The 230,686-nt window shown below is 57.4% G+C and carries 192 protein-coding genes, 3 tRNA genes, 1 pseudogene and 1 riboswitch (2 of these 197 cut by a window edge); of the genes and pseudogenes, 77 read left to right on the top strand and 119 right to left on the bottom strand.

Features of this window, described 5'->3' with window-relative positions; translation table 11 throughout:
• Window positions 1-1,399: the start of a DNA-directed RNA polymerase subunit beta gene (rpoB, locus tag U6G28_05575; GenBank protein ID WRS31150.1), read on the bottom strand. Its footprint begins 2,093 nt before the window's first position; only the first 1,399 of its 3,492 coding nucleotides appear in the window; its start codon is at window positions 1,397-1,399; the stop codon falls past the left edge of the window.
• A 348-nt stretch (window positions 1,400-1,747) separates the two neighbouring features.
• On the opposite strand from rpoB, the gene U6G28_05570 reads away from it, so the two are divergent.
• Window positions 1,748-2,476, top strand: coding sequence for a YggS family pyridoxal phosphate-dependent enzyme (locus U6G28_05570; protein WRS31149.1), 729 nt, complete (start codon window positions 1,748-1,750; stop codon window positions 2,474-2,476).
• A gap of 254 nt (window positions 2,477-2,730) precedes the next feature.
• Here the strand turns inward: U6G28_05570 and U6G28_05565 are convergent, their stop codons facing one another.
• Window positions 2,731-4,344, bottom strand: a complete 1,614-nt coding sequence (locus U6G28_05565; protein WRS31148.1) for an APC family permease — start codon at window positions 4,342-4,344, stop codon at window positions 2,731-2,733.
• A gap of 309 nt (window positions 4,345-4,653) precedes the next feature.
• On the opposite strand from U6G28_05565, the gene U6G28_05560 reads away from it, so the two are divergent.
• Entirely contained in the window at window positions 4,654-5,544 is an 891-nt protein-coding gene (locus U6G28_05560) for a class II glutamine amidotransferase (GenBank protein WRS31147.1), read from the top strand.
• A gap of 97 nt (window positions 5,545-5,641) precedes the next feature.
• Here the strand turns inward: U6G28_05560 and U6G28_05555 are convergent, their stop codons facing one another.
• The 3 genes from U6G28_05555 to rplJ all read right to left on the bottom strand — a co-directional run bounded on the left by U6G28_05555 (window position 5,642) and on the right by rplJ (window position 13,358).
• Window positions 5,642-11,722 carry an Ig-like domain-containing protein gene (locus U6G28_05555; GenBank protein WRS31146.1) on the bottom strand — a complete coding sequence of 2,027 codons (6,081 nt, stop codon included), beginning with the start codon at window positions 11,720-11,722 and terminating at the stop codon, window positions 5,642-5,644.
• A gap of 674 nt (window positions 11,723-12,396) precedes the next feature.
• On the bottom strand, window positions 12,397-12,783 hold the full coding sequence (gene rplL, locus U6G28_05550; protein ID WRS31145.1) for a 50S ribosomal protein L7/L12: 387 nt from the start codon (window positions 12,781-12,783) through the stop codon (window positions 12,397-12,399).
• Between the two features lie 56 nt (window positions 12,784-12,839).
• Entirely contained in the window at window positions 12,840-13,358 is a 519-nt protein-coding gene (gene rplJ / locus U6G28_05545; GenBank protein ID WRS31144.1) for a 50S ribosomal protein L10, read from the bottom strand.
• Window positions 13,359-13,677: 319 nt separating this feature from the next.
• On the opposite strand from rplJ, the gene U6G28_05540 reads away from it, so the two are divergent.
• Entirely contained in the window at window positions 13,678-14,586 is a 909-nt protein-coding gene (locus U6G28_05540; GenBank protein ID WRS31143.1) for a PPK2 family polyphosphate kinase, read from the top strand.
• Between the two features lie 287 nt (window positions 14,587-14,873).
• Here U6G28_05540 and U6G28_05535 read toward each other — a convergent pair whose 3' ends face one another.
• The gene (locus U6G28_05535) at window positions 14,874-15,305 is read right to left on the bottom strand and encodes a GNAT family N-acetyltransferase (protein ID WRS31142.1); all 432 of its coding nucleotides are present in this window, start codon (window positions 15,303-15,305) and stop codon (window positions 14,874-14,876) included.
• A gap of 82 nt (window positions 15,306-15,387) precedes the next feature.
• Here U6G28_05535 and U6G28_05530 point away from each other — a divergent pair, with 82 nt between their 5' ends.
• From U6G28_05530 to U6G28_05520, 3 genes are all read left to right on the top strand, one after another.
• A complete protein-coding gene (locus U6G28_05530) occupies window positions 15,388-16,314 on the top strand; it encodes an alpha/beta hydrolase-fold protein (protein WRS31141.1) in 927 nt (308 codons plus the stop codon).
• 711 nt (window positions 16,315-17,025) lie between these two features.
• The gene (locus U6G28_05525; protein WRS31202.1) at window positions 17,026-17,355 is read left to right on the top strand and encodes a PadR family transcriptional regulator; all 330 of its coding nucleotides are present in this window, start codon (window positions 17,026-17,028) and stop codon (window positions 17,353-17,355) included.
• Window positions 17,355-18,728 carry a permease prefix domain 1-containing protein gene (locus U6G28_05520; protein ID WRS31140.1) on the top strand — a complete coding sequence of 458 codons (1,374 nt, stop codon included), beginning with the start codon at window positions 17,355-17,357 and terminating at the stop codon, window positions 18,726-18,728. The genes U6G28_05525 and U6G28_05520 overlap by 1 nt, the downstream gene beginning before the upstream one ends.
• Window positions 18,729-18,862: 134 nt before the next feature.
• On the opposite strand, the gene rplA is transcribed toward U6G28_05520, so the two are convergent.
• The 6 genes from rplA to U6G28_05490 form a co-directional block, all read right to left on the bottom strand.
• A complete protein-coding gene (gene rplA, locus U6G28_05515) occupies window positions 18,863-19,579 on the bottom strand; it encodes a 50S ribosomal protein L1 (GenBank protein WRS31139.1) in 717 nt (238 codons plus the stop codon).
• A 72-nt stretch (window positions 19,580-19,651) separates the two neighbouring features.
• The gene (gene rplK, locus U6G28_05510) at window positions 19,652-20,083 is read right to left on the bottom strand and encodes a 50S ribosomal protein L11 (GenBank protein ID WRS31138.1); all 432 of its coding nucleotides are present in this window, start codon (window positions 20,081-20,083) and stop codon (window positions 19,652-19,654) included.
• A 185-nt stretch (window positions 20,084-20,268) separates the two neighbouring features.
• On the bottom strand, window positions 20,269-21,078 hold the full coding sequence (gene nusG / locus U6G28_05505; GenBank protein ID WRS31137.1) for a transcription termination/antitermination protein NusG: 810 nt from the start codon (window positions 21,076-21,078) through the stop codon (window positions 20,269-20,271).
• A gap of 31 nt (window positions 21,079-21,109) precedes the next feature.
• Window positions 21,110-21,274: a hypothetical protein gene (locus tag U6G28_05500; protein ID WRS31136.1), complete on the bottom strand. Its 165-nt coding sequence runs from the start codon at window positions 21,272-21,274 to the stop codon at window positions 21,110-21,112.
• Between the two features lie 74 nt (window positions 21,275-21,348).
• A complete protein-coding gene (gene secE / locus U6G28_05495; protein ID WRS31135.1) occupies window positions 21,349-21,675 on the bottom strand; it encodes a preprotein translocase subunit SecE in 327 nt (108 codons plus the stop codon).
• Between the two features lie 81 nt (window positions 21,676-21,756).
• A tRNA-Trp gene (locus U6G28_05490) sits at window positions 21,757-21,832 on the bottom strand.
• A 161-nt stretch (window positions 21,833-21,993) separates the two neighbouring features.
• On the opposite strand from U6G28_05490, the gene U6G28_05485 reads away from it, so the two are divergent.
• The 4 genes from U6G28_05485 to U6G28_05470 all read left to right on the top strand — a co-directional run bounded on the left by U6G28_05485 (window position 21,994) and on the right by U6G28_05470 (window position 26,197).
• The gene (locus U6G28_05485) at window positions 21,994-23,208 is read left to right on the top strand and encodes a pyridoxal phosphate-dependent aminotransferase (GenBank protein ID WRS31134.1); all 1,215 of its coding nucleotides are present in this window, start codon (window positions 21,994-21,996) and stop codon (window positions 23,206-23,208) included.
• A 272-nt stretch (window positions 23,209-23,480) separates the two neighbouring features.
• The gene (locus tag U6G28_05480; GenBank protein WRS31133.1) at window positions 23,481-24,266 is read left to right on the top strand and encodes an alpha/beta hydrolase; all 786 of its coding nucleotides are present in this window, start codon (window positions 23,481-23,483) and stop codon (window positions 24,264-24,266) included.
• Window positions 24,267-24,299: 33 nt separating this feature from the next.
• Window positions 24,300-25,409 (top strand): adenosine deaminase, encoded by a 1,110-nt coding sequence (locus U6G28_05475; GenBank protein ID WRS31132.1) that lies wholly within the window; start codon window positions 24,300-24,302, stop codon window positions 25,407-25,409.
• The gene (locus U6G28_05470; protein WRS31131.1) at window positions 25,394-26,197 is read left to right on the top strand and encodes a hypothetical protein; all 804 of its coding nucleotides are present in this window, start codon (window positions 25,394-25,396) and stop codon (window positions 26,195-26,197) included. Before U6G28_05475 ends, U6G28_05470 begins: the two co-directional genes overlap by 16 nt.
• A 186-nt stretch (window positions 26,198-26,383) precedes the next feature.
• Here U6G28_05470 and U6G28_05465 read toward each other — a convergent pair whose 3' ends face one another.
• From U6G28_05465 to metG, 6 genes are all read right to left on the bottom strand, one after another.
• Complete coding sequence (locus U6G28_05465; protein ID WRS31130.1) at window positions 26,384-26,722, bottom strand: DUF3017 domain-containing protein; 339 nt, start codon at window positions 26,720-26,722, stop codon at window positions 26,384-26,386.
• Window positions 26,719-27,969: a DUF6350 family protein gene (locus tag U6G28_05460; protein WRS31129.1), complete on the bottom strand. Its 1,251-nt coding sequence runs from the start codon at window positions 27,967-27,969 to the stop codon at window positions 26,719-26,721. The genes U6G28_05465 and U6G28_05460 overlap by 4 nt, the downstream gene beginning before the upstream one ends.
• Window positions 27,966-28,907 carry a succinate--CoA ligase subunit alpha gene (sucD, locus tag U6G28_05455; GenBank protein ID WRS31128.1) on the bottom strand — a complete coding sequence of 314 codons (942 nt, stop codon included), beginning with the start codon at window positions 28,905-28,907 and terminating at the stop codon, window positions 27,966-27,968. Before sucD ends, U6G28_05460 begins: the two co-directional genes overlap by 4 nt.
• Window positions 28,908-28,918: 11 nt before the next feature.
• Window positions 28,919-30,085, bottom strand: a complete 1,167-nt coding sequence (gene sucC / locus U6G28_05450) for an ADP-forming succinate--CoA ligase subunit beta (protein WRS31127.1) — start codon at window positions 30,083-30,085, stop codon at window positions 28,919-28,921.
• Window positions 30,086-30,174: 89 nt separating this feature from the next.
• Window positions 30,175-32,703: a UvrD-helicase domain-containing protein gene (locus U6G28_05445; GenBank protein ID WRS31201.1), complete on the bottom strand. Its 2,529-nt coding sequence runs from the start codon at window positions 32,701-32,703 to the stop codon at window positions 30,175-30,177.
• A 289-nt stretch (window positions 32,704-32,992) separates the two neighbouring features.
• Complete coding sequence (gene metG / locus U6G28_05440; protein WRS31126.1) at window positions 32,993-34,852, bottom strand: methionine--tRNA ligase; 1,860 nt, start codon at window positions 34,850-34,852, stop codon at window positions 32,993-32,995.
• Between the two features lie 123 nt (window positions 34,853-34,975).
• Here metG and U6G28_05435 point away from each other — a divergent pair, with 123 nt between their 5' ends.
• Window positions 34,976-35,545, top strand: a complete 570-nt coding sequence (locus U6G28_05435; GenBank protein WRS31125.1) for an isochorismatase family protein — start codon at window positions 34,976-34,978, stop codon at window positions 35,543-35,545.
• A 40-nt stretch (window positions 35,546-35,585) separates the two neighbouring features.
• On the opposite strand, the gene rsmI is transcribed toward U6G28_05435, so the two are convergent.
• The 3 genes from rsmI to U6G28_05420 form a co-directional block, all read right to left on the bottom strand.
• Window positions 35,586-36,539, bottom strand: a complete 954-nt coding sequence (gene rsmI / locus U6G28_05430; protein ID WRS31124.1) for a 16S rRNA (cytidine(1402)-2'-O)-methyltransferase — start codon at window positions 36,537-36,539, stop codon at window positions 35,586-35,588.
• 199 nt (window positions 36,540-36,738) lie between these two features.
• Window positions 36,739-37,479, bottom strand: coding sequence for a hypothetical protein (locus tag U6G28_05425; GenBank protein WRS31123.1), 741 nt, complete (start codon window positions 37,477-37,479; stop codon window positions 36,739-36,741).
• Between the two features lie 4 nt (window positions 37,480-37,483).
• Window positions 37,484-37,660, bottom strand: a riboswitch (cyclic di-AMP (ydaO/yuaA leader).
• A 355-nt stretch (window positions 37,661-38,015) separates the two neighbouring features.
• Window positions 38,016-38,738 (bottom strand): metal-dependent transcriptional regulator, encoded by a 723-nt coding sequence (locus U6G28_05420; GenBank protein WRS31122.1) that lies wholly within the window; start codon window positions 38,736-38,738, stop codon window positions 38,016-38,018.
• Window positions 38,739-38,862: 124 nt separating this feature from the next.
• Between U6G28_05420 and U6G28_05415 the strand changes: the two genes are divergently transcribed.
• A complete protein-coding gene (locus tag U6G28_05415; GenBank protein WRS31121.1) occupies window positions 38,863-39,987 on the top strand; it encodes a phosphoserine transaminase in 1,125 nt (374 codons plus the stop codon).
• Between the two features lies 1 nt (window position 39,988).
• On the opposite strand, the gene U6G28_05410 is transcribed toward U6G28_05415, so the two are convergent.
• The 4 genes from U6G28_05410 to U6G28_05395 all read right to left on the bottom strand — a co-directional run bounded on the left by U6G28_05410 (window position 39,989) and on the right by U6G28_05395 (window position 44,185).
• Window positions 39,989-41,353, bottom strand: a complete 1,365-nt coding sequence (locus U6G28_05410; protein WRS31120.1) for an MFS transporter — start codon at window positions 41,351-41,353, stop codon at window positions 39,989-39,991.
• A 25-nt stretch (window positions 41,354-41,378) separates the two neighbouring features.
• The gene (locus U6G28_05405; protein ID WRS31119.1) at window positions 41,379-42,821 is read right to left on the bottom strand and encodes an NCS2 family permease; all 1,443 of its coding nucleotides are present in this window, start codon (window positions 42,819-42,821) and stop codon (window positions 41,379-41,381) included.
• 193 nt (window positions 42,822-43,014) lie between these two features.
• The gene (locus U6G28_05400) at window positions 43,015-43,815 is read right to left on the bottom strand and encodes a DUF3027 domain-containing protein (GenBank protein ID WRS31118.1); all 801 of its coding nucleotides are present in this window, start codon (window positions 43,813-43,815) and stop codon (window positions 43,015-43,017) included.
• Window positions 43,808-44,185, bottom strand: a complete 378-nt coding sequence (locus U6G28_05395; protein ID WRS31117.1) for a cold shock domain-containing protein — start codon at window positions 44,183-44,185, stop codon at window positions 43,808-43,810. Before U6G28_05395 ends, U6G28_05400 begins: the two co-directional genes overlap by 8 nt.
• A 190-nt stretch (window positions 44,186-44,375) precedes the next feature.
• On the opposite strand from U6G28_05395, the gene U6G28_05390 reads away from it, so the two are divergent.
• Window positions 44,376-46,463, top strand: a complete 2,088-nt coding sequence (locus U6G28_05390; protein ID WRS31116.1) for a hypothetical protein — start codon at window positions 44,376-44,378, stop codon at window positions 46,461-46,463.
• A 99-nt stretch (window positions 46,464-46,562) separates the two neighbouring features.
• Window positions 46,563-47,279: a PspA/IM30 family protein gene (locus tag U6G28_05385; GenBank protein ID WRS31115.1), complete on the top strand. Its 717-nt coding sequence runs from the start codon at window positions 46,563-46,565 to the stop codon at window positions 47,277-47,279.
• Between the two features lie 115 nt (window positions 47,280-47,394).
• Here U6G28_05385 and glpK read toward each other — a convergent pair whose 3' ends face one another.
• From glpK to U6G28_05360, 5 genes are all read right to left on the bottom strand, one after another.
• Window positions 47,395-48,921, bottom strand: a complete 1,527-nt coding sequence (gene glpK, locus U6G28_05380) for a glycerol kinase GlpK (protein ID WRS31114.1) — start codon at window positions 48,919-48,921, stop codon at window positions 47,395-47,397.
• An 84-nt stretch (window positions 48,922-49,005) separates the two neighbouring features.
• On the bottom strand, window positions 49,006-49,797 hold the full coding sequence (locus U6G28_05375) for an MIP/aquaporin family protein (GenBank protein WRS31113.1): 792 nt from the start codon (window positions 49,795-49,797) through the stop codon (window positions 49,006-49,008).
• Window positions 49,798-49,862: 65 nt separating this feature from the next.
• The gene (locus U6G28_05370) at window positions 49,863-51,539 is read right to left on the bottom strand and encodes a glycerol-3-phosphate dehydrogenase/oxidase (protein ID WRS31200.1); all 1,677 of its coding nucleotides are present in this window, start codon (window positions 51,537-51,539) and stop codon (window positions 49,863-49,865) included.
• Window positions 51,540-51,896: 357 nt separating this feature from the next.
• Window positions 51,897-54,323, bottom strand: a complete 2,427-nt coding sequence (locus tag U6G28_05365) for a LuxR C-terminal-related transcriptional regulator (GenBank protein WRS31112.1) — start codon at window positions 54,321-54,323, stop codon at window positions 51,897-51,899.
• A gap of 320 nt (window positions 54,324-54,643) precedes the next feature.
• Entirely contained in the window at window positions 54,644-57,064 is a 2,421-nt protein-coding gene (locus U6G28_05360; protein ID WRS31111.1) for a helix-turn-helix transcriptional regulator, read from the bottom strand.
• Window positions 57,065-57,540: 476 nt separating this feature from the next.
• Here U6G28_05360 and U6G28_05355 point away from each other — a divergent pair, with 476 nt between their 5' ends.
• A complete protein-coding gene (locus U6G28_05355) occupies window positions 57,541-58,209 on the top strand; it encodes an ATP-binding protein (protein ID WRS31110.1) in 669 nt (222 codons plus the stop codon).
• Here the strand turns inward: U6G28_05355 and lysS are convergent.
• From lysS to U6G28_05340, 3 genes are all read right to left on the bottom strand, one after another.
• Window positions 58,206-59,771, bottom strand: coding sequence for a lysine--tRNA ligase (gene lysS, locus U6G28_05350; protein WRS31109.1), 1,566 nt, complete (start codon window positions 59,769-59,771; stop codon window positions 58,206-58,208). The genes U6G28_05355 and lysS overlap by 4 nt on opposite strands.
• A gap of 338 nt (window positions 59,772-60,109) precedes the next feature.
• The gene (locus tag U6G28_05345) at window positions 60,110-61,813 is read right to left on the bottom strand and encodes a PH domain-containing protein (GenBank protein WRS31108.1); all 1,704 of its coding nucleotides are present in this window, start codon (window positions 61,811-61,813) and stop codon (window positions 60,110-60,112) included.
• A gap of 5 nt (window positions 61,814-61,818) precedes the next feature.
• Window positions 61,819-62,355, bottom strand: coding sequence for a PH domain-containing protein (locus U6G28_05340; GenBank protein WRS31107.1), 537 nt, complete (start codon window positions 62,353-62,355; stop codon window positions 61,819-61,821).
• 104 nt (window positions 62,356-62,459) lie between these two features.
• Here U6G28_05340 and U6G28_05335 point away from each other — a divergent pair, with 104 nt between their 5' ends.
• The 4 genes from U6G28_05335 (at window position 62,460) to U6G28_05320 (ending at window position 66,522) form a co-directional block, all read left to right on the top strand.
• Window positions 62,460-63,167, top strand: a complete 708-nt coding sequence (locus U6G28_05335) for a response regulator transcription factor (protein WRS31106.1) — start codon at window positions 62,460-62,462, stop codon at window positions 63,165-63,167.
• A gap of 4 nt (window positions 63,168-63,171) precedes the next feature.
• A complete protein-coding gene (locus tag U6G28_05330; GenBank protein WRS31105.1) occupies window positions 63,172-64,659 on the top strand; it encodes a HAMP domain-containing sensor histidine kinase in 1,488 nt (495 codons plus the stop codon).
• 217 nt (window positions 64,660-64,876) lie between these two features.
• Window positions 64,877-65,902, top strand: a complete 1,026-nt coding sequence (locus tag U6G28_05325; GenBank protein WRS31104.1) for a hypothetical protein — start codon at window positions 64,877-64,879, stop codon at window positions 65,900-65,902.
• Window positions 65,903-66,231: 329 nt separating this feature from the next.
• Window positions 66,232-66,522 (top strand): WXG100 family type VII secretion target, encoded by a 291-nt coding sequence (locus U6G28_05320; GenBank protein ID WRS31103.1) that lies wholly within the window; start codon window positions 66,232-66,234, stop codon window positions 66,520-66,522.
• A gap of 500 nt (window positions 66,523-67,022) precedes the next feature.
• Here U6G28_05320 and groL read toward each other — a convergent pair whose 3' ends face one another.
• On the bottom strand, window positions 67,023-68,645 hold the full coding sequence (gene groL, locus U6G28_05315; GenBank protein WRS31102.1) for a chaperonin GroEL: 1,623 nt from the start codon (window positions 68,643-68,645) through the stop codon (window positions 67,023-67,025).
• 219 nt (window positions 68,646-68,864) lie between these two features.
• Window positions 68,865-69,491 (bottom strand): LytR C-terminal domain-containing protein, encoded by a 627-nt coding sequence (locus U6G28_05310; protein ID WRS31101.1) that lies wholly within the window; start codon window positions 69,489-69,491, stop codon window positions 68,865-68,867.
• Window positions 69,492-69,556: 65 nt separating this feature from the next.
• Here U6G28_05310 and U6G28_05305 point away from each other — a divergent pair, with 65 nt between their 5' ends.
• Window positions 69,557-70,237, top strand: coding sequence for a uracil-DNA glycosylase (locus tag U6G28_05305; protein WRS31100.1), 681 nt, complete (start codon window positions 69,557-69,559; stop codon window positions 70,235-70,237).
• A gap of 134 nt (window positions 70,238-70,371) precedes the next feature.
• Here the strand turns inward: U6G28_05305 and U6G28_05300 are convergent, their stop codons facing one another.
• Window positions 70,372-71,706, bottom strand: a complete 1,335-nt coding sequence (locus U6G28_05300) for a DUF4032 domain-containing protein (GenBank protein ID WRS31099.1) — start codon at window positions 71,704-71,706, stop codon at window positions 70,372-70,374.
• A gap of 96 nt (window positions 71,707-71,802) precedes the next feature.
• Entirely contained in the window at window positions 71,803-72,924 is a 1,122-nt protein-coding gene (gene ugpC, locus U6G28_05295; protein WRS31098.1) for a sn-glycerol-3-phosphate ABC transporter ATP-binding protein UgpC, read from the bottom strand.
• 153 nt (window positions 72,925-73,077) lie between these two features.
• Between ugpC and U6G28_05290 the strand changes: the two genes are divergently transcribed.
• From U6G28_05290 to U6G28_05280, 3 genes are all read left to right on the top strand, one after another.
• A complete protein-coding gene (locus tag U6G28_05290) occupies window positions 73,078-74,907 on the top strand; it encodes a serine/threonine-protein kinase (GenBank protein WRS31097.1) in 1,830 nt (609 codons plus the stop codon).
• A 105-nt stretch (window positions 74,908-75,012) separates the two neighbouring features.
• Window positions 75,013-75,834, top strand: a complete 822-nt coding sequence (locus U6G28_05285; GenBank protein ID WRS31096.1) for a hypothetical protein — start codon at window positions 75,013-75,015, stop codon at window positions 75,832-75,834.
• Between the two features lie 199 nt (window positions 75,835-76,033).
• Window positions 76,034-76,106: transfer RNA gene (locus tag U6G28_05280), tRNA-Thr, on the top strand.
• Window positions 76,107-76,247: 141 nt separating this feature from the next.
• Here U6G28_05280 and U6G28_05275 read toward each other — a convergent pair.
• Together U6G28_05275 and U6G28_05270 are read right to left on the bottom strand one after the other, a co-directional pair.
• Window positions 76,248-76,730, bottom strand: coding sequence for an excalibur calcium-binding domain-containing protein (locus U6G28_05275; protein ID WRS31095.1), 483 nt, complete (start codon window positions 76,728-76,730; stop codon window positions 76,248-76,250).
• 36 nt (window positions 76,731-76,766) lie between these two features.
• Window positions 76,767-76,895 (bottom strand): hypothetical protein, encoded by a 129-nt coding sequence (locus tag U6G28_05270; protein ID WRS31094.1) that lies wholly within the window; start codon window positions 76,893-76,895, stop codon window positions 76,767-76,769.
• 669 nt (window positions 76,896-77,564) lie between these two features.
• Here U6G28_05270 and U6G28_05265 point away from each other — a divergent pair.
• Both U6G28_05265 and U6G28_05260 read left to right on the top strand, forming a co-directional pair.
• Window positions 77,565-78,140, top strand: coding sequence for a TetR/AcrR family transcriptional regulator (locus U6G28_05265; protein WRS31093.1), 576 nt, complete (start codon window positions 77,565-77,567; stop codon window positions 78,138-78,140).
• A gap of 97 nt (window positions 78,141-78,237) precedes the next feature.
• Window positions 78,238-78,372 carry a hypothetical protein gene (locus tag U6G28_05260; GenBank protein WRS31092.1) on the top strand — a complete coding sequence of 45 codons (135 nt, stop codon included), beginning with the start codon at window positions 78,238-78,240 and terminating at the stop codon, window positions 78,370-78,372.
• Window positions 78,373-78,417: 45 nt separating this feature from the next.
• Here U6G28_05260 and U6G28_05255 read toward each other — a convergent pair whose 3' ends face one another.
• The gene (locus tag U6G28_05255; protein WRS31091.1) at window positions 78,418-79,842 is read right to left on the bottom strand and encodes a methyltransferase; all 1,425 of its coding nucleotides are present in this window, start codon (window positions 79,840-79,842) and stop codon (window positions 78,418-78,420) included.
• 391 nt (window positions 79,843-80,233) lie between these two features.
• On the opposite strand from U6G28_05255, the gene U6G28_05250 reads away from it, so the two are divergent.
• Window positions 80,234-80,938: a MarR family transcriptional regulator gene (locus tag U6G28_05250; GenBank protein WRS31090.1), complete on the top strand. Its 705-nt coding sequence runs from the start codon at window positions 80,234-80,236 to the stop codon at window positions 80,936-80,938.
• 48 nt (window positions 80,939-80,986) lie between these two features.
• Here the strand turns inward: U6G28_05250 and U6G28_05245 are convergent, their stop codons facing one another.
• Window positions 80,987-82,321, bottom strand: a complete 1,335-nt coding sequence (locus U6G28_05245) for a hemolysin family protein (protein ID WRS31089.1) — start codon at window positions 82,319-82,321, stop codon at window positions 80,987-80,989.
• A gap of 148 nt (window positions 82,322-82,469) precedes the next feature.
• Here U6G28_05245 and ppk2 point away from each other — a divergent pair, with 148 nt between their 5' ends.
• Window positions 82,470-83,327, top strand: a complete 858-nt coding sequence (gene ppk2 / locus U6G28_05240; protein WRS31088.1) for a polyphosphate kinase 2 — start codon at window positions 82,470-82,472, stop codon at window positions 83,325-83,327.
• A 153-nt stretch (window positions 83,328-83,480) separates the two neighbouring features.
• Here ppk2 and U6G28_05235 read toward each other — a convergent pair whose 3' ends face one another.
• Window positions 83,481-84,743 (bottom strand): AGE family epimerase/isomerase, encoded by a 1,263-nt coding sequence (locus tag U6G28_05235; protein WRS31087.1) that lies wholly within the window; start codon window positions 84,741-84,743, stop codon window positions 83,481-83,483.
• 405 nt (window positions 84,744-85,148) lie between these two features.
• Between U6G28_05235 and U6G28_05230 the strand changes: the two genes are divergently transcribed.
• Window positions 85,149-87,524 (top strand): glycogen/starch/alpha-glucan phosphorylase, encoded by a 2,376-nt coding sequence (locus U6G28_05230; protein ID WRS31086.1) that lies wholly within the window; start codon window positions 85,149-85,151, stop codon window positions 87,522-87,524.
• 241 nt (window positions 87,525-87,765) lie between these two features.
• Window positions 87,766-88,947: a YibE/F family protein gene (locus U6G28_05225; GenBank protein ID WRS31085.1), complete on the top strand. Its 1,182-nt coding sequence runs from the start codon at window positions 87,766-87,768 to the stop codon at window positions 88,945-88,947.
• A 60-nt stretch (window positions 88,948-89,007) separates the two neighbouring features.
• Here the strand turns inward: U6G28_05225 and U6G28_05220 are convergent, their stop codons facing one another.
• The 3 genes from U6G28_05220 to U6G28_05210 all read right to left on the bottom strand — a co-directional run bounded on the left by U6G28_05220 (window position 89,008) and on the right by U6G28_05210 (window position 91,462).
• On the bottom strand, window positions 89,008-89,817 hold the full coding sequence (locus U6G28_05220) for an IS3 family transposase (GenBank protein ID WRS31084.1): 810 nt from the start codon (window positions 89,815-89,817) through the stop codon (window positions 89,008-89,010).
• Between the two features lie 41 nt (window positions 89,818-89,858).
• Window positions 89,859-90,347, bottom strand: coding sequence for a helix-turn-helix domain-containing protein (locus tag U6G28_05215; GenBank protein WRS31083.1), 489 nt, complete (start codon window positions 90,345-90,347; stop codon window positions 89,859-89,861).
• Window positions 90,348-90,514: 167 nt separating this feature from the next.
• Window positions 90,515-91,462 (bottom strand): rhodanese-related sulfurtransferase, encoded by a 948-nt coding sequence (locus U6G28_05210; protein ID WRS31082.1) that lies wholly within the window; start codon window positions 91,460-91,462, stop codon window positions 90,515-90,517.
• A 50-nt stretch (window positions 91,463-91,512) separates the two neighbouring features.
• Between U6G28_05210 and U6G28_05205 the strand changes: the two genes are divergently transcribed.
• Together U6G28_05205 and U6G28_05200 are read left to right on the top strand one after the other, a co-directional pair.
• The gene (locus U6G28_05205) at window positions 91,513-92,025 is read left to right on the top strand and encodes a gamma carbonic anhydrase family protein (GenBank protein WRS31081.1); all 513 of its coding nucleotides are present in this window, start codon (window positions 91,513-91,515) and stop codon (window positions 92,023-92,025) included.
• Window positions 92,026-92,030: 5 nt separating this feature from the next.
• The gene (locus U6G28_05200; GenBank protein WRS31080.1) at window positions 92,031-94,610 is read left to right on the top strand and encodes an MMPL family transporter; all 2,580 of its coding nucleotides are present in this window, start codon (window positions 92,031-92,033) and stop codon (window positions 94,608-94,610) included.
• Window positions 94,611-94,722: 112 nt separating this feature from the next.
• Here U6G28_05200 and U6G28_05195 read toward each other — a convergent pair whose 3' ends face one another.
• The gene (locus U6G28_05195) at window positions 94,723-95,535 is read right to left on the bottom strand and encodes a fructosamine kinase family protein (protein ID WRS31079.1); all 813 of its coding nucleotides are present in this window, start codon (window positions 95,533-95,535) and stop codon (window positions 94,723-94,725) included.
• A 45-nt stretch (window positions 95,536-95,580) separates the two neighbouring features.
• Here U6G28_05195 and U6G28_05190 point away from each other — a divergent pair, with 45 nt between their 5' ends.
• On the top strand, window positions 95,581-96,243 hold the full coding sequence (locus tag U6G28_05190) for a DUF5701 family protein (GenBank protein ID WRS31078.1): 663 nt from the start codon (window positions 95,581-95,583) through the stop codon (window positions 96,241-96,243).
• A gap of 157 nt (window positions 96,244-96,400) precedes the next feature.
• On the opposite strand, the gene U6G28_05185 is transcribed toward U6G28_05190, so the two are convergent.
• Complete coding sequence (locus tag U6G28_05185) at window positions 96,401-96,967, bottom strand: GNAT family N-acetyltransferase (GenBank protein ID WRS31077.1); 567 nt, start codon at window positions 96,965-96,967, stop codon at window positions 96,401-96,403.
• 47 nt (window positions 96,968-97,014) lie between these two features.
• Here U6G28_05185 and yaaA point away from each other — a divergent pair, with 47 nt between their 5' ends.
• The gene (yaaA, locus tag U6G28_05180) at window positions 97,015-97,839 is read left to right on the top strand and encodes a peroxide stress protein YaaA (GenBank protein WRS31076.1); all 825 of its coding nucleotides are present in this window, start codon (window positions 97,015-97,017) and stop codon (window positions 97,837-97,839) included.
• Window positions 97,840-98,295: 456 nt separating this feature from the next.
• Here yaaA and U6G28_05175 read toward each other — a convergent pair whose 3' ends face one another.
• Window positions 98,296-98,523, bottom strand: coding sequence for a type II toxin-antitoxin system VapB family antitoxin (locus tag U6G28_05175; GenBank protein WRS31075.1), 228 nt, complete (start codon window positions 98,521-98,523; stop codon window positions 98,296-98,298).
• A 329-nt stretch (window positions 98,524-98,852) separates the two neighbouring features.
• Complete coding sequence (locus U6G28_05170; GenBank protein WRS31074.1) at window positions 98,853-102,116, bottom strand: ABC transporter ATP-binding protein/permease; 3,264 nt, start codon at window positions 102,114-102,116, stop codon at window positions 98,853-98,855.
• A gap of 141 nt (window positions 102,117-102,257) precedes the next feature.
• Between U6G28_05170 and U6G28_05165 the strand changes: the two genes are divergently transcribed.
• Window positions 102,258-102,629 carry an RNA-binding S4 domain-containing protein gene (locus tag U6G28_05165; protein ID WRS31073.1) on the top strand — a complete coding sequence of 124 codons (372 nt, stop codon included), beginning with the start codon at window positions 102,258-102,260 and terminating at the stop codon, window positions 102,627-102,629.
• Window positions 102,630-102,730: 101 nt separating this feature from the next.
• A complete protein-coding gene (locus U6G28_05160) occupies window positions 102,731-104,149 on the top strand; it encodes an NAD(P)/FAD-dependent oxidoreductase (GenBank protein WRS31072.1) in 1,419 nt (472 codons plus the stop codon).
• A 264-nt stretch (window positions 104,150-104,413) separates the two neighbouring features.
• Here the strand turns inward: U6G28_05160 and U6G28_05155 are convergent, their stop codons facing one another.
• Window positions 104,414-104,752, bottom strand: coding sequence for a P-II family nitrogen regulator (locus U6G28_05155; protein WRS31071.1), 339 nt, complete (start codon window positions 104,750-104,752; stop codon window positions 104,414-104,416).
• A 14-nt stretch (window positions 104,753-104,766) separates the two neighbouring features.
• A complete protein-coding gene (locus tag U6G28_05150; protein ID WRS31070.1) occupies window positions 104,767-106,026 on the bottom strand; it encodes an ammonium transporter in 1,260 nt (419 codons plus the stop codon).
• Between the two features lie 407 nt (window positions 106,027-106,433).
• On the opposite strand from U6G28_05150, the gene gltB reads away from it, so the two are divergent.
• From gltB to glmS, 3 genes are read left to right on the top strand one after another with little or no spacing between them, the layout of a single operon-like run.
• Complete coding sequence (gene gltB / locus U6G28_05145) at window positions 106,434-111,008, top strand: glutamate synthase large subunit (GenBank protein WRS31069.1); 4,575 nt, start codon at window positions 106,434-106,436, stop codon at window positions 111,006-111,008.
• Window positions 111,001-112,461, top strand: a complete 1,461-nt coding sequence (locus U6G28_05140) for a glutamate synthase subunit beta (protein ID WRS31068.1) — start codon at window positions 111,001-111,003, stop codon at window positions 112,459-112,461. The genes gltB and U6G28_05140 overlap by 8 nt, the downstream gene beginning before the upstream one ends.
• A 47-nt stretch (window positions 112,462-112,508) precedes the next feature.
• Window positions 112,509-114,428 (top strand): glutamine--fructose-6-phosphate transaminase (isomerizing), encoded by a 1,920-nt coding sequence (gene glmS / locus U6G28_05135; GenBank protein WRS31067.1) that lies wholly within the window; start codon window positions 112,509-112,511, stop codon window positions 114,426-114,428.
• Window positions 114,429-114,530: 102 nt separating this feature from the next.
• Here glmS and U6G28_05130 read toward each other — a convergent pair whose 3' ends face one another.
• The 3 genes from U6G28_05130 to glnA form a co-directional block, all read right to left on the bottom strand.
• Window positions 114,531-115,334 (bottom strand): HisA/HisF-related TIM barrel protein, encoded by an 804-nt coding sequence (locus U6G28_05130; protein WRS31066.1) that lies wholly within the window; start codon window positions 115,332-115,334, stop codon window positions 114,531-114,533.
• The gene (gene hisH / locus U6G28_05125; protein ID WRS31065.1) at window positions 115,334-115,972 is read right to left on the bottom strand and encodes an imidazole glycerol phosphate synthase subunit HisH; all 639 of its coding nucleotides are present in this window, start codon (window positions 115,970-115,972) and stop codon (window positions 115,334-115,336) included. Before hisH ends, U6G28_05130 begins: the two co-directional genes overlap by 1 nt.
• A 111-nt stretch (window positions 115,973-116,083) precedes the next feature.
• Window positions 116,084-117,502 carry a type I glutamate--ammonia ligase gene (glnA, locus tag U6G28_05120; protein ID WRS31064.1) on the bottom strand — a complete coding sequence of 473 codons (1,419 nt, stop codon included), beginning with the start codon at window positions 117,500-117,502 and terminating at the stop codon, window positions 116,084-116,086.
• Window positions 117,503-117,978: 476 nt separating this feature from the next.
• On the opposite strand from glnA, the gene U6G28_05115 reads away from it, so the two are divergent.
• The 3 genes from U6G28_05115 (at window position 117,979) to U6G28_05105 (ending at window position 121,459) form a co-directional block, all read left to right on the top strand.
• Window positions 117,979-120,000, top strand: a complete 2,022-nt coding sequence (locus tag U6G28_05115; protein ID WRS31063.1) for an ABC transporter ATP-binding protein — start codon at window positions 117,979-117,981, stop codon at window positions 119,998-120,000.
• A gap of 163 nt (window positions 120,001-120,163) precedes the next feature.
• Window positions 120,164-120,292: a hypothetical protein gene (locus U6G28_05110; GenBank protein WRS31062.1), complete on the top strand. Its 129-nt coding sequence runs from the start codon at window positions 120,164-120,166 to the stop codon at window positions 120,290-120,292.
• Between the two features lie 135 nt (window positions 120,293-120,427).
• Window positions 120,428-121,459 (top strand): Gfo/Idh/MocA family oxidoreductase, encoded by a 1,032-nt coding sequence (locus U6G28_05105; protein WRS31061.1) that lies wholly within the window; start codon window positions 120,428-120,430, stop codon window positions 121,457-121,459.
• Between the two features lie 28 nt (window positions 121,460-121,487).
• Here the strand turns inward: U6G28_05105 and U6G28_05100 are convergent, their stop codons facing one another.
• Window positions 121,488-122,174 (bottom strand): DUF6629 family protein, encoded by a 687-nt coding sequence (locus U6G28_05100; GenBank protein WRS31060.1) that lies wholly within the window; start codon window positions 122,172-122,174, stop codon window positions 121,488-121,490.
• A gap of 275 nt (window positions 122,175-122,449) precedes the next feature.
• On the opposite strand from U6G28_05100, the gene U6G28_05095 reads away from it, so the two are divergent.
• On the top strand, window positions 122,450-123,121 hold the full coding sequence (locus U6G28_05095; protein ID WRS31059.1) for a YoaK family protein: 672 nt from the start codon (window positions 122,450-122,452) through the stop codon (window positions 123,119-123,121).
• A 259-nt stretch (window positions 123,122-123,380) separates the two neighbouring features.
• Here U6G28_05095 and U6G28_05090 read toward each other — a convergent pair whose 3' ends face one another.
• The gene (locus tag U6G28_05090) at window positions 123,381-124,355 is read right to left on the bottom strand and encodes a lysylphosphatidylglycerol synthase transmembrane domain-containing protein (protein ID WRS31058.1); all 975 of its coding nucleotides are present in this window, start codon (window positions 124,353-124,355) and stop codon (window positions 123,381-123,383) included.
• A 268-nt stretch (window positions 124,356-124,623) separates the two neighbouring features.
• Here U6G28_05090 and U6G28_05085 point away from each other — a divergent pair, with 268 nt between their 5' ends.
• On the top strand, window positions 124,624-125,154 hold the full coding sequence (locus U6G28_05085; GenBank protein ID WRS31199.1) for a GNAT family N-acetyltransferase: 531 nt from the start codon (window positions 124,624-124,626) through the stop codon (window positions 125,152-125,154).
• On the opposite strand, the gene U6G28_05080 is transcribed toward U6G28_05085, so the two are convergent.
• Window positions 125,151-125,711, bottom strand: coding sequence for an rRNA adenine N-6-methyltransferase family protein (locus U6G28_05080; GenBank protein ID WRS31057.1), 561 nt, complete (start codon window positions 125,709-125,711; stop codon window positions 125,151-125,153). The two genes, U6G28_05085 and U6G28_05080, sit on opposite strands and share 4 nt — an antisense overlap.
• 159 nt (window positions 125,712-125,870) lie before the next feature.
• Window positions 125,871-126,401 (bottom strand): GNAT family N-acetyltransferase, encoded by a 531-nt coding sequence (locus tag U6G28_05075; GenBank protein WRS31056.1) that lies wholly within the window; start codon window positions 126,399-126,401, stop codon window positions 125,871-125,873.
• A gap of 234 nt (window positions 126,402-126,635) precedes the next feature.
• Between U6G28_05075 and def the strand changes: the two genes are divergently transcribed.
• Window positions 126,636-127,208, top strand: coding sequence for a peptide deformylase (def, locus tag U6G28_05070; GenBank protein ID WRS31055.1), 573 nt, complete (start codon window positions 126,636-126,638; stop codon window positions 127,206-127,208).
• A gap of 15 nt (window positions 127,209-127,223) precedes the next feature.
• On the opposite strand, the gene U6G28_05065 is transcribed toward def, so the two are convergent.
• From U6G28_05065 to U6G28_05040, 6 genes and pseudogenes are all read right to left on the bottom strand, one after another.
• Complete coding sequence (locus U6G28_05065) at window positions 127,224-128,306, bottom strand: MFS transporter (GenBank protein WRS31198.1); 1,083 nt, start codon at window positions 128,304-128,306, stop codon at window positions 127,224-127,226.
• A 161-nt stretch (window positions 128,307-128,467) separates the two neighbouring features.
• The gene (locus tag U6G28_05060; protein ID WRS31054.1) at window positions 128,468-129,016 is read right to left on the bottom strand and encodes a hypothetical protein; all 549 of its coding nucleotides are present in this window, start codon (window positions 129,014-129,016) and stop codon (window positions 128,468-128,470) included.
• 213 nt (window positions 129,017-129,229) lie between these two features.
• Window positions 129,230-130,015 carry a GNAT family N-acetyltransferase gene (locus U6G28_05055; protein ID WRS31053.1) on the bottom strand — a complete coding sequence of 262 codons (786 nt, stop codon included), beginning with the start codon at window positions 130,013-130,015 and terminating at the stop codon, window positions 129,230-129,232.
• Between the two features lie 244 nt (window positions 130,016-130,259).
• A complete protein-coding gene (locus U6G28_05050; protein ID WRS31052.1) occupies window positions 130,260-131,510 on the bottom strand; it encodes a DUF4143 domain-containing protein in 1,251 nt (416 codons plus the stop codon).
• Between the two features lie 264 nt (window positions 131,511-131,774).
• Window positions 131,775-132,419, bottom strand: coding sequence for an NUDIX hydrolase N-terminal domain-containing protein (locus U6G28_05045; GenBank protein ID WRS31051.1), 645 nt, complete (start codon window positions 132,417-132,419; stop codon window positions 131,775-131,777).
• A gap of 179 nt (window positions 132,420-132,598) precedes the next feature.
• A pseudogene (locus U6G28_05040) lies at window positions 132,599-133,611 on the bottom strand (IS3 family transposase).
• 82 nt (window positions 133,612-133,693) lie between these two features.
• On the opposite strand from U6G28_05040, the gene U6G28_05035 reads away from it, so the two are divergent.
• Window positions 133,694-135,046 carry an IS256 family transposase gene (locus tag U6G28_05035; GenBank protein ID WRS31197.1) on the top strand — a complete coding sequence of 451 codons (1,353 nt, stop codon included), beginning with the start codon at window positions 133,694-133,696 and terminating at the stop codon, window positions 135,044-135,046.
• Window positions 135,047-135,073: 27 nt separating this feature from the next.
• Here U6G28_05035 and U6G28_05030 read toward each other — a convergent pair whose 3' ends face one another.
• From U6G28_05030 to U6G28_04980, 11 genes are all read right to left on the bottom strand, one after another.
• Entirely contained in the window at window positions 135,074-135,298 is a 225-nt protein-coding gene (locus U6G28_05030) for a transposase (protein ID WRS31050.1), read from the bottom strand.
• Between the two features lie 82 nt (window positions 135,299-135,380).
• Complete coding sequence (locus U6G28_05025; GenBank protein WRS31049.1) at window positions 135,381-135,917, bottom strand: NUDIX hydrolase; 537 nt, start codon at window positions 135,915-135,917, stop codon at window positions 135,381-135,383.
• 73 nt (window positions 135,918-135,990) lie between these two features.
• Window positions 135,991-136,413, bottom strand: a complete 423-nt coding sequence (locus tag U6G28_05020) for a type II toxin-antitoxin system VapC family toxin (GenBank protein WRS31048.1) — start codon at window positions 136,411-136,413, stop codon at window positions 135,991-135,993.
• Window positions 136,410-136,733, bottom strand: coding sequence for a hypothetical protein (locus U6G28_05015; protein WRS31047.1), 324 nt, complete (start codon window positions 136,731-136,733; stop codon window positions 136,410-136,412). Before U6G28_05015 ends, U6G28_05020 begins: the two co-directional genes overlap by 4 nt.
• A 192-nt stretch (window positions 136,734-136,925) precedes the next feature.
• Window positions 136,926-137,264 carry a HepT-like ribonuclease domain-containing protein gene (locus U6G28_05010; GenBank protein WRS31046.1) on the bottom strand — a complete coding sequence of 113 codons (339 nt, stop codon included), beginning with the start codon at window positions 137,262-137,264 and terminating at the stop codon, window positions 136,926-136,928.
• Entirely contained in the window at window positions 137,261-137,704 is a 444-nt protein-coding gene (locus U6G28_05005; protein ID WRS31045.1) for a helix-turn-helix domain-containing protein, read from the bottom strand. The genes U6G28_05010 and U6G28_05005 overlap by 4 nt, the downstream gene beginning before the upstream one ends.
• A 45-nt stretch (window positions 137,705-137,749) precedes the next feature.
• A complete protein-coding gene (ychF, locus tag U6G28_05000; protein ID WRS31044.1) occupies window positions 137,750-138,832 on the bottom strand; it encodes a redox-regulated ATPase YchF in 1,083 nt (360 codons plus the stop codon).
• Window positions 138,833-139,114: 282 nt separating this feature from the next.
• On the bottom strand, window positions 139,115-140,158 hold the full coding sequence (locus tag U6G28_04995) for a 4-hydroxy-3-methylbut-2-enyl diphosphate reductase (protein ID WRS31043.1): 1,044 nt from the start codon (window positions 140,156-140,158) through the stop codon (window positions 139,115-139,117).
• A gap of 312 nt (window positions 140,159-140,470) precedes the next feature.
• Window positions 140,471-141,628, bottom strand: coding sequence for a sugar-binding protein (locus U6G28_04990; GenBank protein WRS31042.1), 1,158 nt, complete (start codon window positions 141,626-141,628; stop codon window positions 140,471-140,473).
• 69 nt (window positions 141,629-141,697) lie between these two features.
• A complete protein-coding gene (locus U6G28_04985; GenBank protein ID WRS31041.1) occupies window positions 141,698-143,002 on the bottom strand; it encodes a sugar ABC transporter permease in 1,305 nt (434 codons plus the stop codon).
• A 25-nt stretch (window positions 143,003-143,027) separates the two neighbouring features.
• The gene (locus U6G28_04980) at window positions 143,028-144,599 is read right to left on the bottom strand and encodes a sugar ABC transporter ATP-binding protein (GenBank protein WRS31040.1); all 1,572 of its coding nucleotides are present in this window, start codon (window positions 144,597-144,599) and stop codon (window positions 143,028-143,030) included.
• A 289-nt stretch (window positions 144,600-144,888) separates the two neighbouring features.
• Here U6G28_04980 and U6G28_04975 point away from each other — a divergent pair, with 289 nt between their 5' ends.
• The 5 genes from U6G28_04975 to U6G28_04955 are packed head-to-tail and all read left to right on the top strand — an operon-like array spanning window position 144,889 to window position 149,438.
• Complete coding sequence (locus U6G28_04975) at window positions 144,889-146,097, top strand: ROK family transcriptional regulator (protein WRS31039.1); 1,209 nt, start codon at window positions 144,889-144,891, stop codon at window positions 146,095-146,097.
• Window positions 146,094-146,840 carry an ATP-binding cassette domain-containing protein gene (locus U6G28_04970; protein WRS31038.1) on the top strand — a complete coding sequence of 249 codons (747 nt, stop codon included), beginning with the start codon at window positions 146,094-146,096 and terminating at the stop codon, window positions 146,838-146,840. Before U6G28_04975 ends, U6G28_04970 begins: the two co-directional genes overlap by 4 nt.
• 55 nt (window positions 146,841-146,895) lie before the next feature.
• Window positions 146,896-148,188 (top strand): exodeoxyribonuclease VII large subunit, encoded by a 1,293-nt coding sequence (xseA, locus tag U6G28_04965; protein WRS31037.1) that lies wholly within the window; start codon window positions 146,896-146,898, stop codon window positions 148,186-148,188.
• 24 nt (window positions 148,189-148,212) lie between these two features.
• The gene (locus tag U6G28_04960) at window positions 148,213-148,482 is read left to right on the top strand and encodes an exodeoxyribonuclease VII small subunit (protein WRS31036.1); all 270 of its coding nucleotides are present in this window, start codon (window positions 148,213-148,215) and stop codon (window positions 148,480-148,482) included.
• Between the two features lie 14 nt (window positions 148,483-148,496).
• Window positions 148,497-149,438: a carbohydrate kinase gene (locus U6G28_04955; protein ID WRS31035.1), complete on the top strand. Its 942-nt coding sequence runs from the start codon at window positions 148,497-148,499 to the stop codon at window positions 149,436-149,438.
• A 2-nt stretch (window positions 149,439-149,440) separates the two neighbouring features.
• On the opposite strand, the gene U6G28_04950 is transcribed toward U6G28_04955, so the two are convergent.
• Entirely contained in the window at window positions 149,441-150,202 is a 762-nt protein-coding gene (locus tag U6G28_04950) for an isoprenyl transferase (protein WRS31034.1), read from the bottom strand.
• Between the two features lie 111 nt (window positions 150,203-150,313).
• Between U6G28_04950 and U6G28_04945 the strand changes: the two genes are divergently transcribed.
• Together U6G28_04945 and greA are read left to right on the top strand one after the other, a co-directional pair.
• Complete coding sequence (locus U6G28_04945) at window positions 150,314-151,000, top strand: hemolysin III family protein (GenBank protein WRS31033.1); 687 nt, start codon at window positions 150,314-150,316, stop codon at window positions 150,998-151,000.
• Between the two features lie 56 nt (window positions 151,001-151,056).
• On the top strand, window positions 151,057-151,536 hold the full coding sequence (greA, locus tag U6G28_04940) for a transcription elongation factor GreA (protein ID WRS31032.1): 480 nt from the start codon (window positions 151,057-151,059) through the stop codon (window positions 151,534-151,536).
• A 112-nt stretch (window positions 151,537-151,648) separates the two neighbouring features.
• On the opposite strand, the gene U6G28_04935 is transcribed toward greA, so the two are convergent.
• Entirely contained in the window at window positions 151,649-153,097 is a 1,449-nt protein-coding gene (locus U6G28_04935) for an AI-2E family transporter (protein WRS31031.1), read from the bottom strand.
• Between the two features lie 108 nt (window positions 153,098-153,205).
• Between U6G28_04935 and msrA the strand changes: the two genes are divergently transcribed.
• Window positions 153,206-153,805 carry a peptide-methionine (S)-S-oxide reductase MsrA gene (gene msrA / locus U6G28_04930; protein ID WRS31030.1) on the top strand — a complete coding sequence of 200 codons (600 nt, stop codon included), beginning with the start codon at window positions 153,206-153,208 and terminating at the stop codon, window positions 153,803-153,805.
• A gap of 135 nt (window positions 153,806-153,940) precedes the next feature.
• Here msrA and U6G28_04925 read toward each other — a convergent pair whose 3' ends face one another.
• The 6 genes from U6G28_04925 to U6G28_04900 all read right to left on the bottom strand — a co-directional run bounded on the left by U6G28_04925 (window position 153,941) and on the right by U6G28_04900 (window position 161,166).
• The gene (locus U6G28_04925; protein WRS31029.1) at window positions 153,941-154,348 is read right to left on the bottom strand and encodes an FKBP-type peptidyl-prolyl cis-trans isomerase; all 408 of its coding nucleotides are present in this window, start codon (window positions 154,346-154,348) and stop codon (window positions 153,941-153,943) included.
• Between the two features lie 18 nt (window positions 154,349-154,366).
• Window positions 154,367-155,233 carry a Bax inhibitor-1/YccA family protein gene (locus U6G28_04920; protein WRS31028.1) on the bottom strand — a complete coding sequence of 289 codons (867 nt, stop codon included), beginning with the start codon at window positions 155,231-155,233 and terminating at the stop codon, window positions 154,367-154,369.
• 385 nt (window positions 155,234-155,618) lie between these two features.
• Window positions 155,619-156,539, bottom strand: coding sequence for a class C sortase (locus U6G28_04915; protein ID WRS31027.1), 921 nt, complete (start codon window positions 156,537-156,539; stop codon window positions 155,619-155,621).
• Window positions 156,536-156,697 carry a hypothetical protein gene (locus U6G28_04910; GenBank protein ID WRS31026.1) on the bottom strand — a complete coding sequence of 54 codons (162 nt, stop codon included), beginning with the start codon at window positions 156,695-156,697 and terminating at the stop codon, window positions 156,536-156,538. The genes U6G28_04915 and U6G28_04910 overlap by 4 nt, the downstream gene beginning before the upstream one ends.
• A gap of 159 nt (window positions 156,698-156,856) precedes the next feature.
• Window positions 156,857-158,377 carry a SpaH/EbpB family LPXTG-anchored major pilin gene (locus tag U6G28_04905; GenBank protein WRS31025.1) on the bottom strand — a complete coding sequence of 507 codons (1,521 nt, stop codon included), beginning with the start codon at window positions 158,375-158,377 and terminating at the stop codon, window positions 156,857-156,859.
• A gap of 113 nt (window positions 158,378-158,490) precedes the next feature.
• The gene (locus tag U6G28_04900; GenBank protein WRS31024.1) at window positions 158,491-161,166 is read right to left on the bottom strand and encodes a SpaA isopeptide-forming pilin-related protein; all 2,676 of its coding nucleotides are present in this window, start codon (window positions 161,164-161,166) and stop codon (window positions 158,491-158,493) included.
• Window positions 161,167-161,760: 594 nt separating this feature from the next.
• Between U6G28_04900 and U6G28_04895 the strand changes: the two genes are divergently transcribed.
• Entirely contained in the window at window positions 161,761-162,048 is a 288-nt protein-coding gene (locus U6G28_04895) for a transcriptional regulator (protein WRS31196.1), read from the top strand.
• 321 nt (window positions 162,049-162,369) lie between these two features.
• Here U6G28_04895 and U6G28_04890 read toward each other — a convergent pair whose 3' ends face one another.
• Window positions 162,370-163,602 carry a DUF4143 domain-containing protein gene (locus U6G28_04890; protein ID WRS31023.1) on the bottom strand — a complete coding sequence of 411 codons (1,233 nt, stop codon included), beginning with the start codon at window positions 163,600-163,602 and terminating at the stop codon, window positions 162,370-162,372.
• A 94-nt stretch (window positions 163,603-163,696) separates the two neighbouring features.
• On the opposite strand from U6G28_04890, the gene U6G28_04885 reads away from it, so the two are divergent.
• Window positions 163,697-163,924, top strand: a complete 228-nt coding sequence (locus tag U6G28_04885) for a recombinase family protein (GenBank protein WRS31022.1) — start codon at window positions 163,697-163,699, stop codon at window positions 163,922-163,924.
• A gap of 405 nt (window positions 163,925-164,329) precedes the next feature.
• Here the strand turns inward: U6G28_04885 and U6G28_04880 are convergent.
• The 8 genes from U6G28_04880 to pth all read right to left on the bottom strand — a co-directional run bounded on the left by U6G28_04880 (window position 164,330) and on the right by pth (window position 173,349).
• Window positions 164,330-164,405 (bottom strand) — tRNA-Leu (locus U6G28_04880).
• Between the two features lie 146 nt (window positions 164,406-164,551).
• A complete protein-coding gene (locus tag U6G28_04875; protein ID WRS31021.1) occupies window positions 164,552-165,505 on the bottom strand; it encodes a Ppx/GppA phosphatase family protein in 954 nt (317 codons plus the stop codon).
• Window positions 165,502-166,032, bottom strand: coding sequence for a DUF501 domain-containing protein (locus U6G28_04870; protein WRS31020.1), 531 nt, complete (start codon window positions 166,030-166,032; stop codon window positions 165,502-165,504). The genes U6G28_04875 and U6G28_04870 overlap by 4 nt, the downstream gene beginning before the upstream one ends.
• A complete protein-coding gene (locus U6G28_04865) occupies window positions 166,029-166,643 on the bottom strand; it encodes a septum formation initiator family protein (GenBank protein WRS31019.1) in 615 nt (204 codons plus the stop codon). Before U6G28_04865 ends, U6G28_04870 begins: the two co-directional genes overlap by 4 nt.
• Window positions 166,644-166,908: 265 nt before the next feature.
• The gene (eno, locus tag U6G28_04860) at window positions 166,909-168,189 is read right to left on the bottom strand and encodes a phosphopyruvate hydratase (GenBank protein ID WRS31018.1); all 1,281 of its coding nucleotides are present in this window, start codon (window positions 168,187-168,189) and stop codon (window positions 166,909-166,911) included.
• A 45-nt stretch (window positions 168,190-168,234) separates the two neighbouring features.
• A complete protein-coding gene (locus U6G28_04855) occupies window positions 168,235-168,789 on the bottom strand; it encodes a hypothetical protein (protein ID WRS31017.1) in 555 nt (184 codons plus the stop codon).
• A gap of 70 nt (window positions 168,790-168,859) precedes the next feature.
• Window positions 168,860-172,744 carry a transcription-repair coupling factor gene (gene mfd / locus U6G28_04850; protein WRS31016.1) on the bottom strand — a complete coding sequence of 1,295 codons (3,885 nt, stop codon included), beginning with the start codon at window positions 172,742-172,744 and terminating at the stop codon, window positions 168,860-168,862.
• Window positions 172,741-173,349, bottom strand: a complete 609-nt coding sequence (gene pth / locus U6G28_04845; GenBank protein ID WRS31015.1) for an aminoacyl-tRNA hydrolase — start codon at window positions 173,347-173,349, stop codon at window positions 172,741-172,743. The genes mfd and pth overlap by 4 nt, the downstream gene beginning before the upstream one ends.
• A 109-nt stretch (window positions 173,350-173,458) precedes the next feature.
• Here pth and U6G28_04840 point away from each other — a divergent pair, with 109 nt between their 5' ends.
• Together U6G28_04840 and U6G28_04835 are read left to right on the top strand one after the other, a co-directional pair.
• Complete coding sequence (locus tag U6G28_04840; protein ID WRS31014.1) at window positions 173,459-174,007, top strand: 2'-5' RNA ligase family protein; 549 nt, start codon at window positions 173,459-173,461, stop codon at window positions 174,005-174,007.
• A gap of 184 nt (window positions 174,008-174,191) precedes the next feature.
• The gene (locus U6G28_04835) at window positions 174,192-175,397 is read left to right on the top strand and encodes a YhjD/YihY/BrkB family envelope integrity protein (GenBank protein WRS31013.1); all 1,206 of its coding nucleotides are present in this window, start codon (window positions 174,192-174,194) and stop codon (window positions 175,395-175,397) included.
• A gap of 131 nt (window positions 175,398-175,528) precedes the next feature.
• Here U6G28_04835 and U6G28_04830 read toward each other — a convergent pair whose 3' ends face one another.
• Entirely contained in the window at window positions 175,529-176,368 is an 840-nt protein-coding gene (locus tag U6G28_04830; GenBank protein WRS31195.1) for an exodeoxyribonuclease III, read from the bottom strand.
• 218 nt (window positions 176,369-176,586) lie between these two features.
• Between U6G28_04830 and U6G28_04825 the strand changes: the two genes are divergently transcribed.
• On the top strand, window positions 176,587-177,504 hold the full coding sequence (locus U6G28_04825; protein WRS31012.1) for a cation diffusion facilitator family transporter: 918 nt from the start codon (window positions 176,587-176,589) through the stop codon (window positions 177,502-177,504).
• A 121-nt stretch (window positions 177,505-177,625) separates the two neighbouring features.
• Here the strand turns inward: U6G28_04825 and U6G28_04820 are convergent, their stop codons facing one another.
• A complete protein-coding gene (locus tag U6G28_04820; protein WRS31011.1) occupies window positions 177,626-178,519 on the bottom strand; it encodes a bifunctional methylenetetrahydrofolate dehydrogenase/methenyltetrahydrofolate cyclohydrolase in 894 nt (297 codons plus the stop codon).
• Between the two features lie 156 nt (window positions 178,520-178,675).
• Window positions 178,676-179,965, bottom strand: a complete 1,290-nt coding sequence (gene glyA, locus U6G28_04815; protein ID WRS31010.1) for a serine hydroxymethyltransferase — start codon at window positions 179,963-179,965, stop codon at window positions 178,676-178,678.
• Between the two features lie 344 nt (window positions 179,966-180,309).
• Here glyA and U6G28_04810 point away from each other — a divergent pair, with 344 nt between their 5' ends.
• Complete coding sequence (locus U6G28_04810; GenBank protein WRS31009.1) at window positions 180,310-181,923, top strand: DASS family sodium-coupled anion symporter; 1,614 nt, start codon at window positions 180,310-180,312, stop codon at window positions 181,921-181,923.
• A gap of 19 nt (window positions 181,924-181,942) precedes the next feature.
• Here U6G28_04810 and nhaA read toward each other — a convergent pair whose 3' ends face one another.
• The 13 genes from nhaA to U6G28_04745 all read right to left on the bottom strand — a co-directional run bounded on the left by nhaA (window position 181,943) and on the right by U6G28_04745 (window position 200,485).
• Window positions 181,943-183,250: a Na+/H+ antiporter NhaA gene (gene nhaA, locus U6G28_04805; protein ID WRS31008.1), complete on the bottom strand. Its 1,308-nt coding sequence runs from the start codon at window positions 183,248-183,250 to the stop codon at window positions 181,943-181,945.
• 476 nt (window positions 183,251-183,726) lie between these two features.
• Window positions 183,727-184,716 (bottom strand): malate dehydrogenase, encoded by a 990-nt coding sequence (locus U6G28_04800; protein WRS31007.1) that lies wholly within the window; start codon window positions 184,714-184,716, stop codon window positions 183,727-183,729.
• A 107-nt stretch (window positions 184,717-184,823) separates the two neighbouring features.
• Window positions 184,824-186,512 (bottom strand): glucose-6-phosphate isomerase, encoded by a 1,689-nt coding sequence (pgi, locus tag U6G28_04795; GenBank protein ID WRS31006.1) that lies wholly within the window; start codon window positions 186,510-186,512, stop codon window positions 184,824-184,826.
• 12 nt (window positions 186,513-186,524) lie between these two features.
• Complete coding sequence (locus U6G28_04790; protein WRS31194.1) at window positions 186,525-188,813, bottom strand: 6-phosphofructokinase; 2,289 nt, start codon at window positions 188,811-188,813, stop codon at window positions 186,525-186,527.
• 160 nt (window positions 188,814-188,973) lie between these two features.
• Window positions 188,974-190,191: an NADP-dependent isocitrate dehydrogenase gene (locus U6G28_04785; protein WRS31005.1), complete on the bottom strand. Its 1,218-nt coding sequence runs from the start codon at window positions 190,189-190,191 to the stop codon at window positions 188,974-188,976.
• A gap of 51 nt (window positions 190,192-190,242) precedes the next feature.
• The gene (locus U6G28_04780) at window positions 190,243-191,415 is read right to left on the bottom strand and encodes a UDP-N-acetylmuramate dehydrogenase (GenBank protein WRS31004.1); all 1,173 of its coding nucleotides are present in this window, start codon (window positions 191,413-191,415) and stop codon (window positions 190,243-190,245) included.
• Between the two features lie 165 nt (window positions 191,416-191,580).
• Entirely contained in the window at window positions 191,581-192,666 is a 1,086-nt protein-coding gene (locus U6G28_04775; GenBank protein ID WRS31003.1) for a Gfo/Idh/MocA family oxidoreductase, read from the bottom strand.
• A gap of 234 nt (window positions 192,667-192,900) precedes the next feature.
• On the bottom strand, window positions 192,901-194,544 hold the full coding sequence (locus tag U6G28_04770) for a glycoside hydrolase family 3 N-terminal domain-containing protein (protein WRS31002.1): 1,644 nt from the start codon (window positions 194,542-194,544) through the stop codon (window positions 192,901-192,903).
• A 43-nt stretch (window positions 194,545-194,587) separates the two neighbouring features.
• A complete protein-coding gene (locus U6G28_04765; protein ID WRS31001.1) occupies window positions 194,588-195,499 on the bottom strand; it encodes an ATP-binding cassette domain-containing protein in 912 nt (303 codons plus the stop codon).
• Window positions 195,499-196,464, bottom strand: coding sequence for an ABC transporter ATP-binding protein (locus U6G28_04760; GenBank protein ID WRS31000.1), 966 nt, complete (start codon window positions 196,462-196,464; stop codon window positions 195,499-195,501). The genes U6G28_04765 and U6G28_04760 overlap by 1 nt, the downstream gene beginning before the upstream one ends.
• 5 nt (window positions 196,465-196,469) lie before the next feature.
• Complete coding sequence (locus U6G28_04755; protein WRS30999.1) at window positions 196,470-197,705, bottom strand: ABC transporter permease; 1,236 nt, start codon at window positions 197,703-197,705, stop codon at window positions 196,470-196,472.
• Window positions 197,698-198,690, bottom strand: a complete 993-nt coding sequence (locus U6G28_04750) for an ABC transporter permease (GenBank protein WRS30998.1) — start codon at window positions 198,688-198,690, stop codon at window positions 197,698-197,700. The genes U6G28_04755 and U6G28_04750 overlap by 8 nt, the downstream gene beginning before the upstream one ends.
• A gap of 88 nt (window positions 198,691-198,778) precedes the next feature.
• A complete protein-coding gene (locus tag U6G28_04745; GenBank protein WRS30997.1) occupies window positions 198,779-200,485 on the bottom strand; it encodes an ABC transporter substrate-binding protein in 1,707 nt (568 codons plus the stop codon).
• Window positions 200,486-200,707: 222 nt separating this feature from the next.
• Between U6G28_04745 and U6G28_04740 the strand changes: the two genes are divergently transcribed.
• From U6G28_04740 to U6G28_04705, 8 genes are all read left to right on the top strand, one after another.
• A complete protein-coding gene (locus U6G28_04740) occupies window positions 200,708-201,139 on the top strand; it encodes a GNAT family N-acetyltransferase (GenBank protein WRS30996.1) in 432 nt (143 codons plus the stop codon).
• On the top strand, window positions 201,136-202,434 hold the full coding sequence (locus U6G28_04735) for a M18 family aminopeptidase (GenBank protein ID WRS30995.1): 1,299 nt from the start codon (window positions 201,136-201,138) through the stop codon (window positions 202,432-202,434). Before U6G28_04740 ends, U6G28_04735 begins: the two co-directional genes overlap by 4 nt.
• A gap of 102 nt (window positions 202,435-202,536) precedes the next feature.
• A complete protein-coding gene (locus tag U6G28_04730) occupies window positions 202,537-204,282 on the top strand; it encodes an ABC transporter ATP-binding protein (protein WRS30994.1) in 1,746 nt (581 codons plus the stop codon).
• Window positions 204,279-206,192, top strand: a complete 1,914-nt coding sequence (locus U6G28_04725) for an ABC transporter ATP-binding protein (GenBank protein ID WRS30993.1) — start codon at window positions 204,279-204,281, stop codon at window positions 206,190-206,192. The genes U6G28_04730 and U6G28_04725 overlap by 4 nt, the downstream gene beginning before the upstream one ends.
• A gap of 2 nt (window positions 206,193-206,194) precedes the next feature.
• Entirely contained in the window at window positions 206,195-207,058 is an 864-nt protein-coding gene (locus U6G28_04720; protein ID WRS30992.1) for an aldo/keto reductase, read from the top strand.
• Between the two features lie 139 nt (window positions 207,059-207,197).
• Window positions 207,198-208,838, top strand: a complete 1,641-nt coding sequence (locus U6G28_04715; protein ID WRS30991.1) for a polysaccharide deacetylase family protein — start codon at window positions 207,198-207,200, stop codon at window positions 208,836-208,838.
• A gap of 71 nt (window positions 208,839-208,909) precedes the next feature.
• Window positions 208,910-209,323, top strand: coding sequence for an ACT domain-containing protein (locus U6G28_04710; protein WRS30990.1), 414 nt, complete (start codon window positions 208,910-208,912; stop codon window positions 209,321-209,323).
• 67 nt (window positions 209,324-209,390) lie between these two features.
• A complete protein-coding gene (locus U6G28_04705; GenBank protein WRS30989.1) occupies window positions 209,391-210,704 on the top strand; it encodes a DUF4921 family protein in 1,314 nt (437 codons plus the stop codon).
• Window positions 210,705-210,835: 131 nt separating this feature from the next.
• Here U6G28_04705 and U6G28_04700 read toward each other — a convergent pair whose 3' ends face one another.
• Window positions 210,836-211,102, bottom strand: a complete 267-nt coding sequence (locus tag U6G28_04700) for a DUF4235 domain-containing protein (protein ID WRS30988.1) — start codon at window positions 211,100-211,102, stop codon at window positions 210,836-210,838.
• 76 nt (window positions 211,103-211,178) lie between these two features.
• Here U6G28_04700 and U6G28_04695 point away from each other — a divergent pair, with 76 nt between their 5' ends.
• The 6 genes from U6G28_04695 to U6G28_04670 all read left to right on the top strand — a co-directional run bounded on the left by U6G28_04695 (window position 211,179) and on the right by U6G28_04670 (window position 217,100).
• Complete coding sequence (locus U6G28_04695) at window positions 211,179-211,973, top strand: hypothetical protein (protein WRS30987.1); 795 nt, start codon at window positions 211,179-211,181, stop codon at window positions 211,971-211,973.
• A gap of 260 nt (window positions 211,974-212,233) precedes the next feature.
• Window positions 212,234-213,274 (top strand): hypothetical protein, encoded by a 1,041-nt coding sequence (locus tag U6G28_04690; protein WRS30986.1) that lies wholly within the window; start codon window positions 212,234-212,236, stop codon window positions 213,272-213,274.
• Between the two features lie 303 nt (window positions 213,275-213,577).
• On the top strand, window positions 213,578-214,522 hold the full coding sequence (locus U6G28_04685) for an ABC transporter ATP-binding protein (protein WRS30985.1): 945 nt from the start codon (window positions 213,578-213,580) through the stop codon (window positions 214,520-214,522).
• A complete protein-coding gene (locus U6G28_04680; GenBank protein ID WRS30984.1) occupies window positions 214,519-215,316 on the top strand; it encodes an ABC transporter permease in 798 nt (265 codons plus the stop codon). Before U6G28_04685 ends, U6G28_04680 begins: the two co-directional genes overlap by 4 nt.
• A gap of 30 nt (window positions 215,317-215,346) precedes the next feature.
• Window positions 215,347-216,489: a histidine kinase gene (locus U6G28_04675; protein ID WRS30983.1), complete on the top strand. Its 1,143-nt coding sequence runs from the start codon at window positions 215,347-215,349 to the stop codon at window positions 216,487-216,489.
• On the top strand, window positions 216,486-217,100 hold the full coding sequence (locus U6G28_04670; protein ID WRS30982.1) for a response regulator transcription factor: 615 nt from the start codon (window positions 216,486-216,488) through the stop codon (window positions 217,098-217,100). The genes U6G28_04675 and U6G28_04670 overlap by 4 nt, the downstream gene beginning before the upstream one ends.
• A gap of 117 nt (window positions 217,101-217,217) precedes the next feature.
• Here U6G28_04670 and U6G28_04665 read toward each other — a convergent pair whose 3' ends face one another.
• The 10 genes from U6G28_04665 to U6G28_04620 form a co-directional block, all read right to left on the bottom strand.
• A complete protein-coding gene (locus U6G28_04665; protein ID WRS30981.1) occupies window positions 217,218-217,571 on the bottom strand; it encodes a sterol carrier family protein in 354 nt (117 codons plus the stop codon).
• A 140-nt stretch (window positions 217,572-217,711) separates the two neighbouring features.
• Window positions 217,712-219,049, bottom strand: a complete 1,338-nt coding sequence (gene gdhA, locus U6G28_04660; protein WRS30980.1) for an NADP-specific glutamate dehydrogenase — start codon at window positions 219,047-219,049, stop codon at window positions 217,712-217,714.
• Window positions 219,050-219,242: 193 nt separating this feature from the next.
• Entirely contained in the window at window positions 219,243-220,157 is a 915-nt protein-coding gene (locus U6G28_04655) for a hypothetical protein (GenBank protein WRS30979.1), read from the bottom strand.
• Window positions 220,147-221,211 (bottom strand): vWA domain-containing protein, encoded by a 1,065-nt coding sequence (locus U6G28_04650; protein WRS30978.1) that lies wholly within the window; start codon window positions 221,209-221,211, stop codon window positions 220,147-220,149. The genes U6G28_04655 and U6G28_04650 overlap by 11 nt, the downstream gene beginning before the upstream one ends.
• Window positions 221,208-222,224 carry a hypothetical protein gene (locus U6G28_04645; protein ID WRS30977.1) on the bottom strand — a complete coding sequence of 339 codons (1,017 nt, stop codon included), beginning with the start codon at window positions 222,222-222,224 and terminating at the stop codon, window positions 221,208-221,210. Before U6G28_04645 ends, U6G28_04650 begins: the two co-directional genes overlap by 4 nt.
• Window positions 222,221-222,679, bottom strand: a complete 459-nt coding sequence (locus U6G28_04640) for a hypothetical protein (GenBank protein WRS30976.1) — start codon at window positions 222,677-222,679, stop codon at window positions 222,221-222,223. The genes U6G28_04645 and U6G28_04640 overlap by 4 nt, the downstream gene beginning before the upstream one ends.
• Window positions 222,669-223,550: a DUF58 domain-containing protein gene (locus U6G28_04635; protein ID WRS30975.1), complete on the bottom strand. Its 882-nt coding sequence runs from the start codon at window positions 223,548-223,550 to the stop codon at window positions 222,669-222,671. Before U6G28_04635 ends, U6G28_04640 begins: the two co-directional genes overlap by 11 nt.
• Before the next feature lie 8 nt (window positions 223,551-223,558).
• Entirely contained in the window at window positions 223,559-224,674 is a 1,116-nt protein-coding gene (locus U6G28_04630; GenBank protein WRS30974.1) for a MoxR family ATPase, read from the bottom strand.
• 187 nt (window positions 224,675-224,861) lie between these two features.
• Entirely contained in the window at window positions 224,862-226,247 is a 1,386-nt protein-coding gene (locus tag U6G28_04625; protein WRS30973.1) for a hypothetical protein, read from the bottom strand.
• A 52-nt stretch (window positions 226,248-226,299) separates the two neighbouring features.
• A complete protein-coding gene (locus U6G28_04620; GenBank protein WRS30972.1) occupies window positions 226,300-226,626 on the bottom strand; it encodes a hypothetical protein in 327 nt (108 codons plus the stop codon).
• Window positions 226,627-226,751: 125 nt separating this feature from the next.
• Between U6G28_04620 and U6G28_04615 the strand changes: the two genes are divergently transcribed.
• The 4 genes from U6G28_04615 to U6G28_04600 form a co-directional block, all read left to right on the top strand.
• Window positions 226,752-228,206 carry a histidine kinase gene (locus U6G28_04615; GenBank protein ID WRS30971.1) on the top strand — a complete coding sequence of 485 codons (1,455 nt, stop codon included), beginning with the start codon at window positions 226,752-226,754 and terminating at the stop codon, window positions 228,204-228,206.
• Complete coding sequence (locus U6G28_04610) at window positions 228,199-228,870, top strand: response regulator transcription factor (protein ID WRS30970.1); 672 nt, start codon at window positions 228,199-228,201, stop codon at window positions 228,868-228,870. Before U6G28_04615 ends, U6G28_04610 begins: the two co-directional genes overlap by 8 nt.
• A gap of 122 nt (window positions 228,871-228,992) precedes the next feature.
• Window positions 228,993-229,916, top strand: coding sequence for an ATP-binding cassette domain-containing protein (locus tag U6G28_04605; GenBank protein WRS30969.1), 924 nt, complete (start codon window positions 228,993-228,995; stop codon window positions 229,914-229,916).
• Between the two features lie 51 nt (window positions 229,917-229,967).
• On the top strand, window positions 229,968-230,686 hold the 5' portion of the coding sequence (locus U6G28_04600; protein ID WRS30968.1) for a hypothetical protein. 151 nt of this gene lie beyond the right edge of the window; only the first 719 of its 870 coding nucleotides appear in the window; its start codon is at window positions 229,968-229,970; its stop codon lies beyond the right edge, outside the window.

Below are 230,686 nucleotides of genomic sequence, written 5' to 3'. Positions count from 1 at the left end.
GGCCGTAGTGCGAGGGGTGAACGTCACGGACCTCCATACCCGCGCGGTCACGGGACAAACCACCGGGGCCGAGGGCAGAGAGACGACGCTTGTGTCCCAGACCCGCGAGCGGGTTGTTCTGGTCCATAAACTGCGACAGCTGAGAGGTCCCGAAGAACTCCTTGATCGCGGCCGTCAGAGGACGGATGTTGATAAGGGTGTTCGGGGTGATTGACTCAACCTCGTGCGTCGACATCTTCTCGCGGACGGTACGCTCCATGCGGGCTAGACCCGTGCGCATCTGTCCCTGGATCAATTCACCGACGGCGCGGACACGACGGTTACCGAAGTTGTCGATATCGTCGGACTCAACGCGGATCTCGGCGGGCTTGCCGGCGCGAATGCCGGGAAGGGTCTCCTCGCCGCGCTGCAGAGCAAGCATGTACTTCACCGTGGCGACAATGTCGGTCTCGGTGAGGGTGCCTTGGGTGAGCGCGACATCCAAACCAAGCTTCTTGTTGATCTTGTAGCGACCAACCTTGGCCAGGTCATAGCGACGAGGGGCGAAGTAGAAGTTGCGCAGCAGGTTCTCGCCCGCCTCGACGCTCGCTTGCTCGCCTGGGCGAACCTTGCGGTAGATGGTCAGCAACGCCTCGTCCTGTGTCTCGACGCCATCCTTGTCGAGGGTCTCGAGAAGCAGCGGGTAGTCCTCGAACTCTTGACGGATTTCCTCGCCGGTTAGGCCGATGGCCTTGAGAAGCAGGGTAACGGGAAGCTTGCGCTTGCGGTCGATACGAACAGCGACAGCGTCGCGGCGGTCGATCTCGAACTCAAGCCAGGCTCCGCGGCTCGGGATAATACGGGCCGAGAAGATGTCGCGGTCAGAGGTCTTGTCGGCCTGGCGCTCGAAGTAAACGCCAGGGGAACGGACCAGCTGAGAAACGACAACGCGCTCGGTGCCGTTGATGATGAAGGTGCCCTCGGGAGTCATCAGGGGGAAGTCACCCATGAAGACAGTCTGGGACTTGATTTCACCGGTCTCACGGTAGGTGAAGTCGACCTTGACGTACATCTTGGCGGAGTAGGTCAGGTCGCGCTCGCGGCACTCGTCGGGATCGTGAATCGGATCCTCGAGGGTGGGATCATGGAACTCGAGCTCCATGGTCTCGGCGAGGTCGGTGATCGGGGAGATTTCCTCGAACAGTTCGGCTAGGCCGGACTTGTCTGGGAAGTCAGTGCGGCCGACTTCCTGAGCAACGGCCACGCGACGCTCCCATTCTGGGGCACCACGAAGCCAGTCAAAGCTTTGACGTTGGATTTCTAGCAGGCTCGGCGGCTGCATAATCTGGTGCAGCTTCGCGAACGAAATACGTTTCTTAGGCTCGAATGCGGTTGTTTCCGCGGAAGCACTGGAAGCCAAAGGGGATCCTTCCCGGCAGGTCGCGATATCCTTGAGGGGATATCATCATGCGGTTGCGCGCGAATGCACACCGGTCCCTAACTGACGCAGTTCCTGCACGCTTGGCGCTCTTCGGCGTGTGGATACAGGTCACCTCGGACACTTTGGGCGCAGATATTGAGTTTATTGGGGTGCTTGGTGTATAGCAATGGTTCGCCGGGTGATCTCGCGCACCTCCGGCCGCCGTTCGGGTTCATCGGGACCTGCGAGTCTGTCGGGCCGTTAGCCCATATTGGTCGGCAGTCCCGCCACAGACGGGAGTAGTCCGGGTTACGGGTCGGTGACATTGAGATGGTTAAGCTAGGTCTTATGGCAGATGAAACTGGTAGCAATCTCCTCCCTGTTCTAAGTGAACGGTTCGAGCGGGTGCTATCCACCATCGAAGACTCGGCGGAGCGTGCAGGGCGAGATTCGTCCGAGATCGTGTTGCTTCCGGTCACCAAGACTGTGCCAACCGAGGTGTTACGAGCAACCTACGCCCTTGGCTACCACGATTTCGCAGAGAATCGGGTCCAGGAGATGAAGCGAAAAGCCGACGCGCTTGCAGACCTCGGCCCCACCTGGCACTTGATCGGGCACCTCCAGACAAACAAGGCGAACCAGGTAGCACGCCTTGCCAAGGAGGTGCAGTCGGTCGATTCGCTAAGGATTGCCGAAGCTCTCTCCCGGGCAAGTTTCCCCAAGTCCACCGGACGAGTTCTCGATGTGCTTCTACAGGTCAACACCTCGGGTGAAGAAGCCAAATATGGTCTGTCACCGGCACAGGTCCCCGAGATTCTTGATGTTGTTGCGGGGCTGCCGGGACTCATCGTGCGCGGTTTCATGACCATGGCTCCACTTACTGATGACGAGGCGGTGATTCGCCGCACCTTCGCCGACCTGCGCGAACTTCGTGACCGCCTCGCCCCGCAGTACGAGGGGGATGGGGTAGAACTCGCCGAGCTCTCCATGGGGATGTCCGGGGACTACCCAATCGCGGTCGAAGAGGGAGCCACGATAGTGAGAGTGGGGAGCGCACTCTTCGGGCCGAGAAGCTAATCCGCCCCGAACGTGATCCCCAGGATCAGCGGGAAGTACTACAACACTCGGCGATGTACTCGAAGACCTAATTGGCGCCGAGATTGACACCGAACTAAAGGCAATTCGCCCAATTGCAAGCGCCTCATAAGAGCGGCTGTCTTCCGCGCGCAGATGTCCCCTCGAAATCGTAGACACCTGCGCCTACTTGTTTGGTAGAACTCGGCACTCGAAAACCCGATACAAATACCAAAATCTAGGTGCAGTCCTTGGCGTTACGACTTTGTTGCGCTAGTTGCCAAAGTCTGTGAAACGTGGGACGCGCCAGCGCTAACGGCGTGCATTGCCGCACCGTCAACCACCGGCATCGTGGGTCCAGGTACAGACGCGGTCGTCGCCGTAGTAGCAGCCCCAGTAGTACCAGGAGCGGACGTAGCGGCACTTGTGGCCGTGGCAGATCCAGACGCGGGCGCCACCGCGGGCACAGTCCCAGCGATGGCCGAGGCAACAGCAACCTTCGTGGCCTCTCCCGTCGAGCTCCCCAGAGTCAGCCCACGCTTCTTCCTGGATGCCTCATCCCAGAAGTAAACGACGGTCGCAATCACAAACACTGCGGCGGCGACCGCGATCACCTTCCAGTTGAAACCAGTGAGAACGTACAGCGAACTAACCAATGCAAGTCCCGCTACCACCCACGCGCGAGCGCCCTTCAAAGACATCGCACCAGGAGCACTAGGCATCTTCCGCAGCTTCACGACCGCGAGAATTGTCGGCACGTACTGGATAAAGTTCGCGCAAACCATACAGGTCGCCAGGAACACGTATGAGCCGGTCCAAAGAAGTGCCGCACTGACAACGACCGTGAGGATGATCGAGACGAAGGGCGCCCCAAACTTGTTGTTCTTAGCAAAGATCGGGGGAAGCAGGTTGTGCTCATCGGCGAGGGTTGAGGCAATAACCGGCACCTCAAACGCGGAGGTAAAGGCAACGCCGAACACTGACACGGCACTGCCAACGATGATTATGTAGTAGCCCCACTCTCCGACGCTCTTTAGCATCGCCTCGGCCACCGGGATGGTCGACTTCGCTGTCTCTGTTCCAAGGTTGCCAACCACAACGAACTGAACCAGCAAGTAGATGGCGGTGACCGAGAGCATGATTGAGATCAGCGCACGCGGAAGGTTCTTCTGCGGATTCTTCATCTTTCGTGCCGCTATTGGCAGGAACGAGAACCCGGTGAACATGTAGAAGACAATCGCGTATGTTGTGCTGAACTGCTCCACCACGCTCCCGCCGTGAGCCGCAGAGACGGGTCCGAGGTTCGCCCATTTCATAAAGAAGACGCCAACTACAACAAAGAAGAGTGCCGCGCCGATCTTTGTGGCGGAGGACAGGTTGCTTACCCACTTGACGCTCTTCATTCCGAACCAGTTGATGAGCCCCAATAGCACGATCAGAACGGTGCCACAAATGATTGAGAGGACATCGCTCTTAAGCGCCGGGATTACGTTCCTGAAAATTCGAATTAGTGCTGCAACCTCAGCGGCGATTGAAACGATGCCGGAGAACCACATGAAAAAGCCAACTTGGAATCCAGTGAACTTGCCAAAGGCCGTGTACGAGTAGAGCCAGGCTCCACCTCCCCCGCTGAACTTCCCGGAAAGGTCCGCGTAGCAGAACGCGATCAACGTCGTGGCGATACCTGCGAACAGGATCACCCCCATGCCAAGAAGGAATCCTGCGTCCTCGTAGATTTCTTGGGGAAGGAGGAAAGTTCCGGAGCCAATGATGCCGTTTATTCCCAGTAAGAAGATAGAAATAAAGGAGAGCTTCGCTACGCTCGCCCCTACATTTGTACTACCTTTTGTTCCCTGACTTGGAGCGCTCATCACAACCACCTTTCTGCGATCCTTACCAGTGTGCTACATGTTGAGTTCCGAATTCCCAAAGAACCGAGGTTTGACCGGGGGACATATATTTCTTACCCCGGCTTCCGGTGTTGCACTTTACGTTCGGATTCCTGCATCCTGGGCGCAAGGTCGTTGAGCAGTATCGATTCTTCAGACGTCGAGAGTGCTGACCAGCCTTCGGTGCATGGGAGCAGAATTCCGGTTCCCTTGATGCTGTGAGGGTGGCATTCCAAAACAACATCTACCCGGACGGACTGCCACAACGACGATGACAACAAAGGAGTCCCCATGTGCCGCTGGCTCGCCTATCACGGCTCACCAATCACCATTGACAAGCTTCTTACCAAGCCAAATCACTCGCTTGTCGACCAGAGCATCAACGCTCGCCACCTTGCCCTGCCCGGTTTTCCTCTCGCAGAGCAGTTCAGGAACCACGACTTCCCAACCAACGGCGATGGCTTCGGCATCGCGTTCGTTGGTCGCGAAGGCAAGATCGGACAGTTCCGCGAGATCACACCTGCTTGGGATAGTCATAACCTACACAGCCTCGCCGAGCAGATCGAGACGGGCACACTTCTGGCGCACGTCCGCGCTGCGCCGGGAGGATCAATCGCCGAGGACAATTGCCATCCCTTCGTCCATGACGGATGGATGTTTCAACACAACGGCGGTGTTGGGGGCTTTGAGAAGATGGCCCGCGATTTGCGCATGGACGTGGACCCAGAACTCTACCCGTTCATCATGGGGAATTCGGACACCGAAACCTGCTTCTACCTCGCCCTCACCTATGGTCTTGCTACAGATCCGGTCGGCGCAATGCTAAAGCTCAATGACCGAATCGAAAAGGCTCGCGTCGACAACAAAGTGACCGATCCTTTTACCGCCTGCATGGCGGCTTCGAACGGTGATGTCCTCGTCACGATGCGTGTTTCAAGCCGTGAGAACTTGGGATCAGGTCCGGTGCCGGAGTCCCCCTCGCTTTATCACGCCCACGGAGCCGCAAAGGTACGAATGGCTGATGGGACGGAAGAGTGTCTGCCCGAGGACACTCAACTCGTCTGCTCCGAACCGCTTGAGTTGGACTTCAGTGACCACGAGTGGGTTCCGGTTGAAGACCGCACAATCTCACTGTTCCAGACAGGCAAGGAACCACAGCACACAAGCATCCCGGTCAACTAACAACGGGACCAAATCAACACGAGGCACAAGTAACGGGGGCGAGGTTCCCAAAAGGAATCCCGCCCCCGTTACTTCGACTGGATCGGCGACCTAGTGCCTAATCTTCAGCCTGGATCCGCTTACGTTTGCTAACGCTTAGAGCCAGCAGGCCTACTATCAGGAGACCTGCGGCCAATCCACCAATCGCTATGGCATTGCTACCAGTCTCCGGCAACTGCTCTCCGTAATTCCCACCGCTCGGCTTCTCCGTACCTGGTTTCTCGGCACCGGGCTTCTCCGTACCTGGCCCTTCTGCCTCAGGGATTTCGACAACCACAGGGGTTGAAGGATCCTTCCCGTTTTCGGTCTGAGTAACCTCTAGGCTCGTGCCAGGATCCTGCGGCTCAACAAACGTACAAGACCAAGACCCATCAGGACCCACAGTCGCAGTACAAACCGTCTCACCACTACCCGGATCAGTAATCTCAATCTCCGCACCCGGAACACCAGTACCCGAAGCACCATCAGTAGTAACCTCATCAACCACCGGAGGCACCGACACCTCAGGAACCACCACCGGCGGAACCACAACATCAACCGGACCCGAAGGAGACTTACCCGGCTCCGTCTGCGTACCCGTCAACTCAGTCTCAGGATCCTGCGGCTCAACAAACGTACAAGACCAAGACCCATCAGGACCCACAGTCGCAGTACAAACCGTCTCACCACTACCCGGATCAGTAATCTCAATCTCCGCACCCGGAACACCAGTACCCGAAGCACCATCAGTAGTAACCTCATCAACCACCGGAGGCACCGACACCTCAGGAACCACCACCGGCGGAACCACAACATCAACCGGACCCGAAGGAGACTTACCCGGCTCCGTCTGCGTACCCGTCAACTCAGTCTCAGGATCCTGCGGCTCAACAAACGTACAAGACCAAGACCCATCAGGACCCACAGTCGCAGTACAAACCGTCTCACCACTACCCGGATCAGTAATCTCAATCTCCGCACCCGGAACACCAGTACCCGAAGCACCATCAGTAGTAACCTCATCAACCACCGGAGGCACCGACACCTCAGGAACCACCACCGGCGGAACCACAACATCAACCGGACCCGAAGGAGACTTACCCGGCTCCGTCTGCGTACCCGTCAACTCAGTCTCAGGATCCTGCGGCTCAACAAACGTACAAGACCAAGACCCATCAGGACCCACAGTCGCAGTACAAACCGTCTCACCACTACCCGGATCAGTAATCTCAATCTCCGCACCCGGAACACCAGTACCCGAAGCACCATCAGTAGTAACCTCATCAACCACCGGAGGCACCGACACCTCAGGAACCACCACCGGCGGAACCACAACATCAACCGGACCCGAAGGAGACTTACCCGGCTCCGTCTGCGTACCCGTCAACTCAGTCTCAGGATCCTGCGGCTCAACAAACGTACAAGACCAAGACCCATCAGGACCCACAGTCGCAGTACAAACCGTCTCACCACTACCCGGATCAGTAATCTCAATCTCCGCACCCGGAACACCAGTACCCGAAGCACCATCAGTAGTAACCTCATCAACCACCGGAGGCACCGACACCTCAGGAACCACCACCGGCGGAACCACAACATCAACCGGACCCGAAGGAGACTTACCCGGCTCCGTCTGCGTACCCGTCAACTCAGTCTCAGGATCCTGCGGCTCAACAAACGTACAAGACCAAGACCCATCAGGACCCACAGTCGCAGTACAAACCGTCTCACCACTACCCGGATCAGTAATCTCAATCTCCGCACCCGGAACACCAGTACCCGAAGCACCATCAGTAGTAACCTCATCAACCACCGGAGGCACCGACACCTCAGGAACCACCACCGGCGGAACCACAACATCAACCGGACCCGAAGGAGACTTACCCGGCTCCGTCTGCGTACCCGTCAACTCAGTCTCAGGATCCTGCGGCTCAACAAACGTACAAGACCAAGACCCATCAGGACCCACAGTCGCAGTACAAACCGTCTCACCACTACCCGGATCAGTAATCTCAATCTCCGCACCCGGAACACCAGTACCCGAAGCACCATCAGTAGTAACCTCATCAACCACCGGAGGCACCGACACCTCAGGAACCACCACCGGCGGAACCACAACATCAACCGGACCCGAAGGAGACTTACCCGGCTCCGTCTGCGTACCCGTCAACTCAGTCTCAGGATCCTGCGGCTCAACAAACGTACAAGACCAAGACCCATCAGGACCCACAGTCGCAGTACAAACCGTCTCACCACTACCCGGATCAGTAATCTCAATCTCCGCACCCGGAACACCAGTACCCGAAGCACCATCAGTAGTAACCTCATCAACCACCGGAGGCACCGACACCTCAGGAACCACCACCGGCGGAACCACAACATCAACCGGACCCGAAGGAGACTTACCCGGCTCCGTCTGCGTACCCGTCAACTCAGTCTCAGGATCCTGCGGCTCAACAAACGTACAAGACCAAGACCCATCAGGACCCACAGTCGCAGTACAAACCGTCTCACCACTACCCGGATCAGTAATCTCAATCTCCGCACCCGGAACACCAGTACCCGAAGCACCATCAGTAGTAACCTCATCAACCACCGGAGGCACCGACACCTCAGGAACCACCACCGGCGGAACCACAACATCAACCGGACCCGAAGGAGACTTACCCGGCTCCGTCTGCGTACCCGTCAACTCAGTCTCAGGATCCTGCGGCTCAACAAACGTACAAGACCAAGACCCATCAGGACCCACAGTCGCAGTACAAACCGTCTCACCACTACCCGGATCAGTAATCTCAATCTCCGCACCCGGAACACCAGTACCCGAAGCACCATCAGTAGTAACCTCATCAACCACCGGAGGCACCGACACCTCAGGAACCACCACCGGCGGAACCACAACATCAACCGGACCCGAAGGAGACTTACCCGGCTCCGTCTGCGTACCCGTCAACTCAGTCTCAGGATCCTGCGGCTCAACAAACGTACAAGACCAAGACCCATCAGGACCCACAGTCGCAGTACAAACCGTCTCACCACTACCCGGATCAGTAATCTCAATCTCCGCACCCGGAACACCAGTACCCGAAGCACCATCAGTAGTAACCTCATCAACCACCGGAGGCACCGACACCTCAGGAACCACCACCGGCGGAACCACAACATCAACCGGACCCGAAGGAGACTTACCCGGCTCCGTCTGCGTACCCGTCAACTCAGTCTCAGGATCCTGCGGCTCAACAAACGTACAAGACCAAGACCCATCAGGACCCACAGTCGCAGTACAAACCGTCTCACCACTACCCGGATCAGTAATCTCAATCTCCGCACCCGGAACACCAGTACCCGAAGCACCATCAGTAGTAACCTCATCAACCACCGGAGGCACCGACACCTCAGGAACGAACGCGGCGTCAGTGTTTGCCTGATCTTCAGGCGATACTGGGACCCCGTTCAGCTGGACTGTAACTGGGAAAGTTCCTGGCACTGTAGACGTGATAGCAGCCACGTACTCTGAACCCGAACCCGTGAAAGCGGCGACATCCGCAGCATCTGCATCACCGACAAGGGTGGCGTCACCCAAGAGAGCAAGGTTGCCGTGGGCATCGCGAAGCGTCACCGTTACGGTTTGTTCATCCGCACCGTTCGCGTAGATATCGGCGTTTTCGGAGACAATATATGTCGATGTGGATGGGTCAGGAGCTCCAGCTCGGAACTGAATCTGACCGTAGCCGGTATTGGCTTCAACCACATCCCCGTGCCGAATGTATTGACCCGCAACGGATCCCGCAACCAGGTAGCTGTCGGCCGTCGTTGAGGAGTATGAGACCGTTGCCATCCCAGTGTCGTCCGTCGACGCGACCTGCGTTCCCAAGTCATCACTCTCGAAGCTGACCTGTGTGTCACCGACCGGGTTGTCATACTGGTCGAACAGGTAAGCGGTCACCGTGCGAATCTCGGTGCCGTCTGCAACAGCTGTGCCAGTCTGACCCTCAATACGCGTGTTCGGGTTCGAGAAGTCAACCGGGCCAGCCTTGAATGTTGCATCCGTATTGTTCGCAACCACGACTCCAGTGCCCTTGTAGGCCACCGAAATTGGGAAGACGCCAGCTAGGGTCGATGACACAGTTGCCTCATACACACCGTTTCCTTTGTCCTCAAAGTCCGAGAACGTGAAGCGATCCCCATCGACGTCCGGGTCTCCCAAAGAAGCATCAAGGTCCCCAGCGTCGATAGCTACTGGATGTCCTTGCTCGTCACGTGAAATAACGGTGATGGTGACTGTTTCGGAGCCGTCTGCTACGGCAATATTGGTGTCGACGTCGTAGGTCTGCTCGCCATCTCCAGCAACAAACTCTAGTTCCGCCGGACTCCCCTTCGTGATCCCACTTGTACCAACGGCAGCAGTAACCTCATGGAGCCCTACGTCGCCCGATGTGAACTTAACAGAGGCCTGGCCATTCGTTCCCGTGGACACGGTCGCCGTTCCGCTAGCCAGCGACAACTCCGACGGGAAAGTGAACGTCACGTTCTGACCACTGATGACATTGCCGTACTTATCGACGACCGTGGCAGTTACCGTGCCTTCGGCGGTGCCATCGGCCAGGATTGGATCCTCGGTCGCTGTCAGGTAGGAGCAATGCTCCGAAATAGCGCAGTCGAAGTTAGGCTCTCCAACCACAAACGCCGCAGTGTCGTTATCTAGCACCGGAACTTCGTCACCGTCGTAAGTGACCTCCAGCGGGTAACCACCAGGCTTCGTTGACGTGACGGTCGCCGTGTAGACACCTACACCCACGCCCTTCTGAAAGCTTGAAGTGCTCAGGACTCCATCGGGATCGTTCGGAAGGACGAGCATCAATTTCGCCAAGTCTGTATCCGTCAGATCGATAGGGTTACCTTCTGCATCATTCATCTGCACGGTGACGGTGTGGTTCTCTCCGACGGGCTTGTTCCCCGTTGAAACATTGAACTCCGAATCGTCGGCAGACGGAACTTGCTCCCACTCTAGGATGATCAGGCCATGGTGACCATAGCTGTCCGGGCCGGTCGCGAGTCCACCGCCTACACCGGGCTCGTACGTAACCTGAGCCGAGTATTCGGTAGGAACCGCATACGAGATACCCCCTGCTGGCTCGGTCCAGGTCGAACGGGAACCGGCGATACCATTGCCGCCGTCCATACTATTGACAAGTTGTCCGTCATCAACCACATGGCTGGAACCTCCGCCACCGGCTCCCGGATACGGGACCGACGGGATGGCCGGCATCTGAATGGCATCTATGCAACTGCCGCCACCGCCACCGTACCAGCCAGCACCGCCACCCCCACCGCCATAGGCGGTCACCAATTCGGTGGGTAACCCAGTCTCGGCCTCGCCTCCGGTTCCACCCCGCATCGGGGTTCCAGGTTGAGCCGGATATGCGCACGGAGCGTATCCTGCTGCCCCGCCTTGAGCACTAGTCCCACCTTTCCCAGCAAAAGGCGCAGAGGTAGCATTTGCACCAGTTGCGACACCACCTCCGCCTGCCGCAGAGCGCCCGGCAGCTCCCTCAGGAACCCAAGTCCCGGCACCACCGCCACCGCCCGCGACCACCAAGGCGTTCTGTTGCTCAATACTTGGCGAAGTCAGGACCGCTGATAAGCCTCCGCCCTGCGAACCGTTCTGCCCCCACTCGCCTGGCTGCATATTTTCTCTAGGGGTAGCATCCAGAGGACCACCCATCGCTCCGTTGCCAAAGCCATAAGACTTACCCTCATACACAGCGGAGTCAAAAACGGCTTCACCGGTAACACCACCCTGGCCAACAACCAACGACAGTTCGTCTCCCGGCTCTACCGGCACCTTTGCTTCAAGGTAAGCCCCACCACCGCCGCCAGCGGCATCTAGACTCACCGATCCATCGTCATGTATACCGCCACCACCGGCACCCCATACCCTGGCCGTAACTTCCGTTACACCAGCGGGGACAGTCCACGACTGCATACTCCCCGTGTAGGAAAACACGGCTGATCTTGCGTAAGGGTTCTCTTCGGCGATAGCCGATGGCGCTAGCCCAATTCCTGCAGCGATAGAAGTCGCAACAAGAGCTGCCGCACCACCGGCGGCGGCGAGCCTTTTGAGCCGCCTGTTCTTTTCGTATCCAATGTCTGTAGACACTTGGTATCCTCGCTCTGTTCGTTTGTCCTGCCAAAATAGGTCGTACGAAGGTTCTAGTAGTAGGCCCCATGTGATGGTGTTTCTGGAGATATCACGTAGTCCGAACTTCCATCTTCCGCACGCCCGCCCGTGAAAGCTGGCATTGTGCTTCAAAAGCAAGTTAATTTGGCCGCGTCGGGCAATGCAATGCTGCACGGATGTGAAAACCGAATGTGATACCCGCAGAGCGCTTTCACATCGCAACACGTAGTGACCGCATTGATCTGTCCAAATATTGCAATGGCGGGGCTACTTGCTATCTTTGGGCGTTCACGCGTCACCCCCGCACAGCACTGTGAATTCAGCCACAGTGTAGAAGAAACGATTTGACACGTGTGTGTCGTTCTGCACCTTTTCGAATATCGGGCCTTTTGTGAACGCCTCAGACAGACACGGTGATTGTCTCAATAAAGTAGTCGATTGCGTGTCCAAAATCATCAATCAGGTCGCCCATGCATCACTCGCAAGACTCTATCCTCGGCGTATCGTTCTCGTCCACCACTGATTAGTGTCAATATGCCAGTGCTTAGGATCCTGCAAACTCTGAAACGCAAAAACAAACGGGACGCGAAAAGAGGCCGTCCAGAAGGACGACCTCTTTTGCCTTGAGTTCTACTGACCAGGTCAGCAGGAAACTACTTCAGGGTGACGGTACCGCCAGCAGCCTCGATATCGGCCTTAGCCTTCTCAGCATCTTCCTTCTTGGCACCCTCAATAATGGTGGACGGAGCTCCGTCAACCTTCTCCTTGGCTTCCTTCAGGCCCAGACCGGTCAGGGCGCGAACCGCCTTGATAACGGCGATCTTCTCAGAGCCGAAGGAGTCCAGAACAACGTCGAACTCGCTCTTCTCTTCCACTTCTTCAGCGGCGCCACCGGCTGCAGGAGCAGCAACAACAGCGGCTGCAGGAGCAGCAGCGGTAACGTCGAACTCATCCTCGAACAACTTCACGAAGTCGGAGAGCTCGATCAGAGTCATTTCCTTGAACTGTGCAATCAGTTCCTCATTGGTCAGCTTCGCCATGATTATTCCTCCCAGAAACGAAAACTATTTTGAACTTTGTTGAGAGCTCGCCCGACCTAGGCGGCTTCCTGCTTTTCACGCAGGGCATCAACCGTGCGTACCAGCTTCGAGGGCAGCGCGTTGAACGCGTACGCCGCCTGCGAGATCTTAGCCTTCATAGCGCCTGCGGCCTTCGCCAACAGAACATCACGGGACTCGAGATCAGCAAGCTTCTTTACTGCCTCATTTGATAGGGCAACTCCGTCCATGGCACCAGACTTCAGTACCAGAGCGGGGTTAGCCTTCGCGTAGTCGCGGAGAACCTTGGCAGCCTCAACCGGCTCGCCGCTAATAAAAGCAACAGCGGTCGGACCCGAAAGGTCTTCCTCAAGGAAATCAAGACCGACGTTCTTCGCCGCGATTGACGCAAGAGTGTTCTTGACGACCTTGTACTCGACGTCTCCGCCAAGTCCGCGACGCAGCTCCTTCAGCTGACCTACGGTCAGTCCGCGGTATTCGGTCAGAACCACCGCACCTGAATCACGGAACTTGTCGCTCAGTTCTTCAATAACTACTGCTTTGTCCATCTTCGCCATCTTCCACCTCCTGACGATTTCGATAACTACTTCGGACAACGAAGCCCCATCGAAACGGAACCTCTAAACAAAAAACCCGGCACGCAGACGCATACCGGGAAACTGGGAGAACCCATATTCTCTATACACACCTGCATCGGTGACTTCGACCAGTGGTGATTGCTCACCGCCAGGTACCGATGGTCTTTGGCTGCGTTTAGCTTAACAGTCGAACCTCACCTCAACCGACCTAATTGCCGGTGAACCTGCCCACAGCCGCGTTTTGCCCTGTAGTTTGGTTCCAGTTGTACGAGGTGGCACCCCAGCTCAAGGAGGAACCGTGGGAAAGAAAAAGGACGAGGTCGTCGAGGTTGACTACGAAGCGATAGCCGCACCAACCCTAGTTCCGCCAGGGTTTCACATAACTGATCTGCAGAAACAGTACGACCCGGCTCGGCTGCCGAAGAAACTCGACAAGGCGAAAGGAAAGGGCGCACTCAAGGTTGCGAAGGCTGAACTGGCCGAGCTACAGGACAAGTTTTATGCGGACGGTGACCGCTCGCTCCTCGTAATCCTCCAGGGCATGGACGCGGCGGGAAAAGACGGCACGATCAAGCATGTCTTGCAAGGAGTGAATCCGCAGGGGATCGACGTGTATTCGTTCAAATCTCCCTCGTCCTTGGAACGATCTCACGACTATCTGTGGCGGCACGAGATTGCGACTCCGGTTCTGGGGAAAATCGCGATTTTCAACCGTTCGCAGTACGAGAATGTGTTGGTCACCAAGGTCCATCCTGAGTATCTTTGGCCGAAGACGTCGGCGCCAACACCGGATGACATCTGGGCGCAGCGCTACCAGGAGATAAATGACTGGGAGAAGCGCCTAACCAACCAGGGAACCGTCATCGTCAAGCTGTTCTTGAACCTGTCCAAGGATGAGCAGGCAAGGCGATTCCTCTCGCGGGTGGACGAGGAGGACAAGAACTGGAAAGTCTCCCCCTCTGACATGGCTGAGCGTGCGTACTGGGACGACTACCTGCAGGCGTTCACGGACATGTTGAACAACACCTCGACCGAGTACGCCCCGTGGCACGTGCTACCAGCGGACCATAAGTGGTTCCTCCGGCTTTCGACTATCGCAGTTATCTTGGAGGCGATGCGCGAGATCGACCCGCAGTACCCGGAAGTCTCGGACGATGTGAAGCAAAATCTGGAGCAGATGCGAGCGGCATTGAAGGCCGAACTCTAGCCTGCGCGGACGCGCATATCCTGGTTGGTCAATCAAACAGGGGCAGTCGAGCGATGAGAAGTCCTCCACGGATGTTGCCTGCAGACTGTCCATTTTCAAGGGGAAGTCGAGCGATGGGAAATCCTCTACTGAGTGGGGCGGTCACAGACTGGCGACTTATGCGCGGTGTTGCCGCGAACCGGACCATTCGGCCGTTTGCGCACGGGAGGCGCCCAGGAACAGGAAAATAGTCCGAGTTGCGGACGGAAAAGAACCAGAATCCGGGGTCTCGGCACTGACCCCTCTGGCTAGGACCTATTGAAGCGAACGAAAGCGCGTAGTTCCTCATTCGGGACGTCCCTGATCTCCGCGAAACCGAGTGATTCGTAGAACGCTCGCTGGGCCGGTTCATTGTCGGTAAGAAGAACCTGCTGATGGACGTGTTCGTAGGGAAGAAAAGCTTCCCGAATCAGCCATGCACCGATGCCGCTTCGCTGCCAGTCTGGGTGGACAAGGACGTCCTGCAGATAGGCGATAGTGTGTCCGTCGCCGACAATTCGAGCGAGGCCGACAAGCTGATCCTCTTTCGAGTGCGCCGTCACGACCCGCAGAGAACCCTTGACTCCGTCAACAAGACGCTCGGGATTCTGGGTGTATGAACTCCATCCGACCGCATCATATAGGTCTAACAACTGCTCGACCGGGGGAACCTTTCCTGCGGTCACTCGAACTTCAGTCATGGCTGACTCCTAACCTGATCGCTGGGCCGGGCGCTAGCTCTGAGCCTAGTCTGCGAAAGGCAAATACGACTACCGTGTTGGTATGACAACGCAGATCTGGACTAACGTTCGCTCAGAATCACTGGAAATGCAGACAACCCTTACGGTGGTGACGCCGGAGGGAGACACAAGTAATCCAGTTGCTTGGCCTGAAGTGGAACCGGGCCTGCTGGTGCTGCTTCACGGCCTCACCGGTAACAGTGCCCAATGGCCTGTTAGAGCAGACTTGCAGCCGGTCGCGGACCGATTCAACCTGGTGATAGCGACGCCTGAGGGCCAGCGCTCGTTCTGGATCAATCAAGAATATGGGCTGAGGTACGGGGATTGGGTGGGAGTTGAACTCCCCGATCTGATCCGGCGAACCCTACGAATCTCAGCATCTCGGGATGACACTCTGGTGGGTGGACTGTCGATGGGAGGATATGGCGCATTCCGGGCAGCTTTCGATCATCCAGATGTGTATAGCGCGGCGTTCTCGCTATCAGGGTGCCTTGACGTCGCGGACGAGGAGTGGCGCGAACGTCACCAAGAGCTCTACCTGGCCGGTTTCGGCAGTCCCGAGTACCCTCGACCAGAGGACGATCTGATCGCCAGGCTTCAGGAAATGTCGGTGGTGCGCGATGCTGGGCAACCGCGTAGCACGAGAGTGGAGCAAACCAACAACAACCAGAGGCAACATCCAGACAATGGCGGGACTGCACAAACTGGCACCGAGCCGATCCCCCCAAGTGTGTCTTCGGATGGAGCGGACGAAAGCACCCCAGCCTCGGCGACGCAAGGACAATCCCGAATGAAGCTCTTCGCTTCGTGTGGCACCGAGGATGCACTACTTGACCAGAGTCGACTATTTGCGGAGGCCGCTGGGGCAGCCGGGGTCGAGCTTGAGTACCAAGAGGGTGCGGGCGACCATAACTTCGAGTTCTGGAGCCACTGGCTTCCGATAGCGCTGGACCATCTGATCACCCGCTGAGACAGTAGTGCCCTTAACCAACCGCGCTTCTCCCCTCGTTGGGTTTCCCAATCACATGGGAGCTTTTGGTCCGAATCCGCCGGGAGCTTTTGCTTCGTAATCTGCCGTGCGCAGATTCATGTGACTGGAGTACGCCCCCCGACGGTCGAAATCCGGGGTGTCAATGACGATCCTGTTGCTGACACCCCGGGTTCTGGCCTCGGCACCATCCGGGCTTGCTTACCTTCAGCACTTCGGGGTTGTTGACGCTCCAGGTTCTGGCCTCGGCACCATTCCGCCGATGACTTCCAGCCTGGTGGACGGCCTCTTGGTCCGGAGATCCTGCGCGTCAGTTCCTACCTGCTCAGAAAGGTCCTAGCAGCGACCGCCCTCATGCTCACCCAACGCGCCGTTTCCTACCTGCTCAGAAAGGTCGTAGGGCTATTGTCGGCAGCAGCGCTGTACATACACGGTCCCCACCTGCTCAAAGGGGTCCTATCGACGACCGCCCTCATGCTCACCCAACGTGTCCGTTTCCTACCTGCTTGGAGGATTCCCTGCAGAATGCTGATTGACGCCCGGCGTTCGCCACTTGACCAGACTTCACTTCCCCGCAGATTTACGTCAGGCATCATCTCGTTGCACATAATACGTCAGACATAGTATGTTTGACGTATTAGTACTGGGTGACATTTGGGGACGAGTCCAGTGGACAACATGGGAGGCGAGGGCATGATCAGCGGCGATGCAATCCGCGGCTATATCGACATCATGATTCTCTCGATGCTAAGAGAAGGCCCCTCATACGCCTACGAGATGGCGAGACAGATCTCGCGCGAGGCCGAGGGATCATATTCGATCAAACAGACGACGCTCTACTCGGCGCTAAAGCGACTAGAGAGTACCGCCCATGTGGAGTCATTCCCCGGCAAGTCTGAGTCCGGAAAGCCACGCACGTACTACCAACTTACCGACGAGGGGCGTGAACTCTTCGTCGCAAAGTGCGAGGAATGGGAACAAACCAAGACCCTCGTCGACCGCTTCGTGAAAGGAGTCCTCTAATGGAAATCCTCGACAATTACCTGGACACAATGTTCTCTCGGTATCCGCTTACTGACAAGACGGAAGAGGCGAAGCGCGAGCTTCGCGCCATGATGGAGGACTCATACAACGGCGCACTCGCGGCGGGGCACTCCCCGAACGAGGCATTAGGCCAAGCTATCTCCGAGTTCGGCAACATTGAAGAGGTGGCACCACTCTTGGGTCTCAGCCCCAAGACTTCAGGGATGACCGGCACGCCCGCCCAATACGAAACCTGGCAGTCCTCGCCGTGGGCGGCTCCCTCCGTATCCAGCGAGGCTGGAGAACCGGGCGTCGCCGGACAGTGGGGCACCGCGGGAACTTGGGGCACGAGGACAGAGTTCGACCCAGCGAAAACACAGGCCACCCTAAGAGAACCGGGCGTCGCCGGACAGTGGGGCACCGCGGGAACTTGGGGCACGAGGACAGAGTTCGACCCAACGAAAACACAGGACACCCTAAGAGAGTCCGGCATCGCCGGACAGCGGGACACCGCGGGAACTCAGGGCGCGAGAACAGAGTTCGACCCAGCGAAAACACAGGCCACCCTGCGAGAGTCCGGCCGCCGTGCCATCACGCTCGCGCAAGCAAAAAACTATGCCGAGGTTATGAGACGAACCCGATGGATGTCTGGGATTGCAGTGGCCCTATTAGTTGTTTCCCCAGCTGCCCTAATCGGATTTGCAGTCGCGTTCCCAGACGACCAAAGCCCACGATACGCCCTTGGGCTAATCGTTGGTTTCATGGTTCTGTTGCCGCTGGTCGGGGTTGGAGTCGGACTGCTTGTTTGGCGTGGGCAACAGCTCGCACCTTTCCACCGAATCACTGCTTCCCTTGATTACTGCACTCCAGAGGTCGAACAGTTCGCCACAAGCTTGCGGCAGGAGCATTCTGGGGCGAGGACTCGCGGACTTATCATCGCAATTGCGGTCTGGATTCTTGCGGCGTTCCCAATACTCTCAGCGGGTATCTTCACGAGCGGGTGGGAACAAGAGCGGGCGGATCCCCTGATCGCAATCGGTTTGGTGGTGACCGAGTTGCTAGTAGCCATCGGACTCTTGGTTTTCCTACCGAGCAACTGGGCGGATTCTGCGGCAACGAAGTTGCTAGTTACCTCGCCCGAATCGGTACAGGATGAATACACCGAGTTTCTCACCGACAGATATCCGACGTGGGTTCGAGCCGTCTTCTCCGCGTTCTGGCTGGTGATCACGTCCGCCTATTTGGCTTGGAGTTTCCCGACGGGCGACTGGCATCTCACCTGGATCATTTGGCCAATCGCGGCAGTCCTGTTTGCAGCATTCACCGCCGTTATCACCGCGGTCTACCCTCCGGAAAAGCCACCTAACAACTAGCGATCAAATTCGGCCTATCGTGGTCCGACTGCTATGGCTTCCTTTGGTCATAAAAGTCGCCCCCGGCACCGCGCACTAAGCGCAGCACCGGGGGCGAGCCGTTTTGCTTAAATCAGCCAAGACGGCCAGTCGAACTAGGCTTCTTCCTCAGCCACCAGGTCACGAACCTTCGCTGGGTCAACCGGGATACCGGGACCCATCGTGGTGGAGACATTAGCCTTCAGGATGTAACGACCCTTGGAGCTCGAAGGACGCAAGCGGAGGATTTCCTCAATCAACGCCGCATAGTTCTCGGTCAGAGCCTTCGCGCTGAAGTCCGTGTTACCCAAAACAACGTGAACGTTGCTGTGCTTGTCAACGCGGAACTCGATACGGCCGCCCTTGATGTCAGTGACAGCCTTCGCCACATCCATGGTGACGGTGCCGGTCTTCGGGTTGGGCATTAGTCCACGAGGGCCGAGGACGCGTCCGAGACGACCGACCTTACCCATCATGTCCGGGGTTGCTACCGCGACGTCAAAATCGGTGAAGCCCTTCGAGACCTCTTCGATTAGTTCATCGCCACCGACAATGTCGGCGCCTGCTTCTTCAGCCTGCTGCGCTTTGTCGCCCACGGCGAAGACTAGGACCCGTGCAGTCTTGCCTGTGCCGTTGGGGAGGGAAACGGTGCCACGAACCATCTGGTCGGCCTTACGAGGGTCAACTCCAAGACGGAACGCACCTTCAACAGTAGAAGGGAACGAGGTTACGGAAGTCTCCTTAGCGAGCTTCATAGCCTCGGCGGGGGTGTACAGGACACCGGGCACGATTTTCTCGGCCGCTGCCTGGTACTTCTTTGAGCGCTTTGCCATCTGCTTCTCCTTGCAGTTGTGGTCTACGGGCTGCGCAGCCCTGCCACTAATAAAAGTGATGCGGGTCGGGGACTAGCCCTCGACCTTGATTCCCATTGAGCGGGCAGTGCCTGCGATGATCTTCGCCGCAGCGTCGATATCGTTTGCGTTCAGGTCGGCCATCTTGGTTTCCGCGATCTCACGAACCTGAGCATCGGTCAGCGATCCGACCTTGTCAGTGTGAGGAACAGACGAGCCCTTTGCAACGCCAGCGGCCTTCTTGATCATCTCTGATGCCGGAGGGGTCTTGGTGATGAAGTCGAAAGAACGATCCTCATAAACCGTGATCTCAACGGGGACGATGTTGCCACGCTGCGACTCGGTAGCCGCGTTGTACGCCTTGCAGAACTCCATGATGTTGACGCCATGCTGGCCAAGTGCCGGGCCGACTGGCGGCGCGGGGTTGGCCTGACCGGCGGCAATCTGGAGCTTGATAAGTCCAGTTACCTTTTTCTTCGGTGCCATGTATACGGGTCCTTCTTAGTGTTTCGATTAGTGATCCCAGAACTGGGGCCACTGGTTTGTCGCGACTTTGCTCTTGCCTCGTTCGAAGCAAGTCACCCGGGCAAACGGGAACGCAAAGCGCACGCAACGAGCAATCTTACCGCCCCAACGAGGGGGGTAATGACCGTCGTGCCTAACCTCACCTACTACGAGGTCATCTTCCTTACCTGCTCGAAGCCGAGTTCCATCGGAGTCTCGCGCTCAAAGATGGTGACCAGAACCTTGAGCTTCTGGGTTTCGGGCATGATTTCGGAGATCTCGGCGGTCATTTCCTCGAACGGACCATCGGTGACGATTACAACCTCGCCCACCTCGAAGTCCACGACTGCCTGAGCCTTCTTTGTCTTTGTGACCTTGACCTCCTGGCCAACCAAAAGGCCGGGAGCGAGCATGTCCACAACCTCGTCCACCTTCAACGGCACCGGGTTGTACTGGTCACCGACGAAGCCTGTGACCGCTGGAGTTTCTTTGACGACGCGCCAAAGCTCGCCATCCATCTCCTCGTCAAAACCGGTTCCACGCATCTGAACCAGGCAGTATCCGGGGAAACGTACGCGCATGACCTTCTTACGCACGGTATTACGGATCTCAGTGACCTCTTCAAGAGGAACCTCGACGCGCGGAATCATCCGGCTCATGCCCAGATTGTCAATGCGCTGCAGGAGGTTAGAGCGAACCTTACGTTCGTGGCCGGAGTACGTGTGGATGACGTACCACTCGCCACCATCCTCGATTAGCTCTTGGCGCAGCGCCTCGACAGCGTCCACTCCGTCGGCTTCCTCCGCGTACTCCTCGGCCGCCTCGGATTCGATTTCCTCCTCGGCCTCTTCGAGGACCTCGTCTGCGATCTCCATCGCAGAGGCCTCAAGCTGCGCGCCATCAACCTCTTCCCGAAGTTCCTCAAGCTCTTCAACGACAGCTTCGGCCACGCCTTCTACTTCAAGTTCGTCTTTCATAAGTTCTTCCGAGATCGTTTCTAGTTATTGGTCAGTATGGGGCCCGGTCGGATGGAGGATCTTTCTCCTCCACACCCTCGGAGAGGTACGCGTCGATTCCGCCTATCGCCTCAACGTCATCGTCCATGTCCATCCACTCAGTCGGATTGACGTTTTCGCTTGACACTTCGCTTTCGGGCTTCTTCTTGTCGGCCATTTTCCCTCCGAACAGTCCTGGTACACCGCTGAAAAGAAACCCGCCTAGCAGTTTCCTGCTGGCGGGTTATCGGATCAACCAAATACTAACTTAGAAACCTGTCCAAATGCCAGATCAATGACGCCTGTGAAAACCATCATCGCGGCAACGAATACGATCACGACCAAGAAGTAGGTCCAAAGTTCTTCTTTTGAGGGATAGTGAACCTTCTTTAGCTCCCCGATCACCTCTTTGAGGAAAATTACAATCCGCTGGAAGATATTTGGCCGCTTCTCATCCTCCACGTCGTCGCGGCGACGTGTTGCCTCACTCTTCGTACGGTCTTTGCGACCTACCTGCGCGTTCGAGGGCAGCTCGGGTAGGGCGTCATCCCCGCCTGGAAGGCTGGTCGTTTGGCTCACACTGGCTCCGTTCGATTACTGCAATACTCCTGAGTCCAGACTACCTCTAGCCGGAGAAACCCGGCCGAAATGTAATCAGACTGGCAGGGCAGGCGAGACTCGAACTCGCAACCGCCGGTTTTGGAGACCGGTGCGCTACCAATTGCGCCACTGCCCTATCCACGTCCGCACCCAGGAACAAGTCCGAAAGGCACAGGAACGCTTTGCCGATTGTAGTTTGGGTACTCCGTCCGTGTCCAACGGAGCCGTCTGATCTCACCATCCCATTTTTCTGAGCCAACCCTACAAAGCGGTAACGAACTCTGGCAGTCTTTAGCTGTGAGTAAATCCTTGAACCATCGCGCATCAGCGCGTCTGAGCGCTATCGCTCCGTCCGCAACCCTAGCCGTCGACGCCAAGAGCAAAGCTATGAAGGCAGCCGGCGAACCTGTAATCAACTTCGCACCAGGTGAGCCGGATTTCCCCACTCCCGAGCACATTGTTCAGGCAGCGCTCCAGGCCGTCACGGATCCTGCCAGCCACAAATACACCCCGGCTTCCGGACTCCCAGCTCTCCGTCAAGCAATCGCAGACCGAGTTGGCGTGTTCGGTGATGCCCCGCTTTCTCCCGCTGATGTCATCGTCACTAACGGAGGTAAGCAGGCGGTCTTCCAAGCGTGTGCGGCAATAATCGACGATGGGGACGAGGTACTGCTCCCCGCTCCATACTGGACCACGTACCCTGAGACGATCCAGCTTGCAGGCGGTGTCACCGTTCCGGTTGAGACCACATATCAAACCGACTATAAGGTCACCGTAGACCAGCTTGAAGCCGCCAGGACCGACAAGACAATCGCGATGATTCTCTGCTCACCTTCGAACCCAACGGGCGGTGTCTACACACCCGAGGAGATCCGCGCGATCGGCGAGTGGGCCCTCGAAAATGGTGTCTGGATCATCTCGGATGAGATCTATGATCAGCTCACCTACGACGGCACGGTTGCCGAACCTGTCTGGCGGGCGGTCCCCGAGGTCGCAAACCAGACCATCGTTGTCAATGGTGTCGCAAAGTCCTACTCAATGACCGGGTGGAGGGTTGGCTGGATGTTCGGCCCCTCCGATGTCATTAAGGTTGCGAATGCTTTCCAGTCACATCTCTCCTCAAACGTCAACAACATCGCTCAGAAGGCTGCAATCGCCGCGCTGACCGGCCCACAGGAGCCGGTCGAGCAGATGCGTGAGGCATTCGATCGACGCCGCAAGTTGATTGTCGAATTACTGAAAGAGATTGGTGGTTTCGATGTTCCGACCCCAACCGGTGCGTTCTACGTCTATCCCTATGTGGGCCGCGTTTTGGGGAAGACCATCGGTGGGGTGAAAGTTGAGTCCTCGTCAGACTTGGCCGAGGTGATTCTGGATCAGGCCCAGGTCGCCGTTGTTCCAGGTGAGGCTTTTGGAACCCCGGGATACCTTCGTCTTTCATATGCAGTCTCGGACGAGGATATCGCCGAGGGCATCGGCCGCATCGAAAAACTGATGTCGACGGCGGAGTAGCATCCAGCTATCCGCTACAAGGTTCTGCAAGACTGTCGCCAGCCAGGCATGGTTAGCTGCGGGTTCTTAGAGCGGGTGCCGAAACTCGGGGTGTCGATGACGATTTGCTCGTTGACACCCCGGGTTTCGTCCTTTCTTGTGCCTCCTCCAGATCCAGGCCGATATGAAGTACTTACGGTGCGAACTTGCGACCTATCGCCCCCCGATCTGGTTCGTAGACCGAGTCGGTTAACGGACCACCCGGGCCTTGACTAGATGCGACAATAGGGCACATGGAACTTCAGTCTTCTCTTGTTGCATCCGATGAGCCCCGCGGTAGTGTCCTGATTGCGCACGGGTTCGCAGAGCACCACGGTCGTTACGCCTCGCTCAAACGGGCGCTTAACGAGGCCGGATACGACGTCTGGTTCCGCGACTTCACGGGACATGGTAGTTCGCCGGGAGCAAGGGCCACGGTCGATGTCGGGGCGCTGATCGGAGAGCATCTAGAAGCCCGCAAAGAGCTAAACCGCGTCACTCGCACCGGAAAAAACTACCTGTTTGGGCACTCGATGGGCGGGCTAATTACTCTGGCTTCCATCCTCCTCGACCCGCACCACATCGAAGCTGTGGCGGTAACCGGACCCGCTCTGCGTCCTCTGCCCCACGTGGGCGTCAGGGCCGCTCGCGCCGGGCAGACTCTTGCGCGCATTATCCCGGCCATAAAGTCCGTCACGCTTGACGACACTGTCATTTCTCGCGATCCCCAGGTAGTCGAGGCATATCGGAGTGACCCGCTGGTGTATCACGGCAAAGTTCCCCTGCTGACCGGTTCCTCGATGGTTGTCCAGGGCGACCAGGTGATACGCAATGCCGGGATGCTAGGCGTCCCAACTCTGATCATGCACGGCTCCCAGGACGGTCTGGCCGACGTGGAAGGCTCAGCGGAATTCGCCGAGGCCGCGCCAGAAGGTTTGGTCACGGTGGAAGTGGTCGAAGGGGCATTCCACGAACTCCTAAACGAACCCGAACACGCCGATCACGAATCCACCGTCATTGATTGGTACAACCAGCACTAGATGCAGGCAAGCTAGGTGACCTCAATACCCAACGTGAACTCGAAGAAACGCAATGCACCTCCCGTGACCGGGGGCCGATCTGCGGTCTCGCCGCAGGACTCAGCCAACCCACGTGAGCCCAATACTCCGCGTGACCTAACCACGCTTCCCAAAGCACACCTGCACCTTCACTTCACGGGCTCGATGCGCCCTTCGACGATGTTCGAACTGGCGCACGAACAGGGTGTTCGTCTACCTCCTCATCTCCACGAACAGGATCCGCTTTCTGTGCCCGCCGATGCGCGAGGCTGGTTCCGCTTCCAACGCTCCTATGACTCCGCGCGTCACCTAGTTCGATCCGAGCAGACCATGCGCCGCGTGGTTCGCGAAGCGATCGAGGATGAGGCAGCCGAAGGCTCGGTCAGACTGGAGATTCAGGTCGACCCAACCAGCTACGCTCCGTGGGTTGGAGGTCTCACCCCCGCACTCGAGATCATTCTGGACGAGACAAGAACGGCTTCTGCCCTGAACCAAGTGGACGTCGGAGTTGTCGTCGCCGCCTCCCGGATTCGACATCCGCTAGATGCGCGAGCTCTGGCGCGCCTCGCCACCCACTACGCTGGCGATGGCCCAGGCGAGGTGGTCGGCTTCGGATTGTCGAATGACGAACGCGTCGGAGTCACCTCCGAGTTCTCAAATGCTTTCCAAATCGCACGGAGGGCTGGGCTTGCCTCGCTTCCCCACGGGGGAGAGCTTCTGGGGCCGACCTCCGTTCGTGATGTCGTCAGTCACCTAGCCCCAACTCGTCTAGGTCACGGGGTTCGTGCGGTCGAGGATCCCGAACTGCTTCATCGCTTGGTCGACGACGGGATCAGTTTCGAAATCTGTCCTACATCCAACGTGCAACTTGGCGTCTTTTCGGACGCCTCCCAGTTCCCATTGCGGCAGATGGTGGACGCCGGAGCAACCGTCGCCCTCTCGGCCGATGACCCACTGTTGTTCAGATCCCGACTACTGGACCAGTACGAACTGGCTCGCACCATTCACGGTTTCTCGGATGAGGAACTCGCCGGACTAGCACGCTCCAGCATCACGGCATCCCTCGCCTCCCCCACCCAGAAACTCCAGTGGAACCGACAGGTCGACGAATGGCTGACAAAGTAGTTCCGCAACCACCGAGTTTTCGGCGCCTGATCGGTCAGGAAGCAGATTCCGTCTTCGAGCGCCCCCGTCACCTCTGCCTGGCACTTCAGGACTGGCAACTGGGTTGGCACACTCAGGCGAGAATCAGTCTAGACAGATTTTTTGAGCGATCGTCGGTCGCGGGTTTCCTGGGTTCTCACTCAAACCAGGGCAGTCCGGTTGTGATCCTTCTTCCTGGTGCCTGGGAGCGTTGGGAAGTCTTGAAAACATGGGCTACGGCGCTGATTGAGGTCGGCTTCGATACGCGATTGCTCCCAGAGTTCGATATGCAAGTCGGAACCCTACAGGAACTGGGAGATAGGCTTTCAAGCTATCTTGATTCAAACGATCTACAGGATGTCCTGATCGTTGCTCACTCAAAGGGCGGTCTGGTTGCAAAAACCGTCCTAGTCGGAAATCAGGGGCGGCGAGTCCGTCGAATCATCTCTTGCGGGACTCCTTACGAAGGGGCTCCGATAGCTCATCTTTCACCTGCCCGGCTCAACATGCGTTCTCTTGTTCCGTGGAATAAGGAAATTCAAGATCTTGCGAAGAACTCTGCGGTGAACTCTAAGATTGTTGCGATTCGGGCTGCGTGGGATCAGAATGTCCCCTCGCGGCTGGAGCTCCCTGGAGCGCGGGTGGTAACTGTTCCGGTGGTCGGCCACAACCGGCTACTTACTGCGCCGGAAGCCATCCAGGCAATCGTAAAGTATGCGCTCGATGCAACTGGTGAGTTCGGAAACGGTCAAGGCCAAAACAAAGGGTGATCGGGACTCGGTCGCCCGGCGCAGTGCTCACGTCATTAGGGACGGGTTCGTGGAAGCGGACTAGCGACATACTGCGCCGAGTGCCACCAAGGGTTGTTCAAAATGACCGAAAGCCCTCGCCCCAACCCACGACCATCCTCATCGGCACGGCACAGGGGCAGCGGAGGTGTCCCTGTGCCAACTGGGCTATACCGCGCCGAGTGCCACCAGTGGCGCCAGTAGGATTATCGCCAGCCCTACACCGAGATAAACCATCACGTCAGACCACTTGGAGCGGCTGGCGAACCACGGCTGACCTGGCCAAATCCCTCGTGCCGCTCCCAACGTGGCGATTCCGCAACCCATTGCGATAGAAGCCCGGTAGGGACTCCCGGTCAGAGCAAAGATCAGAACCAAGAAAATAACCAGGGCGCAACCAAGTGCTGTCACGATCCCGAAGACGCGAGCGCTACGTACCGAGGGCGCCCTCTTGCTTCCCCGTTGCATCCTGCTTGAGTTCGGGGGGAAGGGTCGGGTCTCGCTCATGACTCCATTCTCCACCTTCGGATGACCTGTTTGGCCAAGCGAATGGTTTCGCTCTGTGCGCCCATATAGCTCACCGCCACAACCAGACCAAAGACTAAAGACACCATTGGCCAAGCAGTCGGTGTCGGCCCGAGACGAGCCATAAGCTCAGTGCCTAACGCGCCGGTTGACAGCGTAAACCAGCCGCCGATTAGGGCAGAAAATACCAGAAGGGCCGAAATCGCCTCCAGCGCGACATATCGAATATCCGACTGTTTGAGCCATCTACCGCAGAGGACCCCAACTCCAATGGCCAGGACGACCAGTACGAGTACAACCCAGTTTCCCGGTGCCGTACCGGGCACAGCCTGGGTGATGGGGAACGCGGGAAGTGAACCCGAAGCGACCGACGTTGGACTGGATACCTCACCGCCCGAGAGGGTGAAACCTGGGCCAGCGAGCCAGGCAAGACCCCAGCCAGCAAACACCAAAAGATACGAGGCCTGAGTAATCCAAAGCAGGAATGCGGAGAATCCTGAAGCTCCAACGGCTTGCGACACGTGGTTAACATCGCTCCAAGAAGAGAAGATGCTAACGACGAATGCAAGGACCCCGACGAGTGCGGTGACTCCGAACCAGATAAGAGCCAACCGCACCCCCTTCCAAAGCCAGGAGACCTTGGCGGTCCACTCCGGCCATCTATCAGTCTGAGAAACAACGGCCCACGTAGCAGCAATAAGTGCCACGAAGGTCGATCCGATCAGGACTGCGCCCACCTCAGCCGTGCCGGGTGACGATAGGAGGATGACAAGCGATGTGAGTGCGTAGAACGGCACAGCGAACCATTGGGCTGACGCCTGATTGTCCCTCCCCGAGATCATCAAACCTCGCAGAATCAGAATTTCGGCAACGGTCCACAGAAGAGGGATCAGGCTAATCGGTAGTCCGCCAATAGACATTGGCGCACCCAGCGAGAGCGCCCAGTAGTTGGTTCCAATCGAAGCCGCCGCTGAGACATCAACCTCTTGGAACCAGGGGTTGGACCCCTCGGTCAGCAATCCAAATATGCCAAAAAGCGCCGGGACAGCCCATGAGAGCAGTGCGCCCTCCACTCCTGAAAGAGCCGCGCGAATCCATCCCTTCGGCATCCGCACGGTGACAGTCCTGCGACCGTCACCGATTGGTTGCCGAAGGCGATACTCTTGTTCCGGCTCGGCTGCTTCTAGGCCCGGTTGATCTAGATCGGGCCCGCCCGATCCCTCACTCACTCGGTAGCCTTCAACCTCGCATATGCCTGACGCGCCAGTTCAGCGGTTTGGCTGGGAGTTTCACCGACTGACACCCCTACGGCCTCAAGTGCCTCTTTCTTAGCTTGAGCGGTCCCAACCGAACCGGAGACAATGGCGCCCGCGTGGCCCATTGTCTTTCCCTCTGGCGCGGTGAAACCTGCAACATACCCAATGACTGGCTTAGAGACGTTCACGGCGATGTACTCGGCCGCGCGCTCTTCAGCGTCACCACCGATCTCGCCGATCATCACAATCACATCGGTCTGTGGATCGGCCTCGAACGCCTCAAGCGCATCAATGTGTGTGGTACCAACGACCGGGTCTCCCCCGATGCCAACACAGGTCGAAAAGCCGACATCATTTAGTTCATACATCATCTGATAGGTCAGGGTTCCCGACTTCGATACAAGGCCGATGCGCCCGGGACCGGTTATGTCCGCCGGGGTGATCCCGACATTTGATTTGCCGGGGCTGATGATTCCCGGGCAGTTTGGCCCAATCAGTCGAACCCCCTTCTTCCTAGCATGATGCACAAAGGCGACGGAGTCCGCCACCGGAATCCCCTCGGTGATAACGACAACTAGTTCGAGGTCTGCGTCAATCGCCTCGATGACCGCGCCCTTCGCGAACGCCGGGGGAACAAACACCACAGAAACCGTTGCTCCGGTCTGTTCCTTGGCCTCAGCCACTGTGCCGAACACCGGGACGTTGACAGGTCCAGCGACCACCAACCCGGCATCTCCCCTCGGGCCGTATGGTTCCACGTCGAACTGGGCGGAGGTCCCGGCTTTTCGCGGGTTGACTCCGCCAACAATGTTGGTTCCAGCAGCCAGCATGCGGCCGGTATGCTTCATACCCTCAGATCCGGTCATACCTTGAACGATGACGCGATCAGACTCGGTTAGGAAAATAGCCATTTACTTGTTCCTCACTTCGCAGCGGCCAGTTCCGCGGCGACCGCGGCGGCTTCATCCATCGTCTCGACCATAGTGATCAGCGGGTTTGCTGCATCCTGCAGAATCTTTCGCCCCTCTTGCACCCGGTTACCGTCCAAACGAACCACTATCGGCTTATTCGCACTGTCGCCAAGAATTCTCAGCGCATCAACCACGCCCTGTGCCACCTGATCGCACGCGGTTATTCCTCCGAAGACATTAACAAAGCATGACTTGACCTGGTCGTCGCCAAGAATGACATCCAACCCCTTTGCCATAATCTCTGCTGAGGCACCTCCGCCTATGTCCAAGAAGTTCGCAGGCTTCACGCCAAGTGGACCACCTGCCCGCGCGACGACATCAAGCGTTGACATCACCAGCCCGGCACCATTTCCAATGATTCCAACCTCGCCCTCTAGACGAACGTAGTTCAGCCCCGCCTGCTGCGCCTTCACCTCACGCTCATCACCACTTCTATGGTCAGCAAGTCCGGCGTGATCAGGATGACGGAAGGCGGCATTGTCATCGAGAGTGATCTTGCCGTCCAGGGCGATAATTCGCCCGTCTTCAGTTCGGACCAGCGGATTTACCTCGACGAGGGTAGCATCCTGCAACTTGTAGACCCCCCAAAGGGACACAAGGACTGGCACGATCGGCGCTGCTTCGTCGTCGCTAAAACCCGCCTTCTTCAGGATCTCACGAGCGACCGAGTCATCGATACCGACCTCTGGATCCAAGGCAACCCTGGCGAGCGCGTCTGGCCGCTCCTTTGCAAGGGTTTCGATGTCCATGCCGCCCTCTTTTGAGCAGAGCGCGATGTTCTGTCGGTTTGCGCGATCCAGAAGGATCGAGAAGTAATACTCCTCCGCGATATCAGCTCCGGGGACCACAAGAACCGAGTAGGTCTTATGTCCCCTAATATCCATTCCGAGGATGTTCTTCGCGTACTCCTCAGTTTGGTCGGCATTCCAGGCTAGTTTTACCCCGCCAGCCTTACCGCGGCCGCCAATCTTGACCTGCGCCTTTACGACCACGGGATATTCGCCCAGCTCTTCTGCGGCCGCTCGCGCTTCTTCAGGTGTAGTTGCGACTATGCCCTGGATGATCGGCACCCCGCCGGCATCAAATAGGTCTTTAGCCTGGTATTCGTATAGGTCCACTCCGTTGTTCCCTTCTGTCCAGGTTCGACTTTTCGATTATGCCGCGAATCGCCGAGAAAAGAGACTCGGTCGGCGATTCCGGGCAGCCGCTATATCTTCGTCACCGGTGCCATTCGTAGCAGAAGACGCTTTGTCACGCCGGTGAACTCGATATTTGCAACCTTTGAGCGGCCACTTCCTTCAGTTCCGACAACAACGCCCTCGCCGAGGGTGGCGTGATTCACGCGATCCCCGACTCCTAAACTGAGACGTGGATCGTCCGCAGACTCACCGCCCGCAGCAAGCGAGCGGGGTCCTCCACCCGACTGAGTTGATCGACGAGTCGGGCGCTGAATATCTCGACGAATCAGCGGGCGGGTACCTGACCGACCGTTGGACCCCGACCCGAACGCCGGAGCCCCGTCATCACTCCCGTAGCCAGTCCACTCGGAATCCGCAAACAGGGAACGGCTTGTCTCGCGTCCCGACCACAGCTTCTCGCGGGTGCTCTGTCCTCGCACCTCAACGATTTCTGCGGGCAGGTCGTCCAGGAATCGAGATGGAGGGAAGTCCTCGGGCGCACCCCAGGCGCTACGTGAGGCAGCCCGAGTGAGATATAGGCGCTTACGAGCTCTGGTCAGCGCCACATATGCCAAGCGTCGCTCTTCAGCTAGCTCAGATTCAGACTCCATCGACCGTTTGTGAGGAAAGGTGCCATCTTCCATTCCAGTGACGAACACGTACGGAAACTCAAGTCCCTTCGCGGTGTGAACTGTCATCAAGGTGACCTGACCGCCCCGATCAGACTCATCCGGGATCTGGTCAGCGTCTGCGACCAGTGAGATGCGTTCGAGGAATCCCATGAGTGGTGTCTGTGGTGAACCAGGATCTGAGACTGAGGGAACTCCGGTGATTCCACCACTGATCGGCTCCGATGGACCTGCAGCCGGAGAGGAACTCGCCGTGGTACCAGTCTCTGCCGTCGCGCTCAGCGCTGCGGTATCCCATTCCTTTTGGAAGTCCTCCGCGACCGAAACCAACTCTGCCAGGTTGTCAACGCGGGAGGCGTCCTGCGGGTCTAGCGAAGCCTTCAGCTGATCAACGTATCCGGTCTTGGTAAGAAGGTCGTCCAACACCTTCGCCGGACTCTCTCCCTCTAGGTCGCGAGTTCGCGCCTCGGCCAACAGAGTCCAGAACTTCGCTGCTTCCGCGCGAGCCTTCACAGCCAGTCCATCGATCGGGCGCTCAGAACTATCGAGAGTGTCAGCCAGAGCCGCCCCAAAGGAAAGACCATATCGCTCCGCATGAGCCGCGATCGTCGCCTGCGCTTTGTCTCCGATGCCTCTACGAGGAGTATTGAGCACTCTACGAATCGCCACAACGTCATCGGGATTGACCACTGCTTGAAGGTAGGCAAGAGCATCCTTGACTTCTGCGCGCTCGTAAAAGCGGGTCCCCCCGACAATTCGGTATGGGATACCGGCGCGGATTAGGCGATCCTCAATGGCTCTGGACTGTGCATTGGTGCGGTAGAAGATCGCTATCTCACCCCAGTCGACACCGGACATCGAGAGATTGTCGAGTTCAGCAACAATCAGCCGCGCCTCATCGTGCTCGCTGTCCCCGACCTCAAGGACGATCTTGTCACCGCTTCCCTCCGCGGTCCAAAGATTCTTTGGTCGACGCCCGCGGTTCTTAGAGATCACGGAGTTTGCTGCGTCTAGGATCGACTGCGTTGAGCGGTAGTTTTGCTCAAGAAAAACAGTCTTGGCGTTCTTGTAGTCCTGTTCGAACTCTTCAATGTTGCGAATTGAAGCACCACGGAAGGCGTAGATCGACTGGTCAGAGTCGCCAACGACGGTCAGTTCACCCGGGGCAACCCCGTCTGAGCCATCCCCAACCAACTCACGCACCAGAACATACTGGGCATGGTTTGTGTCCTGGTACTCATCAACCAGAATATGACGAAATCGGCGATGGAAGCCCTCAGCAATCGCCGGATGCGTCTGTAGCACCCTGACCGTCTTCATAATGAGATCGTCAAAATCAACGGCGTTGGCGTTTCGCAATCGCTTCTGATATTCGATGTAGGCCTTAGAGACCAGTTCGGAGACAGGGTCGCTCGGCGCGGTCTTTGCATAGTCTGCAGGACCAACTAGCTCATTCTTAAGGTCAGAGATTCGTCCCCCCACGAAACGCGGCGTGAACCGCTTGACATCCACATCCAGGTCACGCAACACCATCTGGATCAGACGCAACGAATCCTGCTGGTCATAGATGCTAAAAGTGGACTTGAGACCCGCTGCGTCATGGTGCTCGCGCAACATCCGAACGCAGGCTGAGTGAAAGGTCGAAACCCAGATACGTCGTGCGTCCGGGCCAATCAGTTTCTGGACCCTCTCTCGCATCTCGGCAGCGGCCTTGTTCGTGAAAGTGATGGCCAGAATCTCTCCCGGGTTCGCCCGCCCAGTCTCAAGTAGATAAGCGATTCGATGAGTCAAAACCCTGGTCTTACCGGATCCAGCACCGGCCATTATGAGCAGCGGAGCGCCCTGATGAATAACGGCTTCCTTCTGCTGTGGGTTCAATCCTTCGGTGATTTTCTGGGTGCCAAAGGAGCCAGAAACCGGTGAGGGTATCCCAAAGTCAAAGTCCCCCAAAAGGGACTGCCCACGGCTGTCAACATTTGTCACGCTATAAGTCGCCCGTCCTAAGTCGCCTGTTTACCCAGTCTCGCTGACTTACCGGCAGCACCGACTGCAATACTTCCTGGTGTCTCTCGCCCCAAACTCGTTCCCTATTTTGCGCACCGTGTCAACATCTCACGGCGGCGCACTCGCTCAACCTACCCGGCAATTCTTCGTTCGCTTGCCTCGCGGCGCACCGACTCACCGCTCGATCTAGGAAATAAATTCCGGGCGTAAGACACTAGATCTTCCTGCCGTAGCGAGCCAACTCTTCCTCAACAATCGAGGGATCGAGCTTCTGAAATACCGGTACGGGCTTGGCAATACGAGTGCCGATAACTACGTCGTGACGCTCCCAGCTCGGAACATCACTGTAATCGCCTGTGATCACCGGATACCCCTTAGTGATCGGGGCGGTCTGTTGCTCCGGTGCCACGTTCACCTCGTCGCCTTCTTCAGCGCCGATCTCCGCGCTGTCAATCGTCTCTTCAACCCATTCCAAGTGCGGCATTGGCGCCACCTGACCTTTACCTCCCATAACCGCATGAACTGCGTTGGCGGAGTGCGGAAGGAACGGCGACAGCATCAGATTTAGGTCGCAGACACACTGCGCCAAGACCCAGAGGACAGTTCGCAGACGAGGCTCCTCGTCTTCACTCTTGAGCTTGAAGGGCTCCGTCTCGGTGACATATCGGTTGACCGACGCGACTATTCGCATGATCGCTCCGAGAGCCGCCTTTTGCTGATGAGCGCGAATCAGATCACCGGTGACACCAAATCCACCCTTGACCTCATCCAATATCTGCCTGTCAATCTCAGCAAGTTCCGCAGGCTCAGGAATTTCACCAAAACGCTTGTGAATCATGTTGGCCGTACGGTTGACCAGATTGCCCCACCCAGCAACCAGTTCATTGTTGGTTCGACGGAGGAATTCCTCCCACGTAAAGTCAGCGTCCGACGTCTCGGGCCCCGCAGCGCTGATGAAATAGCGAAGCGCATCAGGTTGGTAGCGTTCAAGCATGTCCCGCACATAAATGACGATGCCACGGGAGGTGGCAAACTTTTTGCCCTCCATGGTCAGAAACTCAGATGAAACAACCTCGGTAGGCAAATTCAGCCGGCCCATACTGCCGGGCTGTCCCCCCCGGTCACCCTCACCGTTGTACGCCAACAGTTCTGCCGGCCAGATCTGGGAGTGGAAAACAATGTTGTCCTTGCCCATGAAGTAGTGAGACTCTGCAGCCTCATCATTCCACCACTTCCTCCAGGCTTCGGGATCTCCGGAACGGATGGCCCACTCGATCGATGCTGAAAGATAACCCACCACGGCATCAAACCACACGTAGAGTCGCTTCGATGGCTGGTCTTCCCAACCCGGAACCGGAATCCCCCAGTCGATATCACGCGTCATAGCTCGCGGTCGCACATCCTCCATAAAGTTCATTGCGAACTTTATGACGTTCGGACGCCAACCGGCGGCTTCTCGACCCTGAAGCCATTCGGTTAGGGCTCCCGCCAGAGCGGGAAGATCCAGGTAGTAGTGAGTGGTTTCCACAAACTTAGGAGTCTCACCGTTAATGGTCGAGCGCGGATCAATCAGATCGGTAGGGTCAAGTTGGTTACCACAGGCGTCACACTGGTCTCCCCTGGCACCAGGAGTATTACAGATAGGGCAAGTTCCCTCGATGTAGCGGTCTGGCAGGGTACGTCCAGTCGACGGGGAGATGGCAGCAAGCGCCGTCTGCTGCAACATGTACCCGTTATCACGTACCACCTCAAACATTGCTCGGGTGACCCGGTGGTGGTTCGCAGTTGTCGTGCGGGTGAACAAGTCATACGACAGGCCCAGGTTGACCAGGTCCTCAGCAATCAACAGATTGTTACGGTCCGCAAGCTCGGCCGGAGTGATTCCCTGCCTGTCCGCCTCAACCAGGATCGGCGTACCGTGCTCATCAGTTCCAGAAACCATCAGGACGTCGTGCCCCGCCATTCTCATATGCCTAGCGAAGACATCAGAGGGGACGCCAAAACCGGCGACGTGACCGATGTGCCGGGGGCCGTTTGCGTACGGCCAAGCAACTGCAGCAAGGATATGACTCATGGCTTCTAGCCTACTGGCCCGCTCCGACATCTCGGGCGTTAGGTACCCATTGTGGCTCGTTAGCCACTAGGCTAGGCGGGGAATCACGACCGTTAGTGTGCTGAAGAGCACGAGGAGGCGCCGATGGCTCGGGCTCTAATAATCGTTGACGTACAACCCACATTCACCGAGGGCGGAGCCCTGGGAGTCGAGGGAGGAAACACTCTGGCCCGCCGAATCGCCGACTACGCGATTCGTAATGACGAAAAGTATGACCTGATCGTTACAACCCAGGACTGGCACGTTGACCCTGGGGAGCACTTCTCAGACAACCCCGACTATGTTGATACCTGGCCACCCCACGGAATCGCTGGCACAGAGGAGGCCGAACTTCACCCGGCCCTCGGTCCGATCCGGGTTGACTACTGCGTCAAGAAGGGCGAGTACGAGGCAGCCTACTCTGGGTTCGAAGGCGTTTGCCCAGATGGTACAACCCTGGCGGACATTCTTTCAGACGAGGGCGTTGATGAGGTCGATATTGTCGGCATCGCCCTATCGCACTGTGTCAAGCAGACAGCCCTCGACGCCGCCAAGATTCGGGGACTCCACCAGATTCGGGTACTCACCGATCTGACCGTTCCGGTATCCGCCGACCAGGGCGAGGCAGCGCTGGAGCAAATGGGAAAGACCAGGATCCAACTGGTCCACTCCTAAGATGGGTTTCCAATCACGTAGGGGCATTTTCAGGCCCAGTTTACGGAGTGTCTAGCCCCGATGTGATTGGAGATTCGAAGGCGGCCAGCGAGCCGGCTGGTCCACCCGTCTGGAGTTCGAGAGCCGCCTTCATCAGCTGGTTCTTCCTAGCGCCGTACTGTTCGGCAACTTGAGCGGCGGCATCCTTAAGTCGCATTCCCTCAGCCTCAGCCAGATCAAGCACCACCTGGGCCAGGTCTTCACTCTCCGCTTCCTTCGCCGCGCGTAGCTCCCCCTCGGGCATACCTCCAACGACTAGAGTGACCTCCCCTAATACCTCATTCTCAACGCAGTACGAGGCCAATTCGGAAAGACTCCCCCGCCGAACCTCCTCGTACGTCTTTGTCAGTTCGCGGCACAGCGCCGCAGGACGGTCTCCTCCAAACCGCTCGGCAAGCGCTCCCAGAGTGACACCGGTGCGTCGCGGCGACTCAAAGAGGACGATGGTACGAGGCTCAGTAGCCAACTGCGCGATCCGACGGTTCTGCTCAGACTTCTTGCGCGGAAGAAAACCCTCGAACACGAACCTGTCTGTCGGCAACCCTGAAACGCTGAGCGCAGCAAGTGCGGCGCTTGGACCGGGCAGTGGAACGGCACGTACTCCGGCCCTGGCGGCCGCCTGGACCAGATGGAATCCGGGGTCAGAAACTGTGGGGGTGCCTGCATCGGAGACCACTAGAACGGTCGCTCCAGCCGCGGCCCGTTCGACCAACCAGGCCGCCTTGTCTCCCTCGTTGTGGTCATGAAGGGCTAGGACACGAGCCGTCGGTGACAGTCCCAACCGTGAGCAGAGTCCTCGGAAGCGTCTCGTATCTTCAGCAGCAACAATGTCCGCGTCAAGAATCGCGAGACGTAAGCGTTCACTCGCGTCGCCGGGGTTCCCAATCGGGGTAGCGGCAAGGAGGATTACGCCTCCCGGGTAGGTCTCTTGCAGAGAATCACGATCTTCGCTCATAACGCCACTTTATGCCGTCAACCCATCCTCATTTCCGGGTTACCAATCAGATCGGGGAGTTTTCAGCCCGAATTGACGGCGTGTCGTACCCCTATGTGATTGGAAAACCAGAGAGAAGAGAAGGGAGTAGTTACAGAAAAGCCCTGTAACGCCACTCATGGCGCTGCAGGGCTTTTCTTGCGATGTATTTTTAAGCTACTTAGAACCTAACGACGGCTCCGGGGCCACCCTGGTAATAGGCGCTCCAGACGACGGTGTTAGATCCATTCCATCCGCCGTGAACCGCCTGGCCGCCACCGATGTAAACGGCAACGTGCTGGCCCGGCCAAATCAGGATGTCGCCAACGGCCATCTCGCCGTAGACCTGAGTACCGCCAAGTGCTACATACTCCCAGACGCTAGTTCCCTGATCGCCCGCAGGAACACCAATGGCTCGCAGCGCACGTTCGACCACTGCAGTGCAGTCCTGGAACTCGCCGACCTGTGCCAGGGCAGCTGCGGCGATGCCCGCACCACCGGCGCCAGCCGGAATATCGACGGAAGGGGTTTGTTCAACGACAGTGGCTGTCTCAGAAGACCTGTTATCACTACGGTTCGCGACCTGAGTGGTTTCCTCGACCTGTGGGGCTTCTGGTTCGACAACCGGGGCAGGCTCTTCTGCCTTAACACTTACGGTGTCACCGGAATCCCAATCCATATCCAGGGAGACAAGTGTCGCGGTGTCGGTTGACTCAAGGTTAGAAACAAAATCGCCACTCGGAGCCTGCGGAAGAACCGTTGGCGCGGTGGCGGCTGCGGTGGAAGCAACGACTGCGGTGAGTGCGACACCGGTAGCAGAAGCAACAGCGACGCTACGTTTGCCGAGGCTACCGAAGGTGCCCGTAATAGGGGTGATTGCTTTTTCGCTACCACGGTGACGCGGAGCAAGTTTTGCTGTCACTAAATATTTCTCCTGCTATCTGCCTACGAAGTTAGCTGTCGGGTTAGGGCCGGAGCGCCCCGTCCAAATGGACTTAACCCCTAGATCACCCGATCCGAAGACCCGGGACCAGAGATGGTTCCCCCGCTCTGCACTAGATTATTCGCCACCCTGAGATGTGCAGATTCGGCATTCCCGAGGAGCGGATCTGAGGACTTGATTCCTCAAACCAAATGAAACACTACCGGGGAACCACCGGATTGTCACGACACGATAACGATAAATCCCTCACGCGTGTCCGGACTCGGGGGTGCGAGTACCCGTTAGGGAGTCTTTAGTCCCAAGTTCCAAAACTCAAAACAGGCGCGACATACCCTAACAAAACCCCAGATTCCAACGAAAAGAAGCGCTGGAACCCACACAACATGACCGGGCCGAACTGAACCAAACCCCGGGCCGAGACAAACCAGACGGGGCGGGACTCCTTTTAGAACGACGCCGAGCATTCGGGCAACACGCGCTCCAAATAAGTCACGCACATCCAACGAAAAGACGCGCTAAAGGCTTTCGATAAAAAGGTGGGGGGCAAGATGGACAGACAGGACCACTCCGGCTCCCTCGCCCGAACCCGACTCATCGGCGTCAATGACCCGTAGTTCCAGTCTTTCGCCGTCCTGGCGTAGCTCAACCGGAGTGCCCGCGCCGATGCCCGCCTCGGCCATAAGTGCCAGCAGCACGCGATCTGCCTGGATCGGCTCACCAATGCGCGTAATACGACCGGAACTCTTCGATCCGTGCGCCAATGCTTGCTCGGCACTGATCTCTCCGACGTTCGCGCTACGAACCGACCGGGTGCCCTCATCGAGCTTGGCGGAGGGAATCGGATTCCCATACGGATCCTTGTCAGGATTGTCGAGAAGCGTGTTAAGTCTCTGTTCGACGTCATAGGACATGACGTGTTCCCAGCGGCATGCCTCCTCGTGCGCGGCTGACCAGTCCATTCCGATAACCGAAATCAAAAGGCACTCGGCCAACCGGTGCTTCCTCATAACCTCGCTGGCAAGCAAAAACCCCTGCTCTGTCAGCTCCAGACGACGATCATCACGCACAGTAACAAGGCCGTCACGCTCCATGCGGGCTACGGTTTGGGAAACTGTTGGCCCTGAGTGACCGAGCCTCTCGACGATGCGGGCGCGCATCGGAACTACCCCGTCCTCTTCCATCTCATAGATGGTTTTGAGGTATATCTCGGTGGTGTCAATCAGATCAACAGGACCCACTGGACCGTCCTCCCTCGTTCTGCCCACAGGCCGCCCCATTTGGGGCGCTCACATTTACGATACCGGCGCGTTCCAGGCAGTGGGTGTCCCTGCAGGAAGTCCCACAACAATCTACGGTTATCGCGTGAACAAAATCTATCCTCCCAGTCCCCAGATGCTTCCATCGGACGGCCGTTTTGGCGCGGGTCCATCGCGAATTCGCCAGGAGCAGGTCGACGCCCTCTACGCGGCGACGGAGCTTGGGACATCCCATCGAAAACCCGCAGTGAAGTCCCGAGTGCACAGTATTCGGGAAGGTCTTTCCGAGCTGTTTACGCTACCTTCCGGTTACGAAATCGCGATTGGGAACGGCGGTGCCACTGCATTCTGGTCAGTGGCCGCCGCTTCCCTGGTCCGCGAGCGCGCCAAGTGTGCCGTCTTTGGGGAGTTTGGGAAAAAATGCGCCTCCGACTGGGCCGCCGCACCCTGGCTTCAGGTGGTGGTGAACGAGGCCCCACCCGGAGAGCTATCCGCGGTGCGTGATGACATTGCCCAGGCAGATGTCTATGCCTACCCACAAAATGAGACCTCGACCGGGGTTGCTTCCGGGCTGTACCGGGGCGCTCCGGGCGACGCGCTGACCGTCGTTGACGCCACTTCAATCGCCGGTGCCTCCACCGTCGACTGGGATCTGGTCGATACCTATTATTTCTCTCCCCAAAAGTGCCTGGGGTCCGAGGGAGGGCTGTGGCTCTCGATCCTCTCTCCGGCCGCCGCCCAGCGTGCTGAGGAGCTCAGCGCAAACAAGGCTGGGCGTTTCATGCCCTCGTTCCTCAACCTAGCGAGCGCACTGAAGCAGTCGCGGCTAGATCAGACACTCAACACCCCCGCTATCGCCACCCTGATTCTCCTCGACGAACAAATCAAGTGGCTGCTCGACCAGGGTGGCCTCGCCGCTGCACAAGACAAAGCTGCCGCGGGCGCCAAGCTGATCGCGGACTGGGCGGAAAAGCGCCCATGGGCACAGATGTTTGTCAAGGACCCCGAGGAACGCTCAATCGTTACCTCGACGGTTGATCTCGCGCCGGAGGTCCCGGCCGCAGAGGTGGCATCTGTGCTTCGTGAAGTAGGAATTCTGGATATCGAAGGCTACCGCGGACTGGGAAGAAACCAGCTTCGCATTGCCTCGTTCCCATCCGTGGAAACAGCAGACATCGGGGCGCTGCTTGAGTGCATCGACTGGGTTGCGGGCCAGATGGTGGGTGACTGAACTACTTGAGTTCTGCTTCCTCGTCCGTAATCTGTTCCTCCAGGTCGAGCGAAGCCTGTGCCTCGATCTGCGAGTCGTCCATCAGTTCCTCGTACCCCGCACGCACCGGAGAGATCGGAACGTTGAGTCGGATCTTGTGGGTAACATCGTCGATCTGCAGACGAATCTTCCAGTGGAAGTAGCCAAACAGGGCCACGCCGATCGCGACTGCCATTGAGGCAAGTCCACCAACAGCCATTGACCAGCGCGCACCGAACTGCTCGGCAACCCAGCCAATCAGCGGTGAGCCGATGGGAGTGACGCCCATGAAGATCATTGAGTACAAGGCCATGACCCGTCCACGGAAGCTGGGGGCAGTTGTGATTTGGACTGCCGCATTGGCGCTGGCAATCAGGATCTGTTGCGACATTCCTACCGGCACAGAAATGATCAGGAACCAGATGTAAGTCGGAGCCAGAGCGAGTAGCGTCAGGAGCATACCGAAGAACAGGGCGGCAGCCACAATCATTCGCAACCTCGGCTTGTTAAGCCTGGCAACGCCCAAAGACCCCGCCACGGCACCCACGGCCAGCGTTGTACTCATTAGCCCGAAGCCGCCGGCAGGCAGACCGTATACTTCCGTCGCCATCATTGCCGAGGTGACCTGGAAGTTAAGACCGAGAAGGGACACCACACCGACGATAACCAGGATGAGGATGATGTCGCGTCTTCCGCGAACGTAGTGGACGGCTTGACGAACCTGCCCCTTTTGTCGAGGAACAGGCTTGGACTTTATGAGTTCTTTCTCCCTCATGAACAACACGGTGAAGACGGGGCCGAGGAAGAGCGCGGCGTTGACGATGAAGACCCAGCCGATGCCGACCCAGTCAATCACGAAACCGGAGATCGCCGGTCCGAGCAGCCGGGCCAGGTTGAACGAGGTTGAGTTCAACGCAACTGCGTTTGGCAGTATCCGCGTGGGGACAAGCTCAGAAACGAACGCCTGGCGGACAGGGTTCTCCATCGCTGAGATGATGCCGCCAGCCGTTGCAAAGATGTAGACCATCCAAAGCTGGACGGTATCGGTCAACACCAAGATGCCCATTCCCAGACCCAACAGGGCCGTGAGAATTTGGGTGACCTGGATGATCAGCCGTTTGTCGAACCTATCCGCGAAAACGCCGGCGGTCGGAGAAAGAAAAAGAATGGGAGCGAACTGCAGCGCGGTGATAATACCGAGTTGCAGTCCGCTCCCTCCGGACAAATGAGTCAGAACCAGCCAGTCTTGAGCAATGCGTTGCATCCAGGTTCCGGACGCGGCGAGTAGGTTCCCCACGAACCAGAGTCTGTAGTTGTAATACTGAAAAGACTGAAAAGTTTTTGACACTGACTACTAGGCCTCCAAGTGGATACTAACCACCAATCGCTGACTGGATCGGACCCAGGGCAAAGTAAACGACAAACAGCGCGGACACGACCCACATGAGCGGGTGGACCTTACTAGCTTTGCCACGGGCCGCTTGAATAACAGTGTAGAACACGAAGCCAGCGCCGATCCCGGCAGTGATCGAGTAGCCAAACGGCATCAGAGCGATAGTGAGGAACGCAGGAATCGCGATCTCTGCGTTGGTCCAATCGATTTCTGTGACCTGAGTCATCATCAGGAAGCCCACAAAAACCAGAGCGGTTGAGGCCGCTTCAGAGGGCACCAGAGTCACCAGTGGAGCGAGGAAAATAGACAGCAGGAAGAACGCTCCGGTGAACACTGAGGCCAGACCGGATCGTGCCCCCTCACCGACGCCCGCCGAAGATTCAACGTAGGCCGTGTTCGAGGAGACACCGCCAAGACCACCAGCGATTGCACCGAGGGAGTCGACGATGAGGATCTTGTCCGCACCGTAGGGAGTTCCCTCTTCGTCAAGCAGGTCCCCCTCGGAACCGACGGCGACCATGGTACCCATGGTGTCGAAGAAGTCCGCGAGCATCAGCGAGAAGATCAGTAGGAGTGCTGGCAACCAGCCGAGCTTCTGGAAAGCCCCGAAGAAGTCGATTGCGCCCAGGGTTGAGAAGTCGGGAGTTTGAATCAGCGAACCCGAGATCTCAGGCACCGATGAGGCCCAACCACCGGGGACTTCATCGCTTACAGCCGGGATCCTAGCGATCATCTGAACGATGAAGGCAAGAACGGTCGCCGAGGCGATACCAATCAGAATCGCGCCCTTTACCTTGCGAGTGTAAAGAATAACGATCAAGACCAGGCCGAGGACAAAGATTAGAGCCGGCCAGCCAACGAGCGAGCCATCGACGCCGATCTGTACGGGCGTCCCGCCGGGTCGGACGATGCCTGCATTGATCAAACCAACAAATGCGATGAACAGTCCGATGCCAACCGAGATTGCGGAACGAAGCTGCTGCGGGACGGCGCGGAACACGGCTTGACGGAACCCGGTAAGAACCAGGATCAGAATTAGGATGCCCTCCCAGAACACGAGGCCCATTGCCTCCTGGTAGGTCAGTCCGAGTCCCAGGCCAAGGCTGAACGCCACGATGGCGTTGAGTCCCATGCCGGAGGCCATCGCGATCGGGAAGTTCGCGAAAACTCCCATCGCGATTGTAAGAAGTCCCGCGACCAGGGCCGTTCCAGCGGCGATCGCCTGCGGGGTGACTCCACTATCGGGAATCGCGGAGAGAATGACGGGATTAAGGATAAGGATGTAGGCCATCGTGATGAACGTAACCAGTCCACCTCGAAGTTCTTGGCCTACGGTAGTGTGGCGCTCGGTCAGCTTGAAGAAGCTGTCCAGACCACTTCGCTCAGGGGATTTCGATTCTCGTGATTGCGTTGAGGTGCTCACAAGCACAGTTTCGCCAAATCGTTCGAGGATTAGTCGAAGCTCCCACCAAGCGGGCAGCTCACTTGGGCTCTGGTAAAATAAGTTCCCAACACCCGCCACTAATCAGTGACGAGGACGGGTTACGAAGCTACTATCTCGGGGCGGTAAATCTGCGGTTGTTCCCGTAATTAGAACGTTTCCCTCACAGGCGGCCCTAGTCCTCGATTTCGATGTACTCAACTGATGAGTCGTTGATACGCGAGGGAACAACCGGCCACTGCGGACGATACCTCGGTTGATCTGTTTCACTATGTGCGCCGCAGGTGTGATCAAGACTAACAACGGAGCCGTCATCAGGAGACCAGCCGTTGGCGCAGGCCCCAAATAGCGTGCCCATCGAACCGGATAGCTTCAGCAAGAAACCGCAGTTGGCGCACATTGCCTTCGCCTTGGTGCCAGGAACCGGCCCGCTCGGAGAGTTGTACCACCGTTCGGCCGCCTGATCCAGGCCCTCCTGCGAGAGAACCCGCTTCCTGCCGTAACCAATCTGGTCGATGGCTCGTAAGTCCGCTCCCTCCTCTTCGGTCTGCTCGAAACCAGCCCGAAGACGAGGGTCATTGGCCTCGTAAGGCAAAATGTCAGTTCGGGAGACATCGGAAGGCTCAAGTCGGTCACTCCATGGAACCCACTTGGGTGCCAGTAGCGCGCCGGGGCCGGGCATTAACTCGACCTCGCAGACCGTCGCCTTCTTGGACCTGGGCGCCCTGGCAAGCGAGACCTCCCAGACCCACCCTGGATATCCGGGATTTAGCGTGGCAAAACGGTGCACCGCCAGACGCTCACCAATCATGATGGCGCCCAGATGTTCACCAACCATGCGAGCACGAGCGGTTTCCTCCGCCGCCTGCAGGGCCAGATCTACCGCCGACAGCAACACCTCGTCCCGCCGCCAGGCACGTTGGGCGCTATGACCCTCACCCGCCCCAGTCCTGTCGTCTATTCCGACCTTAGGCACCAAAATCATCCGCCACGGCGCGTAGCACCTTCGCAATCTGTTTCGAGTTTTCCGGATATCGTCCGCGTCGCAGAGAGTCCGATGATGCATCGAGGAGTTTAATCAGATCCTCGACCACCATGACCATGTCCTGTGGTTTACGGCGATGCGCCTTTTGGGCCGACGCCGAATCGTCGAGGAAACGCACGGAGATCGCCTGGGGACCTCTGCGTCCCTCAGCCACGCCGTATTCAACGCGGGTTCCCGGACGAGGGCTCGGCACGTCAGCCGGTAACAGGGACGCGTGTAGGTATACCCGCGTTCCATCTTCACCGTTAATGAACCCGAACTCTTTTTCGGGATCAAAGAACTTGATTCGCCCGATAGGCACGTCTCTCACCCTTTTCAGTGGTCACAAAATACTTGAGTCCCACAATGATACTTTCCCAACGCCACGGATCACACTCTGGTATCCCTAGAGCGAAAGATATGGCGCAACTGCAGGTTACGTGCGTTACTTAATAACGGATAGTGTGACGACGCATACAGGTCTGCCGAGCGTCGGCTCAAATAGTGAGGGAATGACAGGTTTGAACAGTTCAAGCAAACGAACGTCCATCGGCAGATTTGCGGCCGCGTGTGCGCTTACTCTGATCGCTTCGGTACCGGTTTCGACAGTTGCCGTTGCATCGCCACTTCCCCAAACCGGGCCGGTGACTATCAATGACTACGTTACTGATCCCGACGGCTTCCTGGACTCGGAGCAAGTGGGAGAAATTCGCGACGCAGCAATGGCCGCGCGCTCAAGCGGCCTCTCCCCTTACTTTGTAATCGTGCCCGACTTCTCTGGCAACGACCCAACCGACTGGTGCATTGCCTCCGCCAACCGTTCCTCGATGTCGTCTGAAGCGGTGGTGTTCGCCCTCGCCTATCAAGAACGAGATACGGGTTGGTGTACCTCACTGCCCGAAAACAATGGCATCATTACCGACGCTCAAATCGATGACATCTGGTATAGCTCCCTTGACGTGATTCGAGATTCGGACCCGCTTGAGGGGCAGGCAGCGACAGACGCAGCGGTGTATTTCGCAAATGAACTTGAGAGTGCGGCCGCCGGGGGCGGCAGCAGTTCGGGTTCCATCACTCCCACCACCTCCTCCAGTAGCGGAGGAGTCTCGATTTGGGTTCTGCTCGTCTTTTTCGTAGTGATTGCTCTCGTGATATGGGCGTTTACCCGACGGAGCAAGAAGAAGGCCGCCACAAGTACGTCAGCAACCCAAGCGATGAGCCTGGATGAGCAGGTAGCCACGGCCAAGCAACAACTGTTGTACTCGGACGAGGCGCTTCGCGATGCAGAAGACGACGTCCAGTTCGCGAAAGCTCAGTTCGGCGGGGCACGCACAGATCAGTTCGCCAATGCGGTTCAGGTTGCCCGCAAGGGAATCACTGACGCATTCACGCTCCTTCCGCGTCTTGATGACACGACATCTGACGCAGAGAAGGGTTCCATTGCCGCACAGATCATGCAGATAGTTGGGGCTGTCATGCCCCCGGTCAAGGCGGCCCAGGATCAGCTTCAGGCGGATCGAGATAAAGAGGTGCAGGCGGAGAGCCGTCTACCTGATCTTCGAGCAAGGGTCGCTGAAGCCCGGGCGGATGTTCCAAGGGAACAGCAACGACTTCAGGACCTCGCGGTGCGCTTCACACCGATCCAACTACAGTCTTTACAAAACAAGCCTCAGCAAGCAGCAGCCTTCCTCGACACTGCAGAACGATATCTGAGCGACGCCCAGTCGCAACTCTTGACCAACCGCGCTTCGGCAGTGCAGAGTCTGGACAGCGCGGCGAACCAACTGTCGCTGGCTCTCAGCGCACTCGAAAACATCAAGACTGCCGAGCGGACAATTGGCGAGTCTGACAGAGTCCTCGGTGCGGCCATCGCCTCTATCACCCAGGACCTTAGCGACGTGACGCGACTGGCCAGCAATCAGGTAGCGTTCGCTCCTCTGGTGAGCGACGCAAACGCCGCAGTAGCCGAAGGCCAGGCCGCCCGTCAGGGCAACGCTGATCCGCTAGGAGCTCTCGATCATCTACGCCAAGCAGAGGATGCGCTCGATCAGGCGCTTGCACCGCTACGTTCGGCAGCGGACCAAAACTCGAGGCTCGCATCGCAGGCCAAAGAGAGGTACGCCGCGGCCGAAGCGCTGGTCCGACAAGCACAGTCCATGTCTCAGACCTCCCGCGGAAACATGTCGCTGAACGCGCGTTCTGCGGTGTCAAACGCGATGGCCCAGCTTGAGCAGGCGCGCATAACCCTGGACTCTAGTCCGCAGCAATCGATCAACAGCTCGACCCAGGCCGAACAGTGGGCGCGAAACGCCCTGGCAGAAATGCAGGCCACACCGACATACCAGCCTAACTATCAAAGCGGGGGTTCCAACTCGATGCTCTGGGGAATGCTGCTTGGCCAGATGATGGGCGGTAGCGGACGGGGGCACAGCGGCGGATACCGCACAGGCGGATTCGGTGGAGGAGGATACCGTAGTTCCGGCGGATTCGGTGGTTCCGGCGGGTTCCGAGGTTCGGGAGGTAGCTCCGGCGGATTCCGCGGTGGCGGAGGCGGCGGTGGATTCCGTGGTGGCGGTGGCGGTCGCTCCGGCAAGTTCTAGAGGACAATCACAGTCACGATTAGCAGGCAGACACAATAGGAAACTCGATCGGTCAGGCCACCATCCGGTGGGCGACCAACCAGAAGAGAAGGAAGACAAATGGCACAGAAACAGTCAATCTTTGGTCGCATCCAGCAGTTGCTCAAGGCAAACATCAATTCCCTGATCGACTCAGCGGAAGATCCACAGAAAATGATCGACCAGCTGATTCGCGATTACACTAACGAAATTGCGGATGCAGAACAGGCTGTGGCTCAGACCATCGGCAACCTGCGTCTTGCAGAGCAGGACTACAACTCGGATGTCTCTGCGGCTAAGGACTGGGGCTCGAAGGCGGCCGCTGCCTCTGCTAAGGCTGATCAGAGCCGCGCTGCGGGCGACGACGCCGAAGGTGATCGTTGGGATGGCCTGGCGAAGCACGCGCTTGCAAAGCAGATCCAGTTTGAGCAGCAGATCGCCGAATCAGAGCCGATGATCAAGGCACAAACCGAGACGGTCGAGAAGCTAAAAGCCGGGCTGGCAGAAATGAAGTCTCGTCTTTCTGACCTAAAGATCCGCCGTGACCAACTGGTCGCCCGTGACAAGTCAGCTAAAGCACAGACCAAGGTCAATGAGGCAATGGGATCCATCAATGTCCTCGACCCCACTTCAGAGCTAGCGCGCTTCGAAGACAAGGTGCGTCGCAATGAGGCGCTTGCTCAGGGCCAGGCGGAGGTTGCTGCATCATCCATCGATTCCCAGTTCGAAGAGCTTGAAGCCGATGCCTCCCAGATCGAGATTGAGCAGCGTTTGGCAGCTCTGAAGAATAAGCAATAGCCCCAGGAACAGTTCCTAGGCACAAACACAAACGTCAGCAGAGGGGCTCAGAGATCTTGAGATCTCTGAGCCCCCTTGCTATGACGCTTTCGGCATCACGAGGAATGCCTGATGGCTACTTCACGTCGTCGTCAACCCAGTCGAGCGACTTCGTGATTGCCTTCTTCCACAGACGGTACTGACGGTCGACCTCAGCTTGATCCATGTTCGGCTTCCAGCGCTTCGCCTCCTGCCAGTTGGCAATCACGTCGGCCTCGCCGTCCCAGAACCCAACCGCGATACCTGCCGCGTATGCCGCACCAAGAGCGGTTGTCTCGGCCACCTTCGGAACAACGACATCAACGCCAAGGATGTCGGCCTGGAACTGCATTAGCGCGTTGTCCCTGACCATGCCTCCGTCGGCTCGAAGCTGTGTCAGCTTCTCACCTGAATCGGCGTCCATAGCATCCACGACATCCTTCGTCTGGAATGCCGTCGACTCAACAACCGCGCGAGCCAAGTGACCCTTAGTGTTGTACCTGGTCAAACCAACAATGGCACCACGTGCATCGTCACGCCAATACGGAGCGAACAGACCCGAGAACGCGGGAACGAAGTAAACTCCGCCGTTGTCCTCGACCGACCCGGCAAGTTCCTGGATGTCCTTCGACTCCTCAATCATGCCCAGGTTGTCGCGGAGCCACTGAACCAGTGAGCCGGCAACCGCGATCGAACCCTCAAGGGCGTAGACCGCTGGCTGGTCACCAATCTTGTAGCAGACCGTCGAAAGCAGACCGTTCTCTGAGAACACCAGCTCACCGGTGTTCATAATCAGGAAGCAGCCCGTGCCATAGGTGTTCTTCGCCATTCCCTTCTCGAAGCATGCCTGACCGAAGGTTGCCGCCTGCTGGTCGCCCAGGATGCCAGAGATTGGAATACCCGCAAGCAACCCCTGAGGACGTCCCTCGCCATAGATTTCGGACGAGGAGCAAATCTCGGGAAGCATCGACATGGGAATACCCATGTCCTTGCAGATTTCTGGATCCCACTGGAGGGTCTTGATATCCATCAGCATGGTGCGAGAGGCGTTCGTGACGTCAGTCTTGTGAACCCCGCCGTTCACACCACCCGTTAGGTTCCACAGCACCCAAGAGTCAGTGTTTCCGAACAGTAGGTCGCCCTTCTCTGCCTTCTCACGGGCTCCGTCAACGTTGTCAAGAATCCACTTGATCTTGGGACCAGAGAAGTAGGTCGCGAGCGGAAGTCCGACGCGCTTCTTGTACTTGTCCATCGCCTCAGCACTGTCGCCGCCCGCGAGTTCACGAATGATCTTCGAGGTGCGCACGTCCTGCCAAACGATGGCGTTGTATACCGGCTTACCGGTTGTCTTGTCCCAAACAACTGCGGTCTCACGCTGGTTGGTGATACCGACAGCAGCGAGATTGTCCTTGTTGATGTTTGCGGCCACCAATGCGTCTGCCACTACTTCACGGACCGTCTGCCAGATCTCTAGTGGATCATGCTCAACCCAGCCAGCATGGGGGAAAATCTGTTCGAACTCCTCCTGGCCTACACCGACGATCTCGCCGGAGTGGTTGAAGACGATCGCACGCGAGGACGTGGTGCCCTGGTCAATCGCAAGAACGAATTTCTCATCGGACATATATATCTGAACCTCTCACTTCTTTGTGTGTTAGTTGAAAAGTTGGGGGGCTCGGCCGAGCCCCCCAACCGGATTAACTTCTTCTTATGCGAACACGCCGAAGTCAAGGGTGCCCAGGCCAAAGGCATAGACAACCACGACTGCGACAATTGCGCCGATGAGCGGACCAACAATCGGGATCCAGGCATAGCCCCAATCCGAGCTTCCCTTGTCGGGAATCGGAAGAACCGCGTGAGCAATACGAGGACCGAGATCACGGGCCGGGTTGATGGCGTAGCCGGTCGGGCCACCGAGAGAAGCGCCGATACCAACGATGACCAAGGCCACCGCAAGCGGTCCAACGGCCGTCGGAGTACCACCGGAGACAACGACGAAAGCGATCAGAACGAAGGTGCCAATGGCCTCAGTCATGAGGTTCCAAACGTTCGAACGGATCTCAGGTCCGGTGGCGAAGACACCAAGCTTGATGCCAGGATCGGCAGGCTGATCAAACTGCTTCTTGTACGCCAGCCATGCGAGTACTGCGCCAACGAATGCGCCCAGCAGTTGGGCCAGCAGATACATGAAGACTGGGCCAGCCGCGACCGGGATTGCTCCCGCAGCGTCCGGAGCAATGCCATTCAGAGTTACCTCTGGATCGTACATATGCTGGACGATCTTTGCGACGGTCACCGCCGGGTTCAGATGTCCACCGGTCTTCCACGCGGCATAGACACCAACGAAGACGCCAAGACCCCAGCCAAAGTTGACCATCAGCCAACCGGTTCCGCGCCCTTTTGATTTATTAAGCAGGTTGTTTGCTACAACACCTGCACCGAGTACCAACAGCAACGCCGTGCCGACGAACTCGGAAGCAAACATGCTCCATAGACTCACTGTGCTTTGAACTCCTTCCGCGCAAATGCGCTTAGGTTTTCCCCGCCTCTTCGCGGGACTTCCTTTCAGACCTGGATAAACGGCCTGATTGGTTCTACCTTTGCCCGAAGCTTCTGTGCCTCGGACTCCGATTCTATCTTTTCTGCCTCCCAAACGGCTTCACAGGTCAGTCTATAAAGGTCCTTCTCTCGCTCTTTGGTCCGATCGTCCCAGCCGAGCAGATCCCCCGCCAGGTCGGCTACTTCGTCGAGCGCCGCCAGCCCCGAATCCTTCTTTGTGTAGGACAAACGCACCCGCCTTTCAAGAATATCCTCAATATGCAGCGCGCCTTCATGAGTTACGGAAAATGCCACGTCAGCTCTCAAAAACTCGGGGGCGCCGTTCAGCGGCCGAGCCAAATCTGGACGGTCCTTGATTGAATCGAATACAAGGTCAATGTCCGAACCGTATCGGTCCAGCAAGTCTTCGACCTGGTTGACCGTCAGATTATTCTCTTTAGCGAGTCGACCCCGGCTACTCCACAGAGCGCGGTACCCTGCTGCTCCCTCCAGTGGAGTCTTTGCCGTCACGCAGGGACGACGTCTTGACTCTTCCTTCCCCAGCGCAAAATCCACCGCATCTTCCGCCATTTGGCGATAGGTGGTTAGCTTGCCGCCAGCAATCGCCGTCATCCCCGGCGCAATCTCGGTGACCGTATGTTCCCGGGATACTTTCGTTGACTGATTCTCACCCAGATTCCCCGGTTGCAGCAGGGGGCGCAGACCCGCGTAGGTCCCGACAACATCCTCGCGTGTTAGTTTGTCCTGCAAAACTGAGTTTGCTTGCTCAAGCAAATACTCAACGTCCGCCTCATCGGCGACCGGGTCTCGCAAGTCATCGTGATACGAGGTATCCGTTGTACCGATAATCCAGTAGTACTTCCAAGGGATCATGAACAATACGGACTTCTCGGTGCGTAGGAAAAGTCCCAGCTCCGACTTAATTCGGTCCTTCGGAACTACGATGTGGATTCCCTTCGAAGCCAGCACCTTAAGTCCGTTTCCGGTTTCAGCCAGCGACTGACTCTTCTCGGTCCACACGCCCGTCGCGTTGATGATCCGCTTGGTCTTTACCGTGAACTCACGATCAGCTTCAAGGTCCAGCAATCTCGCCCCGGTTACTGCACCTCTAGAGTTCTTATCGACACCGACCATCTGCACTCGACTTGCCGCAAGCGCTCCGTATCGGACCGCCGTTCGAACCAGCGTGACAACGAGCCTAGCGTCGTCCACTCTGCAGTCGTAGTAGACGATGGAACCGGTGAGAGCATCGGGATCGAGGGCCGGACAGAGCTTCAGCGACCCCTTCTTACTGTGGTGCTTCTGTATTGGAACCGACCCTCGATGAGCCCATTGCGCCAACGCGTCATACATTCCCACCCCGACCGCTGAGTAGGTGCGTTCTATCACCGGAATTTTCAACGGCCACAAGAGGGGCTGAGCTTTCACCAAGTGAGGCGCATTCTGTTCTAGCAGTAATCCACGCTCACGTAACGCCTCGTTAACCAACGGAAAATCAAGTTGGTATAGATATCGCAGTCCGCCATGAACCAGTTTGGACGATCTGGACGAGGTTCCCGACGCCCAGTCCTGCGCCTCAATGATTCCGACCTTGAGTCCACGAGTCGCTGCATCAAGCGCGATGCCCGCCCCAGTTACTCCGCCGCCCACGACAAGGACATCCAACTCCTCGCCATCGGCCATCAGGTCGATTGCTTGTTGCCTGGTTTTCTTTGACAAAACAGGGTCAGCCACAGTGATTTCCTAACTCTTCCGATAGGTATCAACAGTCGCGCTAAGTCCGAGCCGGTTCACATCTCCTATTCGCTTAGAACGTCACGCTTCACCACCAAGTATCGCAAGTCACAATACAAAAGGGAACCCGTCGTTGACCTGCATCATCCGATGCCTCCGACCAGTTCAGGCACGACATCCGGACAGCCCAATCGGGCCGGTAGGCTACGACACCAGCTTCTCCCCAGAAAGAACAGGCCGGGCGTTGGCAGCTCTAGACAATATGTCGGCCGTGCACATACGTTCCTGACTCGACCGGCCTGCAGGTTACTTCAGCAGACCCAGCCTCTCGGCCTTCATAATGGCTTCGTCGCGGCTCGACACCTCGAGCTTTCGATAAAGGGCCTTTACCTGAGCACGAACCGTATTTATCGAGACGTAGCGTGCTGCGGCTACCTCCGCGTATGTCGAGGCCCCACGAAGTAGTTCCAACGTCTCCATTTCGCTCTTGGATAGCGAAGGCACCCGCGCAGTCACCAGAACATGAGGATCGTACGAAGCTTGCTCCAGCAGCTGCGCCAAGCCCTCAGGGAGCTGATCGCGATAGTCGTACATCACGGCGAAGACCTCTTCAGGCACGAACCGTAGGGCGTAGCGGATTAGGGACTCTCGATGCCGCATCCACAGAGCGTTTAGTCGGAGGCGAGAAGCCCGTTCCTGGCCCTGTGCAGCATAGGCCGCCGCTATAAGTACCTCGGCAACGGCCTCTGCTCGTGGAACATTGGGTCTGTTGTCTAGATTTGTAATCACGTCAGCTGAGGGATCGCCCGAAACCAATCCTTCGATCGCGCTGGCAGTCGCAAGGAACCAATCTTTCTCATCCTTGAACCTCGCTAGAACAGCCCGCGCCCGGTCTGGTCGATGCAGAGCCAGATAGGCAAGTGAGGCTGCCTGCGCAACGAACGTGCTTGGTCGTCCATCCGTCCAAAAGTCGCTGCTTCTTTGGACTGCATCATCAATCTGTTGCAAGGTCAGAGTCGCTGGCTCTTCGAGCGCCCTCACAGTCAGCACCAACGCCTCAGTGCCGGATCGTGTCGGAGAGCTTCCGCGCTGAGCATCCATGTCCCGAACCAGAGCCAGCGCTTCTTCACCGCGTCCCTCTTCCAATAGTTGCAGCGCATCGGTGTGCCCCATGCCACGGGGCGCGGAATCGGGATAGGCGGCCGGATACCCGGCAAACACCTCCTCGGAAACAGCTGTCAGCGCATTTGCAACCGCCGTGGGCGAGTCCGGTCTAGTCCAGGTTCGCATAAGGCCCACAATTCGCAGGGCATCGCGGTGTCTGTCCAATTGGAGCGACGCCCAGAACGGCAGGTACAGTTCATCCGCAATCGAGTTGGCCAAGGGGTTGTCGTCAAGTACAGCAACTAGAACGGGGCCCGGATCCTCCTCGGTGCCGAGCAGGTCCAGAAGGTCATCCAACCGCTCATTTGTTCCCTCCCTGTCGCCCAGAGAGACACGGCAGAAAGTCTTGCGAACCAGAGTGCGGTATCGCTCTATTACATCTGCATCAACGCGACGCTTCAGGCTCGCCAGAGCAGCTTTAAATGCCCGGCGCACCAGCGCGTTGCTTCGACCCGCCCGCATGAGCAACTCGCCCGTCAAAATGGCCAGATTTGGGTGATGTTCTAGAACCGTGTGCGGCAGAGCGAACAACTGGTTTTCAACAACCTTGGGAGTGTCCAGCAGGAACAACCGAAGATTGGCATCAACATATTCCTCCGCCTCTGCGTACTTGCCGAGGTCCAACAGGTACCACAGGGCCAGCGTGGACGCCCCAGAGTCCATCGTGCGACGGAACGCCTCTAGGCGAGCCGACTCAGTTGCCCGTTTGGGAAACTCCGTTTGAAACGAGAGCCATGACTGGACCGACCATTCGAACGTATCGCGCCCCGATTCCGGGTCAACCTCATACGTTCCCAGAGGGGAGAGCTCGAGTCGTTCGAACTGCGCGGACAACATGTCCTCCGAAACGGTCTCATCTGGAGGCAACATCGAGAGGTCAAAGCGCCGATATCCTGCACCATTCATGAGCAAACGAAGGTAGCAGCTCTCTTGCTGATACAGCGGACCCCAAGCCTCGTACTGTCTAATTAGCAGGCGTTCCGTCGGTGAATCCGGAACGATCCGCCGCTCCGTGGACGAGCCTTGACGCAGCCGCTCCAGATGACGGCGCACCAGATAGGGATTACCTCGCAACCGTTCTCGCAGGACGACAAACTCTCGCGAGTCCAGGTCCGGCACATTCTTCGCCACCACTTCCTTCAGTTCTTCGAAGGAGTACGCCAAAGTCTTCTCATAGACCTCACGCGCGCGACACCTGGCGACCATCTCCGGCGAGATTCGATCGACACCAGAGGTCACAACAATGCTCTGTGGATTGTTCTCGACGAATTCGAAGACGAGTTCCCAAAGGGGATCGTTCGCGGTCGGGGTGAGGAGGTCCGCAAAGATTGCCCTAGGTTTTCCGCCCGGCGGGACCGACAGGGCGGATTCCAACTCCACGCGGCTAAGCGCCCACTGCGGTTTCAACCCCGTGTGCTCGCGGACGTATTCTTCGTACTGTCTCATCCAGGTTGTCTTGCCCCAGCCGTGAGTTCCCGACACCACAACCAGCGGCGCTAACGGAGCCTGCCCGCTCACAAGCATGTGACGCTGAATGGTGGTCCAAGGTCCCTCGTCGGACTTTTCCATGCGGTCTGTCCCTCCAATCGCCTGACAGTAGTGGTTAGGTGAAACGTACGGTTGATGGAATGCGCGCCAACGAGCTAGACGTATCCGCGTTCAACACAGAGACTCTGTTAGCGCTAAAATCAAGGGACGCAACCAGCAACATTCCTAGCCAAAGTGTTGTATAGTGCTCCATTCGCTTAAAAGAATATCCTAAACCCTGCTGAGCGGCCGAATCAGCCGAGCCGAGTCGTGTTCCATACTCGCCGAAACGTGGGCTGATTTCGTTGCGTGCCGGTCCTACAACGAACACGCGCGTCGGTATTCGTTTTGTCGGGAACGAGCTACCCCAGTAATCCAAGTATTTCGCCCCTCTCAACGGCCTCTGCTCGACCTCTAACCCCGAGCTTTCGATAGATCGCCTTGACCTGCGTTCGAACGGTGTTCAGTGACACAAAACGAGCCTCGGCCACTTCCGCATAGGTCCGTCCGAGCCTCAGCAGCTCTAGCGTCTCCCTTTCACTTTTCGAGAGGCACGGCGCCCGTAACCCAGTCAGCACATGCGGATCCTGAGCGCACTGTCGTAGTAGTTCACCAAACTGACTTTGAAACCTGGCCTCGCAAGTCACGAATTGCGCGAATAGTTCTCTGGGAACAAACCTCATCGCATACCTTATTAGCTCTGCGTCGGTGTCCATCCAGATTGATTTGAAGCGACCGCAGGCGACTTCCTCTTGGCCCGAAGCAAAATACGCAGCGGCAATGAGAACATCCAGTACTGCTCGCGCCCGAGGAAGTTCCCCTTCTTTGCCAACAGCACCCAGCAGTTCCAATGTCTGGCACGGCTGACCCGACACCAAACGTTCAATTCCTAGCGCCATTCGCACGAACTCGTCACTGTCGTCAAGCTCAGCCAACAGAGTCTGCGACAGATCCGGGCGCTGCAGCGCCAGATATCCGAGCGACGCCGCCTGGGCAATAAACGAACTTGGGCGACCATCCGACCAGAAGTCTCTGCTACGTTCGACGATCCGGTCGATCTGATTGAGACTCAGCGCCGTCGGATCCTGGAGCACTCTGACCGTAAGAGCGAGCGCCTCGGCGGCCGACCTGGACGGAGAGTTCTTCCTCGGAGCTTCGAGGCCGCGAACCGCCGCCAGTGCCTCTTCTCCTCGTCCCTCGCCTAACAGCGTTAGCGGGTCCGAGTCGGCCGCATATGCCAGTTCACCACTGAGGTGTCCGGAGTCGACTCCGGCGAACACCCGTTCTGTAACAACCGTTAGGGCCGTTGCCGTCGACGTCGGCGAATCTGGTTGCTGCCATGCCCCCATCAATTCGGATAATCGCAAGGCGTCGCGGTGCCGGTCGAGCTGAGTGGCTGTCCAGAAGGGAAGATAGAGTTCGTCCGCTAAGCATGAGGCCACCGCTTTCCGCCGCAGGGCTGCTGTGACCAACGGACCTGGGTCGTCTTCCGTTCCAATCAGACTGAGAAGATCATCAAGTCGACGGCTCGCGCCTTCCCGGTCTCCGAGGGACACACGACAGAATGCCTTTCGTCCGAGCATCCGAAAACGTTTCAGCACGTTCCGATCAGACTGACTCTTGAGCTTATTCAAAGCAAACTGATACGCTCGGCGCGCGCGGACCGGTCTACCTCCCAGCCGAGTCAACCACTCTCCGGTGATCAGCGCCAAGTTGGGATGCTCCTGTAACACTGCGGGAGGGAGAGCAATCAACTGACCGACCACGACATCGGGCGTGTGGAGCAAGAAACGTCGGAGTCTTTCATCGACGTAGTGGTCGGCCTCCTCGTAAGCCTCCAGTTCCAATAGATAGTAGAGGGCCAGTGTCGTCGCCCCGGACTGTACCGTCCGTCGAAACGCCTCCATCCGGGCAGATGCCGTGGCACGATGTGAAAAGTCCTCTTGCAACGATGACCAAGCCTTCGCAGACCACTCGAAGGTATCGCGTCCCGTAACGGGGTCAAGCTCGTACTTTCCCACCGGGGACTGTTGCAGCCTTTCGAACTGCTCTGCCAACACTGCGGTGGAGGCCCAGCGCTGGTCTTCTAACATCGTCAGATCAAACCGCCTGAAGGCCGCACCCTCTAGCAGAAGGCGCAAATAGAGACTCTCGGCCTGCTTCTTGGGGCCAAACGCTTCAAACGACTGGATGACCAGTCTTTCAGTCGGTTCGTCTGGATTCGGCAACAGTTCCGGTGAGGGTGCCTCACGTTTGCGTTGCAGTAGGCGCCGAGCAAGGTACGGATGTCCGTGCAAACGCTCAAGGAGCGCTGAGGCTTCCTGTGGGGACGGTATCGAGTTATTCGCCTGCCCCACTTCATCGAGTTCCTTCGGGCTGAAGGCCAGTTGGCGTTCGTCAACCTGCCATGCCTCGAATCTGTCGGCTGTGTCTTGCGGGATCCGATCCAAGCCGGAGGAGACAAACACGCTTTCTGGATGCTCCTCTAGAAAGCGGTACACAACCTCCCACAACGGGTCATTGAAGTTGAGTAAGAGGTCGTCCGCAAAAACAGCTTCACCATTCAGCGCAGCCAGATTGAGAGCTTCGGCTAGTTCAGACCGGTAACGCACCCACCTCGTGGGCACCCTCTTTTCGGATTCAAGGTACTCACTGTACTGTCGCATCCAGGTTGTTTTGCCCCACCGTCGCGTGCCGGAGATGACAACGAGTGAAGGAAACGGCACCTCGCCAGATTGAAACACATGTCTGGTGATCGCTCTCCAGGTATCCTGCTGCGCCACCTGCATCTCCCCCAATCGTAGAACCCGCCACACGAATAACGTGACGACCGATGTACCAAGGGACCCGCGCCCTGGAAGCGAGTGGGGCCAGGTACAACGAACGCCGACAGAGTAGCGGACCAAAGTCTTTGGAATGGAAGCCTTCAGCAGTCAGGAACTGGCTGTCACGGCCAGAGCGGTTCCAATGTTTTGTTTTACCATCCGATTGTTCTTCTAAAAGGATGATCGCTACAGGGCAACGATGGGGCGTTGGTCCCGGCTTTTCACCCAGCAATATCACATTCCATGGGCCTTTTGACCCTTAAGTAGACCGATCGGTCAGTTATAGGAGTGCACTCGCAAACCTCAGATAAAACGTCTCGATAGCTCTTCCGTCGACCTTTTTCTCAAACGCGGGAACCATCGAACCGTTCAGTCGATACACTTTCCTCTAATAGGCAAGTGGACCTACGGATGAACCTGGAGGAACGGTTTTTGTGAGTGAGACTCAGCCCGGCCTCTTCAACCTTCCCGAGGGTCTACGCAAACCGATGGCACAGGTCATTATCCTTACGGGTCCCTCTGGTTCCGGCAAAACGTCTCTTGCCTCACGCGTCGGATTGCTATCGATCTCCCTCGATCACTTCTATCGGGACGAGGACGACCCGGATATGCCCATGCTCAGGCAGGGGGTGATTGATTGGGACGACCCCAGATCGTGGAACGCAAACGAAGCGATGGCAGCCATGTACCAGCTATGCACCGCGGGACAGGCGGATATCCCCATCTACGACATCCCCACGAACCGCCGAACTGGCACCCGAGCCGTATCCCTTGGCGCGAGTCAACTCTTTATTGCGGAGGGCATTTTCGCGTCGGAGCTAGTTGCTCCGCTGCTCGAAGAGGGTCTGTTAGCAGATGCCCTGTGTATCGCTCGGTCCCCGTATAAGAACGCCTGGTATCGTCTGCTCCGTGATCTTGCCGAAGCGCGAAAACCCGTACCGGTTCTGCTATATCGTGGGGCACTGCTTGCCAGGAATGAGCCGAAGAAGATCCTCGAATGGAAAACTAAGGGCTGTCGTCCCGTGAGTTCCCTCGATGACGCGGAAGACAGCATCAACCTCTTGCGTCACCGTCTGCGTCTTGTCGGCCGCTCGGACTCCTAAAGGCGCTTCACCAGCGGGAACAAAACCGTCTCTCTGATCCCCTCACCCGTGAGCGCCATTAGCAGGCGATCGACCCCCATGCCCATTCCTCCGGCAGGAGGCATCCCATAGTCCATCGCTTCTAGGAAATCCTCGTCGAGTGTCATCGCTTCAGGGTCACCCTTTGCCGCAGCCAACGCCTGCTCTTCGAAGCGTTGACGCTGGACCACCGGGTCAGTCAATTCCGAGTACGCCGTCGCGAGCTCAAAGCCCCTAACATACAGATCCCATTTCTCGACGAGTCCCGGTTCGGTCCGGTGCGACCTGGTCAGCGGTGACGAATCCTGCGGAAAATCACGCACAAACGTCGGCCGGTAAAGGTGCTGACCAACCGCCTCCTCAAAGATGACCTCGGCGATTTTTCCTTTGCCGTAGTGATCCGGAATATCTTCACCCATTTCCTCGGCGATTCGGACCAGATCCTCACGTGATGTCTCCGGGCTTATGGTCCGACCGATCGCCTCCGACGCGGCGGGGTACAACTGGATCTGGTCCCATTCCCCTGAGAAGTCATATTCGCTCCCGTCGGCCAGTGTCACTATCTCACTGCCAAAGGCGCTACGGGCAGCGCCCTGGACCAGTTCTCTGGTGAGGACAGCCATGGTGTCATACGTGCCCATCGCCTCGTACGCCTCAAGCATCGTGAACTCGGGGTTATGCGAGGAGTCTGACCCTTCATTTCGGAAGTTGCGGTTGAGCTCAAAGACCTTTTCGACGCCACCAACCAGTGCACGTTTTAGGTAGAGCTCGGGCGCGATCCGTAGGAAGAGGTCAGTGTCGAATGCGTTCATATGAGTCCTGAAGGGGCGCGCTGCGGCACCGCCCGCAATGGTCTGCAACATCGGAGTCTCAATCTCGATAAAGCCCCGTTGATACATGTACTCACGAATCGAGCGAACCACGGCAGCACGCTTGCGGACCATGTCGCGCGCGGCAGGACGGATTATCAGGTCCAGGTAGCGCCGACGGACTCTGGTATCCTCCGCCAGCTCGACCCCCTCGCCCTCCTCCGTCTGAAAGACCTTCGGAAGAGGGCGGATAGCCTTAGCAGCCATGGCCCAGGACGGTGTGTCTTCTCCGGGTGTCGCCATAATCGATAGCTCCCCGCGGCGGGAGGAAATCACCCGTCCATGAACAAAGAGAATGTCACCAAGGTCGACGTCTGTCTTGTAGTCGGCAAGTGAGTCCGCCCCAACCTCTGCTGCCGACAGCATTGCCTGTAGCGTGAGTCCCTCACCATCCTGAAGGGTGACAAAGCAGAGTTTTCCAGTGTTGCGCGAAAGCATAACGCGGCCGACCAAACCCACAACGTCGTCGGTTTCTTCTCCCGGCTCCAGTCCATCGTGCGCCTCACGGACAGCAGCGATGGTGCTAGTTACGGGAAGTTCAGCCGGATAGGGGTCCCGTCCCGACTCAAGTAGGCGGTTGCGCTTCTCGCTGCGAACCCGGACCTGCTCGGGAAGTTCGGACGAGGCGGAAGCGGTAGCCTCCGTAGCTGACGGGGTTGTCTCTGATCTACTCACGCAGGCAATCCTACCCAAGTCCGCATTTAGGGTGTGTCTCCTAAATATGTGCTCGGGCGAGGATGCCCGGAAATTCGTGGTTGCAAGGCGGAAGAGGAGGCTCTACTGGTGGCAAAAACGACGATGACAACGTAGCAAGCGCGGATTTCCCGGTCACCACAGCTAGCAGAGATTTAGGAGACACACCCCAGAGAGTCGCACTGCAAAATCTCGGTCACTGCGTCGACGTCTGACGGCAGCGCACTCGCTGGACTTGTCCCAGGCAAGCCTTCCCTCGCCTTCGTTGCGGTGCCCCGACTTTGCACACGATCTCGGAAACGAATTTGCGACGCGCGATACTATGCCTGGCCAGGCGATGATTCAGTGTTGCGCGGCTCCGGCTTATACCGTTCGTCGTCCGGTTCCGGCGATGCTTGTGAGTGCGTCTGCGACCCATCGCGCCGCGGATCATCCCCCGCATCCCCCGCCGATAGATCGACGGATGAGACCCGGGAGAACCAACGTTCCGGTGGCTCTGCCCCACGACTGATCTCACTTCGCTGGGTGATTATCTGACGAACTGAAGCGGCGTCCTGACTCGCCAAGTGGTCAATGAATACGCGAACGTCGCCGGGAACGGTGGCAGCCTGCACGTTAGCAAGCCCCCTTGCTCGTTCCCAGGGACCCTGAGATGCGACCTGGGACTGGATTCTCTCGTACGTGACGAACGAGGCGACATGCTGAATCCGCCTGCCGCGGACCACCATTGTCGTAGGGGTGAGGGCAACTCCCTTACGTTTGTAGGTGAGCGGGTCAAATAGTCTGGCTGAGCGCGGAACACCCACGAAGTGTGGGCTAGGACCATTCGCATGCATTGCCTCGTCGAAAAACGCTTCTGCGTCCTCGACTCCCAAATCTGGAATCACCAGCCAGAGAGCCAACAGCGCCTCCCGCTTATCTCCCACTGGGAGCAGAACCGACGATGCGTTCTGGTTGGTCCCGTCATTGCTTGTCTGGCTTGAAGCTTGAGAGATGTTGACGCGATACCAGCCGAACTTACGCCATAGGAAGGGCTGCGAGATCCGCACAGCGTGGACCCTGCGCGGTGGTATCGTCTCGGAACGGGTTTCCAATAGCCCTCGGCGGATACGGATTCCGTCTGGGGAAACAGCGGCACGGAAATTGAACTCACCCGCGAATCTTCCCCAGATAATCGCTACCGCGATGAAGAGAACCGGAAGCACAGTTGGTAGCGCAGCAAAAAGTGCCGCGCTCCCACCAAAGATTGCGCCAATCACGAGCGCGGCGACGACCAGAACTAGGATCACGATGGACGTGACGAACGCACCGGATACCAAAATCGATCCGAAGAGCCGCCCGGTGGGAATCGCGTAGAGCTGAGACTCCGGCGCCTCGACCGGTCCGCTCGGGCGAACCTGAGAAGGAGCCTCCGCGAGCGCGTCCGACGCGGTCTCTATGACCGGGTCCCGACTGTCTGTATAGACACCGGCGGCTCTAGCCATGATCTCGGCACGCAGTTCATCAAGCTGTGCGGTGGCGAGAAAACCTATCTCAAGCTTGCCCCCGGCGCCGCCAGCGGATTCCACTGTCAGTTTCCCGAGGCCGAAAATGCGTCCCAACAGCGGATAGACCAGGTCAACCGCCTGGATCCGTTCCAGACGCACATGCTTTTGTTGGCGGAAGAGGATACCCGTCCTCATCCACACTGCCTGATCGGTCACAGCGTACGACATGGCTCGCCAAGCAAAGAACGAGTAGCCGATGATCAGTAGCAGGATAACCACGATGCCGCCAAGAACCGCCAAAAGGATCATGCCGGGACTGACAGAGAAACCGTACTCGCCCGTCGCGAGATCACGGAACAGATCGACGTTCTGGAACACCAAAATCGCCAGGATGACAACGAATGCCTGCCAGGTATTGAGGACGGGCGTTATCTTGTGAACCCGGCGCCACTGTGATGGGTCGACGCCTTCATCTACCGCACGGACCTTGGCGGTCTTCGACGCACCTGTCAGCGTCGGATCAGTCTGCTCACTCATGATGTCTAGAGACCTGAAAGACTGGCGGTGCCGGCGGTGACAAGTTGCTCGCGAAGTCGATTGGCTTCGGCGGCAGGAAGACCGTCGATTGAGGCGTCTGTCGAAGCGGAGGCCGTGTGAAGCGTACAGGAGGCGATACCAAGAGCCCGCGCTACCGGCCCCTCGTGCACATCAACGAACTGAATCCGGCCGAAGGGAACGACGTCTAGACGCCGGAACATTATGCCGCGACGAACTAGCAGGTCAGATTGGGTCGTCGCATATCCTATTGCCCGCACCTGCCGCGGAATAAGCCAAAGAAGCCAAAGAAAAACGCCAAGAAGTAGGGCGACTGCGATCCAAAGATAGGCCGTGAGGATGATTGCCAGAACCGCGACGACCACCGCTGGAACCAGCAGCGATATCGCGGCACCAACAAGCCGGACTTTTGCCAGATTTGGTGAGACTGGTTTGAACTGCACGCCCTCGGGCGCCAGAGGATCAATCGCAGTACCTGCCGCTGACATCGAATCGGTCACAATACCCTCCGTTAGTTGGTTCATGACGTGAACCGCACCATGCAATCGTCGCACAAACACGGCGCCAGAACTTCTTGGTGGACGGCGCCTCCTAGGTCGCTCATAGGAAATTGGCGGATAATCAATCTATGAAGAACGATCATGAGCTTCCCTGGAAGCTGCTTGTGGTGGACGACGAACCAAACATCCGCGATCTCCTGGCGTCCTCACTCCGGTTTGCCGGATTCTCCGTAACCACCGCTGGAGACGGAGCAACAGCTTTGGATTTGGTTCAACGGGACGCCCCAGACCTCATTGTGCTCGATGTGATGCTCCCGGACATCTCGGGTTTTGAGATCACCGAAAAGCTACGCGCCTCAGGGGTCCAGACCCCCGTACTGTTCCTCACCGCGCGCGATGACACACGCGACAAGGTCGAGGGACTAAATGCCGGCGGGGACGACTACGTGACAAAGCCGTTCGGTCTGGAAGAGGTCGTGGCCCGTATTCACGCGATTCTTCGACGGACCATTGGCGAACCCGAAGAGGCGGGAATTCTTCGTGTGGCCGACGTGGAGATCGATGAGAATGCGCACGAGGTTCACCGCGCCGGCATTCCGGTCGATCTATCACCCACAGAGTTCCGCCTGCTTCGGTACCTGGCAATCAACTACGGTCGCGTTGTCTCAAAGATGCAGATTCTTGACTACGTCTGGCAATACGACTGGGGCGGGGACGCTGCCATTGTCGAGTCATACATCTCTTACGTTCGCAAGAAGCTCGCCGTGAAACCGGACCTTCCAGAGTTGATCCACACCCGCAGGGGCGTCGGATACATCATGCGCGAGAACTCGTAGTGGTATGCACATCCTTAGCAGCCTTCGGGAACAGTTTGGTCGATTACCGCTTTCAAAGCGGATGGTCCTGATTCTGGTCATAATCCTGTCCGCGGCGCTGCTAATCGCTGGAACCCTAATGATTGGGATTCTGCAACGACACCTAGTTGACCAGATTGATCGGCAGTTGGAGAGCAGCGCCGAGCAGCTAGCAAATCAGTTGAGCGACTATGAACGCCCTTCCGGACAGAGTGTTTTCCCAACCGACTACTACATTCGGATCGACTCGATTGGGTATCTTGGCGGCGGAGGGGAGGTTCTGAGCCAGATCACCGAGGCGAGAGCCGGCCGACCCACCATAGACGTGTCAACGGAATACCTGGAGCAGGTTCATCTGCTGGGAGCGGCGACACATCCGGTAACCGTGAGTTCGTCGGTTCCAGGAGCGACCTGGCGTGCGATCAGTATCCCCTTCGATATGAGTGGAAACATCGCGGGAGTGATTACCCTCGCCCTTCCCCTGGTCGGTGTAACCGAGACTCTGGCGACGACAGCGTTTTCGTTCTTACTTGCCAGCGCCGTGCTGGTCGGAACGGCCTGGATAGTCGGGCACTATCTGGTCCGCAGATCGCTACAACCACTAAGCGATATCGAGACCGTGGCCGGGGCCATTGCTGCCGGTGATCTCTCGAAACGTATACCAAACGCACCGCTTTCAACGGAGGTCGGATCACTCTCCGCTTCCCTCAACTCGATGCTGGTGCAGATCGAACGTTCATTCGCTGCAAGTGAGGTCTCGGAACAAAAGACTCGGCGATTCGTTTCGGACGCCTCCCACGAACTTCGTACCCCACTCGCTGCGATTCGCGGATACGCAGAGCTCTACCAAATGGGCGGGGTTAGTGACGACGAGATTGCCGACGTCATGACACGAATCCAAGCCGAGAGCACCCGAATGGGAACCCTGGTCGAGGACCTGTTGACACTGGCGCGACTGGATGAGAAGCCTGCGCTACGGCTAGAAGCCCTCGATCTGGTTGAGATGACGAAGCAGGTCAAGTCAGACCTTCACGCCATGGACCCAAAACGCACTATCCGCCTGGTGGCATCGCACGGACAACGCATCCCCTCTTCCCTGGTTGTTCAAGCCGATTCGGGTCAGATAACCCAGGTATTCCTAAATCTCGCAGGGAACATCAATCGTTATACTCCCCCCGGTTCACCCGTCGAAATCGCACTTGGAACTACCCCAGGTCGCGCACTGGTCGAGTTCCGCGACCACGGGCCCGGAATCCCGCAAGAGGACAGAGGCAGAGTCTTCGAGCGCTTCTATCGCACGGGTAAATCACGATCAAGAGAGCTCGGTGGTTCCGGCCTTGGCCTATCTATCGTGGACTCGATCGTTGAGGCGCACGGGGGTGAAGTGTCGCTGTGGGAAACTGACCCACACGGCCTGACAGTCCGGGTGGTGCTACCAATTTCCGGCCCCGAACAGGCAGAACCTGGGATTTAGCGTAGGCGCTCAGCTGAATACTGACCCATACGGCCTGACCCCAATCGCCGGGGCGCGCCAACCGATTTTAGTCCCGAACAGACGAAACCCGAGATTTAGCGTAAGAAATCACCCGGATACCAACCATCCAGGGATGACCAATGAGACGAACCAGAATACGATAGAGCGTTGCGGCCTGCGCTTCCCATCGTGCGGGCTAAAAAGGCGATGATTGATCATGAATATGTCAGGCGTGGCGGTGGTCCCAGAGTGGATCTATAGCGCACTCGACTCGGCGTTGGTGGCGATCGGAGCGACCGCCGATGTCAAGTCACGTCGGGCGGCGATTGACCGCCTCATAAGCGCGTGGAACATGTCCGGCCGCTCTTTCCATAACGCTCGATACCTAAGCTCTGTACTAGAGCAGTTGGATAGCCTTGATGCTGCCGCAACCGATCCTGAGATTCTGCGAGTTGCGTTCGCATATCGCGGAGCGGAGCATGAGGTCGGCTGGGAAGATGCCGGCATGGATGACTCACCTAGTTCGATTCCTCAGATATGTAAAGCCGACGACCTACTAGGACTGGGCGTACCACGACAAACCGTTGAGCGGGTCAAGGACCTAGCGAAACAGCTCGGTCGTCACTCGCCAAAGCCGGACGACCTAGATGCAAAGATCATCATTGATGCGGACTTGGCGATTTTGGCCTCACCGCCGCAGCTGTACCGCAAGCTTCTGGAGGGTCTGCGCGGCGAGGTGCCGTTTATGGACTCAGAGGACTTCCTTCGGCGACGTCGCCGCGCTATAAAGCGCCTTCTCGCACGTCAGCATGTGTTCTTCTCTCCGGTCGGAAGACGGTGGGACACAGTCGCCAGGGAGAACCTTGAGGCGGAGCTCAACTCAATCGAGGCGCGACTTTCCAGCGACGATGACGACAGCGAACCGCTACCCGCGGACGAGGAACAGTCGGACACCGTCGTAATCCGCCATTCCCTTCGGTCACCGGCCAGGGTCGTGCCGACAGAAGAAGAGCTAGCGGGCGCAAGCGAGAGCAGTCTGGAATCCGCAGACCCGGGAAAAGACGGAGTGGACCGCGAGGAGGAGGGCGACCGACCGGACAGGCCAGGTCGCCAAGACGCGGTGAACTACGAGGAAGAGGATGACCAGCAGAACCAGCCAGATCGCGAAGACGATCTGGCGAGCACCTCGACGCTGGAGCTTCTCCCCGACATCTTCGACTCGATCCGCCACCACAAGGACTAGGCGCCGCAGTAACTACCGCTTACCCGACACCCTCCGCTCGATCTACCACCCATCGGAACCAGACCACTCTTCGATCCACGACCACCAGCGTTGAGCGCCGCGTTGGCGCGGCCACATTAACGGAGCTACTTAGTCCGTCGTTCGACACGGAAGGACAACGTTGATCCGCCAGAGCACGTCTGACTCCCGATCCCGACAGTCAAAAGCTGACACTATCTCGCGTTGGATTCGATCCACAGACGGTGTCCCACAGGCACCGTTCCCCTCTGGAAAAGCTTCATAGTTGCAATACGTAAACGCCGGAACAGAACCAAATTGGAGGAAAGACAATGACCGTATACCAGGTGGATTCGGAACAACTGGCCATAGCTTCAGGGAACGTAGTGCAGAGCGCGGAGGCTATTCGAGGATCAGTGGCGGGGATGATGACACAGCTTCAAGCTCTCGAAGGAAGCTGGGTTGGGACGGCTTCAAACTCCTTTCAGGAGCTAATCTCCAGGTGGCACACAACGCAGCTACAGGTGGAGGACTCCCTTACCGCGATATCGAGCGCACTAACGCAGGCGTCCTCCTCGTACGCGGAGGCCGAGGGAGCAAATACGGCAATGTTCACGGGATAGTCGCCCGGAACGTGACAACGACCCTCGGAATGCAGAGCGAATCAATACTCACGGAATAGCCCACCGGACCCCTCCTCATACGGTTTGTAGCCAGACAAGAATCTGCCCGACGGAGAATCCAGCCGAAAACTGTTTATCAGACCCAAATTTCTTGAGTGGCGTCGGACGGGCGGCCAGAATCCGGGGTCTCAACGACGGTTTGGGCGTCGAGACCCCGGATTGTGGCAACCAAGCCCTAAACTCCTGCATTTCAGCGAGACCCACACGATCGCAGCCAGCCTGGGCCATGACAACCGAACGCTAACTACTGCATTGCAAGTGAAACCCGCACGATCGCAGCCAGCCTGGGCAACAGCAACCGAACGCTAACTCCTGCATTGTGACAACATGCAGGGGTTAGCGAGCAAGACAAAGGGTGGGGACCCCCGGATAAACCGGTCGGGCACCCACCCTTTGCTTGGGACCAATTGTCCCTTTTGTCTCTTGGGCTAGGTATCGGCCTAGTACATGCCACCCATGTCGTCGCCACCTGGCATTGCCGGAGCCGGAGGCTCAGGCTTATCAGCGATAACGGCTTCGGTAGTCAGGAACATCGACGCAATCGAGGCAGCGTTCTGCAGCGCGGAACGGGTTACCTTGACCGGGTCGGCAACGCCCTGCTCAAGCAGCTTGCCGTACTCGCCGGTTGCGACGTTGAGGCCCTCACCGTCAGGCAGGTTCGAGACGCGCTCGACAACCACGCCACCCTCAAGACCAGCGTTCCGCGCAATCTGACGAAGCGGCTCAGCAACGGCCACCTTGACGATCGCAACGCCGGTTGCCTCGTCACCCTCAAGCTTTACCTTGGGCAGTGCGCGGGCAGCAGCCTCAATAAGAGCAACGCCACCACCGGCGACGATGCCCTCTTCAGACGCGGCGCGAGCGTTACGAATCGCGTCCTCAATACGGTGCTTGCGCTCCTTCAGTTCAACCTCAGTTGCAGCACCGGACTTGATGATCGCGACGCCACCGGCCAGTTTCGCCAGGCGCTCGTTCAGCTTCTCTTTGTCGTAGTCAGAATCCGAGTTCTCGATCTCAGCACGGATCTGCTTGATGCGTGCGTCAAGGGATTCCTTGTCGCCAGCACCGTCAACGATGGTGGTCTCATCCTTGGTAACAACGACCTTACGGGCGCTGCCAAGGGAGTCGAGATCAGCGGTCTCAAGAGAAAGGCCAACGGTCTCAGAAATAACCTGAGCACCGGTCAGGATCGCGATATCCTGCAGCATCGCCTTGCGACGGTCACCAAAGCCAGGAGCCTTGACAGCGACGGACTTGAAGATGCCACGAATCTTGTTGACGACCAGGGTTGCCAGGGCCTCACCCTCGACATCCTCAGCGATGATCAGCAGCGGCTTGCTTGTGTTCATAACCTTCTCAAGCAGCGGCAGCAGATCCTTGATCGAGGAGATCTTACCCTCAACCAGCAGGATGTAGGGGTCCTCAAGAACCGCTTCCTGACGCTCGGTGTCAGTCACGAAGTATGCGGACAGGTAACCCTTGTCAAAGCGCATACCCTCGGTGGTCTCGAGTGTGGTGTCGAAGGAGTTAGTCTCCTCGACGGTCACAACGCCCTCGGCGCCAACCTTCTCAAATGCCTCTGAGATAAGCTTTCCGATTTCCTCATCATTCGCGGAAATCGAAGCTGTCGCAGCGATCTGGTCAGCGGTCTCGATGGGGGTCGAAGATGCGTGAAGCTCGGCAACAATCGCGTCAACCGCAGCCTCGATGCCTCGCTTGATCGCCAGCGGGTTTGCGCCCGCGGCAACGTTACGAAGACCCTCGTTAACCAGCGCCTGCGCCAGAACGGTTGCCGTAGTGGTGCCGTCGCCAGCAACGTCATCAGTCTTCTTGGCAACTTCCTTGACCAGTTCTGCACCGATGCGCTCGTAAGGATCCTCTAGGTCAATCTCCTTAGCGACGGAGACGCCATCCTTCGTGATTGTGGGTGCGCCCCACTTCTTGTCGATAACTACGTTACGACCGCGCGGACCCAGGGTGACCTTCACCGTGTCAGCCAACTGGTTCAGGCCGCGCTCCATGCCACGACGAGCTTCCTCGTCATATGCAATGATCTTTGCCATTTGATCTATTCCTTCCGCTTCTTGCGGTCAGGGCTCACGGTGCCCGCGACGGACGAATCTTACGCGCAGGGCTTTCCAGCGCTCCGACTCTCACCAATGAACCGGGTTTCTTTCACTCGACCGGGTCGAGTGCTAACACCAAGTTTGGCACTCTCGATGTTCGAGTGCAAGACGAGGAAAGATCACACCCGCGCCACACTCCGCCCAGAAGCGACCAGGCTAACCGGCTGTCGCGAGAATAACGACAATATCGAGCTCTCCTGTTACCGCGGCATCCTCCAGGACCGTCGGAATTCCTAGGACCTCTGCGACTTTGGCAGCGGTTGGTTGCAAACTCGCATCCCTGAAGTAGACGGCGCTCTGAGTCCAGCCAGCGTCAGCGGCGTTGTCAGCCCAAGCATTGGTAAACCCGGCCTCAGCCAGCCGCACCTGATTTTGAGCGGCGAACCCCTCTACACCCGAAGCGTTGAGAACTGCGATGGAGGCTTCCATATTGGCCGCGACTTCGGCCGGTTTCTCCTCAGCAGGCTTTTCTTCCTCCGCCTCTTCGGCCTCGGCTGGATTATCCGGGGCGCCTGTTGGGCCATCCTCCGGTAGCGGCGCAATCGGATTTGTGGATTGACTCGATTGTTCTTGCTCGGACTGCCCGGCGACGGGTGGAACCTCAATATCGGTTCCGCGTCCCTTGATCAGTTCGGTCGCCCCCCATGCCAGTAGGGGAACGATAATGAGGACCAGCAAGAACGGCAAGACAGTCTGCCACGGCGACTGCTGCTTGCGGTGGACCCCAACCGGGGCATCGTCGGGCAAATCGTCGAACTCGTCGTAAGGGTATTGAGCACTCACGTGGACAGCCTACCGCGTAGAGACCAAAGGACCGATTATCCCACGGCGGTTAGTACGCTTAGAGCATGCCTACTGCAACGTTGCCCCCACTTTCAGAAGTCATCGATCCAGGCTGGGCGCGTGCCCTGGAACCCGTCGAACCTCAGATCCGAAAGATGGGACAGATGCTCCGCGAGGAAAACGCCGCAGGAAAAAGATTCCTTCCTGCGGCCCGAAATATCCTAAGAGCCTTCAGTTACCCGTTTGACCAGGTCAAGGTACTGATTGTCGGGCAGGATCCGTACCCAACTCCAGGTCATGCCGTCGGCCTATCATTCTCGGTTGCCCCCGGCGTCGATCTTCCGGCGTCGCTGCGCAACATCTATCAGGAGCTGGGGGAAGACCTCGGCTGTCCGCCTCCGCCCAACGGTGATCTCACCGGCTGGGCCGAGCAGGGAGTCTGCCTACTAAACAGGGTTCTCACCGTCTCACCCGGCGCTCCGGCTTCGCACCGCGGACGCGGTTGGGAACAAGTGACCCAGCAGGCGATTGATGCCCTTGTCGCCAGGGACGAGCCCCTTGTCGCGATTCTTTGGGGCCGTGACGCAGCGGGGCTAAAACCTCTGCTCGGTTCGACCCCGGTCATTGAGTCTCCTCACCCGTCGCCGTTGTCGGCCTATCGGGGCTTCTTTGGGTCGCGTCCATTCTCAAGAGCAAACCAACTTCTGGAAGCGCAGGGAAGCGCGCCAGTCAACTGGTGCCTGTGACGTCAGAGTCACGCAACCCAACTCGCACAGCGTGACTGAAGGGTCTGGACTGCGGCTGCGGCAATCTCGGAGTCACCCGACCCAACCCGCACAACATGGCACCTATCTGGCAGGCCAATGTTCGCGACTTTGACTCAGATCGAGTGATCGAGTTCCTGGCCATTCGGTTCGCTGAACTCATCCAACTCATCGAATTCACCCGGTTCGTCTGACTCGTCGATCAAATCGGCGTACCCAGACAGGACCTCATCACCGGGTCCAGAGATCAGCACTGCCTCGTCCCTCTTCGCGGGAAGAACGCTCTTCAAGTAGGACTGGATAACCTCGGGCATCGGCACATCCCGGTTTTGGTTCTGCGAAAGATACCAACGATGCTCCAAAAGTTCGTGGAATACCTGCGCCGCCTCAAGCTTGGAACTCAGTTCTGGTGGAATGGACTGCATCACCGGTTCAAACACATCGTTCATCCAGCGGTGCGCCACCTGCTCACGGCTGAGGTGACCGAGGTCGTTTACCGCCCGATATGTCTCTAGATCCTCAAGCATTCTGCGGGCCTGTAACTCTTGCGCATCTATGCCAGTTAGCCGCATCAGCTGGCGATGATAGTGTCCAGCATCGACGACCTTGGGTTGAATAACCATCCGATCGCCCTCAGGTTCGGAGGTGATGCTGAGTTCACCAACGCTAAAACCGAGTTCGGCGAGCCGATCAATTCTCTCTTGAACTTTCCAGCGTTCGTCTGCGCCAATGCGCTCCGGACCCGTCAGTTCGTTCCACAACTCGTTATATCGGCGAACCAGTCGATCACCGATATGAATGACATCCTCGTCCTCATCCAGAAACTCGCCCGCCTGCAAGTCCATGAGCTCGCCGATGATGTTGGTTCGCGCCAAATCTAGATCATATTCTCGCTGCCCATCGGTGAGCTTCGTCTGCATGTCTCCTGTCTCCGCATCAACCAAGTAGGCGGAGAACGCTCCCGCGTCACGGCGGAACAGGGTGTTCGAGAGCGACACGTCACCCCAGTAGAAGCCCAACAGGTGCAATCGAACCAAAAGAACTGCGAGAGCATCAAGTAGCCGATTGACAGTTTCGGGGGTCACATGACGACTAAACAGCGCGCGATAAGGTAGCGAGAACTGAAGATGTTCGGTGACAAGGACCGCATTCAACTCCTCGCCATGAGCATCGTGGCGTCCCGTGATCACAGCGGTGGGATGGACCGACGGTGCATCAATCCTTGCAAGGTCCCGGAGCAGTTCATATTCCCGGTAAGCCACAGTCTCACCGATCTCTTTTACGGCGATAACTCGACCCGCCAAATTGACGAAGCGCACCACATGCCTTGAGATGCCTCGGGGCAACGCGGCCAGGATGTCCTCCGGCCACTCTTCCAGCGGTACTTCCCATGGCAGGTCGAGGAGCGCTGGATCAACGCCAACGGCAGTAATTTGTAGCGACTGCGACACAGTTTCTCCTCAAAAGAGCTCAAATACGAGTGTTGGGTGGCACCCGTAGGTACCACCCAACCACATCACAGGCCAGGCCTGATAACTCCCGAGAACTTAGGAGGGAAGACGCTCACCGGTTGCCTCGGAGAAGACGTGCTCCTGGCCCTCGATAATCTCAACATGCATAACGGAGCCGGCCGACGGGGCGCTGTTCGGAGCGACACGCACGACAAACTGCTGCGAAGGCACACCAGCAACAGCATCCTTGTCGTCGACACCTAGCAGGTGTCCGTAGACGTAGGCGTCAGAGCCGAGTTCCTCAACCAGGTCTACCCCAATCGGGATGGTGTACTTGGCATCCTCAGCAGCACGCTTCAGACCCTCTGGACGGAAGCCGATTACAATCTTGCCGTCATCCTCAGGGGTGAGCGCATCAAGAGTGGCGCGGCTCAGCGGAACCTTAGCGCCCGCAAGAACCGCAGCGTCTCCGTCAACGGTGAAGGTCGCCAGGTTCATGGCCGGCGATCCGATGAAGCCCGCGACAAACTTGTTAGCTGGCTCTTCGTACATATCACGCGGGGTACCGACCTGCTGCAGAATACCGTCTTTCATGACAGCAATACGATCACCCATGGTCAGAGCCTCAGTCTGGTCGTGAGTGACGTAGACGGTGGTTACACCGAGTGAACGCTGTAGCGAGGCAATTTGCGTACGGGTCTGAACGCGGAGCTTCGCGTCCAGGTTCGACAGCGGCTCATCCATGAGGAATACCTGTGGCTTACGAACGATGGCTCGACCCATCGCGACACGCTGCCTCTGCCCACCAGACAGAGCCTTAGGCTTGCGATCAAGGTAGGGCTCAAGGTCAAGAATCTTGGCCGCCTCAAGGACGCGCTCGTTGATCTCCGCCTTCGGACGACCAGCAATCTTCAGGGCGAAGCCCATGTTGTCACGCACGGTCATGTGCGGGTACAGCGCGTAGTTCTGGAAAACCATCGCAATATCGCGGTTCTTTGGCTGAACGTTGGTGACGTCGCGGTCACCGATAAGAATGCGACCCGAGTTAACATCTTCAAGGCCTGCAAGCATACGAAGCGAGGTGGATTTACCACAACCGGAAGGACCAACCAGAACCAGGAACTCTCCGTCCCCAACTTCCAGGTTTAGCTTGTCAACAGCCGGGTGATCCGAACCCGGGTAGATTCGGGTAGCGTTGTCAAAAGTTACACTTGCCATTTTATTTTCCTCCACCGGCAGGTACGTGCCGGACGATCCGTTGTAGAGATTGATTTTGAACGACACCGCTGCCGCCCAGGCCCAGCCTGTTCTTCTCTGAACCCTTGGGAAGCCTAACACGGCTCAGAGTCAATGGAACCCTAGACTTATGGAATGAGACCTGAAACCTCCACTCCACCGCCCCCGAGTTCATCGGGTGGATGGGTTGGCGGTTATCACCTGATTGAACCAATTGGCTCAGGAGGGTCTGGAACCGTGTGGCGGGCAACGGATGAGGGGGGTGCCACGGTGGCACTGAAACTACTTCACCCCTCCCTCGCCCACACAGATGCAGCCAGGCGAAGGCTACTGCGCGAAACCCGCCTAGTGAACAGCGTCAAAGGGGACGGAGTCGCTCGCGTGCTCGACATTGAGATCGATGCCTTCAGCCCTTTCGTTGTCACGGAACTGATCGAAGGGCCGACCCTTGAAGCGTCGGTGAAGGGTGAGGGCACTGAGAACCAGGGTAAGGGCGACCCATTCGACGCCGAAGAACTCGCGGCCCTGGCCGCCAATCTGGCGGGAATTATCGACCGCATTCACTCGGCGGGAATCGCTCATCGCGACCTAAAGCCCTCGAACATTATCCTCAGCGACGACGGTCCGGTGCTCATTGACTTCGGGATCGCGCAGGGCGAGGGAGACGCCCGACTAACCACCACTGGCGGACTACAGGGAACGCCGGGCTACGTCTCACCGGAGCTGCTACGCGCGTCGGACCCTGACGCCGAGAACTGGAAACGCGGGGATTGGTTTGGCTGGGCCGCCGTGCTCTGTTTTGCTGCGACGGGACGACATCCATTTGGCTCAGGAAACACCGAAGCGGTTCTGCACCGCGTCTTTACGGGCGAGGTTGACGTCGAAGGGCTCCCCCTGCGCCTCGGCGCCATATTCGCGCGCGCTTTGGGACCCGACAGTGGGAACCGGCCTACCCCGGAGGAGCTCATTGCCGAACTGGATAGCAACCCTTGGGATGAGGGAAGCCAGACTACGCTCCTCACCGGCGGAGGCGAGCCTTTCGGCGAAACTCAAGTGCTCGGTTCGCAGCCCACTCAAGTTCCAGACCTGACACTCCCGGTCTCCATCCCAGCACACTGGCGAACTACCAGCACGCCGGTGGCCCAGGTCAGCCCAACATCTCCCGACCGCGCTTCCCTCCCCTGGCAAACTCCTGGGACCCGACCGGCTCAAGCGGACCAATTCCCGACCTCAGGGCCCCAGACACAGCCTTCGTACCGGGGTCAGCCCTCCTTCCAGGACTCGATCCCGCAGTCCTCGTACGAGGGCGCCGCAGATCCAGGACTCTCAGGGGCCGAGTTCTCGTGGCTTCAGAACATGCAGTACCGCCATCCACGCCCAAAGTCTGCACCTCTGCTCTCTGCTTTGTTACTGGGCCTGTTTGCCTGGGTGGGCGCGTTAGCAGGGTCTGGATGGCTGGCGCTTCCCCTCGTGCTGCTTCTCGTCGGTGCGATGGCAGGACGGGTCGAGGAGGGGATTGCGCAGCGACGGGAAACGCATGGAGGACCGCGCCCCTCGGACCCGACAGTCGCGGCAGCCGCCTCCCCCTGGTACTTACTACTGTCCGTCGCAACGTTGGTTCCGGGAGTAGCCGCCGGAGTCCTCGCTTTCCTGCTGAGCGGATCGGTTGGAGAGGTGATTGTTCAGGCTGCGGCCAGAACGCCGGTAGACGGACTCAGCTTCTGGCGATGGGCCTCCGGCGCCCTCGAATCGCAAAGACCGGATCTGCTTGTGCTTGGCGTGGCAACCTGGCTCGGCGTGATCGTAGCGTGGGCAGTGCCCTGGTCGCAGTGGGCAAGGATGGGTCTTTCTCGCTGGTTCACATTCGCTGCGCCGGGTCGCATCGCAAGGGGAATCTGGGGATTGGGGATGCTTGCCCTCGTCCTAGTGTTGATGAGCGTCGCGGTCGTCGGTGGCCCAAGGTAGCCGCGAAAGCGTGATGATTGCCCCGTTCAAGAACTGGCACCTCGACGGTAAAGTGGAGCGAGTACAGGCGCCCTTTGCTGATAAGCAGCGACTGATAGGAAGCTAATGGCTAAGAAGAAGACTCAGGCCCAGTCCACCGACGTCCGCAAGAAAGCGCAGGAAATGCGCGAGGCACAGCGCAAGTCGGAGATCCGTACACGCAACATAATCATCGGGGTTGTTTCCCTGCTCGTAGTCGCGATCGTTGTAGCGATCGTCATGATTATCGTGAATCGACCCGGCGCGGGGGACAACGCCGAAGGCTTGCCAGAACAGTTCCGAAACGGTGAACCAATCGTCGTGAGTGCCGAGGGCGTTCGCGCTGGAACGACTGAGCAAGTTGACGGCCAACTTGAGTTCTATTTTGACTACACCTGCGGTGGCTGCGTTGCGCTTGATTCCGCCGTTGGTCCTGACCTGTTCGCAGCAACGAGTGCTGGTGATCTGACGCTGTCCCTGCGGACCGTAATGACGCACAATGCACCCTTCAACCTGGCGGCGACCGCGGCCGCGGTCCAGGTTGCAGCCAACGACCCGACGAACTTCGAGGCATTGCACCAGGCGCTGGTCGACTTCTCGTATAAGTCGATGGTTGACCAGGACACAACCGTTCTGAACAACCTTGAGAACTCAAAGACGAAGGTGGCGGAGATCGCCGCGCAGGTCGGGGTTCCACAAGCAGTCATCGATAGTTTCGACACGGACGCTGCACAGGCGTACCTCGATGCAAGTTCGACTGCGTGGAGGGCCAGCACGGCGGAGGGGCGAACAAGCCTTACCTCGCCTGAGATGGTTTACAACAAGGTCCGTCTGACTCCTGCGGGCGAGACTGGGGCGGATATTTACCAGTCGATCCTGAGTCAGATCAAGGAGATTTCGGAGAGCTAGCCTCTGCTAGGCCTTGGCTTAGGAACATCTGCCAGAGTGGCCCGTACGTCCGAAGCTCATCAGGGCTTTTCCGTCGCGCCGACGCCACTCTGGCAGATACACCCGGTTCGGACGGTGACAGTCAGGGAAGGTCCACCCCGCCGCAGTCCAACGGGTCGTTTTGACGGGACCGTGCCTTATTAGGGATGATTGTTCCCGCGCCGCTTTAGCTCAGTTGGTAGAGCAGCTGTCTTGTAAACAGCAGGTCATCGGTTCGAGTCCGATAAGCGGCTCCGCAAACAGGCTCTGACCTGGGACTCCGGTTCTGGGTCAGAGCCTTTTTGTGCCCAAAATAGCCCCCACTTTCATTTCGACACCTCTGTCCACAGGGCACCCAAGGCTGCTCTTGTGACTGTCGGTCATCTGTGGGAGGGTTACTCACACCCGATGCCGTCGCCGTCCCGGTCCAGGTGCGTTCCGTAGCCCGGGCTGCCCGCATAAACGGGAGCGGCACCAGCGGCTCGAGCAGCACTGCAGTTCTTGTAGTAGACGTTTTCGGTCGCCTGCTGCTCTGCAACTCTGACTGCTTCTGCTTCCGCTGCAACCCTTGCTGCCTCCTGCTCAGCAGCTACGCGAGCTGCCTCTTCTTCCGCAGCCACACGCGCTGCTTCTGCTTCCGCTGAAGCTCTGGCGGCTTCTTCCTCAGCCTTCTTCTGAGCTTCCGCTTCTGCTTCTCGTTTAGCAGCCTCCGCAGCGGACTGAGCCTCTTCTTCCGCGACGTCACTATCAGCGAACCGGTGGATCGTACTGCTCTGCTGCGTGGCTGGCTCAACCAACTCGTCTTCGTCCGTGCACCCCGCGACCAACGACGAGATCAGGAATAGAGGAATTACAGAAAGAATGAGTTTACGCTTCATTGCGCCCCCTTTGACATATCTCAGTATGTGGCGGCGCTATGCGGATTTCAATTTGAGAACCTCTAGAGCTTTCTTCCGCAGCGACTCCATGCCGATCGCGGCCTCGTCCTGCGCGAGCACGAGGTCCGCAAACAACACGTCCACGATCACTTGGTCCCTATCCATGCCCCAGCATGCCGCAAGCGACACGGTCGCGGGAGGGTCGAGGGGCAACCTGTGGATAAATGAGCCTACTTCCCCCTACTTTCCCCACATTCAAACGCAACGACTGCGACCCGATGAGACACGACCAAGACACGGAACCGGCGGCCATCTGCGCAGCGAGACAGGGTGAAACACAACAGGGAAGTGTGTGGCGTCCGGTTTGGTACCAGCAGGTCATCGGTTCGAGTCCGATAAGCGGCTCCAAGGTTCCAGTAGTCCCGCACAGGCTGATTCTAGCCAATCGTCTAGCCATGCGAAACATTTTCACGCCGCGTAGCGCCCGCGCGCCAGCACGCGCCGATAAGCTCTCACTGTCTCCATCAGGATCTCTCACTAGCCGCATCGGGATATCGAGCAGATTCCCTCCAGCTCACAAGCTGCCAAAGTCTCGCAACGTTGTAGGCAACAGCTCCCACTCCCAGAAGTTCTCGGTCTGGAGGGAAATCAAGTCTAGGTGGGTCGTATCCACGCCGTCACCGCCCACTCACCGTTCCAGCTATCTAACATATGATATTTAGTGCAGGTTGCGGGCTGTAGGAATGTGCCCGTTCGCCCCGTAACCATCGGCCCGAAGTTGCATTGATCAGGCACAAGACCTAGATTCGCACTAGTTTCCCGAAGAGGAGGGTTATGGCACGCCGACTGGCACCCGATGAAAGACGCGACCTCATACTGCGCCAAACGCGGCAAATGATTACCGAAGAGGGGACTGGAGGACTCAGTTTCCGGGCAGTTGCACGCTATTGCGGGATGAGCGCCCCCGGCGTATTGCACTATTTTGACGGCCTAACCCCCCTACTCGAAGCCGTTCTGGACCAGCGCGAAGAAGAAGAGCGCGCGGCCTTCCTCGCGGCGATTCCCGATAATCCCACACTGCTGGAATGGGCGGACACGGTTGTAAAGGTTTCAATGTCCAGGGCAAAGGAGAACCGCAGCTTCGACATCATGGAAGCACAGGCCTTGGGCTCTCCGGAACACCCTGCTTACGGATGGTATGCACGAAAGTCCCGACATCTTGACGAGACGATTGAGCTAGCCAAGAAAGACTATCCTCGTGACCCCGAGGCAGTGCTCACTGTGCTCGGAACGGTTGTTGACGGCCTCCGCTTTAGCTGGATACGCTCGACCGAAATCTCGGACTACGCATCAGACTGGAAGCAGGTGCGTGACACCGTCTTCGCTGGGTTCGAACAGTACCGGGCATAACTAGCAGCTAAGGCGGCTTAGCGGCCAAAGGATTGACCGGCCTCTCGTTGTCCATCACCCAATAGATATTAAATCTATCAGGTAATAGATTGCCGTCATGACACTATATAGATGCGGTTCCACAGAGCTTCAGGACGGCCGGCATCTGCTCAACGTGACAGACACCATCCGCACCGACGAATCGAATCACCTGGCCGACCTCGCATTCGCGAACGTAGAACCCCGGGCCTAGTGATCACCGACATTCCAACCGGAGGTGAGGACCTCGAGCCCTCCTCTACCTCTTGATGGACTGTGTGACCGTAAACTTTGAGTTGCGTCCCAACTGTTTAGTCGGACCAACCATGCGCTCAAGGCTTCTTCGATGCGGAAGGTGCGAGTTGAAGACTGTCAACATGATTCCTCCGGGCTTCAGGACTCTCGCTGCATCCGCGAATAGTAGTTCCGAAAGTTCAGTCGAGACGGCCGCGTCCGAGTGAAACGGAGGATTGCAAACAATCAGATCAAGACTGTGATCGGCCTGTTGAGACAGCGCGTTGTCCTGGCGCACCTCCCAATCGCCGTCGGGCACATTCTTTCTCAGAGTGGCTTGCGCGGATTTCACCGCCGCGGCTGAGCGATCTGTCGCAATCACGTGGCAGCCCGTGCTTAAGCCGAGGGGACGGGACCGGACAAGGACAGTCGCAAGCACACCAGTCCCACAACCCAGATCTGCAGCGACTAATTGGCTCTCCGGTCTTGGTTCGGGAAGCGTCCTGATGAAATCAATCAGGAACCGGGAGCCATGATCTACCTTCCCCGAAGCAAACGATCCCGGGACAGAGCAGACCCAGAGGTCCAGGTCGCGGTCGTAGGTCTCGGCGAAAGCGTCTGTAGCATCCGGTCGAGGTAGTCGCAGGTTTGATGCAAACAACACCCTAGACTTCTGGCGCGCACGCGACGCAGAGACATTGGAGAAGAACCTTTCTAAGACCTGGTTCATCGCCTTGGTCATATGTTTAGTACGCCCACCCGCATAGACCCGAACATCTTTAGCAGCGTAGGCCGCAACCAGCCGAATCCAGTGCTCAAACTGATCCAGATCCTTGGGAAGCTGAATCAGCACTACCCGAGCATCCGTGAGCAAAGATGAGTCAAGTGGGTAGCCCGTGAACTCACGGTCAGCAAGAACCGCCTCCACCGCAGGCGAACCGGCGGACCCCTCGCTGACCCGAGGCTCACCGTCCACCGGGCGACCCATAGGCCTGCCCTCTGCTTGCGCTCCTTCCGTCGCGGCTTCGTTCCCGAGCCATCTCTTTATTTGGACTCCGTTTCCTACGGCCTCACCCACAGGGCCGCCCTCTGCAGGAGGAGGCATCTCGTCCAGAGTTGAGCGATCGGAGCCGATACGCGCATGCGTTCCAGAACCACGCAGAGCCTCCTCGTTCGCCGCCAGAGCTAGTTGTCCGGCGAAGGAGTCCTGGTGAACCCGCACTCCGGTCGCGCCGAGAGAGAGCGTAGCAAGGGTTAGGGCTCCGTATCGATCACCAATGATTACCACAGAACCGGGTGCCGCACTGCGGATAGTCGGCGCAGCCAGGTCGATAAGCAAGCGGTCAGTCGCGTCAGAGGCACACAGGTTCTCAGCCTCAGCATCGGGCCAACGCCGAAGGAGTTGATAGGGAAACTCCACACGCTCTATTTTGTCTTGTTTGTCGACCATGACCCAAGGGTAAGTCGCCGAGAGACGCAGACCCGAAAGGAGCTGGGGCCCAATATCTGCCATGGTGGCCATTCTTCATCCGAAACGATGCGGTGTACGAGGAATAGCGGGCCGCTATAGCAGATACTCTGCCGTGAGGGTGGGGTGCAGTGGGCTGAAAGCCCACAATATCTGCCGGCGTGGCCGCTCCTCGTCCGAGACCATGCCGTTTCCGAAGGACAAACCGGCCCCACTGGCGGATAATCGCGCAACGCCTATCCTCGCCACCAGTGGGCCAGATCACTCTTGACAAATTGTAGGGTACCCTTTGTATTCTGTTCACAGGGTACCCGTCGAACGGGCCCCATTCGGACTTGAATAAATCAAGACTCTTACCAGAAAGGATTCCACTGTGAATCAGGAACTAAACGAAAAAATGATGCAAACTATTGGACTACTGCGATACCAACGCAGGCAGGCACGCAGAGCAAGTGATGTAAGGTCCGACCCGTCGCAGGGGCAAGGCCGAGTGCTCGCAGCCCTGAAACTTCAAGACAAGATCGCTACCAAAGATCTTGCCTATGTGCTGGGACTGCACCCCGCGTCGCTAAATGAGACATTGGCAAAGCTGACCAAAGAAGGGTACATAACCCGCGAGCAGTCTCCAGAAGATGGCCGCGTCATGCTAGTCAAGCTGACCGACAAAGGACGTGCCCTGCAGCAGCAAGGACACCCTTCGCCTCTTGGCAATGTGTTCGATTGCCTCGATCAGTCAGAGCAAGCAAACATGGCAGGCTACCTCGACCGAGTAAATGCCGCTCTGAAGAATCAACTTGGCGTCGACGAGGACTTCGACCCCTCTGCCCTGCGCCGACACGGACATGGTCGAGGAGACCACGGACCCGGCTCTGATCATGACCGTCGTCACCAAGATGGAGAACATGGAGGTAGGGGCGGACGTGGCCCTCATGGCGAAGGCAGACGCCGCGGTCCTCGCGGAGACGATCGAGGGCGAGGCCGACGCGACGATCGAAATCACGGTCCTCACCGAGGGACTGGACCGGGTGGATTCCCTCCCGAAGATTTCCCCCAGAACGGCACTGATCCCGAGAACTAACATCGAGCATTCCCCGAACCGAATATCTCCAAAGCGCCACTGCGAGCCTCACCGAGGGACAGGACCGGGCGCCATGCCCCCCGTTTTCGTGTTGGGTCCCGACCGTTTCGCAACATCCAGCACGAGAATCCGATGGCCCTGCACCGCCGCAACCTCAATCCGAGTTCCCGCCACGTCCACCTCATCCCCCACCTTTGCGAGGCGCCCGAGCCTCTCTAAGACGTAGCCGGCAGCGGTCTCGTACTCTCCATCTTCTAGTTCAACCCCGGTAACTTCCTGAAACTCCTCAATCGTGAGTCCAGCATTAACCCTGAGAATGCCTTCGCTCGTCCTCATAAAGAGCGGCACGTTCGGATCGTACTCGTCGCGAATTTCCCCAACTAGCTCCTCGACCAAATCTTCGAGAGTAATGATGCCGTCCGTGCCGCCATACTCATCCACCACCACGGCGATATGCATTCCTTCGGCACGCATCTGTGTCAGCACCGGTAGCACGCGATTGGTGGCGGGAAGTAGCAGGACCTCTCGCATCAGGCTTCTAACGCGCTGTTCCTCGGAAGCTCCCAGAAGATCACGCACGTGCAGAAATCCGAGCACATCGTCGAAGTTCTCTCCCACAACCGGGTAGCGCGAGTACGGTGCATTTAGGATCACCTCACGCGCTTCCCCAACAGTCAGATCCGCCGGCATAAAGGTCACACTTGGACGAGGCGTCATGACTTCTTCCAGTGTCCGGTCCCCGGTGTCCATCACGTCTGTGAGGATCTTCCGTTCATCGGGACTCAGCGATTGATGACCCGCAACGATAGTCCTGAGTTCTTCCTCAGTCATCTCCTCGCCGCGAGCGTCCGGGTCCCCGCCCAGTAGCCGTACCACTCCATTCGTCGAAACGGAGAGCAACCAGACGACCGGCCGCATTAGCCGCGCAAAGTAGTCAAGGGGTGGCCCGAGTAACTTGGCGACCTTCTCCGTGTACTGGAGCGCGATTCGTTTTGGAACCAGTTCGCCAAAAACCAATGAAAGGTAGGCGATGAACAGCGTCAGCAGAACAAGGGAAACTGTGGCGGCAACCGACTCGGACATTCCAATTTGCACCAGTAGCGGCGCGAAGTCCGGGGCCAGAGTTGCCGCACCGAACGCTGCGGAAAGAAATCCCATAACTGTGACGCCGATCTGAACTGCGGCGAGGAATCGATTGGGGTCCCGTGCAAGGGACGCTGTTCGAGCGGCGCGTCCCCCCTCGTTCTCCATGCGGTCGATCTGACCTTGGCGTAGTGACACAAGCGCCAGTTCAGTCGCGGCAAAAACACCGCCAATGAGCACAAAGACGACGACCAGCAGAATATTGAGCCAAGTATCTTGGTCCATCAGGCTGCTCGACATGTAGCCAGGAGGAACAGGGCGTCACTACAGTCATCGTCCATGTATTCCAGTGAATCGGGACTGGACCGCTACGTCAAGAAACCCATAAGAATTGACTCATGCGTAATTGCTGTCGCGCACGGAAGCCCATTCCCTTAACCTTTGTGACATGAGCGACACAAACATTCCGGCGACGACAAAGCTGTCAAATCGAGCCTACGAGGCTGAGCTACTTCACCTACAGGGCGAACTGGTGAAGTTGCAACGTTGGGTCAAAGAGAACGGTGAGCGAATAGTCATCATATTCGAGGGGCGCGATGCCGCTGGCAAAGGCGGAACCATCAAGCGCATCACCGAGTATCTTTCACCCCGCGTCGCCCGGGTCGCAGCTCTACCCGCACCAACCGAACGCGAGCAGACTCAGTGGTACTTCCAACGCTACATTGCCCACTTGCCGGCAGCGGGAGAGATTGTTTTGTTTGATCGCTCCTGGTACAACCGGGCGGGAGTTGAGAAGGTTATGGGCTTTTGCACCCCGAGGGAAAGCATGCTGTTTATGCGCCAGTGCCCCATCTTCGAACAGATGTTGATTGAGGATGGAATCCATCTTCGCAAGTACTGGTTTTCTGTCTCAGACAAGATGCAGTACAAACGATTTAGGAAGCGATTGGATGACCCGCTTCGACAGTGGAAGCTCTCTCCCATGGACCTTGAGTCGATCACCAGATGGGAAGAATACTCGCGTGCTAAGGACGAGATGATGGTCCATACCGACACCCCAACCTCGCCCTGGTTCCACGTGCACTCGGACTCGAAGAAGGCCGCGCGCCTCAATATGATTCACCATCTGTTGGACTCGTTGCCGTACGAGGAGCTTCCCTCGCCAGAGCCGATCATCATGCCTGAACGCCCCGAAGGGTTCGGCTACCGCAGGCCGTCCGTGTCTGTATCGAACTATGTCCCCGACTACGCCGCAACGATCAGAAAACCGGCACGAGGCACACCATTGCACGACACTGAGGACTAGACCCCTCCCGCCCAAACGCTCAGCAGTCCTCCCTTCGGGACGCGGCGAAAGAGAGCCTAAATCACCGTCGGCACAAGCGATCTTCACGGCGCCTAAGAATCCAAGACGGGTCCCGTCCGTCCAAGACCCTCCTAACCGCAGATACGCCGGGAACTAACCCTGCTCGGCAGCCCAAGCTGCGAGTCCCTTGTCCTCCGGGAGTCTCGCGTACAACGTCGCCTGAAACGCGTGGTAGAGGTCGGCTTTCCCAGGCCACGTAAACACCACGGGCTCGTTGTGTTCTCCCAGTTCGGGAAACCATCCTCCGTTAACGTGATCAACCAGGTTCTGGTCGGTCCACTCCCAGAGATCCACGTATGTTTGGCCATAACTAGGGTCATTGATCTCTTCGGCCAAATAACGCGCAGCACCAATTGCTTCGGCCGTTTCCCAGAAGTACTTTTCGCGAACTACCGGTGTCCCGTCCCAATCCACGGTGTAGCAGAAACCACCAGCGGGCATCCAGCCATCCTGAAAGGCACCGTTGAATAGGTTGGTTGCCGCCGCGACCATCCATGGTTCGTCCACGCCAAGCCCACGTAGTTGGAGGATCAGCTTGGACCACTCCAGCCAGTGTCCCGGCTGCGAACCGTATGGCCGGAAGGGGTGACGAGGCTCGTCTCGGTTGAACTCTAACGCTGGTTCCCACTGGTCGTCGAAGTGCTCAGGAAGGCGCCAAGCTCCCTCCTCAGGCGAAGCGGCGCGCCCAGCGATGAATGTTGCGATCCTCTTGGCACGTTCCAGGAACACTGCATTTCCGGAAGCCTCATACGCGGCCAAGTATGCCTCTGTCAGGTGCATGTTTGCGTTTTGGCCCCGATAGGTATCGAGCTCAGTGAAGGAACGATCGTAGCCCTCAACGCAGCGTCCCTCCTCCTCACGCCAATAGCGCTCAACAGTTTCCACTGCCCTGTCGAACAGCTCCGGTGCGCGGTCGAATCCAGCGACAAAAGCGGAAGATGCCGCTAGCAGCATCTGTGCCTGCCCATAGAGTTCCTTGCGATCTGAAGGATTTGCGCCGCCTACTGTCGCATAGAAACCGCCGTATTCAGAGTCCCACCCGTCTCCGTCGACATAGAAATCGAGACCGTGCTCAACGATCTCGGACGCACCTGGACGCCCGAGCAGGTGCGCGAGAGAGAAGCAGTGCAGCATCCTCGCTCCGAGCCAGAGCTGTGCCCCTTCTTCTTCCATCGGTTTGCCCACGTTGTCTAAGTACGCATACCCGCCAGACTTCAGACGAACGTTCGGCTGATAGAAATCAAGGAGTGCCTCCCGCTCGGCATCGAGCCAAGCGAGGTGGCCCCGATCCTCAAACGGGTTCTTACAATCCCTGTCACAACCGACAGCAACATTCTTGGACGACTGCTCCCCCATTTAGATCTCCCTTGACAAACGATCAACTCGACGATGTATACGTCGATTCTAGTGCCAACTAGAAATGGCTCTGTGGCACTGCGTGCGGGCTTGGCTGCAGAAACTGGTGTGTTCCGACGCGGCGCCGCCACCCGACTGCAATTCCCGCAATGCGCCCGATGGCCGATGAGGCAACCCACAATCCTCCGCCCGCGAGACCAGTCAGATACCCCGCAGCCACAGACAATCGAAACCACGCCAGCTAATTGGCTTAGATGTCCGGACGTACCGCCAGTTGATCCGTTTCCGGAACCGTTTCCGAAGACGCTAGAGTGGATTTGCTATCACGCTCATTGTGGGTTGAAATTGCGACGGCGCATTGCCCGGCGCAAGTGCTATAGGAAAGAAGTTGCTAGGAGACGTTCCATGACAACCGACCTCACGACAAATCTGTGTGGGTTCATTCGTGCAGCCTCAGGTAAGAGTTCACCGAACTCCACCCCCGCAGAGTTCTGGGAGGGCTTGTCGGCCTTCGTCGTTAATAGGATCGCAGATGACTGGGATTCGACCACGCGTCGATACCGACAGGGACGGCAGGAGCACTACTTCTCTGCCGAGTTCCTGGAAGGACGCGCCCTACTCAACAACCTAGTGAACCTGGGAATGCTGGACGAAGTTGCCGCAGCCGTCAAGGACTGCGGCCAAGACCTATCTGATGTTCTAGAAGCCGAACATGATGCCGCACTCGGCAACGGGGGTCTCGGGCGACTAGCAGCCTGCTTCCTAGACTCCTGCGCAACTCTAAACCTGCCGGTTACCGGTTATGGCATCCTCTACCGATATGGATTGTTCCGTCAGACCATCGACGATGGATTTCAGAACGAGCACCCGGACCCGTGGATGGAAGATGGTTACCCCTTCGTTATCCGCCGCGAAGAACAGGCGAAGTACATCAACTTTGCGGACATGAAAGTTCGGGCGATTCCCTACGACATGCCAATCGTTGGATACGGAACCAGGAACGTAAACACCCTGCGTTTGTGGAAATCGGAGCCAATTGAAGAGTTCGACTACGACGCGTTCAACTCCCAGCGCTTCACCGACGCCATCGTCGAACGTGAGCGTGTCGCAGACCTCTGTCGCGTTCTCTATCCGAACGACACGACGTACGAGGGTAAAGTGCTTCGCGTTCGCCAGCAGTACTTCTTTGTTTCGGCGTCCCTTCAGACCATTATCGAGGTCTATATGAGATCGCACGGCGATGACTTCTCGAAGTTCGGAGAGCTCAACTCGGTGCAACTCAATGACACCCACCCGGTACTTGCCATCCCCGAACTGATGCGACTGCTGATGGACGAGGAAGGACTTGGGTGGGACGAAGCTTGGCGAATTGTTCAGAGTACGTTTGCTTACACCAACCACACTGTCCTTGCCGAGGCGCTTGAAACCTGGGAGATTTCGATTTTCCAGCAACTGTTCCCTCGTATCCTTGAGATCGTCTTGGAGATCGACCGTCGGTTCCGCGAGGAACTCGGCAAGCTCAATGTCGACCCCGGCGTCATTGAATACATGGCCCCCGTGTCTGGCGGTCGTGTGCACATGGCATGGATCGCCTGCTACGCCTCGTTCTCTATCAACGGTGTGGCGGCGCTACACACGGAAATCCTCAAGCGCGACACGCTAAAGGATTGGTATGCGTTATGGCCGGAGCGCTTCAACAACAAGACCAACGGGGTAACCCAGCGAAGGTGGCTGAACAACTGCAACCCGAAGCTTGCGGAGCTTTTGACGCGTGAACTGGGATCGGATGCCTGGGTCACTGACCTCGACCAGCTGAAGACCTTGTTGCCGCTGGGTGCCAACGATGATCTGATGCGTGAGTTGCTTGAGATCAAAGCTGACAACAAGGAGCGGTTCGCGACTTGGCTAGAGCACCGTCAGGGCGACGTGATCCCGACGGATGCCATCTATGACGTGCAGATTAAGCGCCTGCATGAATACAAACGCCAACTCCTGAACGCCATGTACATCCTCGATCTGTACTATCGCCTGAAGGACAATCCGAAACTGGATGTCGAACCCCGCGTCTTCATCTTCGGGGCCAAGTCGGCTCCCGGATACAGGCGAGCCAAAGCGATCATCAAGTTGATCAATGAGGTCGGCCGCATCGTCAACGGCGATCCGGACATGAAGGGACGCTTGGCGGTCGTGTTCGTAGAAAACTACAACGTGACCCCCGCTGAGTACATTATTCCCGCCGCGGACGTTTCAGAACAGATTTCTACGGCCGGTAAAGAGGCCTCGGGCACCTCGAACATGAAGTTCATGATGAATGGGGCGCTGACCCTGGGAACGCTGGACGGCGCAAACGTTGAGATCCTTGAGGCGGTCGGGGAGGACAACGCGTATATCTTCGGAGCGAAAGAAGAGGAATTACCGGAACTGCGCAAGACGTACAACCCGCGAGAGAAGTATGAGACCGTACCGGGACTACGTAGAGTGCTCGATTCCTTTGTCGACGGAACTCTGCGGGACGGAGGCAACGGGGACTTCCATGATCTCTATGTCTCGTTACTCGATGGTTCATCCTGGGAGACTGCGGATACCTACTACCTATTGGGCGACTTCGCCTCATACCGCGAGATGCGCGACCAGATGGCAGCGGACTACCACGACGATCAGCTAGGTTGGGCTCGCATGTGCTGGGTGAACATCTGTGAGTCTGGGCGCTTCTCGTCTGATCGAACCATCCGCGACTACGCTGAACAGGTCTGGAAGTTGGAACCGGAGCCAATCGCCTAGCACCTTCCTAACCTCTCCCATTTGCCAATCACATCGGGAAGGCGACACGCGGCAAACTCGGCCGAGCAACACCCCTATCTGATTGGCAAGTCACGAACCAACTGGCGGGGCTAGAATCTGGACCCTGCTTGGCTCCTCGGTACCCCAATCAGATCGGGGCCTATTTCGCAGGTTTTGGCGGCGTGTCGCATCCCGATCTGATTGGCAAGTCACGAGTTGACGGTGACGATAGACTCCCCTTGTGTCTCACTCACATAGCCACGGTCATGGCGGGAAAGCTCCCGCCTCTCACTGGGTTGTGGTCGGACTCGCGATCACGCTGACCTTGTTGTTTGTGGCGACCGTCGTCGCAACTGTCGTGCTGTGGCCCAGCGCCTCTGATCTGCCCGAGAAACGTCCCGTCACTCATCCGGGGACGGAAACCGTCAACGCAGTGATCCTTAGCTATGAGTCCGGAGACCCCGACGACGTAAGCATTGCCGCCACGGCGACGGTAAAGATTGACGGGACCGGGGAGGTTGCTGACGTTCAATTGAACCCCTCAATTGCGCGGCCGGAGATAGTCGGCCACCGCGTCACCCTGATGTCGCAGACGCAGGAGGCAATCAACCTCGGCCAACCGGCCTACATCTTCATGGACTTCCACCGGACCAACACCCTGTTGATCCTTGGTGCCATCTTTGCGGTCTGCGTCGTGGCGGTGGCGGGGTTCAAAGGCGTGGCAGCCCTGGTCGGTCTGATCGCCGGCCTCGCGGTGGTCTGGTTCTTCACTTTGCCCGCACTGTTGGCGGGACGCCCTGCTCTAGCGGTTGCACTGGTGACGGCCAGCCTCATTCTATTCGTGGTCGTGTACATGGCTCACGGAATATCTGTTAAGTCGACGACCGCCCTACTTGGAACATTTGCGGGCGTAGCAGTGGTGATTGTGCTTGCCTCATGGGCTATTCCCTCGGCCATTTTGACACCCGAGTTCGATGAGGAAATGGGAGTACTCGCCGCGACGACTCCCGGGATTGATCTGCGTGGAGTTCTGCTCTGCGGCATGGTCCTCAGCGGCGTCGGCGTACTTAACGACGTGACGATCACACAGGCCTCTGCAGTCTGGGAACTACGTGAAGCGGCCCCGAGTGATTCGCGGATGAGCATCTTCACCAGAGCGATGCGAATCGGCCGGGACCACATCGCCTCAACGGTCTACACCATCGCATTTGCGTACGTCGGTGGCGCACTCGCGCTCCTTCTCCTGGTTGGTTCTATGGACTACGGGGCACTTGAGTGGGTGTCGTTCAGCGATGTGGCAAGCGAACTGGTGTCCATCGGGGTGGCCTCGATCGGATTGGTCCTGACGATCCCTCTTACTACCGCGATCGCAGCGGCGCTCGCTGGGGGCCCTAAGAATGGGAACCAACCAAAACCCGTCTAAGACTCCCCTCCCTCAGGGTTTTGAACTGGTCCCCGGAAGTTGGACGGCTTAATTAAAGCATCATGCGGCGAGGGCATGAGCACGGTATTCCATCGGGCTCATGCCCTCAAGTGTGAGTGAGACGCGCTCGGTGTTGTACCAGGCGATGTATGCGTGGATCTCGGCTTCGAGGTCTTCGATGCTGTCGAAGGAGTCATGGTGGAACATCTCTTCCTTCAGGTGGCCGAAGAAGTTCTCCATTACTGCGTTGTCCAGGCAGTTGCCCTTCCTGGACATCGACTGCGCAGCGCCTGCCATTGCTAGGCATTGTTGCCAGTGCGCGTGCTGGTAATGGAATCCTTGGTCACTGTGGACCAGGAGCGATGCGTGCTCTGGGAGCTGTTCGAGCGCGTCCCTCAGTGAGGACACCGCGAACTCCACTGTTGGGTGCTGGCTCGTGGCGAACGCAACGATAGAGCGGTCGCACAGATCCAGGACCGGTGACAGATACAGCTTGGCTTCCCTTACTTTGAACTCAGTCACGTCCGTCACCCATTTTTCATTCGGGCGATCCGCAAAGAACTGGCGGTTAAGTAGGTTCGGGGCGATCTTGCCGACGTTGCCCTTGTAGCTGGAGAAGCGTTTACGGCTACGCGTTTTGGGTTTCAACCCCAGGACCTGCATCGTTTTCAACACGGTTTTCTTCGCGACCTGCCACCCTTGCTTACGCAGCTCGATGTGGATGCGGCGGTGACCGTACCGGGACTTGTTGTGCTCGAAGATCTCTTCGACCGCTGCTTTCAATTCCGCGTGCGGGTCTGCGCCGTCGAGTCTGGCCAGGTGGTAATAGAACGTTGACCTGGCAAGCCCTGCGACATCGAGCAGTACCAACAGATCGTAGTCGTCCTTGAGAGTGGCTACAGCACGTGTTTTTAGTGCAGCCCCTGATCCCTCAAGTCCCGCAATTTTTTCAGGTACGCGTTCTCCGCCCGCAACCGCACGTTCTCCCGTTGCACGCGTTCCAGCTCAGAAACTGGCCGCTGGGGAACATCAGGATCTCCCTTCGGCCTGCCCTTGGGCTTAGGCCGCAGTCCGTCTTCCCCCTCAACTCGATACTTGTGCACCCAGTTCTTGACTAAGTTCGGCGAACTGAGCTGAAATTCCTCGGCCAGGGCACGCTTAGACTCTCCAGCCAGAAACCGATCAACGATCTCCTTCTTACGGTCATACGAGTACGCAGTTTTTGTTGGTTTCTCCACAAGACACAATCTGCCATGGATTCGCCAACGCTCATACAACATGCGCACCCGATCCATGGGCACTCGCAGACGGTTTGCGGTCGCGCCCGCGCCGTACCCCTGCTCGAAATAGTCAACCGCGAGTTCTCGTTGGTTGGGTGAAAGAAGTGAACGTGTTCGCATAGAAAAGCTCCCCGAAAGTCGGTATCTGATTTCTCAGTCCAACTTCCGGGGACCAGTTCATTTGCCAATCAGATAGGGGCCTTTTCGCGCCGTCTTTTCGGCGTGTTGGCCCCCTATCTGATTGGCAAACCCTGAGGGAGGAAGCCTGGAGTACAAGAGACGAGAACTCAGGCCAACATGTGCTCCACGCACAGGTTCTCTACTGCAGCGTGATCCTCGCAAACGACCATACGGGCTTTGCACAAGGGATCTGCGCAGTTCCCCAGATCTCTTGCTGGTGCACCACAAACGTCGCACTCGCCGATCACTTTGGTCTCGGGCGAGAAATCGATTGTTTCGCGCCCATCAAAGACAGCGAGCGATCCCTGCCATAGCCCCTGGTCTCCAAAGGTTTCTCCGTATCGGACGATACCGCCGTCGATCTGGTAAACCTCGGAAAATCCACGATTCTTCATAAGGGCTGAAAGAATCTCGCATCTGATTCCACCGGTGCAGTAGGTGACGATTGGTTTGTCCTTCAGGTCGTCAAAGGCCCCGCTTTCGATCTGTTCGATAAACCCGTGGGTGGTCTCAACGTCGGGAACGACGGCGTCATTGAACCTGCCGATGCGAGCTTCCCATTCATTTCTCCCATCGAAGAAGACGACCTCGTCCCCTCTCTGTTCGACCAGTTCGTTTACCTGGGCAGGCGTTAGATGCTCACCACCACCAATGACTCCGCCCGGGCCAACCTTCACCTCGTCCGGCGTTCCAAACGCGACCAGTTCGGGGCGGACTTTCACTGACAGACGAGGAAAATCGCTAATCCTCTTCCACGGAGCACGCCGATCACGACCACGATTCCACTCGGGTTGATCTGCGTCAAAACCCGTGCCCTCGGACCACTTCACCGTATCCGTGATCCCGCGAAACGGCGCATACTCTTTGGTTCGCTTGATGTACTGCTTACAGGCATCCAGTTCTCCACCAACCGTGCCATTTATGCCGTGTGGTGAGATGATGATTCGTCCCCGCAGACCTAGTTTTTCGCATAGTTCACGCTGCCAGAGCATCACTGCGTCCGGGTCCGCCACAGGTGCTAAGACGTAGTAGAGAAGTATCTTTGGTTCGGCCATTTCACAATCCTATCGGTGCCCGAAATCTACCGGTCGTATAGGTTTAAGTAATGGCACTACTGATCCCGTTCGAGGGCAAAACTCCGCAGGTTGATCCCACTGCTTGGCTTGCCCCCAATGCGACTCTGATCGGCGACGTTCGAGTCGGTCCGGGCGCGTCGATCTGGTTCGGCGCGGTACTTCGCGGCGATATGGATCGCATTGAGTTGGGAGCAGGAAGTAACCTTCAGGACAACGTAGTTGTCCACACTGACACGGGTATTCCAACCGTCATCGGTAAGAACGTCGGAGTCGGGCATCTTGCCCTCATCCACGGCGCAACCGTTGAAGACGGATGCCTAATTGGCATGGGGGCACGACTGCTAAACGGTTCCCGTATTGGGAGCGGTGCGATGGTCGCGGCCGGAGCTTTGGTTCTCGAAGGGCGCTCAGTAGAACCGGGACATATCGTCGCCGGAGTACCGGCAAAGGACCGCGGTGAACTAACCCCTGAGGTAGCACAGCGCGTTCATGAGAACGCCTTCCGCTACCAGGAACTCGCCGCCAGATATAGGAATCAGTAGAACTAATGTTCCGTTTTTTGGGTAAGGTAACCACTCGAGGCGCCTGGGGCGTCATCATTTCCTGGTTGGTAATAATCGCGGTCGCAGCCTCGGCCGCGCTGTTGGGTTTCGGCCACGGTGGTCTGTTCCAGCGAATGGAAACCAGCGAGTACAGCATTCCTGGTAGCGAATCGGACCAGGTGACGGAGTACACGAGTGAGAGCTCTAGTTCCGGCCCAACGAGCATGCTCATCGTCTCAGGAGTCGACACAGAAGCTGCGGTGACCAAGGAGTTTGCCAACAACAACCGAAAGCTTCTGGAGACCGAGGACGTCGATTCCGTTGTCGACGCCTTTTCGATCGCTCAACTGAGAGTGGAGGCCGAAGAAGAGGCCAGAGTCCAGATCGAGGAAGAGATCGAGAACCAGATCGCGTCGGCGCTGGTCGATGTCGAAGCTCAGATCAAGGCTGGCGCTGACCAGGCCAAAGCCCAGATTCAGGCGCAGGTGGACGCAGCCGCCGCAATGGGTCCCGAGGCGCAGGCGATGGCTCAGGCGCAGGCAGACCAAGCTCTGGCGCAGGTAGACACGGAAACCCAGGCCGCTCTTGAACAGGCGAAGGCCGAGGTGACCACGCAGGTCACCGACGCGGTTGAGGCGGCGGCTGAGGAGGCCGCGAACACCCCTGAAGCCCTCGAGCAAAAGAAAGAAGCCGACAAGCAAGAGGCCGCGCTCATTTCCAAAAACAAGGACGGTTTCGCTGTCATTGTGACCCACGACGAGGTTGAAGAAGGAGCGGCATCAAAAGAGGCTCGGACCGCCTTCCTTGATGCGCTCGACGAGTACCGCACGGCTCTGCACCAGGAGTTCCCCGGTGCTGAGGTTCGCGAAATGTCCACTGAAGCTATTGGGGCCGCGGTCAACGATCAAGTCCAGTCGGACCTGTTTAAGGGTGAGTCCTTAGGTCTTCCGGTAGCTGCTCTGCTTATGCTCATCGTCTTTGGTGGCGCGATTGCTGCCGGATTACCACTGATCGGAGCGGTAAGCGCCATCGCGGTTGGAATGGGCGTTCTTTGGGTTTCTACCTGGGTTACTACCATCGATGCCTTCATCTTGAACGTTGTTTCGATCATCGGGCTGTCCCTTTCGATTGACTACGGTCTGCTTGTGGTTTCCCGATTTAGGGAGGAGGGATACTCCCTACTTGAGGCGACTCCGGCAGAACTGATTCCTTCGGACCGGAAGTCATACCGCAAGAAGATCGTTGTCCCAGCAGTGCGGAAAACTGTTGCAAGTGCTGGACGAACAGTATTCTTCTCAGCGATAACCATTGCCGTGGCACTGGGCGGGATTTTCCTCATCAATATCCACATGCTTCGGACAATCGCATGGGGTGGCATTCTGATTGCACTTCTCGCGGTGCTGGCAGCCATGACGCTTATTCCCGCGTTACTGACGCTCTTTGGTGACAAGCTCCTCAAGCCGTCCCCACTCACCAAGGTCCCAGGACTTGGTCAGTTGATGCGTGCTGTCGGTGACTCATCGAGTGATCACGGGATCTTCTCAAAGATCGCTCGATGGGTACAGAAACGTCCCTGGTCAGTAATGATCGCAGTGCTAATAATCCTGGTTGCCATGGCTTCCCCGATCCGTGACCTTCAGATGCGAAACAACCTGACGGATAACATTCCCGCCACGTCCGATGCTGGGATCGTTTACGAGACCATTCAGGATGACTATCCAGACTTGGCGACACCCGCTATCCAGGCAGTCGCCGACGCCCCGCAAGACTCGGAGACGGTCGATTCGTTCGTCGCCAAGATTGAGTCTCTGGGCGACGTTGAAGGAGTTACGGTCGAGGGTCTTCCCGATCACGACGGGATGACTCTGATCAACGTTCAGATTGCGGCCGAAGATCAATCGGGGGTCGAAGTCACGAACCTGGTGAAGGAAATTCGCGCTCTTGTGACCGACGATGCCCAGATCTGGGTCGGTGGTTCGGCGGCAAACCAACTTGACTTCAGTGACGCGGTCTTCAGCGATGCTCCCTGGGCCCTGTTGTTTGTAGCGATCGCGGTAATGATTCTGCTGTTCTTAATGACGGGATCAGTCATAGTTCCGCTCAAGGCCATCCTCATCAACAGTCTCTCGATCATCGCGTCACTCGGCATTACGGTCGCGATTTTCGAGAACGGCTGGTTGGGGGTTCCGGCAACGCCGGGCCTACAAACCTTCATCGTCGTCTGCATGATTGCATTTGGTTTCGGGTTGTCGATGGACTACGAAGTCTTCCTATTAGCCAGAATCAAAGAGTTCTGGGATGAGGGCGAGAGCAATGATCACGCCGTCGCTCTAGGTCTCCAACGCTCAGGACGAATCATCACCTCGGCGGCAGCCATTGTCATCGCGGTGTTCATAGGCTTCGCAATGGGAGACATGCTGGCGATCAAGCAGATCGGTGTTGGCCTTGCCGTGATGGTCGCCGTCGACGCAACCATGACCCGTATGCTTCTAGTTCCAGCGACGATGACCGTGCTCGGAAAGTGGAACTGGTGGGCGCCAAAGCCACTCGCGAAGCTGTACAAGAAAGTAGGGCTACACCACTAGGAGTGGAGCACCCGGATCGCGATGCCCCGCCTCGCTTTCCGGGTGCGATAGACCCACCTAGGAATCGCCGGAACCGCCCCTATGGGGCGCTGCAGCCCAAGTCGAAAAGCGCCTAAACCAGAGAAAGAGCGTTTCTGGCGACTTCAACTGTTCTGGGAACGTAGCTCCGACCGAAGAGGTAACAGTGCACCATCAGGATGTGCATCTGGTGCAAGTACACCCTGTCCTCCCAACCATCCGCGAGCGGTGAAACTTCCTGGTACGCTGCGATGATCTGTTCCAAGTATGGACACCCGAACGTTCTGAGCGCCGATAAATCCTCTTCTGCGTGACCTCCCTGAGCTGCGGGATCAATTAGGACCGGGCCCCTCTTCCCCCACAGCACATTGCCGCTCCAGAGGTCGCCGTGAATTCGAGAGACACAATCACCTTTCCGCCTCACCATCTCGGGCTCGTCATGGTCCAGCACGCCGGACTCGAGTGCCTGACACAGTTGCTCGATCACGTCCTGCTCACGCTTATCAAAGACATCGCTCAGGTATGGGCGAATCCTCAGTCGGGAATAAAAGTTGCCCCACGAGCGTTTACTCTCTTGCGGCAGGGTCTGCTGAACTTTTAGGGCAGCATCACCAATCCAGGCCGGCCCCGAGTATCTGGAGGGAGGTGCCCCATACCAGGGAGCCCCTGAAGCATGCATCCTGGCAATCATTCTGCCGAGGCGTCTTGCCGATTCGGCGGTTGGCCGCCACTCGTCCACGTACTCGGTGACAAGCCGACTTTCCGAAACCTCAAGAACTGCGGGAGTTACGGCTCCGCCATCTCGCAACCAGCTCAATCCAGCGGCCTCATACAAGGGCCGTCCCAAATGATCACCGGATGCCCACTTTGTGAACGACGGCTTATGCCGAAGCAAGTACCTGTCCATTCGACCTCCCACTACGATCAAACCACAACTACCTGAGGAGAGAACTTGTCCTTCGAACCCGCAAACCTTCCCTGCCCCCAGGAACAGGCAGAGCATCTCATCGCTCTCGGAGTTCCGGCGCAGTTCGGCCTGTCAGACCAGTCAGCGAGGGCCGCAGCGAATCACTTCCACAAAGCGGAGGGCGCGCTCCTGGTGCCGACAGGATCGCCAGCGAGTTACACCGAGCTTGTGGGATTGCTTCGTTACCAGGACAAGCCTGGGTTCGTTGTTGAGGACTTCACCGACGCGGACCAGTTTGCGCTCTTCGAGGGCACTGACCAGAAACTACTCAATCTCCCTGAGTCATCCTGGTATCTGGCACATGGTCCACAGCGCGGCGACGAGTTTGGCAACGCCTCGCCTGCCGAAGCCCTCGCTGCCATAACAGCGCAGAAACGCGTTGCGCTATCCATGGTCGAGGGAACACTCCTCGCCATCCAGGCTCCTGAAGTGCTTGAACGGAACTTCTGCTACATGACCATCGCGTCGCGAAAAAGGAAATCCAAAGGTGGGTTTGACGCGCGCACCCCCGCGCTATGGATCAGCAACGGTACCGGTCGCGACGGTATTGGGCGGAAGAACGCGCCAAAGCTTGGATGGTGCTGGTGGAACAATCGCCACACCTGGCTAGGCATTGCTCACGCGGCGAATAGGGAGTTTAGCAACTAGGGGCGTCTCCTAGGTCTGTGCTCAGGCGAGGATGCCCGGGAAATTCGTGGTTGCAAGGCGGAAAAGGAAGCTTTGCTGGTAGCAAAGCCGAAGATGACAACGTAGCAAGCACGGATTTCCCGGTCACCACAGCAAGCAGGAACCTAGGAGACACACCCTAGCTGCCATTCTCAGCTTCCCAGTCCTCACGGGTCATCCTGGTAACGATCAGCGTCTTGGTTGTGTCTAGTAGTGGGACCGGGTGGCCCGAGACCACTCGGTCAAACTTGAAGCCGAGTTTCTCCTGGGCGCGACGAGACTTGGTGTTCTCCTCGTACGCGCCACACCAGACCACAGGACATCTCAGTTGCTCGAACGCGTACCGAATCAGTACACTGCTGGCTTCGCCCACGTATCCGTTTCCCCAGTGGGGAGCGGCAATCCAGTAGCCCAGTTCCAGATCCCCGACTTCGCCGAACGGAGCCGTTGTTAGACCCACACTTCCGATTGGCTCGCCCGTCTCTTTCAGTGTCACCGCGTACGTTCCCGCGTTCGATAGCACGCCCCTGATTGTTTGAGCGCTCTCGGACACTGACTTGTGCGCAGGCCAACCCGCAGCCGGGCCGACGAGTTCGTCCGAGGCGTACCGGTAGAGGTCTTCGGCGTCGGTTGCCTCCCACTTGCGTAGGATCAGCCGTTCTGTCTCGAAGGTTTCAGGAAAGGGGTGCTCACTGGCTTGCTTCATGCGCTCAGCATTTCACAGTTCTTGGCCGCTACGGGTACGGTGGCGAGGTGCTGATCCTGTTGCCGCCCTCTGAAGGAAAGACCTCACCGACCGCTGGTCCAAGGTTCAGTCTGGAGTCGATTTCCTTTCCGGAACTCACCGGTGCGCGATCTAGGGTCATCCAGACTCTGCAAGAACTGGGTAACGATGCCGAGGCCGTAAAGACCCTTGGACTGGGAAAGAAATCGGCCGAGGAGGCCTCGCTCAACCTCTCATTGTTCGACTCCCATTGCTCCCAAGCGATCAATCTGTATACCGGAGTCCTGTATGACCACCTCAACACAGCGACTTTGGACAAGGAATCCCGAGGTAGGCTCAGCCGACAGGCTCTGATTAGTTCCGCTCTGTTTGGCCTCATCAGACCGGATGACCTGATCCCAAACCACCGACTCGCAATCGGAGTACGGCTTCCGGAAATCGGAGCAGTTGGGCCGTGGTGGCGTAGGCAAATCGAGCAGGCTTCGTCCACTGAGTTGGATTTGCAGGACAGAGCCGTCTTTGATGCTCGGTCTGGAGGCTACAAAGCGGCATTTAGCGTCTGCGGCGCAAACGTCGTGGAACTTTCGGTTGTCGAAGAGCGGGCGGCCGGGCGCAAAGTCATTACACACATGGCGAAGAAGTGGCGTGGCCTCGCAGCGAGACACCTAGTTCAGGACAACTCCCTGACAGACTCAAGTACCGCTGGAGAGATACTGGGCTCCCTCAAACATATGGCACTGGCGTCCCGGGGTCTAGGAGTAGTGGGACTCGAAGTCTCGGAACCGAAGCCAACCAAAGGCGGGGGCTCAGTGGTGGAAGCAACGCTGGTGACTACCTCGACCGAAAAAACCTAGCCCGTAACCTCTTCTCGGATCTAGACACGGACGATGTCCACGGTCTGGAGGTGCCAGTGAACCGAACGCGATGCCAGCTAGACCCCCGCAAGCTCCAAGTCAGTGTGGGTGAAGTCCTCGCCCACAAACAGAAGCGGTTCGTCTGTTGAGCGCGCGGCCCCATGGGTAAGACAGTCGCCAAAGTTGAGGCGGGCAAGGGATCCTGAGCCTCTCCCATATCGTTCAAAGGCGTCACGAGCCCAGACAAGTTGCTCCGCGTCAACATCAAGAATCTGAACTCGGGCACCCTCTAAAAAGCGTCGACAACGGTCCGGTTCTGACGTCCAACCACGATCGAGAGCTCAAGAACCGATGCCGCTGACATTCGCAGAACTGGTGCGGTAGCCATCTCGAATCACAACCGAGCTGCTTCTTCGTCGCCACGAAGGATCGCCACCACAGCCGCCGTGTCGATAATCAACGTGGAAGCCCCTTATAGAGATTGTCGTCGCTGAGCCACTGATCTTCAGATCCGACAACCATGCTCTGGAGTTGGGAGAATAGCTCCGCAAGCTTCTCCGGGGTCCGTTTTTCACGTCCTAGAGTCTCTTCCAATACCTCACGCCCCGCCGCGGTCACGGTCGTTCCCCGCACCTGGGCGAGTTCCTTTGCCAGTTCATGCACACGTGGATCCTTGATGTTCATAGCTGCCGCCGCTTGATTCTGCCGTGGGGTAGAACAGCGGTATAGCGACTCCCTTCTCTTTCACGCCTACTCCCCTTTCCGCACTCAAAAAGAATCTAGCCACACCTTCACTTCAGTCTGTGTCTCTCTGCGATGACCTGTGAAGAGGCCCCAAAGATGAACCTGTGGGAAAGTGCGTCGCAAAACCCGACTCTTCCCCAATCGAGCTAGGCCAAGTAGCTAGTCAGGCAAGACTTCCTGAGGTTGCGTCCCAAGAAATGTGTTCAGATCTCACGTACAGAAATGGCCGCATTAAGGTGTCTTCAAGAGGCCAAAAGAAAGTGAAATTACTACTCCGATCGCAGGGCCTCCACCGGATCTTTTCTTGACGCAGCGGACGAGGGAATCAGCCCGGCCAGATACGTCAGCCCCATGCTGATTAGTACCAGGATGACACCGGCCTGCCATGGCAACACCGCGACGCCGTGGATTCCCCATCTCCCGGCAACGAATGCGTTTGCCGGAATCGTCAGCAACAGCGTTGCTCCAATACCGATAACGCCCGCGACAAATCCAACGATCAGAGTCTCGGCGTTAAACACCGTTCGAATGTTCTTCTTCGAGGCACCGATCGATCTGAGAATTCCGATCTCCTTGCGCCGTTCAAGCACCGAGATGTAGGTAATAACCCCGATCATGATCGACGAGACCACGAGGGAGATGGCCACGAATGCCACCAGGACGTACGAGACCACGTTGACGATAGTCGTCACCGAGGACATCAGGGTTCCTACCATATCCGTGTAGGTGATGACCCGGTCCTCGTCTCCTTGGTCCTTCATGGTCTGGTTGTAGTCGTCGAGGATAGAAAGAACCTGTTCCTTGTCTTCAAAGCTCTTCGGGTAGATATCGATTTGGAACGGCTTCTGTAGATCTGCCCAACCAAACTTCGCCATGTTTGCGTCGAAGGACGTGCGCTCAGTGGTCATCATGGTCATCATTACCTGAGCTAGCTCTTCCTCGCTCAGATTGAACTTGAAGGCATTCTTGAACGCTTCTTGATCGATACTCATGGCGCCGGCCATGTTGTCTGCGAACGACCCCATCGCCTGCTGAAGTGACCCGGCGATCTGTGCTTGGAGGGCTGGAAGCAGTTGAGCTTCGATCTGACCCCCGATCGCTCCCATAGCCTGAGACATGTACCCTGCCATAACAGACTGCATCTGAGCCTGAATCGTGCCGGCGTTCGCAGCGATCTGAGCCTGAACCGCCTTACCCATCGCGTCGGTTATCTGCTTCGTGATCTCCTTTTGAGCGGCGGTCAATCCTCCCTCAAGATCCTCTTGCAGTCCTAAGAAGTCGTCTCGGATCTGCTCACCTTCGGGTGAAGTCAAGAAGGCATCGAAGCTTCCTTGTGCGTCCGAGACGCAGTCGTTTGCCGGGTCGGTGCAGAAAGCAATATACCCTTCGGCAAACGCCTGCCCCAGTTCAGTCACCTGCTCGGACGTGACCCCCAGGTCGATACCGCTCAAGTCGATTCCGGCAAGAACCTGCTCGATATCAATGTCGCTCATGTCGAGACTCAGATCTCCCATGACTTGCCCGATATCCAACTGGGGCAGAGTCGAGGGGTCGATAGTCATCTGAGGCAAACCCATTCCGGTGAAGTCCAGCATGGAAGGGTCAATTGACAGTGCCGATTCATCGAACTTAAAGGCCGCAGCAATAGCCTCCTCATCAATGGTCATCAGCTTGTCCATGTCAAAGCCGCCGCCGGGGTCCTTTTCCTCTTCCACAAAGGTGCGCCCGGTGAGAACATTGGTTTTCGGGCTCTGCTTCTGAGCCTTGACCACTCCACTGTTCGAAGCGATGTCGATTAGCTCGTTCGTCAGGTCCGAGGTGTAGTAGAAGCCCACTGTCAGCGCTGCGGCCTGCACGTCTGGACTCTGTTGAGCGATCCCACTTATGACCAACTCTTGGCCCGTCGAAGCCAGCTGATTGACGACTTCTTTGTCCCCTGACCGATTTGTCCATACCTCGTACGTCTCGTCGTACCGGTAGAAGCTGGAGGACGGAACCAGCCTGAATGTCACGTCCATCAGCTCGTCGTATGTGAACTCCAGAGGACCGTCATCTGGAGGCGTAACCGGTTCCTCATTCATTAACTGCTCAAGCATTGTGTCAAGCTGCGCTCCATCGCGCAGCCCCATGCTGTAGAGCACTCGGTCGGGAACGGTGCCGTCGGGGGTAAGCACCAACAAGACTTCGTTTGGCTCGGTGGGCCAGTGTCCGGCCTTCATCTCGTACTGCGCCTGAACCAGACTGGTGTCATCCATTAGCTGGTGGAACATGTTCATCGACATTGACGAGGCGAACGGGTTAGTGCTTCCCATTCCCATCGCGGAAAATGTCGCGTCCGGATTGACCTGTCTGGCCTCACCCTGATCGCCCAGGGTATAGATCTGAGGAACCACGTTGTACGTGTACTGGACCAGGTTGGCATACTCGTCTACCTCAGAAGCGTTATTCTCCAAGTACCGCTTTAGGGCTTGCAAGTCATTTGATCCGACCGAGCTGAGCATCATGTTCATCATCTCGATCTCTCGGACCTGCCCATCCTCGGCCTCAGGTCCCCCCGTTCCGGTGGCATTTTCTGTGGCGACGCCAAACATGGCGCTCATGTCCATGCCTTGACTTTGAATCGTCAAAGGGTAGACAGAGAGCGTGTCTTCCTCAATCCCCCTGATGTAGTTGTTGACACCATTCGCTAGGGAAAGGATCAAGGCGATCCCAATGATTCCGATAGAACCCGCAAAGGCTGTCATCAGCGTGCGGCCCTTCTTCGTCATTAGGTTATTGAACGACAGCGAGATTGCCGTGAGGAAAGACATTGACGTGCGACGACTCGGCTTCGCACTGAGCGGCTGCGCGTCTGGGTCGAAGGGGTCGGAGTCGTTTACTACTCGACCGTCTCGCAGGTCAACAACTCTGGTCGCGTACTCGTCCGCTAGCTCGGGATTGTGCGTAACCATGAGAACCAAACGGTCGTCCGCGATCTGCTTCAGCAGATTCATGATCTGAACGCTGGTAGTGGAATCAAGCGCTCCGGTCGGCTCATCGGCCAGAAGTATCTCGGGGTCGTTGATCAGTGCCCTAGCAATTGCAACTCGCTGCATCTGGCCGCCCGAGAGCTGACTCGGTTTCTTATGAATATGATCGGCCAGCCCAACCTCGCCCAACGCGGCGATCGCCCGCTCACGTCGTTGTGACTTCGAAACACCGGAGAGAGTCAACGCAAGTTCAACATTTGCCAGTACGGTTTGGTGCGGGATCAGGTTATAGCTCTGAAACACGAACCCGACCCGGTTGTTGCGGTAGGTGTCCCAGTCGCGGTCGGTATATTTCGAGGTGTCAATGCCGTCAATGATCAGTGCGCCGGAATCATAACGATCAAGGCCACCGACAATGTTTAGAAGTGTCGTCTTGCCGCTACCCGAGGGCCCCAGGATTGCAACGAACTCATTATCGCGAAACGACACCGAGACGTCGTCGAGCGCGACTTGAGTAAAGTCCGCAACAGTATATGATTTGCGGATATCCTTCAGCTGCAACATGTTGACCTCCAAGGGAAGCCTACGTGGCCCAGCGCTCTACCCCATCGCGAAAAGCGGCACGTTAGCGGAGCGCTTAATCCCAGTGTTCGAGGCGGGATACGCTGGTATCGACCGAGAGACGAGCTACGTAGGGAGGCGAGGGTGCGTATCGACGTTTGGCTCTGGACCACCCGAGCATTTAAGTCCCGCTCGCTCGCTACCGCCGCGGTCCGGGCCGGGCACGTCCGGGTGAACGGTTCTGTCATCAAACCCTCGTACAAACTTGTGGCGGGGGACGAGGTACGAATACGCGTTCAGGGGTTTGACCGCATTCTCGAGGTCGTCTCTCTCCCACCAAAACGTCTTGGTGCCCCTTTGGCGAAAGAGGCTTACCTGGACCACTCCCTGCCTCGTCCAAAGTTCTATGGCGGAATCCCGACCCGCGATCCTGGGGCCGGGCGGCCAACAAAGAAGGAACGCCGTCAATTGGAGGAACTACGTGGCGAGGAGTGGGCCAGACACTCTCGTAGATAGTCGCTCTGCCAACACCAACTAACCTGTCAAGCGGTAATACTCCACCTTCCCCCGCAACGCGGTGCACAGTAGCCTCGAACTATCGAACGAGTGGAGGAAGAATGGGTAAGCACCGGGTAGTAATTGTTGGCTCGGGATTTGGCGGTCTTTTCGCCGCAAGAAACCTCGCGAGCGAAGACGTCGAGATAATTCTCCTCTCGGACACAACTCATCACCTCTTCCAACCTCTTCTCTATCAAGTCGCCACCGGGATTCTCTCCGAGGGCGAGATCGCACCGTCAACTCGCGAGATTCTGAAGCGTCAGAAGAACGTCAAGGTCTTGCTGGGCACTGTTGAGGATATCGACCCCGAGTCGCAGCAGGTGATTTGGCGTCATTACGGCCAAAAGCGCGCCACCAGATACGACACTCTGATCCTCGCGGCCGGAGTTGGCCAGTCCTACTTCGGCAACGATCAGTTCGCCACGTTTGCTCCAGGAATGAAGAGCATCGATGACGCGCTTGAGCTTCGCGCCCGCATATTCCGGGCTTTCGAGCAAGCTGAAGTCAGCGACGATCCCGAGGAGATTCAGAAACTTCTGACTTTTGTCGTAGTAGGTGCCGGTCCAACCGGAGTCGAGATGGCAGGTCAGATCAGGGAGCTTTCCTCAAATACTTTGCCGAAAGAGTTCCGAAACATTGATACCACTAAGGCGCGAGTCATCTTGGTCGAGGGTGGGAGCCAGCCGCTGCCGTCGTTTGGCAGCAAGCTTGGGGAAGTGACGCTCCAAGACCTAAGGGAACTGGGCGTTGAGTTCCTCGGGAATACCCTTGTCACCGACATTGGCCCCGACACCGTCACGGTTCGGGATAAGGATGGTAACGAACAGTTGATCCCTTCAGTCTGCAAAGTCTGGGCTGCCGGAGTTCAGGGACCGCCGATCGCCAAGGTGCTCTCTGAGCGCACCGGGGTTCAGCTCGATCGCGCCGGACGGGTCCTCGTAGAGCCGGATCTCTCCGTGGAGGGCTACCCGAACGTCTATGTGGTCGGAGACATGATGAGTCTAGAAGGTGTCCCGGGAGTTGCCCAGGGTGCCATTCAGGGTGCCCGCTTTGTGACCAGGCGACTCAAAGACCTGCTAGCGGGCAGAGATCCGAGCGACGTGACGTTCAGCTACAACGACAAAGGATCAATGGCTACCATCGCCCGGTCCAAGGCTGTCGCCAGTATCGGTCCGGTCAACCTTCATGGGTTTCCGGCCTGGCTCGCCTGGTCATTCCTGCACGTCCTATATATCACTGGCTTCAAGTCTCGGGTTTCAACCCTGTTCCACTGGGCGGTGAGCTTTGCGTCCAACGCCAGGTCTGAGCGGACCACTACGAACCAGCAGATGGTCGGACGGTTGGCACTTGACCACCTTGGGGAGAGGGTTTCCAGCCTTCTGATCAAGGGGGCCTCACCCGAGGAGATCCTGGTACGCGCCATGGACCTGGAACAGCTCGACTACGAACGTGCGGAAGAGGCAAACAAGGGTAGGTAACGGTCGCCCGAATCTGGCTATTTGCCTCACCGGCAAGCAAGATCTGCCGTTTTGGTGCGGTACTGCCGGAACCCGCCCGCGGATTTCGGCGACCCTACGCCCTCAACTCCCCCTCAGATGAATCTCCAATCAGATAGGGGCAACTTCGCCGCGATTTTGCGGCGTGTCGTCTCCCGATCTGATTGGAGATTCGCACGAGGGTGAGCGAGTGGGAGTGAAGGCGCGCGGGCGAGGCGAGGCGGGGCCAGGCGAGGGAGCGCGGAGCTATAGAGCCTCCGGGCCTCTTTCACCGGTCCGGACCCGGATTACCTCTTCAACATTGGTCACCCAGACCTTCCCATCTCCTATATTTCCGGTATGCGCAGCCGTGACGATTGCACTGAGCGCCTCCTCAAGCAACTCGTCAGCCACCAGCGTCTCGACCTTGATCTTCGGGATCATGGCCGGATTGTAATTTGCACCTCGGTAGTATTCGCTGTGCCCTTTCTGCTGGCCAATACCAGAGACTCCCGTGATGGTTGCTCCATTGAGGCCCACGAACGCAAGCGCCTGTCGAACTGAGGCCACCTGTGTTGGTTGAATAACCGCGGTAATCAGTTTCATTTCAGTTCCTTATCTCAGATTCGACCGACCAGTGTCGGCGAATCATAGGCGGTTTCGGCATGCTGTGTGAGGTCGATTCCGACTACCTCTTCCTCATCGGTGATTCGCCATCCGAGTGTCACCTGTAGCAACTTGGCAATCAAGAAGGTGACAACACCTGAGACCAACAGTGCAGCCACGGCAATTAGGAACTGGGTGATCAGAAGACCGAGTCCTCCGCCATAGAACAGTCCACCCTCAGTCGCCAGGAAGCCGATCAGAACAGTGCCTACTAGTCCACCAACCAGGTGTACCCCCACCACGTCAAGAGAGTCATCAAAACCGAATCTGTATTTAAGGCCGACGGCTGCCGCACAGGTAGCACCGGAGATGAGCCCAAGAACGATCGAGCCAACAGGACTCAGAGCTCCCGCAGCGGGAGTGATCGCTACCAGGCCCGCAACGATTCCCGATGCAGCACCAAGAGAGGTTGCATGCTTTCGGGTAATAGTTTCGTAAAGCATCCAACCGAGCATCGCCGCACCCGCTGCCGTAGTGGTGTTGACCCACGCCATACCAGCCAGCCCATCAGCCGTGAACGCGGAGCCCCCGTTGAATCCAAACCAACCGAAAAACAGCAGTCCAGAGCCAAGCATGATCAGCGGAAGGTTGTGTGGCCGCATATCTTCCTTGCCAAACTTACGACGTTTACCGATCAACAGGGCAATCACCAGTGCAGCCATACCCGCATTGATGTGGACAACCGTGCCACCCGCGAAGTCGATAGGCGCGACCCCGGTCATAGCGGCGATCGGGCCGTCGCCGGAAAGAAGACCCCCGCCCCAAACCATGTGTGCCATCGGAAAGTATGCAAAAGTCACCCAGAGTGTCGCAAAAGCCAACCAGGTTCCAAACTTCACGCGTTCTGCAAGAGAACCAGCGATAAGGGCAACCGTGATGATGGCGAACGTTGATTGGAAGGCCACCCCGACCCATGCCGGAACTCCAAAGTCGTCCAGAGCGTTGCCATCGAACGTTCCGTCAAGCCCGAACTGTGTAAACGGGTTGGCAAAGATCCCAGCGATGGACTCACCACCATACGTCATCGACCAACCCCATAGCGGGTAGATGACGGCTACAACCGCAATCACGCCGAAAACCATCATCATCATGTTCAAAGCGGACTTCTGCCGACTCATGCCTCCATAGAAGAGAGCGAGGGCCGGGGTCATCAGAAGTACTAGGGATGCAGATGTGAGCATCCAGGCTGTTGCGCCGGTGTCTAGTTCTAGCATCGTGCCGCCTTCCTGTTGTGTGGAACATTGACGATTCAAAGTAAGAACTGACCAGCCGTGCCACGTAGCCGTATCCAAAAAACGGCCCGTTATGTATTTGTTATCGAACTGGCGCTTTTCCTCAAAATCAAGTGGCCTCCGCCTCAGTACAACCCCATTTATTAAAGTAAATACATATCTTTAGGCTGTTTTTAGTCATGTTTTCCCCATGTGTTTACTTCGCTAATGTTTCGAAATGCCGATAAATAACGATTTGGTAACTAATAGTCATTTGACGGCCTGGAATTCTGACTAGTATTAGCTTGCAAGTCCGACTCTTAGGTCAGACAAACTATGTATTTACTAAACCTTTAGATACACAAAAGGCAGTAATTACGTAAATAAGCTGGCGGCCATAAGGAGATCTCGTGAACCGATCCCAACCGCAGTCCAGAGTGCATACCGGAGTCCCGGCACGCACAGGACTCTACGACCCCTCGTACGAACACGACGCGTGCGGCGTCGCATTTGTCGCGACGCTCTCGGGACCCCCAACCCATAGCATCGTCCGTCAGGGCATCACTGCCCTTGAGCGTTTAGATCACCGCGGGGCCGTGGGAGCAGAAGTCAACACCGGGGACGGTGCGGGCCTCCTTATCCAGATGCCCGACGAGTTCTTCCGATCAACAGTGCGCCCCGATCTTCCCAAGCCAGGCTCGTACGCAGCGGGGTTGGTCTTTCTTCCCGGTTCGCACGAGGGACGCGTCGAGTTATCCCGCGCCGTCGCAGCGGTTGAAAGAATCGTGCGTGAGGAGGGGCTACGCGTGATTGCCTGGCGAGACGTGCCGATTGACGACAGCAGCATCGGTCCGACGGCCCGCGGTTCAATGCCCGTGTTTCGCCACCTTCTAGTCACCTCCCGTGATTCCGACCTGAGCGGATCCACCCTCGATATAGCCGCGTACCGGGTGAGACGACGTGCCGAACGTGAAGCTGAGGTCTACATGACCGGGCTCAGTACTCGCACCCTTATCTATAAGGGAATGCTAACGACCGAGCAGCTCTCAAGCTTCTTCCTAGACCTGTCCCATCCCTCCCTTACCTCCCGGCTGGCGTTGGTCCACTCCAGGTTCTCAACCAATACTTTCCCGTCTTGGAAGCTGGCGCAGCCGTTCCGCATGATTGCGCACAACGGAGAGATCAACACGGTTCGAGGCAACCGAAACTGGATGCATGCCCGCGAGAGCAAGCTCCATAGCGAACTTCTGGGAAGCATCAAGCCATTGCTCCCCATAACTTCAGAGGTGGACTCCGACTCCGCATCGCTTGACGAAGTGCTTGAACTTCTCGCTCTGACCGGACGCTCACTGCCGCATGCCGTGGCGATGCTCATTCCGGAAGCCTGGGAGAATAACGAGCAGATGGATCCGGAGCTCCGTAGCTTCTACAGATACGCCTCGTGCCTAATGGAGCCCTGGGACGGCCCTGCCGCCGTCACCTTTACCGACGGGTCAATTGTCGGAGCCATCATGGACCGAAACGGCCTGCGCCCGGGGCGGTGGCAGATCACCGACGATGATCTGGTCGTTTTTGCCTCCGAGACCGGAGTTCTAGATATCCCCGATAGTCGCATAAAGGCAAAGGGGCGACTTGAGCCTGGGATGATGTTCCTGATCGATCTGGAAAAGGGTGCGATTGTCCCTGATGCACAGATCAAACGCGAACTAGCGACCATGCAACCCTGGCAACAGTGGATCGACGAGGAGATGGTTTCTCTTTCCGATCTTCCGACCCGCGAGCACATCGGACACACCCAGTCTTCCGTCCTACGAAGGCAACAGGAATTCGGCTATACCCAGGAAGACCTTGACGTCATCTTGGCGCCCATGGCCATGACCGGGGCCGAAGCGATCGGCTCGATGGGATCCGATACGCCGATTGCTGTCCTCTCTGATCGACCTCGTTTGCTATTCGACTACTTCACAGAGTTGTTTGCACAGGTCACTAACCCCCCACTTGACGCAATCCGTGAAGAACTAGTGACCTCGCTTCGCACAGTCTCGGGAGCTCAGCCCAATCTTTTGGTTGATAGTCGTGCACACGCCCGGAAGTTAGAACTCGACTTTCCCGTTATCAGCTCGGACGAACTGGCACAGATCACCCATATTGGAAGTGCAAGCGGCGGAAAAGGCCTCAAATCACGGGTCCTGCGCTGCCTCTATCGAAATTCTGGCGGAGGTGAAACCCTCGAAGAGTCGCTCCAGCGGATCTTCGCCGAAGCGGACGAAGCCATCGAAGAGGGCGTCTCCTTCCTGATTCTCTCCGACCGGGAGTCAAACGCTGAGCTGGCGCCGATCCCCTCGCTCCTAGCAACCTCGGCCCTCCACCACCATCTACTGAAGAGAAAAACCCGCACTCAGGTTGGTCTGATTGTCGAAGCGGGTGACGTGCGGGAAGTGCACCACGTGGCGTTGCTCATCGGCTACGGTGCAATCGCAGTTAATCCGTATCTCGCCGTTGAATCTGTCGAGACGATGGCCAGCGAGGGACTGCTGGGCGACACCTCTGCCGAGGTAGCGGTGAAGAATGTCCTCAAGGCCCTTGGCAAGGGAGTGCTAAAGGTGATGTCCAAAATGGGGATCTCTACGGTTTCTTCCTACTGTGGCGCTCAAGTATTCCAGGCAATCGGCCTCAGCCAAGAGTTCGTTGACCGCTATTTCACCGGAACCATCTCGCCCCTTGGCGGTGTGGGAATCGATGTGATTGCCGCTGAAGTCGCTTCGAGGCATGAAGTGGCATATCCGCCCTCCGGGATCTCTCCAGCACACCGGACACTGGGAGTGGGTGGTGAATACAAATGGCGCCGGGAGGGCGAGGCTCACCTGTTCAACCCCCAGACCATCGCCAGGCTGCAGACCGCGACTCGCACCGAATCCAGGGAAGTGTTCCGCGCCTACACCGACGGAGTCGACGACCAGGCGAAGAGACTCATGACCCTACGCGGCCTAATGCGTATGAAACTTGAGGAAGTCGAGCCCGTTCCCCTCGAGGAAGTCGAGCCGGTCTCCGAGATCGTGAAACGGTTTGCGACCGGCGCCATGTCATTTGGCTCGATTTCTAAGGAAGCACACGAAACTATGGCGATCGCCATGAACACCCTGGGTGGCAGGTCTAACACCGGAGAGGGAGGCGAATCCCCGGAACGTTTGCGGGACCCGCTACTCAACTCAGCTATCAAGCAGGTCGCTTCCGGACGTTTCGGCGTAACTGCCGACTACCTGACACACGCTCGCGACATCCAAATCAAGATGGCTCAGGGAGCAAAGCCGGGCGAGGGAGGACAGCTTCCTGCCGCAAAGGTCTACCCGTGGGTCGCCAAGGAACGACACTCAACTCCCGGAGTTGGACTGATTTCGCCTCCGCCTCATCACGATATTTACTCGATTGAGGACTTGAAGCAGCTCATCTACGACCTGAAGAACTCAAACCCGGAGGCCAGGATTCATGTGAAGCTCGTTTCGGAGATTGGCGTTGGCACCGTCGCGGCAGGCGTTGCTAAGGCGCATGCCGACGTTGTGCTTATCTCTGGGGCTGATGGAGGCACGGGGGCTGCGCCTCTGACTTCACTCAAGCACGCGGGCGCACCTTGGGAACTTGGACTGGCCGAAGCCCAACAGACCCTGGTTCTCAACGACCTGCGCGATCGCGTGGTTGTCCAGGCCGACGGTCAACTCAAGACCGGACGAGATGTCATCATCGCAGCACTGCTTGGGGCTGAAGAATTTGGCTTCGCAACTGCCCCGCTGGTGGTCTCGGGTTGCATCATGATGCGCGTCTGCCAAAAAGACACCTGCCCCGTCGGTGTCGCGACCCAGAACCCAGAGCTTCGCGCCCGCTTTTCGGGTAAACCCGAGTACGTCATAAACTTCTTCACCTATATTGCAGAGCAAGTCAGAGAGCTACTCGCGGCTCTGGGACTTCGCTCAATCGAAGAAGCCGTTGGCAGAACTGATCTGCTTGATGTCACCGAAGCGATCGACCACTGGAAAGCAGACGGACTCGATCTAGCACCAATCTTCCAACGCATCGAACCGCGTCCAGGTTCGTCCCTGCATCAGGTGCGGGACCAGGAACATGATCTTGACGAGGTCCTGGATCGTCGGCTCATCCTGCTCTCGGCGCCCGCGCTCAAGCGCGGTGAGAAAGTCCAGATCGACACGGAGATTCGTAATACCGACCGCTCCACTGGAACGATGCTGGGCCACGAGATAGCCAAGCGCTACGGGGACGATGGCATGGAAAAAGGAACCATCTCTATCCGGCTAACCGGTTCGGCGGGCCAGTCGCTTGGAGCGTTCCTCCCCCAGGGCGTCGAGATCTCGGTCTTTGGAGATGCCAACGACTACGTGGGTAAGTCCCTGTGCGGTGGAACCATCGCAGTAACTCCCGCGCGAACCGCGCTGTTCGACCCCAATAAAAACACGATTGCGGGCAACGTCGTGGCCTATGGGGCAACGTCAGGCGAACTCCACATCCGAGGCAAAGTTGGCGAACGGTTCGGCGTTCGTTGCTCCGGCGCCACGATCGTTGCCGAGGGCTGTGGTGATCACGCGCTCGAATATATGACTGGCGGTCGTGCCCTCATTCTGGGTCCGACAGGTCGAAACGTTGCAGCGGGTATGTCGGGTGGTGTCGCCTACCTTCTGGATTTTGATCCGGAACTGCTCAACGAACAGGTGGCCGAGGAACTCGATGTCCGCGGTCTGTCAGATGTCGAGGGTGAAGAGGTCGTGCGACTGCTTCACCGGCACGTCGAACTGACTGATTCGGACGTAGCCAGAAAGCTCCTGGCCTACCTTCCCTCTTCACTCGCACGGTTTACCCGACTAGAACCCAAGCAGTATGCGTCCGTCCATGCAATCCTGGCCCAAGCAAAGGCTGATGGACGCGACATCGATGACGCAGAAGTATGGCAGCAAATCCTGGAGGTGTCCCATGGCTGATCCAAAAGGCTTCCTGAAGGTCCGCGAGCGCGAGCTCCCCACCTCTCGTCCGGTCCCGGTTCGCATCCGTGACTACAAAGAGGTGTACCAGGAGCAGCAGTTGCAGGCAGTCGAACGTCAGGCCGGTCGCTGCATGGACTGTGGCGTCGCTTTCTGCCACTTCGCCTGCCCGCTGGGAAACCTGATCCCTGAGTGGAACACGCTGAGCTGGAAGAGTGATTGGCTCGCAGCAAGTGAACGACTGCATGCCACCAACAACTTTCCGGAGTTCACGGGACGTCTCTGTCCCGCCCCCTGTGAGGCCGGTTGCGTCCTGTCGATCAACCAGCCCGCCGTAACGATCAAGAACGTTGAGAAGACGATTGCCGAGCACGCGTTCGAGGAGGGCTGGGTAGTTCCGCGGATTCCGAACCAGCTCACCGGATACACGGTGGCAGTAATTGGATCCGGTCCTGCTGGCCTTGCAGCCGCACAACAACTGACGCGCTCCGGCCACACGGTCGCCGTCTTTGAGCGGGCAGACGCCATCGGCGGTCTAATGCGCTACGGCATTCCCGAGTTCAAGATGGAAAAGCACATCCTCGACCGACGCCTCGACCAGATGCGGGAAGAGGGAACCCGTTTCTACACCGGGGTGAACGTCGGAACGGACGTCACCGGCGATGACCTTCTCGAGCGTTTCGACGCTCTAGTACTCGCCAATGGCGCCACCGCACCGCGAGACCTCCCAATCAAGGGACGGGAGTTAGATGGCATATACCAGGCCGTCGACTACCTGACCCGCTCCACCAAACACGTCCTCGGAACTGAATCCGAGGGCTGGATCTCCGCCAAGGGCAAAGATGTCGTCATCATCGGCGGTGGCGACACGGGTGCTGACTGCCTCGGTACCGCGATCCGTCAGGGCGCCAAGTCCGTTACCTCTCTTGAGATCATGCCCAGGCCAGCAACCGAGCGAACGGCCCGCGACCCGTGGCCAACCTACCCGATGACCTTCCGGGTTGCTTCGGCGCACGAGGAAGGCGGAGAGCGTGTCTACTCGGTTTCCACCGCGGAGTTTGTGGACAGTGATGACTCCGGTTCGGTCACTCATCTCAAGCTAAACGACGTGACGTTCGAGGGAGGCGCACTGAAGGTTGTTCCGGGAACCGAAAGGCTGATTCCCGCCCAGCTAGTTTTCCTCGCCATGGGATTCGTCGGCGTTGAGCGCGCCGGATTGATCGAACAACTCGCGCTTCCAGTTGACGAGCGCGGGCGAATAGTGCGAAACGACGAATGGGCAACTCCTCGTCCAGGTGTCTTTGTTGCCGGAGACGCGGGACGCGGACAGTCCCTGATTGTTTGGGCGATTGCAGAAGGACGTTCGGCGGCGGCGGCGGTCGATGAGTACCTGCGCGGCCAAACGGAACTACCCGCACCGATCGCGCCGACAGACCTTCAATACCGCCCCTAGCCCTCTGGGGAGCGTAATATCGAAAACCCAAGCCCAGAGGTAGGCCTATGTGTGGAATCGTCGGATACGTTGGAAGTAAGCAGACGCAGCGAGCGGAGGAGGTGGTCCTCTCCGGTCTCTCAAGACTTGAGTATCGCGGCTATGACTCGGCAGGAATAGCCTTGAACAGCCCCGATCGACTGGTTCCAACAGTGATCCGACGCACGGGGAAGCTCTCGGTTCTAAAGGACGCCCTTGAGTTGAACCCACCTCTACCCGCTACAAGTGCCATTGGCCACACGCGCTGGGCAACCCACGGGGAGCCGTCCGAGGCAAACGCTCACCCGCAGGTCTCAAGCGATGGCCTGGTCGCACTGGTTCACAACGGCATCATCGAGAACGCCAGTGTTCTTGCGCAAGAGTTGCGGGCCGAGGGACAGGAGTTCACCTCGGATACCGACACCGAGGTGGTGGTACACCTGCTGTCGCGCGCCATGAAGGACCCCCTACTGCCACTCTGGAATGGTGTCCTTGAAGGAGCAGAGGCCGAAGACGAGGAGCAGGCTCGCCGCCTCTTCTCTGCGATGCTGGCCGTCACCAAGAGGCTTGTCGGCGGCTATACGCTCCTTGCGTCCTGCGCGGGGGCGTCGCGTACAGTGGTCGCCGCGAGGCGCTCCTCTCCACTAGTTATCGGTGTCGGAGACGGCGAGAACTTCCTCGGCTCAGATGCCCTGGCATTCGCGGACTATACGACCTCGGCCCTGGAAATCGATCAGGACCAGGTGGTCGCAGTGACTCCCTCGGCTGTTACTGTTGTCGACCGCTCGGGCAACCCCGTGGCCCCAAAGAAGCTGAACGTCGACTTCCTACGTGACCGAGCCAGCAAAGACGGCTGGGAGACCTTTATGGAGAAGGAGATCTTTGAGCAGCCACGAAGCACCTTCGACACCCTCGCTGATCGCCTCGATGCGGACGGCAATCTGGCGCTGGACGAGGTCCGGATCTCCGCTGATGTTCTGCGCCGGGCCGACAAGATGATCATTATTGCCTGTGGCACCGCCGCGTACGCGGGACAGGTGGCCCGGTACGCCATCGAGCACTGGTGTCGAATTCCGGTCGAGGTGGAACTGGCACACGAGTTCCGCTACCGCGACCCCGTTGTAAGTGAGAAAACCCTGGTAGTCGCCATCTCTCAGTCCGGAGAAACCATGGACACGATCCAGGCGATTCGACATGCCCGGAACCAAGGCGCCCGAGTTATTGCCATAGTGAACACTCCAGGTTCAACCATCGCTCGGGAGTCAGATGCTCTGCTACTTACGCACGCGGGACCGGAGATCGCTGTTGCCTCGACCAAGGCATTCACGGCACAGGTGACGGCAACCTATATCCTCGGTCTTTACCTGGCACAAATTAGAGGAAACAAGTACATTGACGAGGTTCTGGGGTATCTGGAAGAACTGGGAGGCATCCCAGACAAGATGCAGAAGGTTTTGGATTCTGCGGAAACAGTGCGCCAGGTCGCGACCTCAATGGCGGACGCCGATTCGGTTATTTTCCTGGGACGTCACGTCGGATACCCAGTGGCGATGGAGGGTGCCTTGAAACTCAAGGAGATCGCCTACATTCACGCCGAGGGATTCGCGGCGGGCGAGCTGAAGCACGGGCCGATCGCCCTAGTTGAGCCGGGAATGCCCGTGATCATCATTGTTCCGACGCCCAGGCGGCCAGAACTGCACTCGAAGGTCGTGTCGAACATCGAACAGGTGAAAGCCAGGGGTGCAACAACCATCGTGGTTGCTGAGGAGGGAGATAGCTCGGTCGATGCGTTTGCCGACACCGTTTTCAGGGTGCCACCCGCTCCGACGCTTTTCCTCCCGCTGTTACAGGTGATCCCGCTTCAGCTGTTTGCTTGCTCGCTCGCATCCGCCAAAGGACTCGACGTGGACCAGCCGCGGAACCTGGCAAAGTCGGTGACCGTTGAGTAGCTGTCTCTCCTCTGGGGCCTGGGGTCTGGGACCTCCCCTGCTTCCTGGTTTGCCAATCAGATAGGGGCGCGACACGCCGCAAAAACGGCGTGAGAAGCCCCCCTATCTGATTGGCAAACCCACAGAAGGGCGAATGTTGGCGCCCAGTGCCGTCAGTTCCTGCTTTAGTTGGGGAACCGAGTAGTTCCGCTTTGTCCTCGGCGAATAGAGCATAGAACTGATAATCGCTGCCGTGGCGCCGGCGTTGAACCCATCTGCGACGTGCTGGGCGGTTCCCGCACCGCCCGACGCAATTACCGGAACTCGTACGGCGTCAGCGACAGCCCCGGTCAGGCGAAGTTCATATCCTTCGCCAGTACCGTCTCGGTCAATGCTATTTACAACGATCTCGCCCGCGCCGAGGTCATTTGCTCGCTTGGCCCATTCAACAGCGTCCATCCCTGTGAACGTACGAGCTCCGTCAATTGCGATCTCGTATCCGCTGGGGATTTGTGCGGACTCACCGACCCACTGTGCCTGAAGACTGACCACCATGCACTGCACTCCGAACTCGTTTGCTCCCTGCGTGATGATGTCTGGATTCCTCACGGCCATCGAGTCGATGCTGATCTTCTCCGCGCCCGATTCAAGGACGGCATGCATGTCGTCCAGGTTCTTGATGCCACCACCGACGGTAAGAGGCACGAAAATGTTCGAGGCAACCTCCTTGACGGTATCCAGGTTAATCCGGCGCTTCTCGGCGCTGGCCATGATGTCGTAAAAGACGATTTCGTCTATCTGTTCCTCGTAAAGTCTCTTCGAAAGCTCAGCAGGGTCACCAACATCGATGTTGTCCTGAAACTGAAGCGCCTTGGTAACTCGACCGTCTTTGACGTCGAAACAGGCAACTAGGCGGTTGGTGAGCATTAGAAATCCTCCCTGCCCATGTCAGTGAATCTGCGAAGAATCGCCAGACCTACCTGGCCACTTTTCTCAGCGTGGAACTGGGTGGCGAGGACGTTCCCCGACCCGACGACCGAAGCGAACGAGATGCCGTAGCTAGTGACGCCGATAGTGTTCTCGGGATGCTCAGGACTCGCATAGTAAGAGTTAACGAAGTAGAAGTAGCCACCGTCGCCCAGTAAACGCTCAAACTGTCCTGTTTCCCGCGAAAACTCAGTCGGTTTAACCGAGTTCCAGCCCATGTGCGGGACTCGCAGTTCCTCACTATTGAAGCGCTTGACAGTACCCGGAATCCAGCCGAGACATTCAGTCTCCGCCTCTTCGCTGTAATCGAAAAGGACTTGGAGTCCAACACAAACGCCCAGGAAGGGCAAGCCTTCCCCACGTACCCGGTCATCGAGGTACGGGAGCCAACCTGAGCTTCGCAACGATTCCATGGTCACGTCTGCGGCACCAACCCCTGGCAGAACAAGGTGCGAAATACCTTCGCAGTCCCTCGGATCCGCAACCAGGCGGTTTGGGACCTCGATCTGATCGAGGGCATACGAGAAGGATCTGGAATTACCGGTTCGATAGTCGATTATTCCAACCAGTGATGACATCAGGCTGCCCTCCAAGAGAACTTAAACGCGCCCGCGGGCGCTTCGATCCTTCATCGATCAAGGTAGTCGAGGATCGGCCGCGCCCGCGGGTTTGTCTGCCTTTTAGACGGATCAGACTCCGTAGTACAACTGGTACTCAAGGGGGTGGGGGAAGGCGCGCACTTCTTGCACCTCCTGCTCATATTTGATCTCTGCCCAAGTCTCAAGCAAATCTTCTGGGAAAACACCGCCAGCAGTTAGGAAGTCATGATCAAGGACCAGCGCATCCAAGGCCCTCGCCAAAGAGGCAGGGACAAACTTGATCCCCTCAAGTTCTTCCTTTGACAGGTCAAACATGTCCTTTTCGACCGGCTCATGCGGCTCAATTTTGTTCTTGATTCCATCGATGCCTGCCATGAGGCACGCAGCGAAAGCTAGGTAGGGGTTGGCCGAGGCATCAGGAACCCTGAACTCAACACGCTTGGCCTTAGGGTTGTCACCAGTCAGCGGGATGCGGACCGCCGCGGAACGGTTGCGCTCTGAATACACAAGCGTCACAGGTGCTTCAAAACCCGGAACCAGGCGACGGTAGGAGTTGACGGTCGGGTTCGTGAAGACAACCAACGAAGGAGCATGCTTCAACAGACCACCGATGAACCAACGGGCGGTATCGGAGAGGTCGGCGTAGCCCTCAGGATCGTAGAAGAGGTTGGTGCCGTCTTTCCAAAGCGAAAGATTTGTGTGCATCCCCGAGCCGTTGTCCCCAAAGATTGGCTTGGGCATGAAGGTTGCAGTCTTTCCGACTGAACGGGCAGTGTTCTTGATGACGTACTTGAACTTGAGCAGGTTATCAGCCGCGGTTGAAAGGTCCGCGTACTTGTAGTTGATCTCCTGCTGCCCGGCCGCTGCTACCTCGTGGTGAGCGCGTTCGACTTCTAGCCCCACCTCGCGTAGCAGAGTGGACATCCGATCACGCAGGTCGCCGAACTGGTCGGCGGGGGACACCGGGAAGTACCCGCCCTTGATTGTTAGCTTGTTGCCGAGGTTTCCGCCCTCTTCTTCCTTCCCCTGTTGCCAGGGACCTTCGACCGACTGAATCTTGTAGAAGGTCTCATCCGGCTCGGTGTTAAAACGGATGGAGTCAAAAACGAAGAATTCGGCTTCAGCTCCGACATAACAGGTATCAGCGATGCCCGAGTCCTTTAGGTACTGAACAGCCTTTGCGGCCACCTGGCGAGGATCGCGAGAGTACGCCTCACCCGTAGTCGGATCAACGATCGAGCAGACGACAACCAGCGTCTTAGCTTCTCGGAAGGGATCCAAGTAGGCGGTGCTTGGGTCCGCCTCAAGCTTCATGTCTGACTCGTGAATCGCCTTGAATCCCCGAAGCGATGAACCGTCGAATGCGAGCGCATTAACCGCGTCAGCAAATGTGTCAGCGGGGACATTGAAGTGCTGCTGCACTCCGAACAGATCACAGAAGCGGAAGTCAACGAACTCCACCTCTTCTTTGTCTATAAACTCGACAATCTCTTCCGTGGTGCCAAACATGGTGGTCCTTTCGCTATCGCAGAGTTTCCAACGGTCTTGAGCCTGTAGGTCAAGTCGAGGTAAACCACTGACAAATGCAAGCCTAGGGGAGAATGGCGGTCCCAAGTAGCTTGCTCTGGATCATGATCCACTGAGTCGAGACAGCAGTTTTCTCTGCATAATAGATACCAGTCAGCAGACAATCAATGCCGTTTCCTTGCAGATTTTTTACTTACTCTTTAGATTCAGGGCAATTCCTCAATTTCGTTGAAACTAGGCCGTTTTCAAACGGTCTCAACGTTTTCTTTGCATTTACTAGACGAAGTCTTGAATGAGTGTAGTTCCCGCTCCAGAAGCCGCTCCGCGCCACCGAACTGCCAAATCCCACATGGTGAAGCGGTCCCAGTCATGCGCTCCGTCACATTTTCTCTGCTCTATGGCCTCTCTCAGCCTCTCCCCTGGCATGCAGATTATGACGAACGTTATACCCTAACGGCATGAGTTTTGGGAGTGTGGGCGGCGGCCGTAGCGGTCTGAGGGGCGTGGACGAGGCGGCGCAACGAAAAGCGAACGCAGAAGCTCCTTTGATACCTAATCTAGGCCGACGCGTGGTTGCTTTATTTTCTCCGTACAGATGGAAGCTCGTCGCAACGGGCATCCTCGTTATGGTCAGCGCTGCGGTAGCCGTAGTTCCTCCGCTCTTGGTACAACGAATCTTTGACCGAGCACTGTTCCCCTCTGACGGGGGCCACGTCGACATTTCGTTACTCTGGCAACTTTCGACGGCTATGGTTGCCCTCTATCTTCTCTCGGCAGGCTTGAACGTGGTCCAGACATGGCTGACCTCAACCGTGGGCAACTCGGTAACCGGCGACCTGAGGGCGAAACTCTTTGAGCACCTGCAGCGAATGGATCTGGCGTTCTTCACCAGAACAAAGACAGGAGTGATCCAGTCTCGGTTACAGAACGACGTCGGAGGTGTTTCGGGAGTGCTGACCAACACTCTGACCAGCATCCTTGGAAATGTCGTCACCGTAATCGCTTCCCTGGTCGCCATGATCCTGATCGACTGGCGTCTGACGCTGGTGGCGATAGTCTTAATGCCTTTCTTGATCTTCGTTCAGCGGCGCGTAGGTCAGCTTCGTGCACGGATTGCCGGACAAACCCAGGAATCGCTCTCGGAACTGACGACCATAACCCAGGAAACTCTGAGCGTCTCGGGCATGCTCCTTTCCAAGTCGTTCAATCGTCAGGGTGCTGAATCTCAGCGTTACCGCGCAGAAAATGACAACCAAGTCATGCTCCAGGTGCGCCGAGCAATGAGCGGTCAAGGTTTCTTCGCCGTCGTCCAGGTGCTGATGTCCTCGGTTCCGGTGGTCATCTACATAGTCTCGGGATACCTGATCACCGGCGGAGTCGATGCGATAACTGCGGGCACCATCGTCGCTTTCACCACGGTCCAAGCACGTCTTCTCAACCCACTAATGGGCCTGATGCGGGTCTCATTGGACCTTCAAACCTCCAAGGCACTATTTGCACGGATCTTCGAGTACCTCGATATGGTTCCCGCAATCCAAGATGGCCCCGGAGCAATTCCTGTTTCGGAGGCGAGCGGACCGCGCGGTCAGATCGAGTTCAGTAACGTTGTGTTCCGTTACCCCGACGCACCAACAGATTCACCGGCGACGCTAAAGGGAGTCAGCTTCGTTGCAAAACCTGGGAATCATGTTGCGTTCGTGGGTCCGTCTGGCGCGGGGAAGACAACTGTTCTTTACTTGACGCCGCGATTGTACGAGGCAAGCGCCGGCAGTGTCCTCTTCTCCGGGGAGGACGTTCGCAATCTAACTGGCGAATCCATCATCGACAGTGTCGGGATCGTGTCTCAAGAGACCTATTTGTTCCACGCAAGTATTCGCGACAACTTGTTGTACGCGAAACCAGAGGCAACCGACGAGGAAATAGTCGCCGCCTGCATAGCCGCGAACATTCACCACATTATCGAGGGATTCGAAGACGGATACGACACCATCGTCGGTGAGCGCGGATACCGCCTTTCAGGTGGAGAGAAACAGCGGATTGCCATCGCTAGAGTGTTACTCAAAGACCCACCAGTCCTGCTACTCGATGAGGCGACCTCGGCACTCGACACTGTCTCCGAGCGCGTGGTCCAGCAGGCTCTAGATCAGGCATCCAAGGGGCGAACCGTTATCTCCATCGCTCATCGCCTCTCAACCGTGATTGGCGCAGACACCATTCACGTACTTGAGGCAGGGAAGATCGTAGAATCTGGAACCCACCAGGAGCTACTGGCTCAGGGCGGCCTCTACACCGAACTCGCGGCGCAACAGATGGCAGCGGCGTATATCGAAGGGCTTGAGACACAACCTGCGCCCCTTGCAAACCGCCGGGCGGACAAGGCGCCGGTAGGGTCGATAGCGGGAGAGGTTGTTCGACTGCTCGCCGGGCGGATATCGGAGGAAGACCGCGACTGGGACTCTCACAACTTCAGCTTGGACTAGCCGACCTTATTCATTTGCTCGCCTAGACAAGCAAGGAGCTGACTAGGGTGCGTCTCCTAAATCTGCGCTCGGGCGATCGATACCCGGGAAATTCGTGGTTGCAAGGCGGAAGAGGAAGCTTTACTGGTGGCAAGGCGCGGGCTATGCCTGTCCTCGCTTGGGGATGAACGCAGGGCCGAACGGATGGCTGGTTGCGACAGCGCTACACCTGTCCTCGCTTTGGGGGGATGACTTCGAGGACTTTCTCAAGCAGGTCGTGGCCGGGGCTATACCCGTCCTCGCCTGGGAATGACACCCAAGAAACACCTCGGTTCCCCAAGGCACGAATCATGTCTGTGCCTATTTGAGGATGAGGAGGTTACCTCCTCCCAGTAGTGCGAGAGAATATCGTCAAGTAGCTGGCAACCACGAAGAAGTAGGCATCGCAATGAAACACAAAGAGCAAACGCTGCGGGTTGGGATTGTTGGCACCAACTTCATTAGCGACTGGTTCGTTGACGCTGCGCGACGAACCTCCGGACGAGTGACTCCCCTGGCGATCTACTCACGAAGTATTGAACGCGCACAGGAGTTTGGAGACAGGAACGGACTCACACTCACGTTCGACAACTACCAGTCGATGGTCTCCGAAGTGGATGCGGTTTACGTCGCGAGCCCAACTACTGCACATTTCGGCCAGGCGCTAGCGGCCGTTCAAGCAGGTCGACATGTCTTAGTCGAAAAGACGATGACCTCAAGTCTGGACCAGACAGCGGCACTCTTTCAGGCCGCAGAGGAAAATGGCGTCGTGGCTATGGAGGCGACCCGAAGTCTATACACGCCCGCGTATCGGATGATCCAGGCCGCGATCCCCTCACTCAGTGAGCTGCGATATGCACACTTTGAGAAGCTACAGTACTCGTCCAGATATCAAAGGTTCCTAAGCGGCGAGCATGTCAACGCGTTCGAGCCTTCCATGGGAAACTCGTCGCTCATCGACTTGGGCGTCTATTGTCTTGAACCGGCCATGGATCTTCTCGGAACGCCCGAATCCGTCAATGGCTCGGCTGTCCTGCTTAACAACGGATTTGAAGCAGTCGGATCCCTTCAGCTCACATATCCGGGAATGGTCGCGGATATTGCCTACTCAAAGATTGCGCAGGGGGCAGGGGCCTCCGTGATTGTTGGCGAGGACGGCTCACTCGAAATCAATGACATCGCAGAGACATCACGGGTAGTCCGACGCCTGCGGGGAGGGGAGCCGGAAGTACTCTACGAATCTTCTCCGGTTACTCCGAAAGAAACGATGACCTTCGAACTAGAGAAGTTCGCCGATCAGGTAATGGCGGGCGAGACGGATCCTCACTGGCGTGAAGTAACACTCTCAACCAGGAAAATCATGGATCAACATCTGACCCATGGCCCGGTTGCCTCCATAGACCCTAACAACAGAGGCAACACCGATTTCCCAGTCCTTTAGGCGCGGCCGCCTTCGCCAACCACTTGGGCTAAGTGGTTGATCTTTCGCGCTCTTTCCAGGGTTTGACTCTTCGCTCTTTACCGGTGAGCCGTGCGTCCAGGAAGTGAATAAAGATGATGATGCTGATGAACGCCGCAAAAGTGCACCAAAGCGAGGAGAAGTCAGCAGCCCGCATGATCGCCGCAGCAGTGAGAGCGACAACGTTAGCCGCACCCATAGCGATGGTATAGACATACGAACTCATCATGGGAGCCACGCACGTCGCGAAGATATATGGCGGTAGCACCCATACCGAACCACCGGGTCCCATGTGGTAGTCGAGATTGTTTCCGACTATCTGAACGTATATGTCCGGACGAAACACCTGGATCATCATGAAAGCTCCGGTTGCCCACCCAACAACCATCGGAATCCACATCCACTTCCTTCTAACGGGGTCAGGTTCCATAAGCCACACGGCCCAGGGGATAAACGCGGGTAGGAATGCCCACGCGATAAACACCCAACCGTGGACCCCGCACCCGGTCAGTTGGCCCGACGGATTGTTATTGAGCGCAACCCAGGTCAGTCCTTCCAATGCCTGGTGGACGGCGAAAATCAGAGGTACAGAGGCGAAGGCAATCTCTCGAGGGCGCCTGACCATCGCCAGGGTTCCTATGCCTGCAGCGCCGACCACGCCGGCACCGATGAAACTTGCGGTTGCACTAAAACACATGGCGTGATTATGGCTGGTTTCGACGTCACAAAGGGCCGAATTCCAACGACTTCACCCCTGTTCTTCACCCCGGAAGTCCCCAATGCCACCTGATGACTACCATGGACCTGAGCCTGTCCCTGACTGGTCGCTACACACAGGGTTTGACGAATAGGATCCTAGGAGCTTGCATGTCTCATGACACCAATTCCGCACAGCTTAGGCCTGGGTTAGGGCAGAGCACCTCCCTATCGAGGGTGACCGCTGCGTCTATGCACCCATCGAGCTTTCCCCTGATGGAACAACCGGGAATCGCCTCCGTACTCGCTGTGGGTGCCGGACTACTAAATGCATGGGCATTCGCCAATGCCCAGACGTTCGCTACCGTTCAATCGGGCAACGTTATTCAGATGGGATACCAACTGGTTGCGGGTGACTGGTCAAAGCTTTTGTTCGCCACCGGCGCTGTCATCGCTTTCGGGTTGGGATCATTCTTCGCAGGGGCGATCATCGCCGTGGCAATGCGTAAGAGTGTTAGGTACACACCGTTTCTTCAGGTCGCATTGATCGCAGTAATGTTCCTCGCCCTGACCATGGTCATGACCGGAGCACTTCGGCCCGAGCATATTGCCTGGATCATTTCGTTTGCCGCGGGTATGCAGGGAAATGGTTTCCATAAAGTAAAGGGCATGTCCTACGGTAACGTTGCAGTCACCCTTGCACTTCAGTTGGCATTTAACTATCTGATGCAGTCGTTCTTCTCAAAGAAAGACGCAAATGGCGCATCAAATCTGCGCAACGCGGGAATCTATTTCCTCGTCATACTCGGTTTTGCAGGCGGTGGCGCGATCGGATTCGGGTTGGACAAACTGTGGAACGGCCTCTCCATCGTCGGTGCCATAGCGATCACGTTTGGGCTACTTATTGCCGCAATACGGGACAGAAGCAACCCCGATGCAACGGCGTAAAGCGGCCGACGAAACGACGCGCACATCGATCGGCAGACTAACCCGACGCAACGGGGAACACTAATCGACCTACGAAATCGCGTGCGGACAGTCAACGTTGCTTCGACACCCGAAGATACGACCACCATGCCTGTCCAGCCTCTGGTCGTTCCCCGCCAACTCACCTTGCTTCCACGGAAATACGGTGGATGGTCTGAAGCGGGACGAGATCATCAACCCACTCACCTTGCTTCCACGGAAATAGGGGACGAGAAATCGCCTAGAGAAGCTTCTTTCGTTGCATGTACGCAAATGCAATTCCCCCAAGCGGGACCAGCAGATAGAAGGTCGCGAAACGGAACAGGACGACCGCAACGGTGGCAATGCTCGTAGTGAGTCCAATGAAGTGAAGAGCCGTGACCATCGCAGCGAGGGTTGATCCGATGCCACCCGGAACAGGAATTGCGGAGCCGATTATGGTGCCGATCAGGTAGACCATAATTCCTTCGGCAACCGAGATTGAGTGACCTACGGCGAAAACGCAGAAGACCAGCGCAACCCCATGTGCAGCGGTCTCAAGAAGCAGACCAAGCATCGCCCAGAGACCTGCCATCGGGTCTTCTTTGAGGCGATGAAACTCTGGTTTTACCTTGTCCCAAAACTCCTTCGTCTTTGTGATGACGAGGTTTCGTACCTGCGGTATCGCTAGCGTCGCGCAGAGAACGACCACCACAATACCGACGCCGATCAGAACCTCTTTGAGAGGAAAATTCATCTTTGGAAAGTCGTGATCAAAGAGCAAAACAATCCCAAACAGCAGAACCGTCGCGGCAGCTTGCGCCAATTCCACCAGCGCAACAACCGCGACGGAACGCGAGGTTCGAAGCCCTCTTCGTTTTAGGTAGTCGAGATCAAGCGAAGCCGTGCCAAGACCTCCGGGGACCGCGACGTTCACAAACGAAGCCGATATTTGGACCAATAGGGCTTCGCGATAGGGAACCTTGATGCTGGGCAGCATCTTGAGTGGCATCGCAGCACCGAACCATGATGTGATGCCAATAGCAAAGGCGGCGACCACCCACCAGACGTTTGCTTGGCGTAGTGCCTTCAGTATTTCTTCGGGGTGCACCTCCCGAGACAACAGGAATAGCACCAAGATGACCAGAACTCCACCAACGGTGAACTGAAAAGCCTTTGTCTTGGCTATCGCGGCAAGCTTCTGCCAGACCGATTGAGGCTTGGCCGTTTCCGTCATCTCACACCGTTCCTGTGGGACCGTCCCGTCGTACTCGGGACCCGGCGAACTGGGAACCCTAACGCGAAGCTTACCGGCGACATAACAGCAGACACCCACCGGAACAGGCGGAGAGCCCAGTTTCCCCCTCCTCCGGCCGTTTCCTACCCCCCGGCAGACGTGGGACCCGCAAGAGCGCAAAAATCGGAAACACACCCAGAACTCAGAGTGTTTGATTGCGTTCGCCCGACACCTCGCCGTCGCCTCCCCGGACTAAAATGCCAACGTGATGGCTTTGAGTATCGATGTCCCAGTTCCCGAAGATGCCCCAGAGTGGTTTGATTTTGTCGTTGCACAGCAAGCCCAAACCTACCGGGGTATTGTTCGCTCAGACTTCGCCGATGTACAGCGTGAGTATAGAGATGACTGGGTCGCCGAACTCATTGAGAGTTTTGCCGAACCCGGCACGGCCAGACGTCTGATCGTTCGACGGGAAGGAAAGGTCGTAGGAGTCGCGGCAGTCGAGGACGCGCCGTGCGAGTGGGAGATTGGGGCAGGATTTTTCCCCGCTCCTACAGCAAGATGTCTTGATCGTCTTTACCTCCATCCTGAGGTGAGAGGCCAAGGTCTCGGGACCAAGCTCCTCGCCGAAGTGGATGATGGGCGCGACCTCTACCTGTGGGTCGTCGATGGCAACACGCGGGCACAGCAGTTCTATAGAAGCCGCGGTTTTGGCGACGAACCTAGAATTTTCCCGACTAACGAATCGTGGGGAAACGTGACAATGCACCGAATGATCCGCCGTATTGAGCCCTGCTAGGGAATCAACGGCACGAACGAGTACCAGCCGTGCGTCGAAACCTCTGAGCTTCCATCAACTGACTTCACCACCTTGCACATCAGCCCGGAAACGGGAACAACCATTACCCCATCGAGAGTCAGCTGGTCCACCAGATCCGTCGGCACCGCATCTGCCATTGCCGACACGAGGATCCGGTCGTACGGTGAATTTTGAGGCCAACCAAAGATGCCGTCTGTAGCCTGTTCAATCGTCGCGTTCGGAACGTCAGATAACGCACGCGAGGATCTAGCGACAAGCTCGGAGATTCGTTCAACCCCGGTGACACTTCCCTCTTCCCCGACCAGATGTGCGAGCAGTGCCGTCGTCCATCCTGAACCTGAACCGACATCCAGCACATCTTGTCCCGGTTGAACTTCCAGCAGAGAGAGCATGTTCGCCACCGTCGTTGGCTGAGAGCACGTCACCCCGAATCCAATAGGCAGGGGAATGTCGAGAGACGCCGACGATTTCTGGTCACCCGGCAGAAACCTCTCACGCGGCGCGGCCTTGAACGCTTCCCTAAGCCTTTGGCTCATGCCTCAATGCTGACCAATGGAACAACACCAATCAACCCCCTACAGTGAACGAAACAAACAACATCAGCCTCTGCGAGAGACTTGGGATGGCGATCGTCTCACGCGGGATTCGACAGAGCCCGACCGGGGCCACCAGAGACATTGCCAATATGAGAGACCCTAAAGGCGACCCCGGCGGCCATCAATCCAGTAACGGCGTGTTACAGCACCCTCGGCGAACTCGATTTTGTCTTCAAGGATCCCACCGCCGCGCTCGATGGTGCGAATAGAGGCGACATTGTTATCGTCACAAGTCACCAGTACTCGCTCTACGCCTAGGTCGCCAAGGAACTCAAGACCTTGGTCGAGCATTTTAGTTGCGTACCCGCGTCGACGGAACTGTGGCCGAACCCCGTACCCTATATGCCCGCCGCTCGCCCGTAGTCCCAGCGAGAGCTCGTGACGAATGTGAACTCGGCCGACCACCTCTCCATCGACAACTGCAAGGAGCATGGTCGCGGGAACTCGGCCGGGAGCTAGCCCCACTCCTTGGGAACATCGGTCGAGGTAACTCAAGTATTCCGTCCAGGTCTGGTCTTCCTCGGCAAGCATGAAATCAAAGCCCTCTTCCGACAACTCACTCTGAGCAGCCATAACCTCACGCTCATCAGACCGGGACGGCGGGCGCAAAAGAAGGCTCGAAGCAGGCACATCCCCATGCTAGGGCGTGGCTCCTGAATCTCTGCCCACTGTGGTGACCGGGAAATCCACGCTTGCTACGTTGTCATCGTCGGCTTTGCCACCAGCAAAGCCTCCTCTTCCGCCTTGCAACCACGAATTTCCCGGGCATCCTCGCCTGAGCACATATTCAGGAGACGCACCCTAGCCAAACCAAGTGGACCCCCTCCGCACCCTCACTGCGCAAACGGAGACTAACCTGCTCCTATGACTATTCTTCCCATTCGTATCTACGGCGATCCCGTTCTTCACAACCCGGTCGAGCCCGTCGGAGAGATCTCTGAAGAGATCCGCACCCTCGTTGGCGACATGTATCAGACCATGGATGCCGCCCCTGGCGTCGGCCTAGCCGGCCCACAGGTGGGCGTCGGGAAAGCCCTCTTCACCTACTCCTGGACGGACGAGGATGGAAATGAGCACCGTGGAGTCGCCATCGATCCGGTCCTTTGGATAGAGCCGACCGTTCCCGACTCTCTGCTCCCGGCCGAGGAGGATGAGGAAGAGGGGTGCCTTTCAGTCCCGGGTGAGCGCTTCGCGCTGCGCCGGAGCGAAAGAGTTCTTCTGGTAGCGCGAGACATCAATGGTGAAGTCTTCGAAATCGAGGCCGAGGGGTGGCTTGCCCGCATCTTCCAGCACGAGTACGACCACCTAGGCGGCGTAATCTACGTTGACCGCTTAGACGCGAAACAACACAAGCAAGCCTTCAAGACGATGAAGAAACGAGGCTGGAACACTCCCGATCAAAGCTGGCTCCCGGGACGGGACAACCTTGAGGACTGACCGTGGTGTCTGATGTCAGGCACGTTCCGGTTGGTCGACAATAAATGATCCGAAGATACTGCGGACCAGGTCACCACGCGTAAGCACACCGACCATTGAGCCCCCCGAAATTACCGGCACCTTGTTGATGGGTTTGGCGCCGAGCATTGTCGCAACGTCCGCCAGTGACGCGTCAATCTCTGCGGTAACCACAGTCTTGGACGCAAGCTCCATGACACCCAAATGCATGACCTCTGCGACCCGGTCACGCATTACCGGATCCTGCCGATATATGTTCGAGCCAAAGGCAAGGTCAATCGCGGACTCTGATGGTCCCGCAACCGCACGCAAGACGTCGCCATCGGTTATGTAGCCGCATACACCACCGCGCTCATCGATAACCGGTAGCCCTCCCGTTCGTTTGGAAACAAACTGTGCCAAGACTTCTTCAACAGTTGCCGTCTCAGCAACCGAAAACACCTCGGTCCGCATGAGGGAAGCGACGGTTGGCCCCTCCGCGTCACCAACCGATTTACGTGAAGAAGCGAGCATGCGAGAGTAGAAAAGGGCAACCACAGTCCCCACCAACGCGATGGCTGCCGCAACCAGAATCGCCTGCGCAAAGCCATCAGCATTTGCTTGGTTGGCTGACACCCCCTCGTTCTCGCGCGTCCCAGCAACAGAAGAGAGAATCCCGATTAGCAGCGATGGTCCGATTGCTGCTGCGACCTGTATGAACGTGTTGAGAAGCGCGACACCGTGGGAGTGATCTGGTCTAGATAGCGTCGATAGTCCCGCTGTCTGCGACGGGGACAGCACCAAGCCAAGACCACCGAAGGACAGAATCGCAGCGCCCAGCACGCCCAGCCAACTTAGTTGAGGAGCAACAGCATAGATTGCTACTTGACCAACAACAATGACGGCGAAACCAATAACCAGTAGCGGCCATGGTCCCCTACTATCCATGACTTTCCCACCCATGATCGCTGTCGCAGCGTTGACAAGAATGGGAACTAGCAACAGCGCACCGGCTGCGAGCGCACTCATCCCGAACGACCGTTGGAAGTAGAGCGGAAGACTGCAACTGGACTTATGATCACGCGGTTGCGGACTGCTCATTGCAAAGGTGAGTTTTGCTCTCTGAAAAATCTCTCGTAAGGGAGAGTCGGGACACACTAGCAAGACTCGGGAGGTAAGGATCGGACGCGCGAACGCCCTTAATTCATCGACAACACTAGAACCCGTAGACGCGACCGGATGAGCTTCCACCTCGTCGTTCGTCATTCACTCCAGTCGATGACTTCGGCTCCTTCAAGGGAAACCGGAGCTGGCACAAGCACATGTGGCTGACCGTTGAACCATGCTCCCTTTCGACCGGAGTTCGCCAGCGCATCAAGCCACTCTTCGCTAGCCGCGGGTAGCTTAACGACGGTCTCGAATGACTCTCGGTTGAATCGAGTAACTTCGCGGGGATCAATAGGGGCCCCCTTGCACGAGACTGTCCGTTCAAGGAGGACGCTCCGTTCGTCAATGCCCTTGGGGTCGATCGCCCAGAACTTCACAGGCGGCAACTTCTCACCGGTTCGGTCAAGCCAGCGCCTCCAGATTGCCCGAGGATCAACTGGGGTAAGGAACACAACTTGGGACCACTTCTTGTCGAGTCCAGGCATCGCCGTATCACGCAGTGCCTTGCGTTTGGAGTAATCCTTGTACTTCGCGGCGGCCGCCTCATAGACGTTTGGCGCCAGGGTTGCGAGGTCCTCCAAGGGAAACAACCGATCCGTTCCCTCGGCAAGCGGAACGCACATGTGGAACACCCTGGACTGCATCGTCTCTCCTCACCTGACCGTCTATGCCGAGTTACAGATCTTCACTCCGCAAACTAACCGACTACGCGCCGTTCGAACCATCAACTCTAGATAGATTATTGCTCGGTACACGCTGGAGTAGAACTCTGCCGGGTGGCGCTCTAGAGCAGCCTTTGCGGACGAAAGCACTATCGCGGTACCCGTGGAGTGCGTCAACCGATCATCACTCAATCGTCAACGTCTCCAGATGTATGGTGTCGTCGTCGAAACCTTGATGAGTCCCGAACGCTCAAGAATCGGGCGCGAGAACTCCGTCGAGTCACTGTGAATAAGTGTTTTCCCGAGTGCCAGCGCCGAGCGCGCTCGGGCTGACGTCAGAGCGCGGTAGATCCCTTTTCCCCGCCACTCCTTCACAGTTGCTCCGCCCCAGATTCCCGCAAAGTCCGTACCGACAACCGGCTCAAGTCGCCCGGCACTGACAATTTGACCCGCGGCTTCTGCGATCCACAGTTCCATACCGTCATTGCGCCCGAGTCTAGACAGGATCGCATCGGCGTGACTGTAGGATGCCTCCTCCCCAAACACACGATCCTGCATCACACACATGGAGCGTACATCGGGTTCGTCACGTATCCTCCGCAACGTGACGCCGTCTGGCAAAGGCACGTCGGCTACGAGTGATGATGCCTCCCCAAGCATGATTGACTCGGATTCTTCAGGCACAAAACCATGTGTAACAAGCGCGTCATGAAGACCGGGCGCATGATCGTGCCCGCGTGTTTTCCACTCAACGCTGGTAATCGCCGGACTCGCCTCAAAGAACGCCCGCGCTGCATCCACGAGTTGCCAAATGCGCTCGGCATCAGAGCCACCAAGGTCTCGATAGGTCACGAATCCGCGGCCACCTGCGAACTCCACGAGCCGCAGAACTCCGAGAGAAGTCACCGAAATAGCGCTCGGAGTCTCGGCATCAGTACGGAGTTGCTCGTCATAGGTACTTAGCAGTGCAGTTGCGTCCATTCTGGTCACACTACCCAATTCCGCTCAGACCCAAGACCGGGGCCGAAAGCAGATCGCAGACGGGCACATGCGCGTTCTGTCATATACGACCGCCATACTTCTTTAGCGCGTCATCAGCTATCTTTGGTGTTTTCTGGACGTCGAAGCGGAACTCCACCACGTTGCGTCACAGAAGGGCCTCACAGGAAAATTGCGTTTTGTCACCCGTGGCCGAGGGACCGACGCTGGACTGTAGCCCGCGGTTCTAGGCACCCAGCAGCGCCAGCGGAATTACCGCCACGCCGTCAGGTCTGCGATAGGCTGCGGGACCCGTTGTGATCACCGCTAGGTCAACGACGCGATCTGGAATCTGGTTCCGCAGCCACAGCAGATGTCGAACCTCACGGTCGGTCACAGCCGGATTCAGCTCCACTTCTAATCCCACCACTTGTCCCTCGTGGCCCTCAACAATCAGGTCGACCTCCTGCCGACCTGAGTCAGTTCGTAGATGCGCAACCTTTCCCTCATTCGCCTGCGCCATGGATCGGACGCCAAGTGTCACGATTGACTCAAAGAGCGGGCCGAGCATGTGGGTGCCGTCTGGCCGGAGCAGGCTCTCCCCCGTCAGCCCCAGGAGGCGCGCCGCGAGGGCAGGATCCGCCAGCTGGTGCTTAGGGGCTTGGCGTGCCTGCGTGAATGCACTGTGGATCGGGAGCCAGCCCGGAACCGGGTCAAGAAGCCAGATTTGGCTGAGATGGTCGCGGTATGCGATGGTCGTCGTCTTCGCGGGTTGTGCGCCATCCCCCGCATTGGTGAGATCGAGGAGCCTGGAATAGGCCGTCGTCGATGATGAGGAAGCCGCGTAGGCACGCAACCACCGCGTCAGGGTCTCACGGCGGCGCACTGCATACCCTTGCTCGGGCAGATCTCGGTCGATCACTCGCAATAGATAGGAATCCAAGAAATCCCGTTGCAGTCGCTTCGGAGCACCCACGATAGCCGGAAAACCGCTTGCCGTGATGGCGTCTGCATAGTCGCTCAGCACAAAGTTGGAGGTCCCTGAGATCGGCGGCACGTCTCCCGCAAGCATCCGCCCAAGCGAAACCGATGGCTCCACCACTCCGCGCTCATGAAGGCCCATGGGGCGCATCCGCAGTGAAAGTATGCGTGCCGCGCCGCTGTGGGTCCCAGACGCATCGACCGGCGTTGCCGAACCAGTCAACAGAAACCGCCCGGGCGCCGCACCTTCGTCTACCTGACGACGCACCGAATCCCAAACCTGGGGAAGCTTCTGCCACTCGTCAAGGAGAACCGGGCCCTGGGGAAGCGTGGTGAGGGCGAAGTCAGCGCGAATCTGTTCACGTTGAAACGGATCATCCATCCGCCAGACCGACGCGACTCTGCGTGAGGCCGTTTCGGTCTTCCCGACACCTTTGGGGCCGTCAATCGCAACCGCAGGCGCGTACGGGAGGAGATCGTCGAGTTCCCGGTCTATGCTTCGAGGCTGGTACGTCATGCGATATACGCTACCGTTTGCGCGGCTATTACACTACTATTTACGCAGTTATTGCACTACCGTTCGCGCACTGACTACGCTACCTCTTGGAGCCATCCTCACCCGTCCGATTCATGTGGAAATCGCAGTGCGACAACGGAACCAGCAGGCAAAACACTAGAGTGCGAACCATAACTTGACCGGTTTCCGTCAGCGTTAGGCATTATCGACCGAGATACCGCCCAACTCCACGCGACCTACTCCAACAGTCAAGGCCAAGCTGCACTAGTCAACGAAGGCGGGACCGAGCTTCTGCCAGTGTTGATGGAGAAGGGCGATCTGCTCAGGGAGGACTCGTGCGATTGATAGCGGCGGAAGATCATCGATGGAGAACCAGCCGACCTGGCTGGTCTCATCGCCAGTGAACGACAAGTCGATAACGCCTTGGGCTTGGCATACGAACAAGAGATTGTAGATATGGCGGTCGTAGGCGGGCGAGTGAGGCCACTGCTCGCGATCGATCACCGCAGCCAGGGGAACGGCGTGCACGGCAAAGCCAGCCTCTTCCTCAACCTCGCGTTCGATGGCTTGCCTTGGTGTCTCGAGCACGTCGCACCAGCCCCCGGGCAGCGTCCACCTGTCACAGTCTGCGATCTCGCGAACGAGCAGAACGTGGCCCTCCTGGTCGAAGACACCTCCGCGCACGTCGATCTTCGGCGTCGTATAGCCCGCAACAGAAGCGATCTGGGCGTCATACTCGTCCAGGGGTTCCCCTGCGAGGTGTTGCATCAGTTCGCGCGAGAGTGCACCGACGCGATGAAACCGCCCAATGTCGAAGGGGTCCGTGCAGCACGCCAGGCCAGACTCAGACAAGGCCGCGAGTTCAATAGCGATTCGGCGGTACGCCTCGAAAGTGGTCTGCTCAGACATGGAGCCAGCCTACGTTACGGCACCACTCCCCAAACCCAGGTGCGATCGTTTCACCACCGCAGACCGTCAACATGCATGGAATTCAAAAGTGCGATTCGACCTGACCTCCGAGTATAGATGTCCCTGTCCAAAAGGAGTTTCAGACGTTGAACTGAAGCGGTCCGGGTTTTGTTCCGTTTTTACGCTAGGGCTTTTTCCCTTGTGTTGGTGTTGTAGTGGTCTGCTTCGTATTCTGTTGGGGTCTGGTAGTTGAGGGCTTCGTGGAGGCGTTCGTGGTTCCACCAGTGAACCCATTTCAGGGTCTCGAACTCGACCTCAGTGGTTGAGGGCCACGCCGGTCTGGCGTGGATCAGTTCGGCCTTGTAGAGACCGTTGACGGTCTCCGCGAGGGCGTTATCGTATGAGTCTCCAACGCTTCCGACGCTGGCGGTGATGCCGGCTTCCTGGAGGCGGTCGGAGTAGCGGATGGAGACATATTGAGAGCCTCTGTCGCTGTGATGGACTAAGCCTTGGAGTGCGTGGTCTTTGGCGCTGTTCAGCGCGTGTTCTAACGCTTCCAAGGGGAGTTCTTCGGTTCGCATCGTGGAGCGGGTGGACCAGCCGACAATCTTGCGGGAGAACACGTCAGTAACGAAGGCCGTGTAGCAAAACCCGGACGTGGTCCGCACGTACGTTATGTCCGCTACCCACAGTCGGTTAGGGCCGACAGCGGTGAAGTCCCGGTCCACCAGGTCAGGGCGAGTGTCCACTGCTTTAGACCGGCAGGTGGTGATGGGTTTGCGTCCCCTACGCACACCTTGAAGGCCAGCCTTCCGCATGAGCCTGCCGGTTTGTTCCCGGCCGATGCCCCACCCCTCACGGCGCATCGCATGCCACATCTTGCGTTTGCCGTACACCCCATAGTTGCGAGCATGAACCTCACGCAACACGGGTATCAACTCGCTGTCGCGCACTTCCCGGTCACACACAGGACGCGTTTTCGCGGCCCGGTAACCCCTAGAAGTGATGAACCCGCCCTCTGTCGCACACAGGGTGCGGCAGATCGGCTCGACCCCGAAACGATCCTTGTACATATCGATGTACGCGATCATCTCGTCGCGGGGCGGTCGAGCTCGGCTGCAAAAAACGCTGACGCTGTCTTCAAGATTTCGTTAGCTCTTCTCAGTTCAGCGTTTTCCCGCTTCAACCTGCGGGAGCCTGTCAGATTGTTTGTGTATGGCTTGATCTGAAAGGCTGTGCTGGCGTTGGATACACGAACGATTGATTTGGACGAGATCGATTTGATTGATAAGAACAGTGAGGCAACAAATCGTTTAGCGAAAGAGCTTGAGGATTCTGGGGCTCTGGCTGATTTGTTTGCCCGCATTGATAGCGGTGAAGTGGAACTAACAGGCGATGGCGGTCTCATTCCCGCACTGATCAAGACTGCTTTGGAACGCGGTTTAGAAGCGGAGATGACCTCGCATTTGGGTTACGCTGCGGGCGATCGGGAATCTAAGGAAGCCGTAGGGGCTGCGAACTCAAGGAATGGCTCATACCCTAAGTCAGTTGCCACCGAGGTAGGCCCGATTGAGGTCTCGATACCAAGGGACCGGGATGGTTCTTTCACCCCGCGCCTGGTCCCGAAAGGATCGCGGCGTCTGGGAGGCCTAGATGACATGATCATCAGCCTTTATGCGGGGGGAATGACGATAAGGGAAATCCAGTGGCACCTGAGCCAGACCATTGGCACTGACTTATCCCACGAGACGATCTCGAACATCACTGACGCCGTGTTAGAGGCCGTCCTGGAATGGCAAAAACGGCCCCTGGATGAGTTCTACCCCGTCATGTATCTAGACGCGATCCGCGTGAAAGTCAGGGATGGATCTCATGTGCGTTCTAAAGCCGCTCATATCGCCATTGGCGTTGACATGGACGGTGTCAAACACGTCCTGGGGATCTGGGTTCAAAACAACGAAGGCGCTAGTTTCTGGGCCTCGGTGTGCTCTAATCTGCGTAACCGCGGCGTAGCCGATGTCCTCATTGTTTGTTGTGATGGGCTCACCGGCCTGCCCGAAGCCGTGGAAGCTACCTGGCCTGAAACCATAGTCCAGACCTGCGTGGTGCACCTGATTCGCGCCTCGATGCGGTTCGTGAACTACCAAGACCGTAAAAAGGTCTCCGCAGCGCTTAGACCCATTTACACGGCCGTTGATGCCGACGCCGCGGCCGAAGCACTCAGCGCTTTCGCGAAGAGCGATCTGGGGGCAAAGAACCCCGCGACGGTGAGTACTTGGCAGTCAGCGTGGGACCGGTTCACCCCGTTCCTGGAGTTCCCCCCAGAGCTACGCCGCGTCATTTACACGACCAACGCGATCGAGTCACTGAACTACCAGCTACGCAAAATCAGTAAGAACCGCGGCCAGTTCCCAAACGATGAAGCGGCAGTGAAACTGCTATGGCTTGGGATCTGCAACATCGAAGACAAAAGAGCGGCCGAAAGACAACGAGATAAAGGAAAGAGAGGTAAAGACCGAAAAGCATCAGGAAGACTAATCCAAGGACATGTAACCACCAACTGGAAACAAGCCCTAGCCCAACTCGCAGTCGCCTACCCCGACCGCGTCAACCCCCACATTTACTAACCCCCAAACACAAACTATTTGACAAGCTCACCTGCGGATCTCAGCGGACTCCTCAGTGGAAACACCAGGGCGTTTTCCCTCATCCACCAGTGCCTGGTTCACCCACCTACGCAGCGTTTCCCTGGCCACCCCCAACCGTGGAGCGACCTCCCGGATCACCGCCGACCGGGTTTCCGCATCATCATCGTTCAATCGATCCAGAACCATGCGCACCGCGCGATCCTTGAACGACTGCTCATACTTCACTGCCATGAATCCATCCTCTCAAAAAGGACGGAACCAAACCCGGACCGCTTCAAACCTAAACTCCACCGGATCGCGTTGCGGAAGGGCATCATCGGCAGGCCGGGCCGATTGTATTTGCCAACGACGGGCCCAATGCACCCAACCGGTCGACCCACGGTTCGGCCATCGACCCTTCGCTAAGTAGTTCCTCCACGCGATGTAAGGGACCCCAATCGAAGTCGTTGACCTCCGCCGGATCGATCACGATAGAGACGTCCTGAGGAACCCGGGCGAGGTAGAGGTCAACCGGTGCGGAACCCTCGGCGTGACGTCCCACTAGGGCCAACTTTTCCTCAAGAACGCAGATCCCGGCCTCCTCACGGAGTTCACGCAAGCACGCCTGTGCGCTCGTTTCGCCAGTGATGGCGCTCCCGCCGGAAAACTCCCACTTCAATTCGAACTCGCGACCTACCGCCCTCTGTTGAAGCAGTACAGTCCCATCAGGTCTGGCAACACAGACTGTCGCAACCAGATGAAACAACCCCTCGGGCAGCGATCCTTGCTCGCGAGCATGCACTCCCCCAGTTCTGTGGCCATCGACATCAACAAGATCCCAGTACTCCGGTAGTGCACCGCTAAATCCCACACTCCCTTTTCCGATCACCGTTATCGAACTCTCGTACCGCTCGGCTCAGTCATCCGCAAAGAAGGCGCAGTCCTCACTGCGACTGCCATGGATTGATCAGTTGAACTCCCGTTTCTTCGAAGTCCTTTGTGTTTCGAGTTGCGCAAGTGGCGTGGAAGACACGACAGATCGCAGCGATTTGCGCGTCGGCAGTGCTGATCGGCGACCCAGCGCGCTCCCGTGCAGCAAGTACAAGACCATACTGCTTAGCAGCAATGTCATCGAAAGGGAGGATGTGGTCACCGGTCCGATATGGTTCTACAACCGAGTTGATGAGCGCCGAGAGCGAATACTTGCGCCGACCATTCGGCAGCAGCTCGACCCCAGCCAATAGCTCCCCGAGAGAGACCGAGGTTATTGCGACTTCTCCGGCCAGCGATTCGAGCCACTGGGCGACCCGAGCATCTGGATTCGGGCGGATGACTTCAGAGACCACATTCGTGTCCAGGATGATCACGAGAAGTCCACCGCTCGGGCCGCATCGTTGCGCTCAGGAATGACAAGATCCTCAAAACCGCCTACGCTCTGAGCGGCCCGCATCAAGGCAACGCCGATGTTCGGCCTGTGCGCTGCTTTCGTCAGAATGTCGCGAACTTCCGCTTCCATTGAACGGCCATGTTCCTTTGCTTGGGCAGCGAGGCTTGATTTTACTGACTCATCGAGACCTCTCACGACTATCGAAGCTACGTCAACCACCTCCACTAATTGTGCTATCACCAATGATAGCAATCTTTGGGGGCCGAGCAATGCTCCTTCACTTCCAAGTGTGTTTTTCATGCTTCGATACTGTCAAACACGACTGACAACCCGGGAAACTGAAGAACGCCCTGTGGATCGACTCCATCTTCTGAGACTGTGGAGAGCAGAGGTTATGCCATCGAGCCTTTTCCGAACCCACGGGATCTAGCAAGATTCTAAGCAGCATGAGCAGCCACGAAACAGCCTCATTTGTGGGTCACGAAACGCCGCTCAGTCATTGAGCACCGACTCGATGTAAGCGCGTACAGCGGGCAAATCGACGATCAGCGTGTCCCACACTGCATCGTAATCCGTGCCTTCATAGTGGTGCGCCAGCCGATCTCTCATTCGTTTGATCAGCGACCACGGCACTTCCCGATGCTCTTCTGTTGTCTCGACGCTGAGCCTGGCAACGTTCTCGCCGATTTTGATAATCACCGATTCCGCGGCCAAACCGGGAACATTGAAGGCATCCGCCGAATACCAGTCATGCCCTCTAGCTCCCAGTTCCTCACCAACCAAGCAAAGTCGCACGATCTCTTGCAGCGCCGCTAAATCACGCTTATTCACACTGCCACCGCTGTCATTAGGATCTCGTGATTTTCAGCTAGCCCGCCATCTGTGACAACGTCCACTTCAACACCTAGCAGATCACTGGCTGCCTCAGAGAATGCGGCGATCGTTAGGAGTCCGACGCCCGCCTCCCTGGTTACGAGAAGGTCAAGATCGCTTCCTGGCCCATCTGCCCCACGAACAGTCGACCCGAAAACTCGAACATTGCTCAGACCGAAATCCCGCGCGAGCTGCTCCAACGCATCACGGTTTTCTGTGAGCGCCTGGCGCGGAAGAGGACGGGCGGCCAAACGCAAGCGCTGTAGCATCTCAGCAGAGGCTCGACGCTTTCCCGACTCATATGCGGCTATGTTCGGTTGAGCGACACCGGATCTCGCGGCTAGCTCAGACTGGCTGAGCCCCGCCTGTTCCCTCAACTGCCGAACGCCCGTCTTCATAAACCTGACTATATCGCCTGATATACCCAAGGAAAAGGGTCAACGCTACACATTGAATCTAAATTCAACCACGTCGCCGTCCGCCATTATGTAGTCCTTACCCTCCATCCGGACACGACCCTTTGCCTTCGCCTCGTTCATCGAGCCATGCTCCATCAGGTCGTCATACGAAACGATCTCTGCCTTAATGAAGCCCTTCTGGAAATCCGTGTGAATCACACCCGCAGCCTCGGGCGCCGTCGCGCCCTTCTTCACCGTCCACGCACGAGACTCCTTCGGCCCCGCCGTCAGATAGGTCTGAAGTCCGAGTGTGTCGAATCCGACCCGCGCCAACTGGTCCAACCCGGACTCCTCTTGCCCGGTCTCGGACAGAAGTTCACGTGCCTCCTCCTCGTCCAGTTCTACCAGTTCCGCCTCAAACTGCGCGTCGAGAAAAATCGCCGGCTGTGGTGCAACCATCTCACTCAGCTTGTCCTTCAGATCAGCGTCTTCCATGCCCGCAGAGTCCATGTTAAACACGTAGATAAACGGCTTCGAGCTCATTAGTTGGAAAGACTTCAGGACTGCGGGGTCAAGCTTCGCCACATTGTCGGGGGTCAGCAGCTTCCCCTCTTCCAACAGCTTCTGCGCCGCGAGCGCCGTATCCAGCACTTCCTTCGGAGTCTTCTTTCCCTTCACCTCTTTATCCAGGCGAGGAATCGCACGTTCCATAGTCTGTAGGTCCGCGAGCATCAGCTCAGTCGTAATGGTCTCAATGTCATCCGCCGGGCTGACACGTCCGTCAACGTGAACAACGTCCTCGTCCGCGAACACTCGTGTTACCAGGCAGATAGCATCGGCCTCGCGGATATTGGCGAGGAACTGGTTGCCCAATCCCTCTCCTTCAGACGCACCACGCACGATACCCGCAATATCTACGAAAGAAACCGTGGCGGGAACAGTTCGCTCCGAAGAAAACAGTTCGGCCAACTTATCGAGCCGCGGATCCGGCAGCGGCACCACCCCCACGTTGGGCTCAATCGTCGCGAACGGATAGTTCGCTGCGAGCACAGTGGCGCGGGTGAGCGCGTTGAACAGGGTCGACTTACCCACGTTGGGCAGTCCAGCAATACCGATCGTCAAAGACACGTTGTCAAGTCTAGTTGGGCATAACTATCGAAATAGTAGGGATGAGGAGAGAACCGCCACCCTCACACAGAAAGCGCAACCGGGAGCACGAACACGACCGCACACGCAATGCAGGTGACATGCGGAGTCCCACTCAAGAACTCAACGAGCCCAAGCAGACGCAATCGTCCCTGCACCGACAGAACAGGTTGGACGAGGACATCCCATCCACACGGTTGAACCACCTGCGGAGCAGCATTCCGAGGCTCGACTGACCAGCCCGAGCAGGCACAATCATCCCTGCTACGAGGTGTGGCCTGCGGGGCGCGGGCGGCCCTTCACATGTAACGGCAACAAGCCGCGACTCTGCAGGTCGTTCTTCAGGTTACGCGGAAGAGCGAAAGTGATGGTCTCAACTTGGGTGCGAACTTCCTCGACCTCACCCATTCCTCGTTCTTGCAGCCACTCAATAACGTCTCGAACCAGGATCTCGGGAACCGACGCACCCGAGGTGATGCCTACCGTGTGCGCTTCCTCGAACCAGGTTGGATCAAGTTCGTGAGCGCCATCAACGCGGTAGGCGGCTTTCGCCCCGGCCTCCTCGGCCACCTCGACCAAACGGACGGAGTTCGAGGAGTTCGCCGAACCCACCACAATCACCACGTCACAGCGCGGTGCCATCGCTTTGACGGACTCCTGTCGATTCTGCGTCGCGTAACAAATGTCGTCCGAGGGCGGGTCCTCCAGCAGAGGAAACTTCTCGCGCAGTCTGCGGACCGTCTCCATGGTCTCATCCACGGAAAGAGTGGTCTGCGAAATCCAGACGACGCGGGAAGGATCGCGAACCTCGACGCTATCAACCTCGTCTGGAGTGCCAACGATCTGAATGTGTTCAGGCGCCTCCCCGAAGGTACCTTCGACCTCCTCATGTCCTGTGTGGCCGACCAAAATGATGTCGTAGTCATCCTTCGCAAACCGGACGGCCTCGCGATGGACCTTAGTTACCAGCGGACAGGTGGCATCAATTGCCCTGAGGGAACGTGCATCCGCATCACTGCGCACCTGGGGAGAAATTCCGTGGGCGGAGAAGACAACTGTCTCTCCCTCGGGAATCTGATCGACCTCGTCTACAAACACCGCCCCGCGCTTAGTGAGCGTTTCGACAACGTACTTGTTGTGAACGATTTCCTTGCGTACGTACACGGGGGCACCCTCGAGTTCGAGGGCCCGCTCCACGACTTCCACCGCGCGGTCCACCCCGGCACAGTAACCGCGCGGGGCGGCAAGAAGGATGCGGTTCTCCGTCGTCTCGCTTTCGGCGGCGACGGGGGCAGGAGCGGATGTCATATCTCTAATCTATCGGGTAGAGCGCGGCCACCCCAGAGACGTGGGCCACGCCGAAGGTAGTCGATCGGGGTGCGATGCACTGTGACCACTTCGGCCCGAGCTCCAGTTCAGAGACTGGATGGGACAGCATCAGCTACGCGCCGCCAGGTCAGTCGAGGAGAACCTCATCCCAAGGTCAATCACCCGAAATGTTGGTAACCGGGGTTCGTAGGCCGAGTGGACTGGTTGCGGACATAACCAAGGGCGGGAACCCCGTCTCCGAGATTCCCGCCCTCTGCAAAGAAACTACTTGGTTCGACCAGTTAGTCGAATTTAGTCAACCCAGTTCTCTTCGATAATCTTCATCGCGTTCTCATCGTTCGCGAAGACCTCTTTGAGGTTAGCCTTGGTCACAACAACCGGCTCGAGTTCGTAAACTCCAACTTCCTTCACACCGTTGTCAGCCATAACTGTTGGCTCGGGAAGTCCCGCACCCGACTGAACCGCTTGGATGATGCGCATGGTCTCAGCAACCAGGTCCTTCGAGGGCTTTGCAACCGTCGAGTACTGCTTGCCCTGTGCGATCCACGCCAGCGACTCATTCTCAGCGTCAAGACCAGACACGACAGGAAGAGGCTGACCAGCCTGCTCCGTCGAGGTGATGATCGCGCGAGCGATGCCATCGTTCGGGGACAGAACACCCTGGATTTCCTTGTCCGCGTAGTTACCGGCGAGCAGGGAGTCCATGCGGGTCTGAGCCTTGCCGTTGTCCCAGTCCTGGGTCGCGGCTTGAGTGAAGTCCGTCTGACCGGAGACGACCACCAGGGTGCCGTCATCGATCTTCGGTTGTAGAACGCTCATGGCACCGTCGAAGAACAGTTGGGCGTTCGGGTCGGCCGGGCCGCCAGCAAACAGCTCAATGTTGTACGGACCGGAGCCCTTTTCTGCGGCTAGGCCGTCAAGAAGCGCCTGTCCTTGAAGCTCACCGGTCTTGATCGAACCGAACTGTACAACGCCGTCTACTGCCTCGGTGTTCTCGATCATGCGGTCGAAGCCCAGGACCAAGATACCCTCGGCCTTAGCGTTCTCAAGCGCGGTGCCAAGTTGGGTGCCGTCGATCGGACCGGCAACGATAACCTTCGCGCCCTGCTCGATCATCGACTCGATCTGCTGTTGCTGCTGAGGAACCTTGTTGTCAGCTGCCTGGACAACCGGCTTGAAGCCCGCGTCTGCCAGCTGCGCCTTGAACTCAGTCTCAGCATCTTTCCAGTTCTGGGTGCCGAGCCAAGGCAGAGCAACGCCAACGGTGGAGTCTGCCGGGAAGCCCTCTTGGTCTCCGGTGGCACCCTCGTCAGTTACTTCCTCGGCTGCTCCGCTTTCGGGAGCGTTGCTCTCGTCAGTGGTGCTACTGTCGCGACCCGAGCCACAGCCCGCCAGGGACAGCGATGCCGCCGCTGCTATTGCAACGAAACCTGCAATGCGTCGTTTCATTGTTTTCCTTTCGTGGTTCCGGGAATATCCCGGCTCTTTCTCTGTACGTTTTGAGTGGATTTGAATGGACTACTCGACGGGAATAGGAGCGTTCGGCTCCGTGCTCGCGTCGGTTTCGGGACCAGCGTCAGCTGGCGGGGCTGCTACCTCCTCCACATTCTTCTCGTCCTTACTCTTCATCCCAGAGGACAGCTTTCCGATTATGGAAGGCTTGCCCTGCCGCTTGTTATAGACATCGAAAGCAACAGCGGCGAGTAGAACGAGGCCCTTGATGACGGCCGTCTTATCTTGTCCAACGCCCATTAGCATCAGGCCGTTGTTCAGAGTCGCCATGACCAGGCCACCGACCATCGACCCCATGACAGTGCCGATACCACCGGAGACAGCGGCACCACCAATGAACACAGCGGCGATGGCGTCAAGCTCCCACATGTTTCCGTCGCTCGGCCCCGCGGAGGTAGCGCGTCCAACGAAGAGGATGCCCGCAATCGCGGCGAGGAACGACATATTCATCATTACCAAGAAGTAGGTGCGCTTGGTGTTGACACCGGAGAGCGCTGCGGCCGCACGGTTGCCACCGACTGCATAGATGTGCCGACCAAACGTGGTCCGCTGAGTAACGATGTGGTAGATAATCACGAGCGCCAGAAGAATCAGACCTGGGATCGGGAACGAGGTTCCAGGACGGCCGGAGCCGAAGAGCCACGTCAGATAGCCGATGATCAGTGCGATCAGAATCGAACGGGTAACGGGAACCCACATGGGAGCCGCTTCACCACGCTTCACCATCTTGGCGCGCTTACTGAACTGCATCCACACGAATAGGGCGATTCCAATGACCCCCAGAAGCAGCGTCGAGTTGTTGAGGCCCGTGTCGGGGCCCCATTCGGGAAGGTATCCCGCACCGAGAACAGCGAACTCGCGGGGAACGGGAACGGAAATCGAGCCGGAGATCCAGATAATGACACCACGGAACATCAGCAAGCCCGCCAGCGTGGTGATGAAGCCAGGGATTCCCATTTCGGCCAACCAGAAACCCTGCCATGCACCGATCGCGATACCCGTGGCTAGGCCGATCAGGAGTCCGACCCACCAGGGGATACCAAGTTGTTGAATACTAAGAGCGACAACCATTCCGACTAGTCCAGCCACCGACCCAACCGACAGGTCGATCTGGCCGATGACGATAACCATGACCATACCTATCGCCAGCACCAGCACGTAAGCGTTGCCTGAGATCAGGTTCTGGAAGTTCGAGGGCGTTAGCATCCGCCCACCCGAGATGATCTGGAAAATCAGCACTAGCACCACCAGTGCGAGGATCATCGTGTACTGCTGGAGGCTTCCTCCCGCCAGCTCCTTCAATCGTTTCATCTGCTTGATCCTGTCCTCTCGGTCATTACGCCGCGCTCGCGGGAGCGGCCTGGTTGCTGGTACTAGAAGACAGCGTCATCAGGCGCATGAGCTCTTCTTGGTTGGTGTCTTTGGTATTCACTACACCGGTGATGCGACCCTCACAGATCGTGTAGATCCGGTCCGTGATTCCCAGAAGTTCCGGCAGCTCAGAGGAGATGACAACGACGCCTCGTCCCTCGTCCGCCAGTTTGAAAATAAGACGGTAGATCTCGTACTTTGCGCCGACGTCGATCCCGCGCGTCGGCTCGTCCATAAGCAGAACCTCCGGGTCGGGGTACAGCCACTTGCCAACAACCACCTTCTGCTGGTTGCCGCCCGACAGGGTGGTGACGCCATCCTTCACGGAGGGAACTTTGATGAGAAGTTCTTCGCGGTACTTGTTGGCGACCGCCGTTTCCTCATCCAAGTCAAGTAGCGCGCGGTGGACAATACCGCCCAGGTTAGCGCTGACGATCGTCCGTTCGACAGAGTCAAGCAGGTTCAGACCGAGCGTCTTACGGTCCTCGGGCACGTATGCCATGCCTGCATCAATCGCCTTCTGAACAGTGGTGAGCGACTGCTCCTTACCATTCATAAAGATCTCACCGCCTAGGTAGGTGCCGTATGTTCTACCGAACAGCGAGCGTGCCAGCTCCGTGCGTCCAGCACCCATAAGTCCAGCGAATCCGACAACTTCGCCCTTGCGAACGGAGAACGAAGCATCATTCACCGCCAGGCGATCCGGGATCGTTGCGTGCTCAACGCTCCAGTTCTTCACTTCGAGCAGAACATCGCCCGGATTGGATTCGTGATCCGGATACCGGTTGTCGAGTGAACGACCAACCATCGACCGGATGATCCTGTCCTCGTCAACCTGGCCCGCGACAACGTCATACGTCTCAACCGTGCGTCCGTCACGAATGACTGTCACCGCATCGGAGATCGCCGCGATTTCGTTCAGCTTGTGAGAAATCATGATGCACGTAATGCCCTTGCCCTTCAGGCCACGCATTAGGTCGAGGAGGTTAGCTGAGTCCTCTTCATTCAAGGCAGATGTGGGCTCGTCAAAGATCAGGAGTTTCACGTCCTTTGAGAGTGCCTTTGCGATCTCGACCATCTGCTGTTGCCCGACGCCCAAGTTCTTGATCTGGGTGCTTGGATCGATATCTAGGCCGACGCGGGCGAGCAAGTCCTTGGTAATCCGACGTTGCTCATCCCAGTCAATCAGCCCATGCTTCACTGTTTCGGAACCCAGGAACACGTTCTCGGTGATCGACAGTTCAGGAATGAGGGCGAGTTCCTGGTGGATGATAACGATACCGGCCTTCTCAGAAGCCTTAATGTTTGAGAACTCGACCAGTTCCCCATCGAAGAAGATCTCGCCCGTATAGGTACCAGCGGGCCATACTCCCGACAAAACCTTCATCAGGGTCGACTTGCCAGCACCGTTTTCTCCACAAATGGAGTGGATATCGCCCTTACGAACCGTCATGGTGACGTCATCGAGAGCACGCACGCCAGGAAACTCCTTGACGATATTGCGCATCTCCAAGATTGGGGGCGGCTGCTCTGCCATAAAATCCTCCAGCGCCTCTTTGAGTGGGTAGGACGAAGCGTCCTGACGAAAAGAATAGGCCCGATCCTTCATGCCTTCATCTCTTGAAGTCAAGAAGATGCCGATCTGTTACATATTTGTGACAATTCGGGGGCCGAGGTGTCGCGTTAGTAGCGCGACTTCTACCGGGCATAGACCGACGAACTTCCCCGTAATACAGCCAAAACTAACCAACCATGCGGGCGGTGCTATACATCGGCGGTCACCCGACTCAGCCGCCCTTGGCAAAGTGTTCGTTAGACTTGACTTTATGAGCGTTGGCCCCGGATCTCAGACTTCACTTCGTGAAGCCAATGCGGTCCGTGTTGCCGAGACCGTAAAAAAATACGGACGCATAACTCAGGTAGAACTCGCTGCGGCAACGGGTCTATCTGCCGCCTCGATTTCAAACATTGTTAAGCGCCTGGCGGCCGATGGCATCCTGCAGGTCGAGAATACGGTTCGTTCCGGTCGCCGCGCATCCCTCGTTTCCCTAGTACGGCCCAGCGGATTACTGGCGGGAATTCACGTTGGAACACGTGGCGCTACCGTTGCCATTTCTGATTTGGCGCTGAAGATTGAGGAGCGAATCGCCCTCCCCCTTCCAATCAGCCACCGAGCCGACACCACGCTGGACCGAGTCGCGCTCATGACCGCTGAGCTTGTCGAAAGGATGGGCGCTACCCCCGATGAGCTTCTTGCAGTTGGCGTTGCCATACCTGAGCCAATCGATCCCGAAACTGGCATGCCACCCATTCCCGGAATTCTGCCGGGTTGGGAAGATACTCGAGTTGACGAGGTCCTGTCGAGTCGGCTCAATCGTCCCGTTTCAGTCGAGAATGATGCCAATGCCGCCGCACTGGCCGAAGCGCGAATCGGCGGACTTCGTGGGGTACCGGCTGGCATCTTCGTCCGCGCCTCGTTCAATACGGGCGCGGGCATAACTATAGACGGCGATATCTACCGTGGAATCCGCGGCATAGCAGGGGAGATCGGACATATACAGGTCGATCCGGGTGGACTGATCTGCCAGTGTGGCGGTCGAGGATGCCTAAACACCGTTGTCGGTGCCGCCGTTCTCACGGAATCTCTCCGCCTCAGCCGAGGCGAACTTACTTTGGCGGACCTGATCTCTCTCGCGGAAGAGGGAGACGTGGGTTGTCGCCAGGTAATCAGTGACGCTGGTGCCAAGATCGGTAAGGTCGTCGCCGACACTGCCGTGGTGATACCAGCAACGAAAGTGATCGTGGGGGGCGAGCTCGCCGCAACCGGAGAGACGCTGATCGCGCCAATCCGCGAGGCTCTTACCAACCGACCCATTTTGATGGGAGCCGTTGGGGTGGAAGCGAGCACACTTGGTGCGGACGCCGAACTGTACGGCGCCCTGATCCTCGCACGTCAAGTGGTAGAAACCAGCGCAATGCCCACGGGCGGCAACGAAGCCGCTCTTAGCGATGTAGTGATCGGAGTCGGCAAGTGAGCACACCAACACTTCTCAGTCTCAGGCATGTGTCCAAGAGTTTCGGCGCAGTGGAAGCCGTCTCTGATGTGTCGTTTGAGGTAAACGCACACGAGATAGTTGCCCTTGTTGGCGACAATGCTGCGGGGAAGTCCACCATCGCGCGAATGATCTCCGGAGCCTACGAACCGACCTCCGGGGCCATCTTTCTTGGTGGCGAGGAAGTCACAATTCCCTCACCGCGAGCGGCTTTTGATCTGGGCATTGCAACCGTGTTTCAGGAACTCGCCCTTTGCGAGAACTTGGACGTCACCTCAAATATCTTCCTCGGCCGCGAAGTATCGGGAGCGAACGGCCTGCTCTCACAAAAGGAAATGGACGATCGGGCCAGAAGCTACGTTGACCAACTGGGCGGCCGAATTCCTGACACCCACTCTCTTCTATTTTCACTGTCCGGCGGACAGAGGCAATGCGTCGCTATCGCCAGAACTCTGGTTTCAAGTCCTCGCTTGCTGGTCCTAGACGAACCCACCGCCTCACTCTCGGTAACTCAGAGCGCGGAGGTTCTGGGGCATATCCAAAACCTCCGCGGCATGGGCAAGGGAGTGATCTTTATCAGCCACAATCTGCCAGACGTGCGCGCTATCGCTGATCGCATAATCGTTATGCGGCACGGTCGCATCAACGGCCACTTCCGGGCATCAGATGCAACGTACGAGGAGATTATTGCCTCCATTACCGGCCTGACTCACGGTAGCTACTAGTGTGTGCTCTCTCCCGTGAACCCCAACTGTCGGCCGCCCGTGTAAGACTTTAGGGGTGAGCGGACCAGTCGAAACATCAGCGAGTACGGATCTGCCCGCGACTGCGGCAGAGACCTCGGCGGATCAACCCTGGCCGCTTCGCGTCTTCTCAGCGAAGCTAAAGACCCATGTCGAGCGAGCACCGGAGACTTGGGTCGAGGGCCAGGTGGTCCAGTACAAGCGCCGCGGCGCGACCCAAATGTCGTTCTTTACCCTTCGTGACACTGACCAGGACATCTCGATGGACGCCGCTACCTTTGCTGGCGTCTTGGATGGGGCAGGCCCGGGCTTCGACGAGGGAGCACGGGTTGTTGCACGAGTGAAACCCTCGTTCTTTGAACGATCCGGACGAATGACCCTGAGAGTCCATGAGATTAGACTTCAGGGTCTCGGCTCACTGCTAGCGCAAATAGAGAAGTTACGTCAGGACCTGGCCGCTGAAGGATTGTTCGACTTAGAGCGCAAGAAGCCACTTCCCATGTTTCCAAGGCGTATCGGACTGATCTGTGGGAAGGATGCCAAGGCGAAGGACGATGTCATTGTCAACGGACTACTCCGCTGGGAGGCGGCAACATTTGAGGTCAGAGAGGTCTTGGTACAAGGACCGAGCTCGGCTCTGCAGGTCAGCGAGGCCATCGCAGAACTAGATGCTCACCCAGAAGTTGACGTGATCGTTGTGGCCAGGGGCGGCGGTTCCACTGAAGATCTACTTCCGTTCTCAGACGAGCGACTGGTTAGAGTCGCTGCGGGCGCAGCGACTCCGATAGTCTCAGCGATCGGGCACGAGGGAGATGCGCCATTACTCGACCTGGTTTCCGACTATCGAGCATCCACTCCCACGGACGCAGCAATGCATGTTACCCCGGATATCTGCGGTGAGAAACAAGAGATTGCGGGGGCTCAGGGGGCTATGCGCGCAGCGGTCGTTAGAATAGTTGGCCGCGAGCGCGAGTTTCTTTCACTGCTGACCTCTCGACCAGTCCTCCAGAAGCCCACGGCGGTGCTTGATCAGCAACTGGCCGGACTTGAGCAGGCCCAACTACGGATCAACGCCGCGATAAGCCGACTGCTTACGACCCAACTCGGTGATATCGAACGACTGTCGGGAATGCTCCAGGCCCTCTCTCCGCTGGGAACTCTTGAACGCGGATACTCAATTATTCGACTCCCGGACAAGGCCGTGGTCCGATCGGTAGACCAGCTGTCGTCGGGAACTCTGATTGAAGGAATGCTCTCAGAGGGAACGTTTGTCGGTCAGGTGGTTGGAACCAACAAGGTCGGCAGTTTCATCAATCCGGAACAGCCATAGTCGGCAAGGAAGAAAAGGTTAAAAATGGTTAGCAGTACCGAAGCTACAAACGAAGCGAGCCGGAACCTGATCGATCCTCAAACGATGAGTTATGAGCAGGCTAAGGACGAACTTCGCCAGGTGGTGCAGACACTGGAATCCGGTTCGATACCGCTAGAGGAAACGCTAGAGTTATGGCAGCGAGGCGAGTCCCTGGCAACCAGGTGCCGATCAATTCTTGAGGCCGCTTCCGCCAAGATCGAAGAAATGACCGCGCAAGGTGGCGGCCAAGTCGCCGCCGAGCGCGCAGAGTGAGAAGGGCATCAACCATGCCAGATCAAGCCCGATCCGCCCTCGTTATGGGTGAAGCACTAGTCGACCTGGTGATTGACCCACGACAGAATTCTAGCGAGCCGGTTGCTGTTCCGGGCGGCTCACCTGCCAATGTCGCAATTGCAATAAGCCGCCTCGGAATACCTGTCGATCTTGTTGCCTGGTTCGGGAAAGACCTTTACGGGGACATGATGCGGGGGCACCTGGAAGAGTCCAACGTTAATGTTGCTTCAGGAACAGACTTGGCACCCTTTACCCCGACAGCGGAGGCCCATCTCGATCAGAACGGTGCCGCAACTTACACCTTCAACCTTGAATGGGACCCGCCGGCACCAATCGACATTCCAGACCGTGCTGCGGTGGTTCACACCGGCTCCATTGGAGCCGTTCTTCAGCCGGGAACCGACGCCGTGCTAGAGGCGTTCATCCGCGCGCGCGAACAAGCACTGACCACCTATGACCCCAATGCCCGCCCAAGCCTTATGGGGGATGTCGATGTGGCCCGCCCGATCATTGAATCCTTTGTGTCGAACAGCGACGTTGTGAAGGTATCTGACGAAGATCTCGGCTGGCTCTACCCGGGCACCCCTGCAGTGGACGCAGCACGAGCTTGGACCGAACGTTTCCAGGTTCCCCTCGTCGTCGTCACCCGCGGCAAGGAAGGACCGATAGCGTGGACCAGTTCCGGGGTCGAGGTGTCGGTTATTCCGGCCGAGGTGAAGGTGATCGATACCGTTGGCGCCGGTGACACTTTTATGGGCGGGCTTATCGACGCCCTTTGGCGCCGTGACCTTGTGGGCCGAGGCGCGGGTGAAGCGATCTCCCTGCTCTCTGAGGAACAGTTAGCGGAGATCATCGAAGATGCCAGCCGTATGGCCGACATTGTCGTCCAACGCAGAGGCGCGAATCCTCCCTGGGCTCACGAAATCGGCCGATAGGACTATTTACCTCGCCGACGCTCTCGTTGAGCGTATGACCTGAGGGCACGGAGAAAGTCGACTCTACGGAAGTCTGGCCAATAGGTGTCGCAGAAGTAGTACTCCGAATGCGTTGACTGCCACATCATGAAACCCGACAACCTCTGTTCACCCGAGGTTCTGATTATTAGGTCTGGGTCGGGCTGGCCCTTGGTGTAGAGATGAGCGGTAATATCCTCGTCCGTGAGAGAAGAAGCAACATCCTGAACACTTCGTCCCTCGTCAGCAGCTTCCTGAAGCAGTGAGCGCACCGCGTCCACCAGCTCTCGGCGGCCTCCGTATCCGACCGCAACATTCACCTGCATCACGTTTGTCAGGTCTTGCGTCTCTTGCGCGGCCTCTGCCACTCGCGAAACAAACTCTTCCGGAAACAAACTCATGTCTCCCACGATGTTTATTCGATACTTACGCTCTTTCGCAAGGTCAGCGACGGTGTCTCCGATTATCTCGATCAGTTGCGATATCTCGGATTTATCCCGTGACATATTATCCGTAGACAGCATCCAAAGAGTTACGACCTTCACATCCATCTCTTGTGCCCAGGTCAGGAACTCCAGGACCTTAGAGGCTCCAACCCGGTGTCCCTCAGTCGCATCAGCTTCCTGAGCTTTGGCCCACCTTCGGTTTCCGTCGAGGATTACACCGATGTGTAACGGCATGCGTTCACGAGGCAGGGAGTGCGCGAGTCGATACTCGTAAACCTCGTAAAGCAAGTTACCCGCCAAGACGCACCTCCCTATGTGGTGAAAAGACTACCTGGGAATCCGGTCAGGGCCACATCTATCGGGCCTAGCGCTTCCTCGATGCGTGTACCGTTGAGTCCGGAGAGGATACACATGCCAATTGCTTCCAGAAAACCGATCCAGTGGACCCCCACGAGTTTGGTAGATGTGAAACCTAGACTACGGGGCTGGATTCACGGCGTTGCCGCACCTCTGTCGCTGGCGGCGTCCATTGTTCTTGTCGTTCTAGCTCCGACCACGGGGCTCAAGTGGGCCAGCGCGGTCTATTTGGCCGCCTCGCTGATTTTGTTCGGAGTTTCCGCCGCCTACCACCTGTTTTATTGGAAGCCTCCGATCGGCACGATCCTTCAAAGAATGGATCATGCAAATATCTTCCTCTTGATTGCCGGAACCTACACGCCTATCACTGTGGCGTTGCTTGAGGGCACCCCGCGAATAGTTCTGCTTTCAATCGTCTGGATTGGAGCCACGGTAGGGATTTTCGTTAGTGTCTTCTGGCCCACCGCACCAAGGTGGCTGAGCACCCTCATCTACGTGGTTCTAGGGTGGACTGCAATCTGGTTCCTGCCAGCACTATGGCGTTCAGGAGGACCGGCGGTCGTTATCCTCATCATCGCAGGCGGCGTCCTTTACACGATTGGCGCGTTGGTCTATGCGAAGAAGAAACCAAATCTCTTCCCAAAGTGGTTCGGATTCCACGAGTTGTTCCACACTTTCACGGTGCTTGCCTGGGCCTGTCAGTGCGTCGCGGCGTTCCTGGCGGTCCTAGGTCAGGGCTGAAGTGAGTCGGCAAAGCGAATACCGCTCTTGTCGGTGACGGCTAGTACAATCGCCCCATGACTGAAAAGACCTGGCTTACGCAATCGCAGTACGATGTCCTCTCTTCTGAGCTTGAAGAACGGTCAAAGGTTCGACGCCCTGAAATCGCTCGGCTGATTGACGCGGCGAGGCAAGAAGGCGACCTGAGCGAGAATGGCGGCTACCAGGCCGCCCGCGAAGAACAGTCAATGAACGAGACCAGAATCCTCCAGTTAGAGGATCTGCTCAAAGACGCTGAGGTCGGTGAAACGCCAAAGGATGATGGCGTTGTAGAACCGGGCATGGTAATCGTCGCAGAGATCGCTGGTGACCGCGAGGAGTTTCTGCTCGGCGCACGTGATGCGGGTGAGGGCCTTGGAATCAGTGTTTACTCGCCCACCGCTCCGCTTGGCAAGGCAATTCTCGGCGCTCGCGAAGGCGACACCCTCACCTACAAGACACCCGCGGGAAAGTCGCTGAAGGTCACCATCATTTCGGCAAAGCCATACGAGGGCTAACACAACAAACCAAACTTCTTCTGGTTTGCCAATCAGAAAGGGAGACGACACGCCGACAAAGTCGGCGAAATCGATCCCGTTGTGATTGGAGACTCGGACGAGGGCCAGACGTTCAGTCTTCGTCGGCGTCCTGGACGTCCCAAGACACATCAATCTGTGATTGCTCTGCCTCGGCATCCGTGGTGAACGAACCCGGACTTGCAAGCACATGGCCCTTTTCTTCCGCACGCGCCTGCGCTTTGGCCCGTACCTTGCTCGCAACCTTCGTTGAGTCCTTTCCTCCTTTACCCGAAACGTGGTACGAGTTCAGGATCTGCTCGTCCAAGGAACCCGGGGGGCCTCCAGGACGGTCCGGGTTGTCGGCAAGCCCCGGGTACGGGTCGTGTCCGTGAAGATAGAGCATCACGACGTTGACCACAGCAAGCACGGGAACGGCGAACACCGCCCCTGCTATCCCACCAACTGTGCCTCCAGCAGTGACTGCAAGCACAACTGCTACCGGATGTAGTGACACAGCATTAGCCATGAGCCACGGCTGCAAGACATTGCTCTCAAGTTGCTGAACCAACAGGACGACCAAGAGCATGATGATGCCGGCATTGAGCCCATTGTTTACGAGTGCAATGAGCACGGCGATAGCTCCCGAAACAAACGCACCCACGATTGGAATGAACGAGAAAAGAAACACCAGCACCATGATTGGCACCGCGAGTGGAACACCGAGCAGGACGGCACCAAGACCAATGCCAACGGCATCAATTGCGGCGACCTTGGCCTGCGTCCGAACGTACTCACCGAGCGTTATCCATGCCCTGATCCCCGCTTCGTCCGCCGACGTGCGCCAGCTGCGAGGCAACGAGCGAATCCCCACGACCCACATCGCACGACCATCTCGCATTATGAAGAACAGGGTGAACAGCATTATCACTGTCCCAGTTGCTAACGAAGCCGTTGTCGAAGCAACAGATAGTGCCCCCGAAGCGATTACCGTGCCGTAACGACTAAGTAGGGTGGAGATACTGCCCTGTAGGTCGCTCACCCACTCCCGAAGAGCCTCTGATTCTTCCGCCCACGGACCGTTGGCTACCCAGTCGAGGAGTGAAGTCACTCCCGATATGGACTGTTCAACGATCAGTGGTAGCTGCTCAAGGACCTGCGTAACGGCGACGGTCAACAGCAGAACAACGATGACCAAGCCCGTTATCAGTCCGACCGCAGCGGCACCCGTTCGACCCATATGCCATTTCGCGCGAAGAAAGGTCACTAACGGTGCAAGCAACGCGGCGAAGAGGATCGCCACCAATACCGCTACAACAAGCATGCTGACATACGACAGCAAGTAGCCGCACAGAGCAATCGCACCAACGACCACCACGAATCTCCATGACCAAGCCGCAGCTACTCTAAACGGATAGGTAACCTCTGCGTCCGCAGTTGCTCTGTTGCGTCGATGAGACGATCCGCGTGGTCGTCGGCTCGGAGCTACGCCGTCAACTGAACCCACCCTGTCCGGTGCTTCTAGATTGTCTGGCCCCAAAGACTCAGTCCCAGCATCATTCATACGGACCCACATTCGTTGTCGTGTTTGATCACCTGTGCCAAACTGCCCATAGACAATGGTTGCACACCAGGACGTTCAACCTGGAAGCACACCGAAAGGGTGAACACTATGGCCAGCTCAACAATGCCACCTGTGCCGGAGCCCCATCCGGTCCTGCGCACTCCCCTAGACCTCCCCGCATCCGAAACGGCGGAAATAATCTATCTCGCCGCCGGGTGCTTCTGGGGAGTAGAACGCATCTTCTGGCGACTCCCAGGGGTCCTCGCGACAGCGGTCGGATACATGGGAGGAACGGCAACTAACCCCTCGTACGTCCAGGTCTGCACGGGAACTACCGGACACGCGGAAACCGTTCGGGTGGTGTATGACCCGAGCAAGATTTCCTCATACGAGGTGATTGCCACCTTCTTTGAAAATCATGACCCCACAACCATGAACCGGCAGGGCAACGACATCGGTACCCAGTACCGGTCAGCGGTGTGGACAACGAGCGAAGATCAGTACGAGGTGGCGACGGCAGTGCGAGACGCCTACCAGCTGGTATTACGGGAACGAGGGTTTAGCGAGATCACCACCGAAGTACACGAACCACCCGCGCCGACGTTCTACTACGCGGAGGAGTATCACCAGGCATACCTCTACAAGAATCCGAATGGTTACTGCAACCATGGATTTAACGGGGTGGGGTGCCCGAGGGGATTGGAATAACTCTCCCGAGAGAACTTTGTTGCCGGTACCAAAAGTAGGTGCGAAAGCGGCGTGTAGGACCGACAAACCTGCGGGAGCGCAAAAGAAGAGTTCCTGCAAGTTGTCCGGTGCTACACGCCGCCGAGTAGGGTTTGTCTACTCTCGACCCTTGATTCCCAAGATGTCAGTTACGAACACTAGAGTGTCGCCGCCCTTGATGCCCGCTTGCGGGACTCCTCGTGCGCCGTATCCCAGGTCAGACGGGATCGAAAGCAAGACACGAGAGCCGACCTTCTGCCCGATCAGACCGTCGTCCCATCCGCGGATGACCATGCCGACCCCGATCTGGAAGTCAAGCGCTGCTCCGCGATCATACGAGTTGTCGAACACCGGCCCATCCCAGACCTGACCCAGGTAGTTGCAGATGATCTCTTCGCCAGGTTCCACCTCGGGGCCGGAACCCTGAACCAAAACTTCAACCTCAAGTTTGGGAGAAGCGACGACTCCATCAAATGTTAGGGCTGGCTTCTTGCCGTAATCTCCTGTGACGCTTACGCCTTCCATTGGTTTCCTTTCGAGGGATCAGTTGCGGTTTAGGCGAGACAGCATGTTGAGTAGCTCAACGTAGAGCCACACTACCGTCACCATGATTCCAAATGCACAAGACCAGGCGTACTGAGCGGGGGCACCCATCTGCACGCCGATCTTCACCTGATCGAAATCACCAATCAGCGACATCGCACCAACAAGCACGGCGAACAGGCTAATGAATACCGCCAACGGAATACCGAAGATCGACTGATTGTACACACCTTCTACAGGCAGACCGACCATGCCAAGGATCCAGATCAAGAGTCGGGAGACAATTAGGCCTACTAGGGAGATTAGAACGAAGCGTTGCATCTTCGGCGAGTTTCGGACCTTACCCGACGAGAAGAGTGCCAGGGTTACACCAAACACCGCAAAGGTCGCGATGAGAGCCTGAAGCACTACGCCTGGGGCGTAGGCGTCAACCACGTACGAAAGTGCTCCAAGCGCCAAACCCTCAAGTGCAGAGTAAAGCAAAATCAGTGCTGGACGAATTGTCTTCGAGAAGATATTGACCATAGCAACAACCAGCCCGGCAATCAGGCCGACCGTCATAATGCCCATCCCCAAACCCGGATTGGCGGCAGTAACCATCCACGCGACCACAGCAAACAGCAATGCAACACCGAGGTTCATAGCGGTCTTTACAATGACGTCATCGTAGGTCATGCGGCCCGTGTCTACGGAGTCTGCGGCGGGAGCGGCGTAAGACTCCTGAGCCCGCTGGAACGCCTGCTGGTCGTACGTTGGGTATGACTGCTGTTTGAGAGCCTCCGTGGTGGCGGTGGCCGCACCGGCTCCTCGCGTAGCACTCTCTTGAGACCACTCTCCCTCAAGTCTGCTAAAGACCGGATTGCTCATTCTTCCTCCGATTTGGGGGTTTGATACCGTTTCATCCTGGCGGATGTACCTACAGTAAGCGTTTCACATCCAGGACTTCAGTCGCTACAGATTGTAAGAAACAGGGTGTTCGCCAGTCGCGATACCCAGAACTTTTGTACGACCTAACGCGATCAACCTGGTTCGAACTTCAGATCGACGAAAAGTTCGGTCGGGAACTGTGGTCACAGCCCTATCCTGATCCTGACTTCACGCTTCAACGCTGAGGGGTTCGAGCACGCCTGCGGGGAGAGCTAGCCGTGGTCGCCAGCCGACACGTCACCGTTTTGTAAATGTCGCAGTGAGCTTTCCCAGATTCCATCCCAGGTTACGTCCCGGCTGTCCTTGAGACTCCGCTAGCAGTCAACTACTGTGCGGCATCAACGGCTTTTGGTTCGTCCGGTATGGGCCTTTTTCGTTCTCGGCCGCCCCAAAGTACATAGACGACTGAGCCGATAATGGTAGCGCTAACCCACACAATCCACCAAGGGAACCCTGGTAGATCTTGAGTCGGCATTTCATCGGACGGCTCGATGGGGTTTGGGATCCTCTCACCCGTAACGACTAGTCGATGCGTGTTGATGGTCACTGGCGTGCAGGTCACTAGAGAGATCAAGTCTCGATCTGGATCTGCCCGGAGAAGCTCGGTCTCCTCAGGCAAAATCACGTTCGTTTCAGTGACCTTGTAAGTAATCTTCTCTCCATAAGTCTCGACTTGGAACAGGTCTCCTGGCTTTACCTTGTGCAGATTTGTAAACATGACAGCATCCGCCAACCCTGAATGCGCGGTGAGGACGGGGTGCATACCTTTTCCCCCCACTGGGAGCGCAGTGCCATATAGGTGACCAACTCCCAACTTCAGTGTCTTGTCAGAGGTTCCGTGGTAAATAGGCAAATCGACTTCAATGGCTGGAATCCTCAAGCGAGCCATCACTCCGGTTGGCACACCTTCAAGTAGTGACATGTACCTGTCAAACTGCTCCGTATCGGGTGCCTCAGCAGCATTCGAATAGGGGTCGTAAGCGGTGCCTGCCTGCAAATCCTCATTGTATTCACGGGCTTCGTTGAGACTCTGACTTCGCTGTTGAACAGCTAACGTGTCAACAACCTCCTTATAGGAGTCGACAAGCTTGGTCTGATTGAACTGGTCAATCCAGCTTGCGGCACTTGGGTAAGACATGATTAGGACGCCCAGTGTAACGATAGTGGCGGTCACGAATCGGGACAGTCTCCCTGATGCGGGCTTGTGTTTACGGTGACGCGGTTCCCGGCTTTTGGATTCTTTCATTTCTTCCACTTATGAAGAATGAACGAAATACCACCTACCACCACGACCGCGGCACCGAACCAGTAGAAAGCGAGGGCGGGTGCGCCACTGTAGTCGATATCTGCGAAACTACTGGTTTTTAGTAACGCCTCGGCAAGTAGACGAGTCGTCGAGTACATTGCTCTCCTTTCTTGAAATCAAACTCGAGAAATAAAGATGCGGTGGGTTGGGAGCCCGAAGGATCAACCCAACCCACCGCTTCGACGTCGCGTCGATTTTGCCTAGGCAAACCAACTACGTCAAGTTTGCACCCGCTTTGACGCGGATGACAATTTTATTCAGTTCTGCTTCGCCTTGCTACGCATCCGAACAGCAACACCAGCGGCTAGCAGGCCGCCACCAACCAACAAGAAGGTTGCCGTGCCTGCGGCACCCGTCAGAGGCAAGCTGGGCAGGGTGTTGTCTTCCCCTCCTGGCGTATTCGGAGTGTTCTCAAACGTTGCGGGGGTGGCAGTCTTATCGCGCTCAGAATCGAACAAGATCGCAGTAGGCTTACCCTTGTTGAGGATGTAGCCCGTGGGCGCTTCTGACTCACAAATAAGGAACTCGGTTGCCTTCTTGTCGTCGTTGCTATCGCCAACACGTAGGAGGGGGAACTTCACCAAGCCGTTTGAGTCGGACGTCGCCGAGCCCAGCTTCTTCACGTTCGGATCCGCGATAAGAGCCGAGCAATCGGTATTAGCGTTCGCGGTGGTGTTCTCGAATACAACGAATGTTGCACCCTGCAAGACCTCTTGGTTTTCAGAGTTTACCTTCGTGAGGACGGCATCGCCGTACGCTACCCAAGCCTTTGGCTTCTCAGGACCCGGCTTGCCCGGATCAGGATTCCCGGGTTCCGGGACAACCTCGAACTCGCCACCGGACTGGTTTGTGAAGCTACCTTCGATTTCGTTTTCAATCGTGGCGCCTTCTTCAAGGTTGTCATTCACGACAGTGACGATGGTGAAGGTAAGCTTCTCGCCACCTGTAATCGTCGCTAACAGGGAATCTTCTAGACTCAAGGTCACAGTGCGATCCCCGTCAACGGAATAGTCGACGCCCTCTACGAGTTCCGCCCCGTCCAACTTCACGTCCCTGACTTCCACGTAGTCAAGGTTCTCGTCGAGCTGATCCTTCAGCACGTAGCTCTTCAGGATTTCGCCATTGAGCATTGGCATAACCGCGGTGATATCCCAAGTGACTTCATCGCCCTTTTCGAATCCACCAAGATCGCCAGCTTCTTTCTTAAGCGGATCGACCTGGTTCTTGGGGTATGCGTGGACGTCGTACATCCAGTGGAAGTCACCCGCACCTGCCGTCTGGCCCCAGGTAGGGACAACCATCAGCCAAGGGGCAACCATGGTACCAAGGGTGACCTTTTTTCCATGAACGTTAGCGTCTGCGGTTCCAATTTCTTCAACCAGGTAAAGACCGGGCTCAAGGCCAGTAAACGCCGCCGTGCCATCATCTATGGTCTGGAGGGTCTTTGGCGTGAAAGCGGGATCGAGTGCCTGAGCTTTCGGGTCGAGCTTATCCAGGTTCTCCCAGTTCGTCGCCACGGAGAGATCAAGGTCCACCTTGGACAGCTTGAAGTCCACACCGGCAATGGGGTCATTGCTGATGGTGATTTCGTGTCCCTTGCCAACCTCGGCCGGATCGCCAAGTTGGTCGTGCTTGTGAACCGTGATCGACGCGTCCTGACGGTCCCAGTCGATGTTTCCGACAACCGGGTCTGCGGCATAGGCAGCCGGGGCAATCCCCATCAGCCCTACTGCAGCAGCGGCAATGGCACCAATTCCAACGGCAGTCCGCTTGCTCACCGCCCTATTCTTCATAATTCCCACTATGTTACCTTTCATTTGGGAGAATCTTCAGTACTGAACTTTTCGTTACGCTTGGTCAATTTCAAGAGCCGTAGAGGTCTCGTTCGCTATTAGTTACCTTCGCGCCCTCCCTCTCGTCTCGACCGCTGCACCCAGACCGTCACGGCAAGAAGCGTGCCAATCAGTAGGCCCCCCATCGCCGAAATCCATGACTGTGTACTAACACCGGTCAAAGGCAAAGTCGCAATCTTCTGAGTCTCGTTTACAAAGGGATCCGTGCCATTTTGGTCAGGGCCAACCTTTGTTACTTGATCCGCAACCACTGTGAACTGAACGCCCTTCGCGCACTCATCACATATTTGGAAGCCAGCCGGAGCCTTCGTTTCCGTCAGTGTGTAGTCACCGGGTTCAAGATTTTCGACGAGAAAATCTCCAGGATTCGGATCTTGATCGAAAAGTCCATTGCACTCCGCCTTGTTGTCGGCCACACAGTCTTGCACCGTGATCACGTTTCCACCGGCCGCTTTCGGAGTGATGGTCCACTCAGATGCCTCTAGCGGATTACCGGCCGGATCAACCTTGGACCAACTAATCGCACCAGCTTTAGGTTCGACATAGGTGTTTGTGATCGTACAGCTGGCACTAATGCCCTCATCAGGAAGCTGAGCTGAAGCAGGAACATCGATCTGCCAACGCAAGTTGGAGCCATCGCGAACAGGGTCGAGGTCGAGTCCGACAATCCCGGTTTCACACTCCGCCACAGCATCGTAGTTGTCCAGGTTGGTCGCGGAGCCGTTCTTCGTACCATCAATAAGGTAGTAGCTTTCCCCTGGCAACATCCGCACAGCGCTAGACGTAGCTTGATCGTTTCCGCTCGTGCTGGCGGAGACTAATTCGTTATCACTGCTGTCAAACACCGACACGGTGAAGTCGTCTGCCGCGACGGCGCGTCCATCAACAACTTTCGTTAGCTCTAGCTCGTCGCACAGTACAGGAGTAGTTGCAGTCGCCACGTTATTGGCAGGGTTCGAGTCCTGGAGCGTCGGTAAATCCACGGTGACCGTATTGCTCAATTCTTCACCGGTGACACAAGTATCACTCTGATTCTTGGGCTTCACTTTTCCGTGAATCGTAATCGTTGCTTGCTGACCAAACGTCAGCGAGGTATTCGATGTATACGTGAGCGTGTGCGTGCCCGAGTCGTATTTTGCCGTACCCGTTACGCCGTCTTCATCAATGCCGACATACTCAACCTCAGCCGGTAGTTGGTCCTCAAGCACGAATTTCGGTACTTGGGCACCGTTTTCATGTGTGACAACTACGTCCCAGGAAATGTCGTCGCCCGCGCGCACATACTCCTGATCGGCCTTCTTCGTAGCACTCAAATCCGCCGTTTTGGGCAGAGGAGGAAGGCGGACTTCCAGCTTCAGTCCCGGATACTTACCCGTATCAATTGTAGTGCTCGTACCGATTATTGATCCCTGGCCATACACAGAAAACCAAAGACTTGAGGTTTCATTCTCTTTAAAGTCTGTCTCCTGAAGTGTGTAGGACCCGACACATGTCTTTGTCTCCGTGCCGTTTAGCTGGGGGCGGGCTGGCTGACAAGTGAGGTCGTTGGTCGGGCCGTGCATTCCTACCGGGTTGCTTGCGAGCTTGACCGCCACGTTGTACAACACGCCGGGACCCTTACCATTGGCTGTGGTGTTTTCGAGTTCGTACTCGAAATGGATAACATCCCCGGGCTCCTTGTCCGCATATATCTGAGTACAGCCTCCAGAGGTATTAGCACACCAGCTATTCGGATTATTTCCGCTAGGTCCGTCAGGCAGATGACGCCGCTTCAACGCCAAGCCGTGGTCAATCGGATCTGGATCTGGACCTCCGGGCTTGGGTGGTGTGACAGGTATCCATTCACCGAATGGAGTGTCTAGGTGCGGGATTTGAATACCCGTACCTGCCCCGGTCGGCCCGTGAATGACTCCGAAGTTCCTGTTCGTGCCGACCCCACCAAAGTAATGGATGCCTGCCGTTACAAATACATTTCCTGCTAGGCCGGGGTCATCCTTATGCGCCGCCCAAATGTAGATCGGATCCCCAAATGGGGTAGGTTTGAAGTCCTGCTTAGGATCACCCGGTGGCGTGCAATCCTTCCAATCAACCTGAACACTCATAGCGGCGCCTGCCCCCTGAGGTACATCCGCCGTGCTGAGCGCCAGACATTTGCCGTTCTTGGCGCCCGCACGTGGATCATCCAGGATTATCTTTCCCCGCTCACCAGGCTCCGGCACCGTTACCCACCAGGCGTGTGCTTTCGCGATTTCACTGGCCTTCTGCTTAACGTAATTCACTGAAGGCCACTGCCAAATCACGTAGGTTCCGTCGCTGGGAGGGAGCCCCCATTCTGGCGGCGTGTGGTAGGTCTCTCCTTCCCAGTAGGTAGCGGACAAAGAGCCGTACTTATCTTCTCCAACAAGAATGAGTTGAATCCGGTACCGATTGCCGGTATCACCGGCTGCGAAGGTAGATGCGTCAGAAGCATCCTGGGGCGCCACGCTATTTTCTGGTTCAACCGGTTCGACTATGTCTTCATCAACAAGATCAGTGGTCTCGGGTGCGCTACCGGCTTCGAGCTGATCTTCAGACTGAGAAATATTCGCTTCTTCACTACCCGATATCTGCCCGGCTGTTGTAGCAACGGCCGCTGCCGGTGCCCCCACAATCAGACCAGCGGTCATGGCACCTAAAGCTGCATATGTAGCAACTCTGCGAACCACAGTCTGCATCGGATCACTCCCCATTTCTCCGGATCAACCCACCTGTTTCCATAGGCCGGAATCGGCGACATAGGACATGAGACCTACGCGGTGGCGTTAATAACTCCTGAACTATGATGGCGGCCCACGACTCCTTGGGACCAAGTTCCCGTATTTTTAACCCAGTAAATTCACATCTTGTTCACAGCTTGAGTTGCCTCAGTCACGATCAGTCAGGCTGGAACGTGACCTAAGAATGAGAAACACAAGGGCGACGCACCCCTGCGAAAGGCGTTGACTACCGATTTCTTAACCAAGAAGGCCAAAGTTAACGAAGGTGGGGGTTTCCGGCGACTACGTGACCGAAGACCTAGCAACACCGCTCATGCGAAGAGAGTAGACGCGTTCTGATGTAGTCGGGTGAAAATGCCCGACGAAACGGCCTCATCCGTTTGCTCCATCGAGTCGACCGGAGGACCCATGGGCGCGAACGCATCTGCCTGACACAATGAGTCGCAGGTTCACGGCCTTGTGGAGGTGTACTGATAGAACCGGCTCGGACGCCGAGAACCTCAGAATTATGTAGAAGGCCAAGGATAGATAGTCTAGGGATTATTCGACCCGATCATTCACGGCCCCCACCGACTCAGAATCTGCGCCGCCCTTGACTCGGTCGACCAAGCGGAGTTCACGTGCCTTCGCGACGTTACGGACGTCAGCGAATCCGTTCTAAGCAAGCAAGTCAAGATTTTGGAAGACGCAGGCTACGTCACCACAACAAAAGGCACCCGCGATCAGCGCATGCGCGCATGGGCATCGCTGACCAAAGAAGGAAAACGAGCCTATCGCCGGCACGTGTTCTGCTCGCCGCGCTCTACCGCGGTTACGATCTTCTCTGCCAGCACCATATGATCTGGATAGCCCCGCAATCGCAGCTCGCCTCCGAGGATGAGTGGCACCACCGCGCCCCACACGTGCCACATCCCCCATTCCCAACGAGCAAGCGCAACCTGTCTAGGCCTCACGAGGAGACCAAACGAGGTGAGACCTCATTGTGACCAAAGGGTCTTCTGCTGGTTGTTTAGTGACCCTTTTCGGATACAAATCGACGTTAGGCCAAACGCCAAACGGTTGGCCGCTCTGAGCGGCACGCGTCAAAAGGCTGGCGAGCCTGAGCCGGCGTGGGGACGGCCGCGTAACTCGTCTCCGCGCCTCGTTTTGCTAGCCGCACCACTAGGGGCCGAGTGCCGTGATCGGGAGAACGTCCACCCCATCGGCGCGTCTGTACGAGAAACGGCCGCCGGTGAGAACGATCAACGCTGCCGGCTCCCCGTGACGGGCTTTGTCTATCTTCGCGGCAAAACGGAGAAGTGAAGTTGCGGCGCTGTCCACTGCCGCTTCACCAAGCTTGATTTCAATGCCAGCCCATCGCCCGTCAGGCAGCTCAAGAACAACATCAACTTCAGCACCCGTTTGGGAATCGCGCCATGACGACAACGTCGCACCCAGACCTTGGCAGTAGATTCGCAGGTCACGTATCACAAGGGACTCGAACTGCAGGCCGGCAGCTTCAAGGTCCTGAAGGAGTCCGTCCACACCGACACCTACGGCGGAGACGCCCAGAGATGGGTCGACAAAGTGATGCACTGGCGTTGTCCGCAGCCGCGTTCGCGAACGCATGTGAGGGTGCCACGCCGGAAGCGGTTCGATAAGCATCAATCGGTCCAACGCGTCAAGGTAGTTCGTCAAGGTCTGTGGAGCTATGGGCCCCTGGACGCCCCCGATGTCGGCAGCGAGCGCAGACTGGTTGAGGGCAGTCGACTCACCTCGGGCCAGAGAAGCCAGAAGGCGTTGTATGTTCCCGGGATTTCGCCTGGTTCCCAGACCGGGAACGTCAACCGCTGCGATGGTCCGACGGTAGTCGCCCAGCCAGGTGCGCGCCTCACGCTCCCCCGCATCAAGTAGATCTGGCCAGCCGCCGACAACGATCCGTTCGAGCAAGTCCGGCACCGTCAGCGCCTCAGCTTTCCCGTCAGGCGTCTCACCTTCCAACAGGCCACCGAGGCTGACTTGGCCACTAGAGTGGCCCGTTTCAAGCAGACTCATCGGACGCATCCGCAACCGACCAATACGTCCAGCGCCAGAATGGACGCGCGCGTCGTCGCGTGGACGAGAGGATCCCGTGAGCAGGTATAGGCCCTTACCTGGGTGGTCATCAACGGCTCGGCGCACCAGGTTCCATAACTCGGGCGTTTCCTGCCACTCATCGAACACGATCGGGGTAGGCATGCTGAAGAGTTGGTCAGGCTGAATATCGAGCGCTGCGCGCACCGCGCGATCAATGTCCATCCTCAGGACCGTTTGCCCAACTTGAGCCGCCGTGGAGGTCTTGCCGACTGCTTTAGGCCCGTCGATCAGCACCGCACCGATCGCCTGCATACACGCATGAAGTTCCGACTCGACCACGCGAGGTTAATAATTCGTCATGCCGAAAGTTTATAGATTGTCAGCTTTGAAGTTGAAGAATTGTCAGTCGTCAAATCGAAGATGCGTCAAAGTCATGATTCCCTACTGCTCCCTGCTCGGGTTCAAGAACGGTGCGGAAGGCGGGATTGCCGTCCACGAAGAACAAGCGGCCGTGGTGCGACGCATCTACGCGGGCTACCTCTCTGAGCACTCCCTAGCAAGAATCGCCCGCGAACTCACCGCTGAGAGCATCCCCACGCCCGAAGTAAAGCAACGTGGACCACCACGATCCGCTCCATCCTCACCAAGACCGACAGACTGATAGAGATGGCGATGGAGCTGAGCGTCCAGAGCGCCCAAGCCTACAGACAGGCACCCGACCACATACGCAGAATGTTCAACCGGCTCTTCTTCAAGGAGCTGCGGGTCGTCATGGACAAGGACGACAACCACCAGCTTGAAGCGATTCTCGCTCCCCCATTCGACGATCTCTACAGCCCCAACTGGAGGCGCCTCCCAGCCAGAGTGGTTCTCACCGAAATCAAAGTCCCCATCAATTCTGACGGGGACTCATTGCTTGCACGTTCTTCTTCTCATGTCGATGTTTCTAGTAAGAGCACCCAAGAGGGTGAAACGTCCTTACTAGAAACACCGCCGACAGACGTTTCCCGAGGGCTACCAAGGGAAACTCCCTATTTGTCTGGCGTTGTTTCGAGTAAGAGCAGAGTGGTGCCCCCGGTCGGACTCGAACCGACACTGTGCTGATTTTAAGTCAGCTGCCTCTGCCATTGGGCTACGGGGGCGATGCGCCAATCAATGCTACCAATGCTCGGACTTATTCTTGCCAACCGGAAGCCAGTTTGCCTCTGGTTCTTCGGTCACTAGCTTCTCCGAAGCTGGCCACACTTCGCGAAATCTACTCACAAACTTGCGCAGAAGGACAGGGACACTAGCCGACTAGAGACAACGCCAGTCCGTCGAGGATGTCATGCTCTGAGATGACGACCGGGAATCCCGACGCTCCCGGAGTCTGCTCGTCGAGGACGCCGAATCGATTGAGGATTCGTTCCCATATCAGCGCTCCACCACCGATGACATCGGCACGACCCGGCGGCATGAAGCCGAGGGCCGCCTTGTCCTCAACACTCGCAGACACCAGGAACTTCACCGCATCTGCCCACTGCTCCGCGGTCGGTGTAATCCCGTGAGTCATTACGGGATCGTACTCTTGGGCCCCTGCAACAAGGGCACCGATCGATGTCACGGTGCCAGCGACCCCGACCAGGCTCCGCGCGCGCGAAAAGTTAACGACTTTCTCGGCCTCATCGAGCTTCTGATCGATCCAGGCTCGAGCCTGGGTCAACTTCTCTTCGGTCCATGGTTCACCCCCGAAACGCTCAGAAACTCGGACCGACCCCATGTCTATCGAGACTGACTGAAGCACACGGTCGTCTCCCAGCACAAACTCGGTTGATCCGCCACCGATATCGGTCAACAGGTAGGGGCCTTCGATGGTCGTTGGCATCGCCGACAGAGCGCCGAGGAACGATAGCTCTGCTTCCTCGTTTCCCGTCAGCACCTGTGGATCAAACCCGGTGATTTCCTTGATTGGCACCAGAAACTCGTCCCGGTTCGCGGCATCACGACTGGCGGACGTTGTGACGAAGCGACCAGCCTCGACTCCCGCCTCCTCTATCTGCCGCGTATATGCACGCGCGGCATTCAAAGTTCGTTCAATTGCTTGCGGATCGAGAACCCCCGTCCGATCTACTCCCTGGCCCAGACGGGTGATGGTCATTTCGCGAGCCACATCGAGGATTCCGTCCCCCGTGGCGTCAGCGATTAACAGGCGAATGGAATTCGTGCCACAGTCGATTGCTGCGACCCTCTTTTTCTGACTCAATTGCCCTCCCCGTTCGCCTTGCAACAGCACCTATCGGCACACCAGATGCCACGCTGCCTAAGTTCTTCGAGTGCCAGGTCGCCAATCGGGTTGATTCCTGGCCCACCAGACAGTGAGTGCCCTACCAGCGCATGAAGACACTTGACGCGCGCTGGCATCCCTCCAGCAGAAATGCCGGTGATTTCCTCGACTTCTCCGAGTTCGCCTCGACGAAGTAGGTAGTCCTGATGCGCCGCAGCATACCTCCGGGCAAGTTCCGGATCATCCGTCAACATCTGGTTGTAGGCCACCATCAGGTGCTCTGCCTCCAGGGTCGAACAACCTGCCGTTAGCGTCGGACTTGTCAGGTAAAAGGTGGTCGGGAACGGAGTGCCGTCCGGCAGGCGCGGGGCGGTCCTAACAACCAGTGGTCGTCCGCATGTGCAGCGTGCAGCTACATCAACCACGCCGCGTGGTTCACGGCCTAAATCCTCGACAACTTGCTGGCGATCGGAGTCGCTCCAACCGCCCAGGAGTTCGTTATTCACGCGCCCGCGTCCTCGTCCTCAGTTTCCTTCTTAGGGTCAAATGTTGGCACCAAAGACCCAAGCTCACTAGAAGAGCCGGGCTGGTCCGCCTCGATCATCGACTGAAGGATTGTACTGGTCCACGGACGAACAGGGCTTTCAGTAGTCAGCGATATCTCATCCTCACCAGATTGAGCAGTTTCTGGCAGACCGACTACGTTGTATTGCACCTCGCCGGGCCAAACATAGCCAAGCCGTGTCTTGGCCTCATTCGCAACAAAATTGTCGTTGTCCCATGCGGCGATACTGTCCTGGAGTTCCTGATGATGCAGATTGGCTGCTTCTAGCTCAGCCTTGACTGCACGGTATTCCTGTTCTTGCTGATACCACTGCATTCCGATGGGGACGAGGTTAAGTCCGACCATGCCAAGAACCACGGCAATCGAGATCATACGGACCGAAGCCGACAGGCCACCAAAGCTAAGTCTCTTCTTCGCCTTTCGCTCGGGCTGCGCCGTTACCGGGGACGCCGCAACCCTGGCTGGCCGAGTCGTCGAGATCGGACTTCGAACCGTTGACGGCTTACGCGACCCAGTTGATGACGGCCGGGGTGGCTTCGCTGCCTTCGCCACCGTGAGATGATCCGGGGCCCTCTTTGGAGCTCGGTTCGACGTCGACTTTGCGACCGGTTCCGCAGGTACGCCGATCCCGGTGTGCCGCCGAGGGCGCTGCGGGGCATCGGGTCTTTGGGGCGTACTCATACTCCAAGCTTGCTCCATAGAAACGGAATTTCCGAACCTGCCACGCCCGCGTTCTCCCGTGATGAACGTGGCGGAGTAGCAGATAGGCCGCCTCGCCCAAAGAGCGAAGCGGCCTACCCGACCAAACTAGGTTTAGTTAGAACGATGCGCGGGGAAACGAGCTACGACCCGCGTAGACAGCGTCCTCGCCCAGTGCTTCTTCAATGCGCAGAAGCTGGTTGTACTTCTCAACGCGCTCGGAACGGGCCGGAGCACCAGTCTTGATCTGACCCGAGTTGGTTGCAACCGCCAGGTCAGCAATAGTGGTGTCGCCAGTCTCGCCACTGCGGTGCGAGGTCATGGTGCGGTAGCCAGCGCGGTGCGCCGCCTCGATCGCATCCAGGGTCTCGGTGAGGGTACCGATCTGGTTTACCTTGACCAACAGAGCGTTAGCAATGCCGTCCTTAATGCCACGCTCAAGGCGCTCAGGGTTGGTCACGAACAAGTCGTCACCAACAAGCTGGACACGGTCACCAATGGCGTCGGTCAGCTTCTTCCAGGCATCCCACTCATCTTCTGACAACGGATCTTCGATCGAGACCAGCGGGTAGTCGGTGATCAGCTTCTCGTAGTACTGGATCATGTAGTCGGTCGAGCGCGGCTCGCCCTCGAACATGTATGCGCCGTCCTTGAAGAACTCGGTGGAAGCAACGTCCAAAGCAAGAGCGACATCCTTGCCGGGTTCGTAGCCAGCGCGCTTGATCGCCTCAACGATCAGGTCCAGAGCAGCCTGGTTCGACTCAAGGCTGGGAGCAAAACCGCCCTCATCGCCAAGGCCAGTTGAAAGGCCACGCTCTTTGATTACGCCCTTCAGGGTGTGGTAAACCTCTGCGCCCATGCGCAGCGCTTCGCGGAATGAGTCAGCTCCGATCGGAGCGATCATGAATTCCTGGATATCCACGTTGGTGTCGGCGTGCGAGCCGCCGTTAAGGATATTCATCATTGGAACGGGAAGAACATGAGCGTTCGGGCCACCAATGTACTCGTATAGGGGAAGCTCTGCGGAAGCGGCAGCAGCCTTCGCAACAGCAAGGGAGACACCAAGAATTGCGTTGGCTCCAATGTTGCCCTTGTTCGTGGTGCCATCAAGCTCAAGCATTACCCGGTCCACTGCCCTCTGGTCCGCAGCATCCAGGCCGATAACCTCAGGAGCGAGAACTTCCTCAACCGCGTTTACTGCGTCCTGGACGCCCTTACCCTGGTAGCGATCCTTATCGCCATCGCGACGCTCAACCGCTTCGAACGCTCCGGTTGACGCGCCCGAGGGGACGTCCGCGCGCTCTACAACTCCGTCTTCAAGCGCTACCTCGACCTCAACGGTCGGGTTGCCCCTCGAATCCAGAATCTCGCGTGCGACGATTTCTTCGATCATTGCCACGTTGTTACTCCTTGATTGGTTGTGGTGTTTATAAGTTCTACGTTGCTACAGGGAGTTCGCCAAGAAAGCGTCGCCCAAAGGTGCCAGAGGCATTACCTGGCCACCAGGTTGGATTTCATACCCGTACCTTGGGTTCAGCTTGACCGGAACGGCCACGGCGAGTTCTGCAAAGCCCTGACCAACTCCCATTTGATCTGCCTGCATTGCCAAAGCGGACGAGCGAAGGATCCATTTGCCCCCGTCCGATAGGTCTGCCGTCGTCATATCGAATCCCTCGGCCGCAAGCATTTCATCGACCGTTGAATCAAGCGTCTCATCACTAACATCGAGGCCCAGTTCTTCAGCCGCATCGGCATACGCCATGCCCTGGCTCAGTACTACAACCATGTTTGCACGCGCAACATTCTGACCGGTTAGATCCTGCCAGTCATTAATCGCGTCCGTTACCAGGGCTTCACTGATCTGGTTATCGCCAACTATTGCGGCGGCACCGGGATTGCCCGAGGTCTTGCCACATCCACCAACGCCAAGACTTAGAACAACTGCTGCAGAAACGGCCGCTACTCGTGAAGCAAATGAGAAACGCTTGGTACGGGACACACGGACTCCTTGGGTTCGTTCAAGACCAACGTCTATTCTACGCCAGTTCCGGTTGCTATCGACTGGGTCTTTAGGTCAGCTTTCGTCTTCTGGGTCGATCATCCCCCACGTCCACGCGCGGGGGTCGCGGAGCTCTCCTCTTTGCCGCCCTGTTCTGGAAGTCCTCAATCGACTCCGGTTCGTCATCTGGTTCCTGTTTTCGCTGATGGGAGGGTTTTTCTCTCCGTGTTGCGAGAGATTCGGACGGGGAAGAGATCACTGGAGTCGAGCTGCGCGGCCCTCCGTCAGACTCATCCACGGAGGGAGTGAGAGACAGCGCACCATCCAGTAAATCATTCACCCACTTGAGAAGTGCCCTATCCGTTGGGGCCTGCTCCCCCATTCGGCGAGAGCGCGAAAGAGGAACGAGTACCTGCCTCACAGCCGGCTTCACGACGGCGCCCGGGAACAGCCTCTGCAACCGCATTGCCTGCGACTCCTTTAGCTGCACCGGCCCAATCCGAACGTAGTTGCCCTGGGTGATCAGCTCTTCAATCCCGCGTGATCTCAGCTTCTCTCGCAAACGTGCAAGTTCCAGGAGCAGGTCTACTTCCTCCGGAATTGGCCCAAATCTGTCGGCGAGTTCCCCTCGTAATTCGGCTTCTTGCTCGGGTGAAGTGACCGCAGCGATCCGACCGTAGGTCTCCAGTCGTAGTCTTTCTCCAGAGACGTAGTCTTCTGGAAGGTGCGCGTCGACGGCGAGTTCAACCCGAACGTCAACCTTGTCCTGAACCTTGTCTCCGCGGAACGCTGCAACTGCTTCTGAGACCATCCGAATGTAGAGGTCGAACCCCACGCCCTCAATATGCCCGGATTGAGCGCCGCCCAGCAGATTGCCCGCTCCGCGAATTTCTAGATCTTTCTGCGCCACCGCAAGGCCGGAACCAAGATCAGTGTTCGAGGCAATTGTTCGCAGTCGCTCTAGCGCGGTCTCTGAAAGAGTCTTATCCGGCTGATAGAAGAAGTAGGCATACGCCCTTTCCCGTCCTCGTCCGACTCGTCCTCGAAGCTGGTGAAGCTGAGACAGACCGAAGGCGTCGGCGCGGTCCACGATGAGAGTGTTTGCGTTCGAGATGTCCAGGCCGGTCTCAATGATCGTCGTTGATACCAACACGTCAAACTCGTGATTCCAGAAGTCGAGGATCACCCGTTCCAGTTCCGCTTCGGACAGTTTCCCGTGAGCAACTCGAATTCGCGCCTCGGGAACCAACTCTTGAACGTGCGCCGCAACCCGGTTGATGGACTCTACCCGGTTGTGAACGTAAAAGACCTGACCCTCTCGCAAAAGTTCACGCCGAATTGCTGCGGCAACCTGCTGATCCTGGTAGGCCCCGACATACGTGAGGACCGGCTGGCGTTCCTCGGGGGGAGTCTGAAGAACGGACATCTCCCGGATTCCAGCAACTGCCATTTCGAGGGTACGAGGAATGGGAGTCGCCGACATCGAGAGCACGTCAACGTCAGTTCGGAGTGCCTTAAGTGTCTCTTTGTGCTCGACCCCGAACCGCTGCTCCTCGTCAACCACCACCAATCCCAAATCCTTGAACTCCACAGCTCCGGTGAGCAGGGTATGAGTCCCAATGACCACGTCAACGGTTCCGTTTCGCAGGCCCTCCTTCACCTCGTCCGCCTCCTTCTTTGAGGAAAAGCGCGAGAGTGTTGCGACTTCGATAGGGAATCCGGCGTAACGTTCGGAGAATGTCTCGTGGTGTTGCTGCGCCAGAAGGGTGGTAGGGACGAGGATAGCCACCTGTTTCCCGTCCTGAACCGCCTTAAAGGCGGCTCTAACCGCGATCTCGGTCTTGCCGTACCCGACATCTCCGGTAAGCAGACGGTCCATCGGGACCGGTCGCTCCATGTCGGCCTTGACCTCGTCGACCGTCGCAAGCTGGTCGGGAGTCTCGATGAACTCGAAGGCATCTTCAAGCTCCCGCTGCCAGGGAGTGTCCGGGGAGAAAGCATGTCCAGCGGTCGCGGTTCGTGCAGCGTAGAGGCGAACGAGTTCTGCGGCGATCTCTCGAACAGCCGCCCTAGCCTTCTGCTTGGTCTTGGCCCAGTCAGTTCCACCCATTCGCGACAATCGCGGAACGTCCGATCCGCTGTACCGCGAGATCTGATCGAGGGAAGAAGTCGGGACGTAGAGACGATCCGCAGCCTGCCCTTTTCTTGAGGGCAGATACTCGATAACCAAGTAGTCGCGCTGGACCTCGGCGCCACTCGGACTAGTGGTTGTCCGCGTCGTCATTTCGAGGAACTTGCCGACACCGTGCTGTTCGTGGACGACGTAATCTCCGGCTTGCAGGGTCAGCGGGTCAATGCGGGCGCGCCGCTTCGATGGCATCTTCCGCATATCTCGGGTCGATGGTCCCGCTCGACCCGTCAGGTCCTGCTCAGTTAGAACGGCCAAGCGCTGCTCGGTCATCACGAAGCCGGCCCCGGCCGAGGCGGGAACAACCGCAACCACCGAGGAGTTCTGCTCTTCCGGAATCGTTTCGACCAATCTGGCCGCCACGTCGGACTCGCCGAGCACCTGGGTAATTCGGCGGCCCGCACCCCGTGCGGAAACTGCGACAACCAGTTCCCAGTCTTCTTGAATCAGTTCCCGTAGATCCGAGGCGGCGCGAGAGAAATCCTCTCGGTAGGGTCGGACCTCGCGTGCGCCAACCTGGGCCAGACTTGAGGACACAACCAGTGCGGGCGAGGGGGAACCCCCCGGACCCGCGCCTTCTTTATGCAGGGAAGCGGAGCCGTCCGGCCCAACCTCATCACCCTCACCCCCGAGTTTCATCTGCGCATCGGCGAGTTCCGGGGGCGGGAAACTTGAAAACTCCCACCAGGCTCGGGAAGCACCACGCTCCCAGAGATCGTCCAGTGGAACGAATGATCCACGGCGAATGTCAATGGGGGCTTTACCGCTGTCCGCGGCGCTTCCCCATGCAGCGTTCAAGAACTCTTCGGCCGTCGAGATAAGGTCCTCGCTACGGGCGCGCGTCTGTTCCGGCTCGTCAAGGACGAAAAGAGCGTCCTTGGGAAGCAGATCGATAAGGGGAACCATTGAATCGACCAGAAGCGGCGCCAAGGATTCGAGACCGGGAGCATATATGCCTTCGGACGCCAGTTCGAGCAGTTCCGCAACGGCGGGAAACTGACTCTGAGCAGCGAGCGCGCGATCTTTAGTCTTGCTTCCCAGCAATAGCTCGCGTGCCGGAGGAGCCCACAGTCCCTGTTCTGCCACACCCAGACCGCGCTGGTCCGAGAGATTGAACCAACGGACTTCCTCCACCTCGTCCCCGAAGAACTCAATTCGAAGCGGATGGGGATTGGTCGGAACGAACACGTCGACAATCGAACCTCGCATCGCAACCTGTCCGCGCCGCTCTACGAGATCCACAGGTTCATAACCGAGGGCGGTAAGCCGCGCGACCAGTTCGTCGCGGTCAGAAGCGCTTCCCTCCTCCAACATCACCGGCTCGATCTGCCCCAGCCCGGAAATGGTCGGTTGCATAAATGCACGGATCGGAACCACCAGTACTGAGATGGGTCCTGCCCCGTCCACTTCCGGAACCGGATTCTCTAGTCTGCGCAAAACTGCGGCGCGGCGAGCCATCGTATCGACCTGAGGAGAAAGACGCTCGTGGGGAAGCGTTTCCCACGAGGGGAAGATCTCGGCACCATCAATCCACGACCCCAGGGCCGAAACCAGACGCTCGCCTCGACGGCCAGAAGCCGTGACCACGACAACGGGAGTCGACTTTCCCTTTTGCTGACGCTCGGCGGCGGCCAAAGCTATCGCTGCAGGACGGATCCCCTGTGGTAGCACCAGCGTGCCCGTGCCGGCCGAAGCCGTCTGGGGGATGACCTCCCTCAGCGCCGAATCACGGGCGATTGTCGGAAGAAGTGCAGAAAGTTGCCTCAACGGGACTCCCTTGAGTGAAGATCCATTTGAGCCTTGACGAAGCCGCGCAGAACAACGTCAGTGGCGGCGTCGGCCGCGAGCGCGTAGGTGACATCCCACTCCCCGACCTGAGCCTTCGGAATTGGGGCGAGGACATACCTGGCCGGATCCATTGATCCCGGTGGTCTGCCGATGCCTATTCTCAGCCGCGCATAGTCTTGGTCCTTGAAGGCGGAAGAAAGGGACTTGAGCCCGTTGTGACCGCCCGATCCTCCACCCATCTTGAGTCGGAGAACATGTGCCTCTAGATCTAGGTCATCGTGAATGACCAGAATCCTCTCCGGTGCGATTCCCTCGGCTCTTGTGAGTCCGGCTACGGGCGGACCGGAAGTATTCATGTATGAACGCGAGTACGCGAGGATCGCCGGAGCCCTACCGCCCGGAGGGGCCAGGTTCACGCGGGTGAACATGGTCTGAGAGCGGTGCGCCGAGAACTTGGCCCCGGCACGCGATGCCATTAGCTCCACCGTCGCACGCCCAACATTGTGTCGCGTGTTCTGGTATTCGCTACCGGGATTGCCCAGGCCTACGATCAGCCATGGCTGTAACTGCTCCAGAGTTCTCACCTCTATCTACTCACCGACGTACAAGTTTATCGGCGCACGGCAACATATGTAGACTTGGCTACCGATCCGCCGGAAAGCCGGCACCCGTCTCTTGAACGTCAGGTTCTGAATGTTCCTTCCCGAATGCGGTGAGCACGAGGAGTTGCTCGGCATTGTGATTGCCGTTCCCGAGCCCTGGAACGCCATGATCACCAAGATTAGACAGTCTATCGGGGACGTGATGGCAACCAAGGTGCCGCCTCACATCACGATAATGCCTCCGCTGGCCGTCTCAGAAAGCAAGCGTCGCGACGTGTTCGAGCACCTGCGCCAACTCGCCGAAGAGCACAGGCCATTTCGAATCAGCCTCAGGGGAGCCGATACTTTCGAGCCCGTCTCTCCGGTGGCATTTCTCAAGGTCGTACAGGGTGCGGGGCAGTGCAAGCAACTGGCGGAGGATGTTCGCAGTGGTCCCCTCGACTACTCTCTTCGGTTTCCGTATCACGCACACGTGACCCTCGCACAGAACCTACCGTCTTCTGCGATTACGAAGGCATTGGAGTTGGGCCACAGCTTCGAAGCGTCCTGGATGGTTCAGGGCGTCCGTATCGACAGGGTCGAAATCGACGGTAGCTACGTTTCGACAGCCATCTTCGACTTTTCTACCGGACTGGCCTAACATGCCACGTCTCAAGTTCGTTTCCTAGATCGCGCACCCGGTCGGCACATCACAAAGCAAGCAAGTAAAGGCCTGCCTGGAGCAAGTCAAACCTGGCTGCCGCCGAGAGGTGGTGGCTCGCTGTGCGAGATAGCGAGCGAAGCTGCGGCGCGAGACACTATCAAGCGACTGCAATAATCGAGGGGTGAGCCACAAAGAGAGCCCCAACAGTGAGACAGCCACTACGACGAACGAGCAGTGGAGCGCGCGCCCTCATCATGTGTGGGCCGCTCTGAAAGAACCTGGCTTGCGGGCTAAAGTCCAGGAGCTGATGAAGGTCTACCGACACAGTCGGATTGGTCGAGCTGTAACCCGGTACGGCAATCAAAACGGCGCGGTCGTTGCGGGTGGCATCACATACATGTCGATCTTTTCTTTGGCCGCGATGATCACTGTCGGATGGACCGTATTCGCTCACGTCTTTTCTCAGAACCCGGAGTTCCAGACCACCGTCATTAGTTCGATCAATTCGCTTATCCCCGGGGTGATCGCTGATCCCGCATCGGGAGAGAAGGGAATCATCGATCCAAAAGGCATCAATATGGGCAGCGGGAACGTCGTAGCGGGAGTTATTGCGTTTGGTGTGGCTGTCTATTCCGCCTCTCGGATTGTCGTTTACATCAGCGGCGGCATCCGAGCCATGTTCGGACTTCGCACCTACCCTCGTAACGCCGTCGTCAACATGGTCCAAAGTTTTGTCGGCGTTCTGATACTGCTCGTCGCCGTGTTCGCAACCGCCTCGCTAACGCTCATTTCAGAACTGGCTGTCGACTGGGCCGACAGCACATTCCCTGCACTGAAGGAACTCCACTCTTCCTTCGCGTTCAATGCTCTTTCCGCATCAGTCCCGCTCCTCGTCAACGTTGCCGCTTTCGCGTTGTTCGTTCGATACGTGGCAGGCGTTCGTGTACCACGGACCGAGCTGGTAATCGGATCGATCGTATTCTCGATTGCCTCGGAGGTTCTCCGCACCCTCGGAACCACGGTCGTGGGTTCGGGCCTTAAGGATCCGGTTATCGCGGCCGCGGCGACCGTCGGGACGATGATGCTCTGGATAAACTTTCTTGCCCGAGCAGCGCTGAATGTGTGCGCCTGGATGGCGAATCCCCCGGCGGTCGTCGGAGGCTTAGCGGCCGATGACGACTACGTACGCCACACCCCGAACTATGTGACGCTCAGCGACGACGAGACTCTGACCTGGCCGCATCATCCGATTTCCGGGGACCTGATTCCAACCCGAGCCGAGGCGGGCGATCTGGAGGCGGAGCCGGGAGTTCCCTCGAACTCCGGTGACCAAGCGACGGTCGAAGCCGAAGAAGCTTCACCTGCTGCTGCGGACGAGTCTGAATAGGTGACCGTGTTCCGCGGCGCGCCTCGTCCTAGACCAAATACGTAACCGTCACCGGCGCATGATCAGAAAAACACGTATCCCAACCCTGCACGCAGACAACCGAAGCAGCTTGAATCGCGGAGCGCCTCGTCCTAGACCAAATACGTAACCGTCACCGGCGCATGATCAGAAAAACGCGTATCCCAACTCGGAGCACGGAAGATACTGAAGTTCTGGGCGCCTGCACCGAATCCCGGGGTGGCGTACTGGTAGTCGATACGCCAACCGGTGTCGTTGTCGAAAGCCTTGCCACGCCATGACCACCACGAGTAAGGACCCGGACCGTCGCCCGCCAATTGCCGGACCGAATCGACCCACCCCTGATCCACCCACCGGTTTAGGTAAACGATCTCTTCGTCGAGTACTCCCGCACGTTTGTTGTGGTTCGGTTTCCAGTTCTTGATATCTGCCTCACTACGCACAACGTTAAAGTCACCGGCGACAACCGCATGGCTACCGCCGTTGGACGCTTCCGTAAGCAACGAGTCAAACCTGCTGGTCAGAGGTTCGAAGTGAGCCATTTTTGCGTCCTGCCTGGGTGTGCCGACCTCGCCGGAGTGGAAGTACGCAGAAACCACGCGAAGCACGTGACCAGAAGACGTGTCGAGCGGGACTTCCAGCCAACGGCCGGAGTCGACTGGGACCTCTTCGTCTGAGAGTCCGCGCCTGACGTCCTCTGTGAGCCGTGGGGCCACGGCCTTGGAATCCTTACGAACAGCAACTCCAACGCCGGCCCTCCCCTTTATTTGCGAAGGATAGAAGACTGAGTGCCAGGAATCACCAAGCAGGCTCGTGGCGATTTGCTCGTCCGCGCGGACCTCCTGCATCAGAAGGACGTCGGGCCCCGCAGTCTCAAGCCAAGCCTGGAAGCCACGCTTCGTCGCGGCACGAATCCCGTTGAGATTGATAGTTGTAAGCGATACCAGAGTCATGTCAGTCACTGTTCCAGTATGCGTGATCGACACGGTCTGGGTCGATGGCCCCCGAGCTGCGAAGATGGGACAACACGGCATTCCTATACGCGCTCGCTATCACCCACCGCACTCTCTGGGGCAGAGGACAACAGGTCCCTGCAACGCTGGTCTGGCACCGTGGCCATAGGGTGACCTTGTTCTGGCGTCTTGGGAGGATGCGGCGATAGGCTCCGGATATGGTCGAAGATCACTCGCACTCTCACTCACACGCCGAGGCATCTCGTAAAAGACTCGCGGGAGCTTTGGCTGTAACCGCTGGAGTCATGATTGCGGAGATCGTCGGGGCGTGGATCTCCGGGTCGCTTTCCCTGCTAGCGGATGCGGGTCACATGTTCGTGGACTCGGCAGGTCTGATTGTGGCAATGATGGCGGCAGTCCTAATGACACGGCCTCCGTCGCTCAAGCGGACCTGGGGCTATGCGCGGGCCGAAGTGCTAGCGGCGGGTCTGCAAGCAGGAATACTCATCGGACTCTGCGGCCTCATTGCTTTTGAAGCAATCCAACGCCTTGCCAATCCGACCACCGTTCTGCCCGGACCGATGCTCTGGATTGGCGCAATCGGATTGCTGGCCAACATCATCTCTATGCTCATTCTGTCGGGTGGTCGCAATGATTCATTGAATATGAAGGCGGCGTTCCTCGAAGTGGCCTCGGACGCGCTGGGGTCGGTTGCTGTACTCGTTGCAGCCCTGGTCCTGATGACTACGGGTTGGCCATATGCGGACTCAGTCGCATCGTTGCTGATAGCGGTACTAATCGGAGTTCGGGCTGCGCACATTCTGAAGCAGTCGGTTCGGATCCTCATGGAGCAAACTCCCGAGGGCTTGGACCTGGATCAGGTGCAAGCGAGAATCCTTGCACATCCCGAGGTTCTCCAGGTACATGACCTCCACGCGAGCAGCGTTGGGACCGGACTTAACACGCTCACGGCTCACGTCGTGGTCACCCAGGAGTGCATCGACGATGGGAACTCTGTTCGGGTGTTGCATGAACTTCAGTCTGGGTTAACTGAAGGCCTAGCAATCGAGCTAAACCATATGACAGTTCAGATTGATTCGCCGACACATGCCGGCCACGAGACACTGGCCCACTAATACCCTGAGGCAGAGTCGCGATCGGTGCCGACGCGGGGCGCATACCTGCCGTAAATGCGTCCAGCACCCCGCCTAGGGGCGCAAGCCGGACCACGTGAACTACCTCAGTCCGACCGCCGTACTATTGGCGCTCCGCTATCTCAACCACATTCGTCAGTAGCATTGCCCTAGTCATCGGCCCAACCCCTCCAGGGTTCGGGCTGAGCCAAGACGCTACCTGCTCGACGCCCTCTGCCGCATCTCCAGCAATCTTGCCGTCGCGGCGCGCAACACCGACATCAATGACAACCGCACCTGGCTTCACGTACTCGGGGGTGATTAGGCCCGGGACTCCAGCCGCACCGATAATCACATCAGCCGAGCGTAGTTCTGCAGCCAAATCCATTGTGCCGGTGTGACACAGAACTGCCGTAGCCCCGACCTTTCGATTGGTTAGCATCAAGGAGATCGGTCGGCCGACGGTCAAGCCACGCCCGACGACACAGACCCTAGCCCCCTTTAGCTCGATCCCGTTGGCCGTGAGCAACTCGATAATGCCCCGTGGCGTGCAGGGCTTAGGCGCATTCGACGTTCCGTCAATGTCCTCAACCAGCAACCCCAAGTTGAACGGATGCAGTCCGTCCGCGTCCTTCGCCGGAGCCATCCTTTCAAGGAGCTTCTGTGTGTCAAGATGCTTCGGCACGGGAAGCTGAACGATGTAGGCGGTGCATGCCGGATCGCTGTTGAGCTGGTCAATCGCGGCCTCGACCTCTTCCTGAGTTGAGTCTGCGGGAAGGCGAACATCCAACGAACTTAGTCCGACCTCAGCGCAGTCCTTGTGCTTCGCCCCAACGTAAATCTGTGAGGCGGCATCTTCACCGACAAGCAGAGTTCCAAGTCCTGGTTCGATCCCGCACTCTTTCAAAGCGTCAACTCGCGTCTTCAGGTCTGCCTTTATCTCTGCGGCGAGCGCAACCCCGTCAAGGGGCTTAGCGACTTCCTCGCCAGACGCACCAGTTGGCCATGGATACTTCATTGCGCACCCCCAAGACGAGCGAGGTTCACCCGTGCGACCGGACTTAGCCTGACAGGCAATGTCGTATAACGGAGGGTCACTTCACGTCTCCTAGATCGAGCCAGACAACTTCCGTAACCTGGAACCTGCAAGAAAACGACAGCAAGCGTGGAACCCTCACTGCTCAAGTCCTGGGTAGAGCGGGTAACGGTCGGTAAGCACGTCAACACGAGCCTTCAGCCCATCCGCGTTGGCCTCGCCCTTCGCGCCCTGCACTAGGGCCGTCGCGATGATATCCGCAACCTCTTCGAAGTCTTCCTTCTGGAAGCCGCGCGAGGCAAGTGCCGGAGTACCTATTCGCAGACCCGAAGTGACCCTCGGCGGACGAGGATCAAACGGCACCGCATTCCTGTTCACAGTAATTCCGGCCTCGTGCAAGAGGTCCTCTCCGTCCTGACCGGTCAGCGGGCTGTTCTGCAGATCAACGAGCACGAGGTGCACGTCGGTACCGCCGGTCAACACCGAAATTCCCTGCTCAGCAACATCGGCCTGCGAAAGTCGTTCGGCAAGTATCGACGCACCCAGTAACGTGCGTTCCTGCTTCTCCTTGAACTCTTCCGTTCCAGCAAGCTTGAACGCCACGGCCTTCGCCGCAACGGCATGCATGAGAGGGCCGCCCTGCTGACCCGGGAATAGGGCCGAATCAAGCTTCTTACCCCACTGTTCACCGCGGGCGCTCATAATGACACCCGAGCGCGGACCACCAAGGGTCTTATGAACCGTCGAAGTCACGACATCGGCGTAAGGAAGTGGCGAGGGGTGAACACCCGCAGCCACCAGACCAGCAAAGTGAGCCATATCGACCCATAGGGCGGCTCCAACCTCATCCGCAATCTCACGGAAAGCCGCAAAATCGAGGTGACGAGGGTAGGCCGACCATCCCGCGATCAGGACTGATGGCCTAACCTCAAGGGCTCGCTCACGAACGGTGTCCATGTCCAGTCGGTAGGTCTCAGGATCGACCCCGTAGGCGTGTGGCTCATAGAAGCGGCCCGAGAAGTTAATTTTCATTCCGTGGGTTAGGTGTCCACCGTGCGCCAGTTCCATTCCGAGAATCCGGTCACCGGGCTTAGCCATTGCCATGAGAGCCGCAGCGTTTGCTTGAGCTCCCGCATGTGGCTGAACGTTTACGTAGTCTGCACCGAACAGTTCCTTGGCCCGGTCGATTGCGAGTTCTTCAGCGATGTCAACCCACTCACAACCCCCGTAGTAACGACGACCCGGGTAACCCTCCGCATACTTGTTCGTCAGGACGGAACCTTGAGCTTGAAGTACCGCACGAGGTACAAAGTTCTCCGACGCAATCATTTCCAGCGTCCCACGCTGGCGACCAAGCTCGCCGTCGAGGACGGCGGCAATCTCGGGGTCTACTTCTTGCAGAGGCAGGTTGGCAGTTGACTCAGCCACTCGATCTCCCTTGTCCGGGCGCCACAGCGCCGGGTTCTTGGCCCTCGCTGGCTGCGAGGCTTGCAGCATAAGGCTACCCGTAGGCCGGACCAGGACGGTGCGGGTGACCAAGGAAAATCGCCGGGCATTTTCAGGTGTTGGTGCGCAGTCGTGTGGAATACATAGGCCTTTGGTCCAAAACGCCCCCAAGGCGACCAATTTCTCTATAGGATGAAAGTCCCGGCACAACACACTCGGCGAAGTACTGGAACTCTTACGAGGCCGACGTGCGGGGTTACAGGAAGCACAAAGATGCGTTTCCGCAATTCTCCTCAACGGAGAGGTTTAGCAAGGAGTTCAAGCACATGAAAATTCGAAATTCGGCCGATGAACGACTAATGGACGTGGCAGAGCCCGTCGATCTTTACACCCTTGAAAGTCCACACGCAGAATCAACCGAGGTTGACCAGAAATCTCCAGGCGAACAGGCACCCGCTGAGCCGACAAAGGTAAACCTGCGACGCTGGTTCGGTTTAGGTGTCGGCATCATCCTTGCGATCATTGTCTACCTGGTATTGCCTGGGTCGCTATCTCATAATGGCAAACTCACTGCGGCCACAGCCGTTCTGATGGGCGCGTGGTGGATGACCGAGGCCCTACCGATTCCGGCAACGGCCTTGGTTCCACTAATCATCTTTCCCCTACTCGGAGATGAAATACCCATTAAGGATGTCGGAGCCAGCTACGGCAACGACGTGATCTTCCTGTTCATGGGTGGCTTCATGCTGGCGTTGGCCATGCAGCGATGGAACCTCCACAGACGTATCGCATTGTTGACAGTGAAATTCATGGGATCCCGAACTGATCGAATGATTGCAGGCTTCATGATCGCTACCGGATTCCTGAGTATGTGGGTCTCGAATACCGCCACCGCGGTCATGATGCTTCCCATCGGCATGTCCGTGCTACTTTTGGTGGCAAAAGTAGCTCCGGGCGCTGGCGTTAAGTCGGTCAACGAGAGCGGTGAAACCATCATTAAATCTAACTTCGCCACGGCCCTAATGCTGGGTATCGCGTATGCGGCCTCTCTCGGTTCGCTGGGAACAATTATCGGAACCCCGCCCAATACCCTACTTGTCGGGTATCTACAGGAGAACTTCGGAATAAACATCGGCTTTGGCCAGTGGATGCTGGTAGGCATGCCACTTTCAATCATCTTCTTGGTGATCTGCTGGCTACTCCTAACCAAAGTCCTTTTCAGACCCGAGATCAAGGAAGTGCCCGGCGGGAAAAAACTGATTGAGAACGAGCTCAAGGCGCTTGGACCATTGTCACAAGGAGAGATCCGCGTGCTAATCATCTTCGTTCTTGCGGCCGTCAGTTGGGTGGGAGTTCCTCTGATTTTCAAGCCGGCCCCGATCACCGACGCGGGAATCGCGATGATTGTCGGGCTGCTTCTTTTCACTGTCCCTTCAGGCACAGCGCGAGGTGTTCGCCTTCTCGATTGGCAAAGTGCGGTTCAACTCCCCTGGGGAGTTCTGCTGCTATTCGGTGGTGGCCTGGCTCTATCTAGTCAGTTCGGTTCCTCTGGTCTAACCGATTGGATCGGTGCTCAGGCGGGGGCTCTTGCTGGCCTCTCACCGATCATCATCATCGCGATTCTGACGACTGCGATCCTGTTCCTCACCGAGCTAACTTCGAATACGGCAACCGCAGCGACGTTCTTACCGGTTGCGGGTGGAATCGCGATCGGTTTGGGGATGAGCCCGATGATCCTTGCAATTCCGGTCGCTCTCGCCGCCACGTGTGCGTTCATGCTCCCCGTTGCAACTCCCCCAAACGCGGTCGCATATGGGAGCGGGTACGTGACCGTCGGCCAAATGGTCAAAGGTGGCCTGTGGCTCAATTTGATCGGTATCGTTCTGATCACCCTGACCACCATGACCCTAGCCGTTTGGGTCTTCGGCATCGTCTACTAGCCGAAGCGAAACGGTAGCCCTAGTCTTTGGCTACTCCTTGATTCTGGACCGCCTTGTAGTGGCGATTACGAGGCACCAGTATCAGGGAAGCCAAGACAGCCGCGGTGACCGAGGCGGTCAACACCGCCACCTTAGCTGCGTCGGCTTCCGGACTTCCACTTGTCAGGCTCAGTTCGGTCACCAACAAAGAAACCGTGAAGCCTATGCCGGCTAGAATCCCGACCCCTATGAGATCGACCCACCTGTATTCCGGATCTAGCCCAGTTCGGGTGATCCTGGTTGTCACAAAAGTAGTCAGTACAATACCAATAGGTTTGCCAAGTACCAGGGCCGCTACGACGGCAACCGCCACTGGACTCGTCACCGAATCGACCAGACCTGTCCAGCCCCCCAGTGGGACGCCGGCAGCAAATAGCGCAAATAACGGAACCGCCACACCCGTTGATAGCGGCCGGAAACGATATTCGAATTCCTCCGCGAGGCCCGGCTTCTTGTCTTTCTGTCTTGGATCGGAGAAGACGGGAACGATCAGACCAAGCAGAACGCCCGCGATCGTCGCGTGTACTCCCGAGGCGTGCATGAACGCCCATGCCACTGCGCCAATGGGTAACAGGATTAACCAAGGGGCAAACTTCCTTGCCGAAAAAAATTCCCTGTACCTATGAGTGATAAACCCGTAGAAGATGATCAGTACCATCGAAATCAGGAGTGGAATAAAACTGATGTCTCCCGAATAGAAGATTGCAATGATCGCAATCGCAATCAAATCATCAACGACCGCAAGAGTCAGCAGAAAAACCCTCAGTGAGGTAGGAAGTCGCGAACCGATGATTGCCAAGACTGCAACCGCAAACGCAATGTCGGTTGCGGTCGGAATTGCCCACCCTCGTGCTAGGTTCGGGTGGCCCGCAACCATGGCGGTATAAATTAGTGCGGGCACGATGACACCCCCAAAGGCCGCCGTAATGGGGACAATCGCCGTGCGAAAATCCCGGAGATCCCCGGTTACAAATTCCCTCTTGAGCTCCAACCCGACCAGAAAAAAGAAGATGGCCAACAGTCCGTCTGCCGTCCAGGCTCCGACACTCAGCTTCAGGTGCCAAGGCTCATAGCCGATCTTGAAGTCACGTATAGCGAAGTAGCTCTCAGACAGAGGGGAGTTGGCCCAGATCATCGCGAGGGCGGCCGCGATAATTAGTATTAATCCGCCAACAGTCTCCTTGCGCAGCACCACCGCTACACGAGTCTTTTCCGCCTGAGCGACGGATGCTGGGAATATTCTCTCGACCTGTTGCTGTGAGGAGGTGTCTTCCAGTTCGGGCATCATTGACTCCCGCTGACCAGACTTCCCAGCACACCTTGTTGTTTTCCGACTGAACGTATAAGAGCCTAGCGTTAGAACCCGTAGCCGTCTCGGAAATACGGCAAACACCGTATTATTCGGTCCCAATTCGAGATACTCCGCTGGTTAAGCGGCACAAATAGAGCAACGCCCCAAATCAGTCAAGCGGTCTGACCAAGACTAGTCGTCGCGGGCGCTACTGCCGCAATGGTGGATGTTACGAGACGAATATGGGCTCGCCGCATGGATTAGTAACGTGCCGACTCACGAAGCCCAGCGCGACGCATCGGCAAACAGAGTCCAGATGCTCAACAGTTATCAAGTGCGCGGCTATTTTCACCAAACAGCAATTTAGCGCAGTCGCGGCCAGTGGCTCTTCTTCCTTGAGGTTGCCACTGACCGCGTTACTGGTATTGCTGGGACCTTGCAAAATCGCCCAGTCTCAGCTTGCCTGGAGAACCCTATTTGATGAAGCCGAGTTCCTTGACGGCGTCGTACTCTTCCTGCAGGGCCTTGATGTTGTGGTCAATGCCCGCCTGGGTCGCGTCAGAGATCTCAAGTCCGTCAACGATCTCCCACTCGCCGTCCTTTGAAACACAGGGGAATCCGAACGACAGTCCTGCGGGAACACCGTAGTGCGAACCATCTGAGTAGGCACCTACCGTGACAAACTGACCCTCGGGCGTGCCGTTAACCCAGTTGTACACGTGATCGATCGCTGCACCTGCCGCAGATGCCGCAGACGACGCTCCTCGGGCCTCGATGATTGCCGCGCCACGCTTGGCAACGGTGGGACGGTAGAAGTCAGCGAGCCATGCGTTGTCAACAAGCTCGGTTGCCGGCTTGCCGTCAACGGTCGCGTAGCTGATGTCAGGGTACTGATCTGCCGAGTGGTTGCCCCAGACAACAATGTTCTTGATGTCCTTCACGGGTACTCCGGTCTTCGCTGCAAGCTGTGCGTACGCACGGTTCTGGTCGAGGCGCATCATCGAGGTGAAGCGACTGGCCGGGACGTCCGGCGCGTTGTTCTGCGCGATTACTGCGTTGGTGTTGGCGGGGTTACCCACGACCAACACGCGGATGTCACCAGCGGCGTGATCGTTGATTGCCTTGCCCTGAGGGCCGAAGATGCCAGCGTTGGCCGCGAGCAAGTCAGCGCGTTCCATGCCGGCGCCACGCGGACGCGCTCCTACCAGCATGGCGACATTCGTGCCTTCAAATGCGGCGTTCACGTCATCGAAAACCTCAACGGAATCCAGCAGCGGGAACGCACAGTCGTCAAGTTCCATCGCGGTGCCTTCGGCTGCCTTCACCGCCTGCGGGATTTCAAGAAGGTGAAGCTTCACGGGAACACCATCGCCAAACAGCTGGCCTGATGCAATGCGGAACAGCATCGCGTATCCGATATTTCCGGCGGCGCCAGTAACTGTAACAATGCGGGGTTCGGTCATGTTCTATGACTCCTGGTTCATTAAGGTTGCGATTATTGCTACGTGCATATTCTAGTTGGTCAACAAGGCGAAGTGATCGACACTAAAGTCCCCGTTTTCGGGACTCTCTAGCCCTTTCGGTTCGCCTGGTAGTACCTGATGAGTTCCTGAGTCGATGGATCTTGCTGATCCAGCACTGCCTGATCCCCCTCAATCGCCGGCAAGATCTGCATTGCCAGTACCTTGCCCAGCTCAACCCCCCACTGGTCGAACGAGTCAATGCCCCACACAGCACCCTGGACGAAGGTCAGGTGCTCATATAGGGCGACCAGTTGGCCCAGCACCGAAGGCGTAAGCCTCGGAGCCATGATCGAAGTCGATGGGCGGTTCCCGGTAAACACCCGCGCCGACACTAGGTCTTCGCGCGTGCCCTCAGCCCGTACCTCTTCCTCGGTCTTCCCGAAGGCCAACGCCTTGGTCTGTGCGAAGAAGTTTGATAGGAACAGTTCATGCACGTCCGCGTCGCCATCCTTCAACGGCCACTGTGGGTTCGCGAATGCGATGAAGTCCGAGGGAATCAAACGCGTTCCCTGGTGCAGTAACTGGAAGAACGCGTGCTGTCCGTTGGTTCCTGGTTCGCCCCAGAAAACCTCTCCCGTGTCGTAGCTGACGACTGTTCCGTCCCAGCGCACACGCTTGCCGTTCGATTCCATGGTCATCTGTTGCAGATACGCCGGAAAACGGTGCAGGTACTGGGAATATGGCAATACAGCGTGTGAGTCTGCTCCGAGGAAATTTACATACCAGACATTCATCAGGCCCATTAGCAACGGAACGTTCTGCTCCGCTGGGGCCTTCGCAAAGTGTCGGTCCATTGCGTTCAGTCCGTCCAGAAACCCCTGGAAGTTCTCTGGCCCAAGAGTGATCGCGAGGGAGAGGCCCACGGCCGAAGAAACAGAGTAGCGCCCACCAACCCAGTCCCAGAAACCAAACGCGTTCGAAGGATCAATTCCGAACGCTGCAACTTTGTCCAATGCAGTCGAAACCGCAACAAAGTGCTTCTCAACCGCCGCTGTCGCCTCGGGAGAATCTGTAACCTTGATAACCCCGGCTAGAACCAGCGCGTCCAGGAACCAGGTGCGAACTAGCCTTGCGTTTGTCAGTGTCTCAAGCGTCGTAAACGTCTTCGAGGTGACGATCACCAGGGTCGTCTCGGGGTCCAACCCCCTGAGTTTCTCCGCCGCGTCCGTCGGGTCGATGTTAGAGATGAACCGGGCTTCCATCCCCTCCCTAACAAACGGCTTCAATGCTTCGTAGACCATTACTGGGCCGAGGTCTGATCCCCCAATCCCGATGTTCACAACTGAAGTGAGTGGCTTGCCTGTGATGCCGGTCCATTCTCCATCGCGAACCTTATCCGCGAACGCGTACATTCGCTCCAGTACCTCGTGTACCGGCTCAACAACATCAGCACCGTCAACATCTAGCGTCTCGCCTTCCGGTTTGCGGAGGGCGGTGTGCAGAACAGAACGGTTCTCGGTGACATTGATCCGCTCACCAGCAAACATCTGGTCACGGCGGTCCAGCACGCCAGTTTCTTCCGCGAGTTGCAGAAGCTGGCCGATCACCTCGTCGGTCAGCAGGTTCTTTGACAGATCGACATGCAGATCGCAGGCGCGGCGGGTCAGTCTTGCAGCACGGGAAGGATCCGCTTGGAACCATCCCGGAAGATCGGGGACAAACTGACCGGCAGTATCCTCAAGCCTCCCCCATGCCTTCGTCTGCTCAGGGTCCACCGCGACGTTCAGGTCAGCCATATGTTCTGCTCCTCAGTTCTGTTCCGGGGTGTTGGTTACTTCGTCAATACGTTCTTGAATTGGGGCGAGAACGGGTTCAACTGCGGGTATGTCAATACGCCCAACAGGAATGTCTGCCCCTTCGAGAGACACCGTCTGAGTCACGTTCTGCAGGGCAATCCACCATTGGTTCTTGGGTCTGCGAACGGAATCGTCAACTAGCTCTTCCATTCGAGAGATCGGCTCTGTCTTGATTCCGTCCTGCCCAGTACCTATATACGCGGCGCCGTTCTCCCCTGCCTCGAATGCTCTATCCAGATATCTGATCGCTCCGTTCGCGAACCGTGTTGCCAGAAGACGATCAAATACGGTTGGGGCTCCGCCCTGCTGGATGTATCCGAGGGCGGAATCACGAACGTCGAACAGTCCCTCGCCGGCCGCCTCTATTGCTCGCGAAATGAAATCACGGTCGTAGTGCGTCGAAGTCTCTTCATTCATGACCACCAGGAACAGCCGCCGCCCCTCCTCAAACTGCTCCCGCAGTGTATCGATGTCCTTGGAGAGTCCCTGCAACGTCAACGGCTGCTCGTTTAGATAGACGTACTCGGCCCCGGAAGCCATTCCGCTCATCATCGCGAGATACCCGCACTTACGCCCCATTGTCTCCGCCACGAAACACCGCCTGGAGGCCGCAGCAGACTCCTTGATTCGGTCGAGCGCCCACACTGCGTTGTTGATCGCGGTGTCGGCACCAACGGACAGCTCAGTTCCGGGAAGGTTATTGTCGATCGAAGCCGGAACGAGGATGGTCGGAATCGCCAGGGCCGGGAAGTGCGAACGCGCTTTTGTCATTTCACGAACGGCATCGTAAGCGCTATAGCCCCCGATGACGACCAGCGCATCAATGCCATGTTCCTCAATAGCTCGACCAAGCGCGTAGTACTCCTCGGTCTGTGGGATGTGGCGGCGCGTACCGAGAGTGGCACCACCGTCAAAAGCCCAGCCTTCGACGTCGTCCCACGACAGCTCACGGACCTCTCCACCCGAAAGGCCTTCCCACGATCCCTCAATGCCCAACATGGACCATCCGCGGTGCAACCCGATTCGAACGGTGGCCCTGGCTGCCGTGTTCATACCGGGAGCCAGGCCGCCGGAGTGAAGGATGGCGACTCGAACCGTCTGGTCCGAATCGACATGAAGCGTCGGCGGGTCAGAGAGGATCTTGTAGATCTCCCCCATGTCGTAGTAGGACGCACCACGAGCCTTGCGAGCCGTCTCGTAATCTCCAGCCTTGATCAAGGCCCCAACGGCACGAGTGTCCTTGATGGTTTCAACCATCGGAAGACGGGAAACCCGGTTGCGCCTGACGCCAAGAATCACTGCGTCACCGTAGCGTTCGCTATCAAGGATCTCCTGAACCGCACAGTATCCCAGCAGTGTCGACATCCAACGGTCGTAGGCAGAGGGAGCTCCACCACGCTGGACGTGGCCCAAAATGGTGATCCGAGGTTCCTCCCCCAGGCGGTTTTTGATCGCGTCCGCGATTTCGGCGCTAGTTAGGGGATTCCCCTCGGTGTCAAGAGCGCCCTCGGCAACCAGCACCATCGACTCACGACGTCCGGCTTCGCGTCCCGTCACCAGCTTCTGACACAGTTCGTCTTCCCATCCGGGACCCGCAGGGGATTCCGGTGTAAAGACATAGTCAGCACCGCCCGCAACAGCTGCCATTAGTGGCAGATACCCACAGCGTCGACCCATCACTTCCACGATGAAAGTCCTCTGGTGAGAAGCAGCGGTGGAGGATAGCTGGTCCATCGCGGTAACGATTCGTTCGAGGGCGGTGTCGGCCCCGATGGTCATATCCGAACCAACCAGATCATTGTCGATTGAACCAACCAGTCCGACCAGGGTCAGTTCAGGGTGACTATTGGCTACCTCTTCCGTGATCCGCCCCTGCTCGACCAGATCTTGAAGGATCTGGGTCCACTCCCCGCGTAGTTCGTCGGCCCCAGCCAGGGAGCCGTCGCCGCCAATAACCACCAGACGATCGATTCCGGCCGCGAGCAAATTCTCGACTGCGGTCAACCGTCCCTCGTACAAACGGAAGTCATTGCTACGTGCGGTTCCGATCGCCGTCCCACCCCTGTTAAGGATCGAACTCACTGAACCCCAATCCATCTGACGGATCGAATCTCCGCCACGAATCGCGCCCTCCCACCCCTCAAGGATTGCGTAGGGAACGGCTCCTGCGGCGAGCGCCGTGCGTACCACCGCCCGCACCGCAGCATTCATGCCCGGTGCGTCCCCACCGGAAGTTAGCATGCCCAGTCTGTATGACTCCCCAGTCGAGGGATCCACCCCATCGATAACGCCCGGCTCGATAATCTCTGCCGCAGCCGCGTTTAGGTCACTGTCACTCACGTTTGTCCCCCTCAGGTTTGGGTGGCTCAGTATCGACGGGTCTCTGCTAAATCCGCCAGCCCTAGGCCAGCCGCGTCTGCAGATTCTGGTCCAATGTCGCCAAGAATTCTTCAGTGGTCAGGTACGGCTGGTCGGGCCCAACCAGTAGTGCCAAATCCTTTGTCATCGCGCCGGACTCAACGGTCTTGATTACGACGTCCTCAAGCGTCTCGGCAAACTTGGTGACCTGCGGCGTTTCGTCTAGTTTGGCTCGGTGTGCCAGACCTCGCGTCCACGCGAAGATCGAGGCAATGGGGTTAGTGGAGGTCGGATTTCCAGCCTGATGCTGACGATAGTGGCGGGTCACCGTTCCGTGCGCCGCTTCCGCCTCGACCGTCTTACCATCCGGAGTCATCAGAACCGAAGTCATCAAACCCAGCGAGCCAAAGCCCTGCGCCACGATGTCTGATTGCACATCACCGTCATAGTTCTTTGTGGCCCAGACGTATCCACCTTCCCATTTAAGCGCAGAGGCAACCATGTCGTCGATCAGACGGTGTTCATACGTAAGCCCCGCAGCCTCGTACTGTTCCTTGAACTCCGTGTCGAAAACCTCTTGGAAGATGTCCTTAAACTGACCGTCATATGCCTTGAGGATCGTGTTCTTGGTGGACAGGTAAACCGGGAACCCACGCTGCAGGCCGTAGGCGAATGAGGCGCGCGCGAAGTCTCGGATGGAATCATTGAAGTTATACATCCCCATCACAACGCCACCGGACTCGGGAATCTCTACGACCTCGAACTCCATCGGCTCGGACTCATCGTTCGGAGTAAACGTTAGAGTCACGGTGCCGCCGGTCGGAACCTTGAAGTCGGTTGCCCGATACTGATCGCCGAAAGCGTGACGACCAACAACAATTGGTTTGGTCCAAGAAGGAACCAGGCGCGGGATGTTATCGATGATAATCGGCTCCCGGAAAATCACACCACCGAGAATGTTGCGGATGGTCCCATTTGGGGAGCGCCACATCTTCTTCAGGTCAAACTCCTCTACCCTGGCCTCGTCAGGAGTAATCGTCGCGCACTTGACCCCCACCCCGTATTTCTTGATCGCCTCCGCCGCGTCAACCGTCACCTGGTCATCGGTGGCGTCGCGGTTTTGGATCGATAGATCGTAGTACTTGAGGTCAATGTCCAGATAGGGGAAAATCAGCCGATCCTTGATGAACTGCCAAATGATCCTGGTCATTTCATCGCCATCTAGGTCGACGACCGGGCCGACTACTTTGATCTTCTCCATCTCAGTGGTCCTCTCTAGTTTCATACGTCGGAGTGCGGGGCGCTCACTAACTTACATCTCTACTCCGACAAGAACAGGCTCCGGAACCAACTCGATTCCGAAGCGTTCCAATACTCCATCATGAACGGCTCGCGCTAACTCCACTATGTCAGAAGTGTTAGCTCCGCCGCGGTTGGTTAACGCCAGAACGTGTTTGGTTGACAGGGACGCCGGCGCACCTGGAGCGACCCGCCATCCCTTCTCGAATCCGGCGTGGTTGATCAGCCACGCCGCGGAGGTTTTCACGACCCCCGGAACCTTGGGTGCCGCGCTATTCGGGTTCGCAGCGGCAACCATAGAACGGTCTTCGACAGCAAAGCGCGGGGCGCCCTCGGGTAGTAGCTCGCCCGCCTGTTTCTCGGTCAAAATCGGATTTGTGAAGAACGAACCCGCAGACCAGGTGTCGTGGTCGTCCGGACTCAGAACCATACCCTTAGAACGACGCAGTTCGAGGACTGCACGGCGAACATCGCGAATATCCGCCCGCTCACCGACCTCAATCTCAAGTCGGTTTGCCAACTCTCGGTAGCGCACCGGGGCGGACAATTCACCCTCCTGCAATTGCAGTTCGATTTCGAGGACGATCCAGCGACCTGTCGGCCCCCACGTCCGTCCCCCTCCTACGTCCGGATCGCTGAATGACTGCTTCAGAAGCGAATCGCGATACCCCAGTTTCAACGCCGCCCGAGGAATTGTTCTGATCTCGCCACTCAGTCGATCGTAGGCGCGAACCGTAGCTAGATTCTCAGCAACTTCACGCCCGTAAGCACCAATGTTCTGGACGGGCGCCGCCCCGGACGAGCCCGGGATTCCAGAAAGGGCTTCCAGTCCGACAAGGTGCTGCGCAATCGTGTAAGCAACCAGTTCGTCCCAAGTGGTTCCCGCCGAGACTCGAAGTGTTGTTCCTCCACACGCGGAGTCATCAACCACCCTGATATCGGAGCGCGCGTCGCGCAGTACGGTTCCTGGAAAGCCCTGGTCTGCGACAACTACGTTTGAACCGCCTCCCAGAACCAATAGGGGTTCACCAGCAGAATCAACTTCGCGTACCGCTTCAACGATCTCTGACTCATGATCGACGGAGGTATAGGCGTGCGGCTTCCCACCCACTTTCAGAGTCGTTAACTCAGCCAGCGTCAGAGTCGTCTCGTCACCGAAAAATTCGGCCGCTACAGAATCAGTCACAAAGTCAATTGAACTAGTTGAGGCACTAGGAGTCCAACCGAGTCCATGACCTCCACTCCTCTCCCCGATTCGCCAATCAGATAAGGAGCCGACACGCCGCAAATCTGAGCTGAAAACCTCCCCATCTGATTGGAAACTCGGACAGGGGCGGGTGGGTCAAGTGGACTAGCGGCCGACGTATCCGGCCTCCTTCAACACCGAGTCCATCATTCGCTGGACATCCAGTGTGGCAGACCAGGGGACCACCTCCGACTGCGTCTTCCCCGCAGCAACGCGACGCGCTACTTCCGCTGCCTGGTACTGGAAACCGCCCGGTGCAGTAGCGTCCCACGTCGCCGTGCGCGACCCGATCACTCCCAACGTCTTTGGATCCACTTCATTTACTTCGAGCACGACAGATGTGGGGCAATAGAACCTCGTATCCATTTGAATGCCTCCACCCTCGAAACCAAGCTCGCCCGTAGTGGGAGTGCTCAGGTCTAGCTGGCAAGTGGCGACTGCGGTCGCACCTGAATAGGAACTCAGCACCATGTCGCTCAAATCGATCTGTTTCTCCGAGAGCCGCGACGCGGACTGCACCACCTCTGGATACCCCAGCACCATCTGCTGGAGGTGTAAGGGATAAACACCGAGGTCAAGCATCGCCCCGCCCCCGAGTTCGGGTTCGACCAAACGTGGAACATTCCTCAAGGACTGACCGTGGTCTGCCGAGAAATAGCGAAGAGGGCCCAAGCTTCCGGTCTTTAGCACCTCTCTGATCCAGGCGTAGTGTGGCAGGTGCCGGCTCCACATTGCTTCCATAGCGAACAGACCGCGAGCGTCCGCCTCGTCAAAAACCTCTCTAGCCTCTTCCTCGGACATCGTGAAAGACTTTTCGACCAATACTGGCTTTCCTGCGCGTAACGCTAGGAGTGCGTCCTCTCTGTGTCGGATGTGCGGAGTCGCGACGTAGATCGCGTCCACCTCAGGATCCGCTACCAGTTCCTCGTACGACCCGTAGGCACGAGCTGGGTCGATATCGAACTCGGAGGCGTACTGAGCCGCACGCTCGGCGTTCCTCGATCCGACTGCCAAGACAGTTTGGCCTGAGTACGAGATCAGGTCAGTCGCGAACTTCCTCGCGATTCCACCCGGACCCAACACTCCCCACCTAAGGGATGGTGCGTCATAGGGATCGGGATACCTGTATTCGGGAGCGACCTCAAGGAAAAGGTCAGGGATAGTCAATGCGGGAATGGCTTCGTTTGTCATGCACCTAGCATCTCAAACCATCAGCATTGCGAGAAAACAAATCACCACGACGCCCCACTATCTTCAAAGATGCCAAACTTCAAAGATGCCAAATACAACCTCAAACGCCTGGGTCACCAAACGGTCCGAGTTAGGTCGAATGCTGGAAGCCCGCAACTCGGACAACAGCCATGTCTGCCGAGTCTGCGAGGCCAACGGTCAGGCAGTTGTTCCAAGGTTTCCATGAGCAGGGATCTAGCCCAGTCTGCGAGGCCAGCGGATCCGTCCTCGGTCATCGACCAGATCAACCGGAAGAACTCCGGGAGCTATACCGGTCAGAAGCGCCTTGGTGAGTACCGGAACCGCAGGCGCGATGTCGCCATAGACCAAGAGCATGGGGACGACTTCCGGAACAAGCGATGCGTCATAAGGAGATCGGGTAGCGATCACAACATCAGCACTCGGCGCTAGTTGCCGGATCCGCTCAGCGGCACCTCGATCCAGTGAAGCGTTGCGAGAGACCAGGATGATTGGCCCGTCCAGGCCTCCCTGTTCCAGCTCGTCGGCAGTAACAATCTGGGCTGGGATATCCCTGCTTACGAGGTCTTCACGGAGCGCGGGCGCAAAGTCAACCGAGCCTCGTGGATAGTCCGCTGGCCCAATATCAGGGACTATAGAAATCACCTGGTTTGCAGGAAGGACCCACGTACGCTTCGAATCGCGCCACGTCAGGGCACGGGCGAACGTATCCGAGACCAGATCCGCATTCACTACAGAGGCATCTGACCACTCCGGTTGCTGCTCGCCGGTGGCGCAGTCCTGGTTCTCCAGTTCGTCCCACGTGCGAACCAACTTGAGCTTCAGCTTCAGGACACGGCGGGCAGATTTTCTGAGTTCAGCCATATCAAGGAGACCGTCTTGAACTGCGGCGATCACTCCTTCGATGCCCTCTTCAGGAACAAGGGGCATGAGCAGTTGGTCGTTGCCCGCAAGTAGCGCGTCCACACAAGCACCCGCAGAACCGCTCGGATGACCGGCCCCCGCCATGTCGAGGGCGTCTGTGACAATGACGCCCTCGAAGCCAAGATATTCCCTAAGCAACCCTGTAACTATCGGCCTTGAGAACGTGGCTGGAACTCCGCTGGGATCAAGTCCTGGGACAACCAGGTGACCCATCATTACAGAGTCCGCACCACAGCGGATTCCCACCCTAAACGGGAGAGCTTCGACCCGTTCCCACTGCTCTCGGGTAGTAGTCAACTTTGGGAGGCCGATGTGGGAGTCGACATTGGTGTTGCCGTGTCCAGGAAAGTGCTTAAGGCAAGAGGCAACACCGGCCTTACCCAGTCCCCGCACTACCGCCGCATCGAAACACCCCACCACTTCGGGAGAGGAACTCGGGGAACGAACACCGATCACCGGGTTCGCCGGTTCGGTGTTGACATCGGCAACTGGAGCATAGGCAAAGTTGAAGCCTGCTTGACGCAGATCCGCACCCCCCAGTTCCGCTAGACGTTCTATCAGCTCCCAGTCATCCGTTGCGCTCTGAGCCATTGCGGACGGCATCCGAAGTGCGGGTTCACGAACGCGGGAAATCATCCCCCCTTCCTGGTCCGCAGCGAACAGCAGAGGGAGTTCAGCCCGACCTTGAAACTGTCGGGCAAGCTCTGCGGTTACACGAGGGTCTGTCCCATCGTCACCGACCGTGTAATAGCAGATACCGCCAACCTGATACTTCGTCAGCAGGTCGAGGACCGTCTGCGGGGCGTCCCAGAATGCTTCGGTCCCGTTTGAGTGGGACCCAACCGCCAATGAGAACAGTTGCCCGACAACCTTTTCGACGGGCCACTCAGGAAGCTTTTCAAGAGCCTGCTCAAGGAGCGCAATGTCTCGATTCACGGCCTTCTGTGCTCCTCAGTTGACGACTCGTCTTTCGATTCAGCTATTTTGCGGACTTGCCGGTAACCTGCTGGGCAAGTTGATCAGTGCCAAAGCGATCTCGGTGAGCCTTCTCCTCGGCCAGTGCCTCTTCGAGCTCCCGACGGACAGAATCGCGTAGTTTGCCCTGGTTATCCGGGTTCGGGGCGGCAGAAAGCAGTAGCTTGGTGTACTCGTGTTGAGGGTCGAGGATTACCTGGTCCGAGGGGCCTCGCTCAACAATGTTTCCTCGGAACATAACCAGGATCTCGTCAGAGAAGTGCCGTGCGGTAGCGAGGTCGTGGGTGATGTACAGAACGCCGAGGTTCTCTTCCCTCTGTAGCCTGGCCAGAAGATTTAGCACGCCGAGTCGGATCGATACGTCAAGCATCGACACGGGCTCGTCCGCGACCAAAAATCGTGCGCCCGGAGCTAGAGCACGGGCGATGGCAACACGCTGACGCTGACCACCAGACATTTCGTGCGGCTTCTTATCGGCGAAGACCTCAGCCGGAGTCAGTCGAACACGGTCGAGTAGTTCAAGAACTAACTCCTCGTACCCGGCACTATTCTTAGCTCGTTTATGGAGACGGAGGGGACGTTCGATCGTGTGACGAACGGTGTGGAACGGGTTCAGCGAAGCAAATGGGTCCTGGAAGACCATCTGCAGATCGCCGCGGTAGTGCTTGACAGCCCTTGATCCATGAGGGATTGGGTGGTCATCGAGCAGAATTTGCCCAGAAGTCGGCTTCTCAAGTAGGCAGAGCATCTTTGCAACGGTTGATTTACCGGAACCCGACTCCCCAACCAATGCGATTGTTTTTCCCTGCTCAAGGGTGAAGTTCACCTTGTTGACGGCAACCAGATCGGTGGACTTAAAACCCTTGCGGATCTTGTAGACCTTGGTGAGGTCCTTTACCTCAAGTTGACCTGCCACTAGCTGTCCTCTCCCGTACGCACGAAGGAGCCCCGTTCGCCCATCAGACTCGGGAAGGATCCCAAGAGCTTCTTCGTGTACTCCTCCTGCGGGTGGTGGAGGATATTCTCGGCCAAGTTCATCTCAATGATTTCCCCACGGAGCATGATCGCGATGCGGTCTGAAATCTCAAGAAGCAACGGCAAGTCGTGAGTGATGAAGATGACCGCGAACTGCAACTGTTCGCGAAGACGCATGATCTCGCGCAGGATTCCGCGTTGGACCACCACGTCCAATGCCGTAGTTGGCTCGTCCATAATCATCAGCTGCGGGCTAAGTGCCAATGCCATAGCAATCATTACGCGCTGACGCATGCCTCCCGACAGCTCATGAGCAAATGAGTCCAGACGATTAGGATCGACGCCGACCAGTTCAAAGAGCTCGACGCACCGGTCATTCATCTGATGCTTGGTCATGCCTGGACGGTGCGTGGTGAACACGTCGTAGAGCTGTTTACGAATAGAGATGACGGGATTCAGAGAGTTCATAGCCCCCTGAAAAACCATCGAAACCTTATCCCAGCGGAACATACGAAGTTCGTCGCCTTTCAGGGCGATAACGTCAATGTCTGTTCCGGAAGCATCGTGAAAGGTAACCTCTCCTCCAACCAGCAGGGCTGGCGGCTTCAGGAGTCGATTGATTCCGTATGCCAGAGTCGTCTTGCCGCAACCGGACTCACCCGCCAATCCGACGATTTCACCACGGTTGACAGTGAGATCAACGTCAATGACGGCATGCACTGGAGGGTCAACCTCGTAGTCGATAGTCATCCCCCTGGCCTCGACGACCGGAGTCTGCTTTGCCAAATATGCGTCAAGATCGGCCACAGGCCTGGAAGCGTCACCGACCTTTACCGTGGCTTCGAAGTCTTCGTTTTGCGAAGCGACCGTAGGAGTCTTCTTTTGCGGTGTGTTCTCAGTAGACATCGGACCTAAGCTCCTGCCTTCGCGGCGCGACGAGCCTTGCGCTCTGCCTTCTTTGCCTGCCGAACTCTCTTTTCCGCAAGGGGCGCAGCCTTCAGCTTCGGATTGATTATCTCGTCAATCGAGAAGTTGACAAGAGAAAGACCTGTGCCAAACAGGGCAATCATTAGTCCCGGCGGAACGAACCACCACCAGGCTCCCGCCTGGAGCGCATTGCCGACCTGAGCTTCATTCAGCATGGTGCCCCAGGTGATGATCCCGTTCGGACCAAGGCCCAGGTAAGACAAGCCCGCCTCGCCCAGGATGGCCGCAACCACAGCACCAATGAACTGAGCGGCCAGTAGCGGCAGAAGGTTGGGGAGAATCTCAACGGTAATAATCCGTAGCGGCCCCTCACCCGCGACTTTGGAAGCGGCAACGTAGTCTCTTGTGCGAAGAGAGCGCGCCTGCGCGCGGAGGACCACAGCCGAACCGGCCCAACTGGTAAAGCCAAGGATCAGGGCCACCAGCATCATTGAACGCTGCTGGGCGTATGAGGCAACCACAATCATTAGCGGGAGGCCCGGGATAACCAGCATAACGTTGGTTACCAGCGAGAGGGCCTCGTCAGTCCAGCCGCCGACGTATCCGGAGACGATTCCGAAGATCAACGACATTGTCAGGGCGATTCCACCGGCGATCAGCCCCACTTGTAGCGATCCTCGTCCGCCAATCGCGAGCTGAGCAAAAACGTCGCGGCCCAACTTGGTCGTGCCGAGGATATGTTCTCCGCCAGGGGGTAGGAACGAGGGATAGCCGGAGAACGCGGGATTAAGACTGAACATGGGCGCTAGGATCGCAAAAAGAATGATCCCGAGTACCAGCGTCAATCCAATGACCAGCTTCGGAGTGATCGGAGGGATGAACTGCGACTTCCGCTTCTTGGGCTTGCGCATCTCGCCGGTGACCGGAGCATTTACCGGAACGTCTACCGCCTCGGCATGCTGTAGTGCGGCGCGTTCTTCTTCCTGTAGTTCAGTGGGATTGTCTGGCGCCGTGCCGTCGTCAAAGCCAGCGGTCTCCGCTGCGACGAAATCGGCATTGCCGGCCAGAGTCGGATCCTCGTCGAAATCCGAGTGCGCGTCATCGAAAGCGACTTCTTTCGAGGCCAGCATTTCATCTGCTGCCACCTGATCGGGTGTCAGATCCGAAATCGCGTCGTCGCTGGACATACCGGTGAGGTCGTCTCGGTTCTTATCAGCCACGGGACCTCACTCTCGGGTCGACGAATCCGTAGAACAGATCCATGAGCAAATTGGCTGAAAGGACCGCCAGCGTAATTACCAGGAACACACCCTGCATCAGTGCGTAGTCGTTGCCCTGCACCGCAGTGATCATTAGCTTTCCGATGCCCGGATAGGTGAATACCTGCTCCATGACAATCGATCCGGCGACGACGAATCCGAGGGAAACGGCAAAACCTGCGATCGAAGGAAGCATCGCGTTGCGGGTGGCGTACGTCATGAAGATTCGACGCGGCCGCAAACCCTTGGCTTCTGCTGTCGTTATGTAGTCCTCAGAGAGGGTCGAGACCATCATGTTGCGCATTCCAAGCATCCAGCCACCAAATGCAGAAATGACGATTGTTAGGGCGGGTAACGCCGCATGTTTTATCACGGAGCCGATAAAGCCCCACGATAACTCGGGTGCGTCATATGTGAAAACGTCGTAACCCCCTATTCGAGGGAAGACCTTGAACTGCACCGAGAAAAGGAACGCGAGGAGGATAGCCACCCAGAAGTAGGGGAGCGACTGAAGAAGGGTGGATGCCGGAACCAGATTGTCCACCCAGGTTCCGCGCTTCCAACCGGCCCACGCACCAAGCCCGACGCCCAGAACGGCGGCGATAATGGTGGCGGTGCCAACCAGTCCCAGAGTCCACGGGAGCGCGGCCCCAATCAGACTGGTTACAGGCGTTGGGTACTTCGTGATTGAAACACCCAGGTTGCCTTGAAACAGACTCTTCCAGTACTCGATGTACTGAGTCCACATGGACTGGTCTGCGTCTCCGCCGAGGAGGAGCCGCACGTTCCGCTCAACGGCGGGTGGTACCTCACCGTTGCGGGCCATCTTTGCCAACAGAATGTCGGCGGGATTACCCGGCAGTAAGCGGGGAATGAAGAAGTTGAACGAGATCGCTGCCCACAACGTAACGAGATAGAAAGCGAGTCGGCGGGCATAAAACTTCATGCCTCAACCCCCCAAAGCCGTGCGGCTCCTCTTCGAACCATAGGAATTTCCTTCCTTGAGTATCAGGGCTGCAATCAGCCCTGTCAGACTACTCTGCCGGGGTGATCTTGGACAGAATCAGACCTGATGAACCCGAACCCCACGACGGTGGGAAGGCGTACAGGTCCGAATCGGTCGGCCAGCCGGTGAAGTCCTTCGCGTTAGTGAAGGTCTGAGTAGCGTTGATCAGTAGCGGAATGTAAGGCAGGTCGCGAACGATCGCCTCTTGAATAATTCCGTACTGCTCCAGCTTTGCGGCGTCATCGTTGGTTTCAGATGCAGCCTGAACAGCGGCGTCAACCTCAGGGTTCGAGTAACGGGCAATACCCCAGCCACCAACCGGAAGCTGTTCACCAACGGGAGCGGTCTCATCCGAAGTGAACCAGTCGTGGTAGATCATGTAGGGATCAGCCGTCGAGGTTCCGACCATGCCACCAATAATCAGCTGGTAGTTGCCGGACTGGCGAGCATCAGAGAACTCGTTCCATGAAACGGTGGAGGCGATTACCTCGATACCGGCTTCCTTGGCCTGCTCCTCAATCAGACGACCAGCGTCGTTGTAGTCGGACCAGCCATCAACCGACGTGACGGTCATAGACAGCTTCTGGCCGTCCTTCTCGTAGATTCCATCGGAGCCAAGCGTGTAGCCGGCATCCTCAAGGATCTTCTTCGCACCGTCAATGTCAGCTGACTGGTTGATCGGCTCAGTCGACTGGTCCGGAGCGATCCACTTGTCATCACGGCCTAACAGAGCGTAGGTCGGCGAGATTTCCTTGGTTAGGCCAACGAACGCCTTCTCGTTGATTGCGCCGCGGTCAAGGGCAGCGCTGAGAGCCTGGCGGACAGCGACCTCGGTTTGGGGTCCCTGGCATCCGAGATCAGCGTTCGAGCAGGTGTAAAGAACGGTTGGATCAATCGGCGTGTTGATGTAGCCCATGTCGATTGAGTCCGGGTCGGGAACAAACAGCGACATCCAGTCAACGTCACCAGAACGCAGCATGTCCTCGGCAGAACCGTTAGCGTCAATGCCCAGGTAGCGCAGGTGCTTCACGGCAGGTTCGCCGCCCCAGTAGTTCGGATTGGCGTCGAGGGTGTAAACGGCCTCAGAGACCGAAGCGACAGTGTAGGGGCCGGTACCAACGGGTTCCGGATCGGTCCATTCAAGTAGTTCTTCAGAACTCTTCTGACCATAGATGTGCTCTGGAACGATGAAGGTCTGCAGAATCGCGAACTCGTTCACGAACGCGGGTTCGTTGGTCTTTACGATGACCTCGTGATCGTTCACCTTCTCAACGGTGTCAACGTACGAAGCCTTAATCAGATCATTGGTAAGTGAGTAGACAACGTCGTCAGCGGTGAAGTCCTCACCATCCGACCATTTGACACCCTCACGGAGTTTGACGGTCAGTTCGGTACCGTCCTCATTCCACGTTGCCTCGGTTCCGAGCATCGGGGTCGGAGGGGTGTCTGCCGCCTTGTTGAACAGCATCAGGGTCTCGTACACAGGACCCTGTGTTGCGTGAAGCAGTGTCGGCGAATAGGGGTTGAAGTTCGCCAGGATCGGAGTCTGCGAACCAGCAAAAATTACGAGGGTGTCTTTACCACCTGAGGACTCCGTAGTCCCCTCATCAGTGGTGCCCTCATCTCCGGATGCGGGAGTCGTTCCGCCACCGCTAGAACAGCCGGCGACCAGTGCGATGCCCGCAGCAGCAGCCATTAGCGCAGATACTTTGCGCCGCTTCGTGCTTTGAGTCATTTACTCGGTCCTTCCTTGGTTTACGAGTCTTGCGCATTTGAGCGTCCAAGCACTCTTTGACGCACTCCTTGGGTGAGTGTCACCCGCCAGAGTACGCGATGAAAAACAGCCTCTTCGATATTTCGTAAAGAAAGTTACCTAATCGAAACCTCCGCGTCAACTGGACGTTTATGACAGGTCAAGTACGGGTCGATATCATTGAGTTCGACCGAGGAGGTCCCGATGCCAGTTGAACTAATTACGAAGACTAGCGACGAGTTGCTGAAGGCCATGGACGACCTCATCCCTCAGCTATCGCGATCGGCCCCGCCGCTTACCGAATCTCAACTACGCGACTTCGTCGACCAAGACAGCGTTTACCTATTCGTTTACAGGAGCGAGACGGACGGCGCTATTTCGGGAATGCTCTCCCTAGCAACGTTTTTCATCCCAACCGGTGGTCGAGGCTGGGTAGAGGATGTCGTGGTGGACCAGGCCGCACGCGGCCAGGGGGCTGGAGAAGCACTGGTCAAGGCAGCCTTAGACAAGGCGCGTGAGATCGGGCTGAAGACGGTTGACCTCACGTCCCGCCCCCACCGGGAGGCAGCGAACCGTCTCTATGTGCGATGCGGATTCGAACCGAGAGAAACAAACATCTACCGTTACCAGGTATGAGCGACACTACTGAACTCTTTGCTTCCAACTACCTCGACTATCTTTCGAAGTCCCCCTCTCCATACCACGCGGTAGAAACTGCCGCGTCGATTTTGGAGTCTGCGGGCTTCATTCGAACCTTCCGTACTGATGCTTGGCCAGAAGAAGCTGGCAAGTATTTCTTCGTCGAGCAGGGTGCGCTCTTCGCCTGGATAACCCCCGGATCTCAGGCCGTCAGTGGCACCGCCCCCTCTTTCGCCATCGTTGGCACCCACTCCGATTCGCCTAGCCTTAAGCTCAAGCCGACCCCACAACGGACCAGTCCCGACGGCTGGGGCCAGTTGATGGTTGAGATCTATGGTGGACCGTTGTTCAACTCATGGCTAGACCGTGAACTCCTTCTCGCCGGACAGATCATTGATAGAGACGGCAACACTCACCTGGTTCAGACCGAGCCGATAGCGCGGGTCAGCCAGCTAGCCCCTCATCTTGACCGCAGTGTCAATGTCGAGGGAGTGAAGCTCGACGCCCAGCAACACATGCAACCCGTCTGGACCGTCGATGATCCAGAGGCGCAGATCTTAGACTTGGTTGCAACGACTGCGGGGCTCGACAGTCAAGAGGCGATCTCCGCCTTCGACCTGTTTCTCTACCCAAGCCAGCCTGGAGAGCGATTCGGATCGAAGAGGCAATTCATCGCGGCGGCGCGCCAAGACAACCTTTCGTCAACGTTTGCGGGACTGGATGCGTTTGCCGGACTTGATACGAGCGAGCTCGCTAACCCCGCACGCGTTCCTGCCTTCGTCATCTTTGATCACGAAGAGGTTGGTTCAGCAACCGCGACGGGGGCTCGCGGCCCCCTATTGCGTTCCTCTCTTCGCCGGATTGCCACATCACTGGGACTGGGAGAAGAACAGTTTGAGCAGATGCTTGCGCGCAGTTCGGTTATCTCGGCCGATGCCTCGCACTCTGTTCATCCGGCTTACCCGGCGAAGCACGATCCCGACACCCGACCAATGATGGGACGCGGCCCAATACTTAAGGTTGATGCCGACCAGAGCTACGCCACCTCCGCACCCGGAAGTGCAATGTGGGAGTCGGTGTGCGAACGCGCCGGGTTCACGTCCCAGCATTTCGTTTCCGAAAGTTCGATGCGCTCGGGATCGACCATCGGTCCCGCCATTTCTATTGCACTCGGCATTACTACCGTTGACGTTGGGATCCCCCTACTGTCGATGCACTCAGCGCGGGAGATGAGCCACGTGAACGATACCCCTTTGCTTTCAAAGGCGCTGAGCGTCTACTGGCTTTCCTAGAGTCTGGAGTGTGCCAGAGCGCGCTGATCGACCGCAAATGTCGGTGAGTGCGCGTAGCCTTTTCTCGCGACACCCTCAATCCCAAGGTAAGGAGAAGACCGAATGATCTGGAAAGTCTCATCACCCTACCTTCGACGGCACTGGGGTGCCGTAGTTCTGATCGTCCTGCTCCAGTTAGTCGCAACGGTGAGCGCCCTTGCTCTACCGGATATGAATGCGGAGATCATCAACAACGGAGTGATGGTCGGCGATGTGGCCACCGTATGGCGTCTGGGCGGGGTGATGCTGGCAATCTCGGCGCTACAGGGACTGGCTGCAGGTTTCGCCGTCTACTACGCCGCACGAATCGCGATGGGCCTCGGCGCCTATCTGCGAGGCCGGGTTTTCGATCATGTTCAAGAACTCTCGGCGAGAGAGGTTCATGATTTCGGGGCGCCCACGCTAATCACCCGAGCAACGAACGATGTTCAGCAGATCCAGATGGTGGTTCTGATGATCTTCAACTTCATGATCACGGCACCGATCATGGGCGTTGGCGGCGTCGTAATGGCCCTTAGGCTCAACATGAAACTGGCCTGGGTTCTTGCCGTTGTCGTCCCTCTCACCGCCATTATTGTCGTAATTGCTTTCCGTATATTGAATCCCCTTTTCCTCTCTCAACAAGAGCGCCTCGATCGAATGAATACGGTCTTGCGCGAAGAGCTAACGGGAATTCGAGTCATTCGGGCATTCAACCGAGAAGACGAGTTTGAAGGACGGTACACCAGCGCAAATACAGCTCTGAAACACGTTGCTCTCCGGGTCGGTGCGGTATTTGCGGTGCTCTTCCCTCTTCTACAGCTAGTCGCGTCGGCGGGTTCAGTTGCCGTTCTCTGGTTTGGCGGCCAACTAATTGACACCGGACAAATGGAAGTCGGAACTCTTTTCGCCTACATTTCCTATCTGTTCATCATCTTCAATGCGGTCATGATGGCAGCCATGATGTTCTTCATGTTGCCGCGGGCAACGGTGACCGCTCGGCGAATTAACGACGTTCTTGAGACCGATTCTTCCGTCGTTCCGGCGCAAGAAGACAAGCGAGTTTCTCTCCCGGACACGCCCCTAACGTTCTCACTGGCACACGCCACGGTGCAGTATCCCGGAGCCGAAGAGCCTGTTCTACAGAATGTCGATGTAGTTCTAAGGCCAGGCACTACAACGGCGGTGATAGGAGCGACTGGATCGGGGAAGTCAACTCTGGCCAACCTGTTCCCCCGCCTCATGGACCCCAGTTCCGGCACCGTACTGGCGGACGGAATAGACGTTCGTCAAATCGATCCGCTTGAACTTCGTGAGCGCATCGGTTTCGTTCCGCAAACCTCATACCTATTCAGTGGGACCGTAGCCTCAACCGTTTCCGGTGTCGAGAATCCGGACGAACAGCAACTTGCCCGGGTGACTCGAAGCCTTAAGGGCTCGGCCTCAACTGAGTTCGTCGCGAACCTTGATGGGGGTCTGGACCATTCCGTTGAGGCCGGGGGGAAGAACTTTTCGGGAGGCCAGCGCCAACGTCTAACAATGGCAAGGGCTCTCTACCGAAAAGCTGACCTCTACATCTTTGACGACTCATTTAGCGCTTTGGACTATGCGACCGACGCGCAAATCCGCAACTCTCTACGCGAATATGTCGGCGAAGCGGCAGTCCTGATCGTCGGCCAGCGAGTGGCGACAATCCGCCACGCCGACCGAATTCTGGTTCTTGAAGACGGACATGTCGTCGGGCAGGGCACCCACAGCGAACTGTTGCGAACCTGTCCAACGTACCAACAGATTGTGGACTCTCAGGAATCGCGGGAGGAGGCGGCATGAGTGGACCTCACGGTCGAGGCCGCGGACGCGGATCGGGCGGCGCAAAAGCTAAGGATTTTAGAGGCACGCTATCGCGTGTTTTGGGCCTGGTAGCGGGCTACAAGTGGCTAGTTCTGGGTGTCTCGCTTGCCTCGGTTCTCTCAGTTGTCCTGTCCGTAGCCGGCCCACGAATCCTCGGTCAGGCAACCAACCTCATTGTGGCTGGTGCCATCGGAAAGCAGCTGCCCGCTGGCTCCTCGAAGCAACAGGTGATCGAAGCGCTACGTGCCAAGGGCGATAACGACCAGGCAAACATGGTCGAGGCAATGAATCTGGTCCCGGGTGAGGGGATCGATTTTGGCAGTCTTGGTCGGATCCTGCTGCTGATTTTGGGAATATACGTCTTCGGCGCTTTTTTGTCTTGGCTAGCCGGTCAACTCGCACGCCTCGTGGTGCAGAACCTCGGCTGGAAGCTACGGCAGGACATCCAGAACAAGGTCGGCAAACTCCCCCTGTCCTATCTGGACACGCACTCACGTGGAGACATTCTTTCCAGGGTGACCAATGACGTCGACAACGTCACTCAGACACTTCAACAGACGTTGACACAGTTCCTCTCCTCTATCTTCACCATCATTGGGATCACGGTAATGATGACGCTGATGTCCTGGCAGCTGACTCTGCTTGCACTGGTAGTGATTCCAATCGGGGCGCTGCTGTCGGCCATCCTGATGAAGCGTGCCCAGCCGCACTTCCGCAATCAGTGGAAGGCCACCGGTGAAGTCAGCGGACTCGTCGAGGAAACGATCACCGGTCACGATGTGGTCGTTCTCTACAATCTCCAGGACCGCTACGATAGTGCGTTCCGCACAGAGAACCATAAGCTTCGCAAAGCATCATTCAGCGCGCAGTTCATTTCGTCCTTGGTAAACCCTCTAATGGGATTCGTTTCGAATCTCTCTTACGTGGTAGTTGCCGTCGGCGGTGCCATCCTGGTCACCGGAGGCGGGCTGACACTCGGTGAAGTCCAGGCGTTCATTCAGTATTCCAGGCAGATCTCCGGCCCGGTTGGCCAGTTGGCGCAGATGGCGAACTTATTGCAGTCGGGGCTAGCCTCGGCGGAGCGCGTCTTTGAGTTCCTAGATGCCGAGGAGATGAGGCCCGACCTGGGCACCCAAGTTCCCGTGGGGCGGGGACACGTTCAGTTCGAGGATGTTGAGTTTGGCTATGCCCAGGGAACACCCGTTATCAAGGGTCTCAGTGTTGATGTGAAGCCGGGGCAGATGGTGGCGATTATCGGACCGACCGGGGCGGGTAAAACAACCCTGGTGAATCTGCTTGAGCGCTTCTACGAAGTGGATCGTGGCCGAATCCTGATAGACGGTATCGATATCCGCGACATCAACAAGGAGATGCTGCGTTCGCGAATCGGAATGGTGCTGCAAGACACCTGGCTGTTTGATGGAACTATCGAAGAAAACATTGCTTTTGGGAGACGTGACGCCACTCCCGAGATGGTCCGAGAGGCGGCTCGGGCGACTTCGGTAGACCGCCTTGTTCGTCAGCTTCCCGACGGATACGAGACCGTAATTTCTGACGATGGAGACACTCTTTCCGTTGGCGAACGGCAACTACTAACTATCGCGAGGGCGTTTATCGCCGATCCCGAGATGCTCATTCTGGACGAGGCCACCTCATCGGTGGATACTCGCACAGAAGTGTTGGTACAACGAGCGATGGACAAGTTACGACAGGGGCGGACCGCGTTCGTAATTGCCCACCGCCTCTCGACTATTCAGGGCGCAGACCTCATTCTGGTCATGGAAGACGGAAACGTTGTAGAGCAGGGGACCCACAGCGATTTGTTGAAGGTGGACGGCGCATACACGCGTCTGTACCGAGCACAGTTCGCCGGCCCCGAGAAGGAGTAAACGTGGTCGCTATCCCGAACCTGGTCCTAATAAATGGGGTGCAAATCCCCCAGCTTGGATTCGGAACCTACAAGGTCACCGAGAACACTCTGGAAATTCTGAGCACTGCAATTGAAGTCGGATACAGACATATCGACACGGCTCAGATGTACGGAAACGAAACGGAGGTGGGCGAAGCGTGGACAAACTCCGGGATCGACAGGTCTTCCTTCTTCCTCACCTCGAAACTAGACAACCCCAACCATGAGCCCGACGTAGCTCGACGCACCTTCGAGCAGTCACTGAATGACTTGAGAACCGACTACGTTGACCTGTTCCTGATTCACTATCCGATGCCGATGCTATACGGTGGCGATCTTGGCGCAACGTGGGCGGTGCTAGAAGAGTTCTACGACCAGGGTTTAGCCCGCGCCATCGGGGTGTCCAACTTCCTTGAGCACCATATCGACCAGATTCGCCGCAGCGCGCAGATCCGACCAATGGTCAATCAGATTGAGTCGCACCCATTCTTTCCGAACGATGAGTTGCACCGCTATGACAGGAACAACGGCATAATCACCGAAGCTTGGGCCCCGCTAGGTCGAGGGGGCGCCGCCACCAATCCAACTCTGGAGAACATTGGGAAGAAGTACGGAAAGTCGGCGGCTCAGGTGGCGATTCGCTGGGGTCTACAACGCGGAGACGTCCTGTTTCCCAAAGCCTCAACTGCCGCGCGACAGAGGGCAAACATGAATGTGTTTGACTTCCATCTGAGCGAATCTGACATGCGGTCGATCAATGATCTGAATCAAGGAGAGACCGGTCGAACCGGCAGACATCCCGATCGAATGGAGCGAATCGGAGACTTCAAACCACCTGAACACTAGATGTATCTCCAGTAACAGATACTCTTCGTGTATGGGTCTTGCCGTCTCGCGATAGCTAACGCCCGTTAGACTAACCGAGGCATAGACCCAAGCATCGCGTCGATAACATCGCTGGACAAGGAGTTAGTAGAGGCAACAGATGAAAGAGTTCCCTGGAAAGAGCAGGCCGTTGGTTGTCGGCTCCGCAATCGGGCTGATCACCGCGTTGACCCTTGTAGGATGCTCCTCGAACAGTGGATCTGCGGTGCTCGGCGGTGGGTCGGTTCTGAATCCGACACCGGAGCCTCCAAAGATCATTCTTGGAGAGCCTTTTGCGTACCCCACTGACGTACAGGTTGAAGGTCTTACCGGACAACGGATCCTTTCGTCTACCGGGAGTGAGGCTCGATGGTCGTATCTTCCCGGTGACCAAGCTTTTAATCCCGTTCTGGCATCACTAGTTTCTGACTACCTCTCCTCGCAGGCTCAAACCCGCGAGATGACCTACGTTCCCGAAGCTCAGGAACCATCTGAGACGCTCTTGAACCGCGGATGTGTTTCGGGATCCACCTCGCTCAGCGCCCGAGAGATCCTAGATAATCCCGACCTGTCACTCTACGCAGATGGTCAGGTTCAGCAGACGATCACGTGCGAGGCCGTACTCGCATCCGGGACAACTTTCGGCGAACGTCTACGGATCGTCCGCGGCAATTCGACCGAAGTCGTCTCGGACTGGGTCGAGGTGCTGTACACCGATACTGCCACCGGGGAGACCGCTCGGGGTCGCGATATCATCCAGGAATCAGCGCTGCCGGTCTTGCTTGACGCCCTGTATGAAAACCTCAAGCTGGACCAACCGATGAGCGGAGACCAGGTTCTTCCCCCTTCGTCTGAAACCATTTCCGACCTGAAGATTTCCCTCTATAACGTTGGATTCAACGACCAGGGAGACACAGTAGTAACAGTTGATGGAGCGTTTACTTCAGTCATTGCTGCGGGAGACCAGAAGTATCAACCCAAAGCGGAAACGCTTGTGATTCCTGCCGCGCGTGCGGAAGAACTACTAACACCTCTAGGGGCTACCATCTCAGCGGCCAAGGCGTCGTCTTTGCCCTGGAGCGGACCGGGAGCGGTGGCATCCGGCAACGAGTACGTCGACTGTGATCTGGTTCCCTGTGTTGCCGTTACTTACGATGACGGGCCATCGGCCGAGTCAACGCCTGTCGTACTCGATGCTTACTCATCTCGACCCTATGCGGCAACTACTTTCTTTATTCTGGGAACCAATGTTCCCGGCAATGAGCAAGTGCTGCAGCGCGCGGTTGCCGAGGGACACGAACTCGCCAACCACTCATGGAGCCACTCCGCGTTCACCACCCTTGACGACGCGAGTATCCAGGCCGAGTGGGGAGACACTTCCAAGGTCATTGAAGAGGCGGCCGGACAGCCGGTGAAGTATCTGCGTCCGCCTTACGGCGACATGGACGAACGTACTCGGATGGCCTACCCGTATCCGACGATCCTCTGGAGCGTAGACACAAACGACTGGCAGCATCCGGGTACGGATGTAGTTGTCCAGCGGGCCCTTGACGGTGCGGAACCGGACGGCATCATTTTGATGCACGACATCCACCCCGACACCGTCGCGGGCGCTGGAGCCATAGTGGATGGCCTACTAATGCGCGGATATACGCTGGTTACAATAGATCAGTTGTTCACTGGTAATCCGCCTGCTCAGGGCAAGTATTTCTGGGACGCACAGATGGTCCGCGATGCCCGTCAGGTAGGCGAAACTCAATAGCCAATCCCTCCACTGAGACACACTTCTATAGCTGTGTCTCACGGGTCTAGACTCAGGGAACTATGAGCTCAATGGACAACCTTGACGAAGCACTCGCGACCCTTGATCCACAGATCCAAGGACGCTTCATATTCGCCTCCTCCCCTGAGATCCCGGGTGGAGTCCAACCATTCGCAACCATTCGCGAACCCGAAGGAACTACTCTGGTGATCCCAGAGTCTGACGCGGTCGCTGCCGGTTTCGACACCAGTGAACTATTCACTCTTATCACTCCCGGTGCACAGACCTCTCTGCACTCAGTGGGTATCACGGCAACTATCACCTCGACCATCGCGTCAAGGGGAATTCCTTGTAACGTGATTGCCGGTGTGTACCACGACCACTTCTTTGTTCCCTCAAGCAGAGCGGAAGAGGCCCTCGCACTAATGGAGTCTCTGTCAACTCAGGCAGAAGGATGGCTTTCCGAGGACGGAGAGTGGGCTTAGCCCCAACTAATCTAAATTCCTTCGAGTGGGGGTGAACCTAGGTCGTAATCCTGGGTAGGCTGGAACCATGACTGTGGCGTCACCGTATAGTAATGAACCGATCCTGCGACTGGCGGACGGCACGGTGAAACAGACAAACATGCTTTCGGGCACGGAAGTGTGGACTGTGCCCGGAAGGGGCAACAGACCACTGCCTTCGGCCCTGCCTGACCCAGAGCCCATCGACTGGTCTAAAGACGGTGAGTTCTGCAACTTCTGTTCAAAGAAATACCTAGACACTCCGCCCGAGAAGTCCCGTCGTATTTGGGACGGGACCGCATGGAAGACACTCCAGAACCTTGCGGCCGACGAACTGTTTGATACCGTCGCTCAGTTCCGCAGAATTCCGAACCTGTTTGAGATCGTTTCTTACAACTACTGGCATCTGAATCATGGACACACGCCGTCCGAAGCCCAGCACCGTCGAATGGCAGAATATCTGGCCTCAGACGCAGGCTATGACCACGTGATGCGAGTCGTGCGCGCTCGAACGACCGCGCACGGGATGACGGACGAAGATTTTGACCGACTGAGTGACTCCGAGAAGTTGCAGCAGGCAAACGGATTCTTCTCAGGCGGACACGACCTCATTATCCCCAGACGACACTATGTTGATGGTGCCGAGACAACAGACCAGTTAGCAAGCTCGGGAACCCTGAGCCCACAGGAGCACTATCAGTATGTCCGGATGACAGTTAAGTCGATGCAGGACCTGTATCACCTCGATCCCGCAGTACGCTATGTCACCGCATTCCAGAACTGGTTGAAGCCCGCGGGGGCTTCGTTCGATCATCTCCACAAGCAGCTGGTGGCAATAGATCAGTTACCTGTGCAGGCTCAATCAGAACTGGAGCGACTGCAACTACGTCCAGAAATCTATGCCGATATCCTCAAGGTTGCCGTGACTCGCAAGCTGGTTATCGCGCAGAATGAGGACGCTGTTGCACTAGCAGGTTTCGGACACAGGTATCCATCGATAGCGGTGTGGTCGCTGGGATCGCCTCAGAATCCGTGGGAGGTGTCAAGGGAGAAATTACGCGGAGTCTCGGATATTCTCCACGCGGCGCACGCGGCAACCGGCGCGGAAATTCCAACGAATGAAGAGTGGTACTACAGGCCCCCCTCAGTTGAAACACCGATGCGTTGGAGAATGCTGCTCAAGTGGCGCATAAGCACCCTTGCTGGGTTCGAGGGAGGAACCCGCATCTACCTCAACACCATTGATCCGTGGCAGGTGCGAGACCGGGCAGTGAATCGTTTGCTCGAACTAAGAGAGCAGGATCAGATCGCCCCAATGAAGATCGGGGACGAGTGTAAGGTGAAGCCTAAGTTCCTGGGCTAGCATTCACGCTACCAATTCGCCTTTATCTAACGTCCGAGCCAGCACCTCTAGCCACCCTCACTCGTCTTGTGATGCGCCGACTTTGCACGCGACCTGGGAGCGAAATGGCGGCGCGGGAACACCCCAGGAGACTAGGCCTCTGGCATCTCGGGCTTTTCGGCCCCCTCGGTTGCAGTGAGCAGCCTGGTGGTTCCCTTCATCACTACCCGTTGCACGAGTGCCGCGATGATGGCGGACAGCGCTGCGAAAACGACGACCTGAACGATCCCCTCATTGCTGTCGTCCTTCGGTGGTTCCTTGCCTGTGACACGAGTCCAACCCTTATCTGCGATTTTTGAGGCAACGAATCCGGAAGCCGCGACTGCTCCCATGCTTGCTAGCTTTCCAACCAGGTTCACAATGACCCTCCATCTACTCGGCTACCTGCGCGCGCCAGCGCCATCAGTACCTACCCAACCAGGGTAGCCTTTCGAAGTGGGGAGTGAGGAACAAGTGTTCAGATTTCATGAAGGCACATCGGGCGCGTTGGCCGCTGCAGCAGTGATGGTATTGGTGGCCGGATGCACGGCGAGCATACCCTCGGAAGGATTGTCTGCTACCTTCCCAAGCTCCGATACGGCTGACGTCATGACGATTGGTGTTCCCGAGGACCAACCGCTTCCAGATACTTTCGTCAAAGCGGTCTACGACCAGACTGATCTGCGAGTCGAGTGGATTCCACTGACGGAGGAGCAGATTCTTGAAGTCGCTCGCGAAGGCACGGTGGCCGACGCTGACTCTGAATTCTTTGGCATCGAAGCCCTACTAGGAGTCGATGGAGAAGCAGCGAAGCTTGCGTCGGAGTCGGATATCGAGTCGATCCGATATGGCGAGGACGACGTCTGCACCCTGATTGACGAAGCCTGGTTTTCTGCGAACAAGACCCCTATCCCCGCCGATACCGCGACAGCGACCGGAGAGGGAGTCACGAAGGGGTCGTTCCTGCTCCAGGTTCGGAGCATGAACAACACTGGGAGCGCGAGCCGGTGGCAGGTAGTTACGGGGAGTTGCTCCCCTATCGGCCGGTACCTGATTCCACTGCCGACTGGCGAGCAGAGGGATTCCGATCGGGCTTTGGTCGATGAACTGGGAGAATACTTGATGACTCCCGAAGGACAGGCGGCTATCGCAGCGAGCGGGCTGGCGTTCCCCTCAGGATCAGCTTCCGGAACGACAATAGAAGTGGAACTACCGTTGGCACCCGGCCCGATAACGGTCCAGCGCCCCTAACAGACACGCCTTTTTTCCCTTCCCTTACCTCCCTCCTTTGGTTTTCCAATCAGATAGGGAGACGACACGCCGTATTTCGCGCCCGGAAACTCCCTTATGTGATTGGAGATTCATGTGAAGGAGGGGATGGTAACGACACTCCCCTTGTTTTCCACAAGCGTCTTCCGTAGGGCATTCGCACATGACCGTACTTTGGAGAGTCTCCCCAGGGTCGACGTTGACCATTCGATATTGACGATTCTCTGAGGCAGCATCGCGGCATGCTTGTTACTCCTGATGATCTTCTTGTCACCAGCACGAACAGACGCCTGAGTACCGAACAAAAGTGGGGGCACGTCAAGATACACGCGAACGTGTATGCGCGCGTTGATGCCCTCTCGCCAGACTCCGACTTCTGGGTTATCGGGCAGCGGGTCACGGAAGCGCGTGTCCTCGCAATGAACCTTCTCGGTGAGAGCTCTCCGGATGCGCCTCGGCCCTTTGGGCTACAAAGTGCGATGGTCATTCATGGGCTGTCCTCCACTGACCCGAGTTCCCCGATCACTCGAAGGATTCCTTCTGGGCCAAACCGAGTTATCCGGCTGCCCGAAGTACTAGTTGGCGACACAACGATTCGGCCCACCGTTGTCCGCAACTCATACTTGAATGTGGGGCCTCGAACACCTCAATCGGGTCCGTTTGATCTCATTGTCGAGTCACTAGAAGAGGCGGCAGTTGACATTTGCCGCAAGCTGAAGCCTCGAATCGCTATTGCCGAAGTTTCCAAAATAATGCGCCATTTAGTTGGGTTTGATCGGAGGCTCCCCGTTTCCGAGAGAAAAGCCGAGATGCGACTCAAGAGTGAAATTCGTAGAATTAACGACGATATGCCATCACGATGGCGACGAAGGGTCGCCGACCGGGTGCTTGCATTGGCTGATGCCGGAGCGGATAGCCCTGGGGAAGCTTCGCTCAAGTGGATGGTGTGTTCGGCGCTTGAGGCGGGAGGCGTCTCTGCTCTTCGAGTCGCCTCTCAGTACCGAGTATCGGATGGATTCTCCTCGTACTACTTGGACCTTGCAATCCCACAGGAGAAAATCGCGATCGAGTTTGATGGGATGGCAAAACTTGAGACGTTGTCATCCGACAAGTGGGAAAAGCTGCGGGAAGAAAAGGGGCGCAAAGACGATTTGCGAGCCGAGGGTTGGCGCTTCATCAGGATCGCCTCGTATGACATGGGAAACCCTACTGCTTGCATGTTCAAGGTGGTGGACCGACTAAACCGACTGGGTGTACCCGCGCAAATACCGGAGGATTGGTAGTGACGCCACAGCTTCGGGACAGTCACTGAACGGAGCCTATAGGTGGCCAAAAATACTGGCCCTACGCCCGTCCCTCATCCCCTACCCAGTTGTGTTTGCCAATCATATAGGGGTGTGTTCCGCGGAAAAATACGGCGTGTCGGCTTCCTACCTGATTGGCAAACACAACTGGGGAGTGGCGACGATGCGCCGCCAACCCCGGATCGGTCTTGGTTCTGGTTGAAGACACCCATGACAGGTGTCATTTGATGAGATAGACGATGCGCGGTACCGGTCTTAGCGCTGCTCCAATAGCGTTTAGGTATGGACACAAGTGAGTATCCTCCGGCTGTTGACCTGAGGAACATTACGATGACCTTCCGTGGTCATGTCACCGCGGTCGACGACGTTTCACTCCGGGTGAACCAGGGCGAGGTTGTCGCCCTCTTGGGTCCCAATGGTGCTGGGAAGACGACACTGATCGACACCGCCCTCGCCCTGCAACGCCCCACGACCGGGGAGGCTCAGCTGCTGGGAATGGGTCCCGAAGATGCCAAGAGACGAGGCCTGGTGGGCGTCGTCAATCAGACCGGCGCTCTTCCCGCAGATTACAAAGTTGCACAGCTTTTAGAGATGTTCCGAGGCTTCTACGAGGCCCCTCTTGCTATCGATGAGGTGATTGCGCTCGCTCACCTTGAGTCACTGGAGAGTCGGCGGATTGGAAAGCTCTCCGGCGGCGAACAACAGCGTCTTCGGCTGGCGCTTGCATTGGTTCCTGACCCGATGATCCTCTTCCTAGATGAGCCAACCGCAGGAATGGACCCCACGGCAAGACAGGAGTTCTGGAGGGTGATGGAGCGGGCAACCGTAAATGGTAAAACCATTATCTTCGCCACCCACTACTTGGCCGAGGTCGAGTCTTTTGCGAAGCGTACCGTGATCATGCGCGATGGAAAAGTCGTTGCGGACGCCGCTACATCCGATCTCTTGCGCCAAGGCCTTGGAGAGCTCACCATTCAGATTCCGAGTGACTCGTACGAGGACATTCGAGACGACCTGACGCGCCCCGGATGGGAGTGCTCTTGGAGTTCGGGAACGCTGACGATGCATGGTCGGGACCTGGACGATGCGGCTCGAATCCTCTTGAAAGCTGAGGGTGCGAGAAACCTCCGAATCACCGACTCATCCCTTGAGGATATCTTCACGGAATTCGCCTCGGAAACGGCTGTTCTGCCGCAACCTCAACCCGCAGGAAGTGACGCCAGATGACCAATGCACTAACTCTTGATGAGATCCGGACTAAAAAACCGATTGTTGGACCGACAAAAGGCCTTGCTCGATTCACGTATGAGTCCTTCCTTCAGATTGTGTTCAATCCCTTCAACCTTGGTTTCGCGCTGCTTATGCCGGTACTCATGTACATGATGTTCGGGGCCAATCAGCCGTATTCCGACTATGCGGTCGGAAATGGGAACGTCGCAGCGCAGGTGTTGGTATCGATGACGCTCTTCGGAGTATTACTGACAACCGCCTCGTTCGCAGCGAACGTGAGCCTTGAAAGAACTCAGGGAGTGAGCCGACTCTATGCGTTGACCCCGTTAACTGCGCCAGCGCAGCTAGCGGGACGCATGGTCGGAATCCTGGGGGTGGCGTTGGTTGTCATCCTCCTGACATTCACGGTTGGATTCTTCACGGGAGCTTCAATGACGTTACTCACCTGGATCATTAGCGCCCTGGTTATTCTGGTTGTGTCGGCAGTCGCGGTGGCCTGCGGATTCGGATTTGGTTTCGCGGTTCGCTCAGACGGAGCATTTGCTGCCGTTTCTGCCGTGATTGTGCTTTCCGCATTCGGTGCCGGAATGGCGATACCGTTGGAACAACTGGGTGGGTTCTTCCAGCAGATAGCCCCTTGGACCCCACTCTGGGGAGCATCGCAGCTAGCACTGCTTCCAATGCTGGGATGGGAAGAACTCTCATTCCCGAAGGTATTGAGCTTCGTGCTCTGGACCGCAGCTTTTGGCATGCTTGCTGTATGGGGCCTTCGGCGCGATACGCGTCGCTAGTGTCATTTCGTTATTTGGATACGGTGAGCCATGAGGAACCAAATCGGCCTGAGCGAAGACCAGAAGACCTCGCTGCGCTACGCTCTTCCGTACCTGGTATTCGTCGGTATTCCAGTCGTTGACATCGTTCGGGGCGGCGTTTGGGGTCCGATCGAGTACTTGGCACTAGCACTTCTGGCAGTGATGACCTTCCTCTACGTCTACCTGTGGACCTCGAATGAGGTTGCGCCGGTCGGACTAAATGTCGGGCCGAGATTCTGGGTTCCATTCCTTCTCCTCGTTCTCGTTGTTTTGGCAATGACGCTTTGGGGTGGACCAACGTATCCCGGCCTTGTCTTCATGTGGGCCTACACGGCAACTCCATGGGTATTGCTGAGCCCCAGAAGGTTGGTTTTTGGCGGCACCATATTGCTGCTTGCCTCGGCAATTGCCACGGGTCTGTTCGCGGCTGTGCCGCTCAGCCTCCTACTGATCTCGGTGCTGGTAATGGTTCTGAGTGGAGCGATGGTCTTTACTGTTCGAAGAGAGGCCGATAGGTACCGAATCGAAGACAGCAAGCGCGTTGCCGACCACCAGCTCGAGTTGGAACGTGAGCGTTCGCAAATGAATTCTGATCTTCACGACATCCTGGGACAGGACTTGACGGGACTTTCGATTAAGGCCGATTTGGCTGTCCGACTTCTCGAAGCTGGAAGGCATGAAGAGGCACGTTCGGAGATGCAATCAGTTGCTGATCTCGCTCGGGCGGCAATGACCGACGTTCGGGGAGTCGTTGTAAACCGCAGGGAGTGGTCCGTTGACCGCGAACTCGCAAATGCTGAGGACCTACTCGCGGCGCGAGGAATCATGTTCCATCTCGATCGTAAAGAGACTGCCTTCCCTGGACAGGTACAGGGCGGAGTGGCTCGCGTTATTCGGGAGTCGACAACCAATCTGCTTCGCCATGCGCAGGCCGCGAACTGCTGGGTGAGTCTTGCCCCTGAGCGACTTACGATTAGAAATGACGGGTGCTTTCGGACCCCGACCTCGAACAGTTCAGGTGAGGTCGGGGGACTTGCCGAGCTGAAGAAGCGAGTTCAAGACTCTGGTCAACTGCACTGGAACCAGGAAGGATTGAACTGGATCGTTGCCTTTGATATTGAGAGCAACCCCGACGAAAGAGAGTCGCCGTGATTCGGATTGCCGTTGCCGATGACCAGGCGATGATTCGTCAAGCACTCGCCTCGCTCCTAGACCTTGAGCCGGGCTTCGAAGTGGTTCTACAAGCCCCGGACGGTCAGAGTCTTCTAGATGCGTTTTCAGAGGATATCGATGTCGTTCTTATTGACGTTGAGATGCCACGACTCGATGGCTTGACAACTTGCGCCTCGCTTAGACGCAGATTTCCTAGAACCAGGGTATTGGTGGTGACCACCTTCGGCCGACCAGGCTATGTGCGTCGAGCGCTGGAATCCGGCGCAAGTGGGTTCATAGTAAAAGATGCTCCGCTTCCAGAACTGGTCGAGGCAATTCGAAAAGTAGCCGCTGGCAAGCAGGTGATTGACCCAACGCTCGCGGTAGAAACACTCACCCGTGGCGAGTCCCCGCTGACCCCGCGCGAAACAGAAGCATTGCAGGCGCTGCGTGGCGGTCGAACTACCTCTTTCGCGGCGGAATCCCTTGGTTTGAGCCAGGGAACTGTTCGCAACTACGTGAGCAACGCGATGGACAAAACCGGTGCCAAGACGGCGACGGAGGCAGTCGTCGTCGCGGAAAAGAACGGTTGGCTCGATCCGCCGGGATGACCCTCTTGGTGAACGTCATCTCCCCCATGGTTTGCCAATCACATAGGGGCTTTTTCGAGGTCGAAACACGGCGTGTCGTCTCCCTATGTGATTGGCAAACCAAAAAAGGGGGCGGGACTACAGGGGGAGAAGCCCACTCAGGTTCGAGCGCTCGCCCGATGCGTCTACCCTTCCTGCCTCGTCCGCTTCCTCCCACGTCAGGCGGCCTGATGCCAGCTCAAGCCAGGTTTCCCCGTCCATCTCGACGACCGCAGGTGGTGTTCCCCGCCTGTGGGCCGCGCCCGCGATGATCTGCACAGCCGCAAACGGCACCACCCGAACTTCGACAGAGCGCCCCGGATGAAGGCGCTCAAGCTCGGCCAGCGAATAGCGAACAGCCGCGGCCTTTTGGTCCCGAGAAAGGGCGAGTCTCCCCTGGTTGTAGCAATACTCCCGCCAAATGGCTTCGTCCTCATTCGTACTAGTCAGCATGCAGAGGACTCCCTGCACGCGCTACATCCGAGACGCGAATGAACGAGGAGATGTTCGCACTTGTCAGCATGCAGAGGACTCCCTGCGCGTGCTACGTCCGAGACGCGAATGAACGAGGAGATGTTCGCACTTGCCAACGTCTAGAAGACTCCCTGAGCGTGCATTGCGTCCGAGACGCGAATGAACGAGGAGATGTTCGCTCCGACCACATAGTCGCCTTCGCGACCGTAATCGCTCGCGGTGTAAAGGCAGGTGTCATGAATATCCCTCATGATTCCCTCAAGCCTGTCGTCCACGTCATCAAAGCTCCACCTTGCCCGGGAGGCATTCTGCTCCATTTCAAGAGCTGAGACCGCGACTCCACCAGCGTTCGCAGCCTTGCCCGGCGCGAACATAATTCCAGCATCCTTAAACACGTCTATTGCTCCCGGAGTACAGGGCATGTTGGCGCCCTCTGCGACCACTATGCAACCATTCTTGGCCAGGGCTTTCGCGTCCTCTTCGTTCAGTTCATTCTGGGTTGCACAAGGAAGCGCCACATCGCACTTGACCTGCCATGGATGCCCCCCGGTATGCAACTCTGCGTTTGGTCGCTCTGCAACATAATCCGCAACGCGGCCACGGCGAACCTCCTTGATCTCCTTCAGCAGGTCGAGGTCCACCCCGTCTTTGTCATAGACCCAGCCACTCGAATCCGAGAACGTTACAGGCTTTCCGCCCAGTTGCAGCACCTTCTCAATTGCGTAGATCGCAACGTTTCCTGACCCCGAGACCGCCACCAGCTTGTCCGAGAAATCGGTGCCCTTAGTTGCCAGCATTGACTGCGCAAAGTAAACGGTGCCATATCCGGTTGCCTCGGTGCGACCCAGTGAGCCACCCCAGTTAACTCCCTTTCCGGTGAGCACTCCGCTCTCCCAGCGGTTCGTCAGACGACGATACTGACCAAACATAAAACCGATCTCACGACCGCCAACACCAATGTCACCAGCAGGGACGTCAGTCTTGTCCCCGATATGCTTTGCTAACTCAGTCATGAAGGCCTGACAGAAGTTCATAATTTCCCAGTCAGACTTGCCGTGCGGATCGAAGTCAGAACCGCCCTTACCACCACCGATGCCCTGACCGGTAAGCGCGTTCTTGAAGATCTGCTCGAAGCCGAGGAATTTGATGATGTTGCGGTTTACCGACTGATGGAACCGCAGACCGCCCTTGTACGGACCCAGAGCAGAGTTAAACTCGACTCGGTAGCCGCGGTTAACCTGTACCTCACCCTTATCGTCAACCCACGGAACGCGGAAGAGGATCTGGCGCTCCGGCTCTACCAGACGTTCAAGAAGCGCGTGGTCGGCCAGGTGAGGATCGCGCTCGACAGCCAGCCCGATTGACTCCAGGACCTCGTGTACCGCCTGGTGGAACTCCGGCTCATTTGGATTCCTTCGGACTACCTCGTCAAACGTCTTTTGTACTCTTTGGTGCACTTTTGTTTCCTCGGTTCATGCTCTTCCGCTTATAGAAGGCTCACCGCCCAATTGTGCGGCAAATCCCCTCGGCGCGCGCATCCGTCCATATTCTTGTCACATCACCCAAGCGCGTTTTCCACAGAGTTATCCCCATGGGCTGTGATTTCACAGAGGCTCCGTGTTAGTTGGCTTGTGGAGAAGATGTGGAGGACTACCAACCGCCCCCGCCGCCGCGATTTTGTTGCTCGCTCTTCTCGCGTTCTCGCTCAGCCTGTTGCTGGTTCTTGTTCTGAAGGTCTTCACGCCTCTGACGCTGATCTTCGCTCTCGCCCTCAAAGGGATCAGTCTGGCTCTGCTGGTCCGATTCACCCTGATCACTCTGCTCGTCAGAGGAATTATCCGAAGGCTCCGCGGGATCATCCTCGCCCTGCTTCAACTTATCTCGCAATCGATCACCGGCTTCGCCGCTTTGCGATGTCTGCTCACTATCCGAGCTACCCTCGCCTTCGCCACCGCCCTGATCACCGCTCTGATCTGCAGGTTCACCCTCTCCGCCGTTTGGAGGAACCTCGCACGGGGTCAGCCACTCAAGTGCTGTCTCGTACAGTTTCTGGGCTGCATTGTCCGCTCCCTTTGTCGCTGCGGCATCTCCTTTCATTTCGATACCCGCCGACAGATTCATCCGTACGCTGCATTCGTAAGAGAACGGCTGAATGTTTCCCGACTCTCCTTGGACCGCCTTGGGAACGCCTTGGAATGCCTGTTCCAGCTTGTCTATTCCGCCATCCAAATCACCCTCACCAAGTAGCGCCGTACCAAGGTTGTACTGCACCAGCCAAGGTTCTGGAAACACTCCGGTTACTCTGATCTGCTGTTCGTACGAGGAGACCGCCCCGCCGTAGTCCTGATGCTCCCAGTCGCTGCGGGCCAAAGTTGTCCACAGGTATAGGCCAATAAACCACAGGCCTGCGATTCCAATGATCGCCGCTATCGGCGCCGTCAGCTTGAGCAGTCTCAGCCTCTTGGGATCGCGCTGCACCTGACCGTTGTTCGGCAGGTAGATAGTGCCGAATGGTTGACGGGGCCCGTCGAATCCCTCGCCATGCTGGGTCCTTTTAGATGCCACCGGTCCTCCTCATTCGAGAGAGTTCCTTTGCATCGCTGGTGACTTCCCAAACAAGCAGTAGGGCTATGACAACCGCCGGAATCCAGGTGACGTACCGGTAGCGGTGACGAGTCCCCGTCCGGTCAGGAAGCGACTCTGCCTGGTCCATTAGCCCGCTACCGAGAGTCGCAATCTCACTTCCGGACGGATTGATTAGCAGTTCAAGCCTCAGTTCGTCTGAAATCTGCCTAAGTGAATCAGCGTCGATACGCGAGATAGCAAGTGGCTCACCAGCCTCGTTGGTAGGCGCTCCCGCCGGGGCGGACGGGTCCGTCATGTACTGCTCCGTCGTGCCCGACAATCCCTGTCCAGGAACAAAAACCCTCATGGGTCCGCCCTGCTCAGTGCCGTAACCGAGCACTGCCCCACCGTCGATTAGCGGGGCTAACTCGGACCACGATGCCTCGTACGTTGCGTTGGAATCAGTCGACTCACCATCACTCATAACGATCAGATAGCGAATATTCTCCGGACGCTGTTCGGCGGCAGAGGTCAGCAGGTCATAAAGAGTGTTCACTGGGCGTGTGGAAGACGAACCCGTAGAGAACTCAGTTATCTCCTGATGCAACACATCCGCGAAACTTCGAGCAGCCGACCCATCGGTAGTGAAAGGAAGCTCGACTCTGGTTGTCGAGTCCCATGTAACGACTGCGTACCTCGATCCGGCCGTCGCGTCCAAGAGTGCGGAAATATCGTCCTTAACCGCGTCGATCCTGGTTCTTCCATCCGAAAGGTCCTCGGCGGCCATCGACCCGGTTCGGTCAATAGCAAAGACAATCTCGATGTTTGAGTTCACTTCGATTTCTTCGGCCTGTATCGCCGGTCCGGCCAGGGTAAATACCATCAATGCCGATATCAAAAACCTTCTGATCCACGCGATGACCGGGTTTTCCTTGCCAGCCGGGCGAAGCTGTTTTTCCCGGGTTACGAGGATGTATCCGGCAATACACAACGACACGACAACTACCGCCAGGAGGATCAGCGTCGGGGTCTGAACAAAGGGACGCAAAGTCATAGTCGTCTCACCACCGCAATCAGAAGCAAGCCGACCAGTGACCACGCAGCCCAGCTAATTGCTGTCTGCGGCGTATCCGTCTCGACGACCTTTGAGGTTCCTTCAAGATCTATGGCCTGTTGCGCTTCGATTCCCTGGATTATCTCGGCGATGGCACCCGGGTCATTCGCGTTGTAGAAGACCCCACCGTTTGATTCGACAACGTATTTGAGTTGTTCAGCTTCGGCGGTGAGTGGGCCTCCATCGCCCGGATTTAGCGCGATGATGTCTATGTCCTGGTCGTTTGCAAACTGGGCAGCCTCACTCAGCGAGTAAATCTGCTCGCCCATCACCTCGTTATCGGTTGCGAGGATGACGGTCCGCGAGCGCTCAGAATCCTGGTGATCGAATCCCAGAACGCAGGTGGCCAGTCCATCACCGACAAGCGAAGAAATCATCACTCCGTCCGGCGCATCAACGCCACTCAGATAGTCCGCCAGCTCTGCCGACACCAAAACGTAGTCGCCGTCGGGTCCGAAGTACCCCTCGTCGATCACCCTGGCCGCCTGGTTCAGTACTTCACTGATCAGTTCGTAATCGTCGGTCAGGGGGAACTTGACTATCGTTTGCGCGGACCACATATGAAGTGAGAGTCGCTCCCCCTGGAACTTCTCGACCATCTGGTCGAACTGACGCAGAATCTGACCGTCGTACGGCAGCATTGATCCAGATGCGTCCAGGCACAGCACGATGTCACGACTTGCCAGCTTCGGGTGATCAACTCGTCGTTCAACCGGGGCGCCGGCAACCACAGCCACCGAAATCGAGAACACGGTGAGCAGCGCAACCAGCGCGCCCGCACCGACGCGATTCCAGTAGAGCTGACGCTGGTATGAGGGAAGGCCGCGTAGGTCTTCTGTGTTCGCCAACCACGCGATGGAATCCGGCGTTTGGCGGAGGCCGCGGCGATAAACCATGATCGCCGCGAGCAGAAGGACGACGAGGATCAGAATCGTGAGCCAGAGGAACCTCATCCGACCGCCACCTCCCTTGCCAACCAGATCCCTCGTTCAACACGCTCGTCGGCTATCTCCAGGGGGAAGGATCCGTCAGCGCACCAGTCGAGAGCATCAGCGAGTAGCGGCCAAGACGGAAGTAGCGTTCGCGCTTCACTCGCGGTGGCAGATTCGACACTCATTCGGGTTCGCTCAGTCGCAGATGCCCGGATTAATGCCGCAAGTGCCAAGTGAGCTTCACGCGCTGAAATCGCACCCGTTTGGTAATCCTGTTCAACCTCTCCAATTAGACGTCTGTAGCGTTCCCGTTGTACCTGCGACAGGCTTCTCACCTCGAACTTTGTCATCACGCGTGACTTACGGTACGAGATGTATACCCCCAGCACCCAGAGGATAGCCACAGTCAGTAGCGCCACTCCAAGTAGCCACACCCAGTTTGAGTGCGTCAGCGGTTCACGAAGACTAGGCGGCACGCTTACCTCCGCCAAATAGTGAGAGTAGCGCCTCGGGCACCTCGTCTGTCGATGACACGGAGACCCAGTCAACGCCGTAGCGGCGCAACTTCTGGGCAACTCGGTGCTGCTTAATCTGACGGCCGGTGCTCCACTGATAGCCGATAGTGTCATCAGACTTGACGAAGTCAGGGATCGGACCCGAAACAACATCCCGCATCGAGTCCGTCGTGGTCACCCGGGTCGGGTCTGCGTCCTGAATGATCATCATCATTAGCTTGTGTCTTGCAGCCACGCGCTTCAGATATACCTCATTCATCGCGTCCAACTGACCGGTGTCAGTTATCCCGATGACCAGCGCTTTGCCCCGACGGGTCGAATCTATGCGTCGCATCACCGCCGAGAAATCCCCGGGAGCTCCGGTCGGCTCAGCTGAGGTGGCAACGCTGACCAGGGTTTGAGCGTGGATGGCTCCGGACCTTGCAGGAAGCGTCGTCAGGTCTGAAGAGTTTCCCGCCACCAAGCCTAGGTGATCTCCCCGATATGCGGTGAGCCAGGCAAGTGCAGTGATGATTTCGGCTGCGACATCCTCTTTTGCCTCCGCGCGGGCGGGCGCAAGGGCTCCCATATTCGAGCCGGTATCAACCCCCAACACAACGTTCAAGACGGCAGTCTGTTCAAACCGCTTAACGATTGGTTGACGCATACGAGCGGTGGATTTCCAGTCGATGTCACTGATGTCGTCGCCCACCTTGTACTCGGCCATGTCGAGGAACTCGTGCGACGACCCCGCCCCGGTTCCTCCGTGCCGTCCCTGAAGCAGGGAAAGTAGTTTCCTTTGAACCGGAAGCTCAATGAGCTTCCCGTAATCCTGTACCCGTGGCCTTGCCATCTGCTCAGTTACGGAACGGGAACGGCGCGCAGGACCGTATCAATGATGTCCTGGCTAGGAACACCATCGGCAATCGCGTCCCAGGTACGGATTATTCTGTGCTGAAGGACCGGGTATCGCATGGCTTTGACATCTTCGGGAATCACGTAGTTGCGACCCTGCATTAGAGCAAGGGCCTGAGCAACCTTCATCAGCGCGATGCCACCGCGGGGTGAAGAGCCGACACGCACCAGTGCCGGTAGCCCTGCAATCGGGTTCGGTCCACTCCCGCGCGTGGTGTTGATGATGTCGACGATGTACGCCTTGATCGCTGAGTGAACGTAGACTCGTGAGGCGTAGTCCTGAAGCTCCTCGAGTTCGATGAGGCTAATTGGCTCGCCCTCAATCTTCTCTGCGAAAACCCCCGAGTCGATCATCTCTAGAACCTTGAGCTCTTCACCCCGCTTCGGATACGTGATCGAAACCTTCATCAAGAAGCGGTCCATCTGCGCTTCGGGAAGAACGTAGGTTCCCTCTTCCTCGATCGGATTCTGTGTCGCCATAACCATGAATGGCTTGGGAAGCGGATAGTTCTTCCCACCGATAGTCGTTTGTTTCTCCTGCATTGCCTCAAGCATCGCGGATTGAGTCTTCGCTGAGGAGCGGTTGATCTCGTCAAGTAGCACGAAGTTTGCGTGAACTGGACCCAGTTGCGTAGTGAACTGGTCGGTCTGTGCGTTGAAAATCTGGGTCCCAACGATATCATTGGGCATCAGGTCGGGCGTGCACTGAATGCGATGGAATGTGCCCGATACCGACTGTGCCAGAGTCTGAGCGGCCGTGGTCTTTGCAAGTCCGGGCACGGATTCAATCAGGACGTGGCCCTGTGAGAGCAACGAGGCAAGAAGTGCTTGCCGCAGTTCTTGTTGACCTACCACCCTCTGTTCGTAGAGGGCGGTGACCCGATCCAGCAGGGCCCCGGCTCGCTCTAGCTCCTGATCACTGAGGTGGCTGGATGATCTCGCGGCGGAATCCACATCGTCGGTGGCCCCCGCATTTCGGGAAGGCACACTAGCGGATCGAGCATCTGCATCGGTCACCCTTTCAGCTTCAGGCGTGCCGAATCCCTGGCCTGCTTCGTTCATGTAGTTCGCTCCTCGCAAATGGCTCCCGATAAACCCTAACGCGGGGGATGGCCGGAGAGCATGTTGGCTTCAACAAAGATTCTAGGCTCGTCGCGTAATCGAGTCGGGTCCGGGGACCTCGGCCAAGAGCACCGCGCAACGGCGACATCGCCAGAATCCTGGGCGTTTCTCTTGAGGACACTGCCACCTAGCATCTCTGCCAGGTATTCTCCATGCCCCGCGGAACAAGCTTCCAGCGGACCGGATCATTCAGGTATCGGATGCCCGGAGCGAACCAGTAGGTCGTGTCAGGATCCCAACCCGCGATGACGGTTGCAGTCTCTTCATCGACGGGAATGGCCGTGCCCGCAGCCTCAAGATACGCGCCCACCTGTAGATGAACCCCGTCGTAGCGTTCGGCAACCCGAGCCCAGTCGGGCATAGCCCACCTGCCCGTGCGACCGGTAGTCATGTACCAGTCGTGGCGCTTGCGTGCAGAGCAATCCATTGGGAACTGCCAACAGAGCTTGACCCACGCCCGCGCCGAGTCAATTTCGTACACGCGCAATCCGTCCGGAACCTCGACCGCGTAGCTATATGCGCTCTTCCAGTTGAAGCCGTCCTCCACCGCCCAGAGCCCTACCGGACTTCCATCAAAAAGTGTTCGAGTTGTCGATGACAACTTAGAAGAAGGCCGCGACCACCACTCAGCGCTGTAACACTTCACCGGATCAGCAGGCTGTTCAAATTTCGCTTCCTCCTCCTGCTCAATCAGCTTCTTTCTAGAGGACCTAAGCGCCTCGGACGGATCCGCTAGCGAAACTTCGAGCGGCAACGGTTGGTGCTTCTGGTCGTCCTCCCATACGACCACCTGCTGCGATTCGGGATCGGCAGGAGTGAACCACCAGGCGGAGTACGGTGAGGCCAGCAAATGTTCCGCAATTCGTCTGAGTTCCCTCCGCATCGGGTCGCTCGCGGCGAGGGCATCCTCCCCCGCTGGCGGCTGCCAGTATCTGGCATTATCAACCGCTTGTGCTAAGCATCCACGAAACAGTTGGGGTGTCGGTTCGGCAAGTTCTACGCGTGCCAAACGCTCGGCAACCTCCTCCGGCGTGACAATCTCCGGATCGGGTTCAGGGTTTGCGCCCGTGACTCGAGCTGTCAGCATGACGACTGATGTTCCCTTGCCTGGATCCATCTCGTATGAGGCCGAAGAAGCCGCCCTAATAAACGAGTCCGCGCGCATGGCTCGGCCACTCAGACGTTCTGATTCAGTCGCGTACTCAAGAAGCAGGCGACGCCCCCGAGGTCCAGCGAGCAAGCTGTCAGCAAGATCAGGACCGGGATCAACAAATGGCATCGCGGTGGGCCGTGCCGCCCTACCACCAATGGTGTGAACATCAAGTGAGCGGCTTCGGCGGATCGCAGAGACCGTGTTAATCACGGTTAGGACTACAACCACGCCCCAGCCAGTCCACAGAAACACCATGTAGGAGGGAGGTTCTGTCGCGGCCTGAAATGCGAAAGAGATGCCCAGAAGAATCGTTATGAGAATCGCGGACCAGTCGAAGAAGCGCATCTTTGCCCCCAGCATTAATGGCCCACTCAGTAAACTTTTGAGTCCTATCCTATAGACGGGAACGCAGTTACACCTCTGATTCGTAGAGGTATTCGGTTTCGAGCGGTGGATCCAACAGCTCACATATCACGTGGCAATAGGGGAAATGACGCCAGGCTAAGAGCGTCGCGCTCATGCATACGGTTGAGATAACCCGACTGCTCTTCGGCGTCGAAATCTCAACCCCAAAGCGCTGAGTTGCATCAGATGCTCCGAAAGTGACACCGGAGCCATCAGACTGCCCATTCCGACAACGAATCGCGGTAGCGGATATTGCCCCGTCGATACCGTGCGAAAGCATGTTTATGGAATCGATGCGGAGCGTTGTCTGGTCGAAATCGAAGCTGAGGAACATGCCGGTGTGGAAGCAGTTCCGCGTCTTTGGGTCTTGGAAAACCTCGGAGTTGTTCTGCCGAACATGTTCTGAGGCACTGACCAGGAGGCAAATAGGGTGTCGGCGATGGAATGTAAGCTGACGCAGTGAGTGAAGGAGATCCGGGTTCGAAGAACGGCGCTGCGCCTCGCCCGCCCGCCGCTGTGGCTGACCGGCCTATCGCCGCACTCAATCTGTCCAACACCGATCTGAGTCTGCCCAGGCCCCCTGGGGCAATCCGGACCTTCTTTCGCGAAAACCCAAGGTGGATGGACGTCATCCTGGTTTTTATCTTCTTGGCAGCGACAGCGGGGATGGCGTTTCTCAGCGTATTCGTCCCGGCAGACGTAACAGAGTCTCAGCCACTCGAACCCACCACACCCGAATACCTTCAGTTCCCTCAGGCTCTGCTGATGGTATTGGTCCTAATTGTTACGGTTGCCGCACTGCTCCTGCGCCGCCGTTTCCCACTGCCAAGCCTCCTCGCGGCGGTAGCGGTAAGCGCTTTCATCCCCTCAGATTTTGCGATTGCCGGTGCCACTCCGATTGCAATCGCCGTCTTGCTCTATTCAGTGCCGGTCTATCAGTCGGTTCGTGCGGGCTGGGTCGGCTACGCAGTGACAGTCATAGCGGCGCTAGCACCAATCCCATTTATGGGGAACGTTTTCACAGGTGAAATCTCCGTCGACGGCGAGACTCCTGCAGCCGACTTTGACGAAGTAATTCAAGGTGCGGTCGACTTTCGCACAGTGCTCCTGGTGGGCATAATGTCCTCACTTGTGCTTCTACTTCCCGTAATCATCGGAATCAACGCGGGGAACCGCCGTCGTTACACCGAAGCGATTATTGATCGCGCCAAACAGCTCGCGCGTGAACGGGACCAACTGGCTCAGCTTGCTGTTGCTGAGGAACGAACGCGAATCGCCCGGGAGATGCACGATATTGTGGCGCACTCCGTTTCCGTGATGATCACCCTTTCCGAAGGGGCAGCCCACGTGGTTGACGATGCCCCTGATGATGCGAAGCAAGCGATTCGTCAAAGCGCCGAAACAGGGCGCTCAGCACTTGCCGAGATGCGGCGACTGATTGGAGTTCTCCGGGCGGGCGACACCACAGAAACATCCGCGGATCTTGCCCCCACACCTGGGCTCGGTGAAATCCCAGAGTTGGTTCACGGCTTTCGCAGCGCCGGCTTGACCATACAGCTCCGGCTCGACGGGACTTCTGTCAAAACCGAAACAGATGGTGACCGCAGCCGCGAGCTTGCGGTATACCGCACTATTCAGGAAGCGTTGACCAACACTCTTCGGCACGCCGGCCAAAGCGCCAACGCCACCGTTGTAGTCACCCAAGACGCAAACGGCACCCTCGTTCAAATCGAAGATGACGGAGGAGTCGCCGGCGGGCGGCGGCCGATGTCCGGCGAGGGCACCGGTCACGGCCTGGTCGGCCTTTCCGAACGGCTCCGAGTATTCAGGGGCACCCTCGAACACGGTCCGACGGAGGCCGGCGGCTGGCGCGTCAAGGCATATCTTCCCGGAGGTTGGAACCTGGATGACTGAGCCAATCCGAGTGCTCCTCGTCGACGATCAGGAGTTGATTCGCACAGGTTTCAAACTGGTGCTGCGCGGGGAACCCGCAATCGAGGTAATCGGGGAAGCCAACGATGGGAAGGCCGCCCTCAAGGAACTCGCTCGATTGAGCGGCGACTGCGACGTAGTCCTGATGGACGTGCGGATGCCCCGTATGAACGGGATAGATGCGACCGCGCAGATCGCCTTGAAATACCCGCACACGCGAGTCCTCGTACTAACAACGTTTGATCTGGACGAATACGCGCAAGCTGCGATCCGAGCGGGAGCTAGTGGATTTCTACTTAAGGACGCGCGCCCCACAGAACTGGTCGATGCGATTCAGCGCGTGGCGGCGGGCGATGCTGTAATGGCACCCCAGGTCACAAGGCGAATGCTCACCCAGATGCTCGCGGCTCCGGTAAACCCTCCGACGGAGTCTGCACCGCCGCCACCAAATACCTTGGATTCCCTGACAGAACGCGAATGTGAAGTTCTCTCCCTGATAGGGGAAGGCCTTAACAATGGCGAAATCAGCGAACGTCTCTTTCTCTCAGAATCAACGGTCAAGACCCATGTGGGGCGCATCCTATTCAAGCTGGACCTGCGGGATCGGATTCACGCAGTAATCCTCGCGAAAGAACTCGGCCTGTAGTACCTGGGTACTAGGTGGCGCTTCGAAAGCACCAAAAGACCGTACTGAGGGAGGACGCTTTCCCGGGGGCGGCGCACCCAAACTTGAAGGGTCAGAATCGAGACTCTTCGAGTGAGGTAACAATGATCCAGGCCCGCGGCCTTACCAAGCAGTACGGAAACAAAACGGCACTTTCCGACGCCACGTTCGATATAAAACCCGGTTGCGTGACCGGCTTTCTGGGCCCAAATGGTGCCGGTAAGTCAACCGCGATGCGGCTAATGGTGGGACTGGACCGGCCAACGTCCGGAGACGTGACTATTGCGGGCAAGCCCCTTGCGGAGCATGCCGCGCCGTTGACTGTTGCAGGTGCGCTTCTGGATGCAAAGGGAGTACACCCTGGACGCTCCGCACGTAGCCATCTTTCGAGCCTTGCTGCAACCCATCGGATTCCAATGCGCCGGGTTGACGAGGTGTTGCAGATGACGGGGTTGTACGAGGTGGCGGGCAAACGGGTCGGGGGCTTCTCACTCGGGATGGGACAACGCCTGGGAATAGCGGCGGCACTGCTCGGTAATCCGCAGGTTCTCATATTGGATGAGCCGGTGAACGGCCTTGACCCTGACGGGGTCATGTGGGTGAGAGAACTGGTGCGCACCCAAGCGTCGGAAGGCAAAACGGTTCTTCTTTCCAGTCACCTCATGAGCGAAATGGCACAGACCGCCGACCACGTAATCGTGCTCGGTCGTGGTCGCGTCATTGCGGACGCCCCAATAGGGGAACTGCTTGGTAGTGGAATCTCAAAGGTACGAGTGACCAGCCCTGATGCATCCCGACTGATTAAGGAGCTACGCAGTTCAGGCACCACCAGCGAGCTCTCCATTAGCGTCGAGAGTGACACAAGAATTCTGGTTAGTGGCATCGAGGCTCCCAAGATCGGGCAGCTTTGCCTGAACCGTGGCATTGAGTTGCATGAACTTTCCCCCGTCAATGGCACCTTGGAAGACGCCTACCTTGCGCTCACTCGTGACGAGGTTGAGTACGAATCCGGCGAGATCGCCGCCTAATCCCCGCCACTGTCTCAACCCGTTGTCGCAACCCGCTTAGGAAACTTTCAAATGACCACTGCAAGCACTCCCGCATCCGTTATCAACCTCCCGTCTGCCTCGCGAGCTCACCGGCTGACCCTTGGAGGGACCATACGCTCCGAGTGGATCAAGGCGACCTCTCTACGGTCGATCCGCTGGAGCATCTTTGCTTCGCTCGTGTTGAGCATCGGCCTGAGCCTCATCATGGGGTTCGCCATGCGATCACTCTTTGAAACAGGAGATGACCCAACAGAGGTCATCACCAGTATCACCGCTTTCCCCGCAAACTTCCTGTGCCTCGTTTTTGCGGTTCTCGGAGTATTCATGTTCTCGAATGAGTACTCCTCAGGCATGATCCTCTCCACGCTCACAGCGGCGCCCCGGCGCGGTCTTGTTATCTCAGCTAAAGCCATTGTCCTTGCGCTTATTGCAGGGGTGATTGCACTCATCAATGTGGTTGTGGGTGCCGTTATTGCAGTTGTTCTGGTTCCGGAGGCCAGAACAGAACTGTTCACCACGATGACTGTCTCAAGTCTCGCTGGAAGCGTTCTGTTTCTTGTGGGGGTTGCTTTGCTGTCATTCTCCATTGCGGGGATCCTGCGAAACACAGCTGGCGCAATCACGCTGGCTGTGGGGTTGTTGTTTGTAGCTCCGATGGTCCTGCAGATTCTCACTCAGGTGACGGACTGGTCTTGGGTTCCCCTCGTCATCAGCTATCTCCCCGTATCACTCGGTCAGATTCTGGGTTA

This window comes from Actinomycetaceae bacterium MB13-C1-2 (assembly GCA_035621235.1).
In the GTDB taxonomy this organism is placed as follows: domain Bacteria; phylum Actinomycetota; class Actinomycetes; order Actinomycetales; family Actinomycetaceae; genus Scrofimicrobium.
This window is presented reverse-complemented; position numbering and strand designations above follow the sequence as displayed.

Bases quoted from the DNA above. Each gene is read 5' to 3' on its own strand.
- U6G28_05570 (WRS31149.1), top strand. From the start codon at position 1,748: ATGGCAGATGAAACTGGTAGCAATCTCCTCCCTGTTCTAAGTGAACGG.
- U6G28_05565 (WRS31148.1), bottom strand. From the start codon at position 4,344: ATGAGCGCTCCAAGTCAGGGAACAAAAGGTAGTACAAATGTAGGGGCG.
- U6G28_05560 (WRS31147.1), top strand. From the start codon at position 4,654: ATGTGCCGCTGGCTCGCCTATCACGGCTCACCAATCACCATTGACAAG.
- rplL (WRS31145.1), bottom strand. From the start codon at position 12,783: ATGGCGAAGCTGACCAATGAGGAACTGATTGCACAGTTCAAGGAAATG.
- rplJ (WRS31144.1), bottom strand. From the start codon at position 13,358: ATGGCGAAGATGGACAAAGCAGTAGTTATTGAAGAACTGAGCGACAAG.
- U6G28_05535 (WRS31142.1), bottom strand. From the start codon at position 15,305: ATGACTGAAGTTCGAGTGACCGCAGGAAAGGTTCCCCCGGTCGAGCAG.
- U6G28_05530 (WRS31141.1), top strand. From the start codon at position 15,388: ATGACAACGCAGATCTGGACTAACGTTCGCTCAGAATCACTGGAAATG.
- U6G28_05525 (WRS31202.1), top strand. From the start codon at position 17,026: ATGATCAGCGGCGATGCAATCCGCGGCTATATCGACATCATGATTCTC.
- U6G28_05520 (WRS31140.1), top strand. From the start codon at position 17,355: ATGGAAATCCTCGACAATTACCTGGACACAATGTTCTCTCGGTATCCG.
- rplA (WRS31139.1), bottom strand. From the start codon at position 19,579: ATGGCAAAGCGCTCAAAGAAGTACCAGGCAGCGGCCGAGAAAATCGTG.
- rplK (WRS31138.1), bottom strand. From the start codon at position 20,083: ATGGCACCGAAGAAAAAGGTAACTGGACTTATCAAGCTCCAGATTGCC.
- nusG (WRS31137.1), bottom strand. From the start codon at position 21,078: ATGAAAGACGAACTTGAAGTAGAAGGCGTGGCCGAAGCTGTCGTTGAA.
- U6G28_05500 (WRS31136.1), bottom strand. From the start codon at position 21,274: ATGGCCGACAAGAAGAAGCCCGAAAGCGAAGTGTCAAGCGAAAACGTC.
- U6G28_05480 (WRS31133.1), top strand. From the start codon at position 23,481: ATGGAACTTCAGTCTTCTCTTGTTGCATCCGATGAGCCCCGCGGTAGT.
- U6G28_05470 (WRS31131.1), top strand. From the start codon at position 25,394: ATGGCTGACAAAGTAGTTCCGCAACCACCGAGTTTTCGGCGCCTGATC.
- U6G28_05465 (WRS31130.1), bottom strand. From the start codon at position 26,722: ATGAGCGAGACCCGACCCTTCCCCCCGAACTCAAGCAGGATGCAACGG.
- sucD (WRS31128.1), bottom strand. From the start codon at position 28,907: ATGGCTATTTTCCTAACCGAGTCTGATCGCGTCATCGTTCAAGGTATG.
- metG (WRS31126.1), bottom strand. From the start codon at position 34,852: ATGAGTCATATCCTTGCTGCAGTTGCTTGGCCGTACGCAAACGGCCCC.
- U6G28_05435 (WRS31125.1), top strand. From the start codon at position 34,976: ATGGCTCGGGCTCTAATAATCGTTGACGTACAACCCACATTCACCGAG.
- rsmI (WRS31124.1), bottom strand. From the start codon at position 36,539: ATGAGCGAAGATCGTGATTCTCTGCAAGAGACCTACCCGGGAGGCGTA.
- U6G28_05390 (WRS31116.1), top strand. From the start codon at position 44,376: ATGACAGGTTTGAACAGTTCAAGCAAACGAACGTCCATCGGCAGATTT.
- U6G28_05385 (WRS31115.1), top strand. From the start codon at position 46,563: ATGGCACAGAAACAGTCAATCTTTGGTCGCATCCAGCAGTTGCTCAAG.
- glpK (WRS31114.1), bottom strand. From the start codon at position 48,921: ATGTCCGATGAGAAATTCGTTCTTGCGATTGACCAGGGCACCACGTCC.
- U6G28_05370 (WRS31200.1), bottom strand. From the start codon at position 51,539: ATGGCCGATGGCGAGGAGTTGGATGTCCTTGTCGTGGGCGGCGGAGTA.
- U6G28_05365 (WRS31112.1), bottom strand. From the start codon at position 54,323: ATGGAAAAGTCCGACGAGGGACCTTGGACCACCATTCAGCGTCACATG.
- U6G28_05345 (WRS31108.1), bottom strand. From the start codon at position 61,813: ATGAGTGAGCAGACTGATCCGACGCTGACAGGTGCGTCGAAGACCGCC.
- U6G28_05340 (WRS31107.1), bottom strand. From the start codon at position 62,355: ATGAACCAACTAACGGAGGGTATTGTGACCGATTCGATGTCAGCGGCA.
- U6G28_05335 (WRS31106.1), top strand. From the start codon at position 62,460: ATGAAGAACGATCATGAGCTTCCCTGGAAGCTGCTTGTGGTGGACGAC.
- U6G28_05330 (WRS31105.1), top strand. From the start codon at position 63,172: ATGCACATCCTTAGCAGCCTTCGGGAACAGTTTGGTCGATTACCGCTT.
- U6G28_05325 (WRS31104.1), top strand. From the start codon at position 64,877: ATGAATATGTCAGGCGTGGCGGTGGTCCCAGAGTGGATCTATAGCGCA.
- U6G28_05320 (WRS31103.1), top strand. From the start codon at position 66,232: ATGACCGTATACCAGGTGGATTCGGAACAACTGGCCATAGCTTCAGGG.
- groL (WRS31102.1), bottom strand. From the start codon at position 68,645: ATGGCAAAGATCATTGCATATGACGAGGAAGCTCGTCGTGGCATGGAG.
- U6G28_05305 (WRS31100.1), top strand. From the start codon at position 69,557: ATGCCTACTGCAACGTTGCCCCCACTTTCAGAAGTCATCGATCCAGGC.
- ugpC (WRS31098.1), bottom strand. From the start codon at position 72,924: ATGGCAAGTGTAACTTTTGACAACGCTACCCGAATCTACCCGGGTTCG.
- U6G28_05290 (WRS31097.1), top strand. From the start codon at position 73,078: ATGAGACCTGAAACCTCCACTCCACCGCCCCCGAGTTCATCGGGTGGA.
- U6G28_05285 (WRS31096.1), top strand. From the start codon at position 75,013: ATGGCTAAGAAGAAGACTCAGGCCCAGTCCACCGACGTCCGCAAGAAA.
- U6G28_05275 (WRS31095.1), bottom strand. From the start codon at position 76,730: ATGAAGCGTAAACTCATTCTTTCTGTAATTCCTCTATTCCTGATCTCG.
- U6G28_05270 (WRS31094.1), bottom strand. From the start codon at position 76,895: ATGGATAGGGACCAAGTGATCGTGGACGTGTTGTTTGCGGACCTCGTG.
- U6G28_05265 (WRS31093.1), top strand. From the start codon at position 77,565: ATGGCACGCCGACTGGCACCCGATGAAAGACGCGACCTCATACTGCGC.
- U6G28_05260 (WRS31092.1), top strand. From the start codon at position 78,238: ATGACACTATATAGATGCGGTTCCACAGAGCTTCAGGACGGCCGGCAT.
- U6G28_05255 (WRS31091.1), bottom strand. From the start codon at position 79,842: ATGGTCGACAAACAAGACAAAATAGAGCGTGTGGAGTTTCCCTATCAA.
- U6G28_05245 (WRS31089.1), bottom strand. From the start codon at position 82,321: ATGTCGAGCAGCCTGATGGACCAAGATACTTGGCTCAATATTCTGCTG.
- ppk2 (WRS31088.1), top strand. From the start codon at position 82,470: ATGAGCGACACAAACATTCCGGCGACGACAAAGCTGTCAAATCGAGCC.
- U6G28_05235 (WRS31087.1), bottom strand. From the start codon at position 84,743: ATGGGGGAGCAGTCGTCCAAGAATGTTGCTGTCGGTTGTGACAGGGAT.
- U6G28_05230 (WRS31086.1), top strand. From the start codon at position 85,149: ATGACAACCGACCTCACGACAAATCTGTGTGGGTTCATTCGTGCAGCC.
- U6G28_05215 (WRS31083.1), bottom strand. From the start codon at position 90,347: ATGCGAACACGTTCACTTCTTTCACCCAACCAACGAGAACTCGCGGTT.
- U6G28_05210 (WRS31082.1), bottom strand. From the start codon at position 91,462: ATGGCCGAACCAAAGATACTTCTCTACTACGTCTTAGCACCTGTGGCG.
- U6G28_05205 (WRS31081.1), top strand. From the start codon at position 91,513: ATGGCACTACTGATCCCGTTCGAGGGCAAAACTCCGCAGGTTGATCCC.
- U6G28_05200 (WRS31080.1), top strand. From the start codon at position 92,031: ATGTTCCGTTTTTTGGGTAAGGTAACCACTCGAGGCGCCTGGGGCGTC.
- U6G28_05195 (WRS31079.1), bottom strand. From the start codon at position 95,535: ATGGACAGGTACTTGCTTCGGCATAAGCCGTCGTTCACAAAGTGGGCA.
- U6G28_05185 (WRS31077.1), bottom strand. From the start codon at position 96,967: ATGAAGCAAGCCAGTGAGCACCCCTTTCCTGAAACCTTCGAGACAGAA.
- U6G28_05175 (WRS31075.1), bottom strand. From the start codon at position 98,523: ATGAACATCAAGGATCCACGTGTGCATGAACTGGCAAAGGAACTCGCC.
- U6G28_05170 (WRS31074.1), bottom strand. From the start codon at position 102,116: ATGTTGCAGCTGAAGGATATCCGCAAATCATATACTGTTGCGGACTTT.
- U6G28_05160 (WRS31072.1), top strand. From the start codon at position 102,731: ATGGGTAAGCACCGGGTAGTAATTGTTGGCTCGGGATTTGGCGGTCTT.
- U6G28_05155 (WRS31071.1), bottom strand. From the start codon at position 104,752: ATGAAACTGATTACCGCGGTTATTCAACCAACACAGGTGGCCTCAGTT.
- U6G28_05150 (WRS31070.1), bottom strand. From the start codon at position 106,026: ATGCTAGAACTAGACACCGGCGCAACAGCCTGGATGCTCACATCTGCA.
- U6G28_05140 (WRS31068.1), top strand. From the start codon at position 111,001: ATGGCTGATCCAAAAGGCTTCCTGAAGGTCCGCGAGCGCGAGCTCCCC.
- glmS (WRS31067.1), top strand. From the start codon at position 112,509: ATGTGTGGAATCGTCGGATACGTTGGAAGTAAGCAGACGCAGCGAGCG.
- U6G28_05130 (WRS31066.1), bottom strand. From the start codon at position 115,334: ATGCTCACCAACCGCCTAGTTGCCTGTTTCGACGTCAAAGACGGTCGA.
- hisH (WRS31065.1), bottom strand. From the start codon at position 115,972: ATGTCATCACTGGTTGGAATAATCGACTATCGAACCGGTAATTCCAGA.
- glnA (WRS31064.1), bottom strand. From the start codon at position 117,502: ATGTTTGGCACCACGGAAGAGATTGTCGAGTTTATAGACAAAGAAGAG.
- U6G28_05115 (WRS31063.1), top strand. From the start codon at position 117,979: ATGAGTTTTGGGAGTGTGGGCGGCGGCCGTAGCGGTCTGAGGGGCGTG.
- U6G28_05110 (WRS31062.1), top strand. From the start codon at position 120,164: ATGAACGCAGGGCCGAACGGATGGCTGGTTGCGACAGCGCTACACCTG.
- U6G28_05105 (WRS31061.1), top strand. From the start codon at position 120,428: ATGAAACACAAAGAGCAAACGCTGCGGGTTGGGATTGTTGGCACCAAC.
- U6G28_05100 (WRS31060.1), bottom strand. From the start codon at position 122,174: ATGTGTTTTAGTGCAACCGCAAGTTTCATCGGTGCCGGCGTGGTCGGC.
- U6G28_05095 (WRS31059.1), top strand. From the start codon at position 122,450: ATGGAACAACCGGGAATCGCCTCCGTACTCGCTGTGGGTGCCGGACTA.
- U6G28_05090 (WRS31058.1), bottom strand. From the start codon at position 124,355: ATGACGGAAACGGCCAAGCCTCAATCGGTCTGGCAGAAGCTTGCCGCG.
- U6G28_05085 (WRS31199.1), top strand. From the start codon at position 124,624: ATGGCTTTGAGTATCGATGTCCCAGTTCCCGAAGATGCCCCAGAGTGG.
- U6G28_05080 (WRS31057.1), bottom strand. From the start codon at position 125,711: ATGAGCCAAAGGCTTAGGGAAGCGTTCAAGGCCGCGCCGCGTGAGAGG.
- def (WRS31055.1), top strand. From the start codon at position 126,636: ATGACTATTCTTCCCATTCGTATCTACGGCGATCCCGTTCTTCACAAC.
- U6G28_05065 (WRS31198.1), bottom strand. From the start codon at position 128,306: ATGAGCAGTCCGCAACCGCGTGATCATAAGTCCAGTTGCAGTCTTCCG.
- U6G28_05060 (WRS31054.1), bottom strand. From the start codon at position 129,016: ATGCAGTCCAGGGTGTTCCACATGTGCGTTCCGCTTGCCGAGGGAACG.
- U6G28_05055 (WRS31053.1), bottom strand. From the start codon at position 130,015: ATGGACGCAACTGCACTGCTAAGTACCTATGACGAGCAACTCCGTACT.
- U6G28_05050 (WRS31052.1), bottom strand. From the start codon at position 131,510: ATGACGTACCAGCCTCGAAGCATAGACCGGGAACTCGACGATCTCCTC.
- U6G28_05045 (WRS31051.1), bottom strand. From the start codon at position 132,419: ATGTCTGAGCAGACCACTTTCGAGGCGTACCGCCGAATCGCTATTGAA.
- U6G28_05030 (WRS31050.1), bottom strand. From the start codon at position 135,298: ATGGCAGTGAAGTATGAGCAGTCGTTCAAGGATCGCGCGGTGCGCATG.
- U6G28_05015 (WRS31047.1), bottom strand. From the start codon at position 136,733: ATGAAAAACACACTTGGAAGTGAAGGAGCATTGCTCGGCCCCCAAAGA.
- U6G28_05005 (WRS31045.1), bottom strand. From the start codon at position 137,704: ATGAAGACGGGCGTTCGGCAGTTGAGGGAACAGGCGGGGCTCAGCCAG.
- U6G28_04995 (WRS31043.1), bottom strand. From the start codon at position 140,158: ATGACATCCGCTCCTGCCCCCGTCGCCGCCGAAAGCGAGACGACGGAG.
- U6G28_04990 (WRS31042.1), bottom strand. From the start codon at position 141,628: ATGAAACGACGCATTGCAGGTTTCGTTGCAATAGCAGCGGCGGCATCG.
- U6G28_04985 (WRS31041.1), bottom strand. From the start codon at position 143,002: ATGAAACGATTGAAGGAGCTGGCGGGAGGAAGCCTCCAGCAGTACACG.
- U6G28_04980 (WRS31040.1), bottom strand. From the start codon at position 144,599: ATGGCAGAGCAGCCGCCCCCAATCTTGGAGATGCGCAATATCGTCAAG.
- U6G28_04975 (WRS31039.1), top strand. From the start codon at position 144,889: ATGAGCGTTGGCCCCGGATCTCAGACTTCACTTCGTGAAGCCAATGCG.
- U6G28_04960 (WRS31036.1), top strand. From the start codon at position 148,213: ATGGTTAGCAGTACCGAAGCTACAAACGAAGCGAGCCGGAACCTGATC.
- U6G28_04955 (WRS31035.1), top strand. From the start codon at position 148,497: ATGCCAGATCAAGCCCGATCCGCCCTCGTTATGGGTGAAGCACTAGTC.
- U6G28_04945 (WRS31033.1), top strand. From the start codon at position 150,314: ATGCCAATTGCTTCCAGAAAACCGATCCAGTGGACCCCCACGAGTTTG.
- greA (WRS31032.1), top strand. From the start codon at position 151,057: ATGACTGAAAAGACCTGGCTTACGCAATCGCAGTACGATGTCCTCTCT.
- U6G28_04935 (WRS31031.1), bottom strand. From the start codon at position 153,097: ATGAATGATGCTGGGACTGAGTCTTTGGGGCCAGACAATCTAGAAGCA.
- msrA (WRS31030.1), top strand. From the start codon at position 153,206: ATGGCCAGCTCAACAATGCCACCTGTGCCGGAGCCCCATCCGGTCCTG.
- U6G28_04925 (WRS31029.1), bottom strand. From the start codon at position 154,348: ATGGAAGGCGTAAGCGTCACAGGAGATTACGGCAAGAAGCCAGCCCTA.
- U6G28_04920 (WRS31028.1), bottom strand. From the start codon at position 155,233: ATGAGCAATCCGGTCTTTAGCAGACTTGAGGGAGAGTGGTCTCAAGAG.
- U6G28_04915 (WRS31027.1), bottom strand. From the start codon at position 156,539: ATGAAAGAATCCAAAAGCCGGGAACCGCGTCACCGTAAACACAAGCCC.
- U6G28_04910 (WRS31026.1), bottom strand. From the start codon at position 156,697: ATGTACTCGACGACTCGTCTACTTGCCGAGGCGTTACTAAAAACCAGT.
- U6G28_04900 (WRS31024.1), bottom strand. From the start codon at position 161,166: ATGCAGACTGTGGTTCGCAGAGTTGCTACATATGCAGCTTTAGGTGCC.
- U6G28_04885 (WRS31022.1), top strand. From the start codon at position 163,697: ATGATTCCCTACTGCTCCCTGCTCGGGTTCAAGAACGGTGCGGAAGGC.
- U6G28_04840 (WRS31014.1), top strand. From the start codon at position 173,459: ATGTTCCTTCCCGAATGCGGTGAGCACGAGGAGTTGCTCGGCATTGTG.
- U6G28_04830 (WRS31195.1), bottom strand. From the start codon at position 176,368: ATGACTCTGGTATCGCTTACAACTATCAATCTCAACGGGATTCGTGCC.
- U6G28_04825 (WRS31012.1), top strand. From the start codon at position 176,587: ATGGTCGAAGATCACTCGCACTCTCACTCACACGCCGAGGCATCTCGT.
- U6G28_04820 (WRS31011.1), bottom strand. From the start codon at position 178,519: ATGAAGTATCCATGGCCAACTGGTGCGTCTGGCGAGGAAGTCGCTAAG.
- U6G28_04810 (WRS31009.1), top strand. From the start codon at position 180,310: ATGAAAATTCGAAATTCGGCCGATGAACGACTAATGGACGTGGCAGAG.
- nhaA (WRS31008.1), bottom strand. From the start codon at position 183,250: ATGATGCCCGAACTGGAAGACACCTCCTCACAGCAACAGGTCGAGAGA.
- U6G28_04800 (WRS31007.1), bottom strand. From the start codon at position 184,716: ATGACCGAACCCCGCATTGTTACAGTTACTGGCGCCGCCGGAAATATC.
- pgi (WRS31006.1), bottom strand. From the start codon at position 186,512: ATGGCTGACCTGAACGTCGCGGTGGACCCTGAGCAGACGAAGGCATGG.
- U6G28_04790 (WRS31194.1), bottom strand. From the start codon at position 188,813: ATGCTAACTTCCGGTGGGGACGCACCGGGCATGAATGCTGCGGTGCGG.
- U6G28_04785 (WRS31005.1), bottom strand. From the start codon at position 190,191: ATGGAGAAGATCAAAGTAGTCGGCCCGGTCGTCGACCTAGATGGCGAT.
- U6G28_04775 (WRS31003.1), bottom strand. From the start codon at position 192,666: ATGACAAACGAAGCCATTCCCGCATTGACTATCCCTGACCTTTTCCTT.
- U6G28_04760 (WRS31000.1), bottom strand. From the start codon at position 196,464: ATGTCTACTGAGAACACACCGCAAAAGAAGACTCCTACGGTCGCTTCG.
- U6G28_04750 (WRS30998.1), bottom strand. From the start codon at position 198,690: ATGAAGTTTTATGCCCGCCGACTCGCTTTCTATCTCGTTACGTTGTGG.
- U6G28_04745 (WRS30997.1), bottom strand. From the start codon at position 200,485: ATGACTCAAAGCACGAAGCGGCGCAAAGTATCTGCGCTAATGGCTGCT.
- U6G28_04740 (WRS30996.1), top strand. From the start codon at position 200,708: ATGCCAGTTGAACTAATTACGAAGACTAGCGACGAGTTGCTGAAGGCC.
- U6G28_04735 (WRS30995.1), top strand. From the start codon at position 201,136: ATGAGCGACACTACTGAACTCTTTGCTTCCAACTACCTCGACTATCTT.
- U6G28_04730 (WRS30994.1), top strand. From the start codon at position 202,537: ATGATCTGGAAAGTCTCATCACCCTACCTTCGACGGCACTGGGGTGCC.
- U6G28_04725 (WRS30993.1), top strand. From the start codon at position 204,279: ATGAGTGGACCTCACGGTCGAGGCCGCGGACGCGGATCGGGCGGCGCA.
- U6G28_04715 (WRS30991.1), top strand. From the start codon at position 207,198: ATGAAAGAGTTCCCTGGAAAGAGCAGGCCGTTGGTTGTCGGCTCCGCA.
- U6G28_04710 (WRS30990.1), top strand. From the start codon at position 208,910: ATGGACAACCTTGACGAAGCACTCGCGACCCTTGATCCACAGATCCAA.
- U6G28_04705 (WRS30989.1), top strand. From the start codon at position 209,391: ATGACTGTGGCGTCACCGTATAGTAATGAACCGATCCTGCGACTGGCG.
- U6G28_04690 (WRS30986.1), top strand. From the start codon at position 212,234: ATGCTTGTTACTCCTGATGATCTTCTTGTCACCAGCACGAACAGACGC.
- U6G28_04685 (WRS30985.1), top strand. From the start codon at position 213,578: ATGGACACAAGTGAGTATCCTCCGGCTGTTGACCTGAGGAACATTACG.
- U6G28_04680 (WRS30984.1), top strand. From the start codon at position 214,519: ATGACCAATGCACTAACTCTTGATGAGATCCGGACTAAAAAACCGATT.
- U6G28_04675 (WRS30983.1), top strand. From the start codon at position 215,347: ATGAGGAACCAAATCGGCCTGAGCGAAGACCAGAAGACCTCGCTGCGC.
- U6G28_04665 (WRS30981.1), bottom strand. From the start codon at position 217,571: ATGCTGACTAGTACGAATGAGGACGAAGCCATTTGGCGGGAGTATTGC.
- U6G28_04650 (WRS30978.1), bottom strand. From the start codon at position 221,211: ATGACTTTGCGTCCCTTTGTTCAGACCCCGACGCTGATCCTCCTGGCG.
- U6G28_04645 (WRS30977.1), bottom strand. From the start codon at position 222,224: ATGAGGTTCCTCTGGCTCACGATTCTGATCCTCGTCGTCCTTCTGCTC.
- U6G28_04635 (WRS30975.1), bottom strand. From the start codon at position 223,550: ATGGCAAGGCCACGGGTACAGGATTACGGGAAGCTCATTGAGCTTCCG.
- U6G28_04630 (WRS30974.1), bottom strand. From the start codon at position 224,674: ATGAACGAAGCAGGCCAGGGATTCGGCACGCCTGAAGCTGAAAGGGTG.
- U6G28_04625 (WRS30973.1), bottom strand. From the start codon at position 226,247: ATGCTGGGGGCAAAGATGCGCTTCTTCGACTGGTCCGCGATTCTCATA.
- U6G28_04620 (WRS30972.1), bottom strand. From the start codon at position 226,626: ATGTTCCTCAGCTTCGATTTCGACCAGACAACGCTCCGCATCGATTCC.
- U6G28_04610 (WRS30970.1), top strand. From the start codon at position 228,199: ATGACTGAGCCAATCCGAGTGCTCCTCGTCGACGATCAGGAGTTGATT.
- U6G28_04605 (WRS30969.1), top strand. From the start codon at position 228,993: ATGATCCAGGCCCGCGGCCTTACCAAGCAGTACGGAAACAAAACGGCA.